General features: G+C 72.3%; 213 protein-coding genes, 6 tRNA genes and 4 pseudogenes (1 of these 223 running past the window's edge). 130 read left to right on the forward strand and 93 right to left on the reverse strand.

Annotated features, from left to right (window positions below):
• Positions 1-137 precede the first annotated feature (137 nt).
• The 3 genes from ABZ738_RS12490 to ABZ738_RS12500 form a co-directional block, all read right to left on the reverse strand.
• Positions 138-1,499 carry a M28 family peptidase gene (locus tag ABZ738_RS12490; RefSeq protein ID WP_131055277.1) on the reverse strand — a complete coding sequence of 454 codons (1,362 nt, stop codon included), beginning with the start codon at positions 1,497-1,499 and terminating at the stop codon, positions 138-140.
• A gap of 180 nt (positions 1,500-1,679) precedes the next feature.
• Positions 1,680-2,321 carry an NAD(P)H-binding protein gene (locus ABZ738_RS12495; protein WP_357212772.1) on the reverse strand — a complete coding sequence of 214 codons (642 nt, stop codon included), beginning with the start codon at positions 2,319-2,321 and terminating at the stop codon, positions 1,680-1,682.
• A 51-nt stretch (positions 2,322-2,372) separates the two neighbouring features.
• The gene (locus tag ABZ738_RS12500; protein WP_357212775.1) at positions 2,373-3,605 is read right to left on the reverse strand and encodes a serine hydrolase domain-containing protein; all 1,233 of its coding nucleotides are present in this window, start codon (positions 3,603-3,605) and stop codon (positions 2,373-2,375) included.
• 73 nt (positions 3,606-3,678) lie between these two features.
• On the opposite strand from ABZ738_RS12500, the gene ABZ738_RS12505 reads away from it, so the two are divergent.
• The 5 genes from ABZ738_RS12505 to ABZ738_RS12525 all read left to right on the forward strand — a co-directional run bounded on the left by ABZ738_RS12505 (position 3,679) and on the right by ABZ738_RS12525 (position 6,918).
• Positions 3,679-4,275 (forward strand): pentapeptide repeat-containing protein, encoded by a 597-nt coding sequence (locus ABZ738_RS12505; RefSeq protein WP_131055272.1) that lies wholly within the window; start codon positions 3,679-3,681, stop codon positions 4,273-4,275.
• A 137-nt stretch (positions 4,276-4,412) separates the two neighbouring features.
• Positions 4,413-5,375, forward strand: a complete 963-nt coding sequence (locus ABZ738_RS12510) for a hypothetical protein (RefSeq protein WP_357212779.1) — start codon at positions 4,413-4,415, stop codon at positions 5,373-5,375.
• 62 nt (positions 5,376-5,437) lie between these two features.
• Entirely contained in the window at positions 5,438-5,875 is a 438-nt protein-coding gene (locus tag ABZ738_RS12515) for a nitroreductase family deazaflavin-dependent oxidoreductase (protein ID WP_357212782.1), read from the forward strand.
• Between the two features lie 104 nt (positions 5,876-5,979).
• Entirely contained in the window at positions 5,980-6,309 is a 330-nt protein-coding gene (locus ABZ738_RS12520) for a hypothetical protein (protein WP_131057063.1), read from the forward strand.
• A gap of 327 nt (positions 6,310-6,636) precedes the next feature.
• Positions 6,637-6,918: an adhesin gene (locus ABZ738_RS12525; RefSeq protein ID WP_131057065.1), complete on the forward strand. Its 282-nt coding sequence runs from the start codon at positions 6,637-6,639 to the stop codon at positions 6,916-6,918.
• A gap of 8 nt (positions 6,919-6,926) precedes the next feature.
• On the opposite strand, the gene ABZ738_RS12530 is transcribed toward ABZ738_RS12525, so the two are convergent.
• The 4 genes from ABZ738_RS12530 to ABZ738_RS12545 all read right to left on the reverse strand — a co-directional run bounded on the left by ABZ738_RS12530 (position 6,927) and on the right by ABZ738_RS12545 (position 10,781).
• A complete protein-coding gene (locus ABZ738_RS12530) occupies positions 6,927-8,000 on the reverse strand; it encodes a beta family protein (RefSeq protein WP_176092841.1) in 1,074 nt (357 codons plus the stop codon).
• A 169-nt stretch (positions 8,001-8,169) separates the two neighbouring features.
• On the reverse strand, positions 8,170-8,724 hold the full coding sequence (locus ABZ738_RS12535) for a PepSY domain-containing protein (RefSeq protein WP_357212786.1): 555 nt from the start codon (positions 8,722-8,724) through the stop codon (positions 8,170-8,172).
• Positions 8,725-8,805: 81 nt separating this feature from the next.
• Positions 8,806-10,089, reverse strand: a complete 1,284-nt coding sequence (locus tag ABZ738_RS12540) for a HAMP domain-containing sensor histidine kinase (RefSeq protein ID WP_131052067.1) — start codon at positions 10,087-10,089, stop codon at positions 8,806-8,808.
• A complete protein-coding gene (locus tag ABZ738_RS12545; protein ID WP_131052068.1) occupies positions 10,086-10,781 on the reverse strand; it encodes a response regulator transcription factor in 696 nt (231 codons plus the stop codon). Before ABZ738_RS12545 ends, ABZ738_RS12540 begins: the two co-directional genes overlap by 4 nt.
• A 103-nt stretch (positions 10,782-10,884) precedes the next feature.
• Between ABZ738_RS12545 and ABZ738_RS12550 the strand changes: the two genes are divergently transcribed.
• From ABZ738_RS12550 to ABZ738_RS12565, 4 genes are all read left to right on the forward strand, one after another.
• The gene (locus ABZ738_RS12550) at positions 10,885-11,382 is read left to right on the forward strand and encodes a septum formation initiator (protein WP_357212790.1); all 498 of its coding nucleotides are present in this window, start codon (positions 10,885-10,887) and stop codon (positions 11,380-11,382) included.
• A gap of 211 nt (positions 11,383-11,593) precedes the next feature.
• Positions 11,594-12,001, forward strand: a complete 408-nt coding sequence (locus ABZ738_RS12555; RefSeq protein ID WP_201272312.1) for a hypothetical protein — start codon at positions 11,594-11,596, stop codon at positions 11,999-12,001.
• Positions 12,002-12,289: 288 nt separating this feature from the next.
• A complete protein-coding gene (locus tag ABZ738_RS12560) occupies positions 12,290-12,682 on the forward strand; it encodes a cupin domain-containing protein (protein WP_117228987.1) in 393 nt (130 codons plus the stop codon).
• A gap of 66 nt (positions 12,683-12,748) precedes the next feature.
• Positions 12,749-14,545 carry a glycoside hydrolase family 15 protein gene (locus ABZ738_RS12565; RefSeq protein WP_357212794.1) on the forward strand — a complete coding sequence of 599 codons (1,797 nt, stop codon included), beginning with the start codon at positions 12,749-12,751 and terminating at the stop codon, positions 14,543-14,545.
• A gap of 18 nt (positions 14,546-14,563) precedes the next feature.
• Here the strand turns inward: ABZ738_RS12565 and ABZ738_RS12570 are convergent, their stop codons facing one another.
• Positions 14,564-15,757: a threonine synthase gene (locus tag ABZ738_RS12570; RefSeq protein ID WP_357212797.1), complete on the reverse strand. Its 1,194-nt coding sequence runs from the start codon at positions 15,755-15,757 to the stop codon at positions 14,564-14,566.
• A gap of 10 nt (positions 15,758-15,767) precedes the next feature.
• Positions 15,768-16,811 carry a DNA polymerase ligase N-terminal domain-containing protein gene (locus ABZ738_RS12575; RefSeq protein WP_357212799.1) on the reverse strand — a complete coding sequence of 348 codons (1,044 nt, stop codon included), beginning with the start codon at positions 16,809-16,811 and terminating at the stop codon, positions 15,768-15,770.
• A gap of 78 nt (positions 16,812-16,889) precedes the next feature.
• On the opposite strand from ABZ738_RS12575, the gene ABZ738_RS12580 reads away from it, so the two are divergent.
• Positions 16,890-17,675 (forward strand): aldo/keto reductase, encoded by a 786-nt coding sequence (locus ABZ738_RS12580; protein ID WP_131052073.1) that lies wholly within the window; start codon positions 16,890-16,892, stop codon positions 17,673-17,675.
• A gap of 53 nt (positions 17,676-17,728) precedes the next feature.
• On the opposite strand, the gene ABZ738_RS12585 is transcribed toward ABZ738_RS12580, so the two are convergent.
• Together ABZ738_RS12585 and ABZ738_RS12590 are read right to left on the reverse strand one after the other, a co-directional pair.
• Complete coding sequence (locus ABZ738_RS12585; protein WP_357212803.1) at positions 17,729-18,250, reverse strand: GNAT family protein; 522 nt, start codon at positions 18,248-18,250, stop codon at positions 17,729-17,731.
• A gap of 86 nt (positions 18,251-18,336) precedes the next feature.
• The gene (locus ABZ738_RS12590; RefSeq protein WP_357212805.1) at positions 18,337-19,458 is read right to left on the reverse strand and encodes a cellulose binding domain-containing protein; all 1,122 of its coding nucleotides are present in this window, start codon (positions 19,456-19,458) and stop codon (positions 18,337-18,339) included.
• 360 nt (positions 19,459-19,818) lie between these two features.
• On the opposite strand from ABZ738_RS12590, the gene ABZ738_RS12595 reads away from it, so the two are divergent.
• Positions 19,819-20,925, forward strand: coding sequence for an FAD-dependent monooxygenase (locus ABZ738_RS12595; RefSeq protein ID WP_131052076.1), 1,107 nt, complete (start codon positions 19,819-19,821; stop codon positions 20,923-20,925).
• 116 nt (positions 20,926-21,041) lie between these two features.
• A complete protein-coding gene (gene ctaD / locus ABZ738_RS12600) occupies positions 21,042-22,799 on the forward strand; it encodes a cytochrome c oxidase subunit I (protein WP_131052077.1) in 1,758 nt (585 codons plus the stop codon).
• 272 nt (positions 22,800-23,071) lie between these two features.
• Here ctaD and ABZ738_RS12605 read toward each other — a convergent pair whose 3' ends face one another.
• From ABZ738_RS12605 to ABZ738_RS12620, 4 genes are all read right to left on the reverse strand, one after another.
• Positions 23,072-24,355, reverse strand: coding sequence for an MFS transporter (locus ABZ738_RS12605; RefSeq protein WP_357213294.1), 1,284 nt, complete (start codon positions 24,353-24,355; stop codon positions 23,072-23,074).
• 71 nt (positions 24,356-24,426) lie between these two features.
• Entirely contained in the window at positions 24,427-25,008 is a 582-nt protein-coding gene (locus ABZ738_RS12610) for an isochorismatase family protein (protein ID WP_131052078.1), read from the reverse strand.
• Between the two features lie 33 nt (positions 25,009-25,041).
• Complete coding sequence (locus tag ABZ738_RS12615) at positions 25,042-26,328, reverse strand: nicotinate phosphoribosyltransferase (RefSeq protein ID WP_131052079.1); 1,287 nt, start codon at positions 26,326-26,328, stop codon at positions 25,042-25,044.
• A 16-nt stretch (positions 26,329-26,344) separates the two neighbouring features.
• On the reverse strand, positions 26,345-29,026 hold the full coding sequence (locus ABZ738_RS12620; protein WP_131052080.1) for a LuxR family transcriptional regulator: 2,682 nt from the start codon (positions 29,024-29,026) through the stop codon (positions 26,345-26,347).
• 287 nt (positions 29,027-29,313) lie between these two features.
• Here ABZ738_RS12620 and ABZ738_RS12625 point away from each other — a divergent pair, with 287 nt between their 5' ends.
• The 10 genes from ABZ738_RS12625 to rdgB all read left to right on the forward strand — a co-directional run bounded on the left by ABZ738_RS12625 (position 29,314) and on the right by rdgB (position 36,651).
• Positions 29,314-30,714 carry a hypothetical protein gene (locus ABZ738_RS12625; RefSeq protein ID WP_236145622.1) on the forward strand — a complete coding sequence of 467 codons (1,401 nt, stop codon included), beginning with the start codon at positions 29,314-29,316 and terminating at the stop codon, positions 30,712-30,714.
• A gap of 157 nt (positions 30,715-30,871) precedes the next feature.
• Positions 30,872-31,162 (forward strand): ATP-dependent Clp protease adapter ClpS, encoded by a 291-nt coding sequence (gene clpS, locus ABZ738_RS12630; protein ID WP_131052082.1) that lies wholly within the window; start codon positions 30,872-30,874, stop codon positions 31,160-31,162.
• A 2-nt stretch (positions 31,163-31,164) separates the two neighbouring features.
• Positions 31,165-31,665, forward strand: coding sequence for a DUF2017 domain-containing protein (locus ABZ738_RS12635; RefSeq protein WP_176095674.1), 501 nt, complete (start codon positions 31,165-31,167; stop codon positions 31,663-31,665).
• Between the two features lie 54 nt (positions 31,666-31,719).
• Positions 31,720-32,208, forward strand: coding sequence for a M67 family metallopeptidase (locus tag ABZ738_RS12640; RefSeq protein WP_131052084.1), 489 nt, complete (start codon positions 31,720-31,722; stop codon positions 32,206-32,208).
• Positions 32,209-32,273: 65 nt separating this feature from the next.
• Entirely contained in the window at positions 32,274-32,660 is a 387-nt protein-coding gene (locus ABZ738_RS12645; protein WP_357212813.1) for a MoaD/ThiS family protein, read from the forward strand.
• Positions 32,661-32,670: 10 nt separating this feature from the next.
• On the forward strand, positions 32,671-33,636 hold the full coding sequence (locus ABZ738_RS12650; RefSeq protein ID WP_131052086.1) for a pyridoxal-phosphate dependent enzyme: 966 nt from the start codon (positions 32,671-32,673) through the stop codon (positions 33,634-33,636).
• Positions 33,637-33,896: 260 nt separating this feature from the next.
• Positions 33,897-34,643, forward strand: coding sequence for an MBL fold metallo-hydrolase (locus ABZ738_RS12655; protein ID WP_131052087.1), 747 nt, complete (start codon positions 33,897-33,899; stop codon positions 34,641-34,643).
• Positions 34,644-34,696: 53 nt separating this feature from the next.
• Positions 34,697-35,110 carry a hypothetical protein gene (locus tag ABZ738_RS12660; protein ID WP_357212818.1) on the forward strand — a complete coding sequence of 138 codons (414 nt, stop codon included), beginning with the start codon at positions 34,697-34,699 and terminating at the stop codon, positions 35,108-35,110.
• An 82-nt stretch (positions 35,111-35,192) separates the two neighbouring features.
• Entirely contained in the window at positions 35,193-35,918 is a 726-nt protein-coding gene (rph, locus tag ABZ738_RS12665) for a ribonuclease PH (protein ID WP_176092854.1), read from the forward strand.
• A gap of 115 nt (positions 35,919-36,033) precedes the next feature.
• Positions 36,034-36,651, forward strand: a complete 618-nt coding sequence (gene rdgB, locus ABZ738_RS12670; protein ID WP_131056644.1) for an RdgB/HAM1 family non-canonical purine NTP pyrophosphatase — start codon at positions 36,034-36,036, stop codon at positions 36,649-36,651.
• A gap of 67 nt (positions 36,652-36,718) precedes the next feature.
• Here rdgB and hutH read toward each other — a convergent pair whose 3' ends face one another.
• From hutH to ABZ738_RS12700, 6 genes are read right to left on the reverse strand one after another with little or no spacing between them, the layout of a single operon-like run.
• A complete protein-coding gene (hutH, locus tag ABZ738_RS12675; protein ID WP_131056646.1) occupies positions 36,719-38,254 on the reverse strand; it encodes a histidine ammonia-lyase in 1,536 nt (511 codons plus the stop codon).
• Positions 38,251-39,432, reverse strand: coding sequence for an imidazolonepropionase (gene hutI, locus ABZ738_RS12680; protein WP_357213297.1), 1,182 nt, complete (start codon positions 39,430-39,432; stop codon positions 38,251-38,253). Before hutI ends, hutH begins: the two co-directional genes overlap by 4 nt.
• A 7-nt stretch (positions 39,433-39,439) precedes the next feature.
• Positions 39,440-40,804: a formimidoylglutamate deiminase gene (locus ABZ738_RS12685; protein ID WP_357212822.1), complete on the reverse strand. Its 1,365-nt coding sequence runs from the start codon at positions 40,802-40,804 to the stop codon at positions 39,440-39,442.
• On the reverse strand, positions 40,801-42,048 hold the full coding sequence (locus ABZ738_RS12690; RefSeq protein WP_357212825.1) for an allantoate amidohydrolase: 1,248 nt from the start codon (positions 42,046-42,048) through the stop codon (positions 40,801-40,803). Before ABZ738_RS12690 ends, ABZ738_RS12685 begins: the two co-directional genes overlap by 4 nt.
• 11 nt (positions 42,049-42,059) lie before the next feature.
• The gene (gene hutU, locus ABZ738_RS12695) at positions 42,060-43,733 is read right to left on the reverse strand and encodes a urocanate hydratase (RefSeq protein ID WP_131052680.1); all 1,674 of its coding nucleotides are present in this window, start codon (positions 43,731-43,733) and stop codon (positions 42,060-42,062) included.
• Positions 43,734-43,747: 14 nt separating this feature from the next.
• Positions 43,748-44,596, reverse strand: a complete 849-nt coding sequence (locus ABZ738_RS12700; protein ID WP_131052681.1) for a MurR/RpiR family transcriptional regulator — start codon at positions 44,594-44,596, stop codon at positions 43,748-43,750.
• Between the two features lie 164 nt (positions 44,597-44,760).
• Here ABZ738_RS12700 and ABZ738_RS12705 point away from each other — a divergent pair, with 164 nt between their 5' ends.
• Entirely contained in the window at positions 44,761-46,674 is a 1,914-nt protein-coding gene (locus ABZ738_RS12705) for a serine protease (protein ID WP_176092859.1), read from the forward strand.
• Positions 46,675-46,683: 9 nt separating this feature from the next.
• On the opposite strand, the gene ABZ738_RS12710 is transcribed toward ABZ738_RS12705, so the two are convergent.
• The 6 genes from ABZ738_RS12710 to ABZ738_RS12735 all read right to left on the reverse strand — a co-directional run bounded on the left by ABZ738_RS12710 (position 46,684) and on the right by ABZ738_RS12735 (position 55,267).
• Positions 46,684-48,798 carry an acyltransferase family protein gene (locus ABZ738_RS12710; protein ID WP_357212830.1) on the reverse strand — a complete coding sequence of 705 codons (2,115 nt, stop codon included), beginning with the start codon at positions 48,796-48,798 and terminating at the stop codon, positions 46,684-46,686.
• Between the two features lie 69 nt (positions 48,799-48,867).
• Positions 48,868-50,214 carry an O-antigen ligase family protein gene (locus ABZ738_RS12715; protein WP_357212833.1) on the reverse strand — a complete coding sequence of 449 codons (1,347 nt, stop codon included), beginning with the start codon at positions 50,212-50,214 and terminating at the stop codon, positions 48,868-48,870.
• Position 50,215: 1 nt separating this feature from the next.
• Positions 50,216-51,562, reverse strand: a complete 1,347-nt coding sequence (locus ABZ738_RS12720; RefSeq protein WP_161594939.1) for an oligosaccharide flippase family protein — start codon at positions 51,560-51,562, stop codon at positions 50,216-50,218.
• Positions 51,559-52,623: a glycosyltransferase gene (locus tag ABZ738_RS12725; protein WP_131052686.1), complete on the reverse strand. Its 1,065-nt coding sequence runs from the start codon at positions 52,621-52,623 to the stop codon at positions 51,559-51,561. The genes ABZ738_RS12720 and ABZ738_RS12725 overlap by 4 nt, the downstream gene beginning before the upstream one ends.
• Positions 52,623-53,576 carry a glycosyltransferase gene (locus tag ABZ738_RS12730; RefSeq protein ID WP_131052687.1) on the reverse strand — a complete coding sequence of 318 codons (954 nt, stop codon included), beginning with the start codon at positions 53,574-53,576 and terminating at the stop codon, positions 52,623-52,625. The genes ABZ738_RS12725 and ABZ738_RS12730 overlap by 1 nt, the downstream gene beginning before the upstream one ends.
• Before the next feature lie 146 nt (positions 53,577-53,722).
• Positions 53,723-55,267, reverse strand: a complete 1,545-nt coding sequence (locus tag ABZ738_RS12735) for a sugar transferase (RefSeq protein ID WP_236145684.1) — start codon at positions 55,265-55,267, stop codon at positions 53,723-53,725.
• 362 nt (positions 55,268-55,629) lie between these two features.
• On the opposite strand from ABZ738_RS12735, the gene ABZ738_RS12740 reads away from it, so the two are divergent.
• Positions 55,630-57,087 carry a sugar transferase gene (locus ABZ738_RS12740; RefSeq protein ID WP_131052692.1) on the forward strand — a complete coding sequence of 486 codons (1,458 nt, stop codon included), beginning with the start codon at positions 55,630-55,632 and terminating at the stop codon, positions 57,085-57,087.
• A gap of 52 nt (positions 57,088-57,139) precedes the next feature.
• On the opposite strand, the gene ABZ738_RS12745 is transcribed toward ABZ738_RS12740, so the two are convergent.
• Positions 57,140-58,207 carry an LCP family protein gene (locus ABZ738_RS12745; protein WP_131052688.1) on the reverse strand — a complete coding sequence of 356 codons (1,068 nt, stop codon included), beginning with the start codon at positions 58,205-58,207 and terminating at the stop codon, positions 57,140-57,142.
• A gap of 114 nt (positions 58,208-58,321) precedes the next feature.
• On the opposite strand from ABZ738_RS12745, the gene ABZ738_RS12750 reads away from it, so the two are divergent.
• From ABZ738_RS12750 to ABZ738_RS12760, 3 genes are all read left to right on the forward strand, one after another.
• The gene (locus ABZ738_RS12750) at positions 58,322-59,155 is read left to right on the forward strand and encodes a class I SAM-dependent methyltransferase (protein ID WP_131052689.1); all 834 of its coding nucleotides are present in this window, start codon (positions 58,322-58,324) and stop codon (positions 59,153-59,155) included.
• 4 nt (positions 59,156-59,159) lie between these two features.
• Positions 59,160-59,978 (forward strand): MOSC N-terminal beta barrel domain-containing protein, encoded by an 819-nt coding sequence (locus ABZ738_RS12755; protein WP_131052690.1) that lies wholly within the window; start codon positions 59,160-59,162, stop codon positions 59,976-59,978.
• A gap of 89 nt (positions 59,979-60,067) precedes the next feature.
• Positions 60,068-61,075, forward strand: a complete 1,008-nt coding sequence (locus ABZ738_RS12760) for an expansin EXLX1 family cellulose-binding protein (RefSeq protein ID WP_357212841.1) — start codon at positions 60,068-60,070, stop codon at positions 61,073-61,075.
• A gap of 20 nt (positions 61,076-61,095) precedes the next feature.
• Here the strand turns inward: ABZ738_RS12760 and ABZ738_RS12765 are convergent, their stop codons facing one another.
• The 3 genes from ABZ738_RS12765 to bcp all read right to left on the reverse strand — a co-directional run bounded on the left by ABZ738_RS12765 (position 61,096) and on the right by bcp (position 62,319).
• Complete coding sequence (locus tag ABZ738_RS12765) at positions 61,096-61,629, reverse strand: GNAT family N-acetyltransferase (protein ID WP_357213300.1); 534 nt, start codon at positions 61,627-61,629, stop codon at positions 61,096-61,098.
• 67 nt (positions 61,630-61,696) lie between these two features.
• Positions 61,697-61,779, reverse strand: a tRNA-Leu gene (locus ABZ738_RS12770).
• 63 nt (positions 61,780-61,842) lie between these two features.
• Positions 61,843-62,319, reverse strand: a complete 477-nt coding sequence (gene bcp, locus ABZ738_RS12775) for a thioredoxin-dependent thiol peroxidase (protein WP_131056084.1) — start codon at positions 62,317-62,319, stop codon at positions 61,843-61,845.
• A 147-nt stretch (positions 62,320-62,466) separates the two neighbouring features.
• On the opposite strand from bcp, the gene ABZ738_RS12780 reads away from it, so the two are divergent.
• Genes ABZ738_RS12780 through ABZ738_RS12795 form a run of 4 tightly spaced genes read left to right on the forward strand, consistent with a single transcriptional unit; the run spans position 62,467 to position 65,106 of the window.
• Entirely contained in the window at positions 62,467-63,183 is a 717-nt protein-coding gene (locus tag ABZ738_RS12780) for an energy-coupling factor ABC transporter permease (protein WP_357212843.1), read from the forward strand.
• A complete protein-coding gene (locus ABZ738_RS12785) occupies positions 63,180-63,566 on the forward strand; it encodes a PDGLE domain-containing protein (protein ID WP_357212846.1) in 387 nt (128 codons plus the stop codon). The genes ABZ738_RS12780 and ABZ738_RS12785 overlap by 4 nt, the downstream gene beginning before the upstream one ends.
• Before the next feature lie 8 nt (positions 63,567-63,574).
• Positions 63,575-64,339: a cobalt ECF transporter T component CbiQ gene (gene cbiQ, locus ABZ738_RS12790; protein WP_131056090.1), complete on the forward strand. Its 765-nt coding sequence runs from the start codon at positions 63,575-63,577 to the stop codon at positions 64,337-64,339.
• The gene (locus ABZ738_RS12795) at positions 64,336-65,106 is read left to right on the forward strand and encodes an ABC transporter ATP-binding protein (RefSeq protein WP_357212849.1); all 771 of its coding nucleotides are present in this window, start codon (positions 64,336-64,338) and stop codon (positions 65,104-65,106) included. Before cbiQ ends, ABZ738_RS12795 begins: the two co-directional genes overlap by 4 nt.
• On the opposite strand, the gene ABZ738_RS12800 is transcribed toward ABZ738_RS12795, so the two are convergent.
• From ABZ738_RS12800 to ABZ738_RS12815, 4 genes are read right to left on the reverse strand one after another with little or no spacing between them, the layout of a single operon-like run.
• Positions 65,096-66,268, reverse strand: coding sequence for a hypothetical protein (locus ABZ738_RS12800; protein ID WP_357212852.1), 1,173 nt, complete (start codon positions 66,266-66,268; stop codon positions 65,096-65,098). The two genes, ABZ738_RS12795 and ABZ738_RS12800, sit on opposite strands and share 11 nt — an antisense overlap.
• A complete protein-coding gene (locus ABZ738_RS12805; RefSeq protein ID WP_176092871.1) occupies positions 66,265-66,981 on the reverse strand; it encodes a thioredoxin domain-containing protein in 717 nt (238 codons plus the stop codon). The genes ABZ738_RS12800 and ABZ738_RS12805 overlap by 4 nt, the downstream gene beginning before the upstream one ends.
• On the reverse strand, positions 66,974-67,492 hold the full coding sequence (locus ABZ738_RS12810) for a MauE/DoxX family redox-associated membrane protein (RefSeq protein WP_357212855.1): 519 nt from the start codon (positions 67,490-67,492) through the stop codon (positions 66,974-66,976). The genes ABZ738_RS12805 and ABZ738_RS12810 overlap by 8 nt, the downstream gene beginning before the upstream one ends.
• Positions 67,489-68,082, reverse strand: coding sequence for a sigma-70 family RNA polymerase sigma factor (locus ABZ738_RS12815; protein WP_357212858.1), 594 nt, complete (start codon positions 68,080-68,082; stop codon positions 67,489-67,491). Before ABZ738_RS12815 ends, ABZ738_RS12810 begins: the two co-directional genes overlap by 4 nt.
• Positions 68,083-68,286: 204 nt before the next feature.
• Here ABZ738_RS12815 and ABZ738_RS12820 point away from each other — a divergent pair, with 204 nt between their 5' ends.
• The 3 genes and pseudogenes from ABZ738_RS12820 to ABZ738_RS12830 all read left to right on the forward strand — a co-directional run.
• Entirely contained in the window at positions 68,287-69,951 is a 1,665-nt protein-coding gene (locus tag ABZ738_RS12820; protein WP_357212861.1) for a copper resistance protein CopC, read from the forward strand.
• Between the two features lie 15 nt (positions 69,952-69,966).
• Entirely contained in the window at positions 69,967-70,728 is a 762-nt protein-coding gene (locus ABZ738_RS12825) for a YcnI family protein (RefSeq protein WP_357212863.1), read from the forward strand.
• 670 nt (positions 70,729-71,398) lie between these two features.
• Positions 71,399-71,662 (forward strand): annotated as a pseudogene (locus ABZ738_RS12830) (hypothetical protein); the annotation flags it as partial.
• 266 nt (positions 71,663-71,928) lie between these two features.
• Here the strand turns inward: ABZ738_RS12830 and ABZ738_RS12835 are convergent.
• The gene (locus ABZ738_RS12835; RefSeq protein ID WP_131051244.1) at positions 71,929-73,224 is read right to left on the reverse strand and encodes a glycosyltransferase family 87 protein; all 1,296 of its coding nucleotides are present in this window, start codon (positions 73,222-73,224) and stop codon (positions 71,929-71,931) included.
• A 67-nt stretch (positions 73,225-73,291) separates the two neighbouring features.
• Between ABZ738_RS12835 and orn the strand changes: the two genes are divergently transcribed.
• The 4 genes from orn to ABZ738_RS12855 all read left to right on the forward strand — a co-directional run bounded on the left by orn (position 73,292) and on the right by ABZ738_RS12855 (position 76,335).
• Positions 73,292-73,888: an oligoribonuclease gene (gene orn / locus ABZ738_RS12840; RefSeq protein ID WP_201272270.1), complete on the forward strand. Its 597-nt coding sequence runs from the start codon at positions 73,292-73,294 to the stop codon at positions 73,886-73,888.
• A gap of 92 nt (positions 73,889-73,980) precedes the next feature.
• Positions 73,981-74,056: transfer RNA gene (locus ABZ738_RS12845), tRNA-His, on the forward strand.
• A gap of 160 nt (positions 74,057-74,216) precedes the next feature.
• Positions 74,217-75,740, forward strand: a complete 1,524-nt coding sequence (locus tag ABZ738_RS12850) for an MFS transporter (RefSeq protein ID WP_357212868.1) — start codon at positions 74,217-74,219, stop codon at positions 75,738-75,740.
• Between the two features lie 34 nt (positions 75,741-75,774).
• On the forward strand, positions 75,775-76,335 hold the full coding sequence (locus ABZ738_RS12855; RefSeq protein WP_131054056.1) for a TetR family transcriptional regulator: 561 nt from the start codon (positions 75,775-75,777) through the stop codon (positions 76,333-76,335).
• Between the two features lie 182 nt (positions 76,336-76,517).
• On the opposite strand, the gene ABZ738_RS12860 is transcribed toward ABZ738_RS12855, so the two are convergent.
• Together ABZ738_RS12860 and ABZ738_RS12865 are read right to left on the reverse strand one after the other, a co-directional pair.
• Entirely contained in the window at positions 76,518-77,777 is a 1,260-nt protein-coding gene (locus ABZ738_RS12860; RefSeq protein WP_176092879.1) for an Ig-like domain-containing protein, read from the reverse strand.
• A gap of 125 nt (positions 77,778-77,902) precedes the next feature.
• Positions 77,903-79,147, reverse strand: a complete 1,245-nt coding sequence (locus ABZ738_RS12865; protein WP_131054054.1) for an Ig-like domain-containing protein — start codon at positions 79,145-79,147, stop codon at positions 77,903-77,905.
• Positions 79,148-79,332: 185 nt separating this feature from the next.
• Here ABZ738_RS12865 and ABZ738_RS12870 point away from each other — a divergent pair.
• The 10 genes and pseudogenes from ABZ738_RS12870 (at position 79,333) to ABZ738_RS12915 (ending at position 88,039) form a co-directional block, all read left to right on the forward strand.
• Positions 79,333-79,408 (forward strand) — tRNA-Lys (locus ABZ738_RS12870).
• 395 nt (positions 79,409-79,803) lie between these two features.
• A pseudogene (locus ABZ738_RS12875) lies at positions 79,804-80,148 on the forward strand (pentapeptide repeat-containing protein); the annotation flags it as partial.
• Between the two features lie 70 nt (positions 80,149-80,218).
• A pseudogene (locus ABZ738_RS12880) lies at positions 80,219-80,281 on the forward strand (hypothetical protein); the annotation flags it as partial.
• 3 nt (positions 80,282-80,284) lie between these two features.
• A complete protein-coding gene (locus ABZ738_RS12885; RefSeq protein WP_357213303.1) occupies positions 80,285-80,686 on the forward strand; it encodes a TetR-like C-terminal domain-containing protein in 402 nt (133 codons plus the stop codon).
• Positions 80,687-80,817: 131 nt separating this feature from the next.
• Complete coding sequence (locus ABZ738_RS12890; RefSeq protein WP_357212872.1) at positions 80,818-81,771, forward strand: aldo/keto reductase; 954 nt, start codon at positions 80,818-80,820, stop codon at positions 81,769-81,771.
• Positions 81,772-81,911: 140 nt separating this feature from the next.
• Positions 81,912-82,847, forward strand: coding sequence for an oxidoreductase (locus ABZ738_RS12895; protein WP_357212875.1), 936 nt, complete (start codon positions 81,912-81,914; stop codon positions 82,845-82,847).
• Between the two features lie 372 nt (positions 82,848-83,219).
• Positions 83,220-85,394 carry a M48 family metalloprotease gene (locus ABZ738_RS12900; protein WP_357212877.1) on the forward strand — a complete coding sequence of 725 codons (2,175 nt, stop codon included), beginning with the start codon at positions 83,220-83,222 and terminating at the stop codon, positions 85,392-85,394.
• Complete coding sequence (locus ABZ738_RS12905) at positions 85,391-85,789, forward strand: hypothetical protein (protein ID WP_357212879.1); 399 nt, start codon at positions 85,391-85,393, stop codon at positions 85,787-85,789. Before ABZ738_RS12900 ends, ABZ738_RS12905 begins: the two co-directional genes overlap by 4 nt.
• A gap of 70 nt (positions 85,790-85,859) precedes the next feature.
• The gene (locus ABZ738_RS12910) at positions 85,860-87,509 is read left to right on the forward strand and encodes a sigma-70 family RNA polymerase sigma factor (protein WP_357212882.1); all 1,650 of its coding nucleotides are present in this window, start codon (positions 85,860-85,862) and stop codon (positions 87,507-87,509) included.
• A 176-nt stretch (positions 87,510-87,685) separates the two neighbouring features.
• A complete protein-coding gene (locus ABZ738_RS12915) occupies positions 87,686-88,039 on the forward strand; it encodes a hypothetical protein (protein ID WP_131057791.1) in 354 nt (117 codons plus the stop codon).
• 64 nt (positions 88,040-88,103) lie between these two features.
• Here ABZ738_RS12915 and ABZ738_RS12920 read toward each other — a convergent pair whose 3' ends face one another.
• From ABZ738_RS12920 to ABZ738_RS12935, 4 genes are all read right to left on the reverse strand, one after another.
• The gene (locus tag ABZ738_RS12920) at positions 88,104-88,709 is read right to left on the reverse strand and encodes a DUF305 domain-containing protein (RefSeq protein WP_357212885.1); all 606 of its coding nucleotides are present in this window, start codon (positions 88,707-88,709) and stop codon (positions 88,104-88,106) included.
• On the reverse strand, positions 88,694-89,509 hold the full coding sequence (locus ABZ738_RS12925) for a lytic polysaccharide monooxygenase (RefSeq protein ID WP_357212888.1): 816 nt from the start codon (positions 89,507-89,509) through the stop codon (positions 88,694-88,696). Before ABZ738_RS12925 ends, ABZ738_RS12920 begins: the two co-directional genes overlap by 16 nt.
• Positions 89,510-89,596: 87 nt before the next feature.
• Positions 89,597-90,907, reverse strand: coding sequence for a HAMP domain-containing sensor histidine kinase (locus tag ABZ738_RS12930; protein WP_176092887.1), 1,311 nt, complete (start codon positions 90,905-90,907; stop codon positions 89,597-89,599).
• Positions 90,904-91,590 carry a response regulator transcription factor gene (locus tag ABZ738_RS12935; protein WP_131054452.1) on the reverse strand — a complete coding sequence of 229 codons (687 nt, stop codon included), beginning with the start codon at positions 91,588-91,590 and terminating at the stop codon, positions 90,904-90,906. The genes ABZ738_RS12930 and ABZ738_RS12935 overlap by 4 nt, the downstream gene beginning before the upstream one ends.
• Before the next feature lie 36 nt (positions 91,591-91,626).
• On the opposite strand from ABZ738_RS12935, the gene ABZ738_RS12940 reads away from it, so the two are divergent.
• Complete coding sequence (locus ABZ738_RS12940) at positions 91,627-92,217, forward strand: DNA mismatch repair protein MutL (protein ID WP_131054451.1); 591 nt, start codon at positions 91,627-91,629, stop codon at positions 92,215-92,217.
• Between the two features lie 20 nt (positions 92,218-92,237).
• Here the strand turns inward: ABZ738_RS12940 and ABZ738_RS12945 are convergent, their stop codons facing one another.
• On the reverse strand, positions 92,238-93,065 hold the full coding sequence (locus ABZ738_RS12945) for a DUF72 domain-containing protein (protein WP_201272427.1): 828 nt from the start codon (positions 93,063-93,065) through the stop codon (positions 92,238-92,240).
• A 152-nt stretch (positions 93,066-93,217) separates the two neighbouring features.
• Complete coding sequence (locus tag ABZ738_RS12950; protein ID WP_236145850.1) at positions 93,218-94,132, reverse strand: alpha/beta fold hydrolase; 915 nt, start codon at positions 94,130-94,132, stop codon at positions 93,218-93,220.
• A 62-nt stretch (positions 94,133-94,194) separates the two neighbouring features.
• Here ABZ738_RS12950 and ABZ738_RS12955 point away from each other — a divergent pair, with 62 nt between their 5' ends.
• The gene (locus tag ABZ738_RS12955; RefSeq protein WP_131054449.1) at positions 94,195-94,815 is read left to right on the forward strand and encodes a TetR/AcrR family transcriptional regulator; all 621 of its coding nucleotides are present in this window, start codon (positions 94,195-94,197) and stop codon (positions 94,813-94,815) included.
• On the opposite strand, the gene ABZ738_RS12960 is transcribed toward ABZ738_RS12955, so the two are convergent.
• Both ABZ738_RS12960 and ABZ738_RS12965 read right to left on the reverse strand, forming a co-directional pair.
• Entirely contained in the window at positions 94,812-95,558 is a 747-nt protein-coding gene (locus tag ABZ738_RS12960; protein WP_357212894.1) for a hypothetical protein, read from the reverse strand. The two genes, ABZ738_RS12955 and ABZ738_RS12960, sit on opposite strands and share 4 nt — an antisense overlap.
• Before the next feature lie 125 nt (positions 95,559-95,683).
• On the reverse strand, positions 95,684-96,931 hold the full coding sequence (locus tag ABZ738_RS12965; RefSeq protein ID WP_357212897.1) for a family 16 glycosylhydrolase: 1,248 nt from the start codon (positions 96,929-96,931) through the stop codon (positions 95,684-95,686).
• Between the two features lie 189 nt (positions 96,932-97,120).
• On the opposite strand from ABZ738_RS12965, the gene ABZ738_RS12970 reads away from it, so the two are divergent.
• Complete coding sequence (locus ABZ738_RS12970) at positions 97,121-97,846, forward strand: Clp protease N-terminal domain-containing protein (protein WP_357212900.1); 726 nt, start codon at positions 97,121-97,123, stop codon at positions 97,844-97,846.
• A gap of 4 nt (positions 97,847-97,850) precedes the next feature.
• On the opposite strand, the gene ABZ738_RS12975 is transcribed toward ABZ738_RS12970, so the two are convergent.
• Entirely contained in the window at positions 97,851-98,369 is a 519-nt protein-coding gene (locus ABZ738_RS12975; RefSeq protein ID WP_131054446.1) for a hypothetical protein, read from the reverse strand.
• Between the two features lie 107 nt (positions 98,370-98,476).
• Positions 98,477-98,659, reverse strand: a complete 183-nt coding sequence (locus ABZ738_RS12980) for a hypothetical protein (protein WP_357212905.1) — start codon at positions 98,657-98,659, stop codon at positions 98,477-98,479.
• Positions 98,660-98,827: 168 nt separating this feature from the next.
• On the opposite strand from ABZ738_RS12980, the gene ABZ738_RS12985 reads away from it, so the two are divergent.
• On the forward strand, positions 98,828-99,487 hold the full coding sequence (locus tag ABZ738_RS12985) for a GNAT family N-acetyltransferase (protein WP_131054444.1): 660 nt from the start codon (positions 98,828-98,830) through the stop codon (positions 99,485-99,487).
• A gap of 204 nt (positions 99,488-99,691) precedes the next feature.
• Here the strand turns inward: ABZ738_RS12985 and ABZ738_RS12990 are convergent, their stop codons facing one another.
• The gene (locus ABZ738_RS12990; RefSeq protein WP_357212908.1) at positions 99,692-101,161 is read right to left on the reverse strand and encodes a glycoside hydrolase family 3 N-terminal domain-containing protein; all 1,470 of its coding nucleotides are present in this window, start codon (positions 101,159-101,161) and stop codon (positions 99,692-99,694) included.
• 163 nt (positions 101,162-101,324) lie between these two features.
• Here ABZ738_RS12990 and ABZ738_RS12995 point away from each other — a divergent pair, with 163 nt between their 5' ends.
• Positions 101,325-102,500, forward strand: coding sequence for an ROK family transcriptional regulator (locus tag ABZ738_RS12995; RefSeq protein ID WP_357212910.1), 1,176 nt, complete (start codon positions 101,325-101,327; stop codon positions 102,498-102,500).
• Positions 102,501-102,580: 80 nt separating this feature from the next.
• Here ABZ738_RS12995 and ABZ738_RS13000 read toward each other — a convergent pair whose 3' ends face one another.
• The gene (locus ABZ738_RS13000; protein ID WP_131056773.1) at positions 102,581-103,591 is read right to left on the reverse strand and encodes an ABC transporter permease subunit; all 1,011 of its coding nucleotides are present in this window, start codon (positions 103,589-103,591) and stop codon (positions 102,581-102,583) included.
• Positions 103,588-104,595 carry an ABC transporter ATP-binding protein gene (locus ABZ738_RS13005; protein WP_357212913.1) on the reverse strand — a complete coding sequence of 336 codons (1,008 nt, stop codon included), beginning with the start codon at positions 104,593-104,595 and terminating at the stop codon, positions 103,588-103,590. Before ABZ738_RS13005 ends, ABZ738_RS13000 begins: the two co-directional genes overlap by 4 nt.
• 97 nt (positions 104,596-104,692) lie before the next feature.
• On the opposite strand from ABZ738_RS13005, the gene ABZ738_RS13010 reads away from it, so the two are divergent.
• Positions 104,693-105,535 carry an ABC transporter ATP-binding protein gene (locus ABZ738_RS13010; protein WP_131056777.1) on the forward strand — a complete coding sequence of 281 codons (843 nt, stop codon included), beginning with the start codon at positions 104,693-104,695 and terminating at the stop codon, positions 105,533-105,535.
• 110 nt (positions 105,536-105,645) lie between these two features.
• Positions 105,646-106,545 carry a ribokinase gene (locus ABZ738_RS13015; protein ID WP_176092897.1) on the forward strand — a complete coding sequence of 300 codons (900 nt, stop codon included), beginning with the start codon at positions 105,646-105,648 and terminating at the stop codon, positions 106,543-106,545.
• Here ABZ738_RS13015 and ABZ738_RS13020 read toward each other — a convergent pair.
• On the reverse strand, positions 106,527-107,555 hold the full coding sequence (locus tag ABZ738_RS13020; protein ID WP_176092898.1) for a helix-turn-helix domain-containing protein: 1,029 nt from the start codon (positions 107,553-107,555) through the stop codon (positions 106,527-106,529). The genes ABZ738_RS13015 and ABZ738_RS13020 overlap by 19 nt on opposite strands.
• Before the next feature lie 70 nt (positions 107,556-107,625).
• Here ABZ738_RS13020 and ABZ738_RS13025 point away from each other — a divergent pair, with 70 nt between their 5' ends.
• The gene (locus ABZ738_RS13025; RefSeq protein WP_357212918.1) at positions 107,626-108,081 is read left to right on the forward strand and encodes a rhodanese-like domain-containing protein; all 456 of its coding nucleotides are present in this window, start codon (positions 107,626-107,628) and stop codon (positions 108,079-108,081) included.
• Positions 108,082-108,161: 80 nt separating this feature from the next.
• On the opposite strand, the gene ABZ738_RS13030 is transcribed toward ABZ738_RS13025, so the two are convergent.
• The 3 genes from ABZ738_RS13030 to ABZ738_RS13040 all read right to left on the reverse strand — a co-directional run bounded on the left by ABZ738_RS13030 (position 108,162) and on the right by ABZ738_RS13040 (position 110,066).
• Complete coding sequence (locus ABZ738_RS13030) at positions 108,162-108,980, reverse strand: hypothetical protein (protein WP_176092900.1); 819 nt, start codon at positions 108,978-108,980, stop codon at positions 108,162-108,164.
• A 48-nt stretch (positions 108,981-109,028) separates the two neighbouring features.
• Positions 109,029-109,508: a DUF6232 family protein gene (locus ABZ738_RS13035; protein WP_131054623.1), complete on the reverse strand. Its 480-nt coding sequence runs from the start codon at positions 109,506-109,508 to the stop codon at positions 109,029-109,031.
• 78 nt (positions 109,509-109,586) lie between these two features.
• On the reverse strand, positions 109,587-110,066 hold the full coding sequence (locus ABZ738_RS13040) for a DUF6232 family protein (protein WP_131054624.1): 480 nt from the start codon (positions 110,064-110,066) through the stop codon (positions 109,587-109,589).
• A 99-nt stretch (positions 110,067-110,165) separates the two neighbouring features.
• On the opposite strand from ABZ738_RS13040, the gene ABZ738_RS13045 reads away from it, so the two are divergent.
• Together ABZ738_RS13045 and ABZ738_RS13050 are read left to right on the forward strand one after the other, a co-directional pair.
• Positions 110,166-110,939 (forward strand): enoyl-CoA hydratase-related protein, encoded by a 774-nt coding sequence (locus ABZ738_RS13045; RefSeq protein ID WP_131054625.1) that lies wholly within the window; start codon positions 110,166-110,168, stop codon positions 110,937-110,939.
• Between the two features lie 67 nt (positions 110,940-111,006).
• The gene (locus ABZ738_RS13050; RefSeq protein ID WP_357212924.1) at positions 111,007-112,629 is read left to right on the forward strand and encodes an acetolactate synthase; all 1,623 of its coding nucleotides are present in this window, start codon (positions 111,007-111,009) and stop codon (positions 112,627-112,629) included.
• A 24-nt stretch (positions 112,630-112,653) separates the two neighbouring features.
• On the opposite strand, the gene ABZ738_RS13055 is transcribed toward ABZ738_RS13050, so the two are convergent.
• From ABZ738_RS13055 to ABZ738_RS13065, 3 genes are read right to left on the reverse strand one after another with little or no spacing between them, the layout of a single operon-like run.
• Positions 112,654-113,067 carry a PLD nuclease N-terminal domain-containing protein gene (locus ABZ738_RS13055; protein WP_357212927.1) on the reverse strand — a complete coding sequence of 138 codons (414 nt, stop codon included), beginning with the start codon at positions 113,065-113,067 and terminating at the stop codon, positions 112,654-112,656.
• A gap of 30 nt (positions 113,068-113,097) precedes the next feature.
• Positions 113,098-113,400, reverse strand: a complete 303-nt coding sequence (locus ABZ738_RS13060) for a DUF202 domain-containing protein (protein ID WP_131054628.1) — start codon at positions 113,398-113,400, stop codon at positions 113,098-113,100.
• Positions 113,397-113,786, reverse strand: coding sequence for a DUF202 domain-containing protein (locus ABZ738_RS13065; protein WP_131054629.1), 390 nt, complete (start codon positions 113,784-113,786; stop codon positions 113,397-113,399). The genes ABZ738_RS13060 and ABZ738_RS13065 overlap by 4 nt, the downstream gene beginning before the upstream one ends.
• 40 nt (positions 113,787-113,826) lie before the next feature.
• Between ABZ738_RS13065 and ABZ738_RS13070 the strand changes: the two genes are divergently transcribed.
• The 4 genes from ABZ738_RS13070 (at position 113,827) to ABZ738_RS13085 (ending at position 116,976) form a co-directional block, all read left to right on the forward strand.
• Entirely contained in the window at positions 113,827-114,624 is a 798-nt protein-coding gene (locus ABZ738_RS13070; RefSeq protein WP_357212930.1) for a GNAT family N-acetyltransferase, read from the forward strand.
• Positions 114,621-115,034, forward strand: a complete 414-nt coding sequence (locus ABZ738_RS13075; RefSeq protein ID WP_357212933.1) for a hypothetical protein — start codon at positions 114,621-114,623, stop codon at positions 115,032-115,034. The genes ABZ738_RS13070 and ABZ738_RS13075 overlap by 4 nt, the downstream gene beginning before the upstream one ends.
• Before the next feature lie 190 nt (positions 115,035-115,224).
• Complete coding sequence (locus ABZ738_RS13080; protein WP_131054632.1) at positions 115,225-116,004, forward strand: electron transfer flavoprotein subunit beta/FixA family protein; 780 nt, start codon at positions 115,225-115,227, stop codon at positions 116,002-116,004.
• Between the two features lie 12 nt (positions 116,005-116,016).
• The gene (locus ABZ738_RS13085) at positions 116,017-116,976 is read left to right on the forward strand and encodes an electron transfer flavoprotein subunit alpha/FixB family protein (protein ID WP_357212936.1); all 960 of its coding nucleotides are present in this window, start codon (positions 116,017-116,019) and stop codon (positions 116,974-116,976) included.
• 101 nt (positions 116,977-117,077) lie between these two features.
• Here the strand turns inward: ABZ738_RS13085 and ABZ738_RS13090 are convergent, their stop codons facing one another.
• Complete coding sequence (locus tag ABZ738_RS13090) at positions 117,078-117,875, reverse strand: anti-sigma factor (protein ID WP_357212939.1); 798 nt, start codon at positions 117,873-117,875, stop codon at positions 117,078-117,080.
• Complete coding sequence (locus tag ABZ738_RS13095) at positions 117,829-118,431, reverse strand: sigma-70 family RNA polymerase sigma factor (RefSeq protein WP_131057031.1); 603 nt, start codon at positions 118,429-118,431, stop codon at positions 117,829-117,831. Before ABZ738_RS13095 ends, ABZ738_RS13090 begins: the two co-directional genes overlap by 47 nt.
• 229 nt (positions 118,432-118,660) lie before the next feature.
• Between ABZ738_RS13095 and ABZ738_RS13100 the strand changes: the two genes are divergently transcribed.
• The 14 genes and pseudogenes from ABZ738_RS13100 to ABZ738_RS13165 all read left to right on the forward strand — a co-directional run bounded on the left by ABZ738_RS13100 (position 118,661) and on the right by ABZ738_RS13165 (position 136,762).
• On the forward strand, positions 118,661-119,491 hold the full coding sequence (locus ABZ738_RS13100) for a DUF4397 domain-containing protein (RefSeq protein WP_131057029.1): 831 nt from the start codon (positions 118,661-118,663) through the stop codon (positions 119,489-119,491).
• On the forward strand, positions 119,488-120,138 hold the full coding sequence (locus ABZ738_RS13105; protein ID WP_176092909.1) for a class F sortase: 651 nt from the start codon (positions 119,488-119,490) through the stop codon (positions 120,136-120,138). The genes ABZ738_RS13100 and ABZ738_RS13105 overlap by 4 nt, the downstream gene beginning before the upstream one ends.
• A 49-nt stretch (positions 120,139-120,187) precedes the next feature.
• Positions 120,188-121,363: a cysteine desulfurase family protein gene (locus ABZ738_RS13110; protein WP_176092910.1), complete on the forward strand. Its 1,176-nt coding sequence runs from the start codon at positions 120,188-120,190 to the stop codon at positions 121,361-121,363.
• A gap of 111 nt (positions 121,364-121,474) precedes the next feature.
• Complete coding sequence (gene mnmA, locus ABZ738_RS13115; RefSeq protein WP_357212943.1) at positions 121,475-122,548, forward strand: tRNA 2-thiouridine(34) synthase MnmA; 1,074 nt, start codon at positions 121,475-121,477, stop codon at positions 122,546-122,548.
• Positions 122,549-122,564: 16 nt separating this feature from the next.
• Positions 122,565-123,566 carry a methionine synthase gene (locus ABZ738_RS13120; RefSeq protein ID WP_357212946.1) on the forward strand — a complete coding sequence of 334 codons (1,002 nt, stop codon included), beginning with the start codon at positions 122,565-122,567 and terminating at the stop codon, positions 123,564-123,566.
• Between the two features lie 36 nt (positions 123,567-123,602).
• Complete coding sequence (locus ABZ738_RS13125; RefSeq protein WP_131055842.1) at positions 123,603-123,974, forward strand: VOC family protein; 372 nt, start codon at positions 123,603-123,605, stop codon at positions 123,972-123,974.
• A 61-nt stretch (positions 123,975-124,035) separates the two neighbouring features.
• Positions 124,036-125,040 carry an ADP-ribosylglycohydrolase family protein gene (locus ABZ738_RS13130; RefSeq protein ID WP_176092912.1) on the forward strand — a complete coding sequence of 335 codons (1,005 nt, stop codon included), beginning with the start codon at positions 124,036-124,038 and terminating at the stop codon, positions 125,038-125,040.
• A gap of 83 nt (positions 125,041-125,123) precedes the next feature.
• On the forward strand, positions 125,124-127,259 hold the full coding sequence (gene ligA, locus ABZ738_RS13135; RefSeq protein WP_357212950.1) for an NAD-dependent DNA ligase LigA: 2,136 nt from the start codon (positions 125,124-125,126) through the stop codon (positions 127,257-127,259).
• 158 nt (positions 127,260-127,417) lie between these two features.
• Positions 127,418-129,868, forward strand: coding sequence for an EAL domain-containing protein (locus tag ABZ738_RS13140; protein ID WP_357212953.1), 2,451 nt, complete (start codon positions 127,418-127,420; stop codon positions 129,866-129,868).
• A 186-nt stretch (positions 129,869-130,054) separates the two neighbouring features.
• Positions 130,055-130,360 carry an Asp-tRNA(Asn)/Glu-tRNA(Gln) amidotransferase subunit GatC gene (gatC, locus tag ABZ738_RS13145; RefSeq protein WP_088995614.1) on the forward strand — a complete coding sequence of 102 codons (306 nt, stop codon included), beginning with the start codon at positions 130,055-130,057 and terminating at the stop codon, positions 130,358-130,360.
• The gene (gene gatA / locus ABZ738_RS13150; protein WP_131053692.1) at positions 130,357-131,832 is read left to right on the forward strand and encodes an Asp-tRNA(Asn)/Glu-tRNA(Gln) amidotransferase subunit GatA; all 1,476 of its coding nucleotides are present in this window, start codon (positions 130,357-130,359) and stop codon (positions 131,830-131,832) included. Before gatC ends, gatA begins: the two co-directional genes overlap by 4 nt.
• 160 nt (positions 131,833-131,992) lie before the next feature.
• Complete coding sequence (locus ABZ738_RS13155; protein ID WP_357212957.1) at positions 131,993-133,183, forward strand: putative Ig domain-containing protein; 1,191 nt, start codon at positions 131,993-131,995, stop codon at positions 133,181-133,183.
• Positions 133,184-133,280: 97 nt separating this feature from the next.
• A complete protein-coding gene (gatB, locus tag ABZ738_RS13160; protein ID WP_131053690.1) occupies positions 133,281-134,774 on the forward strand; it encodes an Asp-tRNA(Asn)/Glu-tRNA(Gln) amidotransferase subunit GatB in 1,494 nt (497 codons plus the stop codon).
• A 123-nt stretch (positions 134,775-134,897) separates the two neighbouring features.
• Positions 134,898-136,762 (forward strand): annotated as a pseudogene (locus ABZ738_RS13165) (1-deoxy-D-xylulose-5-phosphate synthase N-terminal domain-containing protein).
• 455 nt (positions 136,763-137,217) lie between these two features.
• On the opposite strand, the gene ABZ738_RS13170 reads toward ABZ738_RS13165, so the two are convergent.
• The gene (locus tag ABZ738_RS13170; protein WP_357212961.1) at positions 137,218-138,810 is read right to left on the reverse strand and encodes a metallophosphoesterase; all 1,593 of its coding nucleotides are present in this window, start codon (positions 138,808-138,810) and stop codon (positions 137,218-137,220) included.
• A 66-nt stretch (positions 138,811-138,876) separates the two neighbouring features.
• Entirely contained in the window at positions 138,877-140,040 is a 1,164-nt protein-coding gene (locus ABZ738_RS13175) for a PQQ-dependent sugar dehydrogenase (protein ID WP_357212964.1), read from the reverse strand.
• A gap of 94 nt (positions 140,041-140,134) precedes the next feature.
• Here ABZ738_RS13175 and ABZ738_RS13180 point away from each other — a divergent pair, with 94 nt between their 5' ends.
• Positions 140,135-141,061 (forward strand): 2-hydroxyacid dehydrogenase, encoded by a 927-nt coding sequence (locus ABZ738_RS13180; protein ID WP_176092919.1) that lies wholly within the window; start codon positions 140,135-140,137, stop codon positions 141,059-141,061.
• On the opposite strand, the gene ABZ738_RS13185 is transcribed toward ABZ738_RS13180, so the two are convergent.
• Positions 141,055-141,432: a PH domain-containing protein gene (locus ABZ738_RS13185; RefSeq protein ID WP_357212968.1), complete on the reverse strand. Its 378-nt coding sequence runs from the start codon at positions 141,430-141,432 to the stop codon at positions 141,055-141,057. The two genes, ABZ738_RS13180 and ABZ738_RS13185, sit on opposite strands and share 7 nt — an antisense overlap.
• Before the next feature lie 195 nt (positions 141,433-141,627).
• Between ABZ738_RS13185 and ABZ738_RS13190 the strand changes: the two genes are divergently transcribed.
• Complete coding sequence (locus ABZ738_RS13190; RefSeq protein WP_357212971.1) at positions 141,628-143,883, forward strand: GGDEF domain-containing phosphodiesterase; 2,256 nt, start codon at positions 141,628-141,630, stop codon at positions 143,881-143,883.
• Between the two features lie 16 nt (positions 143,884-143,899).
• Here the strand turns inward: ABZ738_RS13190 and ABZ738_RS13195 are convergent, their stop codons facing one another.
• Positions 143,900-144,922: a LacI family DNA-binding transcriptional regulator gene (locus ABZ738_RS13195; RefSeq protein ID WP_131052018.1), complete on the reverse strand. Its 1,023-nt coding sequence runs from the start codon at positions 144,920-144,922 to the stop codon at positions 143,900-143,902.
• Between the two features lie 292 nt (positions 144,923-145,214).
• Between ABZ738_RS13195 and ABZ738_RS13200 the strand changes: the two genes are divergently transcribed.
• The 5 genes from ABZ738_RS13200 (at position 145,215) to ABZ738_RS13220 (ending at position 151,945) form a co-directional block, all read left to right on the forward strand.
• Positions 145,215-146,486, forward strand: coding sequence for an extracellular solute-binding protein (locus tag ABZ738_RS13200; RefSeq protein WP_176092923.1), 1,272 nt, complete (start codon positions 145,215-145,217; stop codon positions 146,484-146,486).
• Between the two features lie 71 nt (positions 146,487-146,557).
• Complete coding sequence (locus ABZ738_RS13205; RefSeq protein ID WP_254877033.1) at positions 146,558-147,451, forward strand: sugar ABC transporter permease; 894 nt, start codon at positions 146,558-146,560, stop codon at positions 147,449-147,451.
• 131 nt (positions 147,452-147,582) lie between these two features.
• Positions 147,583-148,368: a carbohydrate ABC transporter permease gene (locus ABZ738_RS13210; protein WP_131052021.1), complete on the forward strand. Its 786-nt coding sequence runs from the start codon at positions 147,583-147,585 to the stop codon at positions 148,366-148,368.
• A complete protein-coding gene (locus tag ABZ738_RS13215) occupies positions 148,365-150,821 on the forward strand; it encodes a glycoside hydrolase family 2 protein (RefSeq protein ID WP_357212976.1) in 2,457 nt (818 codons plus the stop codon). Before ABZ738_RS13210 ends, ABZ738_RS13215 begins: the two co-directional genes overlap by 4 nt.
• Positions 150,822-151,333: 512 nt before the next feature.
• Positions 151,334-151,945: a DUF4352 domain-containing protein gene (locus tag ABZ738_RS13220; RefSeq protein WP_236145616.1), complete on the forward strand. Its 612-nt coding sequence runs from the start codon at positions 151,334-151,336 to the stop codon at positions 151,943-151,945.
• A gap of 151 nt (positions 151,946-152,096) precedes the next feature.
• On the opposite strand, the gene ABZ738_RS13225 is transcribed toward ABZ738_RS13220, so the two are convergent.
• From ABZ738_RS13225 to ABZ738_RS13255, 7 genes are all read right to left on the reverse strand, one after another.
• A complete protein-coding gene (locus tag ABZ738_RS13225; RefSeq protein ID WP_131052024.1) occupies positions 152,097-152,411 on the reverse strand; it encodes a hypothetical protein in 315 nt (104 codons plus the stop codon).
• Positions 152,412-152,484: 73 nt separating this feature from the next.
• Positions 152,485-152,910, reverse strand: coding sequence for a hypothetical protein (locus tag ABZ738_RS13230; RefSeq protein ID WP_176092928.1), 426 nt, complete (start codon positions 152,908-152,910; stop codon positions 152,485-152,487).
• Positions 152,897-153,553 (reverse strand): hypothetical protein, encoded by a 657-nt coding sequence (locus ABZ738_RS13235; RefSeq protein WP_131052026.1) that lies wholly within the window; start codon positions 153,551-153,553, stop codon positions 152,897-152,899. The genes ABZ738_RS13230 and ABZ738_RS13235 overlap by 14 nt, the downstream gene beginning before the upstream one ends.
• Positions 153,550-153,810, reverse strand: coding sequence for a hypothetical protein (locus tag ABZ738_RS13240; RefSeq protein WP_176092930.1), 261 nt, complete (start codon positions 153,808-153,810; stop codon positions 153,550-153,552). The genes ABZ738_RS13235 and ABZ738_RS13240 overlap by 4 nt, the downstream gene beginning before the upstream one ends.
• A gap of 15 nt (positions 153,811-153,825) precedes the next feature.
• Positions 153,826-154,089, reverse strand: a complete 264-nt coding sequence (locus tag ABZ738_RS13245) for a hypothetical protein (protein WP_131052028.1) — start codon at positions 154,087-154,089, stop codon at positions 153,826-153,828.
• A gap of 298 nt (positions 154,090-154,387) precedes the next feature.
• Complete coding sequence (locus tag ABZ738_RS13250; RefSeq protein WP_357212982.1) at positions 154,388-154,582, reverse strand: DUF397 domain-containing protein; 195 nt, start codon at positions 154,580-154,582, stop codon at positions 154,388-154,390.
• Positions 154,575-155,459, reverse strand: a complete 885-nt coding sequence (locus ABZ738_RS13255) for a helix-turn-helix transcriptional regulator (RefSeq protein ID WP_357213309.1) — start codon at positions 155,457-155,459, stop codon at positions 154,575-154,577. Before ABZ738_RS13255 ends, ABZ738_RS13250 begins: the two co-directional genes overlap by 8 nt.
• 468 nt (positions 155,460-155,927) lie before the next feature.
• Between ABZ738_RS13255 and ABZ738_RS13260 the strand changes: the two genes are divergently transcribed.
• The 3 genes from ABZ738_RS13260 to ABZ738_RS13270 all read left to right on the forward strand — a co-directional run bounded on the left by ABZ738_RS13260 (position 155,928) and on the right by ABZ738_RS13270 (position 158,717).
• Entirely contained in the window at positions 155,928-157,706 is a 1,779-nt protein-coding gene (locus tag ABZ738_RS13260; RefSeq protein ID WP_357212985.1) for a hypothetical protein, read from the forward strand.
• 151 nt (positions 157,707-157,857) lie between these two features.
• The gene (locus ABZ738_RS13265) at positions 157,858-158,262 is read left to right on the forward strand and encodes an AraC family transcriptional regulator (RefSeq protein WP_131052031.1); all 405 of its coding nucleotides are present in this window, start codon (positions 157,858-157,860) and stop codon (positions 158,260-158,262) included.
• 35 nt (positions 158,263-158,297) lie between these two features.
• Complete coding sequence (locus tag ABZ738_RS13270) at positions 158,298-158,717, forward strand: VOC family protein (RefSeq protein WP_357212988.1); 420 nt, start codon at positions 158,298-158,300, stop codon at positions 158,715-158,717.
• Between the two features lie 98 nt (positions 158,718-158,815).
• Here the strand turns inward: ABZ738_RS13270 and ilvD are convergent, their stop codons facing one another.
• Positions 158,816-160,663, reverse strand: coding sequence for a dihydroxy-acid dehydratase (ilvD, locus tag ABZ738_RS13275; protein WP_131052033.1), 1,848 nt, complete (start codon positions 160,661-160,663; stop codon positions 158,816-158,818).
• A 112-nt stretch (positions 160,664-160,775) separates the two neighbouring features.
• Here ilvD and ABZ738_RS13280 point away from each other — a divergent pair, with 112 nt between their 5' ends.
• The 5 genes from ABZ738_RS13280 to serA all read left to right on the forward strand — a co-directional run bounded on the left by ABZ738_RS13280 (position 160,776) and on the right by serA (position 168,822).
• Positions 160,776-163,136, forward strand: a complete 2,361-nt coding sequence (locus ABZ738_RS13280; RefSeq protein ID WP_343232757.1) for a bifunctional diguanylate cyclase/phosphodiesterase — start codon at positions 160,776-160,778, stop codon at positions 163,134-163,136.
• Between the two features lie 233 nt (positions 163,137-163,369).
• Positions 163,370-165,235: an acetolactate synthase large subunit gene (locus ABZ738_RS13285; protein WP_131052034.1), complete on the forward strand. Its 1,866-nt coding sequence runs from the start codon at positions 163,370-163,372 to the stop codon at positions 165,233-165,235.
• A 46-nt stretch (positions 165,236-165,281) separates the two neighbouring features.
• Positions 165,282-165,797 carry an acetolactate synthase small subunit gene (ilvN, locus tag ABZ738_RS13290; protein ID WP_131052035.1) on the forward strand — a complete coding sequence of 172 codons (516 nt, stop codon included), beginning with the start codon at positions 165,282-165,284 and terminating at the stop codon, positions 165,795-165,797.
• A 118-nt stretch (positions 165,798-165,915) separates the two neighbouring features.
• Positions 165,916-166,929 carry a ketol-acid reductoisomerase gene (gene ilvC / locus ABZ738_RS13295; protein ID WP_131052036.1) on the forward strand — a complete coding sequence of 338 codons (1,014 nt, stop codon included), beginning with the start codon at positions 165,916-165,918 and terminating at the stop codon, positions 166,927-166,929.
• Positions 166,930-167,223: 294 nt separating this feature from the next.
• Positions 167,224-168,822 carry a phosphoglycerate dehydrogenase gene (gene serA, locus ABZ738_RS13300; protein ID WP_131052037.1) on the forward strand — a complete coding sequence of 533 codons (1,599 nt, stop codon included), beginning with the start codon at positions 167,224-167,226 and terminating at the stop codon, positions 168,820-168,822.
• Positions 168,823-168,926: 104 nt separating this feature from the next.
• Here the strand turns inward: serA and ABZ738_RS13305 are convergent, their stop codons facing one another.
• Positions 168,927-169,289, reverse strand: a complete 363-nt coding sequence (locus ABZ738_RS13305) for a hypothetical protein (protein ID WP_357212995.1) — start codon at positions 169,287-169,289, stop codon at positions 168,927-168,929.
• A gap of 335 nt (positions 169,290-169,624) precedes the next feature.
• Positions 169,625-170,470 (reverse strand): FAD:protein FMN transferase, encoded by an 846-nt coding sequence (locus ABZ738_RS13310; RefSeq protein ID WP_357213312.1) that lies wholly within the window; start codon positions 170,468-170,470, stop codon positions 169,625-169,627.
• 216 nt (positions 170,471-170,686) lie between these two features.
• On the opposite strand from ABZ738_RS13310, the gene ABZ738_RS13315 reads away from it, so the two are divergent.
• Complete coding sequence (locus ABZ738_RS13315) at positions 170,687-171,718, forward strand: 3-isopropylmalate dehydrogenase (protein WP_357212998.1); 1,032 nt, start codon at positions 170,687-170,689, stop codon at positions 171,716-171,718.
• Positions 171,719-171,960: 242 nt separating this feature from the next.
• Positions 171,961-173,058 carry a branched-chain amino acid aminotransferase gene (locus ABZ738_RS13320; protein WP_131053243.1) on the forward strand — a complete coding sequence of 366 codons (1,098 nt, stop codon included), beginning with the start codon at positions 171,961-171,963 and terminating at the stop codon, positions 173,056-173,058.
• A 136-nt stretch (positions 173,059-173,194) separates the two neighbouring features.
• Here the strand turns inward: ABZ738_RS13320 and ABZ738_RS13325 are convergent, their stop codons facing one another.
• Both ABZ738_RS13325 and ABZ738_RS13330 read right to left on the reverse strand, forming a co-directional pair.
• Positions 173,195-173,932 carry a tyrosine-protein phosphatase gene (locus ABZ738_RS13325; protein WP_357213001.1) on the reverse strand — a complete coding sequence of 246 codons (738 nt, stop codon included), beginning with the start codon at positions 173,930-173,932 and terminating at the stop codon, positions 173,195-173,197.
• Positions 173,933-174,005: 73 nt separating this feature from the next.
• Complete coding sequence (locus ABZ738_RS13330) at positions 174,006-174,518, reverse strand: PRC-barrel domain-containing protein (protein ID WP_176092936.1); 513 nt, start codon at positions 174,516-174,518, stop codon at positions 174,006-174,008.
• Positions 174,519-174,825: 307 nt separating this feature from the next.
• Between ABZ738_RS13330 and cimA the strand changes: the two genes are divergently transcribed.
• Positions 174,826-176,409: a citramalate synthase gene (gene cimA, locus ABZ738_RS13335; RefSeq protein WP_131053241.1), complete on the forward strand. Its 1,584-nt coding sequence runs from the start codon at positions 174,826-174,828 to the stop codon at positions 176,407-176,409.
• 132 nt (positions 176,410-176,541) lie between these two features.
• Here cimA and ABZ738_RS13340 read toward each other — a convergent pair whose 3' ends face one another.
• Positions 176,542-177,534 carry an endonuclease/exonuclease/phosphatase family protein gene (locus ABZ738_RS13340; protein ID WP_357213005.1) on the reverse strand — a complete coding sequence of 331 codons (993 nt, stop codon included), beginning with the start codon at positions 177,532-177,534 and terminating at the stop codon, positions 176,542-176,544.
• A 376-nt stretch (positions 177,535-177,910) separates the two neighbouring features.
• Here ABZ738_RS13340 and ABZ738_RS13345 point away from each other — a divergent pair, with 376 nt between their 5' ends.
• The 7 genes from ABZ738_RS13345 (at position 177,911) to arfB (ending at position 183,368) form a co-directional block, all read left to right on the forward strand.
• Positions 177,911-178,405 carry a hypothetical protein gene (locus tag ABZ738_RS13345; protein WP_131053240.1) on the forward strand — a complete coding sequence of 165 codons (495 nt, stop codon included), beginning with the start codon at positions 177,911-177,913 and terminating at the stop codon, positions 178,403-178,405.
• A gap of 191 nt (positions 178,406-178,596) precedes the next feature.
• Positions 178,597-179,649, forward strand: coding sequence for a MoxR family ATPase (locus ABZ738_RS13350; RefSeq protein ID WP_131053239.1), 1,053 nt, complete (start codon positions 178,597-178,599; stop codon positions 179,647-179,649).
• Positions 179,649-180,665 (forward strand): DUF58 domain-containing protein, encoded by a 1,017-nt coding sequence (locus ABZ738_RS13355; protein ID WP_131053238.1) that lies wholly within the window; start codon positions 179,649-179,651, stop codon positions 180,663-180,665. The genes ABZ738_RS13350 and ABZ738_RS13355 overlap by 1 nt, the downstream gene beginning before the upstream one ends.
• A complete protein-coding gene (locus ABZ738_RS13360) occupies positions 180,662-181,621 on the forward strand; it encodes a VWA domain-containing protein (RefSeq protein ID WP_131053237.1) in 960 nt (319 codons plus the stop codon). Before ABZ738_RS13355 ends, ABZ738_RS13360 begins: the two co-directional genes overlap by 4 nt.
• A 53-nt stretch (positions 181,622-181,674) precedes the next feature.
• The gene (locus tag ABZ738_RS13365) at positions 181,675-182,529 is read left to right on the forward strand and encodes a trypsin-like peptidase domain-containing protein (protein WP_357213010.1); all 855 of its coding nucleotides are present in this window, start codon (positions 181,675-181,677) and stop codon (positions 182,527-182,529) included.
• A 110-nt stretch (positions 182,530-182,639) separates the two neighbouring features.
• Positions 182,640-182,918, forward strand: coding sequence for a hypothetical protein (locus ABZ738_RS13370; protein ID WP_131053235.1), 279 nt, complete (start codon positions 182,640-182,642; stop codon positions 182,916-182,918).
• Positions 182,919-182,942: 24 nt separating this feature from the next.
• Positions 182,943-183,368, forward strand: a complete 426-nt coding sequence (gene arfB / locus ABZ738_RS13375) for an alternative ribosome rescue aminoacyl-tRNA hydrolase ArfB (protein ID WP_131053234.1) — start codon at positions 182,943-182,945, stop codon at positions 183,366-183,368.
• Between the two features lie 85 nt (positions 183,369-183,453).
• Here the strand turns inward: arfB and ABZ738_RS13380 are convergent, their stop codons facing one another.
• Both ABZ738_RS13380 and ABZ738_RS13385 read right to left on the reverse strand, forming a co-directional pair.
• Positions 183,454-184,320, reverse strand: a complete 867-nt coding sequence (locus ABZ738_RS13380) for a 3-methyladenine DNA glycosylase (protein ID WP_131053233.1) — start codon at positions 184,318-184,320, stop codon at positions 183,454-183,456.
• 33 nt (positions 184,321-184,353) lie between these two features.
• A complete protein-coding gene (locus ABZ738_RS13385; protein ID WP_357213015.1) occupies positions 184,354-185,637 on the reverse strand; it encodes a hypothetical protein in 1,284 nt (427 codons plus the stop codon).
• Between the two features lie 168 nt (positions 185,638-185,805).
• Between ABZ738_RS13385 and ABZ738_RS13390 the strand changes: the two genes are divergently transcribed.
• The 4 genes from ABZ738_RS13390 to ABZ738_RS13405 all read left to right on the forward strand — a co-directional run bounded on the left by ABZ738_RS13390 (position 185,806) and on the right by ABZ738_RS13405 (position 187,420).
• Complete coding sequence (locus tag ABZ738_RS13390) at positions 185,806-186,609, forward strand: fumarylacetoacetate hydrolase family protein (protein ID WP_131057754.1); 804 nt, start codon at positions 185,806-185,808, stop codon at positions 186,607-186,609.
• Between the two features lie 96 nt (positions 186,610-186,705).
• Positions 186,706-186,777, forward strand: a tRNA-Gln gene (locus ABZ738_RS13395).
• A gap of 137 nt (positions 186,778-186,914) precedes the next feature.
• Positions 186,915-186,987: transfer RNA gene (locus ABZ738_RS13400), tRNA-Glu, on the forward strand.
• A 357-nt stretch (positions 186,988-187,344) separates the two neighbouring features.
• Positions 187,345-187,420 (forward strand) — tRNA-Glu (locus tag ABZ738_RS13405).
• Between the two features lie 211 nt (positions 187,421-187,631).
• Here ABZ738_RS13405 and ABZ738_RS13410 read toward each other — a convergent pair.
• Positions 187,632-188,318, reverse strand: coding sequence for an IclR family transcriptional regulator (locus ABZ738_RS13410; protein WP_091084913.1), 687 nt, complete (start codon positions 188,316-188,318; stop codon positions 187,632-187,634).
• 49 nt (positions 188,319-188,367) lie between these two features.
• On the opposite strand from ABZ738_RS13410, the gene leuC reads away from it, so the two are divergent.
• The 4 genes from leuC to ABZ738_RS13430 all read left to right on the forward strand — a co-directional run bounded on the left by leuC (position 188,368) and on the right by ABZ738_RS13430 (position 193,353).
• Positions 188,368-189,813 carry a 3-isopropylmalate dehydratase large subunit gene (gene leuC, locus ABZ738_RS13415; protein ID WP_176092940.1) on the forward strand — a complete coding sequence of 482 codons (1,446 nt, stop codon included), beginning with the start codon at positions 188,368-188,370 and terminating at the stop codon, positions 189,811-189,813.
• A 16-nt stretch (positions 189,814-189,829) separates the two neighbouring features.
• Positions 189,830-190,417: a 3-isopropylmalate dehydratase small subunit gene (leuD, locus tag ABZ738_RS13420; RefSeq protein ID WP_131054512.1), complete on the forward strand. Its 588-nt coding sequence runs from the start codon at positions 189,830-189,832 to the stop codon at positions 190,415-190,417.
• Positions 190,418-190,589: 172 nt separating this feature from the next.
• Positions 190,590-191,246, forward strand: coding sequence for an HU family DNA-binding protein (locus tag ABZ738_RS13425; RefSeq protein ID WP_176092941.1), 657 nt, complete (start codon positions 190,590-190,592; stop codon positions 191,244-191,246).
• A gap of 157 nt (positions 191,247-191,403) precedes the next feature.
• On the forward strand, positions 191,404-193,353 hold the full coding sequence (locus ABZ738_RS13430) for an endonuclease/exonuclease/phosphatase family protein (RefSeq protein ID WP_357213020.1): 1,950 nt from the start codon (positions 191,404-191,406) through the stop codon (positions 193,351-193,353).
• A 12-nt stretch (positions 193,354-193,365) separates the two neighbouring features.
• Here ABZ738_RS13430 and ABZ738_RS13435 read toward each other — a convergent pair whose 3' ends face one another.
• The 4 genes from ABZ738_RS13435 to cofC are packed head-to-tail and all read right to left on the reverse strand — an operon-like array spanning position 193,366 to position 197,502.
• Positions 193,366-194,244, reverse strand: coding sequence for an NUDIX hydrolase (locus ABZ738_RS13435; RefSeq protein WP_357213023.1), 879 nt, complete (start codon positions 194,242-194,244; stop codon positions 193,366-193,368).
• 53 nt (positions 194,245-194,297) lie between these two features.
• A complete protein-coding gene (locus tag ABZ738_RS13440) occupies positions 194,298-196,592 on the reverse strand; it encodes an RNA degradosome polyphosphate kinase (protein ID WP_357213026.1) in 2,295 nt (764 codons plus the stop codon).
• Positions 196,593-196,646: 54 nt separating this feature from the next.
• On the reverse strand, positions 196,647-196,844 hold the full coding sequence (locus ABZ738_RS13445; protein ID WP_176092943.1) for a cold-shock protein: 198 nt from the start codon (positions 196,842-196,844) through the stop codon (positions 196,647-196,649).
• Between the two features lie 28 nt (positions 196,845-196,872).
• On the reverse strand, positions 196,873-197,502 hold the full coding sequence (gene cofC / locus ABZ738_RS13450; protein WP_357213029.1) for a 2-phospho-L-lactate guanylyltransferase: 630 nt from the start codon (positions 197,500-197,502) through the stop codon (positions 196,873-196,875).
• A 129-nt stretch (positions 197,503-197,631) separates the two neighbouring features.
• Here cofC and ABZ738_RS13455 point away from each other — a divergent pair, with 129 nt between their 5' ends.
• From ABZ738_RS13455 to ABZ738_RS13475, 5 genes are all read left to right on the forward strand, one after another.
• Positions 197,632-198,363 (forward strand): lysophospholipid acyltransferase family protein, encoded by a 732-nt coding sequence (locus ABZ738_RS13455; protein WP_131053798.1) that lies wholly within the window; start codon positions 197,632-197,634, stop codon positions 198,361-198,363.
• 126 nt (positions 198,364-198,489) lie between these two features.
• The gene (locus ABZ738_RS13460) at positions 198,490-199,488 is read left to right on the forward strand and encodes an NAD(P)H-dependent glycerol-3-phosphate dehydrogenase (RefSeq protein WP_176092945.1); all 999 of its coding nucleotides are present in this window, start codon (positions 198,490-198,492) and stop codon (positions 199,486-199,488) included.
• A 14-nt stretch (positions 199,489-199,502) separates the two neighbouring features.
• A complete protein-coding gene (locus ABZ738_RS13465; protein ID WP_357213315.1) occupies positions 199,503-200,651 on the forward strand; it encodes a cystathionine gamma-lyase in 1,149 nt (382 codons plus the stop codon).
• Positions 200,651-201,502 carry a putative protein N(5)-glutamine methyltransferase gene (locus tag ABZ738_RS13470; RefSeq protein WP_357213034.1) on the forward strand — a complete coding sequence of 284 codons (852 nt, stop codon included), beginning with the start codon at positions 200,651-200,653 and terminating at the stop codon, positions 201,500-201,502. Before ABZ738_RS13465 ends, ABZ738_RS13470 begins: the two co-directional genes overlap by 1 nt.
• A 37-nt stretch (positions 201,503-201,539) precedes the next feature.
• Positions 201,540-202,592: an ROK family protein gene (locus ABZ738_RS13475; RefSeq protein ID WP_131053801.1), complete on the forward strand. Its 1,053-nt coding sequence runs from the start codon at positions 201,540-201,542 to the stop codon at positions 202,590-202,592.
• Between the two features lie 37 nt (positions 202,593-202,629).
• Here the strand turns inward: ABZ738_RS13475 and ABZ738_RS13480 are convergent, their stop codons facing one another.
• From ABZ738_RS13480 to ABZ738_RS13490, 3 genes are all read right to left on the reverse strand, one after another.
• A complete protein-coding gene (locus ABZ738_RS13480; protein ID WP_357213039.1) occupies positions 202,630-203,214 on the reverse strand; it encodes a hypothetical protein in 585 nt (194 codons plus the stop codon).
• Between the two features lie 162 nt (positions 203,215-203,376).
• Positions 203,377-203,577 (reverse strand): DUF397 domain-containing protein, encoded by a 201-nt coding sequence (locus tag ABZ738_RS13485; RefSeq protein ID WP_131053803.1) that lies wholly within the window; start codon positions 203,575-203,577, stop codon positions 203,377-203,379.
• A 4-nt stretch (positions 203,578-203,581) separates the two neighbouring features.
• Positions 203,582-204,427 (reverse strand): helix-turn-helix transcriptional regulator, encoded by an 846-nt coding sequence (locus ABZ738_RS13490; RefSeq protein ID WP_357213043.1) that lies wholly within the window; start codon positions 204,425-204,427, stop codon positions 203,582-203,584.
• Between the two features lie 275 nt (positions 204,428-204,702).
• On the opposite strand from ABZ738_RS13490, the gene ABZ738_RS13495 reads away from it, so the two are divergent.
• On the forward strand, positions 204,703-204,939 hold the full coding sequence (locus ABZ738_RS13495) for a hypothetical protein (protein WP_131053805.1): 237 nt from the start codon (positions 204,703-204,705) through the stop codon (positions 204,937-204,939).
• Positions 204,940-205,096: 157 nt separating this feature from the next.
• Entirely contained in the window at positions 205,097-206,203 is a 1,107-nt protein-coding gene (locus ABZ738_RS13500; RefSeq protein ID WP_131053806.1) for a D-alanine--D-alanine ligase family protein, read from the forward strand.
• 54 nt (positions 206,204-206,257) lie between these two features.
• Here ABZ738_RS13500 and ABZ738_RS13505 read toward each other — a convergent pair whose 3' ends face one another.
• On the reverse strand, positions 206,258-206,878 hold the full coding sequence (locus ABZ738_RS13505; protein WP_131053807.1) for a DUF3515 domain-containing protein: 621 nt from the start codon (positions 206,876-206,878) through the stop codon (positions 206,258-206,260).
• A complete protein-coding gene (locus ABZ738_RS13510) occupies positions 206,879-207,112 on the reverse strand; it encodes an Lrp/AsnC ligand binding domain-containing protein (RefSeq protein ID WP_088646044.1) in 234 nt (77 codons plus the stop codon).
• Between the two features lie 166 nt (positions 207,113-207,278).
• Between ABZ738_RS13510 and ABZ738_RS13515 the strand changes: the two genes are divergently transcribed.
• Both ABZ738_RS13515 and ABZ738_RS13520 read left to right on the forward strand, forming a co-directional pair.
• Entirely contained in the window at positions 207,279-208,217 is a 939-nt protein-coding gene (locus ABZ738_RS13515) for a thiamine-phosphate kinase (RefSeq protein WP_357213048.1), read from the forward strand.
• Positions 208,218-208,258: 41 nt separating this feature from the next.
• On the forward strand, positions 208,259-208,726 hold the full coding sequence (locus ABZ738_RS13520; protein WP_131053809.1) for a GNAT family N-acetyltransferase: 468 nt from the start codon (positions 208,259-208,261) through the stop codon (positions 208,724-208,726).
• 196 nt (positions 208,727-208,922) lie between these two features.
• Here ABZ738_RS13520 and rpmB read toward each other — a convergent pair whose 3' ends face one another.
• Positions 208,923-209,114, reverse strand: coding sequence for a 50S ribosomal protein L28 (gene rpmB / locus ABZ738_RS13525; RefSeq protein WP_093401721.1), 192 nt, complete (start codon positions 209,112-209,114; stop codon positions 208,923-208,925).
• Positions 209,115-209,405: 291 nt separating this feature from the next.
• Between rpmB and ABZ738_RS13530 the strand changes: the two genes are divergently transcribed.
• Together ABZ738_RS13530 and recG are read left to right on the forward strand one after the other, a co-directional pair.
• Positions 209,406-211,070, forward strand: a complete 1,665-nt coding sequence (locus ABZ738_RS13530; protein WP_357213053.1) for a DAK2 domain-containing protein — start codon at positions 209,406-209,408, stop codon at positions 211,068-211,070.
• Positions 211,067-213,277 carry an ATP-dependent DNA helicase RecG gene (gene recG / locus ABZ738_RS13535; RefSeq protein ID WP_357213056.1) on the forward strand — a complete coding sequence of 737 codons (2,211 nt, stop codon included), beginning with the start codon at positions 211,067-211,069 and terminating at the stop codon, positions 213,275-213,277. The genes ABZ738_RS13530 and recG overlap by 4 nt, the downstream gene beginning before the upstream one ends.
• A gap of 290 nt (positions 213,278-213,567) precedes the next feature.
• On the opposite strand, the gene ABZ738_RS13540 is transcribed toward recG, so the two are convergent.
• Positions 213,568-215,106, reverse strand: coding sequence for a cell wall anchor protein (locus tag ABZ738_RS13540; RefSeq protein WP_236145900.1), 1,539 nt, complete (start codon positions 215,104-215,106; stop codon positions 213,568-213,570).
• A 302-nt stretch (positions 215,107-215,408) separates the two neighbouring features.
• Here ABZ738_RS13540 and rsmD point away from each other — a divergent pair, with 302 nt between their 5' ends.
• The 8 genes from rsmD (at position 215,409) to mutM (ending at position 220,850) form a co-directional block, all read left to right on the forward strand.
• Positions 215,409-215,972 (forward strand): 16S rRNA (guanine(966)-N(2))-methyltransferase RsmD, encoded by a 564-nt coding sequence (gene rsmD, locus ABZ738_RS13545; RefSeq protein ID WP_131054986.1) that lies wholly within the window; start codon positions 215,409-215,411, stop codon positions 215,970-215,972.
• Entirely contained in the window at positions 215,969-216,451 is a 483-nt protein-coding gene (gene coaD / locus ABZ738_RS13550) for a pantetheine-phosphate adenylyltransferase (protein WP_131054985.1), read from the forward strand. The genes rsmD and coaD overlap by 4 nt, the downstream gene beginning before the upstream one ends.
• Before the next feature lie 191 nt (positions 216,452-216,642).
• Positions 216,643-217,140 carry a hypothetical protein gene (locus ABZ738_RS13555; protein ID WP_131054984.1) on the forward strand — a complete coding sequence of 166 codons (498 nt, stop codon included), beginning with the start codon at positions 216,643-216,645 and terminating at the stop codon, positions 217,138-217,140.
• Positions 217,141-217,347: 207 nt separating this feature from the next.
• Positions 217,348-217,911 (forward strand): YceD family protein, encoded by a 564-nt coding sequence (locus ABZ738_RS13560; RefSeq protein ID WP_357213062.1) that lies wholly within the window; start codon positions 217,348-217,350, stop codon positions 217,909-217,911.
• Positions 217,912-217,916: 5 nt separating this feature from the next.
• Entirely contained in the window at positions 217,917-218,090 is a 174-nt protein-coding gene (gene rpmF, locus ABZ738_RS13565; protein ID WP_091435485.1) for a 50S ribosomal protein L32, read from the forward strand.
• A 129-nt stretch (positions 218,091-218,219) separates the two neighbouring features.
• On the forward strand, positions 218,220-219,173 hold the full coding sequence (locus tag ABZ738_RS13570; protein ID WP_131054718.1) for a phosphate acyltransferase PlsX: 954 nt from the start codon (positions 218,220-218,222) through the stop codon (positions 219,171-219,173).
• On the forward strand, positions 219,170-219,994 hold the full coding sequence (gene rnc, locus ABZ738_RS13575; RefSeq protein WP_357213065.1) for a ribonuclease III: 825 nt from the start codon (positions 219,170-219,172) through the stop codon (positions 219,992-219,994). The genes ABZ738_RS13570 and rnc overlap by 4 nt, the downstream gene beginning before the upstream one ends.
• On the forward strand, positions 219,987-220,850 hold the full coding sequence (gene mutM, locus ABZ738_RS13580) for a bifunctional DNA-formamidopyrimidine glycosylase/DNA-(apurinic or apyrimidinic site) lyase (RefSeq protein ID WP_357213068.1): 864 nt from the start codon (positions 219,987-219,989) through the stop codon (positions 220,848-220,850). Before rnc ends, mutM begins: the two co-directional genes overlap by 8 nt.
• Before the next feature lie 29 nt (positions 220,851-220,879).
• On the opposite strand, the gene ABZ738_RS13585 is transcribed toward mutM, so the two are convergent.
• Positions 220,880-221,779, reverse strand: a complete 900-nt coding sequence (locus tag ABZ738_RS13585) for an endo alpha-1,4 polygalactosaminidase (RefSeq protein WP_254876745.1) — start codon at positions 221,777-221,779, stop codon at positions 220,880-220,882.
• 54 nt (positions 221,780-221,833) lie between these two features.
• Positions 221,834-223,336, reverse strand: a complete 1,503-nt coding sequence (locus ABZ738_RS13590) for a CAP domain-containing protein (protein ID WP_357213071.1) — start codon at positions 223,334-223,336, stop codon at positions 221,834-221,836.
• A 371-nt stretch (positions 223,337-223,707) separates the two neighbouring features.
• On the opposite strand from ABZ738_RS13590, the gene ABZ738_RS13595 reads away from it, so the two are divergent.
• Together ABZ738_RS13595 and smc are read left to right on the forward strand one after the other, a co-directional pair.
• On the forward strand, positions 223,708-223,902 hold the full coding sequence (locus tag ABZ738_RS13595; RefSeq protein WP_092373577.1) for a hypothetical protein: 195 nt from the start codon (positions 223,708-223,710) through the stop codon (positions 223,900-223,902).
• Positions 223,903-224,105: 203 nt separating this feature from the next.
• On the forward strand, positions 224,106-227,333 hold the 5' portion of the coding sequence (gene smc, locus ABZ738_RS13600) for a chromosome segregation protein SMC (protein WP_357213074.1). The gene runs 387 nt beyond the window's last position; the window shows 3,228 of its 3,615 coding nt (coding positions 1-3,228); it begins with the start codon at positions 224,106-224,108; its stop codon lies beyond the right edge, outside the window.

Consider the following 227,333-nt stretch of genomic DNA (forward strand, 5'->3'; position numbering starts at 1 on the left):
CGCCGGTGCCCGCACCGCCCGTCGTACCGCCCGCACCGCCCTCCACCACCTCCGCCCCCCCCCCCCCCCCCCCCCCCCCCCGGGGGGGGGGGGGGGGCCGCCCCCCCCCCCCCCCCCCCCCGCCCCGGTGGTGGGTGTCAGTGTCCGGCCGTCGCGTACGTCGCGCAGCCGATCAGCTCCATTGACACCTGCAACCGCTCCAGGCTGATGTTCTTGGCGATGGTGTCCTCCGGGCTGTGGTACGGCGGCTCCAGCAGCGCCGGAGACTCCTCACCCCGCCAGGAGAAGTTGGCGCTGGCGATGCCGACCTCCTGGAACGACTGGTGGTCACTGGCGCCGCGCTGGGTCACCGGGGAGATCTGCGGCTGGTAGCCGAGCCGCAGTGCCGCGGCGGAGACCTCGTCGGTGGCCCGGTTGGCCTCGCCGGTGAAGGAGAGCAGCCAGTACCGCGTCGCCGGGTCCCAGCTCGTGGCGACCATGTCGTTCTGGTAGACGGCGAGGATCCGGTCCCGCTCCACCTGCGGCAGCTCCCGCACGTAGTAGCGCGAGCCGATCAGGCCCTGCTCCTCCGAGCCCCAGAGGCCGAACCGGACCGTGGCGTTGATCGGGATCGCCTTCAGCACCCGGGCCAGTTCCAGGCAGAGCACGGTGCCGGAGCCGTCGTCGTTGGCGCCCGGCGCGCCGATCACCGAGTCGTAGTGCGCGCTGACCATGACCACCGGGCCGTTCGCGCCGGACCGCCCACGCCGCTCGGCCAGCACGTTGTACGAGGTCAGGCCGCGGTGCGCGGTGGTGGCGACGGTGAGGGTGAGCGGTCCGGCGGCGAGCAGCGCCCGCAGCCGGTGCTTCTGCGCCTGGGCGACGCCGACCACCGGGATGCCCAGCGGCGTGGCGGCGGAGCCGGGCAGGGTGGGCGAGAACGCCGACGCGCGGCGCGGCTCGACCAGGTCGGCCGGGAGGAAGACCACACCGGCCGCACCGGCGGCCACCGCCCGCGCCGCCACCGCCTCCCGCTGGGCGGCGACGTAGTCCACCAGCACGATCTTGCCGGCGACGTCGGCGGTGAAGTCCGCCGCCGCACCGGCCCGCACGTCGACGACCGCGGCGGTGACCGAGGTGTCCAGGGCGGCGTGGGCGCTGGCCCCGACCTGCCAGTTCAGGTCGGTCGGCAGGCCGGCGGGGGAGCTGAGCTGGGCGAGGAACTTGTCGGCCACCGGAAACGGTTGCAGCGTGGTGTCGTACCGCAGCTTGTCGAACTGGCCCGCGAGGTAGTTCGCGGCCCGGCGCTCGGACTCGGTGCCGCCGATGCGCGGGCCGATGTCCTCGGAGAGCACCTTCAGGTGTTCCAGCGCCCGGCGGGGGGAGAGCTGAGCGATGACCTTGCGGTCCTGGGGGGTGAGCTTGGGCGGGCGGTGTGCGCCCGGCCGCTTGTCGTCGGCGGCCCAGGCCGGTGCCGGGAGTGCCACGGTGGCCGCCCCGCCGAGTGCGACGGTGAGCATGCGTCGACGGTTGAACACAGTGGAGCTGGACGATTCGTGCGAGGGTGTCACGGCGTCGTCGAGGGATGACAAGAGCAAGCCTCCTGATTCGAGGTACGGACCCAGGAGTCAGGGGTGAACATCCCGGGTCACTGCGGCTCGAATCTAACCCGCTAGCTGCTCGTTCTCAAGATCGAGGAATTAGTATGCGGCAGTGAACCGCATATTCCGGAAACGCGGGCTCTCGATTTCGTCGACCACCGCGACCGCCAGATCCTCGTAGCTGAGCGCGCTGCGGCCATCGTCGTCGGTCACTGGCTGCTCGGTGCCGGTGCGGTACCGTCCGGTGCGCTCGCCGGGATGGAACTCCAGCGGCGGCGGGGACAGGTAGGTCCAGGTGACACCGTCGGCAGCGGACCGGTAGACGTCCAGCGCGTCGGCCTGGCCGAGCGCGGCCTCCCGGTAGTCGGCGGGGAAGTCCGGCTCGTCGAGCAACCGGCCCCCGGTCGGCGTGAGCAGGGTGGACCCGCCGCCGACGTGGATCACGCGGGGCGCGGCCGGCATCCCGCCCAGCACGTGGAGCAGCCTCCGGGCCGCGTCCGGCCACAGCGTACGGTCGCCACCGCCGATCGCCACCACCAGCGCGTCGGCGTCCGGCGCCAACTCCCGTACGCTGCGCTCGCTGGTGGCGTCCCCGGTGACCACGCGTACGGCCGGTGGCAGGTACGAGACGGCCTCCGGTCGGCGTACCGCGGCCACCACCCGGTGTCCCCGGTCGACCGCCTCCACCACGATGCGGGAACCCGCGGTGCCGCCCGCCCCGAACACGACGATGTTGCTCACCACCCCAGGCTATGGACCGGGCCCGGGGAGCGTCGGTGGAACGGCGATCCTTCAGTCCACCAGGGCGGAGTAGACGAGCTGCCTCAGCTGCGCGCGCAGCGGCCAGGTGCTCGACGGCATGAGCTGGGTGAACAGCAGGGCGGTGAGCTGCTCCGCCGGGTCGACCAGGAACGCGGTGCTGGCCACCCCGCCCCAGTAGTACTCGCCCACGCTGCTCGGCAGCCGGCTCGGCACCGGGTCGTCGACCACTGCGAAGCCGAGGCCGAACCCGATGCCGTCCAGCGTCGTCTCGGCGAACCCGCCGGTGGACAGCGTGCCCAGGTCACCGCCGCCGGGCAGGTGGTTGCGGGTCATCAGGCGCACCGTACGCGGGCCGAGCAGGCGTACCCCGTCGAGCTCGCCGCCGCGCAGCAGCATCTGGGTGAACCGGTGGTAGTCGGCGGCCGACGAGATCAGGCCACCGCCGCCGGAGAGGAGACTCGGCTTCGCGTACGCCAGGTCGCCGAGCCGGTCGTGCCGGACCGCCCGACCGGTGGCCGGGTCCGGCACGTAGAGCGCGGCCAGTCGCTCGGCGTCGGCCCCCGCCACGTGCCAGCGGGTGTCGGTCATGCCCAGCGGATCCAGCATCCGTTCGCGCAGGAAGGTGTCCAGGCTCTGCCCGGAGACCACCTCGATCAGCCGGCCCAGCACGTCGGTGGCGACCGAGTAGCCCCACGCGGTGCCGGGCTGGAACAGCAGTGGCAGCTCACCGAAGACCCGGGAGGCCTCGGCCAGGTCCACGCCCGACGGCGGGTACAGGTCGTACCCGGCGGCCCGGTACAGGCCGTCGACCACCGAGGTCTGCATGAAGCCGTACGTCAGCCCGGAGGTGTGACTGAGCAGGTGCCAGACCCGGATCGGCTCGATCGCCGGCACCGTGTACGGCTTCAGCGTCGAGCCCTTCGAGTAGACCCGCATGTCGGCGAACTCGGGCAGCCAGCGGCCGATCTCGTCGGTCAGCTCGAAACGGCCCTCCTCCCAGAGCATCATCGCCGCCACCGAGGTGATCGGCTTGCTCATGGAGTAGATCCGCCAGAGCGTGTCCGCCTCGACCGGCGTACCCGCCTCGCGGTCGCGCAGCCCGTACGCCGCACTGTGCGCGATCTCGCCGTGCCGGGTGACCAGGACCTGGAAACCGGCGAGCCGGCCGTCGTCGACGTACCGGCCGAAGTGCGCGTCGATCCGGGCCAGCCGGGCCGGGTCGAAACCGACCTCGGCCGGCGCGATGCTGCGTGCCATGCTCATCCGACCGAACCTACCGGCCGGTACGCGGGCCGGGAACGAAAGGTCGTCGGTGTCACTGGCTAGGCTCCGCCTCATGCCGGAGCCGATCGAGGGCGTCACCTTCCACGACGAGGACTGGTACGCCGAGGAGCTGACCGACCGGCGTTTCGTCGGGTGCACCTTCCACCGCGTCGACTTGACCGAGGCCACCAGCCGGGGTGCCGTCTTCGACGGCTGCACCTTCGGCGACGTGCTGTTCAACGTCTCCCGGCACGTCGACTCGGCCTTCACCCGGTGTGTCTTCACCCGCTGCAACCTGTTCGAGGCGGAGTTTACCGGCTGCAAGTTCGTGGGCAGCAGCTTCGACCGGTGCGATCTGCGTCCGCTGACCGTCGACGGCGGCGACTGGTCGTTCGTCACGCTCGCCGGCGCCGACCTGCGGGGCGCGCGCCTCACCGGCGTACGCATGCGGGAGGCCGACCTCTCCGGTGCCGACCTGACCGGCGCGACCGTGAGCGGCGGCGACCTCTCCGACGTGCAGTGGCGCGGAGCCCGGCTGTCCGGTGCGGACCTGCGCGGCAGTGACCTCTCCGGTCTGGATCCGACCGCCGTGCACCGCTCCGGCGCGATCGTCGACGCGGTGCAGGCCGTCATGATGGCCCGCGCCCTCGGCTTCCAGGTCCTCGGCTGAGCCGTCCGTGGCGACGAACCGGCCACGACGCTGCCGCCTGACTAGCGCGCCGGGTGTCGGTGATGCGAATGTGAGACGGCCCCGCGTCCGGGTCGAGCGTGCCGGCGTGATTCCGGTCCGGCAGAAGTGGAGAGTCGGTGGCGGAGGAGAAGCCCGCGCAGCCGGTCGGGCCGGCGTCGCACCGCACCCGGGCGGGCCGCCGCCGCGCGGAATCGGCCCGACCCTCGCCACCGACAGCGCCACCGTCGGCCGAAGGGGAGACCCGGGCAGCGGCCCGACGGCTCGCCCGCGCCCGGCGACGTCGGCGCACCACGGTGGAGGCGGTCGCCGCCCTCGCCGGTCTGCTGGCCCTCGTCGGCTACGTCAACTGGTGGTCGGAGCCGGTGCCGGACGACCAGCCGGACCCGGACGGCCTGCCAGCGGTGGTCGGGCGTCCGGCGCTGCCCAGCGCCACCGCCGACGCCGACGCCATGCCGGGCCTGCGACCGCGCGAGCGCAGTCCGAGCCCCTCGCCGAGTGCCGTCGTGGTGCCCACGCCCGCCCCGCCGGCCGCGCCGCCGACGCTGACGCTCGGCCGGGCCGACATCCCGGCGACGGTGGACCTGACCGAGGCGGGCCGCCGCGACTGGCTGCACTGGGGCCTCGGCGGCACCACCAGTCCGGTACGCAAGCGCGACGGCTCCGCCTCCCTGCGTGACCTGGGCGGCCAGGGCGACCGGGACAGCTGGGACGGCAACCAGGAACTGTTCCGGTGGCGCGACGGAGCGCCGGTGAACTCGGCCGGCGACGTCGCGGACGGGGTCTACACCTGCGGTGCGGGCAACGGTTTCCGGCTCGCCGTCGTCGCCGACGGTCAGCCGCGTACCGCCACCGTCTATCTCGGCGTCTGGATGGCCCGGGGTCGGCTCGACGTACGCGTGGGCGACGACGGGCCACGCCGGACGCTGCGTCTGGAGGAGCGGCACACCAGTCTCTCCTCGGGCGTGACGGTCCGGTTCGAGGCGCCGCAGGGCACCCGTGTCCTGCTCACCTGGACGGTGGAGGAGACGTTCACACCGCACTGCGGCAACGTCGGCCTCCAGGCCGTCGCACTGCGCTGACCTGCCCCCGGCACGGTTCTCCAGTAGCGTGGTCGGTGACCGATCATGATCGAGGAGGACCGATGACGTCGGGCGAGAAGGTAGTGGACAGCCCCACCGACTGGGTGGCCGAGCACATCGACAGGTACGTCGAGACCGACGGTGCCGAGGGACACGAGTGGCAGCCGGGCGTGTTCACGTTGCTGCTGACCACCCGGGGCCGACGCAGCGGCGCCCTTCGCCGGACCGCGTTGATCTACCGGCGGCACGGCGACGCGTACGTGGTGGTCGCCTCCCAGGGCGGCGCTCCCCGACACCCCGCCTGGTATCTGAACCTGCTCGCGGACCCGGAGCCCCAGGTCCAGGTCGCGGCCGAGCGCTTCACCGCACGGGCCCGCACCGCCACGGCCGAGGAGAAGGCCCGGCTCTGGCCGGACATGGTCGCCGTCTGGCCGGCGTACGACGACTACCAGACCAAGACGGACCGGGACATCCCCGTGGTGTTGCTGGAACGCCTCTGACGGCAGCCGTACCCGCCGTCGGGCAGTTTGTCCGTCGGGTCGCCTCCACCGGACCGTACCGTCCTGCTGTCCGGGTTCAACTGTCCTTTGTGGAGGCCAGGCTGATGAGCAGCAGCAGTACCCTCCGTCCGTCCCCGCCCACCGGCGAGCCGGTCGGAACGGCGTTGCGGGAGATCCCGCTGCCGCCGTACGTGACCGCCGAGGACGCCCAATTCGCCGTCCGTGCCGTCGTGGTGCACGCGCCCCGAAGATGGTCCGGCGGCACAGTCTGTCGCAACGACGCCAGCCCGCACCCGTGCCGGCTGCACCGCTGGGGCACCCGCGTGCTGGCGCTGCGCGGCCTGCGTGACTCCGAGATCGCCGCCCTCATCGAACGCGGCGATCCCGCCGCTCCCGTCCCCCCGCCCAAGATGCAAGGAAGGGCCCCCTCCTAACGCCTGCGGTATAGCAGGGGTCCCCTCCTAACATCAGGGAAACCTCGTCGGGTACCCGTTCGCAGAGCTTTCACACCCGGTTAATCAATCGACGGTAGTCTACTTGACGGATGCCTTCAGAGCGGGCACCGTGGGCAGTGGAGGGGCCTTGAGCTGCCCCGATGCGGCGGTGGGCGACCGCTGCCCGGCGAGCCGCGCCGGGTGTGGTCGGCCTGGAAAGGCCGCCACATCCGTACCCGGTGTGCGGGCCGAGTGCCGGTCCGCTCACGGACTGGCCGGCAGTGTGCCTCCGGCACCGGGAGTCGAGAACCCACGAGGAGTCCCGCCATGCTCACGATGACCGACAACGCCGTCCTGGTGATCCGTGATCTCGCCAACCAGCAGGACGTGGCCGAGGGCGGTGGGGTACGCATCGCCGCGGACACCACCGCCGGATCGCTCACCGTCGAGCTGGTCGCCGCGCCGGTCGCGGGTGATCAGGTGGTCGACAACCAGGGCGCCCGCATCTTCCTCGACTCCGACGCCGCCGACCTGCTCGGCGACGCCGCGGTCGACGCGACCGTCGACGACGAGGGCGTGGTGCAGTTCGGGTTCACCGAGCAGCAGTAGCCGCAGGCTCAGCCCGCGCGGCGGTGCTCCCCGCCACGGGGCCGTGGGGGCGGGACGGGCCCCGGCGGCCGGGCTCCACCACCGCTGGTACGCCCCAGTGTGGCCAGCACGTGTGCCAGGTGGTGCGAGGTGCTCCAGGCCACCCAGTTGGTCGCCGACCCGGCTCCGGCGACCCGACGCGCCCGGCGCACGATCTCGTGGTCGCCCCAGGAGAAGCCGGCGCCCGTCGACGGCCAGTGCGGCGCGGACACCAGTTCACGGCAGAGGTCGGCGACCCGCTCGTCGCCGCGCCGGCCCCGCCGCGACCACCGGTAGAGCCACCACGCGTCAACGTCGGTGTAGCGGACCGTCGGCAGCCGGTCGGCCGGTTCCGCGCCGGGCGCGGCGGAGGCGACGCCGTAGTCACCGAACCCCACCCCGAGGTCGGCCAGCCGCCGCCAGAGCAGCCAGTCCCAACGGTCCAGCCGGACCGGTTCGTCGGTGGGCAGTCGGGCCAGTGCCGGGGGCATCCCGCCCGCCACCACGGTGACCGTGCGCCAGGCGTGCCGTCGGGCCCAGTCCCGCGCCCGGCGTACCCGGGGCTCCGTCGTGCGGATGTCCGCCGGGCAGCACACGTCACCGCAGTCGAGCACCAGGTCGCACTGCTCGGGGGCCAGTCGCGCGTACCGCCAGATCCGTTCCACGGCGGTCGTGGCGGCGTCGGGTCCGGCCCGGTCCAGGCGGATCCGCAGGCGCACCACGGCCCGGCCGCAGTACGCCCGGGCGGTGACCCCGTGCGCCGCGAGCCGCTGGTCACCGTCGGTCAGGCCGATCACCGGAACCAGCGGTACGCCCCATCGCAGCGGCTCGGCACCGGCCGGATCGGGCAGCGCGCCCACGTCGACGGCCGGGATCAGCCCCGGCGGCAACCGGTTCACGGCTTCCACGATGGATCTGTCGAGTTCGGACACGTGCAGGATCGGGGCGATCAGCGGGGCGAGGGCGTCGTCGAGGTGGCCGAGCGCGTCCAGTTCGCCCCGCCGTGCGGGGAGAACGGGACGGTAGACCGGTTCCGTCGCCCAGCCCCGGTGGGCGGGCACCATAATTAAATGTAGCCAGGTGATTACCCAGCTCACAGGGCATGCAGCCGGAAATTCGGCGGAACTCTGTCAGCTCCGCGACTGTCATCGCGGGGCACCGACAGCGCGACACCCCGGGCGGCAGGTGCCGCCCGGGGTGTCCATCGGCCGTCACCGGCCCGCTGTCGACCGGTCAGTCGTCGTCGCGGTCGTCATCGTCGTCATCGTCATCGTCGTCGTCATCGCGGTCGTCGTCGCCGTCGTACCGCTCCTTCTCGGCCTTGAGCACCTCGCCGGTCTCCCGGTCGACGTCGATCTCGTGCTCGACGTCGCCGTTGACGATCTCGACCTCCCAGACCGGGCGCTTGTTCTCCCGGTCCCGGTCGATCTCGGTGATCCGACCGCCGCCGGCGTGCGCCAGGGCGATCTCACCGGCCCGCTCGCGGCTCACCTTGTCGGCGGGGTCCGGCGTGCCGGTGCCGGCCGGCGGGGTGGCCGTGGTCGGGTCGGCGGGCGGGGCCACGGTGCCGGGGTCGGTCGGCGGGGCGACCGTGCCCGGGTCAGCCGGGGGAGTGACCGCGTCGGGAGCGACCGGGGTGGTCTCCTCCGGCGCGGCGGTCGCCGCGGTCAGCGTGGTCTGCCGCGCGCGGTCGGTGTCGGCCGCCGTGACGCCCAGGAAGATCCCGGCCGCCGCGAGGACCGCCGCGGCGCCGCCGACCGACGCCAGGATCAGGGGGTTGCGCTTCATTGGTGCCACCTCTCCTCGGTTGATGCACACAGCATCTGTCGCGGCGGGATAGCGGCGCGCTGTCCGAACACTAAGGCCGGGTTAAAAGCGCTCGGCGATCTTCGGCGTGCCCAGGACGAGCACCACCTCGGCGCCGCCACCGGGACGTTCGCCCAGTTCCAGCCGGCCGCCGCTGGCCTGGGCGGCCCGGCGGGCGATGTCCAGCCCCAGGCCGGTCGACCCGGCCTGGCTGGCTCCGCGCCGAACCGACTCGGCGGCGATGCCGGGGCCCTCGTCGGCCACCGCCAGCACCACCCGGTCGCCGTCGGGAGCGAGTCGCACGGCGAAGGCGGTGCCGTCGGGGGTGTGCGCGAAGACGTTGCCGAGCAGCGCGTCCACCGCCGCCGCCAGCTCGTCGACGGGGACGCCGACCGGCAGCGGGCCGGGTGCCAGGTCGAGGTCGACCGCCCGGCCGGTCTCCTCGGCCAGCACCGACCAGAAGGCCACCCGCTCGGTCACCGTCGCCACGGCGTCGGTGACCACCGCACCGTCGGCGGGCGTACGCCAGCGGGCCTGCCGGATCAGACCGGTGACCGCCCGTTCCAGCCCGTCCACCGCACCGGCGATCCGGGCGGCGTCCTGCGGATCGGTCAGCGACTCGGCCTCCAGCCGCAGCGCGGTCAGCGGGGTCCGCAACCGGTGGGACAGGTCGGCCACCTGCTCGCGTTCCTGCACCAGCAGTTCCTGGATCCGTCCGGCCAGGTGGTTGAGGGCACCACCCACCTCGCGCAGCTCCGCCGGCCCGGACGGCTCGACCCGCGCGTCCAGTTCGGCGTTGGCCAGCCGGTGCGACACCGCCGACAGCTCACCGATCGGGCGGACCAGGGTGCGGGCCAACCGGTCGGCCACCGCGAGACCGATCAGCACCAGCAGCAGTCCGAGCAGGGAGAGCACCAGCCAGGCCCGGTCCACCCCGTGGGTCAGCTCGGCCTCGGAGACGAAGGTGCGGATGACCGCGGTGCCGTCCGTACGGCCCTGTACCGCGATCACCACCTCGCGGCCCTCCGGCGTCTCGGCCGTCAGGCTCTGCCCCCGGGCGGCCAGCTCGACGGCGGGCGTACGCGGTGCCGGTGCGCCGAGCTGTTCGCCGTCGGGGAGGAAGACACTGACCGGGCGGCCGGACTGGACGAGTTGGTCGACGGTCAGCCGGACGGTCTCGGAGTCGGCGGTGCCGACCACCGGGGCGAGACCCTGCACGTCGGCGGTGGCCCGTGCGGTCGCCCGGTCCTCGGCGGAGGTCCGCAGGAGCAGCGCCAGCGGCACCAGGAAGGCGATCACGATGAGCACGCTGACGGCGGTGACCAGCAGTGCCAGGCGCGCCCTCATCGTGGTGCCTCGGGCGAGACCAGCCGGACCCCCACCCCGCGCACGGTGTGCAGGTAACGCGGCTGCTGGGCGCTCTCGCCGAGTTTGCGGCGCAGCCAGGACAGGTGCACGTCGACGGTCTTGTCCGCGCCGCCGTACGGGATCTGCCACACCTCGGTGAGCAGCTCGCGTTTGGTCACCACCTCGCCGACCCGGGTGGCCAGGTGGCGCAGCAGGTCGAACTCGCGCGGCGTCAGCTCGACCGGCGCGCCGTCCAGGCTGACCTGCCGTGCCCGGGGGTCGATCCGCAGTCCGCCGACGACCACCGTCGGGTCCTCCTCGGCCGGTCCGCCCGGCCCGCGTCGCAGTACCGCGCGGACCCGCGCGTCGAGTTGGGCGGCGGTGAACGGCTTGACCACGTAGTCGTCGGCCCCCGCGTCGAGGACCCGGACGATCTCCGTCTCGTCGTCGCGGGCGGTGGCGATGATGACCGGCACCGCGCTGACCGCGCGCAGCATCCGGAGCAGTTCGCGGCCGTCCAGGTCGGGCAACCCGAGGTCGAGCACGACCAGGTCGGGGCGGTCGTCGAGCGCGTCGCGAAGCCCGGCCATCGCGGTCGACGCCGCCGCCACCGCGTGTCCCCGCTCGCGCAGCGCCCGCACCAGCGGGGTGCGGATGGTCAGGTCGTCCTCGATGAGCAGCAGGCGGGCCACAGCAGGCAGGGTATATCCGCCCGGGCGCGACGGCGGCGTCCGTTAACCCTCCCTTAGCCTTCCCCGAAGGTCGGCTCAACCCGCGATCAGGGATAGTCGGGTGATGGGACGTCGCACGCTCCTCGCCGTCGCCGGGTGGCTGGCCACCGCGGTGGTCGCCACGCTGATCGGAGTCGCCGCCATCCGGCTGGTGGGGGAGAGCCTCACCAGCACGCCGGGCGGCGTCCGCAGCCAGGAGGAGATCGCCCGCGAACTGGCCGCGCCGCCCCGGCCGACCGGACCGACGAGCGGTACGCCGGGCCCGACCGGTACGCCGGACCCGACGGCCACGGCCCCGGTGAGCCCGACCACCTCGACGAGTCCCACTCCGGAGCCGTCCCACCGGCGCAGTTTCTCCAACCAGGGCGGCAGCGTGGTGGCCGAGTGCGTGCCGGGCGGGGTGTGGCTGGCGTCCTGGTCGCCGAAGCAGGGTTACTCGGTCGAGGACGTGGACCGGGGGCCGGACGACGACGCCGAGGTGAAGTTCGTCGGTCCGAGCGGCGAGCACGAGCTGTCGGTGCGGTGCACCGGTGGCGTACCGGTGCTCGACCTCGACGACTGACGACACACACCCGACTACGGAAGTTCCGTCGCAGGTCAGAGCCTTGATCTAGATCTCGATTGTCCTTGATCGGACAGCCTGTCGTGTGGCTGTCGACGGGGAACGCGACATACGTTCGATGCACAAAGGGTGCTGATCGGTGCTGATCCTTCTTAGTCGCCCCAATCAACTCAACACGTCTCGGCCGCCCGGCCGGCTGGAGAGGAGAACGATGTCCAGCGCGAGAGCCAGGAGCAGGCGGGCGACCCAGCCGGCGCCAGGCGAGGAGACCACGGCCCGTGCCGACGCCGCGCACACCACCTGCGGCGGCGCCGGCATGCCGTCCACGGCGAGGGTGCTGTTCGCCGTGGTCAGCGCGAACGGTGTCCTGGTCCGGGGGATGGGCGCCGCGACCGCCGACCGGTTGAGCACCGGGATGTACCAGGTGGTCTTCGACCAGGACGTGACCGCCGCCGGATGTGTCGGCACGGTGGGGCTGTCGGGCAGCTCGGGGCTGGCGCCGTCCGGCCAGATCGCCGTCGCCGGGCGTACCGGCATCCCGAACGCGGTCTTCGTCACCACCTTCGACAGCGCCGGGGCCTCTGCCGACCGGCCCTTCCACCTGGCCGTCCTGGCGTAGCCGTGGAGTGCACCGTCCCGGCGTGGCCGCACGGACGGGGCACCGACCGAGGTCCGGGCACGAGCGCACGGCGCCGTTCGATCCGAGGACCCGAACGTCGCCGCGCTCAGCCGTCTCCCGCCACCGCAGCCGTACGGCGGTACGTCGACGGGGACCTGGCATGGCCGACCAGTGCCGGCCGGTCGTGTCGATCCCCGTTCGGCGTGCCTCCAAACCCTCGGATCGTTCGCAATTCCACTATCTGCAAGTCCCGGCGTGGAGCGGGTCGCAACGGGGTATGTCCCGGTCATGGAGCACTTCACTATCGCCACGGTCGCCGAGAAGAGCCCGGACTTCCGGCGCGTGCTGTGGACCGGGAAGCACACCCAACTGGTGATCATGACGATTCCGGCGGGCGGTGAGATCGGCGAGGAGGTCCACGAGGACATCGACCAGATCCTCACCTTCGTCAGCGGCACCGGCGAGGCCCGGGTGGCCGGCGAGAAGCGCGAGGTCGTGCAGGGAGACCTCGTGGTGGTGCCGGCCGGGACGAAGCACAACTTCGTCAACACCGGACCGAACCCGCTGGTGCTCTACACCGTCTACGGGCCGCCGGAGCACGCCGACCAGGCGGTGCACAAGACGAAGGAGGAGGCCGACGCGGCCGAGGCCGCCGGCGAGGACGAGCCGCCGACCTCCTGACCCGTCCCGCCGGCCCGGGCCTCCGGGCCGGCGTGATGTGGACGAGGATCCGGGTACGCGCACCGGATGGTGCAGCCGCCGATCTCCGACTACGCGTTCCTCTCCGACTGTCGATCGGGGGCGTTGGTCGGGCGGGACGGCTCCGTCGACTGGTGGTGCCCGAACAGGTTCGACTCGCCCGCCGTGTTCGCCCGGCTGCTCGACGCCGACGGCGGCCACTGGCGGCTCGCGCCGGTCGCCGCCGGGAGCGCCAGACACCGGGTGCAGCGGGCGTACCGACCGGACACCCTGGTGCTGCGGACCGTGCACCGGACCCCGGAGGGCAGCGTCGCGGTGACGGACGCGCTCGCCGCCGAGGCCGGTGCCCGGGGCCACGAACTCGGCCTGCGGTCGCCGGCCGTGCTGCTCCGCGTCGTGGAAGGACTCTCCGGCCGGGTACGAATGGCGCTCGACTTCCGGCCCCGGCCGGAGAACAGCCTGCTCACCCCTTACTTCTGCGAACTCGACGACGGTGGGGTGCGGGCCGTCGCCGGGCCGGTCGAGTTGACGCTGCGCTGCGCCGGGATGCGGCTGACCGCCGAGCACGACCGGGTGCGGCACGTCTTCGAGGTCGACGAGGGGCAGGTGCTCGGCTTCGAGGTCGCGTACGCCCCCGCCTACGGCGAACGGCCCCCCGCGCTGGACCCGGTCCGGCGGCTGGCGGACACCGTGCAGGCCTGGCGTTCCTTCCGCGACACGCACCACTACGACGGCCGGTACCCGGACCTGGTCCGACAGAGTGCGACCGTGCTCATCGGCCTCACGTACGCCCGCAGTGGCGCGGTCGTCGCGGCACCGACCACGTCGTTGCCGGAACGCGTCGGCGGTGACCGCAACTACGACTACCGCTTCTCCTGGCTGCGCGACTTCGCGATGACGATGCGCGCGCTGTGGGTGGCGGCCTGCCCCACCGAGGCGTCGCGGCTGTTCGACTGGTCGGCCCGCTCGATCGGCCGGATCGGTGCCGATCCGGTGCCGGTGATGTTCGGCCCGGAAGGGGAACGGGACGTCTCCGAGCACGACTGCCCCGGCCTGACCGGCTACGCGGGCAGCTCCCCGGTACGCGTCGGCAACGACGCCTGGCGGCAGCGCCAACTGGACGTACCGGGCGAGATGGTGTCGGCGGTGTGGCGTCTGCGCGACTACCTCGGCGAGCCGTTCGGCACCGAGGTGCGGGAGATGGTGCTCGGCCTCACCGAACAGGTGGCCGCCACCTGGCACCTGCCGGACCGGGGCATGTGGGAGACCCGCGACACCGACCGGCACTACGTGGCGTCGAAGGCGCTCTGCTGGGTGGCGATGGACAAGGCCGTACGGCTGGCACCCCACCTCGGCGAGCGGGCCGATCCGAGACGCTGGGCGGGCGTCCGGGACGAGATCCGCGCCGCCGTGCTCCGCGACGGCTTCAGCCGGGAGCGGGGTGTCTTCACCGGCGCGTTCGGCTCGCCCGAGCTGGACGCCGCAGTGCTGTACCTGCCGGTGGTGGGCTTCCTGCCGGCGACCGACCCCCGGATGCGCGCGACCATCGACGCCGTGGAGCGGGAACTCGGCGGCGAGGGCGGCCTGATCCGCCGCTGGGACACCGACCCGGCCGGCTTCCTGCTCTGCTCGTTCTGGCTGGTGGAGTGCCTGGTGCTGGCCGGCGAACAGGAGCGGGCGGCCCGGCTGTTCACGCAGGTGGCCGGGCACGCCAACGACGTCGGCCTGTTCAGCGAACAGATCGACCTGACCACCGGGGCGCAGCTCGGCAACACCCCGCAGGCGTTGTCGCACATCGGGCTGGTCAACGCCGCCTGGCGGTTGACCGACCCGGCCGCCGAGTGACCGTCCGGGCGTCGCGCGTCAGGCGGGCAGCAGCGGTACGCCGCTCACGTCCACCGTCTCCGGATACTTCAGCCCGGTCCCGGTGTTGAGCACCACCACCCGCTCGCCCGCGCGGATCCAGCCACCGGCGCGCAACCTGCGGGCGGCGGTCAGACAGGCCGCCCCCTCCGGGCAGAGCAGCAGCCCCTCACGAGCCGCGAAGTCCCGCAGGTCGGCGAGGATCTCGGCGTCGTCCACCGCGATCGCGGTTCCGGCGGTGGCGCGTACCGCGGCCAGGATCAACTCGTCGCCGAGCGGCGCCGGCACGGTGATGCCGAACGCCACCGTGTGCGCGTCCGCCCACGGCTGCGCCCGGTCCTCGCCGGCCGCGAACGCGCGCACGATCGGCGCGCAGCCGGTCGACTGCACCGCCACCAGCCGGGGCAGTCTGTCCTCGACCCAGCCCAACTCGCGCAGCTCACCGAGCGCCTTGTGGATGCCGATCAGCCCCACCCCGCCGCCGGTCGGATAGATGATCACGTCGGGCACCTGCCAGCCCAACTGCTCGACGATCTCGTACCCCATCGTCTTCTTGCCTTCGAGGCGGTACGGCTCGCGCAGCGTACCGGCGTCGAAGATCGAACCGGCCGAGGCCGCGACGAGCGCGGCGACCTGCCGCCCGGCGTCGCCGATCAGCCCGTCCACCAGGCGCAGGTCCGCCCCGGCGGCCACGCACTCGCGGCGGCAGATGGTCGGCGCGGACAGCGGCATGGCGATGGTCGCGCCCATCCCGGCGCGGGCCGCGTAGGTGGCCCACGCGGCGCCCGCGTTGCCGTTGGTCGGCATGGCGATCCGCCGCACCCCCAGCTCCCGGGCCCGGGACACCCCCACCGCCGCGCCGCGCGCCTTGAACGAGCCGGTCGGGGTCAACCCCTCGTCCTTGACCAGCAGCTCGTCGACACCGATCTCCGCGCCGTACGCCGGAGCACGCAGCATCGGCGTCCAACCCTCACCGAGCGTGGTGACGTACGCCGGGTCCGCCACCGGCAGCAGCTCCCGATAGCGCCACAGGTCGGCCGGGCGCAGCCCGAACCGTTCCGGCTCCACCGTCCGCCGCACCGCCGCCAGGTCGTAGCGGGCCAGCAGCGGCGAGCCGCACGAGCAGAGGTTCTGCGGTACGCCGGAGTCGTGCTCGGTGCCGCAGCGCGGGCACTCCAGGTGGGTCAGGTGCACGATGGCCCCCTCAGCTCACGTCGACGCTGCGCCATGCCGGGCTGCGCCGTCCGGGCTCGTAACCGGAGTCCAGCCGCTTCGCCACGACCCCGGGCAACCCCTGCTCACGGGCGGTGCGCAGGGCCTCGGCGCCGGTGCCGGGGAACCACGGCGGAGTCTGCCAGTGCGGCCCGGCCAGCGCCAGACCGTCGAGCAACTCCCGGCGCTGTGGATAGGGCAGGTCGACGCTGCTCACGCCCTCCAGCCAGAGCAGGTCGACCAGCAGATACTGGGCGTCGGAGGTGCTCCGGCCACCCCGGGCGGGTCGAACCCGGCCGGTCCTGTCGATGCGGACCAGGACGCCGTCGAGCACCGCCTCGGTCGGTGCCAGCGCCTCGGCCATCGGGCGCAGCCAGGGGTACCCGCCGGTGATCTCCGCCCCGTCCTCGGCGAGCAGCCGCAACCGCCCGCCCGACACGTACGCCGTCGCGCGTACCCCGTCCCAGCGCAGCTCGTACCCCCAGTCGGCCTGGTCGGCGGGGAGCCGGCGGGCCGGTGTGGGGCGCATCGGCGCGACCTGCTCGGGCATGCTGGTCCAGCCGGGCGGCGGCGGATCGGTGCGTCGCACCATCCAGTCCCGGCCGTCGCGGCCACCGGCGGCGAACAGCACGTACCGCCCGGTGGTGCGCCGGCCGCGCAGTTCCACCACCACCTCGCGCTCCTGCCACTTCTCGCAGCGGTAGGTGCCCCGATCGTGAACGATCATGCGTCCGCCGCCGTACTCGCCGGCCGGGATCTCACCGGAGAAGTCCAGGTACTCCATTGGGTGGTCCTCGGTGTGCACGGCCAGGTGGTTGCGGCCCGGCTCGCGGGGCAGCCCGCGTGGCACCGCCCACGAGGTCAGCACCCCGTCGTGCTCCAGCCGCAGATCCCAGTGCAGGCTGCGGGCGTGGTGCTGCTGGATGACGAAGCGGCCCCGGTCCGCGCCGGCCCGGCGACTCCGGGACGCCGGCACCGGTTCCGGGGTACGCGCCGCGTCGCGCTTGCGCCGGTACTCCTCCAGCCGGTCAGCCACGATGACATTCTCCGGCAAACCGGGGCGGCGTGCCCGGCTCCGGGAATGGCGGCGACGATCAGGGGTAGAACAGTCGGTATGGACCACGTCGACCAGCCCACCGCCGTCCTCCCCGGTGACGTCCGAATCCCCCTGCTCGGTTTCGGCACCTGGCAGGCCACCGGCGAGACCGGCTACAAGGCGGTGCTCGCCGCGCTGGACGCGGGCTACCGGCACATCGACACCGCCACCATGTACGGCAACGAGGAGGAGGTCGGCCGAGCGGTCCGCGAGAGCGGGCTGCGCCGCGAGGACGTCTTCATCACCACCAAACTGCCGGCCGACCAGGTCGGTCGGGAACGCGAGACGATCGAGGCGAGCCTGCGCGCCCTCGGCCTCGACTACGTCGACCTGTGGCTGCTGCACTGGCCGCCCAGCGACCCCGGCGCCCTGATCCCGACCTGGCGCGAGATGCTCGCCGCCCGGGACGCGAACCTGGCCCGCGCGGTCGGCGTGAGCAACTTCAGCACCCCGCAGATCGACGAGCTGATCCAGGCCACCGAGGAGAACCCGGCGGTCAACCAGATCAAGTGGAGCCCCCGGCTGTACGACCGGCAGCGGCACGCCGAACACCGTGACCGGGGCGTGGTGCTGGAGGGCTACAGCCCGTTCAAGGCCAGCGACCTGTCGGACCCGGTGCTGACCCGGATCGCCGGCGCACACAACGTCTCGCCGGCCCAGGTGGTGCTGCGCTGGCACCTCGACCACGAGATCGTGGCGATCCCCAAGTCGGTGACCCCGGACCGGATCCGGGCCAACGCCGACGTCTTCGGCTTCTCCCTCACCGCCGAGGAGATCCGCGACATCGACGCACTGGGCTTGTGAAAGGAGGGGTCCCCTGCTAACGCCTCGTGCATAGCAGGGGACCCCTTTTAACGTCAGGAGCGGGTGCAGGGCGTCACCGAGCCGCCGCGTTCCCAGCGGTGCAGCACGAGCTGGCGTCGTCCCTCGTCGACGACGACCGGCTCGTCACCGGTCGGCCGGTAGCCGACCGCCCGAGCGGTGGCCATGCTGCCCGTATTGTCCGCCTCGATCTCCAGGTACGTCGTGGGCAGGCCCGGGATCGAGTCGGCGTACGCGGTCAGCAGTCGCAGCGCCCGGGCGGCCAGCCGCTCGCCCCGATAGGGCGGCCCGACCGCGTACCCGATGCCGCCGGTGACCAGGTTGAGCATCACCTCGCCCCGGGCCAGGTCGTCGGCGTCGGTGACGGCCAGGTACAGCCGGTCGCGGGAGGCCCGCGCCTTCGCCAGGTACGCCTCGGCCGCAGCCCGGTCGAAGGGCGTGGCGACCGGCAGCCGATGGGCCATCTCCGGATGATCGAAGATCACGACGAGCTGAGGCAGGTCGTGTACCGCCCACGGGCGCAGCACGAGCCCGTCGCCGTCGAGGCGAATCTGCACGGCCTCGGTCCTCTCGCCGGCTGGATGTTAGGAAGGGTCCCCTCCTATGCGCGAGGCGTTAGGAGGGGACCCTTCCTTACATCAGGTTAGGAGCGGGTGCAGGTGGCGCCGTTGAGGGTGAAGGTGGTGGGGGAGGAGTACGACCCGCTCAGTGAGCCCTGGTAGCCGAAGCTGGCCGTGGCACCGGGGGCGAGTGTGCCGTTCCAGTTGATGTTCCGCGCGGTCACCGAGGATCCGCTCTGGCTCACCGTGGCGTTCCAGGAGCTGGTGATCTGCTGTCCGGAGGGCAGTGAGTACGCCAGCGTCCAGCCGTTGAGGGTGCTCGACCCGGTGTTGGTGATCTGCACGTCGGCGGTGAAGCCGTTGTTCCACGAGTTGGCGGTGTACTTGACCGCGCACGCGCCGCTGCCCGAGGGCGGCGGGGTGGTGGTGGGCGGCGGGTTGGTGCCGCCGCCGTTGACCGAGGCCGAGAAGTTGGTGACGGCCAGGCCGGCGCCGCCCTGCCAGGGCTCGAAGCCGGCCTGGATGCTGGTCAGGTACCAGGAGTTGGTGATCGCGCCCCGGTTGCGGGTGTCGTTGATGAAGGCCAGCAGGTTGAGGTTCGCGCTGCTGATGGCCGACGGCGACAGGTACGAGATGACGTTGTTGGAGCCGTTGCTGCCGCGCCAGACCTCCCAGTTCCGGCCGTCGATGTTCGCGTTGCCGACGGGGGAGCCGATGGGCTGGATGGAGCCCTGGCGGTTGAGCCAGATCATGATCTCCATCTGGTTCACGCCGTCGCGCTTCGGCGACGGGTCGAGCCAGATGTCGTACGAGGCGTTGTAGGTGGCCCCGCTGACGTACCGGTAGTTGATGCTGCTGCTCGCGCTGCTGATCTGGCTGACCTGGATCGGCAGGTTGGTGCCGGGGGAGCAGTTGGTGTAGTGGCAACCGACGAAGACCGACGGGTACGCGGTGGGAGCGCCGTTGGTCGGGCTGCTGCCGTTCTGGGTTCTGATCTCGAAGCCGCTGCTGGTCACGTTGATGCACTGCTCGGCGGTGGTGCCCCAACGGTTGTTCTGCACCACGTAGCGGTTCTGGATCACCGTGCTGCCGTACTGCTCGCAGATCAGGGTGTCGGCGGAGGCGGTGCCGCCGAGGGCCACGGCGACGGTGGAGCCGGCGGCGAGCAGGCCGACGGCCGTGATGGCCCGCAGGATACGTCTCATGATGCTCCTTGCGCTGCGGCGTCAGGGACGCCGGGACGGTGTGCGAGTGGAGCGGAGGGAGGTGCTCGCCGCCGGGGGTGGGTGGCTCCGGGAGCGCTCCCATGTGCTCATCGTCACATTTACATACTTGAAACAACGGGCGCAACCGACCGGGGTTATTGAGGGGAATTATGAGGTGTGTCACGTACGCGCCGACCGGTCGGCGCAAGGCCCCCGGCCGGGCGCTGGGCGGCGCCGACGGGAGGGATCGCCGCGCCGAGGGATGTCCGTCGTGGGCTGGTTGCCTCTGGCGTGCACCGATTGCGCCGAGTAGTGTCTTGCCTCCAACGCGTGCCGACCACTCCGGAGGCGTACAACCCCATGCGTAGCTCCCCCCTGCGCATTCTCGTCGTCGGCGCGGGCATCGCCGGTCTGGCCGTGGCCCGGGCGCTGCGCCTGGCGGGTTTCCGGCCGGACGTGACCGACAAGGCGCCCCCGGGCGAACTCGCCGACGCCGGCCTCTACCTGCCGGGCAACGCCGCCCGCGCGCTGCGCCGACTCGACCTGGACGACCCGGTACGCCCCTACGGGCAGGTCATCCACCGCCAGCGCTTCCTGGACGCGGACGGCGTACCGCTGTGCGAGGTCGACCTCGACACACTCTGGGCCGGCGTCGGCGAATGCCGCGCCTTGCCCCGCGCCGACCTGCACCGGGTCCTGCTCAGCGGGGCCGGCGGCGCGGTCCGGCACGGCGCCGAGGTCCGCACCATCGACCTGCTGGCCAACACCGTCGGCGTCACCTTCGTCGACGGCACCCAGACCGAGTACGACCTGGTCATCGGTGCCGACGGTCCGCGCTCCTCGATCCGGGCGCTGGCCGCGCTCGGTGGACCGCCCCGCCCCGCCGGTCAGGTGGTCTACCGCAGTGTCGTCCGCGACGGGCCGACCGTCCGGGACTGGACCGCGCTGCTCGGTCAACGCAGCGGGATCCTGGTGGTGCCGATCGGTGCCGGTCGGCTGCACTGCTACGCGGACGAGGCCGGCACCGCGTCGCCGGCCGACCCGAGGGCCCGGCTGCGGGAGCTGTTCGGCGAGTACGGCGGCCCGGTGCCCGAAGTGCTCGACGCGCTCGGGACGGTGCACGCCAGCGTCACCGACGAGGTCGAACTCGGTCGCTGGCACCGGGGCCGGGTGCTGCTGGTCGGTGACGCCGCCCACGCCACCGCGCCGACGCTCTCCCAGGGTGCCGCGATGGCTCTGGAGGACGCGGTGGTGCTCGCCGAGTCGCTGGCCGCCGCCGGCAGCGTCGAGGCGGCGCTGACCGCGTACGAGAGCCGCCGCCGACCGCGTACCCGATGGGTGCGGGACCGGACCCGGGACCGCAACCGCACCCGCGACGTGCCGCCGGCGCTCCGCGACCCGTTGTTGCGCGGACGCGGCGACCGCATCTTCGGCGAGCATTACCGGTTGCTCCTCGGCCCGCTGTGATCCACGCCCGGTGACCCCACGCGGCGCTCTCACCTGCCGGGGACTATCCTCCTTGCGGATGACGGCCCGCAGAGACACGCGTGCCGAGCGGGACAACCCAGAACCGGAGGCCACTCGTGACCACCGTCGCACCCAAGCCGGTCGTGACCCGGCCCTGGCCGGTCCGGGAGCCGGTCAAGGGGTCGGCCATCGCGCGGCTGTTGCGGTCCACGGACGCGAAGCAAATCGGGATCATGTACATGGTCACCGCGTTCGTGTTCTTCATGATCGGTGGCCTGATGGCCCTGATCATGCGGGCCGAGCTGGCCCGGCCCGGGCTGCAGTTCCTCTCGCCCGAGCAGTACAACCAGCTGTTCACGATGCACGGCACGATCATGTTGCTGTTCTTCGCGACGCCGATCGTGTTCGCCTTCGGTAACTACATCGTGCCGATCCAGATCGGCGCGCCGGACGTCTCCTTCCCGCGACTGAACAGCTTCGCCTACTGGCTGTACCTGTTCGGTGGCACCATGGCCACCGCCGGCTTCCTGACCCCGGGCGGCGCGGCGGACTTCGGCTGGACGGCGTACACCCCGCTGAGCACCGTGGAGCACTCTCCCGGCGTCGGCGCGAACATGTGGGTGGTCGGTCTGGCCATCTCCGGTCTGGGCACCATCCTCGGCGCGGTCAACCTGATCACCACGATCCTGACCCTGCGCGCGCCCGGCATGACCATGTTCCGGATGCCGATCTTCACCTGGAACATGCTGGTCACCAGCCTCCTGGTGATCCTGGTCTTCCCGCTGCTGGCCGCCGCGCTGTTCGCGCTCGCCGCCGACCGGCTCCTCGGTGCCCACGTCTACAGCCCGGACACCGGCGGCCCGATGCTGTGGCAGCACCTGTTCTGGTTCTTCGGGCACCCCGAGGTCTACATCATCGCGCTGCCGTTCTTCGGCATCATCAGCGAGATCATCCCGGTCTTCTCCCGCAAGCCGATCTTCGGCTACAAGGGTCTGGTCGCCGCCACCATCGCCATCGCCGGCCTGTCGATGAGCGTGTGGGCACACCACATGTTCGCCACCGGCCAGGTGCTGCTGCCGTTCTTCAGCTTCCTGAGCTACCTGATCGCCGTGCCGACCGGTATGAAGTTCTTCAACTGGATCGGCACCATGTGGCGCGGCCAGATCAGCTTCGAGACGCCGATGCTCTGGTCCGTCGGCTTCCTGGTCACCTTCCTCTTCGGTGGCCTGACCGGCGTGCTGCTGGCCGCCCCGCCGCTCGACTTCCACATGCACGACTCGTACTTCGTGGTGGCGCACTTCCACTACGTGCTCTTCGGCACGATCGTGTTCGCGGTGTTCGCCGGCATCTACTTCTGGTTCCCGAAGATGTTCGGCCGGATGCTGGACGAGCGGCTCGGCAAGATTCACTTCTGGCTGACCATGATCGGTTTCCACACCACGTTCCTGGTGCAGCACTGGCTCGGCAACGAGGGCATGCCCCGGCGGTACGCCGACTACCAGGCCATCGACGGCTTCACCACGCTGAACATGATCTCCACGATCGGCGCGTTCATCACCGGTATCTCCACGCTGCCGTTCATCTACAACTGCTGGAAGGCGTACAAGGCCGGTCCGGTGGTCGAGGTCGACGACCCGTGGGGCCACGGCAACTCGCTGGAGTGGGCGACCACCTCCCCGCCGCCGCTGCGCAACTTCGACCGGATGCCCCGCATCCGCTCCGAGCGCCCCGCCTTCGACGCCAAGTTCCCCGAGCTTGCCGCCGGGCAGAGCCTGGCCGGCCCGCCCGAGGGTGGCTCCAAGCCGCTCACCAGCGAGTCCGACGGCGGTGCCAGCTACCAGGAGGACACCTCCAGCGACATCGATCGCCGCTGACACCACCGCACGCACCCACGACGGGCGCCACCCCCACCCGGGGAGGCGCCCGTCGCCCTTTCCACCCAGGGGCCGTACGTCGGGTCGACCACCGGAAACCTGATCGGCGCTGCTGTGCCCCGCTGCGGTGAGGCAGCAACGTCATGGTTGTTGCTGTCTCAGAGCGAGACGAGGCAGCAACGTCCCTGAAGTTGCTGCCTCGGCCACGGCCGTCGGCAGCGGGCCAGGGCGACGGCCAGGGAGGCGGGTGCGGGTTTGACGCGGCGGCCGTGTCAGGAGGTGGTCGTGGAGAGGGCCGGTGTGGGTTCGTGCTCCGGGCCCGATCGGACCAAGGGGATGGGCGTGGCGTCGGCGGGGACGGTGGGTGGCGGGGTGTCGAGGGTGGTGCGGTCGGCGCGGCGGTGGCGTAGCTCGATCGGGAGGACCGCGAGGGCCACCAGGGCGCCGATCGCGCCGGTGACGGCGAAGCCCCACAGCGGGGTGGAGGCGTCGATTACCGCTCCGGACAGGGGGGCGCCGACGGCGATGCCGACGGTGACGGCCGAGCCGTGCAGGCCCATGGCCTCGCCGCGTACGCCGGCGGGGGCGAGACGGCTCACCGCGTCGGAGGTGGCGGCGATGGTGGGCGCGCAGAGGGCTCCGGCCGGGATCAGGGCCAGGCAGAGCAGCCACCAGTGTGAGCCACCCAACCCGACGGGGATGGTGCACAGGCTCAACGCGCCCATCAGCGCCACGGTGGAGGAGGAGCGGCGGGCGGCGCCGTACGCGAAACCGCCGGCCAGCGACGCCACCGCCCAGACGGCGAGGACCACGCCGGTGAACCCGGCGTCGCCGTTCTCGCGTAGGACCGCGATGACCGCCACGTCGGTGCCACCGAGTACGAGGGTCGCCGCGGTGCTGACGGCGAAGACGGCGATCAGTCGGGAGGTGAGCCACTGGCGTCGGGCGATCCTCGGCTGCGGGCCGGCGGCTGCCTCACCGGCGCTGCGGACCGGCGGGTTGAGCATCCACAGCGCGATTCCGGCGGTGACGATTCCGGCGCCGACCAGGTAGAGCGTGAGGCGCGCGGAGACGGTGGTCACGCCGACCGTGGCGAGCGCCGGCCCGATCATGAAGGACAGCTCGACGGACATCGAGTCGAGCGCGTACGCGGGGCGGCGTTTCTCCGGTGGCACCAGCGCGGCGACGGACTGCCGGATCACCGAGAAGATGGGCAGCGCGAGCAGGCCGGCCAGGAAGGCGGCCGGCAGCAGCAGCGGGTACGAGAGCTGTGGCGCGGTGGACCAGAAGACGGCTTCGGCGACGGTGGTGAGGACCAGGACGGGACGCAGCCCATGGCGGTCCACCAGCCGGCCGAGCAGCGGGGCGCCGACGGCGGCACCGACGGTGATCGCGGCACCGGCCAGTCCGGCGGCGCCGTAGCCGCGCCCGAGGTCCTGCACGACATAGAAGGTCAACGTGACCCCGGTCGCCGTCAGTGGGATGCGCGCTAGTACCGCCACCAGCAGCAACGACCGGAGACCGGGTAGGGCGAGCGCCTCCCGGTAAGGCTTCATGTTCACGTCGGTCCGTACCTCCGCCGGACATCTTCGACGGAGGGTGGTGCCGACGCCAGCCAATTAGCCGATCATGCGTCCCTGATCACAGGGGCGCCGTGCACGGTGATCCCGGCACCCTCGAAGGCGCGCAGCGCGACGTCGGTGGTGTCGGGTGCGACGGCGGCGGTCAGGTCCAGCAGCACGGTGGTGGCGAAGCCCTCGCGGGCGGCGTCCAGGGCGGTCGCGCGGACGCAGTGGTCGGTGGCGATGCCGACCACGTCGACCCGGTCCACCCCGTGTCGGCGCAGCCAGTCGGCCAGTCCCGCGCCGTCGGGGGTCTGCCCTTCGAAGCCGGAGTACGCGGCGGCGTACTCGCCCTTGTGGAAGACGGCCTCGATCCGGTCGGTGGCCAGCTCCGGGTGGAACTCGGAGCCCGTCGTGCCGACCACGCAGTGCCGGGGCCAGGTGCTGACGTAGTCCGGTGCGTCGGCGAAGTGGTTGCCCGGGTCCACGTGGTAGTCCTTCGTCGCCACCACGTGGTCCCAGCGCTCCGGCTCGCCGGCCAGCAGCCGGGAGATCCCGGCGGCGACGCCGGCTCCGCCCGCGACGGCCAGCGAGCCGCCCTCGCAGAAGTCCTTCTGCACGTCGACGATGATCAGCGCGTTGCTCACCGACGCGCTCCTTTCACTCGGCGGGTAGGGCGGTCATCCGGCGGGTACGACGGTGACCGGGATGGCCGGGTCGCCCGCGGAGAGCTTGAGGCCCTCCCACGGGATGGAGATCAGGCACTGGCGCAGGTGTTCGCGCGACTCGTCCAGCGTCGGCAGTTCCACCGGCTCGCCGTCGGCGACGTACGACCGTTGCAGCAGTCGGTCGTGGGAACGGCGGTCCGGCACGCCCTGCGAGACGATGATCTCCTCGGTGGCGGTGCCGGTGGGCTTGTGTCGGCGGACCGCGACCTTGCGCCCGCCGATGGTGGCCTTGTGCTCGGAGCGCTTGACGACCGGCCGCCCCTCGACCTCGACCAGCTTGTAGACCAGGCCGGCGGTGGGCGCGCCGGAGCCGGTGACCACGGCGGTGCCGGCGCCGTACATGTCCACCGGCTCGGCGGCGAGTGAGGCGATGGCGTACTCGTCGAGGTCGCCGGAGACGATGATCTTCGTCTCGGTGGCGCCGAGCGAGTCCAGCAGTTCCCGGGACTGCTGGGCGATCACCGTCAGGTCGCCGGAGTCGATCCGGACCGCCCGCAGCTCCGGCCCGGCCACCTCGATCGCGTTACGGATCCCCTGGCTGATGTCGTACGTGTCGACCAGCAGCGTGGTCTCCTTGCCCAACGTGGCGACCTGCGAGGCGAAGGCGGCCCGCTCGTCGTCGTGCAGCAGGGTGAACGCGTGCGCGGCGGTGCCGGCGGTGGGGATGCCGTACCGCTGGCCGGCGGCGAGGTTGGAGGTGTACCGGAACCCGGCGAGGTATGCGGCACGGGCCGCCGCGACGGCGGCCTCCTCGTGTGCCCGCCGGGAACCCATCTCGATCAGGGCCCGGCCCCGGGCGGCGGTCACCATCCGGGCTGCGGCGGCGGCCACCGCGCAGTCGTGGTTGAGCACCGACAGCACCAGCGTCTCCAGCACAACGCACTCGGCGAAACCACCGGTGACGGTGAGGATGGGGGAGCCGGGGAAGAAGAGGTCGCCCTCGGGGTAGCCGTCGATGTCGCCGGTGAACCGGTAGTCGGCGAGCCACGCGGCACCCTGCTCGTCGACCACACCGGTGCGGCGCAGGAAGTCCAGGTCGGCCGGGTCGAAGCGGAACTCGCGGAGCATCTCCACCAGCCGGGTGGTGCCGGCGACCACGCCGTAGCGGCGGCCGATCGGCAGCCGCCGGCTGAACACCTCGAAGACGCAGCGGCGATCCGCCGTGCCGTCGCGAAGGGCGGCGCTGACCATGGTCAGCTCGTAGTGGTCCGTCAGCAGGGCGGGACGAAGGCTGTGCACAGCCCCAGCCTAGGGTTCAGGCGGTCGCCGTGCCGTCGTGGCCCGGGATCGTCCGCAGCGCCGCCCGCAGTTCGACGCGTCCGGTCACCCCGAGCTTGGTGTAGATCCGCTGGAGGTGGTTCTCCACCGTCCGCGCGGAGAGAAAGAGCTGCTCAGCGATGGCGCGGCTGGTCTCGCCGAAGGCCGCCAGCCGGGCCACCTGCCACTCCCGGTCGCTGAGCGTCGGGGTGGCCGCGCGCAGCGCCGGAGTGTGCACCATGTCACAGCAGCCGAGCATCACCGCGAGCCGCTCACCGGCGCTGGCGAGCTGCGGCGAGCGACGCTGGCGCAGCAGGTGCACCGCCTCGGCGGCGGCCTCCGCGGCCGGCAGCGCCAGCCCCAGGTCCAGGAAACCGTCGGCGGCGGCGAGCAGCTGCTCGGGCGAACTCTCCGCCGCCGCGCGGGCGTGCCGGGCCAGGAGCGGCGGCAGGGTGCCGTCGACCTGTTCCGAGAGTTCGGCCAGCCGCTGGGCGACCGTGCGGCGGCTGCCGTCGGAGCAGGTCGGGCCGGTCGGCGCGGTGGCCTCGCCGAGGCGTACCAGATCGTGCAGCACCAGGGTCTCGTGCCCGGCGAAGCCGTCCACCCGCAGCCGGTCGACCAGCCCGTGCAGGTGGGCCGCCGCGCCGGTCAGGTCACCACCGGCCGCGAGCGTGGCCGCCCGGGCCTGCTCCAGCCACGGGTACAGCACGGCCATGCTCGGCGCGTGGATGCGGTCCGCCTCGGCCATCGCCTCGGCGGCCTGCCGGGCGTCGCCGCGCAACGCGGCGGCCTGTGCGCGTTCGGCCTGGGCGAGACCGGCGTACACCCGACTGGTCGCCAGCACCGCGCAGGCACCGAGCGCGGCCTGCAACGCCGCGTCGCTGCGTCCGCGCAGCCGGGCCGCGTACGCGCGCAGGATCGCCAGGTAGCCGCTGCCCAGCCGGAAGTCACCCGCGTCGGCCAGGTCGGCGAACTCGTCGGCGACCAGCGCGTCGATGCCGGACAGGTCACCGGAGAGGGCCAACCGGGTGCCCCGGGCCAACTCCACGGCGAGTTGGAGGTATGGCATGTCCGCCCGCCAACTGGCCACCTTCGCCTGGACGAGGTCGACGGCGGTGGCGCTGCGGCACAGTTGCCCCTGCACCGCCTGGAGGTGGGCGATGGCGCACCGGGCCAGCTCCCGCGCGGCGATGCTGGCGGCCGGACGGTCCAGCACGTTCTGGGCGAGCCGGAGCGCGGTCGGCGCGTCCAGCCGGTGCAGCCGCATGATCGATTCGAAGGCGCGTACCCGGGCCTGGGCGGCGTGGTCCTTGAGGTCGCCGCCCCGCTTGGCGATCTCCTCCACCGTCGAGTGCTGACTGAGTCCCCAGTAGCTGACCATGCCGCGGACCGTGAGCCACCGGCTGAGTCGCTCCTCGTCACCGGTGTCGGTGGCGACGGCGTCGAGCACGCCGAGCGCCTCGGCCGGGCGGTCGGCGAACATCAGGATGGTGGCCAGCAGCTCGGCCGCGTCGAACCCGCCGTCGGCGTCGAGCGCGGCCCGCGCCAGCCGGGTCGCCAGCGGTACGTCGTAGCGCGCGAACGCCTGAGCTGCCGCGTCGACCAGCATCGCCGGATCCTGCGCGGTGCCGGAGTCCAGGCGCCACACGGCGACCCGCAACAGGTCCTCCCGGCGTCGCTTGCCGACCCCTTCCAGCAGTTCGGCGAGGTGTGCCTGCAACCGGCGGGTCCGGCTGACCGGGCACTGCCGGCGTACCACCTCGCCGTAGAGCGGGTGGGCCAGGCGGACGTCGACCCGCCGGTCGGAGGGGGCCACCGTGATCAGACCACGCTCCTCGGCGGTCTCCACATCGGCCTGTTCCGCCGCGCGGTACAGCAGCCGCAGGCCCAGCGGCTCGCCGAACGCGACCAGCTCGACGACCGTGCGGACGCCCGGGGTGAGCTGGTTGATCCGGATGTCGATCAGGTCGGTCAGGTTGGGTGCCAACTCCAGTCGGCCGGTCCAGGTCCAGACGCCGTACTTCTTGCTGGACTCGCCACTGTTGGTGACGGCGTGCACCAGTTCGCGCAGCAGCAGCGGATTGCCGGAGCTGAGTCGGCCGAGCCGCTCGGACGAGGCGTGGTCGACCTGGCAGCCGAGGATCTCCCGGAGCAACCGGGCGGTCTCGGCCGGTGGCAGTGGGCTCACCTCGGCGTGGTCGACCAGTCCGTCCGTCCACAGTGCGCGGATCGGCAGCGGGATCTGTTCGCCGTCGCGCAGGGTGCCCACCACGGAGGCGTTCTCGGACCGGGCGACCAGGTGCACGAGTGCGGCCGACGGCGGGTCGAGCAGGTGGGCGTCGTCGACGGCGAGCACGATCCGTCGGCCGGCGGCCTGCTGCTGCAACACGTCCACGGCCCAGCGCAGGATGCCGGCCGGGGAGAGCCCCTGTGGTTGTTCGACGGGAAGCACCTGGACCAGGCCGCCGAACTGCACCGCCTGGGTGGTGGCGCTGGCCGCGATCCACCAGACCGCGTACTCCTCGACGGGCAGCGCGTTGACGCCTTCCCGGAGCAGACGGCTCTTGCCGATACCCGGGCTTCCGGCGAAGAATATGCCTCGCCGGCCCTGGGCGCCGGTCACCGCCGCCTGCAGACGGTCGAGTTCCGCCGTGCGGCCCACGAACTTCCACCGACTCATTCGCGCAGCATATCGATGGAACTGTGCCCCGGCCGGTAGCCCGAGCGGGTGAAGTTGAGTAGTCGCGGAGTTACCCAAGAGTACTTTCGTTTGTCCCGTTCCCGCCGCCCGCGCCCGTACTCTTCCGAAATCCGGGTGCGTCGCCGGATGCTCACCGCGGCCGGCCCTGCCGACCGCCCAGCCTCGGAGGCCGCCGCCTGATGAAGCCGGGCCCTCTCCACGACATCGGTACGTCCGACGATGCGACCGGGCCGCCGGGTCACCGCCCGTTCCCCGATCGGCTCGGCGTGACCGTCGATCCGCGTGAGCCCCTCGGGGTGGTCGCCGTGGGTCCGGCCGGTGCCGGGCGGGCGAACGTGCTGGCCGCCCTGCTGGACCTCGACGCCGGGATGTTCACCGTGCCGGCCGGAAGCTGGCTGGTGGTGCGGCACGCGGCCGAGGCGAGCCGGTCCGCCTACGTGCCCGGCTACCGGGCGCCGTTCTCCTACCGTGTGGACCTGCCGGAGGTGGGACCGGCGCTGGCCCGGCCGCCCCGCCGGGTCGAGCTGAACCTGTCCGCGCCACTGCTCAAGCGGTACGTCCTCGTCGACACGCCGGACATCTCCTCGCTCGGACGGACCGGCACCGGGGTCGTGCTCGACGCCGCGGGCCGGGCCGGCGCACTGCTGTTCGTGATCGCGGCGGACCAGTCCTTCAGCGCTGCCGAACTGCACCTGCTCGCCGAGGTCGTGGGGAGCCGGGTCGAGGTCTTCTTCGCGGTGACGCCGGGCGCGGGCGGCTGGGCGTCGCCGGAGTCGGCCGACGGCACGGCGGTGGATCCGATCGCGGTCACCGTCGAGGCGCACCGGGCCGCGTTGCTCGCCGCCGTACCCGGGCTGGCCAAGGCCCGCTGGTTCCCGATCGTCGCGGGCGACGCACTGGACCTGCGGCGGGCGCTCGTCGGGTGGGCCTCCGACGAGGGACTGGAACGCTCCAGCCTCGATCCGCCGGACGTGCCCGGGCTGTACGGCCGGGTGCCGGTGCTGCCGGAGCCGGGCGAGTGGTCCGAGCTGCTCGACCGCCAGGTGCGGTCCGCCGGTCGGCGCATCCGCCAGCATCTGGCGCTGGAACTGGCCAAACTGCACCTGAGGGTGGTGCAGGAGATCGTCTTCGGCACCGGCTGCGCCGGTCTGCCACAGTTGCTCGACCGGGAGATGGAGGCGCTCTCCCTGCTGGCCACCTCGCAGTGCGACCACGCGGTGCGGGAACTGGTCGAGGACGTCGGCGGCCGGCTCTTCGGCGCTCCACTGCCGGAAGGGGTCCGTCGTCGCATCGCCAAGGCGGTCCGGTGGGGAATGTCCGACCACGTCACCGGTCCGGAACTGGAGCGGGTGCTCTTGATCACCAGTACCGCCGGCGTGGCGTCACTGATCGGCCCCGCCGCGATCGACGCGCTGGCGGCGTACCCCACCGTGCCGCGGACCGAGGTCCTGCCGCCGGTCGCGGTGTCGCTTGCGGGTGGCTGCTGGCAACACTGGCGTACGCCCGCCAACGCCGACCAGAGCGCCGCGCGGGCCTGGTCCCAGCGGGCGTTGCGGGAGGTGGAGCTGGAGTTGTCCCGCGAGATCGCTCGTCGGTTCGAGGCGGTCCGTCTCTCGCTCGGCACGGTGCTGTCCGATGCAGCCGAACACGGCATCCTGCTCGCCTGACCGCCACGCGGCGTACCCCGGCGGCCCGGCCACCGGGGTGCCCGCGTGTGCGTTCAGGACGACCAGCCGTGGTCATCGGGCGGCGGTCGGTGGCGATCCCCGCCGGTCCGGCGTTCCGGTTCCTCGGTTCCGCCGAACCGGTGGCACGATGGGGGGCATGGCGGCTCCGCAGGTTGCACCGGCGCAGACCCCGGACACCGATGAGGTGCCGGCCTCCGATCGGCCGTGGGTGACGATCGTGTGGGACGACCCGGTCAACCTCATGACATATGTGACCTGGGTCTTCCAGAAGCTCTTCGGCTACAGCCGGGAGAAGGCCGAGCAGTTGATGCTGGACGTGCATCACAAGGGCAAGGCGGTGGTCTCCAGCGGGGCCCGCGAGCGCATGGAGCACGACGCCTCGCAGCTGCACGCGTACGGACTGTGGGCGACGGTGGACCGCTCGTGAGCATGTTCCGCCGCCGGGGTGACCGGTACGTCGCCTCGTTCGCCGTCGACGAGGTGCGTGTCCTGCGCAAGGTCGCCTCCGAGGTGGTCGGGCTGCTGACCGACGGGTTCGACCACTCCGATCCGGTGGTGTGCCGACTCTTCCCGGAGGTCTATCCGGAGGACGCGGCGGGGACGGCGGAGTTCCGCCGGTACACCGAGGGCGACCTCAAGACCGCCAAGATCGATCAGGCCGGGGCGATCCTGGCCGCGTTGCCCGACGACGGTGACGGCGGCGGTGAGGTACGCCTGGACGCCGAGGCGGCCGAGGCGTGGCTGCGGGCGCTGAACGACGCCCGGTTGGCGATGGGCGTACGGCTGGAGATCAAGGACGGGACCGATCTGGGGGCAGAACTGGACGATGCGGTCGCCGAGGACCCGTCCTCCAGCCGGGTGTTCCAGCTTTCGGTCTACGCGTATCTCGGTTATCTCCAGGAGTCCCTGCTCAACGCCTTGATCGAGTGACTGTGACCGGCGCGACCTCGCGGTCGTGGGCCGCCGGGCGCTAGTCTTGGCGACGTGCTGAGCATCGACCGGTCGATCGTTGACGCGATCGTCGCCCACGCCCGTCGGGACCACCCCGACGAGGCCTGCGGCGTGGTCGCCGGCCCGATCGGCGGCGACACTCCGACCCGGCACATCCCGATGGAGAACGCCGCCCGCTCGATGACGTTCTACGAGTTCGACTCGATGGAGCACCTGCGGGTGTGGCGCGAGATGGACGACCGCGACGAGGAACCGGTCGTGATCTACCACTCGCACACCGCCACCGAGGCGTACCCCTCGCGGACGGACATCTCCTTCGCCGGTGAGCCCGGCGCCCACTACCTGCTCGTCTCCACCCGCGAACCCGACACGGAGGAGATCCGTTCCTTCCGCATCGTGGACGGGGTGGTCACCGAGGAGCCGGTGCGGATCCTCGACGCCGGGGTGGACCCGCACGCCGTGCAGTCGTACATGTTCGGGCAGAGCCCGGCGACGGTCGACTACGAGTGTTCGGGTCGCTGATCCCCTTCAGCACCCGCACGCCCTTTCCCGTCACCGAGCACACCTGATCGAGGAGTACGACAGACATGGCCATCGAGGTTCGCATCCCCACCATCCTGCGCAGCTACACCGGCGGCGCGAAGGTCGTCGAGGGCAGCGGTGACACGCTGGCCGACCTGCTCACCGACCTGGACTCCCGGCACGCCGGGCTGCGGGGCCGGCTGGTCACCGAGGCCGGCGCGCTGCACCGCTTCGTCAACGTCTACGTCAACGACGAGGACGTCCGGTTCCTGGGCGCGCTGGACGCCAAGCTGAACGACGGCGACAGCGTCACCATCCTGCCCGCCGTGGCCGGTGGCGCGTTCGGCTTCGCGGCCGCTGCGGCGATCAGCCAGCACAGTGCGGCCGCTGCGGCGACCAGCCAGCACCGCGCGCCCGTGGCCGGGCTTCGCGCGCCCGTCGCCGCGAGCTGAGGCGACCGCGATGACGCGGTACGACAGCCTGCTGGACGCCTGCGGCGGTACGCCCCTGGTGGGGCTGCCCCGACTGTCGCCGACGGTGCCCGACGGGGCACCGCCGGTGCGGCTGTGGGCGAAGCTCGAGGACCGCAACCCGACCGGCAGCGTCAAGGACCGGGCCGCGATGTTCATGGTGCGGGCCGCCGAGGAGTCCGGCAAACTCCGGCCCGGCGACACGATCCTTGAGCCGACCAGCGGCAACACCGGCATCTCGCTGGCCATGGTGGCGAAGCTGCGCGGCTACCGGCTGGTCTGCGTGATGCCGGAGAACGTCTCGACCGAGCGGGTGCAGCTGCTCCGGATGTACGGCGCGGAGATCATCTTCTCGCCGGCGGCGGGCGGCTCCAACCAGGCGGTGGCCACCGCGAAGCAGATCGCCGCCGAGCATCCGGACTGGGTCATGCTGTTCCAGTACGGCAACGAGGCGAACGCCCGGGCGCACTTCGAGACGACCGGCCCCGAGCTGCTGCACGACCTGCCCACGATCACCCACTTCGTGGCTGGGTTGGGCACCACCGGCACGTTGATGGGGACCGGGCGCTACCTGCGCGAGAAGGTCGAGGGCATCCAGATCGTCGCGGCCGAGCCGCGCTACGGCGAGCTGGTCTACGGCCTACGCAACATCGACGAGGGGTACGTCCCGGAGCTCTACGACGCGACCGTGCTCAACCGGCGGTTCTCCGTCGGCACCCGGGACGCGGTACTGCGTACCCGGCAGTTGGTGGAGGTGGAGGGTCTGTTCGTGGGCTTCTCCACCGGGGCGGTGCTGCACGCCGCCCTGGCCGTGGCGCACGAGGCGGTACGGGACGGCCGCCGTGCCGACGTGGCGTTCGTGGTCAGCGACGGCGGCTGGAAGTATCTCAGCACCGGGGCGTACGGCGGCACTCTCGCCGACGCGGAGGACGCCCTGGAGGGGCAGCTCTGGGCCTGAGCCCGGCGACATCGACGAGGGTCATCGGCGTGATGCCGGTGGCCCTCGTCGCGTCGGACGGTCCAGATCAGCCGGTCCGGTAACCCGGGCTCGATCGGATGGGCGGAACGGGTGTCACGTTGGTGACAACTTCCAGCGGATCATTCTTGCGTTCAGGCGCGCGGGCGTAGGCTGCGCAGCGTGGCGTACGCGTCGGTATTGATCATCTCCGGAGCGGCGACCGGCTCGATCGCTACCTATCGTGACAGCGAGACAACTCGATGCGACTGACCGTCCTGGGCTGTGCGGGCAGCTTCCCCGGACCCGAGTCCCCGTGTTCGGCCTATCTGGTCGAGGCCGAGGACTTCCGGCTCCTGGTGGACTTCGGCCCGGGCTCGTTGTCCACCCTCCAGCGGTACGCCGGGCTGCACGCGCCGGACGCCATCCTCCTGACCCACCTGCACTGCGACCACATCCTCGACGCCGCGTCGTACGTGGTGGTCCGGCGGTACGCCCCGGACGGCCCGTACCCGCCGCTGCCGGTGTACGCCCCGGCCGGTGCCCCGGACCGGCTCGCCACCGCGTACGGGCAGGAGGACAGCACGGTCGAGGACGTGTACCAGTTCTACGCGCTGGAACCCGGCACCTTCCCGATCGGCCCGTTCACCGTCACCGTCGACCGGGTGCTGCACCCGGTGGAGACGTACGGTGTGCGGTTGGAGCACGGCGGCCGGACGCTCTGCTACTCGTCGGACACCGCCCCCTGCGAGGCGTTGCTGCGGTTGGCCCAGAACGCCGACGCCTTCCTCTGCGAGGCCAGCTACCTGGACGGCGTGGACAATCCACCCGATCTGCACCTCACCGGCCGGGAGGCGGGCGAGGCGGCGGCCAAGGCCAACGTGGGACGGCTGCTGCTGACCCACCTGGTGGCCGCCTGGGGCAGCGAGGCGCACACCGTCACCTCGGCGGCGGCCGCGTACAGCGGCCCGCTGGACGTGGTCCGACCGGGCGCCAGCTACGACATCTGAGCCTGCGCCGGGAGCGGGCAGCGGGGTCGTCGACCGGACTCTAGGATCGCCCGGTGACCGACCCCTCCGCCGGCCCACCCGATCCGCGTCCCGCCGACCGGCCGGCTTCTCCCGCGCCGGGCCGGCCGCCCGCCGGGCCGTACCCTCCGGCGTTCGTGCCGCACCCGCCGGGCGCCTGGGCACCCCCGCCGGGCCCCGGAGCGTACGGTCCTCCGCCACGCCCCGGACCGTTCCCACCGGCACCGGCACCGCGTCAGCGGCCCCGCACCGGCCTGGTGGTGGGTCTCCTGATCGGTGTCGCCGCGTTGCTGCTCGCGCTCTGCTGCTGCGGCGTGTTCGCCTACCGGGGGTGGTACCAACCGCGTCAGCTTCAGGAGCAGCGGGAGGAAATGGTCGAGACGGCCGGCGTACCGCCGGGGTCCACCGTGTCGACCGTTCGGCGAGCGACAGGCGGGTCGGCCTGGTGACCCTGGTCGTCGGTCGGCACGACCGAGTCGCCCCGACGGCACCCGGGGACGGTCCGATCGTGGCACCGCATAGGGTGCAGGCATGGCGCGACCTGACGGGCGGGAGCCCGACCGACTCCGACCGGTGACCCTGACCCGTGGCTGGAGCAGCCACCCGGAAGGCTCCGTGCTGGTGGAGTTCGGCGCGACCCGGGTGCTCTGCACGGCGAGCGTCACCGAGGGCGTGCCCCGCTGGCGCCGGGGCTCCGGGCTGGGTTGGGTCACCGCCGAGTACGCGATGCTGCCCCGTGCCACGAACACCCGGTCCGACCGGGAGAGCGTCAAGGGGCGGGTCGGTGGGCGTACCCACGAGATCTCCCGGCTGATCGGTCGGAGCCTGCGCGCGGGCATCGACCTCAAGGCCCTCGGCGAGAACTCGATCGTGCTGGACTGCGACGTCCTGCAGGCCGACGGCGGCACCCGGACCGCCGCGATCACCGGCGCGTACGTGGCGTTGCACGACGCGGTGAGCTGGCTCGCCGACCGCAAGGCCCTGGCCGGCAAGCCGGAGAAGGTGATGCACCGGTCGGTGTCGGCGGTCAGTGTCGGTGTGGTGTCCGGTGAGCCGCGCCTGGACCTGTGCTATGACGAGGACGTGGCCGCCGAGGTCGACATGAACGTGGTCTGCACCGGCACCGGGGACTTCGTCGAGGTGCAGGGCACCGGTGAGGCCGGCGTCTTCGCCCGCGAGCAACTGGACGCGCTGCTCGACCTGGCGGTCGCCGGCTGTCTGGACCTGGCCGAAGCCCAGCGCGCGGCTCTCCTGTGAGGGCCGTCGCGAGCGAACGTGAGCTTGCGAGCCCCACAGTCGCGAACGAAAGGTGACTCCGTGAGTGCGAGGAGTGAGCTTGCGAGCCCCACAGTCGCGAACGAAAGGTGACTCCGTGAACAAGGTCCTGCTCGCCACCCGGAACCGCAAGAAGCTCGTCGAGCTGCAGCGGATCCTCGACGGTGCGCTCGGCGCGCACCGGGTCGCCCTGATCGGGCTCGACGACGTCGAGGCGTACCCGGAGCTGCCGGAGACCGGGCTGACCTTCGGCGAGAACGCGCTGATCAAGGCGCGGGAGGGCTGTCGGCGTACGGGTCTGCCCACCGTCGCCGACGACTCCGGGCTGGCCGTGGACGCGCTCAACGGCATGCCGGGCGTGTTCAGCGCCCGCTGGGCCGGGCGGCACGGTGACGACCAGGCCAACCTCCAGCTCGTCCTGGACCAGATCGGCGACGTGCCGGACGAGCACCGGGGCGCCTCCTTCGTCTGCACGATCGCGTTGGTGCTGCCCGGTGGCAAGGAGCACCTCGTGGACGGCCGTCAGGCGGGTCGGGTGCTGCGTGCCCCGCGTGGTGAGGGCGGTTTCGGCTATGACCCGATCTTCCTGGGTGACGGTCAGGACCGCACCAACGCCGAGCTGACCCCGCAGGAGAAGGACGGGGTCAGCCACCGGGGCAAGGCCCTGCGCGAGCTGGCCGCCCTGATCGCGAAGGTCCTCCCCGCAACTCCCTGACCCACCACCAAGGTCGCCGCCCGGCCCGTCCGGGCCAGGGCCGGCTCTGCGCGGGCCAGCCGCACAGTCAGGTCAGGGGGCCGATCTCGGCCTCGATGGCGGTGCGCAGCGCGGGGCCGGACACCACGTCCCGGGCCGCCTCCATCAGCGGGGCGAGGAAGACGTCCGGGCCGGGTGGGCCGGCGACTCCGCCGAGGGCGGCGATCGCCGCCTGTCCGGCCGGGGACGGCGTCAGCGGGGCCCGGAGCTGGAGTCCGCGTACGGCGGCGAGCAGTTCCACCGCGAGCAGGCTGGTCAGGTTGTCCAGGACCGTCCGCAGCTTCTTGGTCGCCGCCCAGCCCATCGAGACGTGGTCCTCCTGCATGCCGCTGGTGGGCAGCGAGTCCACCGAGGCGGGCGCGGCCAGCCGCCGGTTCTCCGCCACGATCCCGGCGGCGGTGTACTGGGCGATCATCAGCCCGGAGTTGACCCCCGCGTCGGGGGAGAGGAAGGCGGGCAGGTCCCGCGAGCGGGTCACGTCGAGCAGCCGGTCGACCCGACGTTCGGAGATCGCACCCACCTCGGACGCGGCGATGGCCAGGTAGTCCGCCGCGAAGCCCAGCGGGGCGCCGTGGAAGTTCCCGGTCGACTCGACCCGCCCGTCCGGCAGCACCACCGGGTTGTCCACCACGGACACCAGTTCCCGGCCAGCGACCGTCCGGACGAAGTCCAGCGTGTCCCGGGCCGCTCCGGCGACCTGGGGCGCGCACCGCATCGAGTAGGCGTCCTGCACCGCGTGGGCCAGGTCGTCGCGGTGCGAGTCCATCACCGCCGAGTTCTGCAACAAGCGGTGGATGTTGGCCGCCGAGACGCCCTGCCCGGGATGCGGGCGGATGGCGTGCAGCTCCGGGCGGAACGGCCGCTCGGAGCCGAGCATCGCCTCGATCGCCAGGGCGGCGGTCACGTCGGCCATGGTGAACAGGTGGGCGGCGTCGTGGATCGCCAGCAGCAGCATGCCGAGCATGCCGTCGGTGCCGTTGATCAGTGCCAGTCCCTCCTTGGCGGCCAGCTCCACCGGAGCGAGACCGGCCTGCCGCAACGCGTCGGCGGCGGGCCGCCGCTCCCCGGCCGGGCCGAGCACCCAACCCTCGCCGAGCAGCACCAGCGCGCAGTGCGCCAGCGGTGCCAGGTCGCCGGAGGCACCCAGCGAGCCGTGCTCCGGCACCCACGGCGTCACGTCGTGGTTGAGCAGGTCGACCAGGGCCTCGGCGACCAGCGGCCGTACCCCGGAGTGGCCCAGCGCCAGCGAACGGACCCGCAGCAGCATCATCGCCCGCACCACCTCGCGGGGCATCGCCGCGCCGACGCCCGCCGCGTGCGAGCGGATCAGCGCGTGCTGGAGTTCGGCACGTCGCTCGGGGGCGACGAACGTGTTGGCGAGCGCGCCGAAGCCGGTGGAGACGCCATACACCGGACGACCGGCGGCCTCGATGCCGTCCACGATGGACCGGCTGGTCGCCATCGCGGCGATCGTGGCCGGGTCGAGCACGACGGTGGCGGCACCGCGCGCCACGGCGAGCACGTCGGCGGGACAGACCCCGGTGGGTTCGATGGTGACGGTCATCGTGGCACTCCGTTGCGCAGGACCTGGCGGATGAGGGGTACTCCCGGCCGGTAGGCCAGGTGCAGGTGGGACGGGGCGTCGAGGATCATCAGGTCGGCCCGTGCACCGGGCCGCAGCACGCCGACGTCGGTGCGGCGCAACGCCTGCGCGCCGCCTGCGGTGGCGGCCCACACCGCCTCCGCCGGGGTCATCCGCATTTCGCGGACGGCCAACGCGACACAGAACGGCATCGACGACGTGTACGACGAACCGGGGTTGCAGTCGGTGGCGAGGGCGACGGTGACCCCGGCGTCGAGCAGCCGACGCGCGTCCGGATACGGCGACCGGGTGGAGAACTCGGCACCCGGCAGCAGCGTGGCGACCGTGCTGCCCTCGCTGGCTGCCAGCGCGTCCACGTCGGCGTCGTCCAGGTGCGTGCAGTGGTCCACACTGGCCGCGCCGAGTTCCACCCCCAGGCGTACCCCCGGGCCGGGGCCGAGTTGGTTGGCGTGCACCCGTACGCCGAGACCGGCCGCCTGTCCGCAGGTCAGGATCGCCCGCGCGTGGTCGGCGTCGAACGCGCCCCGCTCGCAGAACACGTCGATCCACCGGGCGTACGGCGCGGCGGCGGCCAACATCGGCCCACAGACCAGCCCCACGTACTCGTCGGGCCGGTCGGCGTACTCGGTCGGCACCACGTGCGCGCCGAGGAACGTGGTCTCCTCGGTCACCTCGGCGGCGATCCGCACCGAGCGGGCCTCGTCGGCGACGGTGAGGCCGTACCCACTCTTGATCTCGATCGTGGTGGTGCCCTGCCGCAACGCCTCGTCGTGCAGTCGGCGCACGGTGGCGCGGAGCTGCCCGTCGGTGGCCGACCGGGTGGCGCCCACGGTGGTCCGGATGCCACCACCGGTGTACGGCTGCCCGGCCATCCGGGCCGCGAACTCCGTCGCCCGGTCCCCGGCGAAGACCAGGTGCGCGTGACTGTCCACGAACCCGGGCAGCACCGCCGCGCCGTCGGCGTCGATCCGCCGGTCCGCAGCCGGCGCGTCGGCGGCCGGACCGACCCAGACCACCTCGCCCGCCTCGACCAGCAGGGCGGCCCGCCGACGGAGGCCCAACGGCCCGCCCTCGCCCGCGCCGGCCTCGTTGGTGACCAGCTCGCCGATGTTGTCCACCAGCAGGCTGCCCGCGCGCACCTTCGGCTCACTGGGCACCGGTCACCTCGGCGATGGCCGTGGCCAGCTCGCGGGGGACGTCGACCCGGACGTGCCGGCCGTCGCGGACCAGCACCCGGCCGTCGACCACCACCTGGGTCACGTCGGCGGCGCCGGCCGCGAACCACACACCCGCCGGGACCACCCCGGCCGTGCGTACGCTGTCCAGCCGCACCGTCACCAGGTCGGCGCGGTCACCGACGGCGAGCCGACCGGCGTCGGTCCAGCCCAGCGCGGCGTGCCCGGCCTCGGTGGCGGCGGTGAGCAGCTCGGCCGGGGCGAAGTGGCCGCGCCGACGGGTCCGCAGCCGCTCGTCGAGTTCCATCGCGCGGGCCTCCTCGAACGGGTCGATCACGGCGTGACTGTCGCTGCCCAGGCTCAACGGGATCCCCGCGTCGGCCATCCGGCGGGCCGGTCCGAGGCCGTCGGCGAGGTCGCGTTCGGTGGTCGGGCAGAGACACACCCCGGTCCGGCTCTCCCCGAGCAGGGTCACGTCGGCGCTGGTGGGGTGGGTGGCGTGCACCGCCGTGGTGGCCGGTCCCAGCACACCGTGCTCGGCCAGCAACCCGGTCGGCGTCAGCCCGTGCACCGCCCGGCAGGCGTCGTTCTCGGCGGGCTGCTCCGACAGGTGCACGTGCAGCGGTGCGTCACGTCGTCGCGCCCACCCGGCCACGGTGGCGAGCTGGTCGGCCGGGACGGCCCGGACCGAGTGCACGGCCGCGCCGACTCGGGCGCGCTCCCGGTCCGTGGTGAACGCGGTGACCCGTTCCGCCCACCGCTGCGCGTCACCGTCGCCGAAGCGCTCCTGCGGCCCGACCAACGGCGCACCGTCCACCCCGGCGGTCAGATAGCAGGTGTCCAGCAGCGTCAGCCGGATCCCGGCCTGTGCCGCCGCCTCGACCAGCGCCGCGCCCATCGCGTTCGGGTCCGCGTACGGGGCGCCGCCCGGACCGTGGTGCAGGTAGTGGAACTCGCCCACACAGGTGATCCCGGCCAGCGCCATCTCGGCGTACACCGCGCGGGCCAGCGCCAGGTACGTGTCCGGGTCCAGGCGACCGGTCACCGCGTACATCTGGTCGCGCCAGCTCCAGAAGTCGCCGCGCCCGCCGTGGGTGCGCCCGCGCAGCGCCCGGTGGAACGCGTGCGAGTGGGCGTCGGCCAACCCGGGCAGCGTCAACCCGGGCAGCCGCACCGCGTCGGCGAGCACGTCCACGCCCGCGTCCGGGTCGCCGCCGGGAGTCAGCGGCGTCACGCCGGTGATCCGGCCGTTGACCGTCTCGATCAGCACGTCCGGGGTCGGCGCGGCGTGTGCGGGCAGCCACGCGTACTCGGCGAGCCAGCGGGTGGCGGTCATCCGGCACGCTCCGCGTCGCGCCGGACCGCCCGCGTCAGCTCCGCCAGCACCTCGGTCAGGGCGGTCACCCCGGCCGCGCAGTCCGCGTCGGTGGCCGACTCGGCGGGGGAGTGCGACACACCGCTCGGGTTGCGGACGAAGAGCATCGCCGTCGGTACGTGTGCCGCCAGCACCCCCGCGTCGTGTCCGGCCCCGGTCGGCAGCACCGGCGCGGCCAGCAGCCCGGCCAGCCGGTCGGCCAACCCGCCGTCGAAGCAGACCAGCGGCGTCGCCGACTCCTCGGTCAGGGTCACCTCGGTTCCGTCGCGTCGGGCCCGTTCGGTGGCCTTGGCGCGTACCGCCTCGACCAGCCCGGTGAGGGCCTCCGGCTCGGCGGCCCGCGCGTCCAGCCAGCCGGTCACCCGGGACGGGATCGCGTTGGTGGCGTTCGGCTCCACGGTCACCCGACCCACGGTGGCGTGCGCGTCGCGCAGCCGGGCCTCCTTGTTCGCCGCGAGCACCGTGAACGCGTACGTCAACATGGGATCGCGGCGGTCGGCCATCCGGGTCGTACCGGCGTGGTTGCCCTCGCCCGTGACGTCGAAGCGCCAGCGGCCGTGCGGCCAGATGGCGCTGGCCACCGCCACCGGTGCGTCCCGGTCGACCAGCGCGCGGCCCTGCTCGACGTGCAGCTCCACGAAGGCCGCGAAGCGGCCCAGCAACGCCGGATCGGCCCCCGCCGGCGGGTGTCCCAGCGCCTCGGCGAAGCTGACCCCGGCCGCGTCCCGCAACGCGCCCGCCCGATCGGGACTGATCTGGCCGGTGAGCAGCCGCGAACCCAGGCAGGGTACGCCGAAGCGGGCGCCCTCCTCCTCGACGAAGGCGGCGACGACCAGGGGCCGGGCCGGAGTGACACCGGCCGCTCGCAGTTCGTCCACGGCGAGCCAGGCGCTGACGATGCCGAGCGGCCCGTCGTACGCCCCGCCGTGCGGCACCGAGTCGAAGTGGCTGCCGGTCAGCACCGCGCCACCGGCGTCCGGGTCACCCCACCAGGCGAAGAGGTTGCCGTTGCCGTCCTGCGCCACCGGCATGCCCCGGGCGTCGGCCTGCTCCCGGAACCACGCCCGCAGGCGCAGCTCCGGTGCGGTGAGCGCGTAGCGCAGGTAGCCGCCGCTGTCCGCGTCCCGCCCCACCGGCGCGATCTCGTCCCACAGTTCCCTGAACCTGAAAGGAAGGGACCCTTCCTCTACCGTATGCGTTAGCAAGGGACCCCTCCTCACTCGGACATCGGCACGCGGACGCCGGTGCGGGCGGCGACCTCGCGGGCCGCGTCGTAGCCGGCGTCGACGTGCCGGATCACCCCCATCGCCGGATCGTTGGTGAGCACCCGCTCGATCTTCTGCCCGGCCAGCGCGGTGCCGTCGGCCACGCACACCTGCCCGGCGTGCAGCGACCGGCCGATGCCCACCCCACCCCCGTGGTGGATCGACACCCAGGACGCCCCGCTGGCGGTGTTCACCAGCGCGTTCAGCAGCGGCCAGTCGGCGATCGCGTCGGAGCCGTCGGCCATCGCCTCGGTCTCCCGGTACGGGCTCGCCACGCTGCCGCAGTCCAGATGGTCCCGCCCGATCACCACCGGGGCGCTCAGTTCACCGGCGGCGACCATCTCGTTGAACCGCACACCCGCGACGTCCCGCTCGCCGTAGCCGAGCCAGCAGATCCGCGCCGGCAGGCCCTGGAATGCGACCCGCTCACCGGCCATCCGGATCCAGCGGGCCAGCGGCTCGTTCTCCGGGAACAGCTCCAGGATCGCCCGGTCGGTGGCCGCGATGTCGGCCGGGTCGCCGGAGAGCGCCGCCCACCGGAACGGCCCCTTGCCCTCGCAGAACAACGGCCGGATGTACGCCGGCACGAAGCCGGGGAAGTCGAAGGCGCGCGGGTACCCGCCGAGCTGTGCCTCGCCCCGGATCGAGTTGCCGTAGTCGAAGACCTCCGCACCGGCGTCGAGGAAGCCCACCATCGCCTCGACGTGCTTCGCCATCGACGCCCGCGCCCGGTCGGTGAACTCGGCGGGCTTGGCCGTCGCGTAGTCCCGGGCGTCAGCCGGCTCCACCCCCTCCGGCAGGTACGACAGCGGATCGTGGGCGCTGGTCTGGTCGGTGACCACGTCGATCGGCACACCCCGGCGCAGCAGCTCGGGGAAGACCGTGGCGGCGTTGCCGACGACGCCGACGCTGAGCGCCCGCCGGTCCCGCTTCGCCGCCAGGACCCGCGCGACCGCGTCGTCCAGGTCGTCGCCGATCTCGTCCAGGTAGCGGTCGTGCACCCGCCGTTCGAGCCGGGTGCGGTCGACGTCCACGATCAGGCAGACGCCGCCGTTCATGGTGACCGCCAGCGGCTGGGCGCCACCCATCCCACCGCACCCGCCGGTGAGCGTCAGCGTGCCGGCGAGGGTGCCGCCGAACCGCTTCTCGGCGACGGCCGCGAAGGTCTCGTAGGTGCCCTGGAGGATGCCCTGGGTGCCGATGTAGATCCACGAGCCGGCGGTCATCTGGCCGTACATGGTCAGACCGAGCTGTTCCAGGCGGCGGAACTCCGGCCAGGTCGCCCAGTCACCGACCAGGTTGGAGTTGGCCAGCAGCACCCGGGGCGCCCACTCGTGGGTCCGCAGCACCCCGACGGGCCGACCCGACTGCACCAGCATCGTCTCGTCGTCGCGCAGGTCGGTCAGCGTACGCACCAGGGCGTGGTAGGACGGCCAGTCCCGCGCGGCCTTCCCGGTGCCGCCGTAGACGACCAGGTCGTCGGGGCGCTCGGCGACCTCCGGGTCGAGGTTGTTCATCAGCATCCGCAGCGCGGCCTCCTGCGGCCAGTTGCGCGCCGTACGCGTGGTGCCGCGCGCGGCCCGGATGTGTCCGGTGCCGGGCGCGGCCGGGATGGACTGCGTCATGTGCGGAACGCCTCCTAACCGAGGAACAACTGACGACGGGTGGCCGAGGCCTCGAACGCCTCCAGCCGACGCTGGGTCTCGGCCGGCGCGGCGTCGCAGATCGCCTGGAGCAGCACCATGGCCAGGGTCATCGGAGCGGTGTGCAGGTCGAACACGAGCTGCGCGCCGACCGCCGCGGCGAGCACCACGTCGGCGTGCTCGGTCGCCGGGCTGACCGGCGAGTCGGTGATCGCGACCACGGTCAGCCCGGCGGCCCGGGCTTCGCCCAGCGCGTCCAGGGTCTCCCGGGGATAACGAGGCAGCACGAACGCCAGCAGCGCCCCGGCCCCGGCCTCGGCCGCCTGTTCCAACCGGTCGGTGAGCAGGCTGCCGCCGTCGTCGAGCACCCGCACGTCCGGGTGCACCTTGGCGGCGAAGTACGCGAAGTACGCGGCCAGCGGCGCGGCGGCGCGCAGCCCGAGCACGGGCAGAGGTCGACTGGCGGCCAGCAGTCGCCCGGTCTCGGCGATCCGGTCCCGGTCGGCGAGCTGCCCGGCCAGCCGGTCCAGGTTGCCCATCTCGGCGCGTACGGCCTGTTGTAGCTCGTTGCCGGCGGTGTCCGGACCCGGCGCGGCGGCGGTCAGCTCGCGCAACCGGCGGCGCAGCGCCGGATAACCGTCGTGGCCGAGCGCCACCGCGAACCGGGTGACCGACGGCTGGCTGACCCCGGCCAGCTCGGCGACCTCGGCGGCGGAGAGATAGCCGACGGAGGGCGCGTGCTGCACCAGGCAGTGCGCGATGCGCCGCTGCGTCGGGGTCAGTCGCACCCCGTCGAAGAGGCCGACCATTCGTTCGGTCGACGCGACGGTGGCTCCGTCATTCATTCGTCGACTCTATGCATGAAAACTTTCACGAGGCAACCCTTCCCGACCCCTGCCCGGTCGTGACCTGCGGGTTCGAATCGGCGAGGAAAGGCCCACGACCGGCGGACAGGGCGAGGTGCGGCGGGTCGATAGGATCCGCACGGCGGTCGACTAGAGGAGTTGTCATGCAGCCGGACGGCCCCTACCGGTACACCCACCTGCTGGGCGGGTCACCGGTCGGCAAAGCGTGGGCAGCCATCGACGGGCAGGGCCGTTTCGTGACGGTGGCGGTGCTCGACGCCGCAGTGGCCGCTTCTCCGGGCTGGCGTGAGGCGTTCGCCGGGATCGTCAACCACCTGGCGCAGGCGCCCGGTGGACTGCCCTTCACCTACGCCGACTTCTCCGCCGCCGCGCCCTGGGTGGCCTATCCCGCCGAGACCGGACCGGCCGCGGAGAAACTCTTCCGGGCCCTCGGGGTCGACTACCAGCCCGTACCCACGCCGGCCCCGCCGCCGGTGTCGGGTCCGCCCGCTCCGGTGTCCGGTGCGCCCCACCCCACCTCCGGTCCGCCGCGCGCGGTGTCCGGTGCACCGCACCCGACCTCCGGTCCGCCGCTTCCGACCTCCGGTGCGCCCCACTCGGTCTCCGGTCCGCCGCGACCGGTCTCGGCTGCTTCGCAACCGGTCTCCGGCCTGCCCAGGCAGCCGATTTACGCCGATCCTGTCTCGGGCGCGCCGATCTCCCCGGGCCTCGGTCCGTCCCTCGACGATCCGCCGCAGCACGATCCGTTCACCGCCCCGGCGCGCCGGATCCAGCCATCCGCACCACCCAAGCGGCAGACCGGTCTGTGGGTCGCGGTCGCCGCGCTGCTCCTGGCTGCCGTCGCTGGTGGCGGCGCCGGCGTCTGGGCCATCTCGGCGAGCGGGTCCGACCCCTCGACGCCAGCTCCCGCCCCGACCGCCACTCCGCCCGCACCGGGGCTCAAGCCGTGGGCGGAGGCCACGCCGCGTAGCGCGGAGGAGCGCACCCTCGCCACCGCGGCGCCGTCGATGGTCTTCCTGGAGGCCGTCCTCACCGGCTTCATCCGCAACCGGCAGGACAACGCACTGCTGCACCCGGAGCCGTTCACCTTCAGCCGTCGGTGCACCGGGGTCGTGGTCAACAACGACGGTCACGTGCTCACCAACGGGCAGTGCGTGCAGCCCGCCCCGGACATCCTGCTCGAACATGCGCTCGGTTCGTTGGCCGACACCCGCGTGGCCGACGGCGAGCTGAAGGCCGCCGAGGTCAGCGGTTTCGTCCGGGCCCGGCTGGCAAGCAGCGTCTTCACCGGACCCGAGGCGGGCACGCCACCGGCGGCCACCCTGTACGGACAGCTGAACGTGGCGAAGGGTGACCTCAAGGACGGCGCGGCGATTCCCGGCACCGTGGTCCGCGCGCTCAGCCTCGACGAGGGCAATCTGGCGCTGGTGAAGCTGGACCAGGCGAACCTGCCCGCCGTGGAGCTGAACACCTCGGCCACCGTGACCGCCGGGACGGCGTTGCACGCGCTCGGCTACGGCACCACCGACACCGACTACCGCTCCGCCGCCTACCAGGTGCTGACCAAGCCGGTGCAGGTGACCGAGCTGGACGTCGAGTCGTCGACCTACCGCATCAACGAGGACATCGGCTCCTCGTCCCGAGGTGGCATCGTGGTCGACGGCGAGGGCCGGGTGGTGGGGATGCTCGACAACGACCTGTTGCAGCCCGACCGGCTGAACCGGCTCGTGGTCCCGGTCTCCCGGATGACCGGACTTCTCGACGCGGCCGGTGTCGCGCACGCGCTCGGCGAGCCTGACCGGATCTACCGCAGCGCCCTGGACGCGTACTTCGGTGACGACGAGGCCGAGGCCGCCGCCCGGTTCGCCGAGGCAGCGGAGGCGGCACCGATGAACGCGTTGGCGCAGGCGTACCGTGAGGCGTCCGTGGCCGCCGGTGGGGAGGTGCCGTCCTCCCGGCCCGGCTGGGCGGTACCGCTGCTGGTAGCGGCCGGAGTCGCACTGGTGGGTGGAATCGTGGTGGTGGTCCTGCTGCGGCGGCGACCGAATGCACGGTGACGCCCGGGGCTAGTCGGTCGACGGCGGACCGAGGATCGGAATCAGCGCGTCGTCGAACAGCGGAGCCAACCGGCGGGCGTAGTCGGGCGTGACGTGGTTGCCGTCGCGTCGCACGATGACCCCGCCGATGAAGATGGGGCAGCGGCCGGAAAGACAGAACCAGTCCGTGGTGGGGATGTACCAGGAACCCTTACCACCCCAGACCCGCTGGTCGGCCTCGGCGTACGTCCGGTACTCCTCGGAGAGCGCCGAGATGCAGTCGCGGGGCGCGGAGAGCCGGGTGATGCAGGTCTTCGGGTCGGGGCCGAGCGGCGGCGGTTGCAGGGCCACCACCCGGCCCGCCGCACCGAGCCACCTCTCCTTGGCGGTGCGGGCGGCCTGCTCCCACTCGGCCAGCGACGGGTTCCCGCCGGTGTCGGCGAACCGCTGCCGGTAGGCGTTGCTGAGGATCACCAGATCGGGCCGGCTGTTCTCGACGACGGTACGTACCGCCCGCCGGTGACCGGGGCACGTCTCGGTGATGCTGGCGGTCGGTGACACCGTGTCCGAGGCGAGGAAGGGGCAGCCGGCGTAGGTCAGGTCCCGCACCTCCCACCCGTCCGGTTCGAGCACCCGCCGCACCAGGGGCAGCCAGGCACTGCCGATCGAGTCTCCGACAACGACCGCCAGCCTGCGGGGGCGTGGCGTGACGGTGCAGTCGTTGCCCTCCGGGACCGAGGGCCGGCAACCCTGGCCGTCCCCCCGTGTGAATCCCAGAGTGTCCAGTTCGCCTGGGGGAGGGGTCAGCACCGGCCAGTCGGCGGCGTCGAGTGCCGCCCCGATCTGCTGTGACAGCTCCCGCTGCGACGCGACCACCGCCACCTCCGGTCCAACCTGCGGCGACGACGAGGTCCGGACCGCTACCGTGCCCACCGTGACCGTCACCGCGGCCAGCGTCACCAGGACGGCGGTGCGGCGGATCCGGGCCACACCGCTGGGTTGTCGGGGCTTGCCCGGAGGCCGTCGTTCCAACCAGGACGATCGACGGACCGGATTCTCCACCAGGTGGTAGGAGAGCACCGAGAACACCGCCGTGCCGACGAGCGTGAGCAGCGCGACGACGTGTCCACCGGTCGGCAGGGCGGCCCCGATCAGGACGAGCAGCGGGAAGTGCCATAGGTACAGCGAGTAGGAGATGTCACCGACGTATCCGACCGCCCGGTTGGTCAGCGGGAACATAAGCCGCTGGCCACCGACGCCACCGGCGATGACCAGGGCCGTCGAGATCACCGCCAGGAAGGCGCCCGGGACGGGGAAGGGCGACTGCGCGGTGATGACGAGCACCGAGACGACCAGGCCGGTCAGGCCGAGCCACTGGTATGCCGGGCGGGCCGGGGCCGGAATCCGGGCCAGCAGCGGTGCCGCCACCGCGAGCAGCGCACCCACCCCGAGTTCCCAGGCACGGGAGAAGGTCGAGAAGTACGCGACGGTCGGGCGGTGACCGACCTCCCACAGGGCGAACGCGATGGAGCCGACGACCACGGCCGCCAGCACCATGCCGACCGCCCACCGGGAGCCGCTACCGTACCTGCCCCGTCGGGCGGCCATGCCGAGCACCGCCACCAGCAGCACCGGCCAGACCAGATAGAACTGCTCCTCGACGGAGAGCGACCAGTAGTGCCGCAACGGCGAGACCGGTCCGTCAATCTGCCAGTAGTCCGTGCCGGTGTACGCGAATCGCCAGTTGGCCGCGAAGAGACCGGCCCAGAGCGCGTCCCAGGCCGTCGCGCGGACCCGCTCGCCGAAGAACAGCAGCGACGACGCGAGGTACGTGCTCACCAGGACGAGCATCGCCAGCGGCAGGATTCGGCGGACCCGTCGACGGTAGAAGTCCGTGAAGGAGATCCGTCCTCTGCGGTCGTGTTCGTCGAGCAACAGGCCGGTGATCAGGAAACCGGAGACGACGAAGAAGACGTCGACGCCGACGAACCCGCCGGCCGGCCACCCGAAGACGTGTTCGAGGATCACCACCACGACCGCGAACGCGCGCAGTCCCTGGATGTCCCGTCGGAAACCCGAGCCGGGCGTCGACGGCCGCCGGGCGGCGGCCCGATGAACCGGCGCCGTGAGGGAGCCTGACGACATCGGGTCCTTCCTCACACCAGCGGACCTGCGGCCCGCGACGACTGTGGCGGAGACCGGTCCGGAGCCCGGTCAGTCACGCGCCTCGGTGGGCGTACGACCGAAGGGGGGCCGGCCGGTCCTGCGGCGGAGCCGGGCCAGCGCTCCCGGCCGGCGGTCGGCCGTCGCGTCGACCGGGACGGGGCCGGTCGATCCTAGCGCGGACTTCGTCAACACCATCAGGACGAAGATCCAGGTGAGTCCGTCGACCGAGAGCGGGTTCCAGACCACCTCGGTGAACGAGTAGATCACGAAGAGTGCCACCGGTGCCTTGGCGGAGAACGCGCGCCCGTCGACGACAGGCGCGCGCAGCAGCGTGGCCAACAACAGGCCCCACAGGGTCAGTGCGACGAAGCCGCCGGAGAAGATGGCGAGCACGTAACCCGAGTGGAAGAAGTGGTGTGGAGCCTCGCCGATGTCCCGCAGGTAGTACCACTTGGAGACGCCCACACCCGTGGCCTCCGCACCGGCGATGTACTCCCGCACGTGGATCCAGATGTTCCCCCGGTTGCTCAGGGTGGTCTTGGAGGCGCTCCAGGTCAGATAGGTGGCCACGGCTGCGGCGCCGACGACCAGCGACACGCAGAGGGCGAAGTGGATCCGCTGGTACGGCCGGTACCACTGGAGCACCCACGCGCCGAGCACCCAGACGCCGACGGCGGCCAGTGCCAGGTAGCTCGTCCGGGACCCGGTCGCCACGATGACCAGCAGGCAGAACGCCACCACCGCCCACCGCTCGGCCCGGCGCAACGCGCAGACGGCGGCGACCAGCGTGAACGAGGTGATCAGAGCGATGTAGTTCTCGGAGTCGTAGAAACTCTTGAACAGTCCGCCCGCCAGTGAGCACTTCTCCAACTGCCCATCGGTGCAGGCCCGCCATGCCTGTCCGTAGACGGCCGTCGGGATGGTGAGCAGAGCCAGGACGGCCAGCCCGGTGTAGGCCATCGCGCCCAGGCTCACCGGGGCCCCCGTCGCCAGCAACCAGGCCGCCACCAACAGCAGACCGGCGGCGGCATACGCCGGCAGTCGTGACCCGTACACGCCGTCCCCGGTGAGGACGTCGACGGCGACGCACCAGACGAGCACGGCCCCGGCCAACCCCAGGCAGATCCGTCGCCAGGTCTCGGGCAGGCCGGCCAGCCGTCCGCGGCGTGCCACGAGCAGCCAGACGACCAGGGCGAACACCAGGACGCCGATGAGCGCCGACGAGTGGTCCCCGGCCAGTACGGGCGCGGCGTTCGCGAGCACCGCGAATCCGATGAGCGCGACGGCGGTCGACGCACCGCCGAAGCTGGCGGCGACCGCCTTACGCGCGTACACCAGCCAGCCGGCCACCGCGAGACCGCTGGCGCTCAGCAGGACACCGAAGAGTGTGGTCACCTCAGACCCTTTCCATGGAACGTGGCGCGGGGGGCGTGCCCGCCGGGTCGCGGCGGACGGCGACGGCGAGACATCCCCAGAGCAGTACGGCGAGCAGCGCGTCGCAGGCCAGACTGGAGTAGACGGCACCCTGCCAGCCGTACGCCGGAATGAGCCACAGGTTGAGCAGGACGTTCAGCACACCGACGCCGATCTGGCAGACCGTCCGTCGCCCCTGCATCCGGGCTCCGGACAAGGCATCTGCGGCAAGGTAGTGCAGAGACTTCAGCACGAGCAGCGCGCTCAGGCCCTGGAGCGCCGGCACGGCTGCCTCGAAGTCGGCACCGAACACCAGCGGCATCATCCACGAGAAGGCGACCAGCAGCAGGCTCACCGGCACGCTGAAGGCCAGGAATCGCGGCAACAGGCCCCGGGCCATCCGCAGGGCCGCCCGAGGGCCGTTGCGGCCCGCCTCGAAGAACCGGGGATAGGCGATCGCGCTCATCGACCGGGCCGGTGTGTACGCCAGGTCGACCACCCGGTAGGCCGCGGCGTAGATGGCGGCGCTCTCGGGGGTGCCCAGACGCGAGAGCATGACCTTGTCGACGTCGTTGTAGACCGACTGGGCCGACAGCCCGACGGCGAAGAGCATCCCGGTCCGAGCCTGTCCGAGGGAGCCCCGGACGCTGATCGCGTGCCGGCCTCCGCCGCGCAGCCCGCCCAGGATCACCGGCAGGCACACGACGACGGATAGCACCACGGACGTCACCGCCCACTCGTGCAACGTGATCGGTCCCGCCGCGACGGCCAGCACCACGGCGCCGGCCAGCCGACAGACGTGCAGCAGGGCCGGGATCAGCGCGGCGAGCAGGATCCGACCGCGTACCTGGATCGACGCCGCCACGGCCTCGATGAGCCGCCACGCGACCAGGTCGGCGAAGGCCAGACAGAGCAGGTCCACCACTCCGACGTCGGCGCCCCAGATGGCCAGCCCCGCGGCGGCGACCAGGACGGTTGCCGCGCAGCCGAAGACGGTGGACAGGAACAACCCACGCACGAGGTGGCGGGCCCACTCGCCCGGCGCGTCCGCGTAGTTCTGCATGATCAGGCTCGGCGCGCCGGCGGACGCGAAGGGCGAGACCACCGCGACCAGCGCGGTGACACCGACGAAGAGACCGTACGTGCTGATCGGCATCTCCCGCGCCAGCAGCACGAAGAGAGCTCCCTGGGCGAGGGTGCGCAGCAGGGTACCGGTGAAGAAGGTGCCGGACTTGCGCAGGAAACCGTCGCCTCGACCGGCGCGGAACGGCCTGCGTCGACCGGGTCGTGGACGACCATCGTCCGCGACGTCACCGGGCACCGCTGTCACGTCAACGCCTCCACCCACCGGCCCCCGACCGTCGCCGGGTCCAACCCGGTGCACCGGGCGTGCCACGCCTTCTCGAAGTCCGTGACGCCGGGGCGGCCGTCCCCGGCCAGCCGCACGATCGCGGCGGCGAGTGCCTCGGCCGAGGTGTCCGCCGCCAGCGTGCCCGGGACGAAGGTCGGGATCATCTCGTCCAGGGCGGGCACCGGCAGCGCGGCGACCGGCAACCCCGCCTCGGCGGCCTCCACGATGCTGAAGCCGAACGTCTCGGCACGGGACGGATGCACCAGCATGTCCGCCTCGGTCAGGAGACGGGCCACCGTCGGCACCCGGCCGAGGAAGGTCGTACGGTCCTGCAACCCGAGCCGACGCGCCGTGTCGTGCAGCAGTTCACGCTCCTCCCCGTCCCCGGCGAGCGTCAGCTGGTAGTTCGTGGGCAGCAGGGCCAGCGCTTCGAGCGCGCAGGAGTGGTTCTTGTACGGCCGGAAGGCGGCCGTGGTGAGCAGGCGGATCCGCGCCCGGTCCGGCACCTCGCGTGGCGCGACGAACGGCTTGGCCGGCATCGGGTTGAGGATCGTCACCACCCGCTGCTCGGGATCGAGTCGCCGGACGGTCCGCGCGACACCGTCGGAGACGGCGACGACGAGTCGGGGCCGCAGCGCGCGGGCCCGGGCTGCCCGGGCGAGCATCCGGACCCGGCCGTCGATGCGCAGCCGCTCCGGCAGCAGCGAGTGTTCCCAGGCGACGTACTCGCGACCGGTGCCGGTCAAGGCGGCACCGACCGGGACACTGCCCCAGAGTCCGCTCGCCACGATCTGCGTGTTCGCCGGGAGACGTGGCAACCGGCGTCGTAACGGTGGGACCGCCTCCATCAGGCGGGTGATCCGGGTGCCGAGACCGAGCGTGTCGATCGCCAGGTCGCCCAGGGAGGCCGGGACGGGCCCCGACACCACGGTCGCCGACACCTCGACGCCCTGGTCGTGAAGTCCTCGCATCAGCAGCGCGGCGGCGAGTTCCATGCCGTACAGCGGTTCCAGTTGGGGGAGCACGAAGTGCAGACGCATCACTGCTGCCCACCCGTGGGGACCCCGCCGGTGGTCCGGGACTTGCGCATCGCCACCCGTTCGAGCACGGAGCGCGGCACGAGGCCGAGTGCCGCGAGAACGGCGTTGCTCGCCGACGGAACGGAGTTGCGTCGGATCGCCCGCACCATCTCGCGTACGCCCTCGCGGTCACGGGCCTGGAGCGCGTACCGCAGGGTCTGTGCGGTGACGAAGTCGGCGAAGGTCTCCGGTGCCCAGACGCCCTCCCAGCGTTGGGCCCAGGCCCATGAGGTACGCCAGTCGGCGCCCGCCGAGATCGAGCCGGGGCTGCCCACGGTGTAGACAGCGGTCGCCTCCTCGATCTGCACGATCTTCGCACCCGGCAGTCGGGCCGCCCGGACGAGCCAGTCCCAGTCCTGATGGCGGGGTAGCGACTCGTCCCACGGGCATTGTGTGGCCAGCGTCATGGTGGTCAGCAGCGTCGAGGTCGGCAGCGACTGGCGTGCCACCCCGAGTTGCCGTCGACGAAACAGGTAGTCCTCCGGTCGCTGGCCATCGGCGATCAGCGTGCCCGGCACGGCGGCGGGAAGCGGATCGGCGCCCGCCTTGCGCTGCAGCGTCCGCGACGACACCACTGGCAGCCAGCCCTCGCCGGCCAGCCGTTCCAGGACGGGCAGTTGGGCGGCGAGCTTGCCGGGCAACCACGCGTCGTCGTCGTCGAGGAACGCCACGTGGCTACCTGGCGCGGCATGGCGTACGCCCAGGTTGCGCGCGTGTGAGCCGCGTCGTCCGCCGCCGGTGCAGACGATCTCGTCGATCTGGCCGCGCACCTCGGACACGCTGGTCGGTACCTCGGCGAGATCGCATACGACGACCACGTGCACCGAGACACCGCGCTGCGCGCGGGCGGTGGCGACCGCCTCGGCGAGGCTGGGCCTGCCCGTCGTCGGGATGACTACCGAAACGTCCGGCATCGGGATTTCTCCAAGCGGTTCGGCTGCACGCGGTGAGGGCGTCGCCGGTGGGTTCAGGGGCACGTCGGTGAGGGCGTCGCCGGTCGCGGGCGGGCGATCAGGTCGCCGGTCCGGTCCGGACGACGGCACGGACTATGGCAGATCGGTCAGCGACCACCACCGCGGAACACCTCTGCCACCGTCCGCAGGAGCACCTTGGTGTCCAGCCACAGTGACCAGTTCTCGATGTAGTAGTTGTCGAAGCGGGCGCGATCGGAGATCGGCGTATCGCCTCGCAGGCCGCTGACCTGGGCGAGGCCGGTGAGTCCCACCGGCACCCGGTGACGCATGGCATAGCTGGGATATTCGGCGGAGAACTTCTGCACGAAGTACGGGCGCTCGGGGCGCGGGCCGACCACACTCATGTCGCCCTTGAGGATGTTCCAGAGCTGAGGCAGTTCGTCCAGGGAGGTACGCCGGAGGAAACGCCCGATCGGGGAGACCCGGCGGTCGTGCGCGATCGACCAGTTGGTCTGTGACTCCTGCTCGTCGAGTGGCCGCATGGTGCGGAACTTGATGATGTCGAAGGATCGACCGTGTCGACCGATGCGCTCCTGCCGGAAGAAGACGCCGCGCCCTCCGTCGACGAACGCGAGTGCGGCGCAGAGCAACAGAACTGGGCTGAGCAACAGCAGGGCCGAGCCGGCGAAGAGCACGTCGGAGGCGCGCTTGAGTGCCCAGTGCGGCCCGGACAGGATGGTGTCGCTCACCTTGACGATCGGGATGGCGCCGATGTGGTCGCCGTGGGACCGGGAGCCCCAGAGCCGGGGGGCCGCCCACAGGTCGCAGGTGGCGACCGGGGGCTGCCGGAGGATCTCCATCAGCACCAGCTCGGGACAGTCCGGATCGGCGATGATCAAAACGTCGCACTCGGTCAGCCGTACCAGATGCCCGAGCTGGTCGAGCGTGCCGATGACGGGCACCGTGGACGAGGTCGCCGGTGACGGGCTGTCGACGTGCCCGACGAACCGCAGCCCGTAGCGGGGGTAGCGACGCAGCAACCGGGCCAGTTCCACGGCGGTGGGTCCACTGCCGATGATGATGGCGTTGTGCTCGACCCAGCGGCGACGGCGGGCCAGGGTGGCGATCTCTCGGGTGAGCAGCCGACCGGCCAGCACCAGGACGGCGGCGATTGCCATGCCGCGAATGAAGCCGACGAGGTACTGCGGGGAGTCGTGGCGCAGCGCCGCGAGGATCACGACGATCGCCGAGGAGGCCAGCAGCCGGCCGCAGAGGCTCGGCAACTCGTCGAGGATGCTCACGTGGCGGCGGGCGCGGTAGAGCCCTCCGGCGGCGAAGACGGCCACCGTCAGGGCGGTCATGACGAGGGTGCCACGCCAGTACTGCGGGGTGACGGCGAGCGGCGACAGCAGTGCGGCGACGTCGACCGGGGCGGTCAACATCCAGGCACGCAGACCACGGGTACGGGCCGAAGCGCGGGAACCGGCGTACGGCAGCACCGTGGTCACGTCGAGACCGGGCCGCGGGCCGGTTTCCGTTGCCGCCGATGCGGGTGGGGCCTCGGCGGCTTCGGTCACCTGCGGGTCGTGGCTCTCGTGCTCCGGCTCCGGAGGCTGCTGGTCCAGGATCGACATTCCCGCGTCGTCGGGCACGCTCGTGGCCGGACAGCCCACGACAGGTTGCCTCGACATGTCCAGTTCCTCTCCCCCGCGGAGTGAACGCCGTTGGCGTCGGAGCCACCGGAGCGAACGCAGGATACGGCGGCCCTGGTGACAGCCGCCAGACCCGGTGGGTCAATAGATGAGCTACTTTCCGCCTACCACCGGGGTTACGGGGCGGCCTGCCGACAGCGGCCCCTGTCGAGACACCGTGAACCTTCGTCCACCGTGCACCGTACGGTTGGGCACTCGTGGCGTTCGTTATCGTCACGATTGACGAGGCTGGTGAAAGGAAAGTCGTGTCCGCGCACACCCAGTTCCTCAAGACGGTGGGACCGGTACCGGCCCCGCGCTTCGACCCCGATCTCGGGGTGATCACACCTCCGTCCAACGGCATGCCCCGGTCGGTCTTCGGTCGTCCGGTCGCGCCCCGGGCGAAGTGGCGACGGCGGTACATGGCCTGGCTGATCGCGCTCGACTTCCTCGCCGCGTGGGCCGCCAGCCAGACGGTCGTCACGGTGTTCGAGGAGGCGGACGCCGGCTTCTGGGACGAGCGGCTGCTCGGTGTCAGCACCTTCGCGCTGGTGGCCAACCTGATCGTGCCGTTGATGTGGTTGACCATCCTCGCCGGTGCCGGCGCGTACGACCGGCGGGCGCTCGGACGGGGCACCGAGGAACTCAAGCGGGTGGTCCGGGCCAACGTGGCGATGGCCGCCGCCGTCTCCTTCCTGGCCCTGGGCTTCAAGAAGGACCTGTCCCGGGCCACCGTCGCCGCGATCATCATCGGCCTGCTGGTGTACACCGTCTTCGTCCGGTTCGTGGCCCGGGTGGTGCTCCGCCGGATCCGTCGCAGCAGCCAGCGGGCCTCGCAGAAGGTGCTGCTGGTGGGGCGCCTCTCGGACGCCCTGGCGGTGCACGAGGTGGTGACCCGCAACGCCGGTGCCGGTCTGCGTCCGGTCGCCATCCACCTGCCCCGGTTCCCTCGGGCGGGTGAGCGGGTGGAGGCGCCGGTGCCGGTCTATGTCGGCTGGGATCTGGTGCCGCTGGTCCAGCAGTTGGGGGCCGACACCATCGCGGTCTGCGGTCCGGCCAGCCTGGAGTCGTACGAGTTGCGCAAGCTGGCCTGGCAGTTGGAGGGCACCGGCCTCGACCTGGTCGTGGTGCCGCAGGTGACCGACATCACCGGGCCACGGATCCACGTCCGTCCGATCGAGGGCCTGCCGCTGTTGAACGTCGAGGAACCGACGATCTCCGGCCTGTCCCTGCTGGCCAAGAGCGTGATGGACCGGCTCTCGGCGCTCGCCGGGCTGATCGTGCTGAGTCCGCTGCTGCTCGGGATCGCGGTGGCGATCAAGGTGACCGATCCCGGTCCGGTGATGTTCCGGCAGAGCCGGATCGGTCACCAGGGCAAGGCGTTCAAGGTGTGGAAGTTCCGCACCATGTACACCGACGCCGAGCAGCGGTTGGAGGCCCTGCGGGCGCACAACGAGAGCGACGGCCTGCTCTTCAAGATGAAGAACGATCCGCGGGTCACGCCGATCGGTCGGCATCTGCGTGCCCTGTCGCTCGACGAACTACCTCAGTTGATCAACGTGTTGGCAGGGCAGATGTCCCTGGTCGGGCCGCGCCCGTTGCCGACCGAGGACGACGACTATCGCGGCGACGTCCGGCGTCGACTGCTGGTCCGTCCGGGCATCACCGGCCTCTGGCAGATCTCCGGCCGATCCGACCTGACCTGGGAGGACGCCGTCCGGCTGGACCTGCACTACGTCGACAACTGGTCGCTCGTCTACGACCTCGGCATCCTCTGGCGCACGGTGCGGGTGGTGCTGGCCCGGCGCGGCGCGTACTGAGATCGGGCAGTGGTGGTGCGGCGCCCCGACCGGAGCGCCGCACCACCACCGGTCACTTCTTCTCTGCCCCGGCGATGATGTCCTGGACGGCGTCCCGGCGGACGGCCGCATAGAACGTGTCGACCCGCTCGTCGTCGGCGAAGACCACGCTCTCCGAGCCGACCCGTCCGGTGCCCCTGGTCGGGCTGGTCACGAACGTCAGACTCCGGCCGCGCAGGTTGCGGTTCTCGGTGGCCATGTCGAACAGGGAGAGATCCTTGTCCATCGAGAGCGAGCCGGAGGTGGCCTGGAGGAAGGAGTTCAGCCGCGCCGGGTTGGTGAGCAACCCGCCCGAGGTCGCCTTGTCCAGGATCGCCTTGATCACTTGCTGCTGGTGCCGGATGCGGGAGAAGTCGCCGTCGGCGAACTGCTTGCGCTGGCGGGAGTAGTCGAGAGCCGTCTCGCCGTCCATCTTCTGCGGACCGGCCTGGAACGTGCGGAACGGTGGATGGATCGAGGTGAACTGCTTCTCGGAGTTCACCTCGATGCCGCCGAGCGCGTCGATGATCTCCGTGAAACCGGCGAAGTCGACCATCAGCACGTGGTCGATGCGGACCTTGGTGAACTGTTCCACGGTCTGCACCATGAGCGGCACCCCACCCCACGCGTACGCGGCATTGATCTTCGCGTCGCGACCGCCGCGTCCCTCCGCGGAGCGTGGCACGGCGACCCAGGTGTCGCGGGGGATGGAGATGAGCTGGGCGCTGGAGCGGTCCTTCGGCAGGTGGGCCAGGATGATGGTGTCCGTGCGAGAACCGCCGGTGCTCTCCGGATCGCGCGAGTCGCTGCCGAGCACCAGAATGTTGAGCGCGTCGGTGGCGACCACCTCGGGCCGGGTCTCCGCCGGTACGCCGTCGAAGGCGTCGACCCGCTCGATGTCCGACTCGACCGACTTCAGATAGAAGCCTGCGGCCACCATGCCCCCGGCGCCGACCAGCACCAGCACCAGCACGCTGATCAGGGTGATCCGCAGCCATCGGCGACGCGGTCTGCCGGCGGTCGTCGGCTCCGGCGCGTCGGTGCCTCCCGCAGGCGGGTTCTCCGCCGGGGAGACGGTCCCGGCCTGCTCTCCACTCGACATGGCGGAGATGCTACTGATTTCACGTTCTCGGGGAATCCCCGGCCGGTGCCGAATTTCGCCTGGCCGTCCCGTCGTGTCCCCCACACGTTCCCGTCAGTCTGATACAACCCAGCCGTGGACGCCGTCAAGCTGCGTCGGGCCATTGCCCGTACCCGCCTCGCACCCGTTGCCGCCTTCCCGAAGCGACTGGTCGCGGTCGCCCGTCATGACGCCCGGGTGCTCCGTACCTCGGTCCGCTGGTTGGTGGCCTCCCGGGAGCACCACAACTACACGTACGAGCTGACCAAGCTCAGCCGCAGCCACCTCGCCTGGTTCGTCAGCGTGGTCTGCGACCTGCCGGTGCAGCAGGTGCGCGGTTACCTGAAGGAGATCGAGTCGGACGACGCGCTGCGGCAGCACATCTCCTCGGCCACCGCCGGTGCGGCCCGTCGCGGGCTGGCCGACACGCAGGTCCGGTACGCCCGCCGGATCGGCTGGTACGCGATCGTCCGTGCCCGCAAGCCGACGCACATCGTGGAGACCGGCGTGGACAAGGGGCTGGGCAGTTGCGTACTCGCCGCCGCTCTGCTGCGCAACGCCGCCGAGGGCCACCCCGGCCGGGTCAGCTCGATCGACATCAACCCGGAGGCCGGCTACCTGGCCCGGGTCGCGCCCTGGTCGGAGGTGATCGACCTGGTCGTCGGCGACTCCGTCGAGTCGATCGGCGCCCTGGACCGGCCGGTCGACCTGTTCCTGCACGACAGCGACCACCGCCGCGCCTACGAGAAGCGCGAGTTCGACGCCGTCGAGTCGAAGCTGGCACCGGGGGCGATGCTGCTCACCGACAACGTCACGCACACCACCGTGCTGGCCGACCACGCCGAGCGGACCGGCCGCCGGTTCCTCGCCTACCGGGAGACGCCGGTCGACCACTGGTACCCCGGCGACGGCATCGGGGTGGCATGGTGACCGGGTGCGGTTGACCGAGATCAACACCTATCCGATCAAGGGCTGTCGGGGGATCGGCCACGCCGAGGTCGGGGTGGCGCCGTGGGGCCTCGACGGCGACCGGCGCTGGATGGTCGTGGACGCCGAAGGCGTCGGCGTCACCCAGCGCGAGGACACCTCGCTGGTCCGGGTGCATGCCCGGCCCGGACCCGACGGGCTGCTGCTGCGCGCCGAGGGGCAGCCCGACCTGTCGGTGCCCGAGCCGGTCGGCGTCGACCCGGTGCCGGTGCGCACCTTCCGCCGTCGGGTGCTGCGGGTCGACGCGCTTCCCGCCGGCCCGGCCGCCGACGCGTGGTGCAGCGCGGTGCTGGACCGGCCGGTCCGGCTGGTCTGGCTGGCCGAGCCGACCCGGCACATCGAACCGGGCCGCAAGAAGCACGACCCGGGCGACCGGGTCAGCTTCGCCGACGCGTACCCGGTGCTGCTGACCAGCACCACGTCGCTGGCCGCGCTCGGCGACTGGCTGACCGAGGCGGGCGCGGAACCGGTGCCGATGACCCGGTTCCGTCCCAACCTGGTCGTCGACGGCGCACCCGCCTGGGCGGAGGACGGCTGGGAGGGGAGGCCGCTGCGGATCGGCGGTGTCGCGTTCCGCGCCGCCGGCACGTCGGCCCGCTGCCTGGTCACCACCACCGACCAGGAGACCGGGGTACGCGGCCGGGAACCGTTGCGCACCCTCGCCCGGCACCGCAACATCGGTCGCCAGTTGCTGTTCGGGCTGAACGTCGTACCGGTGGAGTACGGCCGGCTCACCGTCGGTGACCAGGTGGAACCGGCCGGTTGAGGCGTGTCGACCGGCCCCGCTGATCTTCGTCTTAGCTTTCGCTTAGGTGGCTTGTCCGACCCGGTGGCCGTCCGGCAACATCGGTCCGCGTGACCGACGGAACCGACGGCCCCGCCGACCGAGCCCGCACCCGGCGTCCGAAGCTGGGCCGTTGGCTGGCCGGTGGGGCCGTGGCGACACTCGCCACCGTTCTCGGCCTGACCCTCGCCCTGCGCTCGGGTGCCGCACCCGCCTGCGCCGCACCGCCCCGCGCCGCCGCCCCGGTCGCCGCCGCGCTGCTCGCCCCGCCCGCCGCCGGCACCCTCAACAAGGGGAAGTCGACCTTCTACGACTCCAAGGGCGAGGGCGGCAACTGCTCCTACCCGTCCGCCCCCGCCGACCGTCTCTACGTCGCCCTCGGCCCCAGCGAGTACGCCGGCGGCGCGGGCTGCGGCGGTTACCTCGACGTGACCGGGCCCAAGGGCAAGGTCCGTGTCATGATCATGGACCAGTGCCCGGAGTGCGCGCCCGGACACATCGACCTCTCCCGGGAGGCGTTCGCCCGGATCGCCGACCCGGTGCAGGGCATCGTGAACGTCAGCTACCGCCTGGTGGTCGACCCGCCGCTGGCCGGCCCGCTCACCTTCCGGATCAAGGAAGGCGCGTCGCAGTACTGGTTCGCCGTGCTGGTCGCCGGACACGGCAACCCGCTGCGCGCGGTCGAGGTACGCCAAGGCAGTTCGGGTAACTGGCGGGCGGCCGCCCGGGAGAGCTACAACTACTGGCTGATCGACTCCGGCGCAGGCCCCGGACCGTACCAGATCCGGGTGACCGACACCCGTGGACACCGGGTGACCGCCACCGGCATCCGGATGGCTCCCGGTCAGGTCCAGCGCTCCACGGTCCGGATGTACGGCGGCACCACGGGCGGCACGACCACCGCGTCCCGGTCACCGTCGGCCAGTCCGAAACCGCGCGCCAGCGCCACCGGAAGCCCGACCCCGTCCGTCTCGACCACCCCGTCGGCCGAGACGGCGACCCCGGCCGCGCCGACCAGCGATCCCGCCGCCCTGCCGCCCGTGCCGGTGGCCGCCACGACGCCGGGCTGCGGCACCTGACGACCCGCTCGCCGGCAGCGCTAGCCGGTCGGGTCGGGCGTCAACCCGAGCCACATCAGGATCTCGTCGCGGTCGTCGCCGGGGCCGACCCGCAGCGCTGCGGGCCAGCGGCCCACCTCGCGGTAGCCGAGTCGCCGATAGAACCGGTCCAGTCCCAGCCCGTCCCGCACCGTCACGTGCAGGGCCGCCAGCCCCAGGACCCGGCCCACCCGCTCGGCCTCGCGCATCAGCGCCTCGCCGAGTCCACGCCCCTGCGTGTCCGGGTGCACCATCACGCGGGTGAGCACCCGCAGGTGCGTCTTGAGGTGGAACCGTGGGTCGGTGAAGATCGCCATGGCGACCAGCCGGTCACCGTCGTACCCCAGCAGCAGGCGGTCCGGCCCGTCCGCGATCCCGGCCAGCGTCGGGTCGGCGATGGTGCGGACATGGTCGGCGGTGACCGGGGCGACGAAGCCGACCGCCCCGCCCGCGTTGGTGACGTCGACCCAGAGCGCGACGATCCGGGTACGCAGATCGGGGGTCAGCTCGGGATCCAGGACGAAGCGCAGACTCACGGTGCCCATCGTCATCGAACCGCACCCCGATCACCTGCGATCGTGACCAAGGCGACGGACCGGTCGGTGCGGGAGGGGGGATTCGAACCCCCACGTCCTTTCGGACAATAGGACCTAAACCTACCGCGGCTGCCATTACGCCACTCCCGCCAGCGAGACAGAGTCTAGAGCGTCGCGCCGGGACCGTGTCGAGTCGGCGGGCGGTCCGCCGCGTCAGTCCAGGCCGAGATCGCGGCGGAGCTTGGCGACGTGGCCGGTGGCCTTGACGTTGTAGAGCGCCCGCTCGATCTTGCCGTTCTCGTCGATGACGAACGTCGAGCGGATCACCCCGGTCACCGTACGGCCGTAGGACTGCTTCTCGCCGTACGCCCCGTACGCGGTCAGCACCGACTTGTCGGTGTCGGCGACCAGCGGGAAGGTGATCGCGTCGCGCTCGCGGAACGTGGCCAGCTTCTCCGGCTTGTCCGGCGAGATGCCGATCACCTCGTAGCCGGCGGCCTGGAGCGAGGCGAGCGAGTCACGGAAATCGCAGGCCTGCTTGGTGCAGCCGGGGGTCATCGCGGCCGGGTAGGCGTACAGGATGACCTTGCGGCCGCGCAGGTCGGCCAGGGTGAGCTGCCCTCCGGTGTCGGTGGGGAGGGTGAACTCGGGTGCCGCGTCACCGGCGGCGAGACGAGCGGGTGCGGTCATGGCACGACCCTACCGCCGTGCCGTGCCGACCCGGTCGGCACGCCGCACCCGTGATCACCCTCTTGCCAGGTATTGGCAACAGCCTATGTCGGGAAATACGCTCACCTCTGCCGGCGAGCGTGGGCCCGCCGTCACGTGGGAGGTCACGTGGAAACCCTGGCCATGCACATCTCCAACGGAATCATCAACGGCCCGGTGGCGGCGGCCTTCGGGGTGCTGGCGCTGGCGGCGATGGCGTTCTGCGTCCGGCGCGGACGACAGGACCTGGACGACCGCCTCGCGCCGATGGCCGGTCTGGTCGCCGCGTTCATCTTCGCCGTGCAGATGCTCAACTTCCCGATCTTCATCGGGGGAGTCAGCGGCCACCTGCTCGGCGGTGCGCTCGCCGCCATGCTGGTCGGTCCCTGGGTCGGCGCGCTCTGCGTGGCGGTGGTGCTGGCGGTGCAGGCACTGGTCTTCGGTGACGGCGGCGTGGCGATGCTCGGGCTCAACGTGACCAACATGGCGGTCGTCGGCATCGCGGTGGCGTACCTGACGATCGCGCTCCTGCTGCGGGTGCTGCCGCGTACGCCGACCGGGCTGGCGGTGGCGGCCTTCGTCGCCTCGGTGGTCAGTGTGCTGGTCGCGGCGATGGGCTTCGTGCTGCAGTACCAGCTCGGCGGCACCACCGACCTCGGCGGCAACCTGGCCGGTCTGGCCGGCACGATGGCCGCCTCCCACCTGCTCATCGGCGTCGGCGAGGGGCTGATCACGGCGACCACCGTGGTCACCGTGGCGAAGGTCCGACCCGACCTGGTGTACGCGCTGCGGGCCCTGTCGCCGACCGCGTCGAGGTCCGTCCCGGCTACCGGAGGTGTCCGATGAGTACCCGGTCCCGGTCCTTCCTCGTCGGCGGTCTGCTCGTCGCGCTGCTGCTGGCCGGGCTGGTCAGCAGCGTCGCCTCGGCGCACCCCGACGGGCTGGACTCGTCGCTGCGGGAGGGCTGCGTCTTCGACGCCGACGACGAGATCGTCGGCGGGGACTGCCCGGCGCGGCAGGAGAAGGAGCACGAGATCGGCGGGCCGCTGGCCGACTACGGCATCGCCGGGCTGGACAACGACGTCGTCTCCACCGGTCTGGCCGGCGTGCTGGGCGTACTGCTCACCTTCGCCGTGGCCGGCGGCGCGTTCTGGCTGGTCCGCCGTCGTGGCCCGGGGCCGGACGGCGAGGCGGACCGGAACGGCGTCACCGCGTCGGGCCGGGGGTAGCGGCGGGGATGGCCGCCGCGCACGTGCTGTACCGGGAGTCCGACTCACCGGTGCACCGGCTGCCGCCGGAGGTCAAGATCGCGGCGATGGTGGCGTTCACCGTCGCCGTCGTCGCGACGCCCCGCGTGGCGCTCTGGGCCTTCGGCGTGTACGCCCTGCTGGTCGCCGCCGTCGCCGCGCTGGCCCGGGTGCCCGCCGGTTGGCTGCTCCTGCGCTCGACGATCGAGCTGCCGTTCGTGCTGTTCGCGGTCGCGCTGCCGTTCCTCGGCACCGGTGAGCGGGTCGACGTGCTCGGGCTGGCGTTGTCGGTCGACGGGTTGTACGGCGCGGGGAACATCCTCGCCAAGGGCACCCTGGGCGTGTGGGCGTCGCTGCTGCTGGCCGCGACCACCACCACGCGGGATCTGATCGTCGGGCTGGACCGGCTGCGCTGCCCGCAGATCCTCACCCAGATCGCCACCTTCATGCTGCGCTACCTGGACGTGCTGGTGGGTGAGGCCCGCCGGATGCGGATCGCCCGGATCTCCCGGGGCGACGACCCGCGTTTCCTCTGGCAGGTGCGGGGGTTCGCGGTCGGGGTCGGTGCCTTGTTCCTGCGCGCCTTCGAGCGGGGGGAGCGGGTGTACCTGGCGATGCGTTCGCGCGGGTACACCGGCGTGATGCCGGTGGTGTGGTCGGGTCCGGGTGCGGCGACGACCGGTCAGTGGCTGCTCGCGGCCACCGTCCCGGTGCTGGCGGGCACCGTGGCGGCCACCGCCGCCGTGCTGACGTGACCACCGGTGGGCCGCCGCCCAGCCTGCACGTGCACGGCGTCCGGTACGCCTACCCGGACGGGCACGTCGCGTTGCGCGGTGTCGACCTGACGGTGGCCCGGGGTGAACGGGTGGCCCTGCTCGGCCCGAACGGTGCCGGCAAGACCACGCTGGTGCTGCACCTCAACGGGATCCTGGTGCCCACCGAGGGCGGCGTCACCGTGGGCGGCCTGGCGGTCGGTCCGGACCGGGCCACGCTGGCGGAGATCCGCCGCCGGGTCGGCATCGTCTTCCAGGACCCGGACGACCAGCTCTTCCTGCCGACCGTCGCCGAGGACGTGGCCTTCGGACCGGCCAACCTCGGGCTGCGCGGCGCGGAACTCACCGCTCGGGTGGACGAGGCGCTGGCCGCCGTCGGCATGTCGGAGCACCGGGAGCGGACCCCGCACCATCTCTCGTTCGGTCAGCGCCGCCGGGTGGCGGTGGCCACCGTGCTGGCCATGCGTCCGGAGATCCTGGTGTTGGACGAGCCCTCGTCCAACCTGGACCCGGCGGCCCGGCGGGAGCTGGCCGTGATCCTGCGGTCCCTGCCGGTGACGCTGCTGATGGTCACCCACGACCTGCCGTACGCCTACGAACTCTGCGACCGCTCGGTGATCCTGGACGCCGGCCGGATCGTCGCCGACGCTCCGACCCCGGCGCTCCTGGCCGACGCGGAGCTGCTGGCGCGGCACTGGCTCGAACTGCCCTACCCGTTCCGCCCCCTGCCGTACCCGGTCACCGAGTGACCGGTTCGGCCGGCTCGGTCGGTGTGGCGGGCTCGGTCGGCCCGGTCGGTGTGGCGGCCCGGCCGGTGGCGTGCAGGCGCAGCACCGCGGCGGCGAGTGCTCCGGCCCCGGCGACGATGACCACCACGACCAGCATCCGGGTGGCGGTGGCCGACCAGGGCACCGGTGGGACGGCCCGGGACAGCACGGCGGCGTTGGCGATCCCGGCGAAGAGGGCCAGGCACGCCCCGGCCAGCGCCAGCACGAAGTCCACACCGTCGCGTCGGGTCACCGCCACGCCACCGGCGACGATCGCGCCGAGCCCGGTCACCAGCGTCCAGACCGGGCCGGAGAGCAGCCCGGCCAGCACGGCGCCGACTCCTTCGGCCCCGGCGTCGAGCACCCGTCCCACGGCGAGCACGACCGCCGCCACCCCGCCGACCGCCAGCAGCGCACCGAGGCCGGTCCGCGCCCGACCGCCGGGGGAGGAGGCGGCCGGCAGCAGCCCGGCCGCGCCCACCGCGAGCGCGCCGAGCGTGATCGCCACCCACCAGGGGTACGCGTCCGGCGGCGGCACCCAGTCCAGGGTGCCCCGGATCTCGGTGCGCCCGTCCGCGTCGCGCAGCGGTACGGCCCAGTCGCGTACCCGGTGCTCGCGGTCGGGTGCGGCGCGGACCTGGGCGGGCGGACCCGCCTCGCGCCACAGCGCGCGCTGGTCGTGCCAGCGGGCGGTGGTGCCGGTGTCGACGCGTCGCCACTGCGGTGCGGCGGCCGGATCGACCTCGTCCGGCAGCGGGGTGTCGGCGAGGATGGTGCGGTTCAGGTACGTCGCCGGGGAGCGGGTGTTCTCGAAGACGCCGTCCGGCCCGACCCGCAGGTAGGGCTCGCCCGAGTAGCCGATCACCTCGACCGGCCGGTCACCGGTGTTGGTCAGTTCCAGTCTGGCGCCCGCCTCGACCACCCGGACCCGCAGGTCGGGTCGGGCCGCGACCGCGCCGACCGCCACCCGGTAGTCGGTGCCGTCGGGCGCGTCCGCGCCGTGTGCGGCGGCCGGGGCGGCGGTCACCAGCAGCGCGGCGACCACGGCGGTGAGCAGCAGCCCGACGCGGGCCGCCAGGGGCGACAGCCAGGGACGGGCCGCCAGGGGCGACAGCCCGACGCGGGCCGCCAGGGCACGGATCACTTTCCGGCCGCCTCCACCGCGGCGGTGATGTTCTCCGGCGTCCACTGCTGCACCGGCTCGCCGTCGACCAGCACGGTCGGGGTGCCGGTGACGTCGGCGCGGTTGGCCTCCTCGGTGACGTGCGCGGTCCACGACGTGTACCTGCCGTCCCGGACGCAGGTGCCGAAGGCGTCCCGGTCCAGCCCGACCTCGGCGCCGATGTCGATGAGCTGGTCGTTGCTGAGGCCGGCGCCGCCCTCCGGCGGCTGGCGCTCGAACAACGCCGCGCCGAACTCGCTGAACCTGCCGCCCTCGGCGGCGCACCCGGAGGCGGCGGACGCACGGGTCGAGTACTGGGTGCTGGAGAAGCGGTTCAGGTAGGCCACCGGGTGGTACACGACCCGGATCTTGCCGTCGTCGACGAGCTGTTTGAGGGTGGGGCCGCTGGTCTGCTCGAACTGCTTGCAGGCCGGGCAGATGTAGTCCTCGTACACGTCGACGGTGACCGGTCCGGTGCCGACCACCACGCCGGTGCCCGCGTCGTTGGCGCCCGGTGGCGGGGTGAAGTCGCCGGACCGCTGGCCCGACCAGACACTCCACCCGATCAGCCCGGCGATGACCAGCACCACCACCGCGCTGAGTGAGATCCACAGGGTCCGTTTGCGGCGCCGCTCGCGGGCCAGTTGCTCCCGGACGACCCTTGCCGCGTCCTTGCGTCCCTTGCGACTACTCATCTTCGTCCTCCACCGGTTCGCCCGTCAGGACGCCGTCGAGTGAGACGGCCGTCCGGGGCCAGATCAGCAGGAACCCGGCCATCGCCAGGAAGGCCACGTCCCGGAGGATCTCCGGGAGGTAGCTGGGGCGCTGCCCGGTCGGCAGCTCGCCGCCGGTCCCGAAGCAACCGCAGTCGATCGCCAGGCCACGGGCCCAGGCCGAGGCGATGCCCGCGATGAAGAGCAGCAGCAGGACCGCCGAGACCCCGGCGGTCAGCCGGGTGGCCAACCCGAGCAGCAGGAGTACGCCCAACGCCAGCTCGACGAAGGGCAGCGCCGCGCCGATCACCACCGCCAGGTCGTACGGCATCACCTGGTACGCGTGCACACTGCGGCCGGAGGCGGCCAGGTCACCGACCTTGGAGGCGCCGGCATAGAGCCAGACGGCGGCCAGCCCGAGCCGGAGGGCGAGCCCGAGCCAGGGCCGCCACCGTGTCCACCTCGACGTCGCGCTCCGCGCAGCCCCGTTCACCCGGCCAGCGCCTCACCGACCGCGTCCACGAGGTCGGCGCGGGCCCGGGCGACCCGGGATCGGATGGTGCCCACCGGCACGCCCTCCACGGTCGCCGCCTCGGCGTACGAGAGGCCGAGCAGTTGGGTCAGCACGAACGCGCCGCGCCGCTCGGCGGGCAGTCGGCGGACAAGGTCGGCCGTGCCGAGTTGCCCGGCCGGATCGGGGTGTGCCAGGTCGGTGTGCGCGTGGGCGGTGAGTCGCTGGTCGAGGCGTCGCCGCCGGACCACCGTCCGGAGGTGGTCGGCGCAGGCCCGCCGGGCGATGCCGAGCAGCCAGGTGCGGGCGGTGGACCGGCCCTCGAAGGTGGGCAGTGCCCGGAACGCCCGCAGGTAGGTTTCCTGGGTGAGGTCGTCCGCGCTGTCCCGGTCGAGCAGTGCCGCCGTGAACCGCCACACCTCGGCCTGGGTGGCCCGGACGAAGGCGGCCTGGGCGGCCGGGTCGCCGTCGCGGGCGGCGAGGGCCCATCCGGTGGCCGGGTCGGGGCCGGCGTGTCCGTCGACACCGCCGGTGTCGGCGGTGGCGCGGCTGTCGCGCGGAGCGGGGATCACGACAACCCAGGTTACGCGGCGGGACCGGCAGCAGCAGGGTCCTTCGGCCCTTCATGGCCTGCGCCACGCCGGGAACTTTCTCCGGGTTCCGGCCGACTACCCGCTCATGACCTCGGCTCGGCACCCGCGTGGGCGTACCCGATCGAGGACGATAGTCGTCAATCGATGGCCGCGACTCGCCGGAAGGGGGTCCGGTCGGAGACGATGTGGGTCATGACTGCCGTCCCTCGCCGCCGATCCGCCCGCTGGGCCGCCGCTGCCGGCCTGCTGGTCACCGTCGTCGCCCTGCTGCTCGTCCCCGCCGGACCGGCCGCCGCCCACGCCGTGCTCTCCAGCAGCAGCCCGGCCGCGTCGGCCGTGGTGCCCACGGTGCCGGCCGAGGTGGTCCTCACCTTCAGCGAGACGGTCCGCCGGGTGCCGGACCGGATCCGGGTCATCGCCCCGGACGGCTCCCGCGTCGACCGGGGCGATCCGACCTTCACCGACAGCGTGGTCAACATCGCGGTCGACACCTCCGGCGGCAACGGCACCTACCTGGTGACCTACCGGGTGATCTCGGCGGACAGCCACCCGGTCTCCGGTGCGTTCACGTACTCCGTCGGCGCGCCCTCGGAGCCGCCGGTGGACAGCGGCGACGACGGCCGGGCCGATCCGCTGGTCACCAACGCGATCAAGACCGCGAAGTTCGTCGGGTACGTCGGTCTGCTGCTGCTCGTGGGCCCCGCACTGGTGCTCGCGCTGCTCTGGCCGCGTCGGCTCTCCCGGCAGGGACCGGCCCGCCTGGCCTGGACCGGCCTGGGGTTGGTGGCGGTCTCCACCGTCGCGGTGGCGTTGTTGCAGGTGCCGTACACCAGCGGGGGCGGGCCGTTCGACATCAGCGGCGAGGGGCTGGGCCTGGTGCTCGGCAGCACCTTCGGCGCCGCGCACCTGATCCGGCTGGGACTGCTCGCGGCGGCGGTGTTCCTGCTCCGGCCGCTGCTCGCCGGGCCGGTCGGCCGGGCCGATCTGATCATCCTCGGCCTGCTCGCCGGTGCGGCGCTGCTCACCTGGCCGCTGGCCGGGCACCCGGCGGCCTCACCCGCCCCGGCGGTGTCGGTGATCGTCGACGCGGTGCACCTGGGCAGCATGGCGGTCTGGCTGGGCGGTCTGGTGATGCTCGCCGCCTTCCTGCTGCCCCGGGCGGACGAGCGGGAGTTGGGCGCGATCCTGCCGATCTGGTCGCGCTGGGCCGCGCTGGCGGTCTCCGCGCTGCTGCTCGCCGGCATCGTCCAGGCGCTGATCGAGGTGGCCACCCCGGCAGCGCTGGTCGGCACCACGTACGGCCGACTGGTGCTGGCCAAGGTCGGGCTCTTCGCCGTGGTGATCGGGTTGGCCGCGTACTCGCGGAACCTGATCCGCAAGCGGATCGCGGCCAGCCGCCCCGCGCCGGTACGCCGGGCCGTCTGGGCGGAGCTGGCGGTCACCGCGGTCGTGCTCGGCGTCTCCGCCGTCCTGGTGCAGACCACTCCCGCGCGGACCGCCTCCTCGGACGTCGCCGCCGTCGACGCCGGCTACTTCACCACCCGGGTGGAGAGCACGCTCTACGCGCTGCAGATCGAGATGTCCCCGGCCCGGCGGGGCAACAACTCGGTGCACTTCTACGCGTACACGCTGGACAACCGGCCGCAGCCGGTCGTCGAGTGGAAGGCCACCATCGCGCTGCCGTCGGCCGGGATCGAGGCGATCGACATCCCGCTGCTGCCGCTGACCGACAACCATGCGACCGGCGAGATCACGCTGCCGGGTCCGGGGGAGTGGGAGCTGCGGGTGACCGCCCGGACCACCGAGATCGACCAGGCCACGGTGACCGCCACCGTGCCCGTTGCCTAGAGAGGTTCCATACCGATGATCCGTCACCGGCGTACCGTGGGTACCGCCGCCGCCCTGGCGCTCGGCGCCGTCGCCACCGCCGTCCTCGGCTTCGCGACGCCCGCGTCGGCCCACGTCTCGATCAGCCCGAGCGAGGCCGAGCAGGGCGACTACGGCAGGTTCGCGTTCCGGGTGCCGAACGAGAGCGACACGGCGTCGACCACCAAGCTGGAGATCTTCCTGCCGGAGAACGCCGCGATCGGCTCGGTCTCCACCGCGCCGGTGCCGGGCTGGACGGTGGCGGTGGAGAATCGGCGGGTCGACCCGCCGATCCTGGTGCACGGTGCGGAGATCTCGGACGTGGTCGCGAAGGTCACCTGGACGGCGAGCGGCGACGCCGGGATCGCCCCGGGCACGTTCCAGGAGTTCCCGGTCATGCTGGGCCCGCTGCCCGAGGTGGACCAGATGGTTTTCAAGGCGCTGCAGACCTACTCCGACGGCGGGGTGGTGCGCTGGATCGACGAGCCGCAGCCGGGCGGTGAGGAGCCCGCCGCCCCGGCGCCGGTGCTCACCCTCGCCGCCGCCGGCACCCCGACGGAGGGGCCGGCCGGGGCGCCCGCGCCGGAAACGGTGGCTGACGACGATGACGAGGACGGCTCCGGGTTGGCCGTCGGCCTGGGCGTTGCCGGGCTGGTCGCCGGGGTCGGTGGTCTGGTGCTGGGCGGGCTCGCGTTCTCGCGTACCCGCCGGGACGCCGGCCCGGCCGACCGCGACGGCGAGGCGACCTCGACCTCCTGACCGCTCCGGTTGTCGCGGGCCCGCCGGGATGTCCCCGGCGGGCCCGTCCGCTTTCGGACCCGCTGCCGTGGATATCCGCAGATCAGCCGTTCGCCGTGGGTAAGGTCTGCCGGGTATCTCGCTACGGAGGGGGACAAGGCGGATGCGTTTCGTGTGGGCGTTGGCCGGCATGGTGCTGCTGATCACCGGCACCACCGCGTTGCTCGGTGCCGCCGGACTCGGCCTGTTGACCAGTCACGCGGATCCGGGCGGGGGGTTCACCGCCCGCGTCGAGACCGTGCGGACACCCGGGCACGCGGTGGTGGTGGTCGACCTGGACGCGCTGCTGCGGCAGGAGGTGCCGTTCAGTCGGGTCGGGCAGGCGCGGCTGCGGCTGGAGGCCCGCACACCGGACGGCCCGGCGTTCGTCGGGTTGGCCCCGGCCGACGAGGCGCGTCGCTGGCTGGCCGGGGCACCGCACGCGGTGGTGCAGCGGACCGCCCTGGCCCGGGGCCCGCTGCCGGTCCGGCTGGAGCACCGCGCCCCGGAGGTCGGCACGCCGCCGACCGTGCCGGCCGCCCCGGCCGCACAGACCTTCTGGGTACGCGCGGGTGCCGGCGCCCTCGAATGGAGTCCCGGGGAACTGGCCGGTCAGCGACTGAGCCTGGTGCTGATGCACCCCGACGGCCGGGCCGACCTGGCCCTTGACCTGCGCGCCGAGTTGCGGGCCGGTTGGGTCGCGCCGGCCACCTGGGGCTCGCTGGCCGGCGGCATCCTGCTGGTGGTCCTCGCGGCGCTGGTGCTGCTGCGCCCGGTACGCCCGCGCGAGGTGGTCTTCGTGGTCGAACCCGACCAGGTGCCGGTGCTCGCCGGCAGGCTGGGCGTCAGCTCGCTCAGCGGCCTGGGCACCCCGCCGTCGCCGCGTGCGACGCCCGAGCGGCAACTGGTGTCGGTGGCCGCCGCGCCCCGGGCGGCGATCGCCCCGGTGCCGCGTCCGGAGACCCTGGCCGACCTGCCCGCCCCGCACCACCCGCTGCGCCCGCCCGCCCCGCCGTCCTGACGGTCCCTCGGTGGGTGCCGGGGCAGCCGTCCTGACGGCACATCGGTGAGCACCGGTGCCGGGACGGGTGGGGCGGGCCCTCCGCGCTGCCGACGTGGAGGGCCCGCCCATCACCGGGGGATATCGGTGCCCATCGGAGGGATGATGCCTCTACGGGCAGATTACCGGTGAATGGTCGTCTCGGGAAGAGTGTCCGCTTCGTGCGACTCGGTCAGTGGCCGGTCCACCCGCGGACGCACCGGCAGCACGACCAGCAGCAGCAGGCAGAGCAGCACGTACGCGTTGCGGAGTACGAACTCCCACGGCGTCTGGGTGGGTGTCGGAGTGACGCCCCAGTCGTAGAACGACACCACGCCGTACACGATGATCATCGAGGTGCCGAGCGCGAGCCAACTCAGCCGGCGGCGCCGCCGCGCCCCCTCGGGCGTGCGGGGATCGGTCCGCAACGCCGCGTCGATCAGGATGATCACCGCCGGGACGAACCAGTAGATGTGGTGCGTCCAGGTGATCGGGCTGATCAGGGCGGCGACCAGGCCGGTCAGGGTCAGCGCGGTGAGTGCGTCGCCGGCCTGGGTGGCGCGTACCGCCCGCCAGAGGCCGTACGCGACGACGGCCGCGACCAGGGGCAGCCAGATCAACCGGCTCGGCTCCTCCGGCGCGGTCAGCCGGCTCAGCAGCCCGAACAGCGACTGGTTGCCGGTGTAGTCGGTGCGACCGACCCGGTCGGTGGCCCACAGCTCGTGCGTCCAGAAGCGCCACGAGTCGCCGGGTGCCACCGCAGCGGCGAGCAGGGTGGCTCCGGCGGCGGCCGCGCTCGCCACCACCGCCGCGCGCCAGCGCCGGGTGGCCAGCAGATAGACGATGAAGATGCCCGGGAAGAGCTTCAGCGCCGTGGCCAGCCCGATGCCGATCCCGGCCCACCGGCTGCCACGGGGTACGGCGAAGAGCAGGTCGGCGAGGATCAGCACCACCAGCAGCATGTTGATCTGTCCGAAGGTGATCGTCTCCCGGGTGCTCTCCACGCCGAGGACCAGCAGCGCGCCCACGGCCAGGGTGAACGCGTACGGCAGGCGGTGCCGGCGGATCACCGGGTCGAGCAGCCACTTGGTGGTGACCACCACGCCGAGCACGGTCAGGCCGGTGAAGATCGCCACCGTGGCGCCCAGCTTCAGCAGGGAGAACGGCAGCAGCAGCAACGCGGCGAACGGGGGATAGGTGAAGAAGAGCTCACCCTGCACCCGGTCGGGCTGGGCGTAGTCGTAGAGCGGATTGCCGGCGGCCCACCAGTCCATCGCCGCCATATAGATCTTGAGGTCGAAGAAGTCGTGCACGGTGCCCGGCAGGTAGAGCACCGGCAACACCGAGGCGAGCGCCAGTGCCCCGACGATCCGCCGTGCGGTGCGGCCACCAGGGTCTTCGAGGTCGACGCTGGACGGTGTGGCGGGTTCGGCGGGCACGGGAAAGACCCTAGCGGTCGGTCGGGCCGGCGGCGCGCAGCCACGGTGCGTGGGCTGCGCGTAGGCTGTGCCGATGGCTGATCTTCTCGTCTGGATCGACTGTGAGATGACCGGGCTCGACCTCGGTGGCGACAGGTTGATCGAGGTGGCCGCGCTGGTCACCGACCCCGATCTGCGCGTGCTCGGCGACGGCGTGGACGTGGTCATCCACGCCGACGACGCGGCGCTCGACGCCATGCCGGAGATCGTCCGCACGATGCACGGCAAGTCGGGGCTGACCGAGGAGGTTCGCCGCTCCACGGTGAGCCTGGCCGAGGCTGAGGAGCGGGTGCTCGACTACATCACCAGTCACGTGAAGGACCCACGGACGGCACCGCTCTGCGGCAACTCGATCGCCACCGACCGGGGATTCATCGCCCGGGACATGCCCCGTCTCGACGCGCACCTGCACTACCGGATGATCGACGTCTCCTCGATCAAGGAGCTGTGCCGCCGGTGGTACCCCCGGGTGTACTTCGGCCAGCCGCAGAAGGGCCTCGCCCACCGGGCGCTCGCGGACATCCGGGAGAGCATCCGCGAGCTGGAGTACTACCGGCGCACCATCTTCGTACCGCTGCCCGGTCCGGACGTGGAGAGCGCCAAGGCCATCGCCGCCGACCTCTGAGCGTCCCGGCAACCCGCTGGACGCGGTCGACCACGGTGGGGGTATGATTTCTCCGCACCCGCACGGGCGATGAGTTCGGGCGCGGCGGCATGGTGGCTGTAGCTCAGTTGGCAGAGCACCGGGTTGTGGTCCCGGTTGTCGTGGGTTCAATTCCCATCAGTCACCCCACACCTGCGAGGCCCGAACCTTTGGTTCGGGCCTCGTTCTCGTTCCGGTCGCCCCTCCCCTCGGGCCAGCACGCGCCCGTATCCGCTGTGGCCTTGCCCTCGACAGATATTTGAACGATAGTTCTAGTTGTACGTTCGTTCAAATATCTTGTGGAGGTGCCGTGTCGGAGGTCGCCGTCCGGCGTGCGGGCGGGCGCGAGTGGGCGGGCCTCGGGCTGCTGGCGCTGCCCACGCTGCTGATGGGTCTGGACGTCACCGTGCTGTACCTGGTGCTGCCGAGCATGGCCGAGGCGCTCGACCCGTCGGCCACGCAGACCCTGTGGATCATGGATGCCTACGGGTTCCTCATCGCCGGGTTCCTCATCACCATGGGTACCCTGGGGGATCGCATCGGCCGGCGACGCCTGCTCCGGATCGGGATGGCCGCGTTCGCGCTCGTGTCGGTGCTCGCGGCCGTCGCGCCCAGCGTGGAACTGTTGATCGCGGCCCGTGCGCTGCTCGGGATCGCGGGCGCGACGTTGATGCCCTCGACGCTGTCGCTGATCTCCAACATGTTCGCCGACGCCCGACAGCGCGCGATGGCGATCGGGGCCTGGGCCACCATGTTCGCCCTGGGCATGGCGGCCGGTCCGGTCGTCGGCGGTGCCCTCGTCGACGCGTACTGGTGGGGCGCGGCCTTCCTGCTCGCCGTCCCCGTCGCGATCGTCGTCCTGATCGGGGCGAGGTCACTGCTGCCCGAGTACGCCGACCCGCAGGCCGGGCCGCTGGACCTGGTCAGCGTCGCGTTGTCCCTGGCGGCGATCCTGCCCGTCGTCTACGCGGTCAAGCAGGCAGCCTCCCACGGTGCCGGTGCGCGTACGCCGGTCCTCCTCGTCGTCGGCGCGATCGCCGGGGTGGCGTTCGTCCGCCGGCAACGGCACCTGACCGCGCCGCTGCTGGACGTGACCCTCTTCGCCGACCGGGCCTTCTCCGCAGCTCTCGCCGTCCTGCTGATCGGGCTCGTCGGTGTCGGCGGCACCATGTACATGGTCACGCAGTACCTCCAACTCGTGGAGGGCCTCACCCCGTTCACCGCGGGCCTGTGGATGGGCCCGCCGGCGCTGGCGATGTTCGCCGCCGCCGTCGGCGCGCCCCTGGTCGCCCGGCGGGTCCGGCCGGGCCTGGTCATGGCCGCCACGCTCGCGTCGTCGGTGTTCGGCTACGTCCTGCTGGCCACCGCCGCTCCCGGCGACACGGTGACCGTCGTGGCCGGGTTCGCCGCCGTCTACCTCGGTCTCGGGGCGATCGCCGCGCTCGGCACCGACATGGTCGTCGGCGCCGCACCGGCCACCAAGTCCGGATCGGCCGCCGCCATGTCCGAGACCGTCCAGGAACTCGGCATCGCCGTCGGCGTCGCGCTGCTCGGCAGCCTCAGCACCGCGCTCTACACCGCGCGGATGGTCGCGCCGGCCGACACCGCACCGGAGGTCGCCGACCGCCTCACCGGAAGTCTCGCGGGCGCGCTCGCCGTCGCCGACCAGGTGCCGACCGAGGCCGTACGGGCCGCGCGGGACGCCTTCACCACCGGGGTGAACGTCGCCTCCGCCGTGGCCGGCGTCGCGATCGTGGCGGCCACCCTGCTGTGCCTGGTGGCCCTGCGGCACGTCCCTCCCCTCGGCGCGGATCAGGACGCCGACGGTCACTGACCGCTCGACTACCCTGGGCGCCAGGGGAGGGAGCATGAGCGAGGAACCCGTCGACGGGCGACGCGCCAGGGGCGCCAAGCGCCGGTCCGAGATCATCGAGGCCACCCTCGCCGTCGTCCTCCGCGAGGGCGCAGCCGGTGTCACCCACCGTGCCGTCGCCACGCAGGCCGGCGTCGCCACCAGCCTGAGCATCTACTACTTCGCCACCCTGGACGACCTTCTCGTCGCCGCGCTGTCCAGCGTCGCCGACGGGTACACCGAACGGATCCGCCGGATCATCGACGGCCCGGGTGACAAGCTGCGCGGCCTGGCCGCACTGATCGTCGAGTCCGCCGGGCCGGGACGCGAGAAGGCGCTGGCCGAACGCGAACTGTCCACGCTCGCCGCCCGCAGACCCGCTCTCGCCCCGATCGCCCGGCACTGGCGTGAGAACGTCGCCGCGCTCGCCGCCACCCTCACCGACGACCCCCACGCCGTGGACGCGGTGGTCGCCGCCTCCGACGGCCTGTGCACCGCCATCCTCATCGAGAACGTCCCCGCCGACACCGACCACGTGCACCGGATCCTGGCGCACGCGCTCGGCGTCGACCGCTAGTGCGGTGTCCAGAAACGTTCACCGGGCCGCGCCGGGTCCAGACGACGACCGGCGGCGTGGGAGTCGGGCCTGGATACAACACCGGTATCCAGGCCCGACTCCGCCTTGCCGGACCGCCGCCTGGACCTCGCCGCGACACCGCCAACGTTCCTTGACACCGCACTAGCGGACCGGCCGTCGACTCACTCGGTGGTGTCGGGGGAGGCGTCCGGCGCGGACTCGTCGCCCGCCGGCTCGTACGGCAGGGCGCTGCCCTTGACGTACTCGTCCCAGCTCACGTTCCAGTCCGTCCAGCCGTTGCCGTTCTGGAGCTTGCGCTCGGTGCCCTTGACCACGATCGGGTCGCCGACCTTCGTGTTCTCGAAGAGCCAGGCGCCGTTGACCATCGAGACGTTCACGCAGCCGTGCGAGACGTTGGTGGTGCCCTGCTGCCCCTCCGACCAGGGCGCGGCGTGGATGAACTCCCCGCCCCAGGTCAGCCGCTGGGCGTAGTCGATCTTCGTGCGGTAGCCCTCTTCGGGGCCCAACTCCTCCAACGTGTCGAAGACCGTCTTGCGCAGCTTCTCCATCACCACCATCGTGCCGCTGGAGGAGGGCGTGGTCTTCTTGCCGAGGCTCACCGGGATCGTCTTGATCGTCTCGCCGTCCCGGGTGACGACCATGCGTTTGTTGCTGTTGTCCACCGTCATGACCAGCTTCGGGCCCACGGTGATGTCCACGGTCAGGTCGGCCCGGCCGTACCAGCCGTCGCCCAGCGGCAGCCCGCCCGCCTGCACCCGGTAGGAGACCTTGCTGCCGGCCTTCCAGAACTCCTTCGGCCGGTAACGGACCTCGGTGGGGCTGACCCAGTGCCAGACGCCCTCCTGGGCGGGCGTGGACTTCACCGTCATCCGCCGCTGGAGGTCGGCGCGGTACTTCTCCGGGATCTCCCGGCCGAACTTCACGATCAGCGGCATCGCGACCCCGACCGTCTGGTCGTCGCCGAGGAAGCTGGTGACCCGGACCTGGTTGCTCGGCTGCTTCATCACGGTGAACGCGCTGGTCGCGGTCACCGGGACACCGTCGTCGCCGGTCGCGGTGACGGTCGCGGTGTACGACTCGCCGTACGCCAACGCCTTCGACGGCAACCAGCTCTTACCGTCCGGGGCCAGCGTGCCCTTGACCGGCTCCCCGTCGGCGCCGGCCAGCTCGACAGTGGTCTCCTCGGACTGCTCGGCGGCGAAGGTGACCGCCGTCGAGGCGGGAACGTCCTTCGCGTCGGCGGCCGGTTCGCTGATGCTCACCGACGCCTTCGGCGCCGGCTGGTCGGCACCGTCCTGCCAGCCCGGCCCGTTGTCGCCGCCCTTGCCGCCGGTGCAGGCGGAGGTCAGCACCATCGCCACGGCGAGCATCCCCGCGGCGAGCACCCCCCGCCGGCGGTTGCGCTGGTCCCGAACTCGCATGGTGTCCTCACAGTCATGGTCCGCTGCCCGTCCACATCACAGACGCACCGGAACACGTACCCGTTGCGGAAGGTGAACCGAAACACGTGGAGCGGGATGTCCGGATAGTGACATATCTGGCACGGTCACAGGGCCGGACCCGCACCACCGTCCGGAACCGGCAGCGCGCTGCCCTTGACGAACTCCGACCAGCTCAGATCCCACGCCGTCCAACCGTTGCCGGCGGCCAGCTTCCGCTCAGTGCCCTTGATGGTGATCGGATCACCGACCTTGGTCCGTTCGAAGAGCCAGCGGGCGTTCGCCAGGGACACGTTCACGCAACCGTGTGACACATTCTGCCGTCCCTGGACGTGTTCCGACCAGGGCGCCGCGTGGATGTACTCGCCACCCCAGGTCAGCCGCTGGGCGAACTGGATGTCGGTGACGTAGCGGTTCTCCGGATCGGGATCGTCCATCGTGTCGAAGACCGTCGCCTCCTTCTTCTCCATCACCACCAGCGTGCCACTGGACGACGGGGTCTTCTTCTTGCCCAGGCTCACCGGCAGGGTCTTGATCAGGTTGCCGTCCTCGTACACCCGCATCTGCTTGTCGGCATTGTCCACCTTCATCTCGAAGGCCGAGCCGATCTTCGCGGTGGCGCTCCGGTCGACGTTGCCGAACCGGCCGTTGCTCAGCGGAATGCCGGTCAACGCGATCCGTACGGACAGCTTCGTGCCGGCCTTCCAGTACTCCGGCGCCCGGTAGAACGCCTGAGTGCCGTTGCTCACCCAGTGCCAGGTGCCCGGCTGCGGCGGATCGGTCTGCACGAACATCCGCTTCTGCACGGCGGCCCGATCCTTCTTCGGGATGCCCGGGTGGAACTCCGCCACCACCGGCATCGCCACGCCGTACGTCCGGTCGTCGAAGAGGTAGAGCCCCGAGGTGATCATCGAGCCGGGCTTCGCCATCGTGGTGAACGTGCTGGTCCCCTCGCTGACCGAGCCGTCCGGCTGCTTCGCGGTCACCGTGGCCGTGTACTCGGTGGACCACTTCAACGGCGCGGACGGCACCCAGGACGAGCCGTCCGTACGCAGCTTGCCCTTGACCTCCTTGCCGTTGGCGGTCGTCAGACTGACCTTCGACACCGTCGCGCCGTCCGGCAACTCGGCACCGATCTCCACGCTCACCGGCCGCTTCTTCGCCCCGTCGGCCGGGCTCACCGCCAACGGCGGCCCACTCGACGGCGGTGTGTCCGGCGTCACCGCACCGCTGGTCGCGGGCCCCGGCACGAACTCGGCAGCCGAGCCCTCCTCGCGACAACCCGACAGTGCCAGCGACGCCACCAGACCCAGGGTGCCCACCAACGCCCCGGCCCGCGCGAACCTGCCCATCCCCACCCCTGTCTTAGCGACCTGGCGGACATCGTGCCCCATCCACGCCGCCCAACATGAACCCGTCCCACGCCTTGTGTGTGCTTGTTGCCAAATGTCCGGAAAGCTCGACCGAAGGGAGGACCCGGGTATCGGATTGGAACCCGCCTCAGGGTGCGTGCTAGGGTTTCCCCCGTTGCCACCGAGCGCCGCTAGCTCAACTGGCAGAGCAGCGGACTCTTAATCCGCGGGTTCGGGGTTCGAGTCCCTGGCGGCGCACCAAGCAGCAAGGCCCTGACCTGGTAGAACTCTGCCGGTCGGGGCCTTTTTCGTGTTGTCGTGATGGCTGGTCGCTCGCCGGGTGCTCGGGAGCCGATGAACCGCTCCGGCGTCGGCGGGACGCGCGGCGCGGCGACCGTCGGCGCCGATCATGGAGTTGTGGTCGCCGCAAAACGTCTTTTGGTGGACATGGAAGTGACCACCACTCCATGATCGGCGCGGATTGGGGCAGCTCCTCGTCGAGGAGTTGGCTCTGGTGGACGGTGGTGGTGATGGCGGTGTCAATGGTGACGAGCCTGGCTCGGTGGGCAGCGCGATCTCCAGGTGGTCTGCCAACTGGCGGCATCGTTCGACGCGGGGTGGCGTGCCCACCCCGCGCCCGTACAGGTTGAGGAGACATGCGGGCGACGACCGTGGGTGACGTGACCCTTCTCCTGCCGGACCTCCATCCGGAGGACCTGGACCAGGTCACCGACCTCTCCGACGGTGACCTCCGCGACGGCCTCATCGATGGGGTCTCCTGGCGTGGCGAACAGCTTGTGGAGCAGAGCATCCGAGGCTGTCGGATCACCGGCGCGGACCTCGGTGAAGTCAGCTGGGAGGCGGGGGCTCTCTACGGGTGCGAGGTCGTGCGGACGGACCTGCCCGGCGCGACCCTCACCGGCATCAGCATCGAACGGTGCGCGTTCACGGGGTCCCGATTCACCGGCACCCGGCTCGTCGACGTCCGACTCAAAGACGTCCGGCGAGCCTGCAGGAAGCGCTACTGGCCCTCGCCCGCGAACGCCCCTGGACGAGATCGCCGTCGGAGACATCACCAGCCGGGCGGGCATCAACCGCAGCACCTTCTATCAGCACTACGACGACAAGGAACAACTCTTGACGGCCGCACTCAAGAGCGCCGTCGACCGGGCCTCCGCCGGAATCCACACCACCAGGCGGGACCCTCTCGTCCCGGGTACCGCACCCGAGATGAGGCTCTATCTCGAACACATCGCCGCCAACGCGACCGTCTACCGGCAGGTCCTGCAGAGCAACAGATCCTCGATCGTCGCCGCAGCCCTCCGCGAGCGGATCGAGGAACTGATCACCAGCGGCCTCGACGCGTCGACCGCCCTCGACGAGGACGACCTGCCCCGCGATGTCCTTGCCGCCGCACTGTCGGGCATGACGATCGGCATCATCACCGCCTGGCTCCGGCGCGACCCGCTCCCCGATGCGGCCGTCGCGGCACGATGGCTCTGGCGCAGCCTCACCCGCCCGGCGGCCCCGCAGACCTGACCGACAGGGTCCGTTCCCGATCCGCCGTGGTTCAGCAGCGTCACAATTCACCTCGACGCACGGTCGTGTGTGGAGGCCCGGAACAGAACCCAGGCTCCGGCTGACGGATCCCGCCCATTTCTGGAGGAACGATGAGACGACGTGAGCTGTCCGATGGATCGGGCGTTCAGGTCAGCCAACTCTGTCTCGGTGCCATGTCGTTCGGGACGGTGATCGACGAGGCGACCTCGTTCGCGATCCTGGACCGGTTCGTCGAGGCCGGCGGCACCACGATCGACACCGCGAACTGCTACTCGTTCTGGGTGCCCGGTGGGTCCGGTGGCGAGAGCGAGGCGGTGCTGGGGCGCTGGCTGGCCAGCCGGGGCAATCGGGACGACCTGGTCCTGGCGTCGAAGGTCGGCTCCGGGTTGGCGGCCGGCGGAGGGGCCGAGGGACTCGGCGCGTCGGTGATCCGGGAGCAGCTTGCCGGCTCGCTGAAGCGGCTCGGCGTCGACCATCTCGACGTCTACTACGCCCACCGCGAGGACCGCGAGACCTCCGACGAGGAGACCCTGGCCACGTTCCACGAGGCGGTGACCGAGGGCAGGGTGCGGGCGCTGGGGGCCAGCAACCACGCCGCCTGGCGGCTGGCCGAGACGCGGGCGTTGGCCTCGGCCCGGGGGTGGACGCCGTACACGGTGGTCCAGCAGCGCTATTCGTACCTGCTGCCGCGTCCGGCGACCGTGCTACCTGAGGGTGGGCACGTGCACGCGAGTGACGAACTGCTGGACCTGGTACGCAGTCGCGATCTGACCATGTTCGCGTACAGCACGCTGTTGTGGGGGACCTACACCCGCGCGGACAGGCCGTTGCCGGAGCACTACGCGCACCCGGGCACCGAGCGCCGGCTGCGGGTGCTCGGGGAGGTGGCGGCGGAGCTGGGCGCCACCCCGAACCAGGTGGTGTTGAGCTGGCTGATGGACGGTGACCCGGCGATCGTGCCGATCGTCGGGGTCAGCTCGGTGGCACAGCTCGACGAGTGTCTGGCGTCGGTCGACCTGAAGCTGCCGACCGAGCTGCGCCAGCGCCTGGACCAGGCGGCCTGAACCGAGAGTGCCTGGCGAGGCCGCCTGAGCAGGATGCCGCAGGCCACCGAGGCCGACCGCGCTTGACGCGGCGGCGGTACGCGGTAAGCCTTGTCACGCCTGCGATGCCGGTCGTCGGCGGCGGGCCGGAGGGGTGACGGATGACGCGCTGGACGTACGACGATGTTCCCGACCAGCGGGGACGTACCGCGATCGTCACCGGCGCCAACACCGGCCTCGGCCTGGAGACCGCCCGGCTATTGGTGGGCCGGGGCGCCCGGGTGGTGCTCGCCTGCCGCGATCAGGACAAGGGCGAGGCGGCCGTGGCACGGATCCGCGCGCAGTTCCCGGACGCCGAGGTGCGGAGTCTCCGGCTGGACCTGGCGGATCTCGGCTCGGTCGCCGAGTTCGCCGCCGCGTACCGGGCCGAGCACGACCGGCTGGACCTGCTGGTGAACAACGCGGGCGTGATGTATCCGCCGCTGCGGCGTACCCGGCAGGGGTTCGAGTCCCAGTTCGGGGTGAACCACCTCGGGCACTTCGCGCTCACCGGCCGGTTGCTCCCGCTGCTGCTGGCGACCGAGGGGTCCAGGGTCGTCGCGGTGGCCAGCAACGCGTACCGCACCGGCCGGATCGACCTCGACGACCTGAACTGGGAGCGACGGCGCTACGGGCGGTTCGCCGCGTACGCGCAGAGCAAGCTCGCCGTGCTGCTGTTCGTGTTGGAGTTGGATCGCCGGTTGAGCGGGGCCGGGGCGCCGGTGCGGGTGACCGCCGCCCATCCCGGATGGACGTACACCGGCGAGGGGCAGGGGCGGGACCGGTTCGTCGACGTCGTCAACACCATCGGGCGGTACGTGGCGATGAAGCTCGACGACGGGGTGCTGCCGACGTTGCGGGCCGCGACCGATCCGGGGGCCGAGAGCGGCAGCTACTGGGGGCCGGCGCACCGGATGGAGAACTCCGGTCCGCCGGTGCGGGCGGGCCGGAGTGCGCGGGCGCTGGACGTCGCGGTGGCGGTGCGGCTGTGGACGGAGAGCGAGCGGCTGACGGGTGTGCCGATCACCGTCGACCCGGTCGGTCGTACCGACCTCTGACGGTGTGCGGCCGGGGCCGGGAATCGCTGTGGTCCGGCCAATGATCCGTGGAAGTTTCATCTATACCGGAGATCGCGCGGTAATCACCGGCGCCGCATGTCCAATTGCCGCATCCGGTGGATATCGGTCGGAGTAAACGGGGTGGCGCGTCAGGCATAGACCGGAGTAAGGTCTGCGCCTACCCCGATACGTCTCCTGACTGAATCATGGCCCGGCGGCCTGGTGAGGAAACAATTCTCCCCTGCATGCCGGGCCGCCCCTTGCCCTGTTCGGCCTCGTGGAGGAGCTTCCGTGCAGCAGCACGATCCCGATGCGGCGCAGCCCTACGGCGATCAGCGGAATCAGATTGCCGACACTTCTTCCGCACCTTCCGTGCGACCGACCGAATCCGTCGAGGAGGGGACTCGCCCCGACCCGGACGGGGGCCGGCTGGCCAACCGTCCGCCCGGCTATCCGAACGCCGTCGTCTGGCTGCGGGTCGGGATCCTGCGGGACTGGCGCGGCGTCCTGGGCGCCTTCGTCGCGGCCTGGCTCTACGTGCCGGTGGCGCTGTTCACCGCAGTGGTGCTCGCGACGACCGCCGCGCTCACGCTCGCGTTCACCGGCGGCGGGATCGTCGCCGACCAGGTGCCGCACGCGGTACGCGACGCCCCGATCATCGGTGGGCTGATCGATTCCTTTCTGCAGCAGTCCGGTGGCCCGATCGGCGCTTTCGTCGGTGCGGCCATCGCATTCCTGGTCGGTCTGCTGGTCATTCCCGTCCTCCGGTTCAGCGAGGTGGACGGGCCCGTCTCACTGCTGGCCCAACTGGTCGGAATGGTGGGCGCGGCCATTGTGCTGGGCCTGCTCTACACGCTGTACCGAGTGGTGCTGGAGCACCGTTTGTTGCGGGTGTCGGGCGCCCGCGACCTCAGTCGGCGGGAACGCGATCTGATTCTGCCGATCCTGCACGAATGCGCACAGCGGCTCGGTCTGCCGAGTGTCCCGCGACTACTGGTCGAGGACGACCTGGTCACCACGAACGCGCGGGCGTACTCCCGGCACGTCGTGGTCACCACCGGTCTGCTCACCGACTCGCGGGAGGAGATCGCCGCGCTGCTCAGTCACGAGCTGGTGCACTGGCGCACCGGTGACGAGATCACGTCGGCCTTCGTCCGGGGTGTCGGGCTGCCCCTGGTCCTGGTGCACGCGGTGCCCACCTGGCTGATGCGCACGTTCCCGCACCCGGCCACCAACCTCTTCGTCTTCCTGTTCTTCTGGCCGGTCCTGCTGACGATGAAATACCTGGTGCAGCCGCTGCACCGCGCCGACGTGCGCGCGGCGGAGTACCGGGCGGACCTCGGTGCCGTGGTGACGGGGCACGCCGACGGCCTGCGGGCCGTCCTGGAGCGCCGCAAATCGTTCGAGAGTGGGCGCAGTGGCTGGGACGAGGCGGTCTGCGCCGAGCACCCGCCGAACGAGCTGCGCCTGGACCGGCTGGAGCAGGTCCAGGCCGCCGGTGACGTCGCGGGGGCGGAGACGCCGTCGGGGCGGGTGGTCGGCCCCGGGGAACTCTTCGGCGGGGACGACCCGGTGAGCGTCCGGCGTCCGGCCGTCGTCGGTGCCGCCGTCCTGCTCTCGGTCTGCCTGGTCTCTGGCCTGCTCGGGGTCGTGCAGTGGGGCTTCTTCCGGCCGGCGGCCGCCGTCGACGGGTACTTCTCGGCGCTGGAGGACCGGGACGTGGACGACCTCGCCGGGTGGTTGAGCCCGGACGTCGAGGCCGCGGTGCGCAGCGACGACCTGCTCGGCCGGATGGTGGAGTCGCCCGACTACCAGCCGCCGACCGACGTCGACGTCACGGCGATCGACCGGAAGGAGGACGACGCGATCGCCACGGTCTCGTTCGTGCTCGGCGGAGAGCGCATGGAGGGCGAGCTGACGCTGCGCCGGGACGACGGGGCGACGGCGGGGGTCTTCCGGGGCTGGCACGTCGTCGGCGGTGTCTCCACCCTGGACGTGACCGCCGGTCAGCAGGGCCTCCTGGTCAACGGGGTGTCGATGCCGGAGAACCCGCAGGGGCAGTCGGTGCTCGCCGTGCCCGGCGTGTACCTGGTGACGGCTGCCGCCAGCCCGTTGAGCGAGACGCCGTCGCAACGGATCGGCGTGGCACCCGGTGCCGACTACGCGACGCCGATCCAGGTCGTCGCCGAGTTGAAGCCCGCCGCCCGGTCGACGGTCGACGCGCAGGTGAAGGAGTACCTCGACGGCTGTGCGCGACAGACCGTCGCCGCCCCGCAGGACTGCCCGTTCCGGTTGGGCGGCTACCAGGGTGCCAAGGGGATCACGTGGACGATCGCCAGCTACCCGACGCCGCAGATCGACCTGCTCGGCCCGGCGGCGGCGCAGGTCAGCACGCCCTACGAGGAGCAGGGTCAGGTGCGGGTGAGCGGGACCTACGAGTCCTACTTCGGCGAGGAGGAGTTCACCGAGACCTACCCGCTCTCCGTCACCGGCATGGTCACCGCCACCGGTGCGGAGCTGACCTTCCAGCCCGAGGTGGACGAATGAACACCGACGCGTCCGTAGCGGGACGGCAACCCGTCCGACTCCAGATGATCACCACGCTCCGGCAGCCGGCCCAGGTCCCGCTCGTCGACTGGATCCACCGCCGGCCGGAGTTCCGGGCCGGCGTACGGGACCTGAGCGGGCGTGGCGGAGGGCGGGCGGGCTTCAGCGAGGCCGTCATCATCGCGGTGGTGGCGCAGAGCCTGCTGCCCGGACTCTTCGCCCTGCTGCAGACCTGGCTCAGCCAGCAACCCAGCGGTGCCACGGTGCGGATGCGGATCGGGGAGTCTGAGGTGGAGGTGCAGGTGACCGGGCGGACCGATCCGCGCCAGTTGCTGGAGCAGGTCACCCGGACCATCCAGGAGCACCGCGATCCGTCCCGCCCCGGCCCGGAGTAGGCCGTACGCCGGCGATTGTCGATATCGTGTGACGTCGTGCACGGCGGGACCATTTCCTAGGCGGTGCGGTATGACGGTCACTGCGGACCACGCCGAGTTGGTCGTCGCCGCACAGGCGGGGGACCGGTCGGCCCGTGACCAGCTCGTCTCGGCGCACCTGCCGTTGCTCTACAACCTCGTCGGCCGGGCGTTGAGCGGGCATCCGGACGTCGACGACGTGGTGCAGGAGACGCTGCTCCGGGTGGTCCGTGACCTGCCCACCCTGCGGGCGCCGGAGAGTTTCCGCTCCTGGCTGGTGGCGATCGCGCTGCACCAGATCGCCGGCCACCGCAGCCGGGTGCGCGGCGCGGTCGACCGGCTCGCCCTGGGCGACGGGGTGGAGCACCTGTCCGGCGGCGGGGACGTCGAGGGTGAGGCGATCGGGCGGCTGCACGTGTCGGACCAGCGTCGACAGCTTGTCGAGGCGACCCGGTGGCTCGACCCGGCGTACCAGCCGCTGCTGGCGCTCTGGTGGCAGGAGTGCACCGGTCGGCTCAGCCGGGCCGAGGTCGCCGCCGCGACCGGTGTGACCGTCGCGCACGTCGGCGTACGCCTGCACCGGATGCGGGAGCAACTGGAGTCGGGCCGGAGCATCGTCGCGGCGCTGGCGGCCCGTCCGCCCTGCCCGGACCTCTCGGCGGCGATCCGTGGCTGGGACGGGCGACCCACGTCGGTGTGGCGCAAGCGGATCACCCGACACGTCCGCGACTGCCCGTACTGCGGTGCGGGTGTGGCCGATCGGGTGCCCGCCGAGCGGCTGCTGCTGGGCATCGCGTCGTTGGCGGTGCCGGTGGGCCTGACCGCCGCACTGGTCGCCAAGGGCCTGCTGGCCGGGGCGGCCGGCGGCACCCCGGTCGTGGCGGCGCACGCCGTCGCCGGTGGGGCAACGGTGGCGGGCGGGACGGCGGTCGCCGGTGGCGCCGCGATCGACGGCGCAACGGTGGTCAGCGGTGGGGCGGCCGTCGGTGGCACGGCAGGCCAGGGCGGGTCGCTGCTGGGCGTGCTGACACAGGCGGTGGTGGCGCATCCGGTGGCGAGTGCCGCCGCCGGGGCGGTGTTGATCGCCGGGGCCACCGCCGGGGTCGCGCTGCGGCCGGATCCGGCGCCCCCGCCGCCGGCCGTCGCGGCGCCGGTGACGACGTCCGCCGCGCCGCCGCGCCCCAGCCCGACCCCGGCCACCACGACCCCGGCGACGTCGCCGTCCGTGTCACCGTCGGCGGTACGCCCGTCCGTGCCGGCCGGCACCATCCCGCTCGGCACCTGGTCGTTGGAGTCCGTACGGGCACCGGGCCGGTACCTGACCGTCGACGGCGACGTGGCCGGGCTCGACGAGGTGACCGGAGCCAGCAGCGCGCAGGCCCGGCGACGGGCCACCTTCACCGTCAGTCGAGGGCTCGCCGACCCGGACTGTGTCACCCTGCGCAGCGCCGACGGGCGGTACCTGCGGCATGCGAGCCTGCGACTGCGGCTGAGCCCGAACGAGGGCACCCCGCTGTTCCGGGAGGACGCGACCTTCTGTCCCGAGCGCGGCGCGACGGCTGCCTCGGTGACGATGCGCGCGCACAACTACCCGCATCTCGTGGTGCACGAGCGTGACGTGGGGTTCTGGATCGACTTCCCCGACGGTACGCAGACGTTCGCACGGGCGAGTTCCTTCCGGGTCCGTAACCCCTGGGCCTGACCGTCGGGCCCGACTCGCCCGACCGGCGACCCGCGATTCGGCGACGCACTTTTCGTAATGCCGGACCGGCTGCCGCGCCTCCTACTGCGTGAGGCGTCGGCGGCTCATGACCGGTGGTACGCCGCACGCCGTTCGTCCGAGTCGGCGGGAGCCCGTATGCAGGTGAGGCCACGGTCATGACCGAAGAACGTCCGCCGCCGACCCCGCACCGGGTCGTGGCCGAGTCGGCCGAGCATCCGCCGATGCGCCCGCTGTGGTTGTGCCGCCACTGTGGCCACCCCTGGCCGTGTACGCGTGGCAAGCTCGCCCTGCTGGCCGACTACGAGGGTGCCCCGGTCAACCTCTTCGTCTATCTGGCCGGTTGCCTGCACGAGGCCATCGACGACCTGCATCGACTCGATCCCTGCCAGACCGGCAGCGCCGCCGACATGTTCGACAGGTTCCTGGGCTGGCCGAACCGACTGAACCGGCGCTACCGGGTGACCCGGACGAGCGTGCGTGGCGACCGGCCCCCGACGGTCAGTCGGTAGGACCGGACAGGGCTCGGGGCCGGCCGACGCCTACGGCCGTCCCCGAGCTGCCCATACGCAGTCGTCAGCTGGTCATCATTGCGAGCATCTGCTGGATCCCGCCCTGGCGGGAGGCGCGTACCCGCTCGCCGAAGGCCTTGGTCTCGGCGTTCTTGCCGCCGCTGCGGACCAGGTTGGCCAGTTCCATCGCGTTGTGCTGGTGGGCCAGGAAGAGGCTCAGGAAGGACGTGTCGAACTCGGCGTCCTTGACCGTCGTCAACGCCTCGATCTCGGCCGGTCCGGTGCCGGGCAGTCCACCGTGGTGGGCGTGCAGGTTGGGCGCGGTGTCGACCTCGGTGGACTTGCCCCAGCTCCTGAGCCAGCCCTCGATCATCTTCAGCTCGTCGGACTCGGTGACCTGCACCGCCTGGGCGAGCGTCTTCAACTCCGGGTCCTGGGCGCGCTTCACGGCGGTGGCGGTCATCTGCAGGGCCTGCCGCTGGTGGTGGACGAACATCTGCAGGAACATCACGTCGGTGTCGTTGTACTCGTCGCCGGCCGTGATCTCGGCGACCGTCGTGTCACTCGTCGACGCGGACGGCGGCTGCGCGGCAGGTGACCCGCAGGCGCCGAGCAGGAACGGTACGACCAGGGCTGCCGCGACCAGTCGGCGCCTCACAGCGGGAGCCACAGCGCGAGGGTGTAGATCGAGGGCTCCCAGCTGTTGATGGCGGTGTGGCCCTGGCGGCACTCGTACCGCTTGCCCTCGAACGTCACCACGTCGCCGGTGCGGTAGCTGACCCCGGCGGCCCAGGCGTCACCGCCCGCTGCCGGCGGCGGGGCCGCGCTGGTCGGTGCGGCGGTGGTCGGCGTGGTGCCGGGCTGGGTGGGTGCGGTGGTGGGCGCCGTGGTGGGCGCGGCCGTGGGCGGTGCGGTGGTGGGCGCGGCGGTGGTCGGCCGGGGGTTGGGCGCCGCACCGCCGCCGCCGACGACCAGGTCCACGCAGTTGTAGAAGGCCATCGGGGTGTCGCCGATGTTCCAGACCGCGAGCAGCCGCTGGCGGCCGGGGAAGTTGCTCAGGTCGATGGTGTGCGACACAGTCGCGTCCGGCTGGGCGTTGCCCTCGTCGATCTCGGCGACCAGTCTGCCGTCGATGAAGTACTGCCAGTCGGCGGTCCGGTGCCGGGCGGTCAGCACCCAGGTGAGGGTCACCGAACTGCCCACGTTCCGGGCCGGCCAGTCGCGGGACTCGTCGGAGAGTACGGACCACTGGGCCACTCCGCCGTCGCACCGCTGGGAGCCCTTGGGCGCCTCGACGCTCTGCGGCTCGAACTGGATCGGGCCGCAGTCGGTGACCGTTCCGGCCGCGCACAACGCCTGTCGGCTGGGCGGGTTGGAGACGTATCCGTGGGCCTGGGCGGGCGAGGAGACCGCCAGGGACGAGGCGACCATGCCGAGGGCCACCAGTGGGTAGGTGATCTTCCTGCGCATCTGAACTCCGTACGGCTCGCTGCGGCTGTGACGGCGAGGACGCTAGTGCGCGGTTCCATAAAGGAGCCTTAACGGCTCCGGAAAGGATCATGAAAGGCGACTGCTGCTCCCGAGTCGCTCCGGAGCGTGATCGACCGTCCCCAGCAGGATGCCGACCCGGGCACCGCCGAGCGGACTGCGGGTGACCACCAGGTGACCGCCCGACGTCTCGGCGGCGCGCCGCACGATGTCGAGACCGAGGCCGGTCGACCCGGCGGCGCTCACACCCCGCTGCACCGCCCGTGCCGGGTCGGCGATGCCCGGCCCGGCGTCGTCCACCAGTACCCCGTCGGGCGAGACGCTGACCCGGAAGGCGGCACCGTCCGGGGTGTGCGCGAAGACGTTGCCGAGCATCGCGTCCACCACCAGGATCAGTTCGCTGCGCGGCATCGGCAGGACCACCGGTACGTCGCCACCGGTCACCTCCCACGGACGCTCCTGGTCCTCGGCCAGCACCGACCAGAACGCCAACCGGTCGGCCAGCACCTCCACCAGGTCGGCGCTCTGCCCGTCCCGCCCGTCGGTGCCGCGCCGCACCCCACGGATGATCGAATCGAGTTCCTCGTCGAGCAGGTCGCAGGCCTGCCGCATCCGCTCGCCGATCGGGCCCGGCGGCATCGCCTCGGCGTCCAGACGCAGCGCGGTCAGCGGCGTCCGCAACCGGTGGGAGAGGTCGGCCGCCAACTCGCGCTCCCGGTTCATCAGCAGCCGCAGGTCGTCGGCCATCGCGTTGAACGACCGGGCCGCGTCCTGGAGTTCCCGGGGGCCGTTCGGCTCCGCCCGGGCGGTCAGGTCGCCGCCGCCGAGCCGCCGCGCCGACGCGGAGAGGTCCCGGGTGGCCCGCACCAGCCGGCCGCCGAGCCGGTCGGCGAGCAGCGTCGAACCGGCCACCAGGACGATCGCCAACCCACCGAGGACGACCCAGGCGGTCCGGACGCCCCGGCGCAGGTCGGCCTCGGGCACGTACACCTCGACGATCACGGTGCGGCCGTCGGCCAGCACGGTGGGTTGCAGGTACGCGACACCGTCGCCGGCCGGGGCCAGCACCGACCGGCGGTCCCCGGCGGCGCTGCGTACCTGCGCGTCGGTGACGTGGGTGACGCCGATCGGCGCGTTGTCCGGCAGGTGCACGGCGAGCCGTCCGGCGCTGCCCGCCGTGGTGCTGGCCACCGCGTTGGTGAGCAGCATCGGGTCGGCGTCCATGCCCAGCACGGTGACCAGGGCGGTGGCCTGCTGGCGAGCTTCGCTGACGGCCCGGTCCCGGGCGATCTGCCCGGTGGCGATGGCCAGCGGCACCAGGAAGGCCAGCGCCACCATCGAGGTGATGGCGATGGCCAGCCGGTTCAGGGCCCACCTCATCGGGGTTCGACCATCATCACGCCGACCCCGCGTACGGTCCGCAGGAAGCGTGGCCGGGCGGCCGTCTCCCCGAGCTTGCGACGCAGCCAGGAGATATGCACGTCGATGGTCTGTTCCTCGCCGATCTGCGCCTGGTGCCAGACCTCGTTCATCAGCTCCCGGCGGCTGACCACCTGACCGACCCGCTCGGCCAGGTACGCCAGCACGTCGAACTCGCGTCGGGTCAGTTGCAGGGGTTGCCCGTGCAGTTCGGCCAGGCGTTGCCGGGGACGGATGGTCAGCTCGCCCACGGTGATCGACGGCGGGGTCTCGGTCGCGGTGGGCCGGGCCCGGCGGAGCACCGCGTCGATGCGGGCCAGGATGTGTCCACCGGAGAACGGCTTGGTCACGTAGTCGTCGGCACCGGCGCCGAGCAGGCTGATGATGTCGGTCTCGGAGCGGCGCGCGGTCGCCACGATGACCGGTACGTCGGAGACCGAACGGATCATCCGCAGCGCGTCGGCACCGTCGATGTCGGGTAGCCCGAGATCGAGGATGACCAGGTTCGGTCGCTCGGTGCTGACGATCCGCAACGCCTCGGCGGCGTGCCCGGCGGGCCGTACCACGTGACCGGCGTCGGTCAGCGCACGGGTGAGGGCGGCCGCGATGTTCCGGTCGTCCTCGACCAGCAGGATCATCGCCATGGCGTACACCATATGGGTAGATGAGACGATGTCTTCGTGCGATCTTCCTGGTGGGCGCCGATCACGGGATGGTGCGTCGCCACCGCGTCGAGCATCGTGCTCGCGTCGATGGCGATCCTGCCCGTGCTGCGGGAGCCGGTCGCCCAGGACCGGACGCTGAGTCCACCACCTGCGGCGGAGACGCCCGGACCGCCGACGCCACTGCCCTCGTCGGCACCGCCGCCGACGACGTCGGCGTCACCGCGACCCAGCGTGAGCCCGACCCCCACGCCGAGCGCCACGCGGGAGTCGGTGGAGAGCCGCCGCCCGACGACCAGACCGAGCCGGACCACGGCCCCGACCGTGACCACCGAGGACGGTTGGACGGTGACGGTGGGCGACGACGGCGTCCGCAGCTACGTCCGCTCGTTCCGGGTGGAGGGCGGCCAGGCGGTCGTCCGGATGACCTCGGCGGGCGTGGTCGAGCTGGTCACGGCGACCCCGGCGGACGGGTACGCGGTGCAGAAGGTGCAGAACTCGCCGGACAACATGGCGGTCTACTTCAACGCGCCGAACAGCAGCTTCATCATCCACGCGATCTGGTGGGACGACCGCCCGTTCGTGCAGGTGAGCAAGGTCGGCTCGTAGGGTCGGTGCCGCGCGGTCGCTCAGAACAGGGTGGTGGGCTCGACCGGGATCGGCTCGGGCAGGGGCGTCAGCTCGGGCAGGCGGGCACGGACCTCGTCGTGGAAGCGGCGGGCGAGCACCGGCGCGTCGGCGTTGTCGGGGGTGTGCACGAACATGGTGGGGGAGCGGCCCTCGCGCAGCCAGGCCACGGTGACGTCGACCCAGTGCTGCCAGCCCTCGACCGTCCGGTCCGTGTCGTCGCGGCCGAGGTAGCGCACGATGGGCCGGTCGGTCAGCGCGTGGGTGCGCAACGGCATCCGTGGCTTCTTGGTCCAGGCGTCGCGCTCGGCGTCACTGGTCGGCGGGTCGGCGAAGAAGGCGGTGGTGTCGAACGGCACCCATTCGGCGTCCGCCTCGTCGAGCGTGGTCTCCAGCAGCCGGACCGCGTGCGGCTCGGTGAAGAAGGCGGGATGGCGGACCTCCACCACGGCTCGGTGGGTGGCGGGCAGCCGGCGCAGGAAGCGGGCCAGCGTGGGTACGTCGTCCGGGCCGAACGAGCCGGGAAGCTGCACCCAGAGGGCGTGGGCACGCGGGCCGAGCGGTGCCATCGCGTCCAGGAACACCCGCATCGGCTCGGTGACGTCGGTGAGCCGGCGCTCGTGCGTCACCAGTTTGGGCAGCTTGACCACGAACCGGAAGTCCGGGCCGGTCTGCTGCGCCCAGGTGGCGACGGTGTCCCGGGTCGGGGTGGCGTAGAACGTCGTGTTGCCCTCGACCGCGTCGCACCACCCGGCGTAGTGCCGCAGCCGTTCGGAGGTCGGCAGCGGGTGGGCCAGCAGCCGGCCCTGCCACGACTTGTGCGTCCACATCGCACACCCGACGTGCAGCCGCATACCGCCGACTCCTTCCTCCGCCCCTGGCCCGGCGACAGTGCGGGCACCCGGCCGGGCTTGCTGCGCGGCCCGGTGCGGCGCGACCCCGGCTTGACGTACCGTAGCCGGGTGTCCGTTGGCCGGCCGCGTCAGCGGGCCGGGCCGGCGGAGTCGCCCGGGGCGAGGGACGCGATGAAGTCGAGAATGCGCTGGTTGACCAGCTCGGGACGTTCCAGCGGCAGCCCGTGGCCGGCACCGGTCACGATCTCGGTGCGGACCGAGGGGATCAGCTCCGCCGCCCGGGCCGCCGCCCGACGGGGATCCAGCAACGAACTGCGCCCGGCCAGCAGCACCTGCACCGGCACGCGGATCGCGCGCAACTCGTCGTCGTCGAACCGGCGAGCTGCGACCGGGCGGCCCGACCGCCAGTGCCGGGCTGCGATCATGATCGGGGCCAGTTGCTCGGCGGACTCGACCAGGGCATGGTTGGCCAGCCGCTGGGCGAACCAGGGCCGGGTGCGCCGGGGGGCCAGTGTCGCCAACGCTCCGGCCAGCATGTTCGCGTAGAACCTGAGTGGCACCTTCTCCAGGCCCCCGGGATCGAGCAGCGTGACCGAGGCCAGCCGGTCGGGCCGGTGCAGGGCCTGGGCGAGCGCCAGGAATCCGCCGTAGGACAGGCCGACCAGGTGGACGCCGTCCAGCCCGAGTGCGGTGAGCGTCTCGTCGAGCCAGGCGGCGTTGTCGGTCGTACTCGGCACCGGTCGGCGTTGCACGCTGCGACCTGGGTCGTCGACGGTGTCCACCGCGTAGACCCGGTGGTGGACACCGAGCGGGGCGACCTGCGGATACCAGTTGCTGGAATTGCCCTGAGCGCCGTGTAACAACACGATCGGCTCACCCGTGGCGATGCCATGCTGGTGCACGTGGACGGTGCCGAACCGCGTCTCGACGTCCCACTCCTGTCGAGGGTGCGGCCATGCGCCCATCGCCACCTCATAGGCGGCGAGGAACCTGCTCCGTGCCTGGTCGCTGGTGAACCGTCCGATGCCTGGCGTCGCTCGCACGTCGACCTCCCCGTTTTGGTAGTACGATCGTACTACCAAAACGGCTGACAAGGGGTGCCACGATGCCGAGACTGTCCGACCGTGACGCGCGCCGAGGCGAGATCCTGGCCGCGCTGCTGCGGATCGCCGGCGAGCGTGGCCTGCACGCCGTGAGCATGCGTACGGTGGCCGCGCAGGCGGGCGTCTCGGTGAGCACCGTGCAGTACTACTTCCGGACCAAGGAGGAGTTGCTCTTCGCCGGGCTGCGGCACCAGGCCGACATCGTGGGTCGGCGCGCCGTAGCCGGGATGCCGGTCGACCCGGCGGAGCACCCACGGGACAGCCTGCGTGCCTGGCTGGTTCAGTTCGTTCCCGTCGATGCCGAGCAGCGTGCCGCCTATATCGTCTTCGCCGCCTACCACGCCCTGGCACTGACCGACCCGGCGCTGGCCGAACTCTCCTACAGCCGCGACTCGGTCCAGCTGGAACGCGCACTATGCGAACTGGTGGCCGCCGCCCAGCGCTCAGGTGCGGTGCCAGCCGAGCGGGACGCGGACGCCGAGGCCGGCAACCTGCTCGCCCTGGCGACCGGCCTCGCCGACAGCGTCATGGCGGGCATGCGGAGTCCCGAGACCGCCATCGCGCTGTTGGACTACCAACTCGACCACGTCTTCCGCACGCCGTCGGCGGGCTCGGTCGGCTAGCCGTCGCCGTCGGTGCGGTCGACGGTGAGGCTGGAGACGCCGGAGGTGGCGTCGATGTCGTAGCGGTCCGTGGCCGACTCCCACTCCGGCGGCGTCAGCACCGTGCCACCGGCCACGCCGGACTGGGTGGACCCGTCGACGGTGACCGAGCCGGCACCGCCACCCGCGCGTACCCGCACCGGGGCGTCACCGGCCAGGCGGATCAGAACCTGGTTCGCGCCGCCACTGAGGACGGTCCGCTGAGTGCCCTCGGCCGGCGGCAGGGTCAGCTCGATCCGGCTGGCCCCGGCGGTGAACTCGACGTCGCCGAGCTGGGTGCCCCGGAGGTCGAGGTGCTGTTCCTTGGCGCCGCCGCCGAGGCGCAGGTGCCAGCGTACGGAGTGGTGCAGCACCACCTCGACGATGGCCGGCCCGTCCTGACCGGTGCCGCGCAGGCTGGTGAGCACGGTGCCGTCGGCGAGCGAGACCGCAGGCCGTACGCCCGAGTCGCGGGACGTCGACACCCGGTACGCGTCCCCGCCGAGGTCGTCGGTGCGCAGCCGGACCACGTCGGCGCCGTCGAGCAGGACGAAGGTGGCCTCCCGCAGGTCGTCGGCGCTGCCGGTGACGACGTGCCCGGCCCGGCCGTCGCCGCGCACCGTGACCCAGGTCCAGGTGGAGACCAGCACCACCACCAGGACCAGCAGTGCTCCGCCGAGCCACCACCAGAACCGTCGTCCGTCGGTCGCTTGAGCGTTCTCCACGTCGCCTCCCGTGCCTCGGTGACCGCAGTGGGCTACTACCCGCCGGGCCCGTCACCGACTCTTACGGCTGGGACGGCGCGTGGGCTCACCGCCGACGGCGGTGAGCCCACAGGTACCGCTTGCGGTCAGGCGCGGGACCACTTCTGGTTGGCGGTGCCGCCGCAGTCCCAGAGCTGCAACCGGCCGCCGTTGTTCGGGTTGTTCTCCCGGACGTCGACGCACCGGTTCGCGCTGAGGTTCACCAGGTCACCGGCGGGGCTGAGGGTGAACCGTTGGGCCGGGTTGCCGTTACAGGTGACCAGGTTGACCTCGGTGCCGTTGGCGGTACCGGCCCAGGCCGGGTCCATGCACTTGCCCATGGCACGGACGGTGCCGTCGGCGGCGAAGGTCCACGCCTGGGCGGCGGTGGTGTTGCAGTCCCAGATCTGCAACGGCGCCCCGTCGTACGGGTTGGCGCTGGGGATGTCGATGCACCGTCCACTCTGCTGGCCCCGGATCCGGGTGGTGCCGGTGTTGCCGTCCGGGACGTAGCCGTAGACCCGCACGTAGTCGACGAGCATCTGCTGCGGGAACTGGGTGCTGCCGTCCGGGTAACCGGGCCAGTTGCCGCCCACCGCGACGTTGAGGATCATGAAGAACGGGTGGTCGAAGACCCACCGGTTGCCGCCGAGTCGGCTCGGGTCGACGCGGAAGAACTCCTGGCCGTCGAGGTGCCAGCGGATGCTGTTCGGTTCCCAGTCGACCCGGTAGGTGTGGAAGGCGTCGGCCAGCGGCTGTCCGATGACGCGGCTGCCGGTGATCCCGCCGCCGCCGGAGTAGCCGGGCCCGTGGATGGTGCCGTGCACGGTGTTCGGCTCGCGACCGACGTTCTCCATGATGTCGATCTCGCCGGAGGCCGGCCAGCCGACGTTGCCGAAGTCGCTGCCGAGCATCCAGAAGGCCGGCCAGATGCCCTGACCGCGAGGGATCTTGATGCGGGCCTCGAACCGGCCGTACGCCTGGCTGAAGGTGGCGGCGGTGAGCAGTCGGGCCGAGGTGTACTCGCACCGGCCGTAGTGACACTGGTAGTTGGCCGGGTTCTCCCGGCGCGCGGTGATGACCAGGTTGCCCTGCCCGTCGTGCACCGCGTTGCTGGTGCTGTTGGTGTAGTACTGCCGCTCGTTGTTGCCCCAGCCGTGGCCGCCGATGTCGAAGCGCCACTTGGACTGGTCGACCGGCGTACCGGCCGGGGCGTTGAACTCGTCCTGCCAGGTGAGTCCGCCGATGGCGGCGGCGGCTGGTGCGGCGGTCACGGGGACGACGAGCATGCTGGCGACGACGGCCGCGGCGAGGGCGGCGGCTGTCCGTCGAAGCCTTCGGGAGATGGTGGACACGATGGTCTCCTTGGGGTCTGCGGATGAGGCTGGCGCCCCGGCGAGGAGGGGAGAGCGCTCTCCATATCGCAGTCTGTCGATTTCAACAGAATTAGTCAAGGTTGTTAACAGCGATCATGGGGTGAGGCGACGCTCGGTAATCGTCAACTTTGGGTTGACGACTGCGGGTCGTCAACCTATGGTTGACGCATGACGAATCCGGTCCAGATGAACAATCCCGTCCGGCTCGACGACCTGATCCAGGCCATCAAGCAGGCCCATCCCGACGCGCTCGACCAGCTCACCGACGCGGTGATGGTCGCCGACCACATCGGCGAGGTCGCCGACCATCTCATCGGTCACTTCGTGGACCAGGCCCGCCGCTCCGGCGCCTCCTGGACCGAGATCGGCCGCAGCATGGGAGTGAGCAAGCAGGCCGCGCAGAAGCGCTTCGTGGCCAAGAGCGACGCCGGGCCGATCGACCCGCAACAGGGGTTCAACCGCTTCACCCCGCGCGCCCGCAACGTGGTGATGGCCTCGCAGAACGAGGCCCGCGCCGCCGGCAACGCCGAGATCGGCCCGGCGCACCTGGTGCTCGGGCTGCTCGCCGAGCCGGAGGGCCTGGCCGTGAAGGTGCTGGCCGCCGAGGGCGTCACGGCCGAGGCGGTACGCGAGGCGGCCACCGCCGCGCTGCCGCCCTCCGTCGGCGAGGTCCCGGATCTGATCCCGTACGACGCGGCCGGCAAGAAGGCGCTGGAACTGACCTTCCGCGAGGCGCTGCGCCTGGGGCACAACTACATCGGCACCGAGCACATCCTGCTGGCGCTGCTGGAGCAGGAGGACGGCGAGGGCGTGCTCACCGGCCTCGGTGTGGAGAAGGCCGCCGTGGAGGCGGGCACTGCGGCGGCCCTGGCCAAGGTCCGGGTGTTCGAGTAGCGGATCAGGGCGCGGTGGGGAAGCCGTACCGGGCGGCGTGCTCCGGGTCCTCCGGCTCGATCTGGCGCAGCCCGGCGTCGGCGAGGCGCTTGTTGACCTCGTCCAGGTGCTCACGCACCAGTCGGGCCTCCTCCTCGGTGACCCGCCCCCGGTGCGGCTTGCCGGCGTGGTCGATGGTGCCGTAGTCGATCTTTTCCGGGGCGCGTCGCGCCTTCGGTGGGCGTACCCGCTCGGCGGTCTTGAGCAGTTGGGCCATCGGCATGTCGGTGGCCATCGCGTCGAACTCGCTCGCGGTCAGCACCACCCGGCGCGGCTCACCGTTGCCGTGCCGGTCGTGGATCTCGACCACCGCCACGTCCAGCGCGGCGTCGTCGATGTTCTCCACCTCCACCGGCGTCGCGTCCAACTGCACGGGCCCGGCCACCAGGTCAGGATGCTCGACGACGACGACGCGGACCGCCTCGTCGTCGGGACCCAGCACCGTGCCGCTGAAGTCGGAGACGCGGATCGTCTTCTTGCCCATGTGCGCAGTTGCTCCCGTCGTGGCCTGTCGGAGGACCAGCAGACGTTACCCGACAGGTGTGCGAAAGGACGCGCTGGCTCGCCGGGTCGGCCCGGGTGCCGGGGGCCTCAGAGCGTGTTGAGGCGGCGGCGGGAGGAGTAGCCCGCCGGCAGTTCGTTGAGGTCGTGCCAGGAGAGGGCACCGACGCCGGCGCGGTGACCGCCGTAGGAGAGCTGACCCGGGAAGTGTTCGGCGCACCGTCGTATCCGTCGGGTGTCCTGCGCGGAGCGGTCGTTCGGCTGAATCGGCATGTCCCCCACCGTTTCAAAGAAAGTTGTCCATGTATGGAAATGGATATGACGGTCGATCGATGACCCGGGTTCCCGGCCGAGGCGTTGGTCACCCGATCGGTACCACCGCGCCCAGTGCCCGACGTACCGTGATCGGCGGAGGCCGGAGCGACGGTGCGGAGGTGGGCGATGCTCGACCGGCGGCTCCACCTGCACCTGGCGACCTGGCTCGGACAGTGGCCGGCAGGTCCCGGGCTGCACGTGGTCTGCTCCACCCGGCGCGCCCGCCCGGCCTGGGACGGCCGGTTGCGACCGGCCGTCGCCGTCACCGCCGGCACGAGCACCGTGCTCTCGGTGGCCCCGGACCGGGTCGCGGCGGTACGCGACCTGGCCCGGCGGCCGGAGTCGCTGCCGGACGCGTTGCCGGCGGCGGTCGGTCATCCCGGCTGGGTGGTACACGACGACGTGTTCCGCTGGAGCGTCGCTCCCGCGCCCCTGCCCGACGTCGGTGAGTGGGTGCCGCCCGGTTCCGCCGGCCTGCCGTCCTGGTTGCGCCTGTTCGACCGGCCGGTCCTGGTGGTGCGGGACGTGCGGGGCCGCTACCTGGCCGGCGTCGGCGTCAAGCGGCACGACCGGCACGGGCACGAGTTGGCGGTGGGTACGCAGCCGGCCGCCCGGGGGCGCGGACTGGCCCGGCGGTTGGTGGCCCAGGCCGCGCGTCGGGTGCTCGCGGACGGCGCGGTGCCGACCTATCTGCACGCCCGGGACAACGCCGCCTCGGCCCGGGTGGCGGAGGCGGCGGGTTTCCCCGACCGGGGCTGGCGGTCGTACGGCGTCTATCCGGGCTGACGGTCGACCTGACGGCAGGGCGCGGACCGTGGATCCCGGGCCGGATCCACGGTCCGCAGCCTCCCCCCAGGCCCATGTGCGGCTCGATGTGATCACGCTACGTATCTGAGTGGTGGTCGGCAAGTAGCCACCGCGTGGTCTGCGGTGTCGAAAAGTGGACTTGACCTGCCCGGACGCATCGATGTGGATCGGCTGCGGGGTGACTCAGCGTGTGGTTTCGGCGTGCCCGGTCAGGCCCAGTGCCTCGGCGGCGGCCCGCCCGTTGGCGTGGCTCGCGCCGAAGGTGGTGACGAACGCCTGGACGCCGGCCGGTCGCCACGCGGCCGGCCACCCCATCTCGACCACCGCCACCGGATGCGTGGCGGCCAGCGCGGCGGCGAGTTCCGGGCCGCCGGGCAGCCGGTGCAGGTGGCGCCCGACCAGCACGATCGGGCGGGTGCCGGCACGGCGGCGCAGCGCCTCCGGGTCGGCCTCGGTGGCCACCACCCGGATCTCCTCGGTGCCGTCGAGGTGCGGGCCGAGCCCCCACGGCACCCGTCCCTCGGCGACGGTGGAGCGGGCGTGCACCTGCACCACCAGTGGCTGGTCCAACCCGGCCAGGACGCCCTCCACCCGGACCGCCCGGCGCGCGGCGGCGTACCCGAGGTCGGCGGGGACGGTGACCTCGGACCGCGCGGTCCGGGTCCAGGCGGCGAGGGCGGCGACGCGGTCGGCGGCCTGCTCCACCCGGGCGCGGTCGAGCCGGCCGTCGCCGAGCGCGGCGACGATCTCGGCGGCGACGGCCTCGACCAGGTCCGCGTCGACCTTGGCGCCGATGCAGAGCAGGTCGGCTCCGGCGGCCAGGGCCCGCACCGCACCCGGTGCGACGCCACCGGCGGCGAGGGTGGCGCCCCGCATCTCCAGCGCGTCGGTGACCACGACGCCGTCGAAGCCGTACCGGTCGCGCAGCAGGTCGGTCAGGACGGCGCGGCTGAAGGTGGCCGGCCCGTCGCCGGTCAGTGCGGGAACCCGGATGTGTGCGGTCATCACGGCCTTCGCCCCGGCCGCGATCACCGCGGCGAACGGTGGCAGGTCGCGCTGGCGCAGGAGGTCGGGCGAGGCGTCCACGGTGGGCAGCTCGTGGTGGGAGTCGGCGATCGTCGCGCCGTGGCCGGGGAAGTGCTTGGCGCAGGCGGCAACTCCGGCGGCCTGGAGCCCGGTGGTCGCCGCCGCCGAGTGGGCGGCCACCCGGACCGGGTCGGCCCCGAACGAGCGGGTGCCGATGACCGGGTTGTCGTCGGCGCTGTTGACGTCGACGGTGGGTGCCAGGTCGACGGTGATGCCCAGGGCGGCCAGCTCCGCGCCGATGGCGTGGTAGACCCGGCGGGTGAGGGCCACGTCGCCGATCGCGCCGAGCGCCGCGTTGCCCGGGTACGGGCTGCCGGTGGCGTGCGCCAGTCGGGTGACGTCACCGCCCTCCTCGTCGACGGCGATCAGCACGTCGGACCGTCCGGCCCGCAGCGCGGCCGTGGCGGCCGCCACCTGCTCCGGCCGATGGATGTTGGTGCCGAACAGGGTGTGCCCGGCCAGCCCCTCGGCCACCAGCTCGACCGCCCAGTCGGGCGGGACCGGCCCCGGGTACGCGGCCAGCAGGGTGCCCAGCGCCAGCCGGCGGAGTCCCGGATCGATCCCCATGGAGGTGTCTCCTCTCGGTGCCGGCCGGTGCGGATCTCGTACCGGGTCGGCCGAGAGCCCTGCTTCCACCCGGCCGATACGCTACGGCTACCCGTTCCAAGGTCGGTTTACTGTTGTCAAAGCTAGATAGTTAGCAAAGTTTACTAATACATGAGGACATGGCATGAGTGCGACCCGGTTGCCCGGCACCCCACGTCTGTTGCGCGCCCTCAACGACCGTGCGGCGCTGGAACTGCTGCTGGAACAGGGGCCGCTGACCCGGGCTCGGCTCGGTGAGCTGACCGGCCTCTCCAAGGTCACCGCATCCCAACTGGTGGAGCGGTTGGAGGAGCGGGGGCTGGTCGCCCGGGTGGGTGAGCAGGCCGGTGGTCGGGGGCCGAACGCCCAGCTCTACGCGGTGCGCCCGGGCAGCGCGCACGTGGTCGGCGTGGACGTCGGGCCGGAGCGTGTGGTGGCCGCCTGCGCCGACATCACCGGCGCGGTGATCGGTCGGGTCGAGCAGTCCACCCGGGACACCGACGACCCGGTCGGCGTCGTGCACAACGCGGTGGTGCAGGTGGCCGGCAGTGCCGGTGCCCAGCTGTCGAGCGTACGGCGGATCGTGCTCGGCACCCCCGGCCTGGTCGACCCGGGCACCGGCGACATCACCTTCGCGTTCAACCTGCCGCGCTGGCACCGGGGTCTGCTCGCCGCGCTCCGCGACGACCTGGACACCCCGGTGGTCTTCGAGAACGACGTGAACCTGGCCGCGGTGGCCGAGGCGCAGTCCGGTGCGGCCCAGGGTCTGTCGGACTTCGTGCTGGTCTGGGTCGGTGCCGGTGTCGGCCTGGCGATCATGCTGGGTGGGCGGCTGCACCACGGCAGCAGTGGCGCGGCCGGCGAGATCGGCTACCTGCCGGTGCCCGGCGCGCCCATCCCGCGCGACGTCTCCCGGCGGGCCAAGCCCGCCTTCCAGCAACTGGCCGGTGCCGACGCGGTCCGCGCGCTGGCCCGCGAGCACGGCTACCCGGACGCCGGGGCGGCCGACGCCGTCCGCGCCGCGATCGCCGACGGCACCGCCGGCGGACCGATGCTCGACGAGGTGGCCCGTCGGCTGGCCCTGGGCGTGGCGAGCACCTGCGTGGTGCTGGACCCGCCGCTGGTGGTGCTCGCCGGTGAGGTGGGGCAGGCCGGCGGGGCGGCGTTGGCCGAACGGGTACAGCACGAGGTGGCCGCCATCACGCTGGTCCGCCCCCGGGTGGTGTCCACCGGGCTGACCGAGGAACCGATCGTGCACGGGGCGTTGCGGACCGCGCTGGACGCCGTCCGGGACGAGGTCTTCGGCTCCACGGTCGGCTGAGCCGCCGATGCCGTCCATGTGAAGGAAGTCTTCAGCATCGGCCCGGAGGTGGCAAGGAGTTGTCGCCTCCGGGCCGGCGCTCAGGTCAGGTCGCGGCGCCGGAACAGCGCGAAGGCGGCCACGGTGAGCCCGACGGTGAGCGACAACAGCACGGCCAGTGCCGGTCGCCAGGTCAGCGTGTAGAGACCGTCGCAGTAGCTGGAGAGCAGATTGGTGCAGGCGCTGTCGTCCCAGAGCTCGACCCTGCCGGTGAGCCACGCCCAGACGTAACTGGTCAGCATGAGTTGGTCGGGTCGGGGCGTCCCGACGATCTCCAGCACGATCCGGCCGCCCAACTCCCACACCACCAGGTACGCGGCCACCGCCCCGAGTGCCGCCGAGGTGTGCCGGCCCATCGTGGCCACGGCGAAGCCGATCGCCGTGGCCAGGAGCACCAGCACCAGGCCCCGGACCCAGATCGCGCCCAGGCTGCCCCAGAACGTCGGATTCGTCGGGCCGGGATGGCCGGCCAACTGGGCGATCGTCCAGAAGGTGACCAGGTAGGTCGCCGAGGCGAGCAGGGACAGGGCCAGCACCGCCCCGAGCAGCGTGCCGAGCTTGGTGCCCAGCACCGTCATCCGGCGCGGTCGCCACAGCAACAGGTTCACCACGCCGCCGGAGTTCAGGTCGGCGCCGATCGCCGAGGCCCCCACCAGGAAACCGAACAGCACCAGGAACGCCACGAGGAAGTACAACAGCGGCTCGGCCTGCCGGGTGAAGGTGAACACGCCGTCGAGGTAGTCGGCCGCCACCGGCAACCGGTCCCGGAGCGCCGGATCGACCTCGCTGCAGTCGGCCGGGAGGTAGCCGTCCTCCTCCCGGGGCGGCGAACCCTGCTGTCGGGCCAGGCACCGGTCGTGCTCCAACTCCAGTCCGCGCCGGTCGTCGGCGGCCTGTCGCTGGGCCGCGGCCAACTCGGCCGGACTGGGACTGTGCGAACCGGCGATCGTGGTGCCGGCGGTGACCACGAAGGCCAGCGCCAACAACGCCACCATGAGCTGGACGAAACGGCGGGCCGCCAACCGTTCCGCCTCGGCACGGATCAGGTTCACGCGCCCACCTCCCGGACGCCGAGGTCGATCTCCCGGCCGACGGTCGTGTCGTCCGACGTGTCGTGCACCTGCCGGGGCACCCCCACCGGCCCCGGTGCGCCGGTCAGATCCAGGAAGACGCTCTCCAGATCCGGGCGCAGCGGCGTCAGTTCGCGTACCCAGATGCCCTGCTCGCCCAGCGTCCGGTTGACCAGCGCCGGATCCGGCACCCCGTCCACCACCAGGTGGTCGGCGTGCCCGGTGACCGTCAACCCGGCGGCCACCAGCAACTCCTCGGCCCGGCCCAGGTCGTCGGCGCGGACCAGGCACTCGTGCCGGTCGTGGCCGGCGAGCACCTCCGCCACCGGACCGCTGGCGGCCCGTCGCCCCCGCGAGATGATCGTGACGTGGTCGCAGATCACCTGGATCTCGGCCAGGATGTGGCTGGACACCAGCACGGTCACCCCGCGCTCGGCCAGCGCCCGCATCAGGTCACGCATCTCCCGGATGCCCGCCGGGTCCAGCCCGTTCGCCGGCTCGTCGAGGATCAACAGCTCCGGTTGCTTGAGCAGCGCCGAGGCCACCGCCAGACGCTGCTTCATGCCGAGCGAGTAACCCTTGACCCGCTCGTGCGCCCGGTCGAGCAGACCGACCTGCTCCAGCACGTCGTCGACCCGGGCGATCGGTACGCCACCGGCCAGCGCGAGCAGCCGCAGCGTGCGGTACGCGGTGAAGTTGCCGAAGAACTGCGGACTCTCCACGATCGCGCCCACCCGGCCCGCCACCTGGGGCAACTGCTCCGGGGCGGAGGCGCCGAGCACCCGCATCCGGCCCTGGTCGGCGCGTACCAGCCCGAGCAGCGCCCGCAACGTGGTCGTCTTGCCCGACCCGTTCGGGCCGAGGAACCCGTGCACCTGACCGGCCTCGACCAGCAGGTCGAAGCCGTCGACCGCGACGCGGCTGCCCCGACGCAGGCTACGGAAGGTCTTCCGTAGACCGTCGATCTCGATGACCGCACTCGCCATGAGCCGCCCTTCGGGTGAGCAATGACACGGCGCCCCACCCTACGGCGGGCGCGTACGCCCGTGGGGGCAGCCCGCTGCTGCGTGGTTGGATGGGCGGGTGACTGGTGACCTGATCCCTGGCGCCGGTGGCGCCACCCCCGCCCCCTCACCCGTGGACGCGGATCTGGTGGTCAGCCTCGACGGCGTCGCCGTACGCCGGTCCGGCACCGCCCTGCTGCACGATGTGGACTGGCGGGTCGAACTGGACGAACGCTGGGTGGTGCTGGGCCCCAACGGCGCCGGCAAGACCACGTTGCTCAACCTCGCCGCCGGGCGGCTGCACCCGACCACCGGCACCGCACACGTGCTGGGCGAGCGGATCGGCCGCACCGATGTGACCGAGCTGCGTACCCGCATCGGGCTCGCTACCGCCGCGCTCGCCGAGCGTCTGCCCGCCGACGAGCGGGCCGTGGACGTGGTGATGACCGCGGCCTGGTCGGTGGTGGGCCGCTGGCGGGAGAGCTACGACCCAGCCGACGAAACCCGGGCCCGGGCGCTGCTCGACCAGCTCGGGGTCGGCGCGCTGACCGACCGGACGTACGGCACGCTCTCCGAGGGCGAGCGCAAGCGGGTGCAGATCGCCCGGGCGCTGATGACCGACCCGGAGCTGCTGTTGCTGGACGAACCGGCGGCCGGGCTCGACCTCGGCGGCCGCGAGGACCTGGTGGGCCGGCTCGCCGAGCTGGCCCAGGACCCGGACGCCCCGGCGTTGGTGCTCGTCACGCACCACGTGGAGGAGATCCCGCCCGGCTTCACCCACGCGCTGCTGCTGCGCGACGGCGCCGTGATGGCCCAGGGGCTGCTGGCCGACGTCCTCACCGCCGACAACCTGACCAAGACCTTCGGCCTGCCGCTGCTGGTCGAACGCCACGGCGAGCGGTACACCGCCCGCGCCGCGTGAAAGGAGGGGTCCCCTGCTAACGCCTGCGGTATAGCAGGGGACCCCTCCTTTCACCTCAGACGAGCCAGCCAGCACGAGCCAGCCACACGAGCGAGCCGGAGGAGGCTTTCGTGCCCCAGACCCGGGTCGCCGTGGTGGGCAGCGCGAACATGGACCTGGTCGCCACCGCCCCGGCCCTGCCCCGGCCGGGGGAGACCACGCTCGGCACCGACTTCGTCACGGTGCCCGGCGGCAAGGGGGCGAACCAGGCCATCGCCGCCGCCCGCGCGGGTGCCGCCAGCACCTTCCTCGGCGCGATCGGTTCCGACTCGTTCGGGGTGACCCTGCGGGCCCGGATCGCCGCCGCCGGGGTCGACACCAGCCACCTCCGCACCAGTTACGGCGCCTCCGGGGTGGCCCTGGTCATGGTCAACGCCGCGGGCGAGAACGCGATCCTGGTGACGCCGGGCGCGAACGGCTCGATGACCGCGCTCACCGAGGGCGAACTGGCCGCCGTACGGGACGCGGACGTGCTGGTCGCCCAGTTGGAGATCCCGGTGGAGACGGTGACCGAGGCGGCGGTGGCCGCCCGGGCGGCCGGCACCCGGGTGGTGCTCAACGCCGCGCCGGCCGTTCCGTTGCCGCCGGACCTGCTGGCCGCCGTGGACCTGCTGGTGGTCAACGAGAACGAGGCGCAGACGTACACCGGTCGGGGCCGGGACGAGCCGCAGGCGCTGCTCGACCTGGTGCCCCGGGCGGTGCTCACCCTCGGCGCGCAGGGCGCCTGGTACGGCGACCGGGACGGTGTCGCCGCGCACGTGCCCGCCGTACCGGTGGACACGGTGGACTCGACGGCCGCCGGGGACGCGTTCACGGCCGCGCTCGCGGTGGCCTGGGGCGAGGGCCGGGACCTGGTCGACGCGGTCCGCTGGGCGGCGGCGGCCGGCGCGGCCTGCGTCCGTCGGCTCGGCGCGAGCGTGTCGCTGCCGCACCGGGCCGACATCGACCAGCTCTACGTCCCGGCACCCTGACCGGGACGGCCGGTCGGGCGTCCGCCGCCGTGTCCCGGTGCGGTGTCGGCGTCGGTGCGGAACGCCCGGCGGTACGCCGACGGTGAGGTCCGCATCGCCCGGGCGAAGTGGTGGCGGTAGGTGACCGACGTGTCGAAGCCGACCGCGGCGGCGATCTCCGTGACCGGTGCGTCGCTCGTCTCCAGCAGCGCCAGGCTGGCCCGGATCCGCTGGTCGATCAGCCACCGGATCGGGCTGGTGCCGGTGGCACGGGCGAAGTGCCGCAGGTAGGTGCGCGGTGACATGTGCGCCTGCCGGGCCAGCGTCGCCACCGTCAGCGGTGCGGGCAGGTGCGCCAACGCCCAGGCGAGGCTGCCGGCGATCCGGTCGTCGTCCGGGCCGGTGGTCACCGGGGCCTCGATGAACTGCGCCTGACCGCCGTCGCGGTGCGGCGGGATCACCAGCCGCCGGGCCACCGCGTTGGCCACCGCCACCCCGTGGTCCCGCCGGACCAGGTGCACGCAGAGGTCCAGACCGGCGGCGCTGCCCGCGCTGGTGAGCACGTCACCGTCGTCGAGGTACAGCACGTCGGGATCCACCGTCACCTGCGGGTAGCGGCGGGCCAGCAGGTCGGCGTACCGCCAGTGGGTGGTGGCCCGACGGCCGTCGAGCAGGCCGGCGCCGGCCAGCGCGAACGCGCCGGAACAGAGGGAGACGAGCCGGGCGCCGCCCCGGTGCGCCCGGCGCAGGGCGGCGACCAGTTCGGGTGACGGCGTGCCGTGCACGTCGGGCACCCCGGGCACGATCACCGTCCCGGCGGCGGCCAGGTCGTCCAGGCCGTACGGGCTGTGCAGGCCGGCGCCGCCGACCAGCGGCACCGGGCCGGGCCGTTCGGCGCAGAGCCGCAGCGTGTACCAGGGCACGCCCAGCTCGGGCCGGGGCAGACCGAAGACCTCGGTGACGAATCCGGTCTCGAAGACCGACATCCCCGGGTACGCGAGCACGGCGACGGTGCGGTCCGCCGGAGTCATGGCGGGATGTTAGCGCAGTACGGCGGCAGCGCCACTCGTCGTCGACGGCGTACCGGCCGAGGATCGGTGCATGTCACGTGTTTTCGCGGTGCCGGCCGCCACGCCGGATGCCGCCGTCACCCAGTTCCTGGACCGGCTCCGGTTCGAGACCGACGTCGCCGACGTGCACGCCGACCTGACCGCCGGGGTGCCCGATCTGGTGGTGGTCGACTCCCGGAGCGACGACGCCTGGGAGCAGGGTCATCTGCCCGACGCCCTGCACCTGCCCACCGCGCGGATCGCCACGGAGGCGGCGGTGACGGTGCCACCCGGAGCGCGGGTGGTGACGTACTGCTGGGGTCCCGGTTGTGACGGCGCCACCCGGGCGGCGCTGGAGTTCGCCCGGCTCGGCTATCCGGTCAAGGAGATGCGCGGCGGGTACGAGTACTGGGCGCGGGAGGGCCTGCCGGTGGTGACCGGGACCGGGATCACGCAGCGACCGGTGGACGAGCTGACCGCGCCGCGCCGCGCCGCCTGCGGCTGCTGACCGTCCTCCGGCCACCGCCCGCGACCGCCGGCTGTCTCCCCGGGGGCGCGGGCGGCGGACCGGCACCGCGTCGGGTGGTGTCAGCCGGCGTCGTCGCTCAGCTTCTCGCCCCGTCGTCGCAGCATGCCCAGGCCGGGGATGCCGGCCACGGCGAGCTTGAGGTCCCGGGTGACGTCGAGCAGGTCGTGCAGGTCCGGACCGACCCGGTCCAGCGTGGCCAGGATCGGCAGCACGTCCGAGGTGAGGTGTTCCCGGAGCCTCGGCAACTCGTCGACCAGGCGTACGGCGGCGGTGACCTCCTCCTCGCTGAGCTGCTCGACGAAGTGGTTGGCCATCGGGGCGGCCCGGCGCAGCGCCGGCTCGTACGCGGCCAGCAGCTCGGCCGCCGTCGCCGCCGCCTCGGCCGCCGCGCCCACCGTGCCGGCGGCCCGGCCGGTCACCGACGTCGCCGTGTCGACCACGCCCTCGGCCGTGCGGGTCACCCGCTCGGCGCCGGCCACCACCGTGGCGGCGGCTGTCGACACCTGCTCGGCGGTGGCCACCACGGTGGCGGCGGCCGCCGACACCCGCTCGGCCTCACCGATCACCCCGGCCGCCGTGGCGGTCAGCTCGCTCGCCTGCCGCACGGCGGTGGTGGCCGCCGCGCTGATCACCGCCACCTCGCGGACGGCCACGTCGGCGTCGGTGAGCATCTGGTCGGTGCGGTCCAGGGTCTGCTCGACCCGGTCCACCACACCCTCGATCCGGTCCACCACGCCGTTGATCCGGTTCAGCAGCTCCTCCACGCCGTCCAGCACCGCGAACGCGCGGGTCGGGACCGCCGCGAACGACGCGGCCTGGTCGAGGGCGGATCGGGTGAGACCGACGACCGAGGTCGGCCGGGGAAGGGGGATCGCCATGCCGTCAAGTGTGCGCCGCCCCGGCCAGCGGCACCGGGCGCCCGGTCGTCAGTGGTCTCCCTGCTGCTCGACGGCGCGTTGCACCGCCCGGTAGATCTGCCCGAACCGCAGCGCGTCGGGCGTGCGCAGCACCATCACCTCCTGACCCCGGTACTGCACCCACAACTCGTTGACCCGGTTCCCGCGCTCGTACGAGCGGTCCAGCCAGCCGAGCGGGATCTCCAGGAACGGCACCAGCGCCAGCGCGACGACCACGCAGGCGACGAAGACGATCAGCGCGGGCATCCACTCGCCCCGGTCCGAGGCGGACCAGGCCAGCGAGATCACGCAGATCAGCCCGATCAGCGGGGGCAGGGAGAGCAGGAGGACCAGAACGCCCCGGCCGAGCACCCGCCCCCGTACGGCGAGGGTGGTCTGTCCCTTGGCGTGCCAGACGTAGGTCACTTCGGTCAGCGGGATGACGTGTCCTGCGGCCCGGATCGACTCCGACGTCACCTGCACCGTGTCGTCCCGGTAATAGAGCGCCATCACTAAGCCTAACCACCTCCGGGCGTTCCGTGTCTGTCACGCGGAGGTCAGCGTCGCCTCATGCGGAGGTCGGCCCGGTCAACGACGGCGGGGCGGGCGGGCCGGTTCGTTCGCCTCCATGGCCCGTTGCACGGCGCGGTAGATCTGCCCGAAGCGCAGCGCGTCCGGGGTCTGGAGCAGCCGGACGGGGTGTCCCCGCCAGCGGATCCACACCTCCCGCTGGCGGCTGCCCCGGGCGTACGAGCGGTCGAAGTACTCGAAGAGCTGGTCGGCGATGGGCCCGGCGGCCAGGCCGATCAGCACCGAGGTACCGATGATGGCGACGGTGACGGTCGGCGACCGGTCGAGCCAGATGCCGATGACGATGCCGATGACGGCGAAGACCAGCGGGACGATCATCGCCGCGCCGAGGGCGCCACGTCCGGCCAGCACCCGCCAGGACAGGGTGCCCCGGTGGTGCCAGAGCTCGCTGATCTCGGTCAGCGGGTACGAGTCACCGTCGACGGTGACGGCGCGTGAGGTGACCTGTACGGACCTGTCGTCGTAGTACGTGACCATCGCGGGAACTCCGGGTGGTGGGACTGGCGGCCAGACTACGTGTCCGACCAGGTGCGCCGTAAGGTTGGCACGGACTTCAACGAGGAAGTGAGGGTCAGCGTGGGTGAGTTCGTGCGGCTGGAGACCAGGGACGGCATCGGCACCATCCGGTTGGACCGGCCACCGATGAACGCGCTCAACACCCAGGTGCAGGAGGAGTTGCGGGCCGCCGCGTCGGCCGCCACCACCGACCCCGAGGTCCGCGCGGTCATCGTGTACGGCGGGGAGAAGGTGTTCGCGGCCGGTGCGGACATCAAGGAGATGGCCGACATGTCCTACGTGGACATGTCCGAGCGGGCGGCCGACCTGTCCAGCGCGCTCGGCGCGATCGCCCGGATCCCCAAGCCGGTGGTGGCCGCGATCACCGGGTACGCCCTCGGTGGCGGCTGCGAGCTGGCGCTGGCCTGTGACTGGCGGGTGGTGGCCGAGGACGCCAAGCTCGGCCAGCCCGAGATCAAGCTCGGCATCATCCCCGGTGCCGGCGGCACCCAGCGGCTGGCCCGGCTGATCGGGCCGGCACGTGCCAAGGATCTGATCATGTCCGGTCGGATGGTGGACGCGCAGGAGGCGCTGCGGATCGGTCTGGCCGACCGGGTCGCGCCGGCCGGCGAGGTCTACGACGCGGCGGTGGCGCTGGTGCAGCCGTACCTGCGCGGCCCGGTGCAGGCGCTGCGGGCGGCGAAGCTCGCCGTGGACGGCGGCCTGGACATGGACCTGAACTCCGCCCTGGCCTGGGAGAGTCAGCTCTTCGCGGCGCTGTTCGCCACCGACGACCGGCGGGAGGGTATGGCGGCGTTCGTGGCGAAGCGGAAGCCGGACTTCACCGGTCGATGAAGATGGTTCACATTCCAGCTACCGGCCAGTAGCGTGTGACTCCGGTCGCCGACGAGAAGGAGCGGGAATGACGGAGCGGATCGAGGGGCACGGCGGGGAACTCGCACTCGCGGCGCTGCGCGCGTACGGGGTGCGGGAGATGTTCACCCTCTCCGGCGGGCACGTGTTCCCGCTCTACGACGCCGCGTACAAGTCCGACTTCCCGATCTACGACGTGCGGCACGAGCAGTCCGCCGTCTTCGCCGCCGAGGCGGTGGCGAAGCTCCAGCGTCGCCCCGGCCTGGCCGTACTCACCGCCGGACCGGGCGTGACCAACGGTGTGTCCGGCCTGACCAGCGCGTATTTCAACGCCTCGCCGGTGCTGGTGATGGGCGGCCGGGCCCCGCAGTTCCGCTGGGGCTCGGGCAGCCTCCAGGAGATGGACCACCTGCCGCTGGTCGCCCCGGTCACCAAGCACGCCGAGACGGTGTTCACCGCCGACGACATCCCCCGGGCCGTCGCCGCCGCACTGCGCACCGCGCTCACCCCGCACCGGGGGCCGGTCTTCCTCGACTTCCCGCTGGAGGCGATCTTCTCGGTGGGCGACGCCGAGCTGCCGACGGCGACGGGCGTCGAGCCGGTCGAGGCCGACCCCGACGAGGTGGCCGCCGCCGCGCGGCTGATCGCCGGTGCGGCCCGTCCGGTCATCGTCGCCGGTTCCGACGTGTACGCCGGTGACGCCGTGGACGCGCTGCGCGCCGCCGCCGAGGCGCTCACCGTGCCGGTCTTCACCAACGGCATGGGTCGGGGCGCCCTGCCGCCGGAGCATCCGCTGGCCTTCGCCAAGGCCCGCCGGGTCGCGCTCTCCGGCGCCGACGTGGTCGTGGTGGTCGGCACCCCGCTGGACTTCCGGCTCTCCTTCGGTGACTTCGGGGACGCCAAGGTGGTGCACGTGGTGGACGCGCCGAGCCAGCGCGCCTCGCACGTCGAGACGGCCGTCGCTCCCGCCGGTGACCTGCGGGCCGTGCTCACCGCCTTCGCCGAGTACACCGGCGACCGGGCCGACCACGCGGACTGGGTGGCGCAGTTGCGCACCGCCGAGGACGCCGCCAAGGCCCGCGACGCCGAGGAGATGGCCGCCGAGACGGACCCGATCCGGCCCGCCCGTGTCTACGGGGAACTCCGCAGGGTCCTCGCCCGCGACGCGGTCACCATCGGCGACGGCGGCGACTTCGTCTCGTACGCCGGGCGCTACCTGGAGCCGGCCCAGCCCGGCACCTGGCTCGATCCGGGCCCGTACGGCTGCCTCGGCACCGGCATGGGTTACGCGATGGGGGCCCGGATCACCCACCCGGACCGGCAGGTCTGCGTGCTGATGGGCGACGGCGCGGCCGGCTTCTCGCTGATGGACGTCGAGTCCCTGGCCCGGCAGAAGCTGCCGGTGGTGATCGTGGTCGGCAACAACGGCATCTGGGGTCTGGAGAAGCACCCGATGCGGGCCATGTACGGCTACGACGTCGCCGCCGACCTCCAGCCCGAGCTGCGGTACGACCACGTGGTGAGCGCCCTCGGCGGGGCGGGGGAGACGGTCGCCAAGGCGGCCGACCTGGGTCCGGCCCTGGCGCGGGCCTTCGACGCGGGAGTGCCGTACCTGGTCAACGTGCTCACCGACCCGGCTGACGCGTACCCCCGCTCCTCGAACCTGGCGTGAGCGCGGCACCCCGCCCCGGCCGGTTCACACCTCGGGGCGGGGTTCCTCGCGCGGCGGGTCGCCCTCGCGTCGGCGCAGGTCGTCCTCGCGCCGCCGCAGGTCCTCCTCCCAGCGCTGGAAGAGTTCCTGGTCCTCCTTGCGGGACCGCTCCTGGATCGAGCGCAGGAACTCGGGGTCGTCGTCCGGGGCGAGCGGTCGCTGCGGGCCCCGTTCGGTGGGTGGGCCGCCCGTCGAGAACATGCCGCCGTCGGCCTTGCGCTCGCGCCCGGCGACGAACCAGGCGATCGAGCCGATCAGCGGGGCGAAGAGGATCATCAGCACCCAGGCGATCCGGGGTAGGTGACGGATGTCGTCTTCCTCGGCGGAGAGGCAGCTGATCAGGGCGCAGACGGCGAGGACGACCTGCACCACGAAGAGGAGGATGTACAGCCGGGCCATGTACCCATCATGTCCTACCCGACGGGATGGTCACACCCCGCGCAGCACCAGCAGCACGCCGAGCAGGGCGAATCCGGCCGTCCCCAGCCCGACCAGGGCGAGCGTACGGCCGCCGCCGGCAGCCGCGCCGACGGTGCTGCTCCGCCGCCAACAGAGCGTGACGACCGCCACCCAGCCGAGCACGGCCAGCGCGGCCGGCAGTGCCCCGGCGGGGCCGCCGGTGAGGGCGAGCCGGACGGCCAGCAGCACCACCACGGTCATCGCCAGCGCGGTGCGTCGCCAGGCCAACCGGGTCCGTTCGGGTTGCAGTCCGGGGTCGCGGGTCGCGCTCATCGGCCCACCGCACCCACCAGCACCGCCACCGTGAGCAGCAGCGCGCCGAGCGCGACGACCAGGGCGAGCACGGCCGGGAACCGGGACGCGGGCAGTTCCCTGCCGAGCCGGATGGCGCGTTCGCTGCGCGCCCAGTGGTCCACCGCCCGCAGCGCGACCACGCCGCCGAGCAGCAGCAGCGCCACCGAGATCACCTCGCGCAGGTAGGACGCCGGCATCTCCGGCAGGAACTGCGCGGCGGCGAGCCCACCGGCGATCAGTGCCAGCCCGGTACGCAGCCAGGCCAGGAACGTCCGCTCGTTGGCCAGCGAGAAGCGGTAGTCGGGGGTGTGCCCCACCGACCGCATCTCCTGCGGGTCGAACCAATTCTTGATCAACTGCCACACGCAGGTGATTATCCGGTTCCGGTCGGGCATAACTGGAAACATGACGGATCTTGACGCGATCACGTTGCGCACGGCGTACGACACCCATCTGCGGCCGGGGCTGCCCGATCCGGTGCCGGACGGGGTCCTGGTGGAGCGGGACGGTCCGGTGTCGCGGGTGTGCGGGCTCGACAGCCGGGGCCTGGTGACCTATCGCGATCTCGGCGGTCTGACCGGCATCGAGCTCGACGGGTTGATCGCCCGACAGGTGGCGGCGGCCGTCGAGCGACGTGAGCCGGTGGAGTGGAAGCTGCACGGTCACGACGAGCCGGCCGACCTGCCGCAGCGGCTGCGCACGGCCGGGTTCGTCCCGGAGTCGGAGGAGTCCGTCATGGTGGGGCCGGTCGCGCCCCTGGCCTCCGCGTTGCCCGTGGTGCCCGAGGGCGTGCACCTGCGTGAGGTGACCGGTCGCGCGGACCTGGAGCGGATCGCGGAGCTGGAGACGCAGCTCTGGGGTGCGGATCTGTCCGGCCTGGCCGACGGGCTGGCCCGGGAGATCGACGCCGACCCGCAGTCGATCACCGTGGTGGTGGCCGAGGCGGACGGGACGCTGGTCAGCGCGGGCTGGGTGCGGTATCCGGCGGGGAGCACCTTCGCCACGCTCTGGGGCGGCTCGACCCGGCCGGAGTGGCGGCGTCAGGGGATCTACCGGGCGCTGGTCACCTACCGGGCCCGGTCCGCCGGTCAGCGCGACCGGACGCTGTTGCAGGTCGACGCCGGTGCGGAGAGCCGTCCGCTGTTGGAGCGGCTCGGCCTCGTCGCGGTCACCACGGCCACGCCCTACGTCTACACTCCGTGATCATGACGCAGCGGCTGACCGACGAGGAGAAGCTGACCATCAAGACGGGCGCCTTCGGCGCGGTCCTCATGGTCTCGAACGCCGAGCCCGGCCTGCTGGCGGTGTTCCGGGAGAGCTTCGCCGCCTCCGGGGCGATCTCCGAGGCCAGCGGAGTGGTGAAGGAGGCGCTGACCAGCGGGCCGCTGCCGAGGCTGCCGCGCGACTCGGCGCTGGAGATCGAGTCGGTGGTGCTGCCGGCGCTGCGCCGGGCGGTCGGCATCCTCACCGAGAAGGCACCGCAGGACGTCGGGGTCTACCGCGAGGTGGTGCTGGCCGCCGCGGACCGGACCGCCCGCGCCCACCAGGGGGTCAGCCCGGCCGAGGCCGAGGCGATCGGTCGGATCAGGGACGTCCTGGGCGGGGCGTCCTGACCGGTGGTGCCCCCGGTGAGCTGCGTCACGCCGGTCGCGCGGGGAAGCCGATGCTACCGACAGGTAACATCGCGTCGTGGGCAACTGCACAGCAGCCCACGGTTGACCTGACGGCAACAGACACGCAAGGCTGCGCCCCAGACCAGGGCGATTGAGCACACCACCACAGCAGGAGGGTCGTCGAAGCGCGATGAACATCGTCGTACTCGTCAAGCAGGTGCCCGACTCGGGCGCGGACCGCAACCTGCGAACTGACGACAACACTGTCGACCGCGGTTCGGCGAGCAACGTCATCAACGAGATGGACGAATACGCCATCGAAGAGGCGTTGAAGATCAAGGAGGCGCACGGCGGCGAGGTGACGATCCTGACCATGGGTCCGGACCGGGCGACCGAGTCGATCCGCAAGGCGCTGTCGATGGGGCCGGACAAGGCGGTGCACGTGGTGGACGACGCGCTGCACGGCTCCTGCGCGGTGGCCACCTCCAAGGTGCTGGCCGCGGCGCTGGGCCAGCTCGGCGCGGACCTGGTGCTCTGCGGCGCCGAGTCGACCGACGGCCGGGTGCAGGTGCTGCCGCACATGCTGGCCGAGCGGCTGGGGGTGGCGGCGCTGACCGGCGCCCGCAAGCTCACCGTCGACGGCAGCACGTTGACCGTGGAGCGGCAGACCGAGGAGGGCTACGAGGTGGTCACCGCCTCGACGCCGGCCGTGGTCTCCGTCTGGGACACCATCAACGAGCCCCGGTACCCGTCGTTCAAGGGGATCATGGCCGCCAAGAAGAAGCCGGTGCAGACGCTGGGCCTGGCCGACCTGGGCGTGGCCGCCGACGAGGTGGGCCTCGCCGGGGCGACCAGCACGGTGCTGGAGCACAGCAAGCGTCCGCCGCGCTCCGGTGGGGTCAAGGTCACCGACGACGGCTCCGGTGGCGCCCAGTTGGTCGAGTTCCTCGCCACCGAGAAGTTCGTGTGAGGGGTGTGGGACATGTCTGAGGTTCTCGTCGTCGTCGAAGCCACTCGGGAGTTCGGCGTCAAGAAGGTCACCCTGGAGATGCTCACCCTCGCGCGCGAGCTGGGCACTCCGGCGGCGGTGGTGCTCGGCGGCGCCGGTGCCGCCGACGCGCTCGCCGGCAAGCTGGGCGAGTACGGCGCGGAGAAGATCTACGCCGCCGAGGGTGAGGAGATCGACGGCTACCTGGTGGCGCCCAAGGCCACCGTGGTCGCCGACCTGGTCAAGCGGGTCCAGCCGGCCGCCGTCCTGCTCGCCTCCTCACAGGAGGGCAAGGAGATCGCCGCCCGGCTGGCGGTCAAGCTGGACAACGGCATCCTGACCGACGTGGTGGCCCTGGCCGCCGACGGCACCGCCACCCAGGTGGCCTTCGCCGGCTCGACCGTGGTCACCTCCAAGGTGACCCGTGGCCTGCCGCTGGTCACCGTCCGGCCGAACTCGGTCACCCCGGCCCCGGCCGCCGCCACCCCGGCGGTGGAGCAGCTCACGGTGACCGTCGGCGACACCGACAGGCTGGCCAGGGTCGTCGACCGGGTGGCCGAGCAGAAGGGCTCGCGCCCCGAGCTCACCGAGGCCGGCGTGGTGGTCTCCGGTGGTCGTGGTGTCGGCAACGCCGACAACTTCACGCTGGTCGAGGAGTTGGCCGACCTGCTCGGCGGCGCCGTCGGCGCCTCCCGGGCCGCCGTCGACTCCGGGTACTACCCGCACCAGTTCCAGATCGGTCAGACCGGCAAGACCGTCGCCCCGCAGCTCTATGTGGCGCTCGGCATCTCCGGTGCGATCCAGCACCGGGCCGGCATGCAGACCTCGAAGACGATCGTCGCGGTCAACAAGGACGGCGAGGCGCCCATCTTCGAGCTGGCCGACTTCGGCGTGGTCGGCGACCTGTTCAAGATCGTGCCGCAGGCCGCCGAGGAGATCCGCAAGCGCAAGTGAGACGTGACGACGAAGCCGCCGACCGGGAGACCGGGCGGCGGCTTCGTCGTCTGCGCCGAGGGAGCTGATCGGCGGGCCGGGGAGCTGATCCGGCCCGCCGATCAGCCCGTCAAGGAGCCCCTCAACAGGCTGTCGCCGGAGTGGGCGGTGTCGTTGTCGAACTGTTCGGCGGAGACGTCGACAACAGAGTACTTCCCCAGGTCGACGGTGGGCGGGAGCGGCAACAGCACCTCGCTGCCGGTGCCGAGCACGCCGATCGAGAACATCTCCATGGTGCGCGGGTCGATGAGCCAGACCTCGTAGTACCCCGACACGGCCGGGAGATTCGCCACATGCAGATGAAGCTCGCCGCTGTCGAGGACCCGCACGTCCCCACGGGCCTGTGGCGGCGTGCTGCCGTACGCGTCGAGCCGGGCGCTGGCCACCACCGCCTGGGCCGGTGGCGCCGGGTCGGTCGAACCACCGCCCAGCACGACCGCGGTGCCGACCACCCCGACGGCGGCGGCGGCCACCGCCGTGGTCGCGGTCGCCAGCCAGCGCGGCACCCGGCCACGCCGGCCCCGTGCCGCCGGGCCTCCGCCGGTGACCGTCGGGCGGCCGGGGGCCGCCGACGTGTCGCCGGTACGCGGACCGGGCGCGCGTCGCCGAGCGTCGGCGGTCAGCCCGGGTAGGTCCTGTGCGGCCCGGATCTCGGACGTGATGCCCTGCCAGAGGTGCTCCGGCGGATCGGGCAGGTCGCGCAGCCCCTGGGTGGCGGCACCGAGACCGGCGACGTGCCGCAGGTTCTCCACCTCGCCACGACAGTGCGGGCAGCCGTCGAGGTGGGTGCGGTCGACGTCCTCCGCCTCGCTCTCACCGAGTGCCAGAAAGACCAGCCGATCGTGCTCCAGGTGCGGCACCGTCCACCTCCCATCTGCGCTTCAGGCTCGCCATGCCCCGTCGGATGTGACTCTTGACGGTACCCAGCGGCACACCGGTCACCGCCGCGATCTGCTGGTGGGTCAGATCGTCGAAGAAGGCCAGCTCCAGCATGCGTCGCTGGTCGGCGGGGAGTCGCGCGAGCTCGTCGGCGACCACCAGCCGGTCGACCACGACGTCCGGGTCCACGCCGGGTGCGACCGGCTCGGGCAGTTGGCGGACCGCCTCGGTGACCCGGTTGTCCCGGCTGACCGACCGCAGCCGGTCCACCACCTTGCGCCGGGCGATCCCGAGCAGCCAGCCGACCAGGGAGCCCCGGGCGGGATCGAAGGTGTCCCGGCCGAGCCAGGCGGCGACGAAGGTGGCCTGGGTGACGTCCTCCGCGTCGCTGCGGTTGATCAGGGTGCTGGTGGCCAGATGGAACACGGCACGGCCGTAGCGGTCGTACGCCTCGCGTAATGCCAGTTCGTCGCCGTGGCGGAACCGGTCGGCGAGGTCGTCCTCGGGTGTCCCCGGCTCGTGCCGGGCCCCGTTCACGGGACAGGTCGCCTGGTTGGGGGCATGCCCGACTGTAGCTCTCACCGGCGCTGTCCCCTCTGTCGACCCAGCGGCTCCTCGATGTCTCTTCGCTCGGGACCGCCCCGCCGGATGCGGTGGAGAGGAAGAAAAGAAAGTCGATTTCCGGCGCATCCAGGCGCCGGCGTACCGGCGTAACTCGGGATGTCAGCAACACCAACGAACCAGTACGAACCATCAGGAGGCAGACATGCAGCTCGCGTACCTTCGTCGGGTCGCGGCAGGCGGCGCGGTCGCCGCGCTGACCTTCGTCGCCGCCGGCGTCGCCACCGCCACCCCGGCCTACGCCGCCACCTCGAAGGTCTCCGTCGTGCACGGCATCCCGGACACCCCGGTCGACGTCTACGTCAACGGCGAGAAGACGCTTGAGGGATTCAAGCCCGGTGACGTGGCGGGTCCGCTGGACCTGGCCGAGGGGCGGTACGACCTCGCGCTGACCAAGCCGGGCGAGCCGATCGGCCAGGCCATCCTGACCGTGGACGACGCCGAGGTGCCGGGCGGGGCGAACCTCAGCCTCGCCGCCCACCTCGACGCCGAGGGCAAGCCGAAGATCACGCCGTTCGTCAACGACACCGCCAAGGTGGACGCCGGCAAGGCCCGGCTGATCGTCCGGCACACCGCCGCCGCTCCGGCGGTGGACGTACGGGCCGGTGGCACGCCGGTCTTCGAGGACCTGACCAACCCGAACGAGGCCAAGGGCGACGTGGACGCGGGCAGCGTCTCGGCGGACGTGGTGCTCGCCGGCACCGACACGGTGGTGATCGGGCCCGCCGACCTGAACCTGCGCGAGGGCACCGCGACGATCGTCTACGCCATCGGCTCCGCCGAGGGCGAGAACCTGGACATCGTGGCGCAGACCATCACCGGGCTGCACTCGGCCCCCTCCGGCGTGCCCAGCGGCACCGGCGGCCAGGCCGGGACCGGGCTGACCACCGGCTGGTACGTCCTGGCGGGTGTCGGGGTGCTGCTGCTGGTGCTGGGCGGCGTCCGGGTGGCCGGCACCGTCTCGGGTCGCCGGTGAGCGTCGTCAACCGGGCGGCGCTGGCGGCACTCGCCGCCGGCGCCGCCGCGCTCACCGTGACCGCCGTGGTGGCTGTCGCCTCCCGTCCGTCGGGAAGTGTCGGCGCCGAGCAGGCCGCCGCACTGGCCAGTCCGACGCCGTCGGCCGTGGCGCCGAGCGTGGCGGTACGCCCCGGCGGGCTACCCGACGCGGAGACCCCGGTGCCCCCGGTGCGCCTGCGGATCCCCGCGATCGAGGTCGTCGCACGGGTGGAGCCGGTCGGGGTGGACGCGCGCAGCGGCGAGTTCGACGTGCCGCCCAGCGTGGACCGGATCGGCTGGTACCGCTTCGGTCCCGGCCTGGAGGCCGACGCCGGTTCGGTGGTGATCGCCGGCCACGTCGACAGCGCGGAGCAGGGCCGGGGCGCCTTCTGGCGACTGCGGGAACTCGCGCCGGGCGACACGCTCACGGTCACCGGCGCCGACGACACGCCACGCGACTACCGGGTCGTCGCCCGGGAGGAGTACGACAAGACGAAGATCCCGCTGGAGCGCTACTTCGCCCGTGACGGCCGGCCCCGGCTGACGCTGATCACGTGCGGCGGACCGTTCGACGCCCAGGCCCGCAGGTATCGCGACAACATCGTGGTGACGGCGGTTCCGGCGTGAGCACTCCGGCCTGCGGTCGAGGCGGGCGCGGTCGTTAGGCTGAACCGTGATGGCTTACCTGGATCATGCCGCGACCACTCCGATGCTCGACGAGGCACTGGAGGCGTACGTCGCGACCGCCCGTGAGGTCGGCAACGCGTCCTCCCTGCACGCGTCCGGTCGGCGTGCCCGGCGGCGGGTCGAGGAGTCGCGGGAACGGGTGGCCGCCGCGCTGGGTGCCCGGCCGTCCGAGGTGATCTTCACCGGGGGCGGTACGGAGAGCGACAACCTCGCGGTCAAGGGCATCTTCTGGGCGCGCCGGGACGCCGACGGTGGGCGGACCCGGGTGGTCTCCAGCGCCGTCGAGCACCACGCGGTGCTCGACGCGGTGGACTGGCTGGGCGCGCACGAGGGCGCCGAGGTGGGCTCCCTGCCGGTCGACGGCACGGGTCGGCTGCACCCCGACGCGCTCCGCGCCGAACTGGCCGCGCACGGCGACCGGGTGGCCCTGGTCACCGCGATGTGGGCGAACAACGAGGTCGGCACCGTCCAGCGGGTCTCCGACCTGGCCGCGGTCGCCGCCGAGTACGGCGTTCCGTTCCACACCGACGCGATCCAGGCGGTCGGCCAGGTGCCGGTCGACTTCGCCGCCAGCGGTGCCGCCGCGCTCACCGTGACCGGTCACAAGCTGGGCGGGCCGGTCGGCATCGGTGCGTTGCTGCTGGGCCGGGACGTCGCCGCGGTGCCGCTGCTGCACGGCGGCGGCCAGGAACGCGACGTGCGTTCCGGCACGCTGGACACCGCCGGCATCGTCGCCTTCGCGGTCGCCGTCGAGGCGGCGGTCAAGGGCCAGCAGGAGTACGCCACCCGGGTCGCCGCACTCCGCGACGACCTGGTCCACCGGGTGCGGCAGGCGGTGCCCGAGGTGGTGTTCAACGGCGACCCGACGGACCGGCTCCCCGGCAACGCGCACTTCTCCTTCCCCGGCTGCGAGGGTGACGCGCTACTACTCCTGCTGGACGCCCAGGGCATCGCCTGCTCGACCGGTTCGGCCTGCTCCGCCGGGGTGGCGCAGCCCTCGCACGTGCTGCTCGCGATGGGCGCCGACGACGACCGGGCCCGTTCCTCGCTGCGCTTCTCGCTCGGTCACACCAGCACCGCCGGGGAGGTCGACGCGCTCATCGCCGCCCTGCCGGCGGCCGTCGACCGGGCCCGGCGGGCGGCGGCGCTGCGGACGCCGCGCTGACGTAGCACGCTCGGCGGTCGGACCGGCCTCGATGCCGGCCCGGCGCGGACGGGGGGAGACCGCCGCCCGGCGGTACGGAGATAGGCTTCGCGGGAAGGGAGCGTGGTCCGGGTGAGGGTGTTGGCGGCGATGTCCGGCGGTGTGGATTCCGCCGTGGCGGCGGCGCGTGCGGTGCAGGCCGGTCACGACGTCACCGGTGTGCACCTGGCGCTGGCCCGCAACCCGCAGACCTACCGCACCGGAGCGCGGGGCTGCTGCACCCTGGAGGACTCCCGGGACGCGCGCCGCGCCGCCGACGTGCTGGGCATCCCGTTCTACGTGTGGGACATGGCCGACCGGTTCCACGCCGACGTGGTCGACGACTTCGTGGCCGAGTACGCCGCCGGGCGTACCCCGAACCCGTGCCTGCGCTGCAACGAGAAGATCAAGTTCGCCGCGGTGCTGGATCGGGCGGTGGCCCTGGGCTTCGACGCCGTGGTCACCGGCCACCACGCCCGACTCGGCCCGGACGGCCTGCTGCGGCGCAGCGTCGACCTCGCCAAGGACCAGTCGTACGTGTTGGCCGTGCTCACCCGCGCGCAGTTGGACCGTTCGATCTTCCCGCTCGGTGACTCGACGAAGGCGCAGGTCCGGCAGGAGGCCGCCGACCGGGGCCTGGCGGTGGCCGACAAGCCCGACTCGCACGACATCTGCTTCATCGCCGACGGCGACACCCGGGGCTTCCTGGCCCAGCGGCTCGGCGAGACGCCCGGCGACGTGGTCGACGCCACCACCGGTGCGGTGGTGGGCACGCACGCCGGCGCGTACGCGTACACCGTGGGTCAGCGGCGCGGGCTGCACCTGGACCGCCCGGCCCCGGACGGGCGACCCCGGTACGTGCTCTCCATCACGCCGACGACCAACACGGTGACCGTCGGTCCGGCCGAGGCGCTGGAGGTGGCCGAGGTGCGTGCCACCCGCCCGGTCTGGACCGGCGGCCCGCGTCCGGACGCCCCGATCGGGTGCGAGGTGCAGTTGCGGGCGCACGGGCTCGTGGTGCCGGCCGAGGTCACCGTGGACGGCGACGCGTTCCGTGCCGACCTGCGGCAGCCGGTCCGGGGGGTCGCCGCCGGTCAGGCGATCGTCGCGTACCGCCCCGACCCGGCCGGTGACATCGTGCTCGGCTCCGCCACGATCACCGACTGACCGGTACCCTTCGGCCGTGAGTGATCAGGTTTGGCCGTGGCCCGCGGGCGCGGCGACCGGCATCGGGTCGCTGCCCGGCACCGACATCGCCGAGGCGCAGCGGATCGTCCTCGGTGAGTTGCCCGCACTTCCCCACCTGCCGGAGCTGCCGGCCCGTGGCCCGGGCGCGGACATGATCGGGCGCGGCGCGGGCCTGCTGGTCGAGCTGCCGGTCGAGCTCTACGCCGCGCGGTGGCGGGTGGCCCTGCGCCCCGGCCGGGACCTGCGCCGCGCACGGGACCTGATGGAACGCGACCTCGACCAGCTCGCCGAGCAGGCCGAGGAGTACGCCGGCCCGATCAAGGTGCAGGCACCCGGTCCGTTCACCCTCGCCGCCTCGGTGGAGCTGCCCGTCGGCGGCCGGATGGTGCGCGACCCCGGTGCGGTACGCGACCTGGTCGGCTCGCTCGCCGAGGGGCTGCGCGCGCACGTGGCGGCGGTGGCCCGCCGGGTACCCCGGGCCACCGTCCTGCTCCAACTGGACGAACCGTCGTTGCCGGCGGTGCTCGCCGGTCGGGTGCCCACCGAGAGCGGCTTCGGCACGTACCGGGCGGTGCAGCCGGAGGACGCGCGGACGTTGCTGGGCACGGTGGTGGAGGCGGTCGGCGTACCGACCGTGGTGCACTGCTGTGCCCCGGACGTACCGCTGAACCTGATCCGGTCCACCGGCGCGGCCGGCGTCGCCCTCGACCTGGACCTGGTCACCGACCTGGACGCGCTGGGCGAGGCGATCGACGCCGGGCTGGGCCTCTTCGCCGGTGCCGCGCCGGGCACCGCCCCGGCCGGTCGCGCACCGACCTCGGCCCAGGTCGCCGACCGGGTCCGCACCCTGTGGGACCGGCTCGGCTTCCCGCGTCGCCGACTCGCCGGGCAGGTGGTGGTCACGCCCGCGTGCGGCCTGGCGGGCGCCACCCCGGCGTACGCCCGCGCGGTCCTGTCCGCCTGCCGCGACGCGGGGCGCCGGATCGTCGAGGAGTGAGGTTTCGGCGCGCTGCGCGGGGGCAGCAAGCCGGGCATGATCGGACGACTGCGTTCCACCGTGATCGATTGCCCCGACCCGCGCGCCCTGGCCGGCTTCTACGCCGAGCTGCTCGGCCTGCCGCTGATCGAGGAGGACTGCGACGGCGACGAGTGGGTGGTGCTGGGTGGGCACCCCGGCCACCAACCCCGGATCGCGTTCCAGCAGGCACCCGACCTGCGCCCACCGACCTGGCCCGACCCGGAACGGCCGCAACAGTTCCACCTCGACGTGACCGTGGAGGACATCGAGGTCGCTGAGCGGGCCGCGCTGGCCCTGGGCGCGCGGCGGCTGCCGGGGGAGGGCGAGGGCTTCCGGGTCTACGCCGACCCGGCCGGACACCCGTTCTGCCTCTGCTGGGAGAGCTGACCGTCGCGCGTGGGAGATCCGGCCGTCGCGCCGGCCCGCCCGAGCGGGCATGATCACCAGCATGATCAGTCCTGTGCCCGGGTGGGCCGCCGGCTCGCTCCTCGGACTCGCCTACGGTGACGCCCTGGGCAAGCCCACCGAGTTCCTCACGCTGGCCGAGATCGAGCGACGGTACGGTCCGACCGGCCCCCGGGAACTGGTCGGCGACCCGGCGTTGGTCACCGACGACACCCAGATGGCGCTCGCGGTCGGCTGGGCACTGCACGACGCGTCCGCGTACACGCCCGAGGTCGTCGAGCCGTTGCTGCGGCAGCGCTTCCTGGCCTGGGCGGCCAGCCCGGACAACAACCGCGCGCCTGGGATGACCTGCCTGCGGGCCTGCGCCGAGCTGTCCCGAGGACTGCCCTGGCAGCAGGCGACCCAGGCCGGTTCGAAGGGCTGTGGGGCGAACATGCGGGTCACCCCGGTCGGTCTGCTCGACGTCGACCTCGACACCGTCGCCGGACTGGCCCAGCTCCAGGCCGGACTGACGCACGGGCACCCGACCGGCCTGGCGGCCAGCGAACTGACCGCGTACGCGGTGCGGCTGCTGGTCGACGGCGCGGCGCTGGCCGAGTTGCCCGGCCGGCTCACCGTGCGGGCCCACGAGCAGCGCGAGGTCTACCGGGGCGACTGGCTCGGCGACCTCTGGCAACGCCCCGGCGTGCGGACGCCGCAGGAGTTCATCGCCCGGGGGTGGGACGAGTGCCTGCGGGTGCTGGCCCGGCTCGACGCGGCCCTCGCCGGCCCGGACGACGGCGGCGACCCGTGCCGCTGGACCGGTGAGGGCTGGGTCGCCGAGGAGGCGTTGGCGACCGCGCTCTACTGCGCCGTCCGGCACGCCGACGACCCGGTGGGCGCGCTGACCCGGGGTGCGCGGACCGCCGGTGACTCCGACTCGATCGCCGCGCTCGCCGGGGCGTTCGTCGGTGCCGCCGTGGGTGCCGCCGCCTGGCCCGCCGACTGGGCAGGTCGCATCGAGTACGCCGACCAACTCGCCGCCCTCGCCGCCGCCTGGCAGCGCTGACCGGCACGAACCGGTGGGGTTCCCGGTGAACTGTCCGACCCGCCGGATACCGTGCCGGGGTGCCCATCACAGGAGGTCGCGGGGTGTCCGAGGAAGCCATCGGCGAGCAGGTCAGCGCGGCGCAGGAGGCGGCGGCCGGTGCCGAGCCGACCCCGCAGGCACGGGAGCGGCACGCCACGCTGAGCCAGGAGCTGACCGAGCACCAGTACCGCTACTACGTGCTCGACGCGCCGACCGTCTCGGACGCCGATTTCGACCGGCTGCTGCGGGAGCTGGAGGCGCTGGAGGAGGAGTTCCCGGCGCTGCGCACCCCGGACTCGCCGACCCAGCGGGTCGGCGGCACCTTCTCCACCGACTTCGCCCCGGTGGCACACGCCGAACGGATGATGTCGCTGGACAACGCGTTCGCCGACGAGGAGCTGGCGGCGTGGGCCGAACGGGTCGAGCGGGACGCCGGCGGTCCGGTGCCCTACCTGTGCGAGCTGAAGGTCGACGGGCTGGCGATCAACCTCACCTACGAGTCGGGTCGGCTGGTGCGGGCGGCGACCCGGGGCGACGGCCGCACCGGTGAGGACGTCACCGCCAACGTGCGCAGCATCCGGGACGTGCCCGGCCGGTTGACCGACTCGGCGGAGTTCGGGCCGGTCCCCGAGCTGATCGAGGTGCGCGGCGAGATCTACTTCCCGGTCGCCGCCTTCGCCGACCTGAACGCGGGCCTGGTCGAGCAGGGCAAGGCGCCGTTCGCCAACCCGCGTAACGCCGCCGCCGGCAGCCTGCGCCAGAAGGACCCACGGATCACCGCGTCCCGGCCGCTGCGCCTGGTGGTGCACGGCATCGGTGCCCGGCGCGGCTTCCAGCCGGCCACCCAGTCCGAGTCGTACTCCGCGCTGCGGGCCTGGGGGCTGCCGACCAGCGACCGCTGGCGGGTGGTGCCCGACCTGGCCGGCGTCCGGGACTACATCGCGCACTACGCCGCGCACCGGCACGACGTGGAGCACGAGATCGACGGCGTGGTGGTCAAGGTCGACCCGGTGCCGATCCAGGGCCGGCTCGGCTCGACCAGCCGGGCGCCCCGCTGGGCGATCGCCTTCAAGTATCCGCCCGAGGAGGTCAACACCACGCTGCTCGACATCGAGGTCGAGGTGGGACGGACGGGTCGGGTCACGCCCCGGGCGCTGCTCCAGCCGGTGAAGGTGGCCGGCTCCACCGTCGCGTACGCGACCCTGCACAACGCACGCGAGGTGGAGCGCAAGGGGGTGCTGATCGGCGACACGGTGGTGATCCGCAAGGCCGGCGACGTGATCCCCGAGGTGCTCGGCCCGGTGGTCGAGCTGCGTCCGCCCGACGCCCGGGCGTTCGTGATGCCCACCGTCTGCCCGGCCTGTGGCACCCCGCTCGCCCCGGCGAAGGAGGGCGACGTCGACATCCGTTGCCCCAACTCGCGCAGTTGTCCGGCGCAGTTGCGCGAACGGGTCTACCACCTGGCCGGGCGCAAGGTCTTCGACATCGAGGCGCTCGGCTACAAGAGCGCCGCCGCGCTGCTCGACGCGCAGGTCATCACCGACGAGGGCGACCTCTTCTCGCTCGACGCCGAGCAGTTGGCCCGCTCGCCGTTCTTCGTCAACAAGGATGGCAGCCTCGGCAGCAACGCGGTCAAGCTGCTCGACAACCTCGCCGTCGCCAAGGAACGCGAGCTGTGGCGGGTGCTGGTGGCCCTCTCCATCCGGCACGTCGGGCCGACCGCCGCGCAGGCACTCGCGCGGCACTTCCGGTCGGTCGAGGCGATCGACGCCGCGTCCGAGGAGGAACTCTCCTCCGTCGACGGAGTCGGCCCCACCATCGCGGTGAGCATCCGGGAGTGGCTCGCCGTCGACTGGCACCGCGAGGTGATCCGCAAGTGGGCCGACGCGGGCGTCCGGATGGCCGAGGAGGCGCAGGGGGAGGGCCCGCGACCGCTGGAGGGGGTGACCGTGGTGGTCACCGGGACCCTGTCCGGTCACTCGCGGGACCAGGCCGCCGAGGCGATCCAGTCCCGGGGCGGCAAGGTCAGCGGCTCGGTGTCGAAGAAGACCGGCTTCGTGGTGGTCGGCGACAATCCCGGGTCCAAGGCGGACAAGGCGGCCGGGCTCAAGGTGCCGATCCTCGACGAGGAGGGCTTCCAGGTTCTGCTCGACTCCGGCCCGGAGGCGGCCCGCGCGATGGCCCGCGTCGAGGAGTGAAGCGGCACTTGCCGATCTTGCGGGGACTCGCCCGGATACCAACTTAATTACGACTACGACCGATTCGTGGCTGTCGTACCTGGTTTCCGGCCGTCGAGGGCGTTTCATGGGGACACGGCGCGTAAACCCACGCGTCGTGTCCTGTAGCGGGAGGTGTGATGGAGCCGCCCGATCCGCGCAACCTCGTCCCGCCCGGGCGTACCGCGCCGTTCTCGGTCTTCGTCGGCCTCGTGCTGGTCGTGGCCGTGCTGCTCTCCGTCGGGCCGATGGTCTCGTTCGCCGGAACGCTGCCCGACCTGCCGGCGGCGTTCTGGACGATGGCCGTGCTCGCCGTCGCCTGCGACGCGCGCCCGTTCCTGCCGCCCGGCCGGCGGCCCTCCTCGTCCGCGGTCTTCCCGTCGACCTGCTTCACCTTCGCCATCCTGCTCGGCTGGGGCCTCGGCCCGGCGGTCGCGGTGCAGGCGGTCGCCGTGCTGGTCTCCGGAGCCCGGATGCGGCACACCCCCTGGCGGGTCGCCTTCAACGCCGGGCAGTACGCCTGCGCGCTGGCCGCCGCGTACGCCGTCACCCGGCTCGGGCCGGGCGGCATCTTCGACGGCGGCCGTCTGGGGTGGACCGACATCGCCGCGATCGGCGGGGCCGGGGTGGCCTGGTTCGTGGTGAACTACGGGCTGGTGACCACGGCCGTCCGACTGCGCTTCGGCGAACGGTGGTGGCCCAACGCCCGCCACGGCCTGCCGTTCGAGCTGCTCTCCACCGGGTCCCTGCTGCTGCTCGCGCCGGTGCTGGTCACCGCCGCGCGGGCCAGTGCCGCCCTGGTGCCGCTGGTCCTGGTGCCGCTGTTCGCCGTCTACCGGATGGCCCGGCTCACCGTGGAACAGCACCAACTCGCCGCCCTCGACCCGCTGACCGGGCTGCCCAACCGAAAGGCGCTGCTCAGCGAGGTCAACGAGCAGGTCCACCGGCACGCCGAGCGCGCCGCACGCGGCGAGCCCGGCGCCCGCCTGGCCCTGCTCCTGATCGACCTGGACCGCTTCAAGAACGTCAACGACGCCCTCGGGCACGCCGTCGGCGACCGGCTGCTGGTCGAGGTGAGCGCCCGACTGACCGATGTGGTGCCGGCGCCGGACCTGGTGGTCCGCCTCGGCGGCGACGAGTTCGCCATCGTGATGACCGGGGTGGACGACGTCACCGAGGCCCGTGCCCTCGCCGACCAGGTGGTGCGGGTCCTCGCCGAGCCGGTGCCGCTGGACGGGCTGCCGCTGGACGTCGGCGGCTCCATCGGCATCGCCCTGTACCCGGAGCACGGCGAGGACTTCGCCACCCTGATGCGCCACGCCGACGTAGCCATGTACGACGCCAAGCACCGCAACGACACGGTCGCCGTCTACACCGCGGAGTCCGACCACAACTCCGCCGAGCGGTTGGGCCTGCTGGCCGACCTACGGCGGGTGCTGGACGCGGGCGCGGCGGCCCGTTCCGCCGCCGACACCCCGGGCGAGGCACCCGGGACGCGGGACGGGGACACCACGCCGGTGGTGCGCGGCGGGGACGGCGCGGCGTTGACCGCGAACCCGGTGGTGCGGCAGCGCGGTGCCGGCCGGTGGTTCCGTCGTCGTCACCGGCCGCCGGTGGTCGCCTCCGACGACGAGCTGATCGCCCGGATCGTGACCGGCGCGGACCCGATCCTGCGCCGGACCGCCCGGCCCGTCGACCCGGCGGCGGTCCCCGGCGAGCCGTGGGCCGGACCGGTCGGCGCCCACCGGCCGGGTGACGAGGGCACACCCTTCGCCGGTGCCGCGATCGGCGGTGATCCGGCCGGGGACGCGGGCGAGATCACGATGTACTACCAGCCGCAGGTCGCCATCGCCACCGGCGAGGTGGTCGGGGTCGAGGCGCTGCTGCGGTGGCGGCACCCCCGCCGGGGCATGGTCGACCCGGAGGAACTGATCCGGGTCGCCGAACAGAGCGCGGTGATGCGCCTGCTCACCCGTCGGGTGGTGGACGACGTGGTCGAGCAGGTGGCCAAGTGGTCGGCGGCCGGTCTGGGCCTGCGGGCGGCGCTCAACGTCAGCGTGCGGGATCTGCACACCGGCGAGATCGCCGATCAGATCGCGGACCGGTTGACCCGGTACGGCGTGGCGCCGGAACGGCTGCAACTGGAGATCACCGAGGGTGCGTTGATGGCCGACCCGCGCCGCGTCCTGACCACCATCACCCGCCTGCACCGGATCGGGGTCGGCATCGCACTGGACGACTTCGGCACCGGCTACTCGTCACTGCAACACCTGCGCCGGCTGCCGCTGTCGGAGGTGAAGGTCGACCGGTCCTTCGTCCTCGGGATGACCGAGGACTCCGACGACGCGGCGATCGTCCGGTCGACGATCGAGTTGGGCAAGGCGCTCGGGCTGCGGGTGGTCGCCGAGGGCGTGGAGGACGAGAAGACCTGGCGGATGCTGCACGCGGCCGGGTGCGACGCCGCGCAGGGCTGGTTCTACGCCCGACCGATGCCGGCCGAGGAACTGGTCGCCTGGCTGGGTCGGTACCGACCGGTGCGCCCGCTCGGCGGCCACGACGAGCCGGACGTACCCCGCCGCAGCCCTCGGTGACCCTCGGCCGGGCCGCTGCGACACCGCCGCCCGGACGGGTCCCCGGGTCGGTGGGCCGGACGCCCCGGGGAGCCGGGGACGGCGGGCCGGGCGCGGAACAATAGACTCGCTCCGGTCACCGCGCGTCGCGTCGCACGCCGCGCGGTGGGCGTACGCAGACGCAGGACAGCCACGAAGGGGGCACCGATGGCCGCCATCTCCCGCGAGGAGGTCGCGCACCTGGCGCGACTGTCGCGGCTCGCCGTGACGGAGGAGGAGCTGGACACCTTCGCCGGCCAGCTCGACGTGATCCTCCAGGCGGTCGCCCAGGTGGGCGAGGTCGCCGCCGCCGACATCCCGCCGACCTCGCACTCGGTGCCGTTGACCAACGTGCTCCGCGAGGACGTCGTGACGCCGTGCCTGACCCCCGAGGAGGCGCTGTCCGGCGCGCCCGACGCCGAGGAGCAGCGGTTCCGCGTTCCGCGGATCCTGGACGAGGATGTGGCATCGTGAGCGAGCTGACCAGATTCACCGCCACCGAGATCGCCGGGCTGGTCGCCTCCGGTGAGACCTCGGCGGTCGAGGTGACCCGGGCGCACCTGGACCGGATCGCCGCCGTCGACGACCGGGTGCACGCCTTCCTGCACGTCGACACCGAGGGTGCGCTCGCCGCCGCCCGCGAGGTGGACGCCCGGCGGGCCGCCGGAGCGGAGCTGGGCCCGCTGGCCGGAGTGCCGGTCGCGGTCAAGGACGTGCTCACCACCCGGGGCGTGCCGACCACGGTCGGCTCGAAGATCCTGGAGGGCTGGCGCCCGCCGTACGACTCGACGATCGTGCAGCGGCTGCGCGCCGCCGGCACCGTGATGCTCGGCAAGACCAACATGGACGAGTTCGCCATGGGCTCCTCGACGGAGTACTCGGCGTACGGGCCGACCCGCAACCCGTGGGACACCGGGCGCATCCCGGGCGGCTCCGGCGGGGGCAGCGCGGCGGCACTGGCCGCGTACGAGGCACCGCTGGCGATCGGTTCGGACACCGGCGGCTCGATCCGCCAGCCGGGCGCGGTCACCGGCACCGTCGGCGCGAAGCCGACCTACGGCGGGACCTCCCGGTACGGCCTGGTGGCCTTCTCCTCCTCGCTGGACACGCCCGGCCCGTGCGCGCGTACCGTGCTGGACGCCGCGCTGCTGCACGAGGCGATCGGCGGCCACGACCCGCGTGACTCCACCTCCATCCCGGCCCCGGTGCCGGACGTGGTGGCCGCCGCGAGGCTCGGCGCGACCGGCGACCTGACCGGGGTCCGCCTCGGCATCGTCTCCGAGTTCGTCGGCGAGGGTGCCGAGCCGGGCGTGATGGCCGCCTTCAACGAGGCCGTCGACGCGTTGACGAAGCTGGGCGCGGAGATCGTCGAGGTGTCCTGCCCGAACTTCGCGTACGCGCTGCCGGCCTACTACCTGATCGCCCCGAGCGAGTGCTCCTCCAACCTGGCCCGCTTCGACGGTGTGCGGTTCGGCCTGCGCATCGGCGACGACGGCAACCGGTCGCTGGAGGAGGTCATGTCGCTGACCCGGGAGGCCGGCTTCGGCCCCGAGGTCAAGCGCCGGATCATGCTCGGCACGTACGCGTTGTCGTCGGGCTACTACGACGCGTACTACGGGCAGGCGCAGAAGGTCCGTACGCTGATCACCCGCGACTTCACCGCCGCGTTCGAGCGGGTCGACGCGCTGATCTCGCCGACCACGCCGTTCGTGGCGTTCCCGCTGGGCGCGCGCACCTCCGACCCGTACCAGATGTACCTGGCCGACCTGTACACCATCCCGACCAACCTGTACGGCGGCCCGGGCATCTCGGTGCCGTGCGGCCTCTCGGACGGGCTGCCGGTCGGGTTGCAGGTGATGGCCCCGACGATGGCCGACGACCGGATGTACCGGGTCGCCGCCGCGCTGGAGAGCGCGGTCGGCACCTTCACGCCGCCGACGCTGTGACGCCGTGCGGGGCGGCTCCGGCCGCCCCGCCGGTCCTCGGCCCCCCCGGTGACACGAGGTCACCGTTCGGACTCATAACGCATGGTGACGTGCGCGGGTTGGATAGAGTCCGAGCCGCTGGCGAAACGCAAGCATGGGCTTCTAGCCGACTGGAACTGCGATGAAGACGCTGCGGCCGATCACGATTGTCTCGGTGCTCACGATGCTGCTGATCGGCGTCGCCGCGCCCGCTGCCGCAGCACCGGTCGTCGCCGATCCGCTGATCGTGGATCCGGCCGCCGTCGATCCGGTGATCGTGGATCCGGCGGTCGTCACCATCGCCGTCACCTCCGACCCGCCGCCGTCCGGGGTGACCGCCCACGAGCCGTACCCGGGTCACACCTTCACCGCCACCGGCGACGAGGAGATCCGGTTCTCGCTGGTCGCCGGCGCGATCCCGCCCGGTCTGGCGCTCTCCTCGGCCGGGACCCTGACCGGTACGCCCACCGTGGCGAGTCGCTTCGCCTTCACCGTCCGGGCCACCGGTTCGCCGAGCGGGGAGTTCGCCGACCACCAGGTCACCGTGGTGGTGGCGCAGCCGGTCGTCACCGTCACCTCACCGGCGCCGGTCTCGCCCTGGTACGTCGGGCAGGTCTACCCGACGCACCGGTTCGTCGTCTCGGGCGGCACCGCCCCGCACACCGTCTCGCTGGGCTCGGGCGCGTTGCCGCCGGGCCTGTCGCTCTCCTCGGCCGGTGTCCTCGCGGGCAGCCCCAGCCAGGCCGGCCGTTACCGGTTGGACCTGCTGGCGACCGACGCGAACGGCTTCCAGGGGCGCCAGGAGGTCACGCTGGTGATCGCCACGCCGGCCGTGGTGGTCACCTCGGCCGCCCCGCCACGCGGCACGGCCGGGCAGGCGTACTCGTTCCGGTTCTCCGCCGACGGCGACTCCGACATCCGGTTCGGGCTGGCCGCCGGGGCGCTGCCCGACGGGCTCGTGCTCGCGGCGGACGGCGTGCTCAGCGGCACCCCGACCGTCGCCGGGAGCTTCGACTTCACGGTCCGCGCCACCGGCACCGCGACCAGCGACACCGAGGAGGTGTCGCTGGTCGTCTACCCCGACCCGACGGCCACCCCGTCGGTCTCGCCGACCCCCACCGAGCAGCCGACCGCGTACCCGACCGCGCCGTCGCAGAGCCCGACGCCGACCGCCGCCGCGCCGTCGCCGTCCCGGACGACCGGGGCCTGGCTGCCGGTCACCGGGGAGAACTCGGCCCTGGTGCTGATGCTCCTCGGTGTCGTGGCGTTCAGCATCGGCGGCATCCTGCTGGTGGTGGCGTACCGCCGTCGGCAGGGGTTCACCGCGGGGTGACGCCCGACCGAGGACAGGTGGGCGGAGCGGCTAGGCTGGGCGGCGTTGTGTCCGGATGCCGGCGCGGGCCGGCTACCGCCCGAAAGCTGGAGTTCTCATGACCACGACGCTGCCCGCGTACGACGAGGTCGTCGCGCGATTCGAGCCGGTGATCGGCCTGGAGACCCACGTCGAGCTGGGCACGAACACGAAGATGTTCTGCGGTTGCCCGACCGACTTCGGCGGCGAGCCGAACACCCGGGTCTGCCCGGTCTGCCTGGGCCTGCCCGGCTCGCTGCCGGTGGCCAACAAGGCGGCCATCGAGGCGACCATCCGGATCGGCCTGGCGCTGAACTGCTCCGTCGCCGAGTGGTGCCGGTTCGCCCGGAAGAACTACTTCTACCCCGACATGCCGAAGAACTTCCAGATCAGCCAGTACGACGAGCCGCTCTGTGTGGACGGCTACCTGGACGTCGAGGTGAACGGCGAGACGGTGCGGATCGGCATCGAGCGGGTGCACCTGGAGGAGGACACCGGCAAGACGCTGCACGTGGGCGGTGCCACCGGCCGGATCCACGGCGCGACCGAGTCGCTCGTCGACTACAACCGGGCCGGCATCCCGCTGGTGGAGATCGTCACCAAGCCGATCCCGGGCACCGGCGCTCTCGCCCCCGAGGTGGCCCGGGCGTACGTCACCGAGCTGCGGGACGTGCTGCGCTCGCTCGGCGTCTCCGACGTGCGGATGGAGGAGGGGTCGCTGCGGTGTGACGTGAACACGTCGCTGAACCTGCCCGGCGAGGAGTGGGGCACCCGCACCGAGACCAAGAACGTCAACTCGCTGCGCTCGGTCGAGCGGGCGGTGCGCTCGGAGATGCTGCGGCAGGCGTCGGTGCTGGACGCGGGCGGGCGGATCACCCAGGAGACCCGGCACTTCCACGAGGACACCGGCGACACCACCCCCGGCCGGTCCAAGGAGACCGCCACCGACTACCGCTACTTCCCCGAGCCGGACCTGGTGCCGCTCGCGCCGGACACCGCCTGGGTGGCCGAGCTGAAGGCGGCCCTGCCGGAGCTGCCCCGGCTGCACCGGCGCCGGCTCCAGGAGGCGTGGGGGCTCTCCGACCTGGACATGCAGTCGGTGCTCAACGCTGGCGCGGTGGAGCTGATCGAGGCCACCATCGCCGCCGGTGCCACCCCGGCCGCCGCCCGCAAGTGGTGGCTGGGCGAGTTGTCCCGGCGGGCCAACGAGACCGGCGTGGAACTGGCCGACGTGGGCGCCACCCCGACGCAGGTCGCCGAGCTCCAGGCGCTTGTCGACGCCGGCAAGCTCAACGACAAGCTGGCCCGTACGGTGCTGGAGGGCGTGGTCGCGGGCGAGGGTACGCCCACCGAGATCATGACCAACCGGAACCTGGAGGTCGTCTCCGACACCGGCGCGTTGACCGCCGCGGTGGACGAGGCGATCGCCGCCAACCCCGACATCGCCGACAAGGTGCGCAGCGGCAAGGTCGCCGCAGCCGGCGCGCTGGTCGGCGCCGTCATGAAGACCACGCGCGGGCAGGCCGACGCCAAGACCGTCCGCGAGCTGATCCTGGAGCGCCTCGGCGCCTGAGGTGTAAGGAAGGGACCCTTCTTACCGTCTGGTGTATAGGAAGGGTCCCTTCCTTGCATCCGCACCACCACCCCTGTCCCCGACCGGGCGTCAACGACGACGTGCCGGACCCCTGGAGTCACCGTGAACCAGCACGACATCGACGTCCTCGACGAGATCCAGCGCCGGGTGCTCTGGCTCGCCACCCGGATCGTGGACGCGGCCAACCACGACCGCAGCACCGGGGACGGGGTGAAGGTCGGCGGACACCAGGCGTCCAGCGCCTCCCTGGTCACCGCGATGACCGCGTTGTGGTTCGCGCATCTCGACGCCGAGGACCGGGTCGCGGTGAAGCCGCACGCCTCACCGGTGTTCCACGCCATCCAGTACCTGCTCGGCAACCTGGACCGGTCGTACCTGACCACGCTGCGGGCCCGGGGTGGACTCCAGTCGTACCCGTCACGGACCAAGGACCCGGACGACGTGGACTTCTCCACCGGCTCGGTGGGCCTCGGCGCCGCCGCGCCGCTGTTCGCCGCGGTGACCCGGCGGTACGTCGACGCGCACTTCGGCGCGCGCCCGCACTCCCGGTTCGTGGCGCTCATCGGTGACGCGGAACTGGACGAGGGCAACATCTGGGAGGCGGTCGCCGACCCGGCCACCACCGGACTCGGCAGTGTCATGTGGGTGGTCGACTTCAACCGGCAGTCGCTGGACCGGGTCGTCCCCGGCGTCCGCATCGACCAGTGGCGCGGCCAGTTCGAGGCGGCCGGCTGGCACGTGGTCGAGGTCAAGTACGGTCGCCGGCTCGCCGAGGCGTACGAGCGGCCGGGCGGGGCGGCACTGCGCGACTGGATCGACAAGATGCCGAACGAGCAGTACCAGTCGTTGTTCGGGCTGACCGGGTCGGCGCTGCGCGAGCAGTTCCTGGACGGGGCGCCCGACGGCATCGCCGCGTTCATCGCCGACATCACCGACGAGGACCTGGGCCCGCTCGTCACCGACCTGGGCGGGCACGACCTGGCGGCGCTGCTCGACGCGTACGCTCAGTGCGACGCGGTGACCGACCGTCCGAGCGTGGTGTTCGCGTACACGGTCAAGGGGTGGGGTCTGCCGATCGCCGGCAATCCGCGCAACCACTCGGCGCTGCTCTCCGGTGAGCAGGTCGACGCGTTGCGGGCCGGGCACGACCTGACCCGGGACACCGAGTGGGACCGCCTCGACCCGGCGTCCCCGGCCGGCATCCGGGCCGGGCAGCGTCGGGAGGCGCTGTCCCGCGCGCCCCGCGAGCGTGCGCTCCCGCCAGCGTGGGGCTGGAGCTGCCCGGCGTGACCTTCGTCGAGCCCGCGTACGCGGTCAGCCTGGACTGGCTGCTCTGCGACGCGCTCGGGCACATCGCGGGTGCGCCACAGCCGGTGCCGACGGCCGCGCCGGCCGAGGACGGCGCGTACTACTTCCGGCTCAGCACCCGCCCGCTGGACCAGGCGCCGTTCGAGGCGGCCCGGGCCCGGCTCGGTGACGCGGTGCTGCGCCGGCAGGTGCTGGCCGGGGCGTACCGGCTGGTCGACGCGCACCAGTCGTACCCGCACCTGGCCGACGCGCCGACGGTGCAACTGGCCGCCTCGGGTGCGGTCCTGCCCGAGGTGCTCGCCGCCGCCGCGGAACTGGCCGACGAGGGCGTCGCCGCGCACGTGGTCGACGTGACCAGCCTGGACCGCCTCTACCGCGCCTGGCAGCGCACCCTGCGGCAGGGCGTACGCACCGCCACCGTGCCCAGCGTGCCGGGCGCGCTGCGGTCCGCCTTCGCCGACCGGGTGCCGGTGGTCAGCGTGCACGACGCCGCCTCGCACGCGATGGCGTGGCTCGGCTCGGCGGTGGGTGCGGCGGCGGTGCCGCTCGGCGTGGACGAGTTCGGCCAGTCCGGCAGCGTCGCCGAGCTGTACGAGCTGCACGACCTGCTGCCGGGCAGCATCGTCAACGCCGCCCTGGCCGCTCTCGCCCTGCGCTGACCTCGGCCGGTGCTGCTGGAGCGAGCGGCCCGGATCGACCTCGTGCCGTCAGTCCGGAACCCCGGTCGGTGCCTGTCCCCGTCGCCCCACCCCGGGGTGGGGTGGGGTGTGCGTGCGGAGGTCGCGGTATCGGGTCCGGGCCCTTTCGAGCTGACGGCATGGACGGGTCACGCAGGCTGTCGTCGGTAGGTCGCTCACGACGGTGAGCGACCTACCGCGACCGGCACCGAGCGGACCGCCAGAGACCTCCGCGAGCACCCCGGTCGGGTCGTCCTCGCCGCTGCTGTCGAGGAGTATCTCGGGCCGGTCGAGGATCGCGACAGCATGCGCGGTTCAGCTCGACAGCAGCCGAGACCGACACCAGCGAGCCGCGAGACCGAGCCGCAAGCGGCGAGCCAGAACCCCGAGCCGGGGCCGCCTCTGCGTGCCTGGGGACGTAGGAGAAGTCGCTCCTGTCAGCGGGTCGGTGTCGGGGTGGGGGTGAGCGGCGGGGTCAGCAGCGGAGTCGGCGGCTGCACCACGGTGCGTTCCAGGTTCACCTGCGCCTGTCCGGTGCCGCCGACGGTGATGTCGTCGTACGCCTGGAGCTGCTTGTCCTGGTCGAAGTAGAGGACGGTCATCGCCAGCGGGGTCGGCTCCTCGCCTTCCAGGCCGCGTAGCCCGGCACCGCCGGTGGAGCCCTGCACCATCAGCGTCGTCGGCTGCTCGCCCGGCACCTCGGGCAGCGTGTTGACCCGCCGGTCGTGGGTGTGGCCGGCGAGCACCAGCGGGCAGGTGCCGGAGAGCGGACCGGCCGAGGCCGGGTCGTGCACCAGTGCGATGTTCACCGGCCGGGGGGAACTGCGGACCGTGGCGGCCAGCTTGTCACCGGTGGCGATCAGCTCGTCGGCGGTGGGCTGGTTCAGCCCGCCGCTCGCCGGTGAGGTGCTCTTGTCCGGGGTGAAGCGGGGGTCGCCGATGCCGGCGATGGTCAGCCCGGCGACGGTCGCGGTGGTGTTGTCCAGCACGATCGCGTTCGGCTGCCGGGCCACCGCCGCAGCGGTACGCGGCGAGTCGTGGTTGCCCCGGATGTAGACGAACGGCTTCTCCAGCAGGCTGATCGAGCCGACGTAGGAGGCCTCCGGCTCGCTGCCCCAGTCGGTGATGTCGCCGGTGTCGATCACCACGTCGATGCCGAACTGCTCGGTCACCGTCCGGATGAGCTGCCAGGCGGCCGGGTTGAGGTGCATGTCGGAGATGTGCAGCACCCGGGTGGTGCCGGGCTCCGGCTCGTACACCGGCAGGGCCGACACGGTGGTGTAGAGCTGGGTGACGTTGCCGATGAGCCGCTGGAGCTGTTCGGCGTACCGGCCGTAGTCGTTAGCGATCTTGCGGACGTCACCGACGATCGCCGGGGCGTTGACCAGCAGCCCCTCGTACGTGGGCTCCTCGATCGCCTGCGGCCGCACGGTGGCGGCGGCGGTGCCCAGGCTGCCCGCGCTGATCACCAGCGCCAGCGCGCCGGCCCAGGCCGCCCGCCGGGTGTCCCGGAAGGCCAGCAGCGCCAGCACCAGCGTGGCCAGCACGGTCGCGCCGACGGTACGCAGACCGAGCCGCAGCACACCCTCCTGGACGTCGTCGACGGCCGACTGGGTGGCCCGGTTGATGCTCGCCGGGTCGTCGATCAGGGCTTCGGTGCGGCCCTGGTCCAGCGCACCCAGCTCCACGGTCAGCCGGGTCGGCCCGTCGTGGCTGTCCAGCAGCAGCGCGCCCAGCGGCGGGATGTCGACGGTGGTGCTGCCGTTGACCGCCGGCGCGACGGAGAGCCGGGCCTGGAACGGGCCGATGTCGGTGCTGACGTGCCCTCCGGCGAGTACCCCGAGCAGTACCCCGGTCAGCGTGACGACCAGCAGCGCCAGCCCGGCCCCGAGCCGGCGCAGCCCATGGCGCTGCCCGGCGCGGGGCGATTCGGCGGCGGAGCGCCGTAGCGAGACGAAGCGACGCGGACGACCGGTCGGGTCGTCCCCGTCCCGATCGCGGTGCGGCTTCTCGTTCTCGTGATCGTCCATGCTGAGATTCTGACCTGCCCGCCTGAGGATCTTGGCAAACCCGAGGTGCTGCGTGTCGAGGATGCCTCAGCTTCGCCCGGCGCCGCCACCTGCGAAAACAAGCCGCAACAAGCGGTCATCCTCTGGTGCGGGTCGACCGCGTCCGTCATGGTTGGAGGTGCCCACCCAGAGCGAGCCGTCCGGCGCGGCGGCGACCGCCCGCAGCCGCCCGTACTCCTCGGTGAGCAGCGCCTGCGGCTGCCCGAGCACGGTGCCGGTGTCGGTCAGCTCGACCAGCCAGAGCCGCTGTCCGCGCAGGCAGGCGGTGGCCAGCAGCCGCTCGCTGGCGGCCAGGCCGGAGCAGGACGCCTCGTCGGTCGACCACTGCACGATCGGGTCCACGTACTCCTTGTCGCCGCCGCGCCCCTCGACCTCGGGCCAGCCGTAGTTCTTGCCCTTGGTCACCTGGTTGATCTCGTCCCAGGTGTTCTGGCCGAACTCCACCGCGTACATCCGGTCGCCGGACCAGGCGATGCCCTGCACGTTGCGGTGCCCGACGGACCAGACCGGGGAGTTCGGGAAGGGGTTGCCCGGCGCGGGCTTGCCCTCGGTGGTGATCCGCAGGATCTTGCCGCCGAGCTTCTTGACGTCCTGCGACTGGTCGGTGTCCCCGGCGTCGCCGGTGCTGGCGTAGAGCTGCCCGTCCGGGCCGAACGCCAGGCCGCCGCCGTTGTGGACGCCCGCCTTGGGGATGCCGGTGAGGATCGGGGTGGGTTTCTCGCCCAGCCGCATCCGGGCGATCCGGTTGTCCTGTTCGGCGGTGTAGTAGACGAAGACCGTGCGGTCCTGCGCGAACTCCGGCGACACGGCGATGCCCAGCAGGCCACCCTCGCCGGAGGCGACCACGTCGTCGACGGTCTGCCGCTCGGTGATCCGCAGGCCGTCCGGGCTCGACTCCGGGCCGACCTGGACGATCCGGCCGCTGTCGCGTTCGGTGACCAGTGCCCCGCCGTCGGGCAGGAAGGCGATGCCCCACGGCACCCGCAGCCCCCGGGCCAGCACGGTGGCCACCACCTCCTGGCCGCCGCCCGGGGCGCTGGCCGACGGCGTCGGGAGGTTCGGCGGCTCGCCGGCCGGATCCGGTTCCGGTTCGCCGAGGCTGCACCCGGTGGCCGCGAGCAGCAGCGTCGTGCAGGAGGCGGCGAGGAACCCACGGACCCGACGGGCCGGGGAGTACGGGGGAGCGCTCACCCGCCCGAGCCTAGCCCGCTGTCCGGGTCGGCGTGGAGGTCGGCGGACCCCCGCCCCGGTGGCGGTACGCACGACGGGTCTATCGTCGGCTGGCGTGAAGGTATGGATCCCGCACGAGTCCGGTCACGCCCTGCTCGGCGAGCTGCCTCCGCAGACCGTCGTCGAGACGATGGAGGACCCGGCGAGGCCCCCCTCGTCGGTCGACGGTGTCCGGTTCTGGGTGCCGCCCTTCCTCGCGACCCGGGAGATCGTCCCGTTCGCGCACGAACTGCCGGATCTGGCGGTGGTGCAGTTGCTCTCCGCCGGTGCGGACGCCTGGGCCGGCCGGGTGCCGGACGGGGTGATGCTCTGCGACGCCCGGGGTGTGCACGACCCGTCCACCGCCGAGTGGGTGGTCACCGCGATCCTGTCCCGACTGCGGGCCTTCCCGGAGATGATCCGCGCCCAGGCCGAGCGCCGGTGGGCGTACGACGAGGTGGCGCCCACCGACGAGCTGGCCGGCAAGCGGGTCCTGATCGTCGGGGCCGGGTCGATCGGCACCGCCGTGCGGGACCGGCTCGCGCCGTTCGAGGTGGAGTTCACGCTGGTCGCCCGGACGGCCCGGCCGGAGCAGGGGGTGCACGGCGTCGACGAGCTGCCCGAGCTCTTGCCGCACGCCGACGTGGTGGTGCTGCTGGTGCCGCTGACCGCGCAGACGCGGGGCCTGGTCGACGAGAAGTTCCTGGCCGCGATGCCGGACGGCGCGCTGCTGGTGAACGCCGCCCGGGGGCCGGTGGCCCGCACCGAGGCCCTGCTCGCCGAGCTGTCCACCGGCCGGATCTCCGCCGCGCTGGACGTCACCGATCCGGAGCCGCTGCCCGCCGACCACCCGCTCTGGGAGCTGCCCAACGTGCTGATCACCCCGCACGTGGCCGGTTCGGTACGCGGGCTGCTGCCCCGGGCGTACCGGCTGGTCGGTGAGCAGATCCGCCGGTTCGCCGCCGGTGAGCGGCCGGAGAACGTGGTGGTCGACGGCTACTGAGCCGTCTCGGGTTCGCCCCGCCCGGCCGCCGCCACCAGCCGGGGCAGGTCCTCACGGCGTACGGCGGGCAGCACGAGCTGCTCACCGTCGTCGAGTCGGGCGATCGCCCGGCCCCGGGGATCGGCGCCGAACTCGGCGACCTGGTCCCAGGGGATCCGACGCTGCCCGGCCAGCGCCCGCAGGCGCAGCCCGGCGAGGTCGGCGTCGGTGCCGGCCCGCCACGCCCAGACCGCCACCGCCAGCGGCACCAGCAACACCGGCAGCAGGTAGGCGCGGGCACCGGCCAGCGGCAGGGCGCCGATGGTGGCGACGATCGCCGCCACCAGGATGGCCTGGTTGTGCCGGAACCGGGTGGTGTCGGAGCGAGCCATGTCCCGATGATTGCACCAGGCCGGATGCCGCCCGCAGCGGGCCGCCCCGGAGCGGGGACACGTGACCGGACTCACTGTCGACTGCCCGTCACTCCCGGCGAGCCGGATCGTTAATCGATGTTGGGCGGTGGACTTCACCTGTCGCCGCCCCGCACCGCCGCACCGCCCCAGTGCCCCCTCACGAAGGCGACCGTCGTGCCCGTCGCGTCTGTGTTCCGAGCCGCCGTGTTCCGTGCCGGCGCCCGCTCACCGTTTCTGCCGGAGTCCTGCGTACTCGCGCTGGTCGTGCTGTTGGTCGCGGTCGGTGCGGTCGGTGCGGTCCCGACCCTGGCGGTGGTGGCGCTCGCCGGGGCGGCCGGCTCCACGCTGGCGGGCGTCCGCCTGTCCCGGCTCGCCACCGGCGTCGACGTGCCGGCCGCCACCGTCGACGGCGGTCGGTTGGCCCGTCGTCGCGCGGCCCGGCCCCGCCGTGCCGCCGCGCTGCTGCACGGCGCCGTGATGGCCGCCGGTCTCACCGCCGCGGTCCTGCCACTGGCCTCCGTGGGGCAACGGCCGACAGCCGCGACGGTCGGGCTCCTCGGCACCGCCGCCCTGCTCGTCGGCGGCCTGTCGAGCCTGCCCCGACCGCCGCGACCACCGTGGCGGGTACGGCTGCTGCGGGTGCTGGACGCCGCCGCGCCCGGCGTCTGGCTGGTGCTCGTCGCCTGGCTGTTGCTGCCGTACGCCGGCACGGCCCCGTCGGTGCGGCTGGTCGCGGCGGTGGCCCTGGGCGTGCTGGCGGTCGACGCGCTGCTCGTGCTGGCCGGGGCCCAGCGTGCGAGCGGTGGCAGCCGTTGCCGGGCCGGTGCGTCGGCCACCCTGTTCGCGCTGGTGCTGCTGGCGGTGCTGCCGTCGGCCGCCGGCCGGGTGGCGTTGCTGGCGGTCGCCCCGCTGGTCGCCGGGGTGCTGCTGGTCGCCGGCGGGATGCGGCAGGCGGCGCGGTCGGGACCCGAACCGGAGGTCCGGACGGCCCGGTCCTGGCCGGTGGTGGTGGTGCCGGCGGCGGCGGTGGTGCTCGCCGTCGTCCACCAGGTGCAGGCCGGGCTCCTGCTGGACAACACGGCGGTGCTGCTCGCGCTCGCCGCAGTGCCTCCGCTGGTCGCCCGGGAACTGGTCCGGGGCGCGCAGGAAGCCACGGCGTCGGCGGAACCGGCACCGCCCGGACCGGAGCCGGTGACCGCCGAGAGCCGCGGGCCGGACGGCCGGGCCGGTCTGCTGCGGGCGCTGGCGGCCTGGCCGGACCAGGGTGCCCTGCTGGTGGTGGACCTGCACCTGACCGAGTTGCCCGGGGTGGCACTGCGCGACGACGTGGCGGCCGGGGCGGTGCGCCGGGCGCGCGCCATGGTGACCGCCGACGACGAGGTGTTCGACCTCTCCGGCGGCGGGCTGGCGGTGGTCACCGGGTCCGGACCGATGATGGCCTATGCGTTGGGCAGTCGCCTGATCACCGAGTTGCGCCGTCCGTACGAGGTGGCCGGCGCGGTGCTGCGCTCACGTCCCAGCGTCGGGCTGGCCGAACTGGCCCCCGGACGCCCCGAGGACGTGCTGCGGCAGGCGGACCTGGCCCGGCGGCGGGCCGCCCAGCTCGGCCGGGAGCGGGTCGAGTGGTACGACGCCTACCTGGAGGAGCAACTGGTCCGCCGGCTGGACCTGGAACGGGAGCTGCCCGGTGCGGTCGCCCGGGGTGAGCTGGACCTGGTCTTCCAGCCGGTGGTCGACCTGGCCGACCGCTCGCCGGTCGGCACCGAGGCGCTGCTGCGCTGGCGCAGCCCGGTGCTCGGCACGGTCTTCCCGGCGGAGTTGCTGCCGGTGGCCGAGGACCTCGACATCGTGGGCGAGCTGGGCGTCTGGGTGCTGGACCGGGCCTGCCGGCAGGTGGCGCACTGGTCCGGCGGCGGTCGGCGGCTCTGGATGTCGATCAACGTCACCACCCGGGAGCTGACCTCGCCGGACTTCGTGCCCCGTACGGCGGCGGTGCTCGACGCGTACGGGGTGGCGCCGGACCAACTCGTGGTGGAGGTGGCCGAGCCCCGGGTGGGTGCCGAGCTGTCCACCGTGGTGGCCCGGCTGGCCGGTCTGCGGTCGATGGGCATCCGGACCGCCCTGGACGACTTCCGGGCCGCGCACGCCTCCCTGGCCCAGCTGCGGCGGCTCCCGATCGACCTGCTCAAGGTCGGTCCGGAGTCGGTGGTGCCGAGCGGCGATCCGGCCGGTCCGCTGCTGGACGTGGTGGTCACCGTCGCCGACCGGCTGGGTCTGGAGGTGGTCGCCGAGGGGTTGGAGTCCGCCCACCAGGTCGACGGGGCGCAGCGCGCCGGGTGCCGTTACGGCCAGGGCTTCGAACTCGCCCGGCCGGCGACCGCGGAACGGGTCGAGGCGTACCTTGAGGAGTTCCCGTCCACGCCACGATGACGGTGGCTTAACCGGTTCATGGGCGGAACGCGGGCGGGCCGGTACTGCCGCGCGGGGTCAGGTGCGCGGTCTCGTCCTCGACCACGACCGCGGCAGCGCCCTCGATCGCCTGGAGCAGGTGCCGGGCGGCGTGCGCGCCGTACGCGGGGATGTCCCGGCCGAGCGCGGTCAGCGGCGGGTGCACCAGCCGGCACAGCGGGGAGTCGTCCCAGGCCACGATGGACAGCTCGGTCGGGACGGCGAGCCCCATCTCCTGGGCCACCGAGAGCCCGGCGATGGCCATCACGTCGTTGTCGTAGATCACCGCGCTCGGCCGGACCCGGGAGCTGAGCAGCCGGCGGGTGGCCCGGGCGCCCTCCTCGCCGGTGTAGTCGGAGGAGACCGTCACCGCCTCGGCCAGTCCCAACCGCTGGCAGACCTCGCCGAACGCCCGGGTGCGGGTGGCGGTGTGCAGCAGCTCGGGCAGGCCGCCGACCCGGGCGATCCGTCGGTGGCCCAGCGCGTACAGGTACTCCACGGTCTCCACGAGGGCTGCCGCGTCGTCGGACCAGACGCTGGTCAGTCCACCGGTGCCCGAGGGGCCGCCGATCACCACGGCGGGCAGGCGCAACTCCTCCAGCACCGGCACCCGCCGGTCGTCGGTGCGCAGGTCGCAGACGAGTACGCCGTCCACCCGCCGCTCGCCCCACCACCGCCGGTAGACCGCGATCTCGGCGTCCTGGTCGGCGACCACCTGGAGGGTCAGCGCGTACGAGCGGGCGGAGAGTTCGGTCTCGACACCGCTGATCAGCTCCATGAAGAACGGCTCGATGCCGAGCGTCTGCGCCGGTCGGGCCAGGATCAGCCCGATCGCCCGGGCGGTCGCGCCGGAGAGGGCCCGCGCGGCGCTGCTCGGGCTGAACCCGATCTCGGCGGCGATGGCGAGGATGCGTTGCCGGGTCGCCTCGGAGACTCCCGGCTGCCCGTTGAGCGCGTACGACACCGCGCCCTTGGAGACCCCCGCCCGTCGGGCGACGTCCGCGATGGTGGGCCGCTTCACCGGCGTACGTCCTCCTGGTCGCTCTGTCTGCCCGCCGCGCGCGGGGGCGCGGGCGTCGGGCACCAACGCTACCGGTCGCCCACTGCCGTCCCGGTGGCGGTCCGGCACCTTCGTGATCGGCTGATCGGACGCCGTCACTTGTTCGGTTCAGCCGACCGACGGGTTACCGGAAGACGCGGTCTGTAACGCACCGTTGACACCGCGAGAGCGCGCCCTTACGGTCCTAACTTATCCGGTTCAGTCGACGCTCCTCGATCTATGGAGCGTTCGCAGCCTGCGTGGAGGAGGGGTCATGAGACGGTCCACACCCCGGTGGCTGCGGGTCGCAGCCGTGGGTCTGACGGTCGGTTCGCTCGTCGTCGCGTGCAGCGGACGCAGCACCACCGGCGGCTCCGGCGGTGAGGTCACCCTGACGATCAACTTCTGGGGGGACTTCGGCCTGCAGGACCTCAAGACGAAGTACGAGGCGGAGCACACCAACGTCAAGATCGCCCTCAACTCGGGCGAGTACAACGCCCAGCACGAGGACCTGCAGAAGAAGCTGATCGCCGGCTCCGGTGCCCCCGACATCGCCGCCGTCGACGAGGGGTTCATCGTCCAGTTCCGCAGCCAGGCCGACAAGTTCGTGAACCTGCTCGACAAGGGCGCCGGAAAGTACGAGACCGCCTACCTGCCGTGGAAGTGGAAGCAGTCGCTCTCCGCCGACGGCGCCACCCAGATCGGCCTCGGCACCGACGTCGGCGGCCTGGCCATGTGCTACCGCACCGACCTCTTCTCCGCCGCCGGCCTGCCCACCGCGCGCGACCAGGTCTCCGCACTCTGGCCCACCTGGGACAAGTTCCTGGAGGTCGGCCAGGGGTACACCGCCGAGACGGGGAAGAAGTTCATCGACAACGCCACCAACCTGTTCAATCCGATCCTCGGGCAGCAGCAGGTCGGCTTCTTCGACGCCGACGAGCAGTTGCAGATGGCAGGCGGCCCCAAGGTCGCCTTCGACTACGCGGTCAGGGCGGCCGACGTCGGGATCTCCGCCAACCTGACCAGCTTCCAGGCCGACTGGGACAAGGGCTTCACCAGCGGCGCGTTCGCGGTGCTGCCCTGCCCCGCGTGGATGCTCGGGCACATCCAGAACACCGCACCCGGCACCAGGGGGCAGTGGGACATCGCCACGGTGCCGGGTGGCGGCGGCAGTTGGGGCGGCTCCTTCCTCACCGTGCCGAAGCAGGGGCGCAACGTCGACGAGGCGTACAGGTTCGTGGAGTGGCTGATCCAGCCGGAGCAGCAGATCGAGGTCTTCAAGACGGTCGGCAACCTGCCCTCGCAACCCGCCCTCTACGCCGATCCGGCGATCGCCGAGTTCACGAACGAGTTCTTCAACGCCGCGCCGGTCGGGCAGATCTTCCCCCGGATGGCCGAGGGCCTCACCCCGCAGTACCTGGGCCGCAAGAACGGGCCGACCCGGGTCGCGGTGGAGAACGTGATCAACCGGGTGCAGAACGGCACGCTCGCGTCCGGCGCGGCCTGGGCCGAGGCGATCAAGGAAGCCGAGAAGGCCGGCAGGTGACGGTACGGGTGGCGCGGCGCACCCGCACCGCCCGGTCCCTGACCTGGCGGGACCGGCTGCACCGCTTCGACATGCGGTACGTGCCCTATCTGTTGATCGCGCCGTTCTTCCTGCTCTTCCTCGTGTTCGGCCTGTTCCCGATGATCTTCAACGGGGTGGTGGCGTTACGCCACTGGCGGCTGGACGACCCGGAGCTGACCGGCTGGGCCGGTACGGAGAACTTCCGTCGGCTCCTCACCGACGGCGACTTCGGCAACGCGCTCTACAACACCTTCGGCATCTTTCTGCTCTCCACCGTCCCGCAACTGCTGCTCGCGCTGGTCATCGCGTCGATGCTCAACCGGCGGCTACGGGCGCAGACCTGGTGGCGGGTGGGCGCGCTGCTGCCGTACATCACCCCGATCACCGCCTCCACACTGGTGTTCAACGTCTTCTTCTCCCGCGACTTCGGCATGGCCAACTGGGCGCTGGGCCTGCTCGGCATCGGCACCGAGACGCCGATCGACTGGCGGGCGGACAAACTCCACTCCTGGATCGCCATCGCCACGATGGTCAACTGGAAGTGGATCGGCTACAACGCCCTGCTCTACCTGGCCGCGATGCAGTCCATCCCGCGTGACGTCTACGAGGCGTCGGCCCTGGACGGAGCCGGGCCGTGGCGACAGCTCTGGCGGATCACCGTGCCGATGATCCGCCCGGTGGTCATCTTCACCGTGGTGCTCTCCACCATCGGCGGGCTGCAACTGTTCACCGAGCCGATGCTGTTCGACCTGAACGCGCAGACCGCACGCGGTGGGGCCGGCGGAGAGTGGCAGACCGTCGCGCAGCTCGTCTACAAGGTCGGCTGGAAGGACCTCAACCTCGGGTACGCCGCCGCGATGTCCTGGGCGCTGTTCCTCATCATCCTCGTGGTCGCGGCCCTGAACACCCTGCTGACCAACCGCATCTCGGGGGGCCGGAGATGAGCGCACCGAGCACCACGGAGGCCCGGCCCCGAAAGCCGGGCACACCGCCCGGTGGACGCAGGCGGACCGGGGCGTACGGCCGCGCCCCGCAGGACACCCCGGCGGGCGTCGGGACGTACCTCTTCCTGGCGATGACCACGCTGTTCGCGGCGTTCCCGCTCTACTGGATGTTCGTCATCGCCACCAGCACCGACGAGGCGACCGCCCAGGTGCCGCCGGCGGTCGTCCCGGGTGACCAGTTCCTGGTGAACCTCAACGAGGTCTTCACCCTCCAGGAGGTCTACTTCGCCGCCTCGCTGGTGAACAGCGTCATCGTCGCCACCACGGTCACCGCCGCCGTGCTGTTCTTCTGCTCGCTCGCCGGGTTCGCCTTCGCCAAGCTGCGGTTCCGGGGCAGCCGACCACTGATGCTCTTCGTGGTCCTCACCCTGACCGTGCCCAACCAACTCGGCGTCGTCGCGCTCTACATCGTGATGGGCAAGCTGGGCTGGAACGGTACGCTGCTGGCAGTGATCGTGCCCGGCCTGGTGACCGCCTTCGGCGTGTTCTACATGCGACAGTTCATCGTCAACTCGGTGCCGGACGAACTGGTCGAGGCGGCCCGGGTCGACGGTGCCACCACCATGCGGATCTATTCCAACGTCGTCCTGCCGGCGATCCGCCCGGCGCTGGCGGTGCTCGGCCTGCTGACGTTCGTGGCCACCTGGAACGACTTCCAGTGGCCGCTGATCACGTTGAACGGCACCGACTACCCCACCTCGATGGTGGCCATCTCCGACCTGGCCAGCGGCAACTACGTGATCTATCGACGGGTGCTGGCGGGTGCGTTCGTGGCCACCGTGCCACTGTTGGTCGTGCTCGTCATCGGCGGTCGCCGGATCGTCCGAGGAATCATGGAAGGCGCGGTGAAGTCTTGAGCGACGCACGGGGGAGCCGGCCGGACCGGTTGCCGTTGCACGACGGCTGGACCCTGCGACCGGTGCCCGGCCCGCAGGTGCCACCGGAGGTCGACGGTCGGGTGGTGCCGGCCACCGTCCCCGGCTGCGTGCACACCGACCTGCTCGCGGCGGAGCTGATCCCCGACCCGTACCTGGACGACAACGAGACCGCGCTGGCCTGGATCGGCCGCACCGACTGGGTGTACGAGACCACCTTCGACCGGCCCGACGGCGACCACCAGCGCCTCGACCTGGTCTGCGCGGGGCTGGACACGGTCGCCACGATCACGCTCAACGGCGTCGAGGTCGGCCGCACCGAGAACATGCACCGGGCGTACCGCTTCGACCTGACCTCGCTGCTGCGCGCCGAGGACAACAACCTGGCGGTCCGCTTCGACTCCGCCTACCGGTACGCCGAGGCGCAGCGCGACCGGCTCGGCGATCGGCCCAACGCGTACCCGGAACCGTTCCCCTTCATCCGCAAGATGGCCTGCAACTTCGGCTGGGACTGGGGCCCGACCCTGGTCACCGCCGGGATCTGGCAGGAGATCGGCCTGCACGGCTGGTCGACCGCCCGGCTGGCGCGGGTGCAGCCGCTGGTCACCGTGGAGGACGGTACCGGCCGGGTGGAGCTGCACGTCGAGGTCGACCGCGCCACCGACGTGCCGGTCACCGTGCACGCCGAGGTGGCCGGTGCCACCGCCGGGGTGACGATCCCGGCGGGGGAGCGGTCGGCGGTGCTGACCCTCACCGTCGACGAACCGGAGCTGTGGTGGCCGCGCGGCCACGGCGGTCAACCCCGTTACGACCTGACGGTGACGCTGCGCGGGCCGGACGGTGCGACCCTCGACGACTGGCACCGGCGGATCGGCTTCCGTTCGGTACGCCTGGACACCACCCCCGACGCGCACGGCGCCCCCTTCACGCTGCACGTCAACGACGTGCCCCTCTTCGTGCGCGGGGTGAACTGGATCCCCGACGACGCCTTCCCCCACCGGGTCACCCGGGACCGTCTGGCGCACCGCTTCGACCAGGCCGGGGCGGCCAACGTCAACCTGCTGCGGGTCTGGGGCGGCGGCCGGTACGAGTCCGACGACTTCTACGACCTGGCCGACGAGCGGGGCCTGCTGGTGCAGCAGGACTTCCTCTTCGCCTGCGCGGCGTACCCGGAGGAGGAACCCCTGCGCACCGAGGTGGCCGCCGAGGCCGCCGAACAGGTGACCCGACTGGCCGGGCACCCGTCGCTGGTGCTGTGGACCGGCAACAACGAGAACATCTGGGGCTGGCACGACTGGGACTGGCAGCAGCCGCTCGCCGGACGCACCTGGGGACACGGCTACTACCTGGACCTGCTGCCCCGGATCGTCGCCGAGCTGGACCCGACCCGCCCGTACTGGCCCGGCAGCCCGTACTCCGGCCGGGAGGACGTCCACCCCAACGACCCGGCGTACGGCACGACCCACATCTGGGACGTCTGGAACACCGACGACTACACGAAGTACCGCGAGCACCTGCCCCGCTTCGTCGCCGAGTTCGGCTACCAGGCGCCACCGGCGTACGCGACGCTGCGGCGGGCCCTGAGCGACGAGCCGCTGGCGCCCGACTCACCCGGCATGGCACACCACCAGAAGGCCACCGACGGCGACCTCAAGTTGCGTCGCGGCCTGGACGCCCACCTGCCCGCGCCGCGCGACTTCGACGACTGGCACTACCTGACCCAGCTCAACCAGGCCCGCGCCATCCAACTCGGGGTCGAGCACTTCCGCTCCCACCGGGGCTACTGCATGGGCACCATCGTCTGGCAGCTCAACGACTGCTGGCCGGTCACCTCGTGGGCCGCCGTCGACGGCGACGGACGCCGCAAACCCCTCTGGTACGCGTTGCGCCGGTCCTACGCCGACCGCCTGCTCACCGTCCAGCCCCGCGACGGCGGCCTGGCCCTGGTCGCGGTCAACGACGGCGGCCGACCGTGGCACGCGTCGACCACGGTCGCCCGGCTCACCCTGACCGGGGAGCCCCGCGCGAAGACCACGCTGGAACTGGCGGTGCCGGCCCGCACCTCGGTGACGCTGGCGCTGCCTGCGGAGCTGACCCGGCCCGACGAGGCCCGCGCCGAACTGCTCGTCGCGGACGCCGGCCCCGACCGGGCACTGTGGTTCTTCGCCGAGGACCGCGACATCCCCTGGCCGACCGCGTCCTTCGAGGCCGTGGTGGAAGAGGTCGACGGCACCCAGCGGGTACGCGTCACCGCCCGCACCGTCCTGCGCGACCTGACCCTCTATCCCGACCGGCTCGACCCCTCCGCCGAGGTCGACGAGGCCCTGGTGACGCTGCTGCCGGGTGAGTCGACGACGTTCGTGGTGCGGGCGTCGGCACCCCTGGACCCGACCGCCCTCACCAGCCGCCCGGTGCTCCGCTGCGTGAACGACTGATCGTCTGTCGCATGTGCGGGCACCCATTGTTCTCTCTGATTTGCATATTCCGTCTGATCGAGCCAGGGGATCGGGATGGCGGATATCCGACAGAATTCAGCCTCGGCGTCGATTCTGCCGCACTTCGGTCGGGTGCGCCGGTCCGTCGCATTGGCTTGACGTCTGACGGTCGAATCAGCATTTCGGTTGGTTCCACAGTGAACTCGTCGCGCGAGCCAGGCCGCCCGTACGACCATTTCTGCGTTTAACCGTGGCACCGTTGGAGCGCTTTACTGATCACGCGGTAGTGCTGGACGAGACCCGGGAGAAACCACTCGATGACGGCCCCATACGATCCTGCCCAAAACCCGCCCCCGGCTGGTCAACCGTCGACCGCGCAGTTCCCGCAGGTACCCGCAGCGCAGCTACCGCCTTCGGGCGGCGGTCAACTACCTCCACCGGCACCAGCCCAGTTCCCTGCACCGCCCGTGCCCAGGAAGCGGACCTCGTGGCTGGTGCCCACCCTCATCGGTGTGGGTGCGTTCGTCATGCTGTGCTGCGGTGGCGCGCTGGTGGTCGGGTTGGTCGGCGGCGACACGACGACCGAAGTCACCTCCGCGAGCAGTGGGGCTCCCGCTGCCGATGACACGGCGCCTGCGCCGGAATCGGCACCAGCGACCAAGGCGGCGGCAGCGGAGCCGACCAAGGCGGCGGAGAAGCCGGAGCCGGCGAAGTCGAAAGCCACCGGTATCGGCGACAAGGTGCGTGGCGGTGACTTCGAGTTCACCGTCAAGAGCGTGAAGTGTGGGATCTCCCGGGTCGGCAGCGAATTCCTCAACGCCAAGGCGCAGGGCACCTTCTGCAAGGCCAGCGTGACCGTCAAGAACGTCACCAAGAGCGCCCAGACCTTTCACGCCGATAGCGCCCTGACCGCCCAGGACGACAGCGGCCGAGAGTTCGAGCCCGACGGAACGGCCGGGATCTACGGCAACAGCGACGCGCAGGGGTTCCTGGACAAAATCAACCCGGGTAACTCGGTGACGGCGAATGTCTACTTCGATGTGCCGAAGGGCACCAAACTCAAGAGCATCACGCTGGACGCCGGGTTGTTCACCTTCGCCGAGGATGCTGTCGTGGTCCTGTGAGTGGCCGACGCCTTCGGCCGATTCATCGAGGGTTCGATGATTGACGCGATGCCCCGCTCGGTGGCCTGTGCTTGATCTCTGGCCCGTCGGCGAGTTCTACACGTGGCTCGCCGACGGGCTGTATGACCTCCGCACGATCAGTATTGAGCGATCACTCGGGCTTGGGGCGGTGCTCGTCCCAGGCGGCGGAGTGGTAGGCGGAACTCCAGGCGTTCAGGCAGATCCCGATCGCCACGATGATGGCCGCGCCCGCGCCGATCTTGCCCCAGGTGCCGACGCTCGGATCGGAGAGGCGGTCGAGCCCCCACACGGTGACCGCGATCTGCCCGATCTGCACGGCGATGGCGACGAGGTAGAGAAATTTCGTCTCGCCGGAGGCGTCGGCGGGGATCTCGTCGAGTTCTTCGGGGACGAAGTCGGCCAGTGCGTGGTCCTCCTGGCCGGCAGCGCGATCCTTCTCCTCCACAAATTTATAGTAGGCAATGTGACAGGTGGTGGGGGACGAGGATGGTCGGGCGGCACCGATCGCCCCTGAGTGCTCAGGGACGGGACGATAGCGTGACGGCTTCCGCGAGTATGGCGTCCAGTTCGTTGTCCGGCAGGTCTTCCTCGGTGAGGATCTTCTGCACCGTGGCTGCCTGGATGCGGCCGATCATTTGCTGGCTCATCGAGTAGTCCAGCGATGGGTCGATGATGGACATGATGAGCTGCTCGGCAGCCTCGGCATTGATCTCGGGCCCGCCGTTGGCGAGCCCGGCGCGTAGCTCGCCAACGAAGGCGATGACCTCGGCGCGGCCGGTGGTCTCGCCGAAGCGGCGATCGACGGCGAGGAAGAAGACTGCCGCGAGGTAGCGCGGAAGGCCGTCCCAGCCCTCGGCGTCAAGCTTGGCCTCAACCGCGTCGTTGGCAACGTGATCGCCACGAACCATCGTGCGGACATACTCGGCCAGCTCAGGTTTGATCATTGTCGTCCCGCTTCCTCGCTCGTCGCGCTTTGCCATGGTTCCATATGGCCTTCACCGTCACTGCCAACGCGCCAGCGGCCATCACCGTTGCCGTCACTGGGTTGTCGACGTGCGGCCGATCCTGTGCCGGCATGGGTCCTGGGCTTGCCGTTCCACTCGTGGTGCCGCCCTGGCCGTCGCCGTGTTGCTTGAAGAACTTGAACGTCTCACGGGCGCTGGTCTCGGCGTTCTTCAGGCCGTCCTCGATGTCGTCGGCCTTCTTGACCTGCTTTCGCCAGGCGATGTCTGCACGCCGTCCGCGTCGCTCGGCCTCGGTCACCACCCGCTCGCCGGTGGGTAAGGCACTGTCGGCGGCAGGCGCGGTGGGTGCGGCGCCGGGGGCGATCGTGTTGACGTACGCGGTGATGTGACGGGCAGCCTCGGACAACAGGCGGGCGTAGCGGCCGGCTTTGTCCCTGGCCACCTCGGCGTCCGCGACGGCCGCGCGTAGCCGCTGGTCATTGGTGCCCCGCTGGACCTCGACCAGCCGGGCCAAGGCCACCTCGGCGTCCGTCCGGGCGCGTAGCGCGGTCACCGCAGCGGCATCAAGCTTCTGTTGTACGGCGAGAAGCTGCGCGACCAGTTCGGCGATGCTGCCGCTCATCCGAGTCGCGTGAGGTAGTCGCTTGCCTGTTCGGCGGTGTCCTTGAAGCGGCGGCGAGTCGGTGCGACCTCTGCCCCGGCAGCGGCAAGGGCCTCGTGGGTGGCCCTCACGTGCTCGTGTCGGCTGCCGTGCAGGAGGGCGGTCGCCGTGCGGGTCGCCGCCTCGGCCTCGGAGACCGCCTGGTCGAACCCATGTCGTCCCTGGCGGGCGGCTTCGACGGCGGCGCGAAGAGCCGCCTTGACCTCGCCGACACTCATGATGGTGGTGGTTGGTCAGCCGAGAATGCCGACGTAGCGGCGGGCGGCCTCCGAGCTGCCCTGCACGAGGGTCATGGCCTCGGCCAGCCGTTGTTTGCTCTGCTCGCCCCGGGCGATGGCCTCGGCGATCGTCGGATGGCCGGTGCCGGCGGCGACGGCACGTAACCGGCTCAGCATCTGCTCGGTGTTGTCGGCGGCGGCTCGGATCTGGTTGATCGTGGCGTTGCCCTGCTCGGCTGCCTGCATCAGTGCCGCCTTGACCTCTTCGATGCTGGCCATGCCGTCCTCCTACCGCCGTCCGCGAAAACAGGTCATGTCTGCGTAGTCGGGCGGACACTATCGGGAACGAGCGTGGGTCGCAGCCCCGGTAACTACAGGTAGTCGGCTGCCGTGCGCTCCACGACGGCGCACGCCGCAGAAGGTGATCAGCCCAGTGCCGGTGACGAAGTCGGCGGAGAAACTGCGCAAAGCGCCCAGCATTCGGCGTAATCGTGGGGGACGACTGTCTATCTTGGACACTTTCCGTTCGAGTCGAACGGAAAGTGTCCAAGATCCTGAGGTCCCCCGGGTTCGCAGGTCAGTCGGTGGTGCGGGTGGTGGTGAGGAAGGTGGCCCAGGCGGCGGGGGTGAAGGTGAGGGCGGGGCCGTGTGGGTCTTTGCTGTCGCGGACCGCGACGACGCCGGGCAGGTTGTCGGCGACCTCGACGCACTCGCCGCCGTTGCCCGCGCTGCGGGTGCTCTTGCGCCAACGGGCACTCGTCAGGTCAACCATGGTGAACCTCCCCGATGATTTTGTTGATCAGCTCGATCGATTGTCCCTCATCAAGAGCGAGCGATAGAAGGCTCGACCAGACCTTCTCATAGGTCGCGAACTCGCCCGGTCGGTCGAGATAGAGAGCGCCAGTGATCGCCTCGCTGTAAACCACCGGTGGTTCGGGTGTGCTCCGGTTACCGAGCGGAAAGTTGAGCAGGACGAACTCGCCCGCCACAGTGCCCTGGTGTGGTCCAGCAGCCAGCGGCGTGACGCGGATGGAGATGTTCGGCTGCTCGGTCAGCCGCAGCAGGTGTCGGAGTTGTTCCGCCATGGCCGCGCTGCTGACTACCGGTCGGAGTAGGACGGACTCGCAGAGGACGACCTGCACCTGTGGTGGCTTGGGCAGGCGGCGGGTCAGCAGGGACTGGCGTTGCAGACGCAGGTCGACGGCGCGTTCGCGGTCGTCGTCGGTCATGTCGGGTTGGTCGATCCGATAGATGCCCCGGGCGTAGTCCCGGGTCTGGAAGATGCCCGGCACGAGGCTGTTCTTGTAGAACCGCAGTCCCGATGCGGCGGATTCGAGGCCGACGTACAGCTCGAACCAGTCGGGGATGGCGTCGCCGTAGGCGTGCCACCAGCCTTTTGCTCTCGTCTCGGTGGCCAGTGCGGTGAGCGCCCGGGTCAGCTCGGCGCGGGCGGCGTACAACTCGCACATCGCGCGGACGTCGACGCCGCGCACGGAGCCGAGGCCGCTCTCGATCCGCCACACCTTCTGTCGGCTGCACTCCAGTGCCTCGGCGGCGGCATCGAGCGTGATGCCGGCCTCGGTGCGCAGGTCACGCAGGGTCCTGCCGAGCTGTCGTCGGGGCACTGTCGACCCCATGTCTTCGGCCACCGCACCCTCCTTCCTGTCGGGTTTTGCAACATCCTGACGGCGGTCGTGGAACTCGGAATTGGTGCGATCAAGCAGCGGAAACGTATGACGAGACATTCATTGTGATGGCGTTTCCGACCCTACAAGATAAGCCCGACAACAGCGATGACCGCGACGTCGATCCCGATCTCAGAACAGGTGGTGCCGATTCGTGTGCGCAATAATCCCACCGCCGCCGTGCGCCGACGAGAAGCAAGCGGATACGCGGTGACGGTCATAACCTGCCCGGACTGCGACGGGATGACCTTTCGCCTGCTGCCGTGCCGGTGCACCAGCTTCGGGAACCGGTTCCTGGCGGAGGAGACCGCCATACCCGCGCATCGGGTGGCGTACCGGGATTGCGAGCAGTGCCGGGGCGCGGGCACTGTGGCGGACCCGTGTGGGCGCTGTCGGCGGCGCGGGCAACGGCGGGCGCAGGTGGTGCTCAGCGTGGCCGACCTGGACACCGGCGCGGTCGCCTCGCACCGCGTCGTGCCGGGAGGTCTCGACCCGGAGCGCACGCAGTCCGGATGGGTGGTCGACCTGGGCCGGAAGGTACGCGAATTGGCCGCCCGCATCGGCGCGACCGTCACCGACGAGGCACCCGAGCTGTGGTTGCCGCAGCAGTGGCGACCCGACGCGCCGCTGGTGCAGCGACTGGAGCTGGAGGCTCAGGCGATCGTGCGGATGGACTACCTGCCCTGGCTGCTCTTCCTCGGGCGAAGCGAGCCGGTGCCGCCGGTCGATCCGGCCGAACGGCTCGTCCGACTCTGCGTGCTCGCCGATCTGCTCCTGCTCGACCTGGTGATCGAGGTACGTCGGCCGGGGATGGGCTGGGACGTCCGGTACGAGGTGCCCGGCTCGCCGGTGCCGGGCTTCCGGAGCGGGCAACCCGACCTGCCGCAGGCGCTGACCCGCACCGACGTGGCCGACGCGCTCGCGGGGCTCACCGAGCGCGGCCGGGGTGTCACCGCCCGGCTGGTGCAGCCCGATCGACCGCGCCCGCCCGCCGTGCCGTCCGTCGACGTGGACCAGCTCGAACGGCGGATCCTCGCCGACTGCGTCGACCCGGTCGACGGCGCCGAGCTGCCCGGCGCACAGGCCATCTGGCGGGACGGGCGGTGGTGGCACAGCAGCCTGCGTGACGGCGATCCGGTCGAGACCCTCGTGGAGCAGCTCACCGGCCAGGTCGTACGCCGGGTGCGGGTGCCGTTGCGGCGCGGCTTCACGCCGCCCGAACCGGCCTGGCTCGGTGCGGAGACCGGCTGGCGGCCCTGCCCGGACTGCGTGCCCGGCAGCCGCCTGCGCAGCTGCGACTGCCGGCTCGGCGGCCGTGGGGTGGAGGCGGGCTGTCCACGCTGCCGGGGCGCCGGGCTGCACACGTCCGTGCTGGCCTGCTTCACCTGCGACGGCACCCACCGGCTGCACGAGGCGGTGGTGCTCACGCTCACCGACCTGCGGCACCGGGTCGTGCACCTGACCTGGCACACCGGCACGCCGGAGCCGGTCACGCTCGTCGCCACCCAACCCGGCGGCAAGCCGGTGGTCCAGCTCCCCGACCGCTATCGGTTGGCCGCCTGGGCACCCGTCCTCGGCGTACGGCCGGAGGACCTCGCCGAAGCCGACGGCGGGCACGAGATCGAGGCGCGACTGCGTGGCGGCCACGTCACGCTGCCCTGGGCCGGAGCCGATCCGGTGGGCGAGCACGTGCGCGCCGCCGGTCGGGGCCAGCCCGCAGGTCGGCTGATCGTGACGGCGGTACGCCCCGACGCGCCGCCGCTGACCGTGCTGATCCGGCTCGCGCTCGGCCTGAACCTGGCGTGCGAGGTCAGCATCTGCGACCTGCGGCACAACGCCGACGATCCGCGCTACCTGAGCGGGCTGCGCTGGTCGGTCGAGCTGCGACCGGGTGACGCCCCGGTCCGCCCCGACGAGTGGCCCTCCCGCCCGACCCTGGAAGCGGCGCTGGCCTGGTGCGTCGAGTGCCTGACCGACACCATCGCCAGTGCCGCGTCGGCTGACGCGGTGGTGCCCATCCCGGTGCCCGAGGCCCCGCCGAGCGCCCTGCCCGCCGACCCGGTGCCGGTGCTGCTGCGGCTGGCCGCCCGACACGTCGGGCAGGTGCTGACCGTGCGGTTCACCCGGGCCGGCTGCACCCTCCACCTCCATGACGACGACGGCATACACCTCATCGCCGAAGCTCCCGACCTGCATGCCGTCGAAGGATGAGTCGCGCGGCCGCCGGCTGCGGCGAACCGGTGGTGGCGCTTGTCGACGTCGTCGGCTGACCGACCGGGGAGCGTAGGCTCCGGCCAGTGGAGTGCCCGTCGGATTCGTGCCGGCCGGGCCTGATCTGTTCGGCGTCGTGGGGAGATGGCCGGTGAGCAGGGCGGTCGAGCAGACGAACCGGGCGATGCTGCGCGCCCGGGACGCGATGGACCGCGCGTACGCGCAACCGCTGGACATCCCGACGCTGGCGAGGATCGCGTACGTCTCCGAGGCGCACTTCATCCGTACGTTCCGGGCGACCTTCGGGGAGACGCCGCACCGCTACCTGCAACGGCGTCGGGTGGAGCGGGCCATGTACCTCCTCCTGCACACCGAGCAGGACGTGACCGAGGTGTGCAATGCGGTCGGGTTCGGCAGTCTCGGCACGTTCAGCCGCACCTTCCGACAGATCGTCGGCGAGTCGCCCACCGACTACCGCAAGCGGCGCATCGCGCCGACCGCGCCGGTGCCGGGCTGCTTCACCAAAGCCTGGACGAGGCCGAGCAGTTTTGGATAAGCAGCAGGTCAGGGCGTTGCATTAGCGTTTCGGGCATGACGATGAACGCGATCAGCCGCTCCCAGGTCTACGTCCTCGACCAGGACGAGGCGCTCGACTTCTATGTGGGCAAGCTCGGCCTGGAGGTGCACACCGACCAGGATCTGGGCTTCATGCGGTGGCTCACGGTGAACATCCCCGGTGACCGCCAACGCGAGATCCTGCTGGAGAAGCCCGGCCCGCCGAGCCTCGACCCGGCCACCGCCGAGCAGGTCCGCGAACTGCTCACCAAGGGGGCGGCCGGCGGCTTCCTCTTCATGACCACGGACGACGCCCACAAGGCGCACGAGGACCTCGTCGCCAAGGGTGTCGACATCACCGACGAGCCGATGGAACGGCCGTACGGGATCGACTTCGGCATCCGTGACCCGTTCGGCAACAAGATCCGCATCGGGCAGATGTTCGCGCAGTCCTGAGCGCACCGGGCCGCGCACGTCGAGTGCGGCGCCGTCTGGAATGTTAGGAAGGGCCCCCTGCTATACGCGAGGCGTTAGCAGGGGGCCCTTCCTTTCACTCATTCCGGGACGCGGCGGTAGGCGCCGTCGCTGGCCGAGGTGGCCATCGAGGCGTACGCGCGCAGCGCGGCGGAGACCGGACGCTGCCGGTCGACCGGGGTGTACGGGCGGTCCCGCTTCTCCTGGGCGATCCGGCGGGCCTCCAGCACGTCGGCCGGCACGTTCAGGTCGATCGACCGGTTCGGGATGTCGATGACGATCTCGTCGCCCGGCTCCACCAGCGCGATCAGCCCGCCGGAGGCCGCCTCGGGCGAGACGTGCCCGATGGAGAGCCCGGAGGTGCCGCCGGAGAACCGGCCGTCGGTGAGCAGTGCGCAGGCCCGGCCCAGCCCCCGGCCCTTCAGGAACGAGGTGGGGTAGAGCATCTCCTGCATGCCGGGGCCGCCCTTGGGGCCCTCGTAGCGGATCACCACGACGTCCCCGGCGACGATCTCCTTCGCCAGGATGGCGGTCACCGCGTCGTCCTGCGACTCGTAGACCTTCGCCGGCCCCCGGAAGGTGAGGCACTCCTCGGGCACCCCGGCGGTCTTCACCACGCAGCCGTCGGGCGCGATGTTGCCGTGCAGGATGGCCAGCCCGCCGTCGGCGGAGTACGCGTGCTCCCGGTCGTGGATGCAGCCGTTCGCGGCGTCGGTGTCCAGGCTCGACCAGCGGTTGGTGGTGGAGAACGGCTCGGTGGTCCGCACGCCACCGGGCGCGGCGTGGAACAGCTCGATCGCCTCCGGGGTGGCCGAGCCGCCGCGCACGTCCCAGTCGGCCAGCCACTGGTCGAGTGAGGGGGAGTGCACCGCGTGCACGTCCCGGTGCAACAACCCGGCCCGGTCGAGTTCGCCGAGGATGGCCGGGATGCCACCGGCCCGGTGCACGTCCTCCATGTGGTACTGCGGCGAGTTCGGGGCGACCTTGGACAGGCAGGGCACCCGGCGGGAGATCGCGTCGATGTCGGCCACGGTGAAGTCCATCTCGGCCTCGCGGGCGGCGGCCAGCAGGTGCAGGATCGTGTTCGTCGAGCCGCCCATCGCCACGTCCAGCGCGACGGCGTTCTCGAACGCGGCCCGGGAGGCCACCATCCTCGGCAGCACCGAGGCGTCGTCCTGGTCGTACCACCGCCTGGCGATCTCCACGGCGGTGCGGCCCGCCTCGACGAAGAGCGCCCGGCGGGCGGCGTGGGTGGCCAGCGTCGAGCCGTTGCCCGGCAGGGCCAGCCCGATCGCCTCGGTCAGGCAGTTCATCGAGTTGGCGGTGAACATGCCGGAGCAGGAGCCGCAGGTCGGGCAGGCGGAGCGCTCGATGGCGTCGAGCTGGTCGTCGGTGACGGCCTCGTTCGACGAGGCGACCATCGCGTCGATCAGGTCGATCTTGGAGTGGACGACGCCCTCGATCGCCACCGTCTTGCCGGCCTCCATCGGGCCGCCGGAGACGAAGACCGTCGGGATGTTCAGCCGCAGCGCGGCCAGCAGCATGCCCGGGGTGATCTTGTCGCAGTTGGAGATGCAGACCAGGACGTCCGCGCAGTGCGCGTTGACCATGTACTCCACCGCGTCGGCGATCAACTCCCGGCTGGGCAGGGAGTAGAGCATGCCGGCGTGGCCCATGGCGATGCCGTCGTCGACCGCGATCGTGTTGAACTCCCGGCCCACGCCGCCGGCCTCGGCCACCGCCTCGGCGACCAGCCCGCCGAGGTCCTTGAGGTGTACGTGACCCGGCACGAACTGGGTGAAACTGTTCGCGATGGCGACGATCGGCTTGCCGAAATCGTCGTCGGTCATCCCGGTGGCCCGCCACAGGGCCCGGGCGCCGGCCATCATCCGACCGTGCGTGGAGGTCTTCGACCGCAGCTCAGGCATGCGTACCAGTCTTGCACCGTGAACCCGGTGTCGGACAGGCACACGCACCGTGTCCCAACAGATGCACACCCGATACCCCCACGGCGCAAGCTCATCCGGCAGAGTTGACGGGGTGCACACACCCCCGGCCATGATCGGTGTCGCGGTGTCGAGCGTGCTGGTCGCCCTCACGGCCGGTGTGCTGCTCGCCCTGGCGGTCCGCCGCCGGTCCGCCCCGCACCGCCCGGCGTACGCGTTGCTGGCCGCAGGCGGCGTGATCGCCCTGCTGACCCTGCTGGTCGGGGCGACCGAGGCGCTCACCGTCGGCGGGCACTGGGCGCACGAGCAGTCGCAGCGCACCGGATGGGCCACGCTGGTCGCGTTCGGCACGGCGGCGAGCAGCCTGCTCTTCGGTGCCGGCCTGCTCCGGATGCCCGGTGTCGCCGGCTCGGCGAGCTCCGCCGCCCGACTGGCCCTGGACGGGGTGATCGTCGGCGCCGCGCTCTGGTTCGTGGGGTGGGTGCTGCTCTCCGAGCCGACCCGACTGCTCGGCGCGGCCACTCCGACGGCCTGCCCGGCGATCCTGGTCGCCTCGGCCAGCGCGGCGCTGAGCACCGGACTGGCCGCGATCATGGTCTTCCGTGCCCCGCCGCCCCGGCAGCACCTCGCGGTGCTCGGTGGCGGGATCACCGTGGCCACCGGTGGCGGGCTGGCCATCGCGGCCGGGCTCTGCCAGGGCGGGCCGGGCGTGACCTTCACCGGTGCGGCGGTGCTCGCCCTGGGCCTGCTCGCCGCCGCGCTGGCGGTACGCCGGATCGACCCGCCCGACCAGGTCGCCGTCGACGTGATCCGCCGCGACAGCGAGTACGCGGTGGTGCCGATGGTCGCGATGGCCGCCTCGGCGATGTACCACCTGTTCCAGGACGGCCGGTTCGACGGTCCGGCCATCGTCGCCGGCAGCATCGAGGGCTTCGCCCTGGTCGCCCGGCAGTACCTCACCCTGCACGACGTGCGCGCCTACGCCCGGCGGCTCGCCGAGCGGGAGGCGCACTTCCGCCAGCTCGCGCACACCGACGCGCTGACCGGGCTGGCCAACCGGCGGGGGCTGTTGCAGGCGATGCACCGGTCCGCCGAGGCCCGGGTGCCCTGCGTCCTGCTCGGCCTGGACCTGGACGGCTTCAAGAACGTCAACGACATGCGTGGGCACGACGTCGGTGACGCGGTGCTGGCCGAGGTGGGCCGGCGGCTGCGCGGCAACCTGCGCCCCGGTGACCTGGCCGCCCGGCTGGGCGGTGACGAGTTCGCGGTGCTCATGCACGGTGGTCCGGCCGAGGCGGGAGTGGTGGCCGAGCGGCTGCTCAGGGTGCTCGGCGGTGCCTACGAGCAGTCCGAGGGGCCGGTGTTCCTCTCGGTCAGCATCGGCCTGGCGGGCTGGGCCGAGGAGCCCGACGTCGAGCTGCTGCTGCGTCACGCGGACGCCGCCCTGCGCTACGCCAAGCAGAGCGGCAAGAACCGCATCGAGCGCTACGACGGGGCGTACGACCGGTTGCTGCGTCGCCGCACGACGCTGGAGCACGAGCTGCGCGGCGCGATCGAGCGCGACGAGCTGCGGTTGGTCTTCCAGCCGGTGGCGTCGCTGCCGTCGGTGCGTCCGGTCGGTGCCGAGGCGCTGCTGCGCTGGCGCCATCCGGAGCTGGGCAACGTCCGGCCGGACGAGTTCATCCCGCTCGCCGAGGAGTGCGGGATGATCGCCAAGCTCGGTGCCTGGGTGCTGCACCAGGCGTGCTACCAGCTGTCCCGCTGGCTGGCCGAGGGGCACGACGTCTGGGTGTCGGTCAACGTCTCGCCGCACGAGCTGCACGCCGCCGAGTACGTGGTGCAGGTCGCCGAGGCGCTGCGTGCGCACCACGTCCCGCCGCAGCGGCTGGTGCTGGAGGTCACCGAACACGCGGTCGCCACCGACCTGGACGAGCTGATCCGGCGGCTGACCGCGCTGCGTCTGACCGGTGTGCGGATCGCGCTGGACGACTTCGGGGCGGGCTACTCGTCGTTGGGGCAGTTGCGTCGGCTCCCGATCGACATTCTCAAGATCGATCACAGTCTGGTCGCCGAGCACGAGCCGGTCCGGCCGGTGGGGCAGGACGGCCCGGCCTTCGCGCCGATGGTCGACATCGTGATGCGGCTGGGGCACCAGCTCGGGCTCGAGGTCATCGCCGAGGGCGTGACCAACCCCACGGAACTGGCCGCGGTGGTCGCCGCCGGCTGCCGGTTCGGTCAGGGCGCGCTGTTCGGCTGGGGCGTACCGGCCGAGCACCTGGAGGCGATGCTGGAGGCGGCGACGTCGCCGGGTGCCCGTCCGCTCCGTCCGGTGCCGGTGGGTGAGACGCCGACACGCCCCTACCAGCCGCCCCTTCCGCGCCCGGTCGAGAGCGCGTCCGAGCACGTCGGGCCCGGTGCGGGCGGCGTGCCGGACGGGACGCGCCGAAATCCGTGAACCAATATGTGGGATCAGTTGACTCATCGCGTGAGATGCGTCAGGCTTGGCCCATGTCGTCGAACCGGTCGCTGCGAGTACTTACCTGAGCGCACTCTCCCTGACCGAGAGTGCGCTGGCCCCGTGCATCTGGCACGTGGGCTTTTTTCTTGCCGTCGAACCCATCGGACGCCGCCGGACTGCCGCGTCCACCCGTGAGTAGTCCCACCCACTCCAGCCGAAGGCAAACCGCCATGACGAGACCCACGCCAGAGACCCTCGCCCACTCCGCCCGGCGGGCCCGTAGCGCCGCCGAGAACACCGACGCCGCCCGTGCCGCCGCCCCCACCCCGGCGGTACGCCCCACCCAGGCCCAGGCCGAGGTCTCGGGCGCCGGTTCGCTGGTGCGTTCCCTTGAGGCGCTCGGCGTCGACGTCGTCTTCGGTATCCCGGGTGGCGCGATCCTTCCGGCGTACGACCCGCTCTACGACTCGACCGTCCGGCACATCCTGGTCCGGCACGAGCAGGGCGCCGGGCACGCGGCCACCGGCTACGCGCAGGCCACCGGCCGGGTCGGGGTGTGCATCGCCACCTCCGGGCCGGGCGCGACGAACCTGGTCACCCCGATCGCCGACGCGTACATGGACTCGGTGCCGCTGGTGGCGATCACCGGTCAGGTGGCGCGGCCCTCGATCGGCACGGACGCCTTCCAGGAGGCGGACATCCAGGGCATCACGCTGCCGGTGACCAAGCACAACTTCCTGGTGCAGAACGCCACCGAGATTCCTCGGGTGCTGGCCGAGGCGTTCCACCTGGCCTCGACCGGCCGTCCCGGGCCGGTGCTGGTGGACATCCCCAAGGACGTGCTCCAGGCGCCGACCACCTTCGCCTGGCCGCCCACCCTGGACCTGCCCGGCTACCGGCCCACCCTGCACCCGCACGGCAAGCAGATCCGGGAGGCGGCCCGGCTGATGAGCAACGCCCGTCGCCCGGTGCTCTACGTCGGCGGCGGTGTGCTCAAGGCCGGCGCCACCGAGGGCCTGCGCAAGCTGGCCGAGCTGACCGGAATCCCGGTGATCACCACGCTGATGGCGTTGGGCGCCTTCCCCGACTCGCACCGGCAGCACCTGGGCATGCCCGGCATGCACGGCACCGTCGCCGCCGTCTACGGCCTGCAGAAGGCCGACCTGATCGTGGCGTTGGGCGCCCGGTTCGACGACCGGGTCACCGGCAAGCTGGACTCGTTCGCCCCGGACGCCGCCGTGGTGCACGCCGACATCGACCCGGCCGAGATCGGCAAGAACCGGCACGCGGACGTGCCGATCGTGGGCGACGCCCGGCACGTCATCGACGAGCTGCTGGCGGCGGTCAACGCCGAGCGGGCCGCGGGCCGTGGCGCCGACCTCACCGACTGGTGGGCGCAGCTCGACGACCTGCGTGAGCGGTACCCGCTGGGCTACGAGGAGCCCGGCGACGGCACCCTCTCCCCGCAGTACGTGATCAAGCGGCTGGGGGAGATCGTCGGGCCGGACGCGATCTACGTCGCCGGGGTCGGCCAGCACCAGATGTGGGCCTCGCAGTTCATCTCGTACGAGAAGCCGCAGACCTGGCTGAACTCCGGCGGTCTCGGGACCATGGGGTACGCGGTGCCGGCGGCGATGGGCGCCAAGGTCGGCATGCCGGAGACGGTGGTCTGGGCGATCGACGGCGACGGCTGCTTCCAGATGACCAACCAGGAGCTGGCCACCTGTGCCCTGGAGGGCATCCCGGTCAAGATCGCCGTGATCAACAACGGCAACCTCGGCATGGTCCGCCAGTGGCAGACGCTGTTCTACGGCGAGCGGTACTCCAACACCGACCTCGGCACCCACAAGCACCGCATCCCGGACTTCGTCAAGCTCGCCGAGGCGCTGGGCTGCATCGGGCTGCGGTGCGAGAACGCCGAGGACGTCGACAAGACCATCGAGGCCGCTATGGCCATCAACGACGCGCCCGTGGTGATCGACTTCGTGGTCGGCAAGGACGCCATGGTCTGGCCGATGGTCGCTGCCGGCACCAGCAACGACGAGATCATGTTCGCCCGTGGCGTCCGCCCGACCTTCGACGAGGATGACATCTGATGAGTGAGCGAAGCCAACGAATCATCGAGCGCAGCGAGGTCGTGGCGTGACCATGCATACTCTCTCCGTGTTGGTGGAGAACAAGCCGGGTGTGCTGGCCCGCGTCTCCGGGCTGTTCTCCCGTCGCGGGTTCAACATCGACAGTCTCGCCGTCGGTGAGACCGAGAACCCGGACGTCTCCCGGATCACCATCGTGGTCAACGCCGAGTCGTCCCCGCTGGAGCAGGTCACCAAGCAGCTCAACAAGCTGGTCAACGTGCTCAAGATCGTCGAGTTGGACCCGTCGACCTCGGTGGCGCGCGAGCTGCTGCTGGTGAAGGTGCGCGCGGACCGCAACGCCCGCGCCCAGGTCCTGGAGACGGTCAACCTGTTCCGGGCCCGGGTGGTCGACGTGGCCTCCGACACGCTCACCATCGAGGCCACCGGCACCCCGGACAAGCTCGACGCGCTGCTGCGCGACCTCGAACCCTTCGGGATCAAGGAGATGGTGCAGTCGGGTCTGGTGGCGATCGGCCGCGGTTCGCGCGCCATCACCGCCGGCCCCGCGCTGCGGGCCGCCTGACCCGAGACCGCGGCCCGTCGCGCGGGCCGTCCGAACCGAACCGCCGGCCCGGCTCCTCCGGCCGCGGCAACCACGAAGCCACGACGGGCCACTGCGGCCGCCGTACGAAAGGGAAGTCATGAGCGTTGAGGTGTACTACGACGACGACGCCGACCTGGGCCTGATCCAGTCGAAGAAGGTCGCCGTGATCGGGTACGGCAGCCAGGGCCACGCCCACGCGTTGTCGCTGCGCGACTCGGGTGTCGACGTGGTGGTCGGTCTGAAGGAGGGCTCGAAGAGCCGGGCCAAGGCGGAGGAGCAGGGCCTGCGGGTGCTCACCCCGGCCGAGGCGGCCGCCGAGGCCGACGTGATCATGGTGCTGGCGCCGGACACCGCGCAGCGTCACATCTACGCCGAGTCGATCGCGCCGAACCTCAGCGCCGGCAAGGCGCTGTTCTTCGGGCACGGCTTCAACATCCGGTACGGCCTGATCACGCCGCCGGCCGAGGTGGACGTGGCGATGGTCGCCCCGAAGGGCCCCGGTCACCTGGTCCGTCGGCAGTACTCCGACGGCAAGGGTGTGCCCTGTCTGGTCGCCGTCGAGCAGGACGCCAGTGGCAGCGCGCTCGCGCTGGCCCTGTCGTACGCCAAGGGCATCGGTGGCACCCGGGCGGGCGCCATCAAGACCTCCTTCAAGGAGGAGACCGAGACCGACCTCTTCGGCGAGCAGGCGGTCCTCTGCGGCGGTGCCGCGGCGCTGGTGCAGACCGGTTTCGAGGTGCTCACCGAGGCCGGGTACGCCCCCGAGGTGGCCTACTTCGAGTGCCTGCACGAGCTGAAGCTCATCGTCGACCTGATGTACGAGGGCGGCATCGCCCGGATGCGGTACAGCGTCTCCGACACCGCCGAGTACGGCGACCTGTCCCGGGGCCCGCGCGTCATCGACGGCCGGGTCAAGGAGGAGATGCGCAAGATCCTCGGTGAGATCCAGAACGGCGAGTTCGCCCGCGAGTGGGTCGCCGAGGACGAGGCCGGCCGCCCCAACTTCGGCAAGTGGCAGGCGGAGGGCGCGGCGCACCCGATCGAGGAGACCGGCGCCAAGCTGCGCGGCATGATGAGCTGGGTCGACCGGCCGATCACCGAGACGGCCTGAGACCTCGGCCACCTGAGAGCACTCTCACCGACGGCACCCGGACCCGACGTTCTCCCCGACGTCGGGACCGGGTGCCGTGCTGTTCACCGAGGTGGCTAACGATCGTTAACACGCACGTCACGTCCGGTTTGTGAGGGCACTCACCCCGTAGTCCGGGGCACGCCGGCCTACCCGCCCCCTACGATCGCGGGTAGGTGCTCCAGGCGGCACCTGACGGCCATGGCCCCGCCCGCGCCGGGCGCAGCGCAGCGTCCCCGCACCGGCCGACCGCTCTGACGACATCTACGAGGACCAATGACTCCTGTCGTACTGATCGCCGAAGAACTCGCCCCCGCCGCCATCGAGGTGCTCGCCCACGACTTCGACGTCCGGCACGTCGACGGCACCGACCGCCCGGCTCTGCTCTCGGCGCTCTCCGAGGCCCACGCCGTCATCGTCCGCAGTGCCACCCAGATCGACGCCGAGGCGATCGCCGCCGCTCCGCGACTCAAGGTCGTGGCGCGCGCCGGGGTGGGTCTGGACAACGTCGAGGTGCCCGCCGCCACCGCGCGGGGTGTCATGGTCGTCAACGCCCCCACCTCGAACATCGTCTCCGCTGCCGAGCAGGCCGTCGCCCTGCTGCTCGCGGTCGCCCGCAACACCGCCAGCGCCAGCGCCGCGCTCAAGGCGGGGGAGTGGAAGCGGTCCAAGTACACCGGTGTGGAGATGCAGGGCAAGACCGTCGGCGTGGTGGGCCTGGGCCGCATCGGCGTGCTGTTCGCGCAGCGCATCGCGGCGTTCGGCACCCGGCTGATCGCGTACGACCCGTACATCCAGCCGGCTCGCGCCGCGCAGCTCGGCGTACGCCTGGTCGGGCTGGAGGAGTTGCTGCGGGAGAGCGACTTCATCTCCATCCACCTGCCGAAGACCCCGGAGACCGTGGGCCTGATCGGTGAGAAGGAGCTGTCCATCGTCAAGCCGGGCGTGCGGATCGTCAACGCCGCCCGGGGCGGCCTGGTCGACGAGCAGGCGCTGGCCGACGCGCTGGCCGAGGGCCGCGTCGCGGGCGCCGGTGTGGACGTGTACGCCAAGGAGCCGTGCACCTCCTCGCCGCTGTTCGCCCTCGACAACGTGGTGGCCACCCCGCACCTGGGCGCCTCCACCGCCGAGGCGCAGGACAAGGCCGGTCTGGCCGTGGCCAAGAGCGTCAAGCTGGCCCTGCAGGGCGAGTTCGTGCCGGACGCGGTCAACGTGCAGGCCGGCGGTGTGGTCGCCGAGGACGTACGCCCGCTGCTGCCGCTGGCCGAGAAGCTCGGCCGGGCCTTCACCGCGGTCGCCGGTGGGATCGCCGCCAGCGTCACCGTCGAGGTGCGCGGCGAGATCGTCGACCACGACGTCACCGTGCTCAAGCTCGCCGCCACCAAGGGGCTGTTCAGCTCGGTGGTGGAGGAGCAGGTCACCTACGTCAACGCGCCGCACCTGGCCGCCCAGCGCGGTGTGGAGGTGTCGCTGACGACCCAGACCGACACCGTCGAGTACCCCGTCCTGGTCACCGTGCGCGGCGCGCTGCCCGACGGCCGTACGGTGAGCGTCTCCGGCACGGTGACCCACGCGGGCACCCGGGACATCATCAAGCTGACCGAGGTGGACGGCTTCGACGTGGAGATCGGTGCGGAGGGCATCCTGCTGTTCCTCCGCTACGCCGACCGCCCGGGCGTGGTCGGCACCGTCGGCACGCTGCTCGGTGAGGCGGGCATCAACATCGCCGCGATGCAGGTGGCCCGTCGGGAGGCCGGCGGCGAGACGCTGATGACCCTCACCGTCGACCAGGCGCTCGGTGCCGAGCTGCTCACCTCGGCCGCCGACTCGATCGGCGCGACCTCGGCCAGCGCGGCGGACCTGCGCGACGAGTAGTCCACACACGACCGACAGGGGCCCGGCCGACGGCCGGGCCCCTCGTCGTGTCGCCGTCGCCGGCACGGACCGACGGGTGTCGGCACACGGCCGGGCGGGGCAGGTCAGCCGGGCAGGCGGACGGCGGCCGGCGGCGGGTAGACCGAGCCGTCCTGCGCGTCGAACAGCATCAGCCGGTACTCGCCGGCCAGCCGCTCGATGTCCAGCAGCACCTGGTCGGGGCAGCCCGGGTCCAGGTTCATCTCCACGTGGTCGGCCGCCGCGTGCAGCGGCATCACCGCCCAGGGCGTCGGTCGGCCGGTCGGCCGGTCCGGGTAGCTGGCGGTGATCGCCCGATAGAAGGCCACCACCCGTGGGTCCGGTTGGCGTTCGCCGTGCCGGCCGCTCCGGCACTGCTGCACCGCCGCTCGTACGTCCTCGGGCGTCGCCCCGTCCGGCAGGGCCCACACGCTCAGATCGAAACTCACGGCGGACAGCGTGCCATCCGATGTGCACCTTGTCGAAAACGGGCCGGTTGCGAAACGGTTCAGTGTGCCGCTGGAACCATTCCAGACGCTCCCCTGTGGAGCCCTTGCCGCGAATCACGTCAATTCGATAGCGTACGTGTGCGGTCACCGGCCGAGTTCGTGGCAGCGGCCCGTCTTCGGGTGGCGAGGTCGACGTCCGGCCGACCGGCCCGCACCCCTCGATTGCGTGAGCCATGCGCATTCGTCGCCGACCGGCCTCCACGGTCGTTGCCGCGGCTGTGGAGGCCGATCGCTGTCACCACCCACATTCGACACCCGCTTCGGGCCCGCCTCGATCAGCGCCGGGCGGCGAACAACGCGTGGTAGTCCGAATCGCCACGGAACCAGGACAGTCCGGCCGACCCGGCGGCGTACAGGGCGGTGGCGTACGCGTCGGCCACCGACAGGTCGGGACCGACCACCGTGGCGGCGACCAGTTCGTCGGCGGGTTCACCGGTGTGCGGATCCACCACGTGCCCCTGCCGTCCGGTCACCCCGGAGGTGCCGATCGCGCCCGCCGTCATCTCCAGCACCAGCGGTTCCCGGCGCCGGTCGGTCGGGTGGTGCACCGCGATCCGCCACGGCCCACCGTGTGCGGCGTTGCCGCGTACCACCAGGTCGGCGCCGGCGAGCACGGCGTAGTCGTGGATGCCGGCGGCGCGCAGCCGGGCCGCGGCCCGTTCGACCGCCCAGCCGCCGAGCAGGCCGCCCGGGTCGAATCCGCCGGGCACCGCCCAGGCGTCGAACCAGCCGTCCGTCGCCGCCCGCATGGCGGCGCAGCGGTCGACCAGCTCCGCCAGCGGCGGGTACGACTCGGCGCTGATCTCGCCCCGACGCAGCCGGGACACCAGGCTCCCCGGCCGGTTCGGGCCGTAGGTCAGGTCGATGGCCCGCAGTTCGGCGACCGCGTCCCGCAGCGCCTCGCCGACTCCCCGGCGGCCCAGCCACTCCGGCGCGTTCAGCATCAGGCGGTACTGCGCGGTCGAGGTGCGGACCGTGTGTGTGACGGCGATCCGGTCACCGGTCACCGTGCCGGTGCGGTCCGGCTTCGGGTCACGGGTGCCCAGTCGCAGGTCGGGCCGGCGGTAGCGGAAGACCGCCGGGTCGATCCAGCGGGTCCGTGGCTGCTCGTCGGTCCACATCGTGTCCGCCCCCTCCTCGACGGTCGCCGCGCCGTTACGCCGACCGTCCGGGCTCGGTGGCCCGTTGGAGATCACCGTAGGCAGCGGACATGACGGCCCCATGAATGCCTCCTGGGAAGCTGCTGTGCGTCAGTGATTTCCCGAAGAATGGAACACTCGTACCGGGAGGCGGGACGGCAGCGTACCGTCGAGCCGATACGAGCGAAGGAGCTGACGGTGGCACGGATCGCGGTGGTGGCCGGGGACGGGATCGGACCCGAGGTGGTCGCGGAGGCCCGCAAGGTCATCGACGCGGTACTCCCCGGAGTCGAGGCGACCGAGTACGACCTCGGCGCGGCACGTTACCACCGCACCGGCGAGGTGCTGCCCGACTCGGTGCTGGCCGAGCTGGCCGAGCACGACGCGATCCTGCTCGGCGCGGTCGGCGACCCGACCGTCCCGCCCGGCGTGTTGGAGCGGGGCCTGCTGCTCAAGCTGCGGTTCGCCTTCGACCAGTACGTCAACCTCCGCCCGTCGCGCCTCTGGCCGGGCGTGGCCAGCCCGCTGGCCACCGTCAAGTCCGGCGAGGTGGACCTGGTGGTCGTCCGTGAGGGCACCGAGGGTCTCTACGCCGGTGCCGGCGGCGCGCTGCACCGGGGCACCCCGGCGGAGATCGCCACCGAGGAGAGCCTGAACACCCGGCACGGGGTGGAGCGGGTGGTCCGGGACGCCTTCGCCCGCGCCCGTCGGCGCGAGCGGCGCAAGGTGACCCTGGTGCACAAGACCAACGTGCTCACCCACGCCGGCTCGTTGTGGGCCCGCACCTTCGAGGCGGTGGCCGCCGAGCACCCGGACGTCGCCACCGAGTACCAGCACGTCGACGCCGCCGCCATGTTCCTGGTCACCCAGCCCCAGCGGTACGACGTGGTGGTCACCGACAACCTCTTCGGCGACATCCTCACCGACATCGCCGCCGCGGTCACCGGCGGGATCGGCCTGGCCGCCAGCGGCAGCATCAACCCGGACGGGACATTCCCGTCGATGTTCGAGCCGGTGCACGGCTCCGCGCCGGACATCGCCGGCCGTGGCGTGGCCGACCCGGTCGCCGCCGTACTCTCCGCTGCCCTGCTGCTCGACCAGCTCGGGCACGCCGACGCCGCCGCCCGGATCACCGCCGCGGTCAGCGCGGAGCTGGCCGCCCGTGGCCCGGACGTAGCCCTGCGCACGGCAGAGGTGGGCGACCGGATCGCCGCGCAGGTAACCGCCTGAGGCTGCCACGCCCTCGCCGGTGACCCCGGTGACGAGGGTTCGTCGTGTGCTCCGGGCGATCCCCCGGACCTCGGCTCCGCCCTGCCTCGATCACGCACGTTCCGTGGGCTCCGTACCGGTTGTCGGCTTGCTACCCGCCGGTCGACCTACCCGCTGAACGACCGTTCGGGGTAAGTTTCTGGCACAAAAGTTTCCGGCATGCGGTCGGCGCATGTCGTCGTCCCCCCAGGGAGGTCAGCGCAATGAGCGGTGGTGACAAGCTCGACTTCGAGATCCGTCCGAATCCCGCGCCGGTATCCGCCGCCGATCGGGCCGCGCTGCTGGCCAACCCGGGATTCGGTCGGGTGTTCACCGATCACATGATCACTGTCCGTTACGCCGAGGGCAAGGGCTGGTACGACGCCCGGGTCGAGGCGCGCGGGCCGATCCCGATGGATCCCGCCAGCGCGGTGCTGCACTACGCGCAGGAGATCTTCGAGGGGATGAAGGCGTACCGCGCCACGGACGGCGGGGTCACCATGTTCCGCCCGTACGCCAACGCGGCCCGGTTCAACGTCTCGGCCACCCGGATGGCGATGCCGACGCTGCCCGAGGAGACCTTCGTCGACTCGCTGCACCGGTTGATCGAGATCGACCGCGAGTGGATTCCGGAGGGCGAGGACGGCAGCCTCTATCTGCGGCCGTTCATGTTCGCCAGCGAGGTCTTCCTCGGTGTGCGGCCCGCCAACGAGTACCTCTACTCGGTGATCGCCTCGCCGGTGGGGGCGTACTTCTCCGGTGGGGTCAAGCCGGTGACGGTCTGGGTCTCGCCCGACTACACCCGGGCCGGGCCCGGTGGCACCGGCGCGGCCAAGTGCGGCGGCAACTACGCCGCCTCGCTGGCCGCCCAGGCGCAGGCCATCGAGCACGGCTGTGACCAGGTGGTCTTCCTGGACGCGGTGGAGCGCAAGTACGTCGACGAGTTGGGCGGCATGAACGTCTTCTTCGTCTACGACGACGGCTCGATCGCCACCCCGCCGCTGACCGGCACCATTCTGCCCGGCATCACCCGGGAATCGGTGATCATGCTGGCCGAGGCGGCCGGACACCGGGTCGAGGAGCGTCCGGTGACCTTCGACGAGTGGCGGGCCGACGCCGCCAGCGGCCGACTGCGCGAGGTCTTCGCCTGCGGTACGGCTGCGGTGATCACGCCGATCGGCGTGGTGCGCTTCCCCGAGGGGGAGTTCGCCGTCGGTGGCGGCGAGCCGGGCACGGTGACGATGGGCCTGCGTCAGCAGCTCGTCGACATCCAGCGGGGCAAGGGCGCCGACCCGTCCGGCTGGGTCCACCGCGTGCTCTGAGATGCAAGGAAGGGTCCCCTGCTAACGCCTACGGCATAGCAGGGGACCCTTCCTAACATCCCGACGGCGCGACGTCCTCCGCACGGCGAGGGCGCGTCCTCGACAGGGTGAGCGTGTCGTCGAGGTGCGCGGCAGGCTAGGCGAGCAGGTGGGTGCGCAGGGCGATGAGCTGCTCGTCGGTGACCCCGGCGTGCCGCAGGTAGTCCTCGACCGAGCCGTGGCCCGCGCGGATCTCGGTGAGGAAGAGCAGCATCGCCTCGGACGGCGAGGACAGGAACGGCGCCGGCAGCGGCGCGGCGTCGGGCAGGGTGGCGGCGACCCACGCGCTGAACCGTTGCGAGGCCTCGGTGCTCAGCGCGTAGTCCGACGCGATCTCCTCGTCGTCGACGCCGAGCACGGCGAGGGTCAGCCCGCAGACGATCCCGGTGCGGTCCTTGCCGGCCACGCAGTGCACCACCACCGGGCTGTTCGCCGCGTCGGCGATCAGCCCGATCGCCTCGGCCAGCCCGGCGGTGCCGGTACGGGCCAGGTCGGCGTACCGGTCGGCGAGGTAGCGGGCCAGGTCGGTGTGGGACTCGTCCAGCCCGGCCCACTCCGCGTGCTCGGGATGGATGTTGCGGTAAGTCAACCCGTCGAAGTCGGGGACCCGGCCGTCGCGTTCGACCTCGTGCGGCCGCCGCAGGTCGATGACGGTGCGGACACCGAGCGCCGCGAAGGCGTCCCGGTCGCCGTCGTCGATGCGGTGCAGCGAGTCGGAGCGGTAGAGCCGGCCGGTGCGTACGGTGCGACCGTCGTGTCCCCGATAACCGCCGACGTCTCGGAAGTTGAACGTGGTGGTGAACGGGATCCTGCGGTTGACCTCGATGGCGTCCACCCCTGTCACGGTAGACGGCCGGCGGGCGGATGCCCACCGGCCGTCAGGGCCGTACGCCCACGCGGGGGAGTCGTCAGCGGGGAGCGCCGGGCGGAGTGGCGGCGTACGTGTCGTTGTAGTAGCCGCCGAGCTTGTCGCGGTACGCCGGGTCGGTGGCCGTCTCGTCGTACTCCGGAGCGGCCTTGATCTGGTCCTTCTCGCGGTCGACGTAGACCTTCTGCTCCTCGTGGTCGACGTGGTTGACGGTGCCGGCGGGCAGCATGACCTTCTTGCCGAAGATCCACGGCCCGGTGTCGACGACCAGGTAGCTCGCGTTGACCTCGGCGCTGTTGCTGTCGATCTTGCCGATCGACCCGTCGGTGGCCTCGACCTTGTAGCCGACCAGGTTGGCGCCGGCCACCCCGGCCTCGTCCCGGTAGCTCCACGGGTCGAAGGCGCCGGCGGGGGCGCCGCCGGGCACCGTCCCCTGGTCGCCCTGGATGGTGACGTCCTCGCTCGACACCGCGCGCAGCGTCGGGTCGGACGGGGTGCCGTGCAGCGCCGGGTCGGGCGTGGCGTGCGTGCTGTCCGGGTTGAGCCTGTCCATGGGATCTCTCCTGCCCCGACTGTGACCAGCCGTCTCGGAGGTAGTGGTTCGCTGTCCCGGAGACACGTACCCGGGGCGACGTCTCCTACACCCGTTGCGGGGAATCCACCTCGATGTCCGTCCCGACATGTGGATTCCTTCTCCCAAGGGCTGTCCGAGAGTGGCAGAGTACCCACCGTGACCAGCACCGCCCTCATTATTGGCAACTAGCGCGCCGGCTCTCCCTCCGCCGAGCGCGCAGACCTCCCGCATCCGCGGGGGGTCTTTTTGTTGCGTCGGCCGGTGCCTGTACGAAGGGATCTCCCCCATGACGTTCCAGGTCTACGACACCACCCTGCGCGACGGTGCCCAGCGCGAGGGGGTCAGCTACTCGGTGGTCGACAAGCTCGCGGTGGCCCGGCTGCTCGACGAGTTCGGCGTCGGCTTCATCGAGGGCGGATGGCCGGGTGCGGTGCCGAAGGACACCGAGTTCTTCCGCCGGGCGCGTACCGAACTCGACCTGAAGCACGCGGTGCTGGTCGCCTTCGGCGCCACCCGCCGGGCCGGCTCGGTCGCCGCCGACGACCCGCAGGTGCGCGGCCTGCTCGACGCGCAGACCCCGGCGATCGCCCTGGTGGCCAAGGCCGACCTGCGGCACGTCGAGCGGGCGCTGCGTACCACCGCCAAGGAGAACCTGGCGATGATCCACGACACGGTGACCCACCTGGTCGCCGAGGGGCGGCGGGTCTTCGTCGACGGCGAGCACTTCTACGACGGCTACCGCCACGACCCGGCGTACACCGCCACGGTGGTGGAGACGGCGCTGGCGGCCGGGGCGGAGCGGTTCGTGCTCTGCGACACCAACGGCGGGATGCTGCCCTCCTGGGTGACCGCGGCCATCTCCGACCTCACCGACCGGATCGGGGTCGCACCCGAGGTGCTCGGCATGCACGCGCAGAACGACACCGGGTGCGCGGTCGCCAACACCCTCGCCGCCGTGGAGGCGGGCGTCCGGCACGTGCAGGGCACCGCCAACGGGTACGGCGAGCGGCCGGGCAACGCCGACATCTTCGCCGTCGCGGCGAACCTCCAGCTCAAGCTCGGGCTGCCGGTCCTACCGGAGGGCTGCCTGGAGCAGATGGTGCGGGTCTCCCACGCCATCGCCGAGATCGCCAACATCGCCCCCGACACCCACCAGGCGTACGCCGGGGCCGCCGCCTTCGCTCACAAGGCGGGGCTGCACGCGAGTGCGATCAAGGTGGATCCGCTGCTCTACAACCACGTCGAACCCGAGGTGGTGGGCAACGACATGCGGATCCTGGTCACCGAGATGGCCGGCCGGGCCAGCATCGAGCTCAAGAGTCGTGAGCTGGGGCTGGATCTGGCCGGCCATCCGGAGACGCTGTCCCGGGTCACCAACCGGGTCAAGGAACTGGAGGCCGGTGGCTGGTCGTTCGAGGCCGCCGACGCCTCGTTCGAGCTGCTGGTCCGCTCCGAACTGCCGGACGCGGCACCGGCGCGGCCGTTCGCGCTGGAGTCGTACCGGGTGCTGGTCGAGCACCGCGAGGACGGCGCGGTGGTCTCCGAGGCGACCGTCAAGATCCGGGTACGCGGTGAGCGGGTGATCGCCACGGCGGAGGGCAACGGCCCGGTCAACGCGCTCGACGAGGCGCTGCGCGTCGGCCTCGGACGGCACTACCCGGAGCTGCGCGACTTCGAGCTGGCCGACTACAAGGTCCGCATCCTGGAGGGCAGCCACGGCACCGGCGCGGTCACCCGGGTGCTGGTCGAGACCGCCGACGGCCGGGGCGGTGGCTGGACCACCGTCGGCGTGCACCCCAACGTGGTCGAGGCGAGCTGGCACGCCCTGGTCGACGCGCTGACGTACGGCCTCGACCGGGCCCGCGTGTAACACCGCACCCGGCTGCTCCCGCCCGCACCCCTCGCACGCGCGCGGCGGGCGCGGCCGGGGGTGTTAGCAGGGGTCCCCTGCTATCGCCTGGTGCACTAAAAGGGTCCCTTCCTTACACCGGCGGCGTCCGCGTCACGCGGCAGCGGGTGCGGGCAGGTGGAGGTCGGCGAGGACCATCCGGTGGTCGCTGCCGGGTAGCGGATGCACCGTCACGGCGCGTACCGCGATCCGGCGGTCGACCAGCACGTGGTCGATCACGACCGGTGGGATCGGGTCGCCGTCGTACGGTCCCCAGGTGCCGGTGAGCCCGGCGCCGACCGAGGCGGCGGCGTCGGCGTACCCGGTGCGCAGCAGGGCGCGCAACGGACCGTGGTCGAGGGTGGCGTTGAAGTCGCCGGCGAGGACGCTCAGCGGCCCGTCCGGGGTGGCCGCGGGTTGGGCCGCCAGGTCGGCGCGCCAGCCGGGCACCTGGTCCACCGCGTACGGGGCGGCCGGGTGGACCGACTCGACGCGGACGGCAGGCGCCCCGGGCACCGCCACCGTCGCGTACGCCTGGGTGAAGCTCCAGCCGCCACGGAGCTGGCGGACACCACCGTCGCCGATCGGGTGGCGGGCGTAGAGGCCGGAGCCCGGCGTGCCGTCCATCGCGTTGAGCTGCCGGTGGGGGAGCAGGTCGGCCAGGCCCAGTCGGTCCAGGTCGGCCTGCGCCTGCGGGGTGAACTCCTGCACCACCAGCACGTCCACCCGCGCCTCGCGGACCAGCGCGACGAGCGCCCGTGGGTCGGCGGCTCCGGCGAGCAGGTTGGCGGTGAGCACGCGCAGCTCCGGTCCGTCGACCGTCGGCTGCGGCGAGGGCAGTGCGCGGGGCACCACCACCGCGAGCAGCACCGCCGTGGTCACCGCCGCGACCACCGCCGGCCAGCGGCGTCGGAGGGCGACCGCGAGCACCAGCGGGACCAGGCTGCCGAGCAGCGCGTACGGCGTGAAGGCCAGCGCCTGCACCAACGGTCCCCGGTCCAGCCCGGCCAGCCGGACGACCGCCCACCCGGCCCCGGGGGCGACGGCGAGCCAGCAGAGCACGGTACGTCCGGACAACTCCGACGGTCGGCCGAGGAAGATCGCCACAGCAGGCAGGGTAGCTGCCGCCCGCCGACCGGCGGAGATCCATTGCGTACGCGAGCGACCGAACAATTCTCACTCCTCATTCGTGAATGCGCCTCTCACAATTAGTGGTGTTGATCCGACATTGCCCCAAAGCGTGAAGGGTTATTGACCGACGGTATTTTCCGGTGTTACGTTCCTGCTGGTCGGGTGGTCGCGATCAGGGAGATTTTCCCAGCTCAGAGCGCATGTCGATCATCGAGTAGAGCCGTTTGCGAGTGCACGAGAAAATGCAGCATCCGGCGTTCGAAGGTCATTGCGGCCCGACGAGGAAAAAGGCAATATCCGCCCCGCGTGTCGCGGGTCGGCGTATCCCCACGGTCACCAAGGGAGACCTGTCATGACCAGATTTTTCCGACGTAAGGCGGCCGCGGTGTCGATCGCGGCCCTGGCCCTGGCCCTCGCCGGCGGTGGTATCGCCGCGGCGAAGCCCACCGTGGCGGGCAACCAGCCCACCGCCCGCGCCACCGCGCAGCAGCCGGCGGTCACCACCGCCTCGATGAACAGCGCCCGGGCCCTGCTGGCCAAGGGTGAGGTCGCCGCGGCCAGCACCTCCGGGTACGCGACGGCGGTCAACGCCAACGGCACCAAGGCCCGCGGCGACGGGGTCGTGATCAAGTACGGCGTCGGCCAGTACGAGGTGCAGTACGGCAGCAACGTCGCCTCGGGCATCTACGTGGCGACGATCGGCCAGGCGGGCTCGTGCTGCGTCCCGCCCGCCGGGGAGGTCTCGGTGGCACCCCGGCTGCTCACCCCGAACGGGGTGTTCATCCAGACGCGCAACTCCGCCGGTGTTGCCGCCGACCTGCCGTTCTTCGTGATCGTGCACCGCTGAGCGTGGCACGTCCACCGGCCCCCACCCGTGCGGTGGGGGCCGGTGGTCGTTGCGTTCCCGGACGACCCACCCGACCGCTTTCGTGCCGTCCGGCCCGGTCCACGCCGTAACGGTGATGCCCGACCCGTCTGGGCCGCCCAGGGCCGGTAATTCCGACGTTTGTCCGAGGCGCCCCTCGGGAAGCAAGCACCGTGACGGACATCTCGGACACCATGGCCAGCCTGCCCAGCCCGGTCGATCCGGACGCGACCGCTGCGGAGCTGGACCAGACGCTCTTCGAGGTCAAACGCGTGATCGTCGGGCAGGATCGGCTCGTCGAGCGCCTGCTCACCGCCCTGATCGCCGACGGGCACTGTCTCCTGGAGGGCGTACCGGGGGTGGCCAAGACGCTCGCCGCGCAGACCCTCGCCACGGTCGTCGGCGGCACCTTCTCCCGGATCCAGTTCACCCCCGACCTCGTCCCGTCGGACATCGTCGGCACCCGCATCTATCGGGCGTCGAAGGAGAGCTTCGACGTCGAACTCGGGCCGATCATGGCGAACCTGGTGCTCGCGGACGAGATCAACCGGGCCCCGGCCAAGGTGCAGTCCGCGCTGCTGGAGGCGATGGCCGAACGCCAGGTCTCGATCGGCGGGCGCAGCTACCGGGTGCCGGAGCCGTTCCTCGTGCTGGCCACCCAGAATCCGATCGAGTCGGAGGGGGTCTACCAGCTCCCCGAGGCACAGCGCGACCGCTTCCTGATGAAGATCCTGGTCGACTACCCGGACGGCGCCGACGAACTGGCCATCCTCTACCGGATGAGCGCCGACCGCCCCCGGGCCCGCCCGGTGCTCGACGCGGACCGGCTGCGCGCGTTCCAACGACAGGCCACGCAGGTCTTCGTGCACCATGCCATCGCCGAGTACGTGGTCCGTCTCATCCTCGCCACCCGGGACCCGGTCCGGTTCGGGCTGCCGGAGATCGCCCCACTGCTGGCGTACGGCGCCAGCCCGCGCGCCACCCTCGGCCTGGTCGCCGCCGCGCGGGCCCGGGCGATGCTGCGCGGCCGGGAGTACGTGCTGCCCGAGGACGTCTGGGACCTCGCGGGCGACGTGCTGTCGCACCGGCTGGTGCTCTCCTTCGACGCGGTCGCCGACGGGGTGACCGCCGAGGCCGTCGTGCGCCGCCTGGTCGAGGTGGTCCCGCCGCCCCGGGTGGCGGCCACCGGTCAACCCGAGTACGCCCCCGACCTGGCCGCCGCCTGATGGCCCGCCGACCCGTGCCGGTGCCCGTACCGGCCGATCCGGTGCTCGCCGACCTCACCCCGGACCAGCGGCTGCGTCGGCTGGAACTGACCGTCACCCGCCGGCTCGACGGGATGCTGCACGGCGAGCACCGGGGCCTGCTGCCCGGCCCGGGCAGCGAACCCGCCGGCAGCCGGGAGTACCGGCCCGGCGAGGACGAGGTGCGCCGGATGGACTGGTCGGTGACCGCCCGGACCACCGTGCCGCACGTCCGGCAGGTGGACGCCGACCGGGAGCTGACCACCTGGCTGCTGGTGGACGCCAGCCCCAGCATGGAGTACGGCACCGCCGAGCTGGACAAGCGGGAACTGGCGGTGGCGGCGGTCGCCACCGTCGGCTTCCTCACCACCGGCCCGGGCAACCGGCTCGGTGCCCAGGTGCTCACCACGTCCGGGTTGCGTCGGATGCCGCCGCGCGGTGGGCGTACCCATCTGCTCGGGTTGTTGCGTGGGCTGCTGGCCGAACCCCGGGTGGGTGGCCACGACGGGCCCGCCGGGCCGCCGCCCGGCGCGGCCGACCTCTCCGACGCGGTGGCGGAGGTGCACCGGGTGGCGCACCGGCGCGGCCTGGTGGTGGTGGTCTCCGACTTCCTCGACGGACTGCCCGACGACCCCCGGTCGCCGGCCACCTGGGAACGCCCGCTACGTCGGCTGGCCGTGCGGCACCAGGTGCTGGCGGTGGAGATCACCGACCCTCGTGAGCTGGAGCTGCCGGACGTCGGCCTGATCACCCTGGCCGACCCGGAGACCGGCGAGCGCCGCGAGGTGTGGACCGGCGACCGGCGGCTGCGCGAGCGGTACGCGGCCGCCGCCGCCGCCCAGCGCGAGCAGGTCCGCGACGCGGTACGCCGATCCGGCGCGACCCACCTGAGCCTGCGCACCGACCGGGACTGGGCGGCCGACATCGTGCGGCACGTCCACGCACAACGTCGCCTGGCCGCCGCCGGAGCCGGACCGAACCGGGGAGGGGCGGCATGATCTGGCAGTCGCCGGTCCGCCTCTGGCTGTTGCTCGGCGTGCTCGCCCTGGCGTTGACCTATCTGGTGGCGCAACGGCGGCGCAGCCGGTACGCGGTCCGCTTCACCAACCTGCGGCTGCTCGACCGGGTGGCGCCCCGGCGGCCGACCTGGCGTCGACACCTGCCGGCCGGGCTCTTCCTGGCCATGCTGGCTCTGCTGGTGGTGGGTTTCGCGCGGCCCAGCGCCGAGGTGCGGGTGCCCCGGGAACGGGCCACCGTGATGGTGGCGGTGGACGTGTCCACCTCGATGCTCGCCGGCGACGTGGACCCGGACCGGCTCACCGCGGCCAAGAGCGCCGCCCGGCGGTTCGTCGACAACCTGCCGGACGAGTTCAACGTCGGGTTGGTGGCCTTCGCCGGTAGCGCGGCGGTGCTGGTGCCGCCGAGCACCGACCGGGAGTCCCTGCACGACGGCATCGAGCGCCTCGCCGAGGGGGTGACCGGCGTGCAGGGCACCGCGATCGGCGAGGCGATCAGCACCTCGCTGGGGGCGGTGAAGGCGTTGGACGAGGCTGCCGCGACCCAGCCGCCCCCGGCCCGGATCATCCTGCTCTCCGACGGTGCGAACACCTCGGGCATGGATCCGATGGAGGCCGCCGCCGACGCCGTCGCGGTCGAGGTGCCGGTGCACACGATCTCGTTCGGCACGCTGAGCGGTTTCGTGGACCGGGGCGGTCGGCCGATCCAGGTGCCGGTGGACGGAGAGACGTTGCAGGCCGTCGCCGAAGAGACCGGGGGCGTCTTCCACGAGGCCGCGACGAGCGACGAACTGCGGGCCGTCTACGACGACATCGGCAGCTCGGTGGGCTGGCGAAAGGTACGGCAGGACGTCTCGTCCCGGTTCATCGGGCTCGGGCTGGTGTTCGCGATGGGTGCGGCGTACGGCTCGATGCGGTGGTTCTCCCGCCTGCCCTGACCTGTCCTGGCGACCGGATCGACCCGGGCCCGCCACACGTGAGGAGCGTACGAATGGCAGTGCAGACCGGACTGGGTGAGCCACGCGGACCCTGGTTCGTCTCGCCCGATCTCCCACCGGACGGGCGGGGTGGACCGGACGGGCCGAGCGGGGACCGGGCGGCCTGGAGTTGGCGCCGTCGACTGCTGGCCGGGCTGGCGGTGGTGACGCTGTCGACGGGGTCGGGGGCGTTGGCCGGTGGCTGGGTGGCCGGTCGCGACGGTGTGTCGGGTCCGGCTGCCGCGTCCGCCGCCCCGGTGCCGGCCGAGCTGGTCACCGCGGCGGAGAAGACCGTGCCCGGGGTCGTGTCGGTGCTGGTGGGCGGCTCCGGTGGCGCCTCGGCGACCGGCTCCGGTTTCGCCGTCGACACCGAGCAGCACATCATCACCAACGACCACATCCTGGCCAAGGGGCGTGGCGAGGTGACCGTCGAGCTGCCGGACGGCCGGCGGTTCGCGGCGGAGGTGGTGGGCCGGGAACCGGGCAGCGATCTCGCCGTGCTCCGGGTGCCGTCCTCCGCCGGGCTGACGGCGTTGCCACTGGCCAAGCCGGGGTCGACCCGGGTGGGCGAACCGGTGCTGGCGGTGGGTTCGCCGCTGGGGCTGCCGGGCACGGTCACGGCGGGGATCGTCAGCGCGCTGGACCGTCAGGTACGCCTCGGTGACAACCGGCACCGGGCGGTGCAGACCGACGCCTCGATCAACCCGGGAAACTCCGGTGGCCCGCTGGTCAACGCCCGGGGCGAGGTGGTCGGTGTGAACACCGCGATCGCCACCATCGACGGCAACGGCTCGATCGGCATCGGGTTCGCCATCCCGATCGAGCAGGTGCAGCAGACCGCCGACACGATCATCGGCAAGGGCGGCTGAAATCACCCAGAGTCACTGTCCCATTACGGTCGGATGTGTGATCTGTCGGGTTTCTGGCGGTCGAAGATCGGAGAATGGAAATATTACGCTGAGTATGGATACTGGCGTGGGTGGAGCGTCCTCTCATCACGGTCCTCCTGCTGGTGGGCCTCATCATCGGAAGTGGCGTCGGGTCGTCGTACGCGCGGGCCCGGCGCGGGTGGAACGACTATCAGGCGGCGAAGAAGACCGTGCCCGGCGCGCGTCGCGCCGCCTGGCTACTGATCAAGGTGGTCACCACGAAGGTCGGCGTGATCGCCCTGCTTCTCGTCGGAGCGGTCGCGTACGCGGCGGTCGGCGGCGGCGAGCCGGCCAGGCCGGAGCCGAATCCGAGCAGCGCTCCGAAGTAGCGGCCGGCACGCTAGCCTCTGTGCGTGGACGACGGACTGCGGGTGACCGACCGGTGGAGTGTCCCCGCCGGCGAGCTGCGGGAACGGTTCTCCCGGTCGTCCGGGCCCGGCGGCCAGGGGGTCAACACCACCGACTCCCGGGTCGAGCTGAGCTTCGACCTGGCCGGTTCGCCCAGCCTGCCGGAGTCGCTGCGGACGCGGGCGCTGGAGCGGCTCGCCGGCCGGCTGGTCGACGGCGTGCTGACCATCGCCGCCAGCGAGCACCGGGCGCAGCTCGCCAACCGCGAGGCGGCTCGGGAACGGCTCGCCGCACTGCTGCGCGAGGCGGTCGCGCCACCGCCTCCGCCGCGTCGGCCGACCCGCCCGTCGCGTGCCGCCAAGGAGCGCCGGCTCGCCGAGAAGAAGCGTCGCTCGCAGCGCAAGCGCGACCGCCGGGCGGACGGCGAGTGACGCCGCTCGCGCATCACGGGACGAGGCTGACGGCGAGCGGGTGACACGGCGCTTCGGGCGCCCGATGACTGTCCGTAGTGGAGCGTCAGGCGGGGATCGCCGCCAGCAACCGGTCGCGCAGCACCCCGGCCCGCTCGGCGAACTCCCGCTGCGCCGTGGCGTACGTGGCCCGCCCCTCCGGGGTCTCCACCCGCACCGGCGGGTAACCGAGCGCCGCCAGGTCGTACGGCGAGGCCCGCATGTCCAGCGTGCGGATCTCCCGGGCCAGCGCGAAGGCGTCGCCGACCAGCTCCGACGGCACCAGCGGGGAGAGCTTGTAGGCCCACTTGTACAGGTCCATGTTGGCGTGCAGGCAGCCCGGCTGCTCGTGCTCGTGCTGCGTGTCCCGGGTCGGCCGGAGCACGTTGAGCGGGCGGGCCGGCTCGGTGAAGAACCGGTACGCGTCGAAGTGGCTGCACCGTACGCCGCGCTCCTCGACGACCTCGGCGGTGCGTTCCGGGCTCAGCCGCAGCGGCCACGCGCGGTGCCGGACCTCGTCCTGGTTCTGCCGGTAGACCATCGCCCACTCGTGCATGCCGAAACAGCCCAGGTGGGCGGGGCGTGCGGCGGTCGCCGCCAGCAGGGACCCGATCCAGCGCACCGACTCGCCACGACGGGCCAGGACCGCCCCGGTGTCGAGGACGACGCCGCCGTCGACCACCCGGTGGTCCGGACCGAAGTCGGCGGCGTCCGCCCCGCGCAACAGCACCCCCGCACCCGGCTGCCACCGGCGCAACTGCGCCGGGCGGCACGAGTAGTAGGTGAAGAGGAAGTCCTCCACCGGATGCTTCTCACCTCGCCGGCGGCGCTCCAGGTGCCCGCCGAGCCAGCCGTCCACCCGCTCCTCGTGGGCGCGGCGGCGGGCCTGCCAGTCGGCCGCGTCGAGCACGGCGGGGGCGAGGGCGGCGGTCATCGCCCCAGGGTACGACCGCCGCCCGCCCGTCGGTCAGGGCACGTCCACCCGCACGCCGGCGGAGAAGACACCGCTGCGCAGTTCCAGGTGCCGGGGCGCCTGCGCGCCGTCGACGGTGAAGACCAACGGCAGCACCGTACGACTGCCCGCCGCCACCGGTTCGGCGAAGACGTCCCGCCCCCGGTTGGCCCGCCGGGTGGCCTGCTCGTCGGTGGTCACCCAGTTGCCGTCCGCCAGGTACGCCCGCTGCAACTTGCCGTGCCAGCTCTGGTGCTCCGGCGTGACGTTGCGCACCCCCACGGTCGCCTGGCACTTCCGGGCGCCGCCGCCCGGCTCGCAGGCCATCCGGTAGACGGTGAACTCGAACGAGTCCTCGCGTAGCGGCACGCCCAACCCGCCACTGATGCCGGTGCCCTTCCACGCGCCGCTGGTCGGCTGACTGTCGGTGTCGATCGCGGCGACGCGCCGGGTGGCGGTCCACGCGGCCACGCCGATCGTGACGAGGAGCACCGTCGCGGCCACCGGCACCACCAGCCACACCGGTGGCGTACGACGACGGGCCGGGGGCCGGGGCGCGGCCGGGCGCGGGTAGACCGTCCCCCGTCCCTCCGAGGCCAGCGCGGCGGCGACCGGTCGCGTGCGTCGACGCCAGGTGACGAAGCCGATGAGGCCGATCACCAGCACCGCGACCGCACCGGCCAGCAGCGCGGGCGCCTGGTGCCGCCAGCCCGACTCCGCCGCACCGGCCGCCGGTGCGTCCGGCGACGTCCAGGTGGCCGACGCACAGTCGTACGGCTGCTGGTCGTCGGTGCCGAAGGCGCAGGCGGGTGTGGTCAGCGGCGCTTGCGTGGAGGCGGCGGCCAGCGTGGTGTCCAGCGTCCGGGCGCTGCGGGGCGGCAGGCTCAGGCGCCAGGTCACCTCGGTCGCCGCCGACCCGTCGGGGCGTACCTCCCGGCCGCCGCCGCTGATCGTCGTCGCCGTGGCACCCTGGGGCAGCTCCTGGCGCACCGTGGTGGAGACCGGCGCGTCGCCCCGGTTGCGGACCTCGATGCGGTAGCCGGGCGCGGCGGTGTTCTGCGGTCTCACCGCCACGCTGATCTCCGGCTTGGCCGCCGGTGGGGCGACCCGGGTCGGAGTGGGCACCGCCGGCGGGGCCGACGGCATGGTGGGCTCCGGCGTGGCGGCTGCCGCGTGCGGCCGACCGGGCGCCGGGGCGTCCGGAGCGGTTGCCGCCGGTAGGACCGGCAGCGCCGTCAGCAGACCGACGCAGTGCACGATCGCCGCGAGCTTCCTGTGGTGTCGTGTCGATGCAGGCATACGAACGAACCTCCGCAGCCGACGCTAGGGGCGCGCGCACGTCGTGCGGGTACGAAGCGGCGAATCCGGCCCCGACGCTGATCATCGCGGGTAGGCTGTGCCGCCCCCGAGGCGACCGGACCGGATCGGCGGTGCTGGTCCGGTCTGCGACCGGACTAGATTGACCTGGTGCGTATCGCTCGTTTCGCTCATGCCAAGGGAATGTCGTTCGGGGTCGTCGAGGGGGAGCCGGAGGCGGGCCCGCAGGGGCTGACCGTCGCCGAGATCACCGGACACCCGTTCGGCCAGATCACGTTCAGCGGCGTCCGGTGGGCGCTGTCCGACGTCCGCCTGCTCTCCCCGATCCTGCCCAGCAAGGTGGTCTGTGTCGGCCGCAACTACGCCGAGCACGCCGCCGAGCACGGCAACGAGGTACCGAAGGAGCCGCTGCTCTTCCTCAAGCCCTCCACCTCCGTCATCGGCCCCCGGGACGCGATCCGCCTGCCCGAGTTCAGCAAGCAGGTCGAGCACGAGGCGGAACTGGCCGTGGTGATCGGGGCACCGGGCGCCCGTCGCGCCGACCGGGCCGCCGCCGAACGGGCGATCTTCGGCTACACCTGCGCCAACGACGTCACCGCCCGGGACCTCCAGCGGTCCGACAGCCAGTGGACCCGGGCCAAGGGGTTCGACTCCTTCTGCCCGATCGGTCCGTGGATCACCACCGGGCTCGACGTCACCGACCTGGAGATCCGCTGCGAGGTGGGACGCGACCCGGAGGAGATGGAGGTCCGGCAGCTCGGCCGTACCCGGGACATGGTCTTCGACGTGCCGGCCCTGGTGTCGTACGTCTCGCACGTGATGACGCTGCTGCCGGGCGACATCGTCCTGACCGGCACCCCGGCGGGGGTTAGCCCGATCACGGAGGGGGATACGGTGGCCGTCCGGATCCAGGGGATCGGTGAGTTGACCAACCCTGTCGTGTCCGCGACCTGACCGCCGTTTACGCAGCTCAAGGGCGGTTTGGGGAAGTTGATTTGGCCCGTCGGTGCCGGGAGGGTAGAGTTTGCTCCCGGCACCGCAAGGGGCCAATGGGGTATGGGGTAATTGGCAGCCCAACTGATTCTGGTTCAGTTAGTCTAGGTTCGAGTCCTGGTACCCCAGCGCAACCGCGATTCGCACGAATCGAGGTCGCTGGATTCTGGTGGAGTTCAGCACCGATGTTCCCGCAGGGGACCCGGTCACGAATTCTGGTAGAGTTTGGCGGCACCACCGCGAGGTGGTGTCGCACAGTGTGTTCTGGCCCCGTCGTCTAGCGGCCCAGGACGCCGCCCTCTCAAGGCGGTAGCGCCGGTTCGAATCCGGTCGGGGCTACAACAGATTCAGGTAACGGCTCGTCCCGCTCCGCGGGTCGGGCCGTTTCGCTATGTGCTGCCGTCCTGCGCCGCGTACCGGCCATCCCGCATGCCGGCCTTCTGCATGCCGGCCATCCTGTGTGCTGGCCCGCTGCCGTGCCGCCATCCTGCGTGCTGGCTCCCCGCGTGCCAGCCTTGGGGGCGGGGGCGACTGACTGCTGGCCCCCCGCCCGGCCCGGTGTCGGCTCACCCGATCGGGTGACATCGCCCCCGGCCTGGCCCGACGGCGGCGTCCCACCCCAGATTCCGTCGTCGAGAGGGACGCCGCTAGACTACTGCCGCACCGCCCGCGAGGGTGGTGAACCAGGAAAGTCTTGGCCCCGTCGTCTAGCGGCCCAGGACGCCGCCCTCTCAAGGCGGTAGCGCCGGTTCGAATCCGGTCGGGGCTACCACACCGAAGCCCGTCTCGCCCCGTGCGAGGCGGGCTTCTCCCGTGCCACCCCACCATCCGCACGTCCACCCCGCCCACGCCACCCTCAGGTCGACCCTTCGGCGAGTTGACCAAGAAGTTCGCGTCAGGATCCGCCCCTCCCGAAGGTGCAAACTTCTTGATCAACCGGGGCGGGGGCGGGGGGAGGGGAGAGGGGGTGGGGGTGGGAGGGGTTAGAGGCCGGAGAGGCGTTGGCCGGCGCGGACGACGGCCATGGCGTGGCGTTCGCCGGGGCGGCGGCCGAGACGCTCGATGGGGCCGGAGATGCTGATCGCCGCGATGACCCGGCCGGTGCGGTCCCGGATCGGTGCGGAGACACTCGCCACACCGGCCTCGCGTTCGGCGACGCTCTGCGCCCAGCCCCGGCGGCGTACCTCGGCGAGGGTGCGGCCGGTGAACTTGGACCGCGGTAGCAGTGGCATCACCGCCTCGGGCGGCTCCCAGGCGAGCAGGATCTGCGCCGCCGAACCGGCCACCATCGGCAGCACCGACCCCACCGGGACGGTGTCCCGCAGCCCGCTGGCGCGCTCGGCGGCGGCCACGCAGATCCGTTCGTCCGCCCGGCGCAGGTAGAGCTGTGCGCTCTCGCCGGTGGCGTCGCGCAGGGCGGCCAGCAGTGGCTCGGCGGCGGTCAGCAGCACGTCCGGTGCGGCGTTCGCCAGTTCGCCCAGGCGTGGCCCGGGACGCCAGCGGCCCTGGGTGTCCCGGACCAGCATCCGGTGGATCTCCAGCGCCTGTGCCAGCCGGTGCGCGGTGGCCCGGGGCAGCTTGGTGCGTTCAACGAGTTCGGCCAGGCTGGCGCCGTCGACACAGGCGGCCAGGATGACCACCGCCTTGTCGAGAACGCCGACACCGCTCATACTGTGTCCCACAAGCCGAAATTTACCTCCCAGAATTTAGGATGTCCAGATGGTGGGAGTCACTCCTGAGCCGAGGACCCTGGCCGAGAAGGTCTGGGACGCGCACGTGGTCCGATCCGCCGATGGTGAGCCCGATCTGCTCTTCATCGACCTGCACCTGCTGCACGAGGTGACCAGCCCGCAGGCCTTCGACGGGCTGCGGCTCGCCGGCCGGCAGGTGCGCCGTACCGACCTCACGCTCGCGACCGAGGATCACAACACCCCGACCGGGTACGCCGATCCCTCGTTCCGGCAGCGCCGTGGTGACCTGCTCACCATCGCCGACCCCACCTCCCGGACGCAGATCGAGACGCTGCGCCGCAACTGCGCCGAGTTCGGCGTGAAGCTGCACCCGCTGGGCGACGAGAACCAGGGCATCGTGCACGTCATCGGGCCGCAGCTCGGGCTCACCCAGCCCGGCATGACGATCGTCTGCGGCGACTCGCACACCGCCACCCACGGCGCGTTCGGTGCGTTGGCGTTCGGCATCGGCACCAGTGAGGTCGAACACGTCCTGGCCACCCAGACGCTGCCGCAGGGCCGCCCCAAGACGATGGCGGTCACCGTCAACGGCCAGCTCCGTCCCGGTGTCACCGCCAAGGACCTGGTCCTCGCGCTGATCACGAAGGTGGGCACCGGCGGCGGGCGCGGGCACATCGTGGAGTACCGGGGCGAGGCGATCCGGGCGTTGTCGATGGAAGGCCGGATGACCATCGCCAACATGTCCATCGAGTGGGGCGCCAAGGCCGGCATGATCGCGCCGGACGAGACCACCTTCGCGTACCTGAAGGGGCGGCCGAACGCGCCGGCCGGCGCGGACTGGGACGCCGCGGTCGCGTACTGGCGGACGCTGCCCACCGACGAGGGCGCGACGTTCGACGCCGAGGTGACGCTGGACGCCGCCGAGATCACGCCGTTCGTCACCTGGGGCACCAACCCGGGTCAGGGTGCGCCGCTGGGCGCGGCGGTGCCGAACCCGGACGACTTCGGCACCGAGCCCGAGCGGGCCGCGGCCCGTCGTGCCCTGGAGTACATGGACCTGCGGCCCGGTACGCCGCTGCGGGACCTCTCGGTGGACGTGGTCTTCGTCGGCTCCTGCACCAACGGCCGGCTGGAGGACCTGCGGGCCGCCGCCGACGTGCTGCGCGGCCACCAGGTCGCCGACGGCGTACGCATGCTGGTGGTGCCGGGCTCCGCCGCGGTACGCGAGGCCGCCGAGTCCGAGGGGCTGGACAAGGTCTTCACCGACGCGGGCGCCGAGTGGCGTTTCGCCGGCTGCTCGATGTGCCTGGGCATGAACCCGGACACGCTCTCCCCGGGTCAGCGGTCCGCCTCCACCTCCAACCGGAACTTCGAGGGCCGGCAGGGCCGGGGTGGGCGTACCCACCTGGTGAGCCCGCCGGTCGCCGCCGCCACCGCCGTGGCCGGCCGGCTGGCCGCCCCCGCCGACCTGTAGAGAAGGGCTGCGACAGATGGACAAGTTCACCGTGCACACCGGCACCGCCGTGCCGCTGCGTCGGTCCGACGTGGACACGGATCAGATCATCCCGGCGGTGTACCTCAAGCGGGTGACCCGTACCGGATTCGCCGACGGGTTGTTCAGCGCGTGGCGGGAGGACCCGGGATTCGTCCTCAACGATGAATCATATTCGGGTGCCTCGATTCTGGTGGCCGGTCCGGAGTTCGGCACCGGGTCGTCGCGGGAGCACGCCGTGTGGGCGTTGCGCGACTTCGGCTTCCAGGTGGTGATCTCGCCGCGCTTCGGTGACATCTTCCGGGGCAACGCCCTCAAGGAGGGTCTGCTGCCGGTCGAGTTGGAATTGAAAGCCGTCGAGGAGATCTGGGCCCTGGTGGAGTCCGACCCGAAGGCCGCCATCACCGTCGACCTCGCCGCTCGGCAGGTCCAGGCGGGCGGATCCACGTGGTCGTTCCCCCTCGACGACTTCAGCCGCTGGCGGCTGATGGAGGGCTTGGACGACATTGGACTCACCCTTCGCCACGAGTCGCAGATCAGTGCTTTCGAGGGCACCCGACCCCCCTTCCTGCCCCGCGTCGCCTAGCCGTTCACCCGGCTTCGTCGCCGATTTCGCCCCCACCGGTGCCACCGGTGGGGGCGAATCCGTTACGACACAAGGGCTTTTTTCCACCGAATGTTTGTGTCCGGGCAGCACAGGGCATACCGTGCGCGCAGAATGGCTCGCGTCGAGTCAGTTGCACAATCAGGAGGAAGTAGTGAACAAGGCCGAGCTCATCGAGGCGCTCGCCGTTCGCCTGGGGGACCGGAAAACGGCGACGGCCGCGCTCGACGCGGTCCTCGCTGAGGTCCAGGCGGCGGTCACCAAGGGCGAGAAGGTGGCGATCACCGGATTCGGGGCGTTCGAGAAGCGCGTACGGGGCGCGCGAACAGCCCGCAACCCGCGTACCGGGGAGGCGGTGAAGGTCAAGAAGACCTCGGTGCCGACCTTCCGTCCGGGCGCCGGGTTCAAGGAGATGGTGGCCAACGGCAAGGTGCCGAAGGCCACGGCGGCGGCGAAGAAGACCGCCGCGGCCACCGCCAAGACCACCGGTGCGAAGGCGACCGGTGCGAAGGCGACGGGTGCGAAGGCGACCGCTGCCAAGAAGACGACCACGGCGAAGGCCACCGCGGCAAAGAAGACGACCGCCACGAAGACCACGGCGGCGGCGAAGAAGACGACCGCGGCCAAGGCGACCAAGACCACCGCCGCGGCCAAGAAGGCGACCGCCACGAAGACGACCGCCACGAAGAAGGCCGCCCCGGCGAAGAAGACCGCCACGGCGTCCAAGGCCACCGCGGCCAAGAAGACCGCGACGGCCAAGAAGGCACCGGCGAAGAAGGCGCCGGCCAGGAAGAGCGCGACCCGGCGCTGAGCCGGTCGTACGACGAGGGCGTCCGCCGCACGGCGGGCGCCCTCGCCATGTCCGTCGGGTCCGCGCACCGAGGTGCGAGTCCGGTATCCGACGGGCGTTGACGGGGCGGGGTACGACGCCCAGAATCGCCGGACCACCCCTCGGCGAAAGAGGAACCGTGCTGCGTCACCGCCATCTCGGTACCGCCACCCTGGCCCTCGGTCTCGTCGTCCTGACCGACGTGCTGCGGGTCTTCCTGCCGTCGGTCATCACCATCTTCGGGCAGGCCGCGTCGACCCCGGCCGAGCTGCTCGGGGCGTTCGCCCTCGGCTGGTTCGTGCTGGCGCTCGCCGCACCGCCGCTCGTCCGGCTGGTCGGCGGCCACGTCGTCGGCGTGGTCGCCGTGGCGTTGCTGGGCGTCGCCCGGCTCGCCCTCACCGCCGGCCCCGGCGGGTACGCGCAGCTCTGGCTGGCTGGCGCCGGTCTGCTCGCCGGTCTGGTGTGGCTCGCCGCGACGGCGGCCCGGGGCGAGCGCGCGGTACCCGGACTGGCGCTCGGACTGGCCGCCGCCGCGCTCGGGCACGTGCTGGTCGGCACGTACGACCTGGTCTGGCGGGGGAGTTGGGTGGCGTGGGCGGCCAGCGGTGTGATGGTGGTGGCGCTGCTCGCCGGTGAGGTCCTGCTCGCCCGCCGTCCCGGCACGTCCACGCCGGTGCCGCACGGCCGGGCGTGGTTGCTCGTCGGTCCGGCGCTGCTGCTGGGCGGCATGGTGGCGCTGTCACCGGCGGTGGTGGGCACCGCGACGTCCTACTGGTTCGGCGCGGCGGGCACCGCCTCGACACCGCTGTTCGCGTTCGCGCCGCTCGGGGTGGCGCTCGCGGTGTTCCTGCTCGCCGCCCTGACTCCGTCCCGGCCGCGCGCCCGGCCGGTGTGGCCGGGGCTGCTGCTGGCCGGGACGCTGCTGTTCGGGTACGGCCCGCCGTCGCTGCTGACCGTCGCCGTCCTGCTCGGCGCCGCCGGTCTGGGCGGCTGCCTGGCGCTGGCCGACGGTACCGCCGTGCCGTCGGCGCGGGCCGCGACCCGCCGGGGGTACGCGGCGGTGGGTGGCATGCTCGTCTTCGCGGTCGTCTCGGTGCTCTACTACGCCGCCTACGACCTGGGCTATCCCAACGGGTGGCTACCAGCCCTGGTGGCCGCGCTGACCGGCCTGATCGCGTTGCAGGGCGGTTCGCGGCCCCGCCCGGACACCGCACCGACCACCGAGGAGTTCGTCGCTCCAGCGGCTGCTCCGGCCGTCGCGGGGTCCACCACGTACGGTCGGCTGCCCACGGTGCCGATCGCCGTGCTCGCCGCACTGACCGCCTTCGCCGCCGCGGTGGTACACGAGCCGTGGCCGGTGGCGACCAATCGGCCGGGCCCGCCGGAGCAGGTACGCGTGGTGGCCTACAACATCCGGATGGGCTTCGGCATGGACGGCCGGTTCGACCTGCCCGCGTTGGAACGGGCGGTGCGGGGGGCCGACGTGGTGGCGCTCAGCGAGGTGGACCGGGGCTGGCTGCTCAACGGCGGCCACGACACCCTGCACCTGCTCTCGGACCGCCTGGGCCTGCCCTACGTCTTCGCGCCGGCCGCCGACGCGCTCTGGGGCGACGCGGTGCTCAGCCGGTGGCCGGTGGACCGGGCCCGGACCCGCGTGCTGCCCGCCGTGGGCGCACCCACCGGCGCGCAGGCGCTCGGCGTCACCGTGGACTTCAGCGAGGGCGTACGCCTGGCCGTGGTGAGCACGCACCTGCAACCGCCGCCCGGCGCGGATCCGGTGGTGCAGGCCCGTGCCGTCGCCGAGTTCGCCACCGGGTACGCCGACGGTCTGCCGCTGGTGGTCGCCGGTGACTTCAACACCGAGCCGGGCGACCCGGCGTTCGCCGCGTTCACCGGCGCCGGTCTGGTCGACGCGTTCGCCGCCGCCCGCCCGCTGGCGACCAGCCCGGCCGACGACCCGCGTCAGCAGATCGACCACGTCTTCGTCTCACCCGACCTGGTCGCCTCGGACGCCGTCGCGACACCCGGCACCGCCAGCGACCACCTGCCGGTCGCGGTCACCCTCACCCTGCCCGGCGGTGCGGGCTGACGTCGGAGCGGGTCAGAGCCGGTCGGCGGCGACGAGGCGGTCGGCGCTGAAGGCGAGCAGCCAGCCCGTGCCCTTGTCGGTGTCGTAGTCGCCGTCCTGCCCGGCCAGACGTTCCAGCGCACCCGGGATCACCTTGCCCTGGCTGCACACCGCCGTACGTTCGCCGGCGGCGGCCAGCGCGGCCATCCGTGCCGCCGCGGCGAGGACCTGTTCGTCGGGCTGCTGGCCGGCGAGGGGCTCGTCCAGTTCGCCGCTGATCTCGATCGGCAGGTCCAGCGTCGCGGCGGCCGGGTCCAGGGTCTGTACGCAGCGGCGCGGTGACGCCGACAGCAGCCGGCTCGGCCAGGTCAGCGCGATCAGCGGCGCCAAGGTGCGTGCCTGCGACCAGCCCCGGTCGTCCAACGGTCGGGCCGTGTCCGGGCCGGACCAGGTCAACCGCTTGCCGGCGTTGCCGTGCCGGACCAGCACCGTGGTGGCGGTGACCCGGGGCAGGGCGGCGAACGCGGCCAGGATCTCCGCGTCGTGCGGATAGCTGACCAGCGCCACCGCGTCGTCCACGTCGAGCCAACGCACCGCGTCGACCTCGGTGCCCGGCTGGAAGCCGCCGGTGCCCATCGCCCGCATGGACCAGTAGTCGACCTCCTTGAGCCGACCCTCGCTGCGGTACCGCACCGAGGGCAGGCGCACCTCGGGCGCGGCCCGTGCGTCGGCCTCCTCGGCGACCTCCCGGACGGCTGCCGCCAGTGGATGCTCGCCCGGCTCCAGCTTGCCCTTGGGGAGTGTCCAGTCGCCGTACCGGGGGCGGTGCACCAGACAGACCTGGACGTCGTCGTAGGGTCCGGGCCGCCACACCACGCCGCCGGCCGCCCGGATCTCGATCACGTCGGTCATCCGGTCCGTCGCCGTTCCTCCTCGATCATCCGCTCAGCCTATGCCGGTGCCGCTCACCCGGCGGTGCTGCCGACGCGACGCAGCAACATCTGCTGGAGGTGGGCCGGTGGCGTGTCGGTCGCGCCGGTACGCCGGGTCCAGCTCCCGTCGGCGGCCAACTCGAACGCGTCGGTGTCGGGGCTCATCGCGGCGGCGAGCACCTGGTCCAGTTCGGCCCGAGCCACCGGGTCGCTGACCTGCACCAGTGCCTCGACCCGCCGGTCCAGGTTGCGGTGCATCAGGTCGGCGGAGCCGATCCAGAACTCGGCGTCGCCGTTGTTGCCGAACCGGAAGACCCGGGAGTGTTCCAGGAACCGGCCGAGGATCGAACGGACCCGGATGTTCTCCGACAGTCCCGGTACGCCGGGTCGCAAGGTACACATGCCCCGGATGATGAGGTCGACGTGGACGCCGGCCTGGGAGGCCCGGTACAACGCGTCGGTGATCTCCTCGTCGACCAGCGAGTTCACCTTGAACTGCACGAGTCCCGGCATGCCCAGCCGGACGTGGGCGATCTCCCGCTCGATGCGTTCGACCAGGCCGCTGCGGATGCCCTGCGGCGCCACGAGCAGCCGCCGGTACGCGGTCTGCCGGCTGTAGCCGGTCAGCACGTTGAAGAGGTCGGTCAGGTCGGCCCCGATCTCCGGGTCGGCGGTGAGCATGCCGAAGTCCTCGTAGAGCCGGGCCGTCTTCGGGTGGTAGTTGCCGGTGCCGATGTGGCAGTAGCGCCGGATCTGGTTGCCCTCCTGGCGTACCACCAACGCGGTCTTGCAGTGCGTCTTGAGACCGACCAGGCCGTAGACCACGTGACAGCCGGCCCGCTCCAGGGTGCGGGCCCAACCGATGTTCGCCACCTCGTCGAAACGCGCCTTCAACTCGACCAGCACCACCACCTGCTTGCCGGCGGCGGCGGCGTCGACGAGCGCGTCCACGATCGGTGAGTCGCCGCTGGTGCGGTAGAGCGTCTGCTTGATGGCGAGCACGTTCGGATCGGCGGCGGCCTGCTCCACGAAGCGCTGCACGCTGGTGGCGAAGGAGTGGTACGGGTGGTGCACCAGCACGTCCCCGTCGCGCAGGGTGGCGAAGACGCTGCGCGGCACCTCGCCCTCGGCGAGCCGGGGATGGGTGGCCGGCACGAACGGCGGGTCCTTGAGGTCGGGCCGGTCGGCCTCGCCGTACAACTGCTGGAGCGCGGAGAGGTCGAGCAGCCCCCGGACCCGCAGCACGTCCTGGGCGTCCATGTCCAGTTCCCGGACGAGCAGCTCCAGCATGTGGTCGGAGATCGAGGCGGCCACCTCCAGCCGCACCGGCGGGCCGAAGCGACGCCGGGCCAGTTCCCGTTCCAGCGCCTGGAGCAGGTCCTCGTCGCGGTCCTCGTCCACCTCCACCTCGGCGTTGCGGGTGACCCGGAACAGGTGGCACTCCACCACCTGCATGCCGGAGAAGAGCTGGCCGAGGTGCACCGAGATGACGTCCTCGACCGGCACCATCCGCACGCCGGGCTGGTCCCGGTCGACGCGGACGAACCGGGGCACGTTGTTCGGCACCTTCACCCGGGCGAACAACTCGGGCCCGCCGTCCGGGTCGCGGACCGACACGGCCAGGTTCAACGACCGGCCGGAGATGTACGGGAACGGGTGGGCCGGGTCGACCGCGAGCGGGGTGAGCACCGGGAAGATCTGCTCGCGGAAGTAGGCGCGCAGCCGGTCCCGCTCGACGTCGCCCAGGTCGGACCAGCGCAGGATCCGGATGTCCTCGTCGGCCAGCTTGGGCAGCACGTCGTCGACGAAGCAGGTGGCGTGCCGGGTGACCAGCGTGGCGGCCTTTCCGGCGACGAGCGCCAACTGGGTACGCAGCGGCATGCCGTCACCTCCGCGCACCGGCAGGCCGGCGGAGAGCCGGCGCTTGAGCCCGGCCACCCGGACCATGTAGAACTCGTCGAGGTTGCTGGCGAAGATGGCCAGGAACTTCGCCCGTTCCAGCAGCGGGGTGCGCGGGTCCTCGGCCAGCGCCAGGACCCGGGCGTTGAAGTCGAGCCAGGACAGCTCCCGGTTGAGGAACCGATCCTCCGGCAGCGGCCGGAGCGGTGGTGGCTCGTTGTCGGAGGCGTCCGGTGCGCCCGGCTCGGACACCGGGTCGAGAACCTCCTCCAGGCCGGTGGAGGCGGCGGCCGGGTCGGTGCCGGCCAGCTCGGTCATCGGCCGGGTACGGCGGAAGCGCCCGTCGGATCCCCGGGAGCGACCTTCGTCGCGGCTGGTGTGGTCGTCGGTGCCGGCGGGACTGGCGTTGCTTTCGCGAGGGGTGCTCACCTGCTCATAATCACCCGACTCGGGTTAACGCAAAATGAACTTCCGCTGGGTACGTCAGGACATCGTCGGCAGGGTCACGCGGATCACGTCCCCGGCGGCGTCGGTGTCGACGCGTACCCGCTGGCCGAGCCGGAGCAGCCGCAGCCCGGAGGCGTCGAAGGCACGGGCCGGGAAGGACAGCTCGGTGCCGTCGTCGAGCAGCAGCAGCCCGCTGCGGGTCGCCGCGTCGAAGGTCGCCACCGTGCCCTGCATGCCCAGCACCGTACACCGGTGGGGGAGCTCAGCCGGTGAGGCAGCCGGCGGCCAGTCGCGCGGTGCGCGGCCCGAGCCCGAGCCGGGCCGCGGCGGCCAGGTCGTCCGGGGTGTCCACGTCGCGGCGCAGGCTGGGCCAGTCACCGTCGAGCGGGCGGGCGCCGCTCGCCGCGTGCGCCGCGGCCGAGCCGGGCCCGAAGCGCGGCCCGAGGGGTACGCCGGCCGGCGCGGTCAGCAGCACGGTCCCGGTGCCCGGCGTGTCGGCCACGAAGCAGCGGACGCCGGGCGGAGCGTCCCGCGCCGCCCGGAGCGCGGCCGCCAGCTCGGCCGGACGTAGCGCCGGAAGGTCGGCGGTGATCCCGGCCACTGGGCCGGGCACCTGGGCCGCGCCGTGCCGGAAGGCGCCGTTGAGTCCGGCGTCCGCGACGTCCGCGAGCCACCGCGCGGCAGCCGCCGAGGCCTCGGCCCGGACCCGGACGTCGTCGGTGACCACGAGCACCCCGCCCACCTCGGGACAGGCCCGCACCGCGTCGAGGGTGTCGGCCACGAGCGCCAGCGCCAGCTCCTCGTGGGGTACGCCGGGCAGCCCGCCACGCAGCCGCGACTTCGCGGCGACCAGGCGTTTGACCGGCACCACCACGGTCCAGGGCTGACTCACACCTGTCATCCTGCCAGCCCGGCGGCGGTACCCTCACTGGCCGTACCAGGGGCGAACAGGCATGATTTCGGCTGCGGGCGTCACCGGAGGTCTCCGGTGGGCGGGTCGGGGTGGGCACGAGGAGGCACGGTGGGTCGGCGCAGGCTGGGATTCTGGCAGAGGTTCGCCGTGGTGCTGGTCAAGCCGGCGATGACCGTCTGGACCCGGCGTACCTGGCGGGGCATGGAGCACCTGCCGCAGGACGGCCCGGTGATCATCGTGGCGAACCACATCTCGCACGCCGACCCGCTGGTGTCGGCGCACTTCGTCTACGACGCCGGCCGGTGGCCGCAGTTCCTCGGCAAGGCGAGCGTCTTCAAGGTCCCGGTGGTCGGCTGGATCCTGCACCGGTGCCGCCAGATCCCGGTGGAGCGCGGCTCGGTCGACGCGGTCAAGTCCCTGGAAGCCCTGGTCAAAGCACTGAACGAGGGCGATGCGGTGATCATCTATCCAGAGGGCACCACCAGCCGGGAACCGGACCTGTGGCCGATGAAGGGCAAGACCGGCGCGGCCCGGCTGGCGTTGACCACCGGTGCCCCGGTCGTGCCGGTGGCGATGTGGGGGCCGGAGAAGATCTTCGACCCCCGGCGGGGCAGGCTCAACCCGCGCCCCCGCATCCCGGTGAGCGTGGTGGCCGGGCCGCCGGTCGACCTGAGCCGCTGGGCCGGCGCCACGCCGAGCCGGCAGGTGCTGGAGGAGATGACCGACGTGATCATGCTGCGGGTGCGGGACCTGCTCGCCGAGATCCGGGGCGGCACACCTCCGCCGCTGTGGCAGCGCACCTCCCGCGCCAACGCCGACCGCCCCGAGGCGACGGCATGAGCGAGCGTCAGATTCGTGGCGGCGCGCAGCGAAGCGGAGTGGCGGCATGAGCGAGCGTCAGCGAGTGAATCGTCAGCGCGGTGCGGTGGTGCCTCGTGGCGGCGCGCAGCGAAGCGGAGTGGCGGCATGAGCGGACATGTGGCGGTGCTGGGAGCCGGGTCGTGGGGGACGGCGTTCGCCAAGATCCTCGGCGACGCCGGCCGGGACGTCACGATCTGGGCGCGGCGGCAGTCCATCGCCGACGTCCTGCGGGACGAGCGGTGCAATCCGGAGTACCTGCCGGGGGTGGTGCTGCCGCCGCGCGTCACCGGCACCGGTGACGCCGCCGAGGCGATCGAGGGCGCCGAGATGGTGGTGCTGGCGGTGCCGTCGCAGACGCTGCGCGGCAACCTCGCCGAGTGGGTCGGTCACCTGCACCCCGACGCCACCCTGGTGTCGTTGATGAAGGGCATCGAGCTCGGCACCACCAAGCGGATGAGCGAGGTCATCGTGGAGACCGCCGGGGTGGCGGCGGATCGCGTGGTGGTGGTCTCCGGACCCAACCTGGCCCCGGAGATCGCGGCCGAGCAGCCGGCTGCCACCGTGGTCGCCGGCACCGACGCCGACCGCGCCGCGCTGGTGCAGCGCTCCATCACCACGCCGTACTTCCGCCCGTACACCAACGACGACGTGATCGGCTGTGAGCTGGGCGGGGCGGTGAAGAACGTGATCGCCCTGTCGTACGGCATCGCCACCGCGATGGGGTTCGGTCACAACACCCGCGCGATGCTGGTCACCCGGGGACTGGCCGAGACGGCCCGGCTCGGGGTGGCCCTCGGTGCCGACCCGCTCACCTTCGCCGGTCTGGCCGGCATGGGCGACCTGGTCGCCTCCTGCTCGTCCCCGTCGGCCCGCAACCGCACCTTCGGTGAGCACCTGGGTCGGGGCGCGACGCTGGAGGAGGCGCGGGTGGCCACCCGGCAGACCGCCGAGGGCGTCAAGAGCGCGCTGGCGATCCGGGACCTGGCCCGCGCGCACGGGGTGGAGATGCCGATCACCGAGCAGGTCGAGCTGGTCTGCCACGAGGGCGTCGACCCGCGGCGTGCGGTCCGGGCGCTGATGAGCCGCACCACCAAGCCGGAGTGAGCAGCGTGGACGAGATGCGCTTCCGTTCCCCCGAGGAGCACGCCCGGACGCCCGGTTCCGCCGGTGACGGCACCCGGTGCGTACACGCGGGTCTGCCCGAGCCGACGCCCGGCGCGCCCTTCCTGCCCGGTCCGGTCTTCGCCGCGCCGTACCACCTGGATGCCCGACAGGGACCGGCGGCGGCGCCGAACGGTTACGGGCGGCCGGACAACCCGACCCGCCGGCTCCTGGAGGCGGCGATCGGCGAGCTGGAGGGTGGCGACTGCCGGGTCTTCGCCAGTGGCCAGGCGGCGATCACCGGCCTGCTGCTGGCGGTGCTGCGGGCCGGTGACACGGTGGTGCTGCCCGCCGACGGCTACTTCCCGGTGCGCGCGTTCGCCACCGACACGCTGGCCGGCAACGGGGTCCGGGTGCTGTTCGCGCCGACCGTCGGGCCCTACCCGGACTTCACCGGGGTACGCCTGGTGCTGGTCGAGACGCCGGCCAACCCGGGGCTCGACGTGGTGGACCTGCCGGCCCTGGCCGAGCGGGTGCACGCGGCCGGTGCCCTGCTGGCGGTGGACAACACGACCGCGACGCCGCTCGGCCAGCGTCCGTTGGACCTCGGCGCGGACCTGGTGGTGGCCTCCGGCACCAAGGCGTTGACCGGGCACTCGGACCTGCTGCTCGGCTACCTCGCCACCCGGTCGACCGCACTGCTGGAGCAGGCCACCTCCTGGCGGACGGTCACCGGGTCGGTGCCCGGGGCGTTCGACGCCTGGCTGGCTCACCGGTCGCTGGCCACTCTCGACCTGCGTCTGGCCCGGCAGACGGCGAACGCGGAGGCGATCGCCCGGCTGCTCGTGGCCCGGCCCGACGTGTCGGGGGTGCGCTGGCCGGGCCTGCCGGACGACCCGGCGTACCCGGTGGCGTCGCGGCAACTGCGGCGGATGCCGGGTGTGCTCTCCTTCGACCTGGCCGACGCCGACCGGGTCGCCCGGTTCCTCGACGCGGCCCGGCTGGTCGGGGCGGCCACGTCCTTCGGCGGCCTGCACACCACCGCCGACCGGCGGGCGCAGTGGGGCGACGACACCGCGCCCGGCTTCGTCCGGCTCTCCTGTGGGGTGGAGGACACCGTCGACCTGGTCGCCGACGTCGCGGCCGCGTTGGACGCGGCGGCCTGATGGGGCCCGTCTCCCCGGCCGAGTTCGACGCCCTGGTGCGCCGGCTGCGGGAGGCGGGTTGTGTCTGGGCTGAGGACGAGAGCCGGTTGCTGGTGGAGGGCGCCGACAGTCCGGAGACACTGGCCGGTCTGGTCGACCGGCGGGTCGCCGGTGAGCCGTTGGAGTACGTGCTCGGCTGGGCGGAGTTCTGCGGTGAGCGGATCGACGTACGGCCGGGGGTCTTCGTGCCCCGGTCGCGTACCGCCCTGCTGGTCTCGGCCGCCGTGGCGGTGACCGGGCCGGCCGCGGCCGTGGTGGAACTCTGCTGCGGTTCCGGCGCGGTGACCCGGGTGTTGGCCGGTCGACTCACCGCGCCCCGGCTGGTGGCCGCGGTCGACCTGGACCCGGCGGCGGTGGCCTGCGCCCGACGGAACCTGGCCGACCTGGCGGTGCCGGTGCTCTGCGGTGACCTCTTCGCGCCGCTGCCGGCCGCCTGCCGGGGTGCCCTGGACCTGGTGGTGGCGAACGCCCCGTACGTGCCGACGGCGGCGATGCCGCTGCTGCCGCCCGAGTCCCGCCGGTACGAGGCGCCGGTGGCGCTGGACGGCGGTCCGGACGGCTTGGCGGTGCTGCGTCGGGTCGCCGCCACCGCGGGGGGATGGCTCGCGCCCGGCGGGCACCTGGTGGTGGAGGTCGGCGAGGACCAGGTGGACGAGCTGTGGGCGGTGTTGACGGAGGTCGGGCTGGTGCCGGAGGTGGTCCGCGACGGCGATCTGGGGGCCACCGCGATGACCGCCTGCCGGCCGGTCTGTGCCGGACATCGGGACGCGAACCGCCGCGTGGGCATGGCGGGCCGACGGACCGAGAACTAACCTCGCGTCAGGTTCGGACGGCGGGAGGCGGGTTCGGGTGGATGGCGCAGCGGTGCCGGTGGTCGTCGGGATCGACAACGGAGGTACGAGCAACAACACCACGGTCCTGACCCTCGACGGGCGGTTCCTGGTGGACGAGCTGGTGGAGACGCCCAGCGAGGTGCAGGCCGGGCCGGAGGCGGCGGTGGCGGCGATGGCGCGGGCTCTCGACGGCGTGCTGGCCCGCACGGGCGTGCCCCGCGAGCTGGTCCGGGCGGTCGGGCTGGACACGCCGGGTCCGGCCAGCGCCACCGGGGTGATCTCGTCGAAGGGCTCGACGAACTTCTCCCAGCCGGCCTGGCGCGGGTACGACGTGCGGGGCGCGTTGGAACGCCGGATCGGGCTGCCGGTGGTCTATCACAACGACGGCAACGCCGCCGCGCTCTACGCCCACCACGTGCACTTCGGGGCCGACGCGATGCGGCGGTCGTCGGTGTCGGCGATCGTCGGCACCGGACTGGGCGGCGGCGTGGTGGAGAACGGCCGGGTGGTGTCCGGCGCGGCCGGCATGGCCGGTGAGCTGGGGCACGTGCAGATCCCGCTGACGACCGTGCTGGCCCCGGAGCAGCCGGTGCCGACCTGCGCCTGCGGTTTCGCCGGTGACGTGGAGAGCGTGGCCTCGCTGACCGCGATCGGGCGCAACCTGCTGCCGTACTGGTTGACGCGCTACCCGGGGCATCCGCTGGCCGACGAGTCACCGGACCGGGCGGCCAAACTGGTGCGCGGGTACGGCGAGCGCGGCGACGACCTGGCCCGGGAGATCTTCGCGCAGCAGGCGCGGGCGCTCGGTGCGCTGTTCACCATCGCGGCGAACTTCACCGACCCGCACGCGTACTTCGTCGGCGGTGGCGTGGTGGAGACGGCCCCGGAGTTCCGTGACTGGTTCCTCGCGGCGGTCCGCGAGCACACCGCGCTCCGCACGGAGCAGGCCGCGCTGGCCACGTTCGCCCTGGTGCCGGAGCGCGACATGGCCGGTGCGAGGGGCGTCGCGCTCGCCGCGCTGGAGGCGGCCCGGGACCTGCCGGCACCGCTGCCGCTGGTCGGCGACTGACCCCGGTCGTCGGTGGGCGACCGACCGTGGTCGCCGGTCAGCCCAGTCGGACGTCCGTCAGGACCGGGAAGTCGTACCAGCTCACCGAGAAGGGCTCGGTGGGGGACGGCGAGACGGGGAAGACGCCCCACGTGTCGGTCGACTGCCCCGGGGCGACGGTGACCGCCTCGCCGGCCCGTTCGGCGGCGCACCAGGTGTCGGTGGGGCGTACGGTGCGGCCGTCGGCGAGCGTCAGCGCGGAGGAGTTCAGGTCGTCCTCGCGGCTCGGGCAGACCAACGGCCACGGCAGCGGCGAGTCGTTGCGGTAGCGGAAGGTGAGCCGCAGCGTGCCGTCGGAGGTCTCGGCGCCGGTCAGCGTGAGCCGGAACGACGACTCCTGGTAGATCTGGCGGTCGAGCCGGTACGTCTGCCGGTCGGTGCCCACCGGGGTCTGCGGGGCGTCGTCCGCGTCCCGGGCGGGGGTCCGGTCCCGGTCCGTCGCGTTATCCGGGCTCCGGTCCGATCCCGCCTCGACGGTCGGCGATCCCCGGTCGGCCAGGTAGTACCCGGCGAGGGAACCGACGATGGCGAGACTGGCCGTCGACGCGACGACGGCGATCAGGACGCCGTACTTTCTCTCCACACGGACCCCCGGGCTGCTGGGCGGCATCGTCGGCCGTGAAGGTAGCACCGTCGGGGTAGCGCGTCGGCACCCGAGCCGGGGCTGACCGGGCCGGCGGTGCCCTTACCGGCCCGGTCAGCGGTCCTGGGTGTGGTGGTACGGCTCAGGGAGTGCGGACCCGGTTCAGGGGGTCGGGGGCGACTGGGCGAAGGCGGTCCACGCGGCCGGCGGGAAGTGCAGCAGTGGACCGCTCGGGTCCTTGGAGTCGCGTACGGCCACCGTGCCGGGAACGACCGCCACCTCCACGCAGGCTCCCTCGTCGCCGCTGTGGCTGCTCTTGCGCCACCCGGCCACGGCCACCACGGTGTTGGTCGTCGGTGTCATCCTCTTACCGTCCCTTCAGGGTCTTCAGGAGTAGGTCACGGCTGTCCGCCGGGCTGAGCGCGACAGTCCGCAGGTGTTCCATGATCTTGGTGCAGGTGCGAAGGTCACCGGGCCGATCCAGGATCATCTGGCCGGCGACGGTCTCCACCGAGGCGATGATCGGGTCCTCCGGGTCGGCGAACTCGAGGATGTGCAACGACCCCCGGGTGCCCCGGTGGTAGCCGGCGGACAACGGGATCACCTGCACGGTGATGTTCGGCAGATCGCTCATCTTGAGCAGATGGTTGAGCTGCCCCTGCATGGCCGATTCGTCGCCGACGGGGCGCAGCAGCGCCGCCTCGTCGAGGATCGCGTCGAAGATCGGCGGATCCTGCTCGAAGACCCGCTGTTGCCGGTCGAGCCGCATGTGGACCCGCTCCTCGACGTCGTTGTCGCTGAGCGTGTGCGGACCGCCCCGCATCACCGCGCGGATGTAGTCGGCCGTCTGCAACAGACCCGGCATCACCGACGGCTCGAAGTTGGCGATGCCGGTGGCCTCGGCCTCCAACGCGATGAAGTCGATGGTGCGCCGGTCGAGCAGGTACGAGTACGAGACCCACCAGCCCGGCTTGCGCGCGTCCTTGGCCAGCGCGACGGCGGCGGCGACCTCCTCGGCCTTGACGCCGTAGAGGGTGAGCAGCGCCCGCACGGTGGCGGGGCTGACCAGTGTCTGCGCGTTCTCGTAGCGGGAGAGCGTGCTACGGGTGCTGTTGATCTCGTCCGCCGCGGCCTCCAACGTGAGGCCGGCGGCTTCCCGGTGGTGGCGCAGCGCGAGGCCCAACCGGCGAGCGCGAGCGGTCTTCGGTGCCATGCATCGATGGTCGCACGTATTTGGGACTCTGTACATGAGAGAACGTCGGTGAGAGTTGCATTCATGCCCATGGACCTGTCAGTCTGTTAGCGCGTCCTCACCGCCGGTTGTCGTGGCGACGGTGGTGGTGAGCGACCGGAGGGGATGGGGCGCGCGGCGGTCGGGTTATTCCCCCGTACCCGACCGCCGCGTGCCGCGCCAGTTGTCGGCCACCGGAAGGGAATCGACGTGCTAACTGGTCAGCGAGTGTGCGCCGAGCGCCTCGGCGGCCGGCAATGACGCGCTTCCTGGTGGTCCTGACCGACGTCCGTCCGTACGAGATGGACGGTCGCAACGAGCGCGTCGCCCCGGAGCGCCGACGTCAGGTCGTCGGTGCGAACAGCCGGGAGGCGGCGGACCGGATCGCCGGCGCGTTCATGGCCCTGGGCATGGTGCGCGCGGGCCGGCAGCGGGTCAAGGTGATCGCCATCGGCCGGCGGCACGCGTTCGGCGAGCGGGAACTGGTCGGTTGACCTGGTCGACATGCGCGACCAGTAACGCACCGTATATGACGCGTTGACCGAATGCGGCCATCCCGCGTTCCCGCCGGGTATCGGCCACCCGCTCCCGCCACGCACAGTAAGGTCATCCGGGAGAGCGCCAGCAGTGCGTCCCGGAAAGGTGACCGCAGTGACCACCCCAGGCAAGACCCGCGTGGCGATCGTCTTCGGCGGCCGTAGCCCGGAACACGGCATCTCCTGCGTCAGCGCCGGAAGCGTGCTCGCCGCACTCGACCCCGACGAGTTCGAGGTGGTGCCGGTCGGCATCACCCGGGCCGGGCAGTGGGTGCTGACCAACGGCGACCCGGCCCAGCTGGCGATCAGCGCGCGCCGGCTGCCCGAGATCACCGCCCAGTCCGGTGTGGACATCGTGCTGCGTGCCGACCCGACCGGCAGCGGCCTGCTGGTGCTCGACCCGGCCGAGGGGCCCCGCGCGCTGGCCGATGTGGACGTGGTCTTCCCGGTGCTGCACGGCTCCTACGGCGAGGACGGCACCATCCAGGGCATGCTGGAGATGGCCGGCATCCCGTACGTCGGGGCGAAGGTGTTCGCCTCGGCCGCCGCCATGGACAAGGAGTTCACCAAGAAGCTCTGCGCCGCCGAGGGCATCCCGGTCGGCCCGTACGCGGTGCTGCGCAGCGGGATGACGCTCAGCGAGGCGGAGAAGGAACGGCTCGGCCTGCCGGTCTTCGTCAAGCCCTCCCGGGCCGGGTCCTCGTTCGGCGTCAGCAAGGTCAACGACTGGGCCGACCTGGAGACGGCGATCGCCGCCGCCCGGCAGATCGACAACAAGGTCCTGGTCGAAGGCGCCATCGTCGGACGCGAGATCGAGTGCGGCGTGCTGGAGGGCGAGGCCGGCGGCATGCCCGAGGCGTCCGTACTCGCCGAGGTGCGGGTGGTCGGCGACTACGAGTTCTACGACTTCGAGGCCAAGTACATCGACGCGGAGTCCGCCTGCGAGTACGACCTTCCCGCCGACCTGCCCGACCGGGTCACCCGGCAGGTACGCGACTACGCCGTCCGCGCCTTCGAGGCGCTGGACTGCGCCGGCCTGGCCCGGGCCGACTTCTTCGTCACCCCGGAGCTGGAGGTCTACCTCAACGAGGTCAACACGATGCCCGGCTTCACGCCGACGTCGATGTTCCCCCGGATGTGGGCGGCGGCCGGCCTGGAGTACCCGAAGCTGATCGACCGGCTGATCCGGACCGCGCTCACCCGCGGACCCGGGCAGTACTGAGTCACCACCCCGACGCGGGCCCGCCACCGGGGCGGCCCGCCGTCGGCGGGTGGGTCAGGCGGTGCAGCCGGTGGGCTTCGAGTCGGCCGACGGGATCGACTCGACGATGGTCGCCGAGATCGGGGCGGCCCACTGCAACGCCTCGCCGTAGAAGTGCGGCACCCGCAGGGTCACCTCCGTCTCCCGGTCGACCGTGGTCAGCTCCGTCGCGTCCGGCCCCTCCTCCGCGAACCAGCAGACCGAGTTGACCAGGTAGAGGTGCGCGTCGCGGGCCACGGCGGGGCGATCGGCACCGCAGGCCACCGTCAACGCCGGATCACCGTACGCGGCGTTCTGCTCGGGACCGGCCGAGACCGGCCGTTGCGGCAGGTCGCGGACCGTCTCCGGCAACTGCGACAACAGGGCGCGACACACCACGGTCGGTCGTTCGGCCAGGTCCGGAGCGGCCATCTCGACCGGGGTGGTGGACCGGGGAGCAGCGGTGCTCGGTGACGCCGTGGGCGTGGCGGCCGGCTCACTCGACGGGAGGTTGGCCCAGGCGACGGCGCCCACCAGCAGCGCCACCGGCAACGCCACGGCGGTGGCGATCAGCGCGGCGGAGCGGTTCGTGCGGTCGGGCGCCTTCGCGCCCTCGGTGCGGTCGTCGTCGGTGGGCTTCCTGGTGGTCTCGTCCACTTACAGCCGCACCACCGAACAGGTCAGGGTGCGGGTGATGCCGGGCACCATCTGCACGTTGCTGACGATGAGCTTGCCGAGCTCATCGACGGTGTTGGCCTCGGTGAGCACGACCACGTCGTACGGCCCGGTGACGGCGTCGACCCGGACCACCCCGGCGAGATCCGCGATGAGACCGGCCACGTCACGTGCCCGACCGACCTCTGTCTGGATGAGGATGTACGCCTGTACCACGCTCGACCTCCCTCCGTCGCCGCCGTCAAGCGGCCCGAAGGGAGAAAGTACCTTACGGACCAGGGGTGATCCCTATCGGTGGCCAAGGAGAAGCAGTGAGCGAGCGAGCTGAGCGGCTCAGCGCGACGACGTCCCCGGTCGGCACGGGGCGTGACGGAGCAGCGGCGTGAGCGTGGCGGGTGTCGGCGAGTTCGGGCTGATCGACCGGGTGACCTCCCGCCTGTCGTACGGCTCCACGGTGCTGCTCGGCCCCGGTGACGACGCGGCGGTGGTCGCCGCGCCCGACGCCCGGGTGGTCGCGTCGACGGACGTCCTGGTGGAGGGGCGGCACTTCCGCCGGGACTGGTCCGGCGCGTACGACATCGGGCGCCGGGCGGCGGCGGCGAATCTCGCGGACGTGGTGGCGATGGGTGCCGACCCGACCGCGCTGCTGGTGGCGCTCTGCGTACCGGCCGACGCGGACACCGACTGGGTGGAACAGCTCGCCGACGGGCTCGGTGCCGAGGCGGCCGAGGTGGGCGCCAGCGTGGTGGGCGGGGACATGTCCGCCAGTCCCACCCTGACCATCGCGGTCACCGCCCTGGGCGACCTGGGTGGTCGTGCCCCGGTGACCCGGAGCGGGGCGCGACCCGGGGACCTCGTCGCCCTGGCCGGTCGCACCGGGTACGCGGCGGCCGGATTCACCGTGCTCTCCCGAGGATTCCGGACGCCCCGGCTGCTCGTCGAGGCGTACCGCCGCCCGGAGGTGCCCTATCCGGCGGGACCGCAGGCCGCCCGGCTCGGCGCCACCGCGATGATCGACGTCTCCGACGGGCTCCTCGCCGACCTCGGGCACGTGGCGCGGGCCAGCGGGGTGACCGTCGACCTCACCCGGGACGCCTTCGAGGTGCCGCCGCAGATGCGGGACGCCGCGCAGGCGCTCGGCGTCGACCCGTACACCTGGTTGCTGGCCGGTGGCGACGACCACGCGTTGGTGGCGACGTTCCCGCCGACGACGGCGCTGCCCGCCGAGTGGCGGTTGGTCGGCCGGGTCGAGGAGGGCGCCGGGGTGACCGTGGACGGGCGGCCGTTCGACGGTCCGGGCGGCTGGGATCACTTCCGGTGACCCCGCCGGGTAAGGAGCGGGTCGGGTCGTACCCTTTACCTGTGCAGCAGATCGAGATCCATGTGGTGCCCTTCGACTCCCCGGTCGCGCAGCGGTTGATCACCGCCGCGTTGGCCGACCTGGGCGCCCGGTACGGCGGCAGCGGCGACGAGACCCCGGTCGACCCCGACGAGTTCGTACCCCCGGCCGGGGCGTTCCTGGTCGCTCACCTCGACGGGCAGCCGGTCGGTTGCGGCGGCTGGCGCAGTCACGGCGACGAGGGCGACACCGCCGAGCTGAAGCGGATGTACACCGCCCCGCAGGCCCGTGGCCGGGGGGTGGCCCGGACGGTGCTCACGGCCATCGAGCGCTCGGCCCGCGAGCACGGCCGTAAGCGGCTCATCCTGGAGTGCGGCGACCGGCAGCCCGAGGCGATCGCGATGTACACCGGTGCCGGTTACGAGCGGATCCCCAACTTCGGGTTCTACGCCGCCGAGCCCGGCTGCCTGTCCTTCGGCCGCACCCTCTGAGCGTGAAAGGAAGGGTCCCCTGCTAACGCCTGGTGCATAGCAGGGGACCCTTCCTAACATCTGCGCCGGCGCCCCGTCGATGCCGGCGGTACGATGCCGGCGAGTCGGTGCCGGCGGTACGGACCTCCCGGGGGCGGACACGACGATGCCGGTGGGCCATCGGCCCACCGGCATCGAACGACAGTGTCTTCCCGCGTCAGGCGCGGGCGACCTTGCCCGCCTTGATGCAGGACGTGCAGACCTTCAGCTTCTTGGTCGTGCCGCCACCGGCGGGGGTACGCACCGACTGGATGTTCGGGTTCCAGCGGCGGTTGGTCCGCCGGTGCGAGTGGGACACGTTGTGGCCGAAGCCCGGTCCCTTGCCACAGACGTCGCACACGCTAGCCACGGGATACTCCTGGGTTTGAAACGTTCATGAGGTCGCCGGCAGGTGCTGCCCGGGCAACCTGGCCAGGGTACCCGATGGGTGAACCGGCTGCCCAATCGGGCCTGGCCCGGCCTCGGCGGCCACCGTCCGGCCGCAGGACCGGCCCCGCCGGGAACCCGGACGCCCGGCACGCGGCAGGTTCGGCCGGGTGGCGCACCGGTTCGGCCGAGTGGGACGGGCCGTGCGGCACATGGATCCGACCGCGGCGTGACACGCCCGGCGACTGTCAGCGTACGCCAGTAGGCTTCCACCGTGCTGGACACCCTCGATGCCGCCGCCGTGCGCCGCTGGTGTGCCAGCGGGCTGGACACGCTCAAGCGGCACCAGCGGGAGATCGACGACCTCAACGTCTATCCGGTGCCCGACGGCGACACCGGCACCAACCTGGTGCTCACCCTCACCTCGGCCCAGCAGGCCCTGGCGATGGATCTCGACACCGGGGCGGACGGCACCTCGACCGCGCACGGGCACGCCCTGCGGCTGCTGGCCCGGGGCGCCCTGCTCGGGGCCCGGGGGAACTCGGGCGTGATCCTGTCGCAGATCCTGCGGGGCCTCGCCGACGCGCTGGGCCCGGTGCCCGAGGTGGGCGGCCGGGAGCTGGCCGTCGCCCTGCGTGCGGCGAGCGACGCGGCGTACGCGGCGGTGGCCCGGCCGGAGGAGGGCACCCTGCTGACGGTGGCGTCCGCCGCCGCGGACGCGGCCGAACGGGCCGCCGACGGCGAACTGCCCACCGTGACGCGAGCCGCCGCGTCCGGCGCGGCCACGGCCCTGGCCCGTACGCCCGAGCAACTGCCGGCGCTGGCCCGGGCCGGTGTGGTCGACGCCGGTGGGCGGGGGTTCTGCCTGCTGCTGGACGCACTGGTCGAGGTGGTCACCGGGGCGCCTCCGGTGACCTGCACGCCGACTCCCCGGCAGGTGCGGCCGCTGGCCGCCGCGCGGGAGACCACGTCCACCGGGTACGCCTACGAGGTGCAGTTCCTCCTCGACGCCGAGGCCGAGGCGGTCCGCCGGATGCGCGACGAGTTGGACGCGCTCGGCGACTCCCTGGTGGTGGTCGGTGACGGCAGCCCGACCGGCGGCACCTGGCAGGTGCACGTGCACGTCGACGACATCGGGGCGGCGATCGAGGCGGGCGTGGTGGCTGGCCGCCCGTACCAGATCTCGGTGACCCGCTTCGCCGACCAGCGCGCCCCCGGGGCGGCCCCGGCCGCCGACCGGGGCCCGGCAGCCGACCCAAATCGGGCGACCGGGCCGGGACCGGCCTCCGACGGCCGGGGTGCCGTGGTGGTGGCCACCGGGCCCGGTATCGCCGCGCTGCTCGCCGGTGAGGGGGCGGTGGTGGTGCCCGGCAACCCGTCCACCGGCGAACTGCTCGACGCGGTCCGGGCGACCGGGGCGGTACGGGTCGTGGTGCTGCCCAACGACCCGAACGCGCAGGCGGTGGCGAACCAGGTCGCCGTGGAGGCGTACCGGTCGGGTGTGAAGGTCAGCGTGGTGCCCACCCGGTCGCCGGTGCAGGCGCTCGCCGCGCTCGCCGTCCGTGACGCGGGGCGGCGCTTCGAGGACGACGTGATCGCGATGGCCGAGGCCGCCGGGGCCTGCCGGCACGCGGAGGTGTGCCGGGCCGGGCGGGACGCCCTCACCGTCGCCGGCCCCTGCCGCGCCGGCGACGTACTCGCCCTGGTGGAGGGGGAGGTGCACCTGATCGGCACCGATCTGGTGGAGACCAGCGTCGCCCTGGTCGACCGGATGCTCGGCGGCGGCGGCGAACTGGTCACCCTCCTCGTCGGCGCGGACGCGCCGGACGGGCTGGCCGAGGCGGTGCGTACGCACATCGTCGGCCGGTGGCCCTTCGTGGAGGTGCACACGTATCCGGGCGGACAACCGCACTATCCCCTGCTGGTAGGTGTCGAATGACCTCGGACGCGACCACCGTGGACACGCCGCTCACGAAGCTCGTCGGTGACAAGACCGCCAAGGCGCTCGCCGGTCACCTCGACCTGCACACCGCCGGTGACCTGCTCTACCACTTCCCGCGCCGGTACGACGAGCGCGGCGAGCACACCGACATCCGTACGCTCGACGTGGGGGAGCAGGTCACCGTGCTGGCCCAGGTGCAGCGCACCGCGGTGCGCCCGATGCGCCAGCGCCGGGGCAACCTGCTGGAGGTGACCGTCGGCGACGGTTCCGGCGGCACGCTCACCCTCACCTTCTTCGGCAACCAGGCATGGCGGGAGCGGGAGCTGCGCCCCGGCCGGTGGGGCATGTTCGCCGGCAAGGTCACCGAGTTCCGTGGCAAACGGCAGCTCAACGGACCCGAGTACGTGCTGCTCGGCGACCAGACCGACGGGGAGGCGGCGGCCAACGAGCAGGTGGAGGAGTTCGCCGGTGCGCTGATCCCGGTCTACCCGGCGGCTGCCGCCGTACCGACCTGGGTGATCACCCGCTGCGTACGGGTCGTGCTGGACACGGTCGAGCCGCCGGAGGACCCGCTGCCCGCCACCGTGCGGGCCACCCGCAACCTGATCGGTCTCGGCACCGCCCTGCGTGAGATCCACCGGCCGTCCAGCCGCGAGGACCTGTACCGCGCCCGGCACCGGTTGAAGTGGGACGAGGCGTTCGCCGTGCAGCTGACCCTGGTCCGCCGCAAGCAGCGGGCCGCCGCCTCACCGGCCCGGGCCCGTCCGGCACGGCAGGGCGGGCTGCTCGACGCGTTCGACGCCCGACTGCCGTACGAACTCACCGGCGGCCAGCACGACGTCGGCGCGGAGATCGCGGCCGACCTGGCCACCGACCACCCGATGCATCGCCTGTTGCAGGGCGAGGTCGGCTCCGGCAAGACGGTGGTGGCGTTGCGGGCCATGCTCCAGGTGGTGGACGCGGGCGGGCAGGCCGCGCTGCTGGCCCCGACCGAGGTGCTCGCCGCCCAGCATCACCGGGGCATGCTCGACCTGCTCGGCCCGCTCGCGCAGGCGGGACAACTCGGTGCCGCCGAGGACGCCACCCGGGTGGAGCTGGTCACCGGCTCGCTCGGCGCGGCGGCCCGGCGGCGGGCACTGGCCGAGGTGTCCAGCGGGGCGGCGGGCATCGTGCTCGGCACCCACGCCCTGCTCTACGAGGGCGTCGACTTCGCCGACCTGGGCCTGGTGGTGGTCGACGAGCAGCACCGGTTCGGTGTCGAGCAGCGGGACGCGTTGCGGGCCAAGGCCGACCAGCCGCCGCACGTACTGGTGATGACCGCCACGCCGATCCCCCGGACGGTGGCCATGACGGTCTACGGCGACCTGGAGATCTCCACGCTGTCCCAGCTCCCGCAGGGCCGTTCGCCGATCGCGTCGCACGTCGTGCCGGCCGCCGACAAGCCCGCCTTCCTCGACCGGGCCTGGCGTCGACTGCGCGAGGAGGTCGCCGCCGGCCACCAGGCGTACGTGGTGTGTCCCCGGATCGGGGAGGCGGATGCGAAGTCCGGCGGCGACGAGGAGCCGCCGGAACTGGACGACAACGGCCGGCGTCCGCCGCTGGCGGTGACCGAGGTCGCCCCGCTGCTGGCCGAGGGACCCCTGCACGGGGTACGCATCGGGGTCCTGCACGGTCGGCTGCCCGCCGACGAGAAGGACGCCGTGATGCGCTCCTTCGCCGCCGGGGACCTGGACGTCCTGGTGGCCACGACCGTCGTCGAGGTCGGGGTGAACGTGCCCAACGCGACGATGATGGTGGTGCTGGACGCCGACCGGTTCGGCGTCTCCCAGCTACACCAGCTCCGGGGCCGGGTGGGCCGGGGCAGCGCTCCCGGGCTCTGCCTGCTGGTCACCGAGGCCACCGAGGGCAGCAGCGCCCGGGAGCGGTTGGACGCGGTCGCCTCCACCACCGACGGATTCAAGCTCGCCGAGCTCGACCTGGAGCAGCGACGGGAGGGCGACGTGCTGGGCGCCACGCAGTCCGGCCGCCGTTCGCACCTGCGGCTGCTGTCGCTGCTGCGCGACGCGGATCTGATCCGTGACGCGCGGGCGGAGGCGATCGAGATGGTCGAGGAGGACCCCGACCTGGCGCGGCATCCGGCCCTGGCCGCCTCGGTCGCCGCCCTGGTCGATGCCGACCGCGCCGAGTACCTCGAAAAAGGCTGATCGTGTGCGTTGATCGCGTGCGCTGACCACCTGCGCTGACCGCGTGCGCCGAGGACCTGCCTTGATCACGCTCGATCCAGGATCGAGTGGCCTCGGCGCGACGTGGAAGGCACTCGATCCTGGATCGAGCACGATCACCGGGCCGCGACGGGGGCCGCGAGCGGACGGACGTGCCTACGCCGAGGGCGCGCCTACGCCGAGGGCGCGCCGACCGGGTGGTCGACGCGCCCTCTGACTCAGGTTCTGCCGGGGTCCCGTCTCAGTCGCGGGAGGGACCCCTCAGACTCGGCTCAGGCGGTGAAGTGGATCCGACGCCGCCGGGCCATCACGAACAGCACCGCGCCGACCGCCAGCAGGGCGATCGCGCCTGCGGCGATGCCGCCGGCCGCCGCACCGGTCACCGGCAGGCCCGGGGGCTCCTCGCCGCCGCCGCCACCGCCGCAGTCCTCGGGGGCGTAGACGACCTCGAGCTCCAGGTCGAGCTCGGGCAGGACGACCAGTGCGGTCTCCTCGTCACCGGCCTTGAAGCTGACCTTCTCCGACGTGCCCGGCGCGACGGTCCGCGTCTCGGTCTTGTCGCCGTAGGTGAACTCCACCTTGACCGGCACGCCACCCTCCGGGTTCGAGGCGGTCAGCGCGAAGGTCTCGCAGTCGGCGTCGGTGGTGACGGTCGGCAGCGGGCAGTCCTCGGGACGCTGCCACGTGTACGTGCCGCCCTCGATCACCTTGCCGTCGACCAGGACCTCGATCGCGCCGGCGTTCTCGGCGGGCACCACGGTCTCGTTGTCGGCCTTGCCCGGCTCGACGGTGACCTTCTTGGACCAGCCGTTCTCGCCGCGCACCTCGAACTCGACGGCGTACCGGGAGAGCGTGCCGTCGTTGCTCAGCGACACGGTCACCGTGCCGTCGCAGGCGGAGGCGAAGGTGGAGGCGGGGGTGGTGCAGTTCTTGCTGCCGCCGTTGTACCAGCCCTGCGGGCCGGACGAGCGGTTGCCGGGGGCACCCTTCTCGCCGAGCTTCTTGTCACCGTAGCGCTTGCCGTTCTCGACCAGCGGGTCGATGACCTCGTCCACGCCGCCCCAGATCAGGTCGACCTGGGTGTGGCAGTCCGGGACGCCGACGTTCAGCGCGATCTCGGTCTGGGTGCCGCCGAGGAAGTCACTGGCCGGCGCGCCGTAGACGTACTGCGGGGTGGCGAACTTCGGGCGCGGCGCGAAGTACGACACCAGCGTGAAGTACTGCTTCGCGTCACCGCAGAGCGGCAGGTCGCCCTCCAGCTTCACGGTCGCGGTGCCCTTCGGGCCGTCGAACGTGTGGCTGTACTTGGCGTCGCTGGCGTCGACGCACTTCGGCGCGGGGGCGCACGCAGCGTCGGCGGCCAGGTTGATGCTGCCCTTGTTGGTCTGCTCGCGCCGGTTGTCCCAGCGGCCCTCGACGACGAGCTCGGCGGTCGCGGTCTCGCCCGGCACCCGCTGCACGGCCTCGACAAAGCCGCCCTTCGGGATCGCGACGCCCTGCAGGTCGACGGCCTCGGCGCCCGGCACGAGCACCTGGACCTTCGTCGACGGGGTGGTCGTCACCTTCTTGATGGTGGCGGCGGACCTGCGCTCGCTGTTGACCACCTTCCACGTGATCACCCGCTCGCCGCTGAGCTGGTCGCAGACGGCGGTGGCGGTGATGGTGGTGTGGTGTGCACTGGCCGGGGTGGCCACTGCCGCTGCTCCGGTCATGCCGATGAGGGCGGCTGCCAGGACAGCCAGCGGTCGCCGGAGCGACAGCTTGGGTCGGATCACGCGTACTCCCGGGGTGAAGAAGCGTTTGGTCGTCACGGATGGACGGACGGCGCCGGCGGAGGCTGCCGCGCCGGAGGAAGGTGCCACCCGTGTCGATGGCCGGCGATGATAGGTGGCCGGCACCGGGGCAGACCCTAGCGAGATCGTGTGGAACGGGACAGTCCTCAGCGAGGGCTAAGGATGATGTTATGAATGTGAGATCATTGATATACAGCCAGTGATCGATCGAGGGCTTTTCGCGTCCGGATCGGACGGTCGGCGCGCCTCCGAGGCCGCGTACTCGTCGCGAGGGTCATCGTGTCCTCGCGTAGCGTCAGGGGCATGAGCAGGAGCGAAGGGTGACCCGGATCGTGGCCGGGAGCCTCGGCGGCCGGCGGATCGCCGCGCCGCCGGGTGCCGGCACCCGACCGACCTCGGACCGGGTCCGCGAGGCGTTGTTCAGCGCGGTGCAGGCGGAGGTCGACCTGGACGGGGCGCGCTTCGCCGACCTGTACGCCGGCTCCGGCGCGGTGGGTCTGGAGGCGCTGTCCCGGGGGGCCGCGCACGTGTTGCTGGTCGAGTCCGACGCGCGTGCCGCGCGGGTGATCCGGGAGAACATCGCGGTGCTGCGGGCGGGGCCTGCGGCGCGGCTGGTCACCGGCAAGGTCGCCACGGTGCTGGCCGGCGGGCCGGAGGGTGACCCGTACGACGTGGTCTTCGCCGACCCGCCGTACGCGCTGCCACACGAGAGCGTCACCACGATGCTCGCCGGACTGGTCGACGGCGGCTGGCTCGCGCCGGACGCCCTGCTCGTGATCGAGCGGTCCAGTCGCGGCAACCCGGTCGAGTGGGTGGAAGGCGTCACTGGCCTGCGCAGTCGTCGGTACGGCGAGACCACCCTTTGGTACGGTCGCCGATCATGAGACGTGCGGTGTGTCCCGGCTCGTTCGACCCGGTCACCAACGGTCACCTCGACATCGTCGGTCGGGCCAGCCGGCTGTTCGACGAGGTGATCGTCGGTGTGCTCATCAACCAGTCGAAAACGGGCGTGTTCACCGTCGAGGAGCGGATCGAGATGCTCCGCGAGGTGACCGCCTCCTACGACAACGTCCGCGTGGAGTCCTTCCGTGGGCTGCTGGTGGACTTTTGTCGGGCCCAGCGGGCGACGGTGTTGATCAAGGGCATCCGGGCGGTCAGCGACTTCGACTACGAGTTGCAGATGGCCCAGATGAACATCGGCCTCGCCGGGGTCGAGACGTTGTTCATGCCGACCAACCCGCTCTACTCCTTCCTCTCCTCCAGCCTGGTCAAGGACGTGGCCAAGTGGGGCGGCGACGTCAGCCCGCACGTGCCTGACCTGGTCCGCGAGGCGTTGAAGGCCCGCCTGACCCCACCTGCCTGACGCGTACGCGCCGTGCCCCGGCCGCCGTCGGCGTCCGTGCCACGGGGCCGCGAAGCGGCCGGGCGCGACGCGCCGGGGGAGGGGGTGGGGTGTCGCGGGGGTGTCGGGACGACATCATTGGATGAAGCGGGAACGTGGCCGCAGCCCGCATGATGTAGGTCGGCCCGACGAACGACAGGAGTGAGGTACCGGTGGACCCGCTCGACCGTATCGACGAAATGATCGCCATGGTGGAGCAGGCGCGCTCCGTGCCCATGTCGCGCAACAACTGCATGGTCGATCGGGGCGAGATGATCGCGGCCCTGGACGAACTGCGCGCCGAACTCCCCGCCGACCTGCGCCGCGCCGCCGCCCTGCTGGAGGAGCGGGACAAGATCATGGAGGCGGGCAAGCGGGAGGCGGACCGGATCATCAGCGAGGGTGAGGCGGAACACGCCCGCCTGGTCTCGGTGAACGAGATCACGGTCTCCGCCGAGCACGAGGGTGCCCGGATCATCGCCGAGGCGCGGGCCGAGGCGCAGCGCCTCCGCGAGGAGGTCGACGACTACGTCGACACCGCCCTGGCCAACTTCGAGCAGTTCCTCACCCGGGCGCTGGCCTCCATCGAACGCGGCCGGGACAAGATGCACGCGCTCCGCGAGATCGGCACCTTCGGCGGTGACGAGGCGGAGCGTCCACTGCCCTTCTGACCCCACGGTCGGTACCCGCTGGTGCGGGACTGCCACCGCCGAGCCCGCCGCCGACGCGGCCCGGCGACCGGCGGTCGTCCGTCCCGGCAGGTGCCGCCGCTGGCATCCCCGCCGACGCCGGGGTAGCCCAGGCCGGCCCCGGTTCGACGGTGGGCCGCCGGTGCAGGTAACCTCGTTTGTCGGCCTCTCACCGGCCGGAGTCTGACTATGCCCAAGAACTCACCCGTTTCACTCGACCCCAGGTCGCCGCTGGTCCTCGACACGAGGGAGCTACCGCGCCGGCCTGGTGCGTTGCGTACCGTCACACGGGTGGTCCCGGCACCGGCGGACCTCGGCGTGGAGTTGATCAGCGTGCCGGAGGGCGCGGACCTCGACCTCGATCTGCGGATGGAGTCGGTGTCCGAGGGCGTGCTCGTCTCGGGGACCGTCAGCGGTCAGGTCCGGGGCGAGTGCGGTCGCTGCCTGCGCGAGATCAACGACTCGGTGTCGGTGACGATCCAGGAGCTGTACGCGTACGAGAACAGCACCACGGACGTCACCACCGAGGATGACGAGGTCGGCCGGATGCAGGGAGACCTGATCGACCTGGAACCGGCGGTGCGGGACGCGGTGGTGCTCGCACTGCCGACCAACCCGCTCTGCCGCCAGGACTGCCCGGGCCTGTGCCCCGAATGTGGGGTACACCTGGACGATCTGCCGGCCGATCACAGCCACCAGCAGATCGACCCGCGTTGGGCGGGCCTGTCGCAACTGACCCGTACAGAGGAGTAAGAACCGTGGCCGTCCCCAAGCGCAAGATGTCGCGCAGCAACACCCGGTCCCGCCGGGCGAACTGGAAGGCCGCGGCGGTCGCGACCGTGGCCTGCCCGCAGTGCAAGTCCGCCAAGCTGCCGCACGCCGCCTGCTCCGTCTGCGGCACCTACAACGGCCGCCAGGTCCTCGAGGTCTGACCCGGACGCCGAGTGACGTCTCCGACCACGGGTCGGGCGACGCGCACACCCCGGCGATCGCCCGGCACTCCCGCCGACGCCGGCCGGCTCTCACCGGCCGGCGTCGCGACGGAGCCGGGCACCGCACGGATCGCCGTTGACCTCCTCGGCGGGGACGACGCTCCCGCCGTCGTGGTGGACGGCGCTCTGCGGGCGGTGCGCGCCGACCCTCACCTGCATCTGCTGCTCGTCGGCCCGACCGAGGTGGCCGGCGCGCTGATCCATGCCCTCGACCCGGCCGAACGCGCCCGGATCACCGTCCGGCCCGCACGGACCGCCGTCGACATGGCCGACGAGGTCGTCACGGCACGCACCGACTCCACCGTCCGTACGGCCGTCGCCGCCGTGCACGCCGGCCAGGCCGACGCGCTGGTCTCCGCCGGCTCCACCGGCGCGACCGTCGCCGCCGCCGCCCTCGGACTGGGTCGCTGGCCCGAGGTGCGACGCCCGGCGCTCGCCGCCGTCCTGCCCGCCGTCTCCGGACCGGTGGTGCTGCTCGACGTCGGTGGCTCGCTGGAACCCAACCCCGCCACGCTGGCCCGGCACGCCGTGCTCGGGGCCGCCTACGCCGCTGCCGCCCACGGTGTCGTCGCACCCCGGGTGGGTCTGCTCTCGGTGGGCACCGAGGCCGGCAAGGGCGACCGGGCCCGCCGGCTCACCGATCCCGTGCTCAGCACCGTGACCCTGCCCGCAGACGCCCGCTACGTCGGCCTCGTCGAGGGGTACGACGTCTGCGTCGGCACGCGTGCCGATGTGGTGGTCACCGACGGGTTCACCGGTAACGTGCTGCTCAAGGCCATCGAGGGCGCGTACGCGATGGCCGGTGGACCGCCGCCCGGCGGGGGTGCGCCCCGGGCGGCCGCCCTGCTCGGCGTGGGCGGGACGGTGGTCGTCTGTCACGGCGCCGCCCGTCCCGACGACATCTCCTCCGGCATCGCCCTCGCCGCCCACCTCTGGCGACGCGATGCCACCGACCGGGTCGCCGCGCTGCTCGCCGGCCACCGCACCGACCGCACCACCGACACCGAGGTACGCACATCATGAGCAACGACAAGCGGCGGAGGCCCTCCGTCGGCCATCTGGAAGCCGCCTTCGGCGTGACGCTGGACCCGGACCTGCTGGAGCGCGCCCTCACCCACCGCTCGTACGCGTACGAGAACGGTGGCCTGCCCACCAACGAGCGGCTGGAGTTCCTCGGCGACTCGGTGCTCGGCGTGGTGATCACCACCGCGCTCTTCCACAACCACCCGGACCTGCCCGAAGGGCAGTTGGCCAAGTTGCGGGCCAGCGTGGTGAACATGCGCGCCCTCGCCGACGTGGCCCGTGGCCTGGGCCCGGACGGCCTCGGCCCGTACCTCCTGCTGGGCAAGGGCGAGGAGACCACCGGCGGGCGGGACAAGGCGAGCATCCTCGCGGACACCCTGGAGGCGCTGCTCGGCGCGATCTATCTCCAGTACGGGCTCGACACCGCCGGGATCGTGATCCACCGGCTGTTCGACCCGCTGATGGCCGAGTCGGCCGGCCGGGGTGCCGCGCTGGACTGGAAGACCAGCCTCCAGGAGTTGACCGCCGCGCTCGGGCTCGGGGTGCCGGAGTACCGCATCGAGGGCACCGGACCGGACCACCTCAAGACCTTCACCGCCTGGGTGGTGGTCGCCGGGAACCGGTACGGCGGTGCCGACGGACGCAGCAAGAAGGAGGCCGAGCAGCGGGCGGCCGAGTCCGCCTGGCGGATGTTGACCGCGGACGCCGAGGCGGAGTCGGGCCCGGCCGAGGTGACCGCCGACCCGGCCGACGAGCAGGACGTGGTGACCGTCGACGGCCGGGCCGAGACCCTCGGCGAGGTCCAGGCGCACCGTGCCTGAACTGCCCGAGGTGGAGACGGTCCGGCAGGGCCTGGCCCGCTGGGTCACCGGCCGCCGGATCGACGTGGTCGAGGTTCGGCACCCCCGGGCGGTACGCCGGCACGAGCCGGGCGGCGTCCACTTCGCCGACGTCCTGGCCGGTCGGACCGTGCTCGACGTACGGCGGCGGGGAAAGTACCTGTGGCTCCCGCTGGACAGCGGTGATGCCGTGATCGGGCACCTCGGCATGTCCGGTCAACTGCTGCTGCAACCGGCGGGCACCGCCGACGAGGCGCACCTACGGGTGCGGTTCCGGTTCACCGACGACGGACCGGAGCTGCGCTTCGTCGACCAGCGGACGTTCGGCGGACTGTCGGTGAGCGAGGGCGGTGCCGGTCTGCCGGCCGAGATCGCGCACATCGCCCGGGACCCGATGGACCCGGAGTTCTCCGACGACGAGTTCGTGGCCGCGCTGCGGCGACGGCGTACCGAGGTCAAGCGCGCGCTGCTGGACCAGACACTGATCTCCGGTGTGGGCAACATCTATGCCGACGAGGCACTGTGGCGCGCGGGCCTGCACGGCGTCCGACCCACCGACGCGCTGACCGGTCCGGCCGCCCGGCGGCTGCTCGGCCACGTCCGGGACGTGCTCGCCGAGGCGATCACCGCCGGGGGGACCAGCTTCGACGCGCTCTACGTGAACGTCAACGGGGAGAGCGGCTACTTCGACCGGTCGCTGAACGCGTACGGCCGGGAGGGGCAGCCCTGTCACCGGTGCGGTGCGCCGATCCGGCGGGAGGCGTTCATGAACCGCTCGTCGTACAGCTGTCCCCGCTGCCAGCCACGTCCCCGGGGCGCGCTCGCGCTGCGCGGCTGACCGCCGGGCCGTCGGCGCGCGGGCAGGGCTCACGACGCCGGGCAGGGCAGCCGCCAGGCGTCCAGCGTGCGGTGCTTGCGGATGGAGGCGAAGCCGTAGCCGACGCTGGTGACGCAGAAGTCCGTGGTGTCGCCGGTGTACTCGACGTGGAACACCGGCTTGCCGGCGTCGACGAGGGGCAGCAGCTTCTCGCACCGCGCCAGCCGGACGCATTCCTCGTCGACTGCGAAGTCGAGGTCGGGCGCCAACGCGGCGACCTGCGGCAGGGCACCGAGCAGGCCGGGGGAGAGGTCGAGGGTGCGGGCCAGCGCCGCCACCTGGCGGTTGAACCGGAGCTGGTGGTCGAAGTCCAGCGGGAACCCGGAGCGCTGGGCGTACCCGTCGGCGTCGGCCAGCAGCACCGCCCCGAAGCCCTTGCCACGGCAGAGCCGGAACCGGTCGGCCAGCACCGGCCGCAGGACGTCCCACCGACGTACGTCCAGCCAGGTGCGGTCGGTCCCGGTGGACGTGGCACCGCGTACCTCCGCCGGGTACCGGCTGGAGTCCGGATCGTCGGGGTGGACCGACCCGACGTGCACCTGGCAGACCAGACGGCTGTCGCGGGCGCGCAGCACGGCGGTCTGCGCCGCGGTGGTGGCGACCGGGTCGAGCACGAACACGTTCGCCGGGACCTCCGGGTCCAGCTCGCCGCGCAGTTGCCACTGCCACTGCCAGTGACGCGCCGAGGCCGCCGGCCAGCTCGTGGGCGCGCCGGGCGGCGGGAGCGGGGGTCGGCAGGCGACCGTGGCGACGAGCACCGTGAGCACCAGGCCGGCCGGGAGCACCCGGCGTACCCGCCGCGTCCGGCCCACCCCGATCCGCATCGCCGTCTCCGCACGTCGCGGGGCGGCGCCACACCGCCCGAGCAGGTACGCGTCGGCGTACCTCACCCGGTCAAACGAGGACAGACCCGATCAGGACTCGCAGTCCGGCCGCGACCCGCCTCAGCGGGGTGCGGCGAAGACCTGCGTCCAGTACGGCCCGTTGCTGCTGGCCACCCCGACGCCGATCTCGGTGAAGGCGCAGTTCAGGATGTTCGCCCGGTGCCCCTCGCTGTTCATCCAAGCGTCCATCACCGCGGCCGGGGTGCGCTGGTTCCACGCCACGTTCTCGCCGTAGGTCCGCCAGGTGTAGTCGACCCGGTCGAGCCGGGTTCCGGGGTTGCTGCCGTCGCTGCCGGTGTGCGACATGTTCTGCGTGTCGGCCTGGTCCTGGCTGTGCCGCTGGGCGGCGGTCATCAGCTTGTCGTCGATGCTGAGCGCGCCACAGCCCTCCTTGGCCCGCTCGACGTTGACCAGCCGCACGACCTCCGCCGCCTGCGAGGTGGTGCCCGAGGAGGGGGTGGCACTGGGCGTACTGGCGCGGTTGGGGCTGCCCTGCCGGTCGGCGTTCTGCCGCGAGGGCGCGGTGGTGCGCGACGCCGCCGGGGTGGGGCTGCTGGTCCGGCTCGGTGACGGCGACGGTGACACGGTGCTCGGCGAGACGCTCGGGCTCGGGCTGGGACTCGGGGAGTCGCTCGGGTCGAGCGCCAGGTCCGTCGTCTCGTCCGGCAGCGCCGGCGCGGAGGCGGGAGGGATGTCGGCGGCGGTGCGATCGGTGGGCGTGTCGTCACCGGGCAGTGCGAGTGCTGCCACGCCGATGCTCACCACGAGGGTCGCCGCCGCGGCGGCGCCGCCCAGCACCAACGGACGCCGCAACCGGCGTCGTGCGCCGCGCTCATCGGACCCGGCCGGCTCGTCCCGCTGGCCGGCGTCGTTCCGCTGGTCCGCCGGCAGGCCGTACCGTCCGTGGGGGCCGGCAGCCGCGCCGTATCCGCCCTCGACGGCCAGGTCGTCACGGTCGCCGGCCGTGCCGTATCCGCCTTCGACGGTCATGTCGTAGCGGCTCTGGTCGGCCGTCGCACCGTACCGGCCGTGGTCGACGGTCGCGTCGTAGCGGCTCTGGTCGGCGGTCGCACCGTACCTGCCGTAGCGGTCCTGGTCCGGTCCGGTCGCAGAGCCCGACGTGGGCCCGGCCGGGGCGCTGTACCCCCGGACCTGGGTGTCCCAGTCGGCGCCGTGGTGGCCGGTCTCCGGCGCCGCGTGCCGGGCGGTCCGGTCGTGGTCGGCCGATGCGGGCCACCCGGGGATCCCCCGCCCGGCGGGCCCGTCCGGTGTCCCGCCACGGTCGGTCGGCTCGTAGTACCCGGTCTCCGGCTCGATGGCGTGGTGGTGCTGACCGGACCGCCAGTCGGCCTCACCCCCACGGGGCGAGTGCGGGGCCTCCGGTTGCCACTGCTCGGTCGGCTGGTCGTCGTACCACCGGTCGGTCGAACTTCCCGGTTCGTCACCGAACAGGTAGGCCGACCTCGGTGCGGGACGGTCGGTCAACCAGGCCGGGTCCTCGGTCGGGAGTTCCGGGCGACGAGGGTCGGCCTCCGGGTCACGCGGGTCGTTCCAGCCGTGCACGCCTGTCGCCTCCACGGGTCGGGTACCGGGCCGAGGTGACGCTACGTGTCGCTCATGGGGGCAGCAATCCGGCTAAGGAAGAGTTAAGAGGACCCTGTACATCCGGGTGAGGTAATCCACCGGACCGGCGCGTAGAGTCGAGGCGTCCGGACAGAGCGTGTCCGCGCCTGGGGGCAGCCGCCGGTGACCGGTCGGGCCGACGTCGAGATGATCTACGGCCTGCGAGAACTTGACGAATCAGGGGCTCCCGGCTCAATATGTATGTGTCGCCAGTCGCGCCCGGCCATGCCCAGAATTCGTGGGAGTGGTAGCCGCGTACACCAGGGCGCGCGTTGGCCGGCCTCTCCGGCAGCGCATATCAAGGAGTCAAAATGGCGAAGGCCCTCTATGGCCACGTAGGTGCGGCGCCCGACCGGCGCCTCCTCGACGAGGTCACCCGACTGCGTTCCAGGGTTCAGTCACTGGAGTTCGAGGTCACCCGACTGCGTGCCGAGAACGATCGGCTCGCGGCGGCTGCGGCGGAGGCGGACGATCTGCTCCGTCTGGCCGAGCCGGCACTGACCTGATCCACCTGGTCGCCACAACCGAATAGCTCCACCGCACAGCAGCGCGCCGACACGATGTGTGCCGGCGCGCATCTCTGCCCGGCCCCGGACGCCGGCAGGCGGGTCGCGTGGGGTGGGCCACCCGGTGCCGGGTTACTCTGCGGGTTGACCAGGGTCCGCGCAGCCGGGCGACGGTACGGCGGCCACCGGACGAGGATCGGGACGTGCATCTCAAGAGCCTGACGGTGAAGGGCTTCAAATCCTTCGCCTCCGCGACGACGCTCAAGCTGGAGCCGGGGATCACCTGTGTGGTGGGCCCCAACGGCTCCGGCAAGTCCAACGTCGTCGACGCCATCGCCTGGGTGCTCGGCGAGCAGGGCGCGAAGGCGCTGCGGGGCGGCAAGATGGAGGACGTCATCTTCGCCGGCACCGCCGGTCGGGCCCCGCTCGGCCGGGCCGAGGTGACGCTGACCATCGACAACACCGACGGCGCCCTGCCGATCGAGTACACCGAGGTCTCCATCACCCGCCGGATGTTCCGCTCCGGCGAGAGCGAGTACGAGATCAACGGCGATTCCTGCCGGCTGCTCGACATCCAGGAACTGCTCTCCGACTCCGGCATCGGCCGCGAGATGCACATCATCGTCGGTCAGGGCCGCCTCGACGGCATGCTGCACGCCAAGCCGGAGGACCGGCGGGCCTTCATCGAGGAGGCCGCCGGCGTCCTCAAGCACCGCAAGCGCAAGGAAAAGGCGCTGCGCAAGCTCGACGCGATGCAGACCAACCTGAACCGGCTCACCGACCTCACCGCCGAACTACGCCGCCAGCTCAAGCCGCTCGGCCGGCAGGCCGAGGTGGCCCGGCGGGCCGCCGTGATCCAGGCCAACCTGCGGGACGCGCGGCTGCGGCTGCTCGCCGACGACCTGGCCACCCTGCGCACCACGCTGGACAAGGAGATCGCCGACGAGACGGCGCTGCGCGGACGACGCGAGCAGGTGGAGGCCGAACACGCCGAGGTGCAGTCCCGCCTCGGCGAGCTGGAAGAGGCGCTGGCCGAGGACGCGCCGCTGCTGGCCGCCGCACAGGACACCTGGTACAGGCTCTCCGCCCTCCAGGAGCGGTTCCGCTCGATCGAGCAACTCGCACTCGAACGGCTGCGGCACCTCAGCGCGACGCCCGACGACGAGCGCCCCGGTCGCGACCCGGAGCAGTTGGAGGCCGAGTCCGAGCGGATCCGCGAGCAGGAGGAGGACCTGCGGGCGGCGCTCACCGACGACCAGATCCGGCTCGCCGAGGCGGTCGAGCACCGGCAGGAACTGGAGCGGCAGCTCGCTGCGGCCGAGCGGGAGCTGGTCGCCGCGGCGAAGGCGATCGCCGACCGGCGGGAGGGGCTGGCCCGGCTCACCGGGCAGGTGAACTCCGCCCGTGCCCGGACCACCAGCGCCGGTGAGGAGATCGAACGACTCGCCACCGCGCACACCGACGCGCTGACCCGCGCCGAGCGGGCCCAGGCCGACCTGGACGCGGTCGCCGAGCAGTCCACCGAGGCGGACCGCGACAACGCCGACCTGGACACCCGGCACGCCGAGGCGGTCAGCGCCCAGGAGAAGGCACAGGCCACCGTCCGATCGCTCTCCGACGCCGAGCGGGCGGCGGAGAAGGACGCCGCCACCTGGAAGGCACGCGAGGAGGCCCTCGCCCTGGGCCTGCGTCGCAAGGACGGTGCCGGCGCGCTGCTGGCCCGTGCCGACCAGGTGCCCGGGCTGCTGGGCAGTCTCGCCGGCCTGCTCACGGTCGCTCCCGGTCACGAGGCCGCACTGGCCGCCGCGCTCGGTGGGCTCGCCGACGCGGTCGCGGTCAGCGGGGTGGACGAGGCCGTCGAGGCGATGCGCCTGCTGAAGATCTCCGACGCCGGGCGGGCCGGTCTGCTCGTCGGCAGCCCGGCCGGGCCGGGGATGTCCGGTTCGGCCGATGCGCTGCGTCCCAAACTGCCCGACCGCGCGCACTGGGCCCCCGACCTGGTGGACTGCGACGCGCAGATCCGTCCGGCGGTGCACCGGGCGCTGCGTGACGTGGTGCTGGTCGACGATCTGGCCGCTGCGGCCGAGGTGGTCACGGGCAACCCCGAGCTGCGCGCGGTCACCCGGGAGGGGGACGTCGTCGGGGCGTACGCGGCGGCCGGTGGCTCGGCCAAGGCGCCCAGCTACATCGAGGTGCAGGCAGCGGTCGAGGAGGCCCGGGCCAACCGGCTCGCCGCCGAGGGGGGCAGTGCCGACCTGCGTGAGCAACTCGTGCAGGCGCGGGCCGAGGTGGCCGCCGCCAAGGAGGTGGTGCAGCACGCCGCAGCCGCCAAGCGGGAGGCGGAGAGCCACCGCAACGCCGCCGCCCGACGCCTGGCCGAACTGGGGGCCGCCGCCCGGTCGGCCAAGGCGGAGACCGACCGGCTCGGTGAGTCCCGGTCGCGCGCCGAGGCGGCCCGCGAACGGGACCTGACCGCACTGGCCGAGTTGGAGGAGCGGCTGCGGCTGGCGGAGGCGACGCCGCTCGACGCCGAACCGTCCACCGAGGAACGCGACCAACTCGCCGCGATGGTGCCGCAGGCCCGGCAGAACGAGATGGAGGTCCGGCTCGCGGTGCGTACCGCCGAGGAGCGGGTGGCCTCCATCGCCGGTCGGGCCGACTCGCTGCGCCGGCAGGCCGCCGCCGAGCGGGCCGCGCGGGAGCGGGCGGCGGCGCGACGGGCCGCGCGTACCCGGGGTGCGGGCATCGCCCGCGCGGTGGCCGGCGGCGCCCGTGTGGCACTGACCCGGCTGACCACCAGCATCGCCCGGGCGGAGGAGCACCGCGACGCGGTGGCGCGCGAACGGGCCACCCGCGAGGCGGAACTCCAGGAGGTGCGGGCCGCCGCGAAACGGCTCGGCGGTGAACTGGACCGGTTGACCAGCCAGGTGCACCGGGACGAGGTGGCCCGCGCCGAGCAGCGGCTGCGCATCGAGCAGTTGGAGGCCAAGGCGGCCGAGGACTTCGGCCTGACCGTGGAGACCCTGGTCGCCGAGTACGGTCCGGAGCAGCCGGTGCCGCCGACCGAGGCGGAGGTGGCCGCCGCCGAACGGGACGGCCTGCCGGTGCCCGAGCCGGTGCGGTACGAGCGACCGGTGCAGGAGAAGCGGGCCGCCAAGGCGGAGCGGGAACTCACCCTCCTCGGCAAGGTCAATCCGCTCGCGTTGGAGGAGTTCGCCGCGCTGGAGGAACGGTTCAAGTTCCTCTCCGAGCAGTTGGAGGACCTCAAGGCGACCCGCCGTGACCTGCTCACCGTGGTCAAGGACGTGGACGACCGCATCCTGGAGGTCTTCGCCAGCGCCTTCGCCGACACCGCGCGGGAGTTCGAGCAGGTCTTCGAGGTGCTGTTCCCCGGCGGTGAGGGCCGGCTCATCCTCACCGAGCCGGACGAC

Origin of the sequence: Micromonospora sp. NPDC047793, from assembly GCF_040642635.1 — a bacterium.
In the GTDB taxonomy this organism is placed as follows: Bacteria; Actinomycetota; Actinomycetes; order Mycobacteriales; family Micromonosporaceae; genus Micromonospora.

Excerpts from the sequence above, each read along its gene's own strand:
- ABZ738_RS13055 (WP_357212927.1), bottom strand. The coding sequence starts at position 113,067 with ATGGCCCGGCTGTACATCCTCCTCTTCGTGGTGCAGGTCGTCCTCGCC.
- ABZ738_RS13030 (WP_176092900.1), bottom strand. The coding sequence starts at position 108,980 with ATGGCGATCCCCCTTCCCCGGCCGACCTCGGTCGTCGGTCTCACCCGA.
- ABZ738_RS12740 (WP_131052692.1), top strand. The coding sequence starts at position 55,630 with ATGCCCCGGTCGGTCTTCGGTCGTCCGGTCGCGCCCCGGGCGAAGTGG.
- coaD (WP_131054985.1), top strand. The coding sequence starts at position 215,969 with ATGAGACGTGCGGTGTGTCCCGGCTCGTTCGACCCGGTCACCAACGGT.
- ABZ738_RS12925 (WP_357212888.1), bottom strand. The coding sequence starts at position 89,509 with ATGCGCAGGAAGATCACCTACCCACTGGTGGCCCTCGGCATGGTCGCC.
- ABZ738_RS13185 (WP_357212968.1), bottom strand. The coding sequence starts at position 141,432 with ATGGCTCGCTCCGACACCACCCGGTTCCGGCACAACCAGGCCATCCTG.
- ABZ738_RS13035 (WP_131054623.1), bottom strand. The coding sequence starts at position 109,508 with ATGGCGCTCTATTACCGGGACGACACGGTGCAGGTGACGTCGGAGTCG.
- ABZ738_RS13410 (WP_091084913.1), bottom strand. The coding sequence starts at position 188,318 with ATGAGCGGTGTCGGCGTTCTCGACAAGGCGGTGGTCATCCTGGCCGCC.
- ABZ738_RS13240 (WP_176092930.1), bottom strand. The coding sequence starts at position 153,810 with ATGAGTGTCGGCGAGGTCAAGGCGGCTCTTCGCGCCGCCGTCGAAGCC.
- ABZ738_RS12820 (WP_357212861.1), top strand. The coding sequence starts at position 68,287 with ATGTGGGTCATGACTGCCGTCCCTCGCCGCCGATCCGCCCGCTGGGCC.
- ABZ738_RS13210 (WP_131052021.1), top strand. The coding sequence starts at position 147,583 with ATGACCACGCTGTTCGCGGCGTTCCCGCTCTACTGGATGTTCGTCATC.
- ABZ738_RS12860 (WP_176092879.1), bottom strand. The coding sequence starts at position 77,777 with ATGCGAGTTCGGGACCAGCGCAACCGCCGGCGGGGGGTGCTCGCCGCG.
- ABZ738_RS12620 (WP_131052080.1), bottom strand. The coding sequence starts at position 29,026 with ATGAGTCGGTGGAAGTTCGTGGGCCGCACGGCGGAACTCGACCGTCTG.
- ABZ738_RS13140 (WP_357212953.1), top strand. The coding sequence starts at position 127,418 with ATGGAGCCGCCCGATCCGCGCAACCTCGTCCCGCCCGGGCGTACCGCG.
- ABZ738_RS13040 (WP_131054624.1), bottom strand. The coding sequence starts at position 110,066 with ATGGTCACGTACTACGACGACAGGTCCGTACAGGTCACCTCACGCGCC.
- ABZ738_RS13435 (WP_357213023.1), bottom strand. The coding sequence starts at position 194,244 with ATGACCGACGTGATCGAGATCCGGGCGGCCGGCGGCGTGGTGTGGCGG.
- clpS (WP_131052082.1), top strand. The coding sequence starts at position 30,872 with ATGGCGGCTCCGCAGGTTGCACCGGCGCAGACCCCGGACACCGATGAG.
- ABZ738_RS13490 (WP_357213043.1), bottom strand. The coding sequence starts at position 204,427 with ATGGCACCGAAGACCGCTCGCGCTCGCCGGTTGGGCCTCGCGCTGCGC.
- ABZ738_RS13560 (WP_357213062.1), top strand. The coding sequence starts at position 217,348 with ATGCCCAAGAACTCACCCGTTTCACTCGACCCCAGGTCGCCGCTGGTC.
- gatC (WP_088995614.1), top strand. The coding sequence starts at position 130,055 with ATGGCCGCCATCTCCCGCGAGGAGGTCGCGCACCTGGCGCGACTGTCG.
- bcp (WP_131056084.1), bottom strand. The coding sequence starts at position 62,319 with ATGACCGCACCCGCTCGTCTCGCCGCCGGTGACGCGGCACCCGAGTTC.
- ABZ738_RS12895 (WP_357212875.1), top strand. The coding sequence starts at position 81,912 with ATGACGCGCTGGACGTACGACGATGTTCCCGACCAGCGGGGACGTACC.
- ABZ738_RS13205 (WP_254877033.1), top strand. The coding sequence starts at position 146,558 with ATGCGGTACGTGCCCTATCTGTTGATCGCGCCGTTCTTCCTGCTCTTC.
- ABZ738_RS12700 (WP_131052681.1), bottom strand. The coding sequence starts at position 44,596 with ATGAATGACGGAGCCACCGTCGCGTCGACCGAACGAATGGTCGGCCTC.
- ABZ738_RS12730 (WP_131052687.1), bottom strand. The coding sequence starts at position 53,576 with ATGCCGGACGTTTCGGTAGTCATCCCGACGACGGGCAGGCCCAGCCTC.
- ABZ738_RS12605 (WP_357213294.1), bottom strand. The coding sequence starts at position 24,355 with ATGAAGCCTTACCGGGAGGCGCTCGCCCTACCCGGTCTCCGGTCGTTG.
- ABZ738_RS12505 (WP_131055272.1), top strand. The coding sequence starts at position 3,679 with ATGCCGGAGCCGATCGAGGGCGTCACCTTCCACGACGAGGACTGGTAC.
- ABZ738_RS13270 (WP_357212988.1), top strand. The coding sequence starts at position 158,298 with ATGACGATGAACGCGATCAGCCGCTCCCAGGTCTACGTCCTCGACCAG.
- ABZ738_RS12855 (WP_131054056.1), top strand. The coding sequence starts at position 75,775 with ATGAGCGAGGAACCCGTCGACGGGCGACGCGCCAGGGGCGCCAAGCGC.
- ABZ738_RS12540 (WP_131052067.1), bottom strand. The coding sequence starts at position 10,089 with ATGAGGGCGCGCCTGGCACTGCTGGTCACCGCCGTCAGCGTGCTCATC.
- ABZ738_RS12805 (WP_176092871.1), bottom strand. The coding sequence starts at position 66,981 with ATGAGTAGTCGCAAGGGACGCAAGGACGCGGCAAGGGTCGTCCGGGAG.
- ABZ738_RS12995 (WP_357212910.1), top strand. The coding sequence starts at position 101,325 with ATGAGTGCGACCCGGTTGCCCGGCACCCCACGTCTGTTGCGCGCCCTC.
- rph (WP_176092854.1), top strand. The coding sequence starts at position 35,193 with ATGGCGCGACCTGACGGGCGGGAGCCCGACCGACTCCGACCGGTGACC.
- ABZ738_RS13060 (WP_131054628.1), bottom strand. The coding sequence starts at position 113,400 with ATGAGCGCGACCCGCGACCCCGGACTGCAACCCGAACGGACCCGGTTG.
- ABZ738_RS12910 (WP_357212882.1), top strand. The coding sequence starts at position 85,860 with ATGACGGTCACTGCGGACCACGCCGAGTTGGTCGTCGCCGCACAGGCG.
- cimA (WP_131053241.1), top strand. The coding sequence starts at position 174,826 with ATGACGTTCCAGGTCTACGACACCACCCTGCGCGACGGTGCCCAGCGC.
- ABZ738_RS13005 (WP_357212913.1), bottom strand. The coding sequence starts at position 104,595 with ATGGCGAGTGCGGTCATCGAGATCGACGGTCTACGGAAGACCTTCCGT.
- ABZ738_RS12705 (WP_176092859.1), top strand. The coding sequence starts at position 44,761 with ATGCAGCCGGACGGCCCCTACCGGTACACCCACCTGCTGGGCGGGTCA.
- ABZ738_RS13155 (WP_357212957.1), top strand. The coding sequence starts at position 131,993 with ATGAAGACGCTGCGGCCGATCACGATTGTCTCGGTGCTCACGATGCTG.
- ABZ738_RS12590 (WP_357212805.1), bottom strand. The coding sequence starts at position 19,458 with ATGAGACGTATCCTGCGGGCCATCACGGCCGTCGGCCTGCTCGCCGCC.
- ABZ738_RS12710 (WP_357212830.1), bottom strand. The coding sequence starts at position 48,798 with ATGTCGTCAGGCTCCCTCACGGCGCCGGTTCATCGGGCCGCCGCCCGG.
- ABZ738_RS13470 (WP_357213034.1), top strand. The coding sequence starts at position 200,651 with ATGGGGCCCGTCTCCCCGGCCGAGTTCGACGCCCTGGTGCGCCGGCTG.
- ABZ738_RS13085 (WP_357212936.1), top strand. The coding sequence starts at position 116,017 with ATGTCTGAGGTTCTCGTCGTCGTCGAAGCCACTCGGGAGTTCGGCGTC.
- ABZ738_RS13200 (WP_176092923.1), top strand. The coding sequence starts at position 145,215 with ATGAGACGGTCCACACCCCGGTGGCTGCGGGTCGCAGCCGTGGGTCTG.
- gatB (WP_131053690.1), top strand. The coding sequence starts at position 133,281 with ATGACCACGACGCTGCCCGCGTACGACGAGGTCGTCGCGCGATTCGAG.
- ABZ738_RS12635 (WP_176095674.1), top strand. The coding sequence starts at position 31,165 with ATGTTCCGCCGCCGGGGTGACCGGTACGTCGCCTCGTTCGCCGTCGAC.
- ABZ738_RS12970 (WP_357212900.1), top strand. The coding sequence starts at position 97,121 with ATGACGAATCCGGTCCAGATGAACAATCCCGTCCGGCTCGACGACCTG.
- ABZ738_RS13330 (WP_176092936.1), bottom strand. The coding sequence starts at position 174,518 with ATGGACAGGCTCAACCCGGACAGCACGCACGCCACGCCCGACCCGGCG.
- ABZ738_RS12560 (WP_117228987.1), top strand. The coding sequence starts at position 12,290 with ATGGAGCACTTCACTATCGCCACGGTCGCCGAGAAGAGCCCGGACTTC.
- ABZ738_RS12735 (WP_236145684.1), bottom strand. The coding sequence starts at position 55,267 with ATGTCGAGGCAACCTGTCGTGGGCTGTCCGGCCACGAGCGTGCCCGAC.
- ABZ738_RS12930 (WP_176092887.1), bottom strand. The coding sequence starts at position 90,907 with ATGAGGTGGGCCCTGAACCGGCTGGCCATCGCCATCACCTCGATGGTG.
- ABZ738_RS13460 (WP_176092945.1), top strand. The coding sequence starts at position 198,490 with ATGAGCGGACATGTGGCGGTGCTGGGAGCCGGGTCGTGGGGGACGGCG.
- hutH (WP_131056646.1), bottom strand. The coding sequence starts at position 38,254 with ATGACCGTCACCATCGAACCCACCGGGGTCTGTCCCGCCGACGTGCTC.
- ABZ738_RS12825 (WP_357212863.1), top strand. The coding sequence starts at position 69,967 with ATGATCCGTCACCGGCGTACCGTGGGTACCGCCGCCGCCCTGGCGCTC.
- ABZ738_RS12980 (WP_357212905.1), bottom strand. The coding sequence starts at position 98,659 with ATGCCGATTCAGCCGAACGACCGCTCCGCGCAGGACACCCGACGGATA.
- ABZ738_RS12520 (WP_131057063.1), top strand. The coding sequence starts at position 5,980 with ATGAGCAGCAGCAGTACCCTCCGTCCGTCCCCGCCCACCGGCGAGCCG.
- ilvD (WP_131052033.1), bottom strand. The coding sequence starts at position 160,663 with ATGCCTGAGCTGCGGTCGAAGACCTCCACGCACGGTCGGATGATGGCC.
- ABZ738_RS12945 (WP_201272427.1), bottom strand. The coding sequence starts at position 93,065 with ATGTGGACGCACAAGTCGTGGCAGGGCCGGCTGCTGGCCCACCCGCTG.
- ABZ738_RS12490 (WP_131055277.1), bottom strand. The coding sequence starts at position 1,499 with ATGCTCACCGTCGCACTCGGCGGGGCGGCCACCGTGGCACTCCCGGCA.
- serA (WP_131052037.1), top strand. The coding sequence starts at position 167,224 with ATGACTCCTGTCGTACTGATCGCCGAAGAACTCGCCCCCGCCGCCATC.
- ABZ738_RS13485 (WP_131053803.1), bottom strand. The coding sequence starts at position 203,577 with ATGACACCGACGACCAACACCGTGGTGGCCGTGGCCGGGTGGCGCAAG.
- ABZ738_RS12935 (WP_131054452.1), bottom strand. The coding sequence starts at position 91,590 with ATGGCGATGATCCTGCTGGTCGAGGACGACCGGAACATCGCGGCCGCC.
- rnc (WP_357213065.1), top strand. The coding sequence starts at position 219,170 with ATGAGCAACGACAAGCGGCGGAGGCCCTCCGTCGGCCATCTGGAAGCC.
- ABZ738_RS13025 (WP_357212918.1), top strand. The coding sequence starts at position 107,626 with ATGTCACGTGTTTTCGCGGTGCCGGCCGCCACGCCGGATGCCGCCGTC.
- ABZ738_RS13245 (WP_131052028.1), bottom strand. The coding sequence starts at position 154,089 with ATGGCCAGCATCGAAGAGGTCAAGGCGGCACTGATGCAGGCAGCCGAG.
- cbiQ (WP_131056090.1), top strand. The coding sequence starts at position 63,575 with ATGGCCGCCGCGCACGTGCTGTACCGGGAGTCCGACTCACCGGTGCAC.
- ABZ738_RS13100 (WP_131057029.1), top strand. The coding sequence starts at position 118,661 with ATGCAGCTCGCGTACCTTCGTCGGGTCGCGGCAGGCGGCGCGGTCGCC.
- ABZ738_RS13355 (WP_131053238.1), top strand. The coding sequence starts at position 179,649 with ATGGCCCGCCGACCCGTGCCGGTGCCCGTACCGGCCGATCCGGTGCTC.
- ABZ738_RS12645 (WP_357212813.1), top strand. The coding sequence starts at position 32,274 with ATGGCCATCGAGGTTCGCATCCCCACCATCCTGCGCAGCTACACCGGC.
- ABZ738_RS13345 (WP_131053240.1), top strand. The coding sequence starts at position 177,911 with ATGACCAGATTTTTCCGACGTAAGGCGGCCGCGGTGTCGATCGCGGCC.
- ABZ738_RS13070 (WP_357212930.1), top strand. The coding sequence starts at position 113,827 with ATGACGGATCTTGACGCGATCACGTTGCGCACGGCGTACGACACCCAT.
- ABZ738_RS12785 (WP_357212846.1), top strand. The coding sequence starts at position 63,180 with ATGAGTACCCGGTCCCGGTCCTTCCTCGTCGGCGGTCTGCTCGTCGCG.
- ABZ738_RS12955 (WP_131054449.1), top strand. The coding sequence starts at position 94,195 with ATGCCGAGACTGTCCGACCGTGACGCGCGCCGAGGCGAGATCCTGGCC.
- ABZ738_RS13020 (WP_176092898.1), bottom strand. The coding sequence starts at position 107,555 with ATGACTCCGGCGGACCGCACCGTCGCCGTGCTCGCGTACCCGGGGATG.
- ilvC (WP_131052036.1), top strand. The coding sequence starts at position 165,916 with ATGAGCGTTGAGGTGTACTACGACGACGACGCCGACCTGGGCCTGATC.
- ABZ738_RS12990 (WP_357212908.1), bottom strand. The coding sequence starts at position 101,161 with ATGGGGATCGATCCGGGACTCCGCCGGCTGGCGCTGGGCACCCTGCTG.
- ABZ738_RS12515 (WP_357212782.1), top strand. The coding sequence starts at position 5,438 with ATGACGTCGGGCGAGAAGGTAGTGGACAGCCCCACCGACTGGGTGGCC.
- ABZ738_RS12905 (WP_357212879.1), top strand. The coding sequence starts at position 85,391 with ATGAACACCGACGCGTCCGTAGCGGGACGGCAACCCGTCCGACTCCAG.
- ABZ738_RS13465 (WP_357213315.1), top strand. The coding sequence starts at position 199,503 with ATGCGCTTCCGTTCCCCCGAGGAGCACGCCCGGACGCCCGGTTCCGCC.
- ABZ738_RS13595 (WP_092373577.1), top strand. The coding sequence starts at position 223,708 with ATGGCGAAGGCCCTCTATGGCCACGTAGGTGCGGCGCCCGACCGGCGC.
- ABZ738_RS12550 (WP_357212790.1), top strand. The coding sequence starts at position 10,885 with ATGGGACGTCGCACGCTCCTCGCCGTCGCCGGGTGGCTGGCCACCGCG.
- ABZ738_RS12580 (WP_131052073.1), top strand. The coding sequence starts at position 16,890 with ATGGACCACGTCGACCAGCCCACCGCCGTCCTCCCCGGTGACGTCCGA.
- ABZ738_RS13285 (WP_131052034.1), top strand. The coding sequence starts at position 163,370 with ATGACGAGACCCACGCCAGAGACCCTCGCCCACTCCGCCCGGCGGGCC.
- ABZ738_RS12915 (WP_131057791.1), top strand. The coding sequence starts at position 87,686 with ATGACCGAAGAACGTCCGCCGCCGACCCCGCACCGGGTCGTGGCCGAG.
- ABZ738_RS12650 (WP_131052086.1), top strand. The coding sequence starts at position 32,671 with ATGACGCGGTACGACAGCCTGCTGGACGCCTGCGGCGGTACGCCCCTG.
- ABZ738_RS13320 (WP_131053243.1), top strand. The coding sequence starts at position 171,961 with ATGAGCGGTGGTGACAAGCTCGACTTCGAGATCCGTCCGAATCCCGCG.
- ABZ738_RS13445 (WP_176092943.1), bottom strand. The coding sequence starts at position 196,844 with ATGCAGGGCACGGTGGCGACCTTCGACGCGGCGACCCGCAGCGGGCTG.
- ABZ738_RS12525 (WP_131057065.1), top strand. The coding sequence starts at position 6,637 with ATGCTCACGATGACCGACAACGCCGTCCTGGTGATCCGTGATCTCGCC.
- ABZ738_RS12655 (WP_131052087.1), top strand. The coding sequence starts at position 33,897 with ATGCGACTGACCGTCCTGGGCTGTGCGGGCAGCTTCCCCGGACCCGAG.
- ABZ738_RS12975 (WP_131054446.1), bottom strand. The coding sequence starts at position 98,369 with ATGGGCAAGAAGACGATCCGCGTCTCCGACTTCAGCGGCACGGTGCTG.
- ABZ738_RS12555 (WP_201272312.1), top strand. The coding sequence starts at position 11,594 with ATGTCCAGCGCGAGAGCCAGGAGCAGGCGGGCGACCCAGCCGGCGCCA.
- ABZ738_RS13365 (WP_357213010.1), top strand. The coding sequence starts at position 181,675 with ATGGCAGTGCAGACCGGACTGGGTGAGCCACGCGGACCCTGGTTCGTC.
- ABZ738_RS13380 (WP_131053233.1), bottom strand. The coding sequence starts at position 184,320 with ATGACCGCCGCCCTCGCCCCCGCCGTGCTCGACGCGGCCGACTGGCAG.
- ABZ738_RS12535 (WP_357212786.1), bottom strand. The coding sequence starts at position 8,724 with ATGAAGCGCAACCCCCTGATCCTGGCGTCGGTCGGCGGCGCCGCGGCG.
- ABZ738_RS13050 (WP_357212924.1), top strand. The coding sequence starts at position 111,007 with ATGACGGAGCGGATCGAGGGGCACGGCGGGGAACTCGCACTCGCGGCG.
- leuC (WP_176092940.1), top strand. The coding sequence starts at position 188,368 with ATGGTGGGAGTCACTCCTGAGCCGAGGACCCTGGCCGAGAAGGTCTGG.
- ABZ738_RS12565 (WP_357212794.1), top strand. The coding sequence starts at position 12,749 with ATGGTGCAGCCGCCGATCTCCGACTACGCGTTCCTCTCCGACTGTCGA.
- ABZ738_RS13250 (WP_357212982.1), bottom strand. The coding sequence starts at position 154,582 with ATGGTTGACCTGACGAGTGCCCGTTGGCGCAAGAGCACCCGCAGCGCG.
- ABZ738_RS12500 (WP_357212775.1), bottom strand. The coding sequence starts at position 3,605 with ATGAGCATGGCACGCAGCATCGCGCCGGCCGAGGTCGGTTTCGACCCG.
- ABZ738_RS13170 (WP_357212961.1), bottom strand. The coding sequence starts at position 138,810 with ATGGACGATCACGAGAACGAGAAGCCGCACCGCGATCGGGACGGGGAC.
- ABZ738_RS13230 (WP_176092928.1), bottom strand. The coding sequence starts at position 152,910 with ATGATCAAACCTGAGCTGGCCGAGTATGTCCGCACGATGGTTCGTGGC.
- ABZ738_RS13110 (WP_176092910.1), top strand. The coding sequence starts at position 120,188 with ATGGCTTACCTGGATCATGCCGCGACCACTCCGATGCTCGACGAGGCA.
- hutU (WP_131052680.1), bottom strand. The coding sequence starts at position 43,733 with ATGACGCAGTCCATCCCGGCCGCGCCCGGCACCGGACACATCCGGGCC.
- ABZ738_RS12890 (WP_357212872.1), top strand. The coding sequence starts at position 80,818 with ATGAGACGACGTGAGCTGTCCGATGGATCGGGCGTTCAGGTCAGCCAA.
- leuD (WP_131054512.1), top strand. The coding sequence starts at position 189,830 with ATGGACAAGTTCACCGTGCACACCGGCACCGCCGTGCCGCTGCGTCGG.
- ABZ738_RS12745 (WP_131052688.1), bottom strand. The coding sequence starts at position 58,207 with ATGTCGAGTGGAGAGCAGGCCGGGACCGTCTCCCCGGCGGAGAACCCG.
- ABZ738_RS12725 (WP_131052686.1), bottom strand. The coding sequence starts at position 52,623 with ATGCGTCTGCACTTCGTGCTCCCCCAACTGGAACCGCTGTACGGCATG.
- recG (WP_357213056.1), top strand. The coding sequence starts at position 211,067 with ATGACCTCGGACGCGACCACCGTGGACACGCCGCTCACGAAGCTCGTC.
- ABZ738_RS13125 (WP_131055842.1), top strand. The coding sequence starts at position 123,603 with ATGATCGGACGACTGCGTTCCACCGTGATCGATTGCCCCGACCCGCGC.
- ABZ738_RS13385 (WP_357213015.1), bottom strand. The coding sequence starts at position 185,637 with ATGCCTGCATCGACACGACACCACAGGAAGCTCGCGGCGATCGTGCAC.
- ABZ738_RS12685 (WP_357212822.1), bottom strand. The coding sequence starts at position 40,804 with ATGACCGCCACCCGCTGGCTCGCCGAGTACGCGTGGCTGCCCGCACAC.
- ABZ738_RS13495 (WP_131053805.1), top strand. The coding sequence starts at position 204,703 with ATGACGCGCTTCCTGGTGGTCCTGACCGACGTCCGTCCGTACGAGATG.
- ABZ738_RS13310 (WP_357213312.1), bottom strand. The coding sequence starts at position 170,470 with ATGTGGACCGACGAGCAGCCACGGACCCGCTGGATCGACCCGGCGGTC.
- ABZ738_RS13360 (WP_131053237.1), top strand. The coding sequence starts at position 180,662 with ATGATCTGGCAGTCGCCGGTCCGCCTCTGGCTGTTGCTCGGCGTGCTC.
- ABZ738_RS13130 (WP_176092912.1), top strand. The coding sequence starts at position 124,036 with ATGATCAGTCCTGTGCCCGGGTGGGCCGCCGGCTCGCTCCTCGGACTC.
- ABZ738_RS13235 (WP_131052026.1), bottom strand. The coding sequence starts at position 153,553 with ATGAGCGGCAGCATCGCCGAACTGGTCGCGCAGCTTCTCGCCGTACAA.
- ABZ738_RS12865 (WP_131054054.1), bottom strand. The coding sequence starts at position 79,147 with ATGGGCAGGTTCGCGCGGGCCGGGGCGTTGGTGGGCACCCTGGGTCTG.
- ABZ738_RS12595 (WP_131052076.1), top strand. The coding sequence starts at position 19,819 with ATGCGTAGCTCCCCCCTGCGCATTCTCGTCGTCGGCGCGGGCATCGCC.
- ABZ738_RS13080 (WP_131054632.1), top strand. The coding sequence starts at position 115,225 with ATGAACATCGTCGTACTCGTCAAGCAGGTGCCCGACTCGGGCGCGGAC.
- ABZ738_RS12985 (WP_131054444.1), top strand. The coding sequence starts at position 98,828 with ATGCTCGACCGGCGGCTCCACCTGCACCTGGCGACCTGGCTCGGACAG.
- ABZ738_RS12530 (WP_176092841.1), bottom strand. The coding sequence starts at position 8,000 with ATGGTGCCCGCCCACCGGGGCTGGGCGACGGAACCGGTCTACCGTCCC.